206 protein-coding genes and 15 pseudogenes (2 of these 221 cut by a window edge) are annotated in these 226,184 nt (G+C 70.5%); 104 read left to right on the top strand and 117 right to left on the bottom strand.

The window, feature by feature from the left end; genetic code table 11:
• Positions 1-1,163, bottom strand: the 5' portion of a protein-coding gene (gene ggt / locus ACIBBB_RS01665) for a gamma-glutamyltransferase (RefSeq protein WP_398977603.1). 664 nt of this gene lie to the left of the window's left edge; 1,163 of the gene's 1,827 nt are visible here — the first part of the coding sequence; it begins with the start codon at positions 1,161-1,163; the stop codon falls past the left edge of the window.
• 124 nt (positions 1,164-1,287) lie between these two features.
• Here ggt and ACIBBB_RS01660 point away from each other — a divergent pair, with 124 nt between their 5' ends.
• Complete coding sequence (locus ACIBBB_RS01660; protein WP_398977601.1) at positions 1,288-2,031, top strand: hypothetical protein; 744 nt, start codon at positions 1,288-1,290, stop codon at positions 2,029-2,031.
• Between the two features lie 655 nt (positions 2,032-2,686).
• Here the strand turns inward: ACIBBB_RS01660 and ACIBBB_RS01655 are convergent.
• The 9 genes and pseudogenes from ACIBBB_RS01655 to ACIBBB_RS01615 all read right to left on the bottom strand — a co-directional run.
• Positions 2,687-3,127: a DUF6278 family protein gene (locus ACIBBB_RS01655; RefSeq protein WP_398977599.1), complete on the bottom strand. Its 441-nt coding sequence runs from the start codon at positions 3,125-3,127 to the stop codon at positions 2,687-2,689.
• 110 nt (positions 3,128-3,237) lie between these two features.
• Positions 3,238-4,017: an exodeoxyribonuclease III gene (locus ACIBBB_RS01650; protein WP_398977597.1), complete on the bottom strand. Its 780-nt coding sequence runs from the start codon at positions 4,015-4,017 to the stop codon at positions 3,238-3,240.
• Between the two features lie 101 nt (positions 4,018-4,118).
• Positions 4,119-4,751: an MBL fold metallo-hydrolase gene (locus tag ACIBBB_RS01645; protein ID WP_398977595.1), complete on the bottom strand. Its 633-nt coding sequence runs from the start codon at positions 4,749-4,751 to the stop codon at positions 4,119-4,121.
• A 122-nt stretch (positions 4,752-4,873) separates the two neighbouring features.
• The gene (locus tag ACIBBB_RS01640) at positions 4,874-6,193 is read right to left on the bottom strand and encodes an alpha/beta fold hydrolase (protein WP_398977593.1); all 1,320 of its coding nucleotides are present in this window, start codon (positions 6,191-6,193) and stop codon (positions 4,874-4,876) included.
• Between the two features lie 30 nt (positions 6,194-6,223).
• Positions 6,224-6,775, bottom strand: a complete 552-nt coding sequence (locus ACIBBB_RS01635; RefSeq protein WP_398977591.1) for a site-specific integrase — start codon at positions 6,773-6,775, stop codon at positions 6,224-6,226.
• 308 nt (positions 6,776-7,083) lie between these two features.
• A complete protein-coding gene (locus ACIBBB_RS01630; RefSeq protein WP_398977590.1) occupies positions 7,084-7,644 on the bottom strand; it encodes a transposase in 561 nt (186 codons plus the stop codon).
• A complete protein-coding gene (locus ACIBBB_RS01625; protein WP_398978765.1) occupies positions 7,587-7,784 on the bottom strand; it encodes a winged helix-turn-helix domain-containing protein in 198 nt (65 codons plus the stop codon). The genes ACIBBB_RS01630 and ACIBBB_RS01625 overlap by 58 nt, the downstream gene beginning before the upstream one ends.
• Before the next feature lie 27 nt (positions 7,785-7,811).
• Positions 7,812-7,952 (bottom strand): annotated as a pseudogene (locus ACIBBB_RS01620) (helix-turn-helix domain-containing protein); the annotation flags it as partial.
• Positions 7,953-8,159, bottom strand: a pseudogene (locus tag ACIBBB_RS01615) (transposase); the annotation flags it as partial.
• 796 nt (positions 8,160-8,955) lie between these two features.
• Here ACIBBB_RS01615 and ACIBBB_RS01610 point away from each other — a divergent pair.
• From ACIBBB_RS01610 to ACIBBB_RS01595, 4 genes are all read left to right on the top strand, one after another.
• A complete protein-coding gene (locus ACIBBB_RS01610; RefSeq protein ID WP_398977588.1) occupies positions 8,956-9,552 on the top strand; it encodes a DUF421 domain-containing protein in 597 nt (198 codons plus the stop codon).
• Between the two features lie 473 nt (positions 9,553-10,025).
• Entirely contained in the window at positions 10,026-10,880 is an 855-nt protein-coding gene (locus ACIBBB_RS01605) for a helix-turn-helix domain-containing protein (protein ID WP_398977587.1), read from the top strand.
• 180 nt (positions 10,881-11,060) lie between these two features.
• Complete coding sequence (locus ACIBBB_RS01600; RefSeq protein WP_398977585.1) at positions 11,061-11,345, top strand: hypothetical protein; 285 nt, start codon at positions 11,061-11,063, stop codon at positions 11,343-11,345.
• Positions 11,346-11,542: 197 nt separating this feature from the next.
• Positions 11,543-12,997 (top strand): aldehyde dehydrogenase family protein, encoded by a 1,455-nt coding sequence (locus tag ACIBBB_RS01595; protein ID WP_398977583.1) that lies wholly within the window; start codon positions 11,543-11,545, stop codon positions 12,995-12,997.
• 149 nt (positions 12,998-13,146) lie between these two features.
• Here the strand turns inward: ACIBBB_RS01595 and ACIBBB_RS01590 are convergent, their stop codons facing one another.
• Both ACIBBB_RS01590 and ACIBBB_RS01585 read right to left on the bottom strand, forming a co-directional pair.
• A complete protein-coding gene (locus tag ACIBBB_RS01590) occupies positions 13,147-14,109 on the bottom strand; it encodes a helix-turn-helix domain-containing protein (RefSeq protein ID WP_398977581.1) in 963 nt (320 codons plus the stop codon).
• 199 nt (positions 14,110-14,308) lie between these two features.
• Positions 14,309-15,301 (bottom strand): zinc-binding alcohol dehydrogenase family protein, encoded by a 993-nt coding sequence (locus tag ACIBBB_RS01585; protein WP_398978763.1) that lies wholly within the window; start codon positions 15,299-15,301, stop codon positions 14,309-14,311.
• A gap of 353 nt (positions 15,302-15,654) precedes the next feature.
• Between ACIBBB_RS01585 and ACIBBB_RS01580 the strand changes: the two genes are divergently transcribed.
• The 3 genes from ACIBBB_RS01580 (at position 15,655) to ACIBBB_RS01570 (ending at position 18,485) form a co-directional block, all read left to right on the top strand.
• Complete coding sequence (locus tag ACIBBB_RS01580; RefSeq protein ID WP_398977579.1) at positions 15,655-16,737, top strand: enolase C-terminal domain-like protein; 1,083 nt, start codon at positions 15,655-15,657, stop codon at positions 16,735-16,737.
• 112 nt (positions 16,738-16,849) lie between these two features.
• Positions 16,850-17,902, top strand: a complete 1,053-nt coding sequence (locus ACIBBB_RS01575; protein WP_398977577.1) for an SMP-30/gluconolactonase/LRE family protein — start codon at positions 16,850-16,852, stop codon at positions 17,900-17,902.
• Between the two features lie 52 nt (positions 17,903-17,954).
• Entirely contained in the window at positions 17,955-18,485 is a 531-nt protein-coding gene (locus ACIBBB_RS01570) for a YbhB/YbcL family Raf kinase inhibitor-like protein (protein WP_398977575.1), read from the top strand.
• A gap of 69 nt (positions 18,486-18,554) precedes the next feature.
• Here ACIBBB_RS01570 and ACIBBB_RS01565 read toward each other — a convergent pair whose 3' ends face one another.
• Together ACIBBB_RS01565 and ACIBBB_RS01560 are read right to left on the bottom strand one after the other, a co-directional pair.
• Positions 18,555-19,487, bottom strand: a complete 933-nt coding sequence (locus ACIBBB_RS01565) for a zinc-dependent alcohol dehydrogenase family protein (RefSeq protein WP_398978761.1) — start codon at positions 19,485-19,487, stop codon at positions 18,555-18,557.
• 200 nt (positions 19,488-19,687) lie between these two features.
• The gene (locus ACIBBB_RS01560; RefSeq protein ID WP_398977573.1) at positions 19,688-20,521 is read right to left on the bottom strand and encodes a helix-turn-helix transcriptional regulator; all 834 of its coding nucleotides are present in this window, start codon (positions 20,519-20,521) and stop codon (positions 19,688-19,690) included.
• Positions 20,522-20,802: 281 nt separating this feature from the next.
• Between ACIBBB_RS01560 and ACIBBB_RS01555 the strand changes: the two genes are divergently transcribed.
• From ACIBBB_RS01555 to ACIBBB_RS01535, 5 genes are all read left to right on the top strand, one after another.
• Positions 20,803-22,236, top strand: a complete 1,434-nt coding sequence (locus ACIBBB_RS01555) for an aldehyde dehydrogenase family protein (RefSeq protein WP_398977571.1) — start codon at positions 20,803-20,805, stop codon at positions 22,234-22,236.
• Positions 22,121-24,148 carry a CocE/NonD family hydrolase gene (locus ACIBBB_RS01550; protein WP_398977569.1) on the top strand — a complete coding sequence of 676 codons (2,028 nt, stop codon included), beginning with the start codon at positions 22,121-22,123 and terminating at the stop codon, positions 24,146-24,148. Before ACIBBB_RS01555 ends, ACIBBB_RS01550 begins: the two co-directional genes overlap by 116 nt.
• 290 nt (positions 24,149-24,438) lie before the next feature.
• Complete coding sequence (locus tag ACIBBB_RS01545; protein WP_398977567.1) at positions 24,439-25,371, top strand: SDR family oxidoreductase; 933 nt, start codon at positions 24,439-24,441, stop codon at positions 25,369-25,371.
• Between the two features lie 303 nt (positions 25,372-25,674).
• Complete coding sequence (locus ACIBBB_RS01540; RefSeq protein ID WP_398977565.1) at positions 25,675-26,472, top strand: thiamine pyrophosphate-binding protein; 798 nt, start codon at positions 25,675-25,677, stop codon at positions 26,470-26,472.
• On the top strand, positions 26,435-27,304 hold the full coding sequence (locus tag ACIBBB_RS01535; protein ID WP_398977563.1) for a thiamine pyrophosphate-dependent enzyme: 870 nt from the start codon (positions 26,435-26,437) through the stop codon (positions 27,302-27,304). Before ACIBBB_RS01540 ends, ACIBBB_RS01535 begins: the two co-directional genes overlap by 38 nt.
• 323 nt (positions 27,305-27,627) lie before the next feature.
• On the opposite strand, the pseudogene ACIBBB_RS01530 reads toward ACIBBB_RS01535, so the two are convergent.
• From ACIBBB_RS01530 to ACIBBB_RS01515, 4 genes and pseudogenes are all read right to left on the bottom strand, one after another.
• A pseudogene (locus ACIBBB_RS01530) lies at positions 27,628-27,789 on the bottom strand (integrase core domain-containing protein); the annotation flags it as partial.
• Between the two features lie 89 nt (positions 27,790-27,878).
• Positions 27,879-28,097: a hypothetical protein gene (locus ACIBBB_RS01525; RefSeq protein ID WP_398977561.1), complete on the bottom strand. Its 219-nt coding sequence runs from the start codon at positions 28,095-28,097 to the stop codon at positions 27,879-27,881.
• 200 nt (positions 28,098-28,297) lie between these two features.
• Entirely contained in the window at positions 28,298-29,524 is a 1,227-nt protein-coding gene (locus ACIBBB_RS01520; protein WP_398977559.1) for a PP2C family protein-serine/threonine phosphatase, read from the bottom strand.
• 525 nt (positions 29,525-30,049) lie between these two features.
• The gene (locus ACIBBB_RS01515; protein ID WP_398977557.1) at positions 30,050-30,745 is read right to left on the bottom strand and encodes a hypothetical protein; all 696 of its coding nucleotides are present in this window, start codon (positions 30,743-30,745) and stop codon (positions 30,050-30,052) included.
• 126 nt (positions 30,746-30,871) lie between these two features.
• Between ACIBBB_RS01515 and ACIBBB_RS01510 the strand changes: the two are divergent.
• A pseudogene (locus tag ACIBBB_RS01510) lies at positions 30,872-31,339 on the top strand (DinB family protein); the annotation flags it as partial.
• A gap of 21 nt (positions 31,340-31,360) precedes the next feature.
• On the opposite strand, the pseudogene ACIBBB_RS01505 reads toward ACIBBB_RS01510, so the two are convergent.
• From ACIBBB_RS01505 to ACIBBB_RS01465, 9 genes and pseudogenes are all read right to left on the bottom strand, one after another.
• A pseudogene (locus ACIBBB_RS01505) lies at positions 31,361-31,894 on the bottom strand (IS5 family transposase); the annotation flags it as partial.
• A gap of 357 nt (positions 31,895-32,251) precedes the next feature.
• Positions 32,252-32,674 (bottom strand): DUF4259 domain-containing protein, encoded by a 423-nt coding sequence (locus ACIBBB_RS01500; protein ID WP_398977555.1) that lies wholly within the window; start codon positions 32,672-32,674, stop codon positions 32,252-32,254.
• Between the two features lie 1,038 nt (positions 32,675-33,712).
• Entirely contained in the window at positions 33,713-34,288 is a 576-nt protein-coding gene (locus ACIBBB_RS01495) for a hypothetical protein (RefSeq protein WP_398977553.1), read from the bottom strand.
• 218 nt (positions 34,289-34,506) lie between these two features.
• Positions 34,507-35,658, bottom strand: a pseudogene (locus tag ACIBBB_RS01490) (ROK family glucokinase); the annotation flags it as partial.
• A 244-nt stretch (positions 35,659-35,902) separates the two neighbouring features.
• Positions 35,903-36,829: an ATP-binding cassette domain-containing protein gene (locus ACIBBB_RS01485; protein ID WP_398977551.1), complete on the bottom strand. Its 927-nt coding sequence runs from the start codon at positions 36,827-36,829 to the stop codon at positions 35,903-35,905.
• Positions 36,826-37,911: an ABC transporter permease gene (locus tag ACIBBB_RS01480; RefSeq protein WP_398977549.1), complete on the bottom strand. Its 1,086-nt coding sequence runs from the start codon at positions 37,909-37,911 to the stop codon at positions 36,826-36,828. The genes ACIBBB_RS01485 and ACIBBB_RS01480 overlap by 4 nt, the downstream gene beginning before the upstream one ends.
• Positions 37,908-38,930 carry a sugar ABC transporter substrate-binding protein gene (locus ACIBBB_RS01475; RefSeq protein ID WP_398977547.1) on the bottom strand — a complete coding sequence of 341 codons (1,023 nt, stop codon included), beginning with the start codon at positions 38,928-38,930 and terminating at the stop codon, positions 37,908-37,910. Before ACIBBB_RS01475 ends, ACIBBB_RS01480 begins: the two co-directional genes overlap by 4 nt.
• 97 nt (positions 38,931-39,027) lie before the next feature.
• The gene (locus tag ACIBBB_RS01470) at positions 39,028-40,050 is read right to left on the bottom strand and encodes a substrate-binding domain-containing protein (protein ID WP_398977545.1); all 1,023 of its coding nucleotides are present in this window, start codon (positions 40,048-40,050) and stop codon (positions 39,028-39,030) included.
• Between the two features lie 137 nt (positions 40,051-40,187).
• A complete protein-coding gene (locus ACIBBB_RS01465; protein ID WP_398977543.1) occupies positions 40,188-40,976 on the bottom strand; it encodes a GntR family transcriptional regulator in 789 nt (262 codons plus the stop codon).
• A gap of 171 nt (positions 40,977-41,147) precedes the next feature.
• Here ACIBBB_RS01465 and ACIBBB_RS01460 point away from each other — a divergent pair, with 171 nt between their 5' ends.
• Entirely contained in the window at positions 41,148-42,155 is a 1,008-nt protein-coding gene (locus ACIBBB_RS01460) for a Gfo/Idh/MocA family oxidoreductase (protein WP_398977542.1), read from the top strand.
• 42 nt (positions 42,156-42,197) lie between these two features.
• Here ACIBBB_RS01460 and ACIBBB_RS01455 read toward each other — a convergent pair whose 3' ends face one another.
• The 4 genes from ACIBBB_RS01455 to ACIBBB_RS01440 all read right to left on the bottom strand — a co-directional run bounded on the left by ACIBBB_RS01455 (position 42,198) and on the right by ACIBBB_RS01440 (position 45,866).
• Positions 42,198-42,620, bottom strand: coding sequence for a PaaI family thioesterase (locus ACIBBB_RS01455; RefSeq protein ID WP_398977540.1), 423 nt, complete (start codon positions 42,618-42,620; stop codon positions 42,198-42,200).
• Between the two features lie 47 nt (positions 42,621-42,667).
• Complete coding sequence (locus ACIBBB_RS01450) at positions 42,668-43,879, bottom strand: cytochrome P450 (protein ID WP_398977538.1); 1,212 nt, start codon at positions 43,877-43,879, stop codon at positions 42,668-42,670.
• Positions 43,880-43,962: 83 nt separating this feature from the next.
• The gene (locus ACIBBB_RS01445) at positions 43,963-44,646 is read right to left on the bottom strand and encodes a response regulator (protein WP_398977536.1); all 684 of its coding nucleotides are present in this window, start codon (positions 44,644-44,646) and stop codon (positions 43,963-43,965) included.
• On the bottom strand, positions 44,643-45,866 hold the full coding sequence (locus ACIBBB_RS01440) for a sensor histidine kinase (protein WP_398977534.1): 1,224 nt from the start codon (positions 45,864-45,866) through the stop codon (positions 44,643-44,645). Before ACIBBB_RS01440 ends, ACIBBB_RS01445 begins: the two co-directional genes overlap by 4 nt.
• Before the next feature lie 256 nt (positions 45,867-46,122).
• On the opposite strand from ACIBBB_RS01440, the gene ACIBBB_RS01435 reads away from it, so the two are divergent.
• Positions 46,123-46,878: an SDR family oxidoreductase gene (locus ACIBBB_RS01435; RefSeq protein WP_398977532.1), complete on the top strand. Its 756-nt coding sequence runs from the start codon at positions 46,123-46,125 to the stop codon at positions 46,876-46,878.
• Between the two features lie 11 nt (positions 46,879-46,889).
• On the opposite strand, the gene alc is transcribed toward ACIBBB_RS01435, so the two are convergent.
• Positions 46,890-48,056 (bottom strand): allantoicase, encoded by a 1,167-nt coding sequence (gene alc, locus ACIBBB_RS01430; protein ID WP_398977530.1) that lies wholly within the window; start codon positions 48,054-48,056, stop codon positions 46,890-46,892.
• 2 nt (positions 48,057-48,058) lie between these two features.
• Positions 48,059-49,423 carry an allantoinase AllB gene (allB, locus tag ACIBBB_RS01425; protein ID WP_398978759.1) on the bottom strand — a complete coding sequence of 455 codons (1,365 nt, stop codon included), beginning with the start codon at positions 49,421-49,423 and terminating at the stop codon, positions 48,059-48,061.
• Positions 49,424-49,815: 392 nt separating this feature from the next.
• Here allB and ACIBBB_RS01420 point away from each other — a divergent pair, with 392 nt between their 5' ends.
• A complete protein-coding gene (locus tag ACIBBB_RS01420; RefSeq protein ID WP_398977527.1) occupies positions 49,816-50,631 on the top strand; it encodes an IclR family transcriptional regulator in 816 nt (271 codons plus the stop codon).
• A gap of 223 nt (positions 50,632-50,854) precedes the next feature.
• Here ACIBBB_RS01420 and ACIBBB_RS01415 read toward each other — a convergent pair whose 3' ends face one another.
• On the bottom strand, positions 50,855-51,139 hold the full coding sequence (locus tag ACIBBB_RS01415) for a DUF5955 family protein (protein WP_398977526.1): 285 nt from the start codon (positions 51,137-51,139) through the stop codon (positions 50,855-50,857).
• 294 nt (positions 51,140-51,433) lie between these two features.
• Between ACIBBB_RS01415 and ACIBBB_RS01410 the strand changes: the two genes are divergently transcribed.
• From ACIBBB_RS01410 to ACIBBB_RS01395, 4 genes are all read left to right on the top strand, one after another.
• Positions 51,434-52,045, top strand: coding sequence for an NTP transferase domain-containing protein (locus ACIBBB_RS01410; protein WP_398977524.1), 612 nt, complete (start codon positions 51,434-51,436; stop codon positions 52,043-52,045).
• A gap of 215 nt (positions 52,046-52,260) precedes the next feature.
• The gene (gene aceB, locus ACIBBB_RS01405; protein ID WP_398977522.1) at positions 52,261-53,883 is read left to right on the top strand and encodes a malate synthase A; all 1,623 of its coding nucleotides are present in this window, start codon (positions 52,261-52,263) and stop codon (positions 53,881-53,883) included.
• A 348-nt stretch (positions 53,884-54,231) separates the two neighbouring features.
• A complete protein-coding gene (locus ACIBBB_RS01400) occupies positions 54,232-54,849 on the top strand; it encodes a GNAT family N-acetyltransferase (protein ID WP_398977521.1) in 618 nt (205 codons plus the stop codon).
• Positions 54,850-55,007: 158 nt separating this feature from the next.
• Complete coding sequence (locus ACIBBB_RS01395; RefSeq protein WP_398977519.1) at positions 55,008-55,622, top strand: TIGR03086 family metal-binding protein; 615 nt, start codon at positions 55,008-55,010, stop codon at positions 55,620-55,622.
• Positions 55,623-55,676: 54 nt separating this feature from the next.
• On the opposite strand, the gene ACIBBB_RS01390 is transcribed toward ACIBBB_RS01395, so the two are convergent.
• Positions 55,677-57,947 (bottom strand): hypothetical protein, encoded by a 2,271-nt coding sequence (locus ACIBBB_RS01390; RefSeq protein ID WP_398977517.1) that lies wholly within the window; start codon positions 57,945-57,947, stop codon positions 55,677-55,679.
• A 149-nt stretch (positions 57,948-58,096) separates the two neighbouring features.
• Between ACIBBB_RS01390 and ACIBBB_RS01385 the strand changes: the two genes are divergently transcribed.
• Together ACIBBB_RS01385 and ACIBBB_RS01380 are read left to right on the top strand one after the other, a co-directional pair.
• The gene (locus ACIBBB_RS01385; RefSeq protein ID WP_398977515.1) at positions 58,097-58,918 is read left to right on the top strand and encodes a chitosanase; all 822 of its coding nucleotides are present in this window, start codon (positions 58,097-58,099) and stop codon (positions 58,916-58,918) included.
• 93 nt (positions 58,919-59,011) lie between these two features.
• Entirely contained in the window at positions 59,012-59,368 is a 357-nt protein-coding gene (locus tag ACIBBB_RS01380; RefSeq protein ID WP_398977513.1) for a VOC family protein, read from the top strand.
• 19 nt (positions 59,369-59,387) lie between these two features.
• Here ACIBBB_RS01380 and ACIBBB_RS01375 read toward each other — a convergent pair whose 3' ends face one another.
• The 8 genes from ACIBBB_RS01375 to ACIBBB_RS01340 all read right to left on the bottom strand — a co-directional run bounded on the left by ACIBBB_RS01375 (position 59,388) and on the right by ACIBBB_RS01340 (position 66,597).
• Complete coding sequence (locus ACIBBB_RS01375; protein ID WP_398977511.1) at positions 59,388-60,500, bottom strand: ABC transporter substrate-binding protein; 1,113 nt, start codon at positions 60,498-60,500, stop codon at positions 59,388-59,390.
• 189 nt (positions 60,501-60,689) lie between these two features.
• Positions 60,690-62,132 carry a nucleobase:cation symporter-2 family protein gene (locus tag ACIBBB_RS01370; protein ID WP_398977510.1) on the bottom strand — a complete coding sequence of 481 codons (1,443 nt, stop codon included), beginning with the start codon at positions 62,130-62,132 and terminating at the stop codon, positions 60,690-60,692.
• A gap of 332 nt (positions 62,133-62,464) precedes the next feature.
• Positions 62,465-63,841, bottom strand: a complete 1,377-nt coding sequence (locus ACIBBB_RS01365; protein WP_398977508.1) for an 8-oxoguanine deaminase — start codon at positions 63,839-63,841, stop codon at positions 62,465-62,467.
• Positions 63,842-63,916: 75 nt separating this feature from the next.
• A complete protein-coding gene (pucL, locus tag ACIBBB_RS01360; protein WP_398977507.1) occupies positions 63,917-64,879 on the bottom strand; it encodes a factor-independent urate hydroxylase in 963 nt (320 codons plus the stop codon).
• A gap of 3 nt (positions 64,880-64,882) precedes the next feature.
• Positions 64,883-65,305 (bottom strand): hydroxyisourate hydrolase, encoded by a 423-nt coding sequence (gene uraH / locus ACIBBB_RS01355; RefSeq protein ID WP_398977505.1) that lies wholly within the window; start codon positions 65,303-65,305, stop codon positions 64,883-64,885.
• 4 nt (positions 65,306-65,309) lie between these two features.
• Positions 65,310-65,819: a 2-oxo-4-hydroxy-4-carboxy-5-ureidoimidazoline decarboxylase gene (uraD, locus tag ACIBBB_RS01350; protein WP_398977503.1), complete on the bottom strand. Its 510-nt coding sequence runs from the start codon at positions 65,817-65,819 to the stop codon at positions 65,310-65,312.
• 149 nt (positions 65,820-65,968) lie between these two features.
• Positions 65,969-66,280, bottom strand: a complete 312-nt coding sequence (locus ACIBBB_RS01345; RefSeq protein WP_398978757.1) for a helix-turn-helix domain-containing protein — start codon at positions 66,278-66,280, stop codon at positions 65,969-65,971.
• 62 nt (positions 66,281-66,342) lie between these two features.
• Positions 66,343-66,597 carry a hypothetical protein gene (locus ACIBBB_RS01340; protein WP_398977501.1) on the bottom strand — a complete coding sequence of 85 codons (255 nt, stop codon included), beginning with the start codon at positions 66,595-66,597 and terminating at the stop codon, positions 66,343-66,345.
• Between the two features lie 125 nt (positions 66,598-66,722).
• Here ACIBBB_RS01340 and ACIBBB_RS01335 point away from each other — a divergent pair, with 125 nt between their 5' ends.
• Together ACIBBB_RS01335 and ACIBBB_RS01330 are read left to right on the top strand one after the other, a co-directional pair.
• Positions 66,723-67,589 carry a TIM barrel protein gene (locus tag ACIBBB_RS01335; RefSeq protein WP_398977499.1) on the top strand — a complete coding sequence of 289 codons (867 nt, stop codon included), beginning with the start codon at positions 66,723-66,725 and terminating at the stop codon, positions 67,587-67,589.
• Positions 67,590-67,681: 92 nt separating this feature from the next.
• The gene (locus ACIBBB_RS01330; protein ID WP_398977497.1) at positions 67,682-68,572 is read left to right on the top strand and encodes a 2-hydroxy-3-oxopropionate reductase; all 891 of its coding nucleotides are present in this window, start codon (positions 67,682-67,684) and stop codon (positions 68,570-68,572) included.
• 601 nt (positions 68,573-69,173) lie between these two features.
• Here the strand turns inward: ACIBBB_RS01330 and gcl are convergent.
• Positions 69,174-70,961: a glyoxylate carboligase gene (gene gcl, locus ACIBBB_RS01325; protein WP_398977495.1), complete on the bottom strand. Its 1,788-nt coding sequence runs from the start codon at positions 70,959-70,961 to the stop codon at positions 69,174-69,176.
• A gap of 226 nt (positions 70,962-71,187) precedes the next feature.
• Here gcl and ACIBBB_RS01320 point away from each other — a divergent pair, with 226 nt between their 5' ends.
• Positions 71,188-71,808: a hypothetical protein gene (locus tag ACIBBB_RS01320; protein ID WP_398977493.1), complete on the top strand. Its 621-nt coding sequence runs from the start codon at positions 71,188-71,190 to the stop codon at positions 71,806-71,808.
• A gap of 48 nt (positions 71,809-71,856) precedes the next feature.
• Positions 71,857-72,372 carry a GNAT family N-acetyltransferase gene (locus ACIBBB_RS01315; protein WP_398977491.1) on the top strand — a complete coding sequence of 172 codons (516 nt, stop codon included), beginning with the start codon at positions 71,857-71,859 and terminating at the stop codon, positions 72,370-72,372.
• Positions 72,373-72,424: 52 nt separating this feature from the next.
• On the opposite strand, the gene ACIBBB_RS01310 is transcribed toward ACIBBB_RS01315, so the two are convergent.
• Positions 72,425-74,161: an AMP-binding protein gene (locus ACIBBB_RS01310; RefSeq protein WP_398977489.1), complete on the bottom strand. Its 1,737-nt coding sequence runs from the start codon at positions 74,159-74,161 to the stop codon at positions 72,425-72,427.
• A 132-nt stretch (positions 74,162-74,293) separates the two neighbouring features.
• Between ACIBBB_RS01310 and ACIBBB_RS01305 the strand changes: the two genes are divergently transcribed.
• From ACIBBB_RS01305 to lysA, 3 genes are all read left to right on the top strand, one after another.
• Positions 74,294-75,139: a LuxR C-terminal-related transcriptional regulator gene (locus ACIBBB_RS01305; protein WP_398977487.1), complete on the top strand. Its 846-nt coding sequence runs from the start codon at positions 74,294-74,296 to the stop codon at positions 75,137-75,139.
• Positions 75,140-75,258: 119 nt separating this feature from the next.
• A complete protein-coding gene (locus tag ACIBBB_RS01300) occupies positions 75,259-75,645 on the top strand; it encodes an SAV_915 family protein (protein WP_398977485.1) in 387 nt (128 codons plus the stop codon).
• Positions 75,642-76,973, top strand: a complete 1,332-nt coding sequence (gene lysA, locus ACIBBB_RS01295) for a diaminopimelate decarboxylase (RefSeq protein WP_398977483.1) — start codon at positions 75,642-75,644, stop codon at positions 76,971-76,973. Before ACIBBB_RS01300 ends, lysA begins: the two co-directional genes overlap by 4 nt.
• 147 nt (positions 76,974-77,120) lie before the next feature.
• Here lysA and ACIBBB_RS01290 read toward each other — a convergent pair whose 3' ends face one another.
• Complete coding sequence (locus ACIBBB_RS01290) at positions 77,121-77,855, bottom strand: VOC family protein (RefSeq protein WP_398977481.1); 735 nt, start codon at positions 77,853-77,855, stop codon at positions 77,121-77,123.
• Between the two features lie 256 nt (positions 77,856-78,111).
• Here ACIBBB_RS01290 and ACIBBB_RS01285 point away from each other — a divergent pair, with 256 nt between their 5' ends.
• Positions 78,112-79,146, top strand: coding sequence for a LacI family DNA-binding transcriptional regulator (locus ACIBBB_RS01285; protein ID WP_398977479.1), 1,035 nt, complete (start codon positions 78,112-78,114; stop codon positions 79,144-79,146).
• Between the two features lie 37 nt (positions 79,147-79,183).
• Here the strand turns inward: ACIBBB_RS01285 and ACIBBB_RS01280 are convergent, their stop codons facing one another.
• Positions 79,184-80,998, bottom strand: coding sequence for a glycoside hydrolase family 9 protein (locus ACIBBB_RS01280; protein WP_398977477.1), 1,815 nt, complete (start codon positions 80,996-80,998; stop codon positions 79,184-79,186).
• 294 nt (positions 80,999-81,292) lie between these two features.
• On the opposite strand from ACIBBB_RS01280, the gene ACIBBB_RS01275 reads away from it, so the two are divergent.
• Positions 81,293-82,354 carry a UbiA family prenyltransferase gene (locus tag ACIBBB_RS01275; protein ID WP_398977475.1) on the top strand — a complete coding sequence of 354 codons (1,062 nt, stop codon included), beginning with the start codon at positions 81,293-81,295 and terminating at the stop codon, positions 82,352-82,354.
• A gap of 162 nt (positions 82,355-82,516) precedes the next feature.
• Here the strand turns inward: ACIBBB_RS01275 and ACIBBB_RS01270 are convergent, their stop codons facing one another.
• From ACIBBB_RS01270 to ACIBBB_RS01250, 5 genes are all read right to left on the bottom strand, one after another.
• Positions 82,517-83,668, bottom strand: coding sequence for an XdhC family protein (locus tag ACIBBB_RS01270; RefSeq protein WP_398977473.1), 1,152 nt, complete (start codon positions 83,666-83,668; stop codon positions 82,517-82,519).
• A gap of 49 nt (positions 83,669-83,717) precedes the next feature.
• The gene (locus ACIBBB_RS01265; protein WP_398977471.1) at positions 83,718-85,178 is read right to left on the bottom strand and encodes an NCS2 family permease; all 1,461 of its coding nucleotides are present in this window, start codon (positions 85,176-85,178) and stop codon (positions 83,718-83,720) included.
• 216 nt (positions 85,179-85,394) lie between these two features.
• Positions 85,395-87,809 (bottom strand): xanthine dehydrogenase family protein molybdopterin-binding subunit, encoded by a 2,415-nt coding sequence (locus tag ACIBBB_RS01260; protein ID WP_398977469.1) that lies wholly within the window; start codon positions 87,807-87,809, stop codon positions 85,395-85,397.
• 2 nt (positions 87,810-87,811) lie between these two features.
• The gene (locus ACIBBB_RS01255) at positions 87,812-88,453 is read right to left on the bottom strand and encodes a (2Fe-2S)-binding protein (RefSeq protein WP_398977467.1); all 642 of its coding nucleotides are present in this window, start codon (positions 88,451-88,453) and stop codon (positions 87,812-87,814) included.
• A 2-nt stretch (positions 88,454-88,455) separates the two neighbouring features.
• Positions 88,456-89,346, bottom strand: a complete 891-nt coding sequence (locus tag ACIBBB_RS01250) for an FAD binding domain-containing protein (protein ID WP_398977465.1) — start codon at positions 89,344-89,346, stop codon at positions 88,456-88,458.
• Positions 89,347-89,683: 337 nt separating this feature from the next.
• Between ACIBBB_RS01250 and ACIBBB_RS01245 the strand changes: the two genes are divergently transcribed.
• The 3 genes from ACIBBB_RS01245 (at position 89,684) to ACIBBB_RS01235 (ending at position 92,632) form a co-directional block, all read left to right on the top strand.
• Complete coding sequence (locus ACIBBB_RS01245) at positions 89,684-91,447, top strand: PucR family transcriptional regulator (RefSeq protein WP_398978756.1); 1,764 nt, start codon at positions 89,684-89,686, stop codon at positions 91,445-91,447.
• A 94-nt stretch (positions 91,448-91,541) separates the two neighbouring features.
• The gene (locus tag ACIBBB_RS01240) at positions 91,542-91,715 is read left to right on the top strand and encodes a hypothetical protein (protein ID WP_398977463.1); all 174 of its coding nucleotides are present in this window, start codon (positions 91,542-91,544) and stop codon (positions 91,713-91,715) included.
• A gap of 158 nt (positions 91,716-91,873) precedes the next feature.
• A complete protein-coding gene (locus tag ACIBBB_RS01235) occupies positions 91,874-92,632 on the top strand; it encodes a hypothetical protein (protein ID WP_398977461.1) in 759 nt (252 codons plus the stop codon).
• Positions 92,633-93,051: 419 nt separating this feature from the next.
• Here ACIBBB_RS01235 and ACIBBB_RS01230 read toward each other — a convergent pair.
• A pseudogene (locus ACIBBB_RS01230) lies at positions 93,052-94,098 on the bottom strand (acyltransferase family protein); the annotation flags it as partial.
• 144 nt (positions 94,099-94,242) lie between these two features.
• Positions 94,243-95,115: a GntR family transcriptional regulator gene (locus ACIBBB_RS01225; RefSeq protein WP_398977459.1), complete on the bottom strand. Its 873-nt coding sequence runs from the start codon at positions 95,113-95,115 to the stop codon at positions 94,243-94,245.
• 221 nt (positions 95,116-95,336) lie between these two features.
• Here ACIBBB_RS01225 and ACIBBB_RS01220 point away from each other — a divergent pair, with 221 nt between their 5' ends.
• Positions 95,337-96,185: a (2Fe-2S)-binding protein gene (locus ACIBBB_RS01220; protein ID WP_398977457.1), complete on the top strand. Its 849-nt coding sequence runs from the start codon at positions 95,337-95,339 to the stop codon at positions 96,183-96,185.
• Between the two features lie 225 nt (positions 96,186-96,410).
• Positions 96,411-97,502 carry a DUF2637 domain-containing protein gene (locus tag ACIBBB_RS01215; protein ID WP_398977455.1) on the top strand — a complete coding sequence of 364 codons (1,092 nt, stop codon included), beginning with the start codon at positions 96,411-96,413 and terminating at the stop codon, positions 97,500-97,502.
• Between the two features lie 126 nt (positions 97,503-97,628).
• Here the strand turns inward: ACIBBB_RS01215 and ACIBBB_RS01210 are convergent, their stop codons facing one another.
• A complete protein-coding gene (locus ACIBBB_RS01210) occupies positions 97,629-98,054 on the bottom strand; it encodes an ATP-binding protein (protein WP_398977453.1) in 426 nt (141 codons plus the stop codon).
• A gap of 213 nt (positions 98,055-98,267) precedes the next feature.
• Between ACIBBB_RS01210 and ACIBBB_RS01205 the strand changes: the two genes are divergently transcribed.
• A complete protein-coding gene (locus ACIBBB_RS01205; RefSeq protein ID WP_398977451.1) occupies positions 98,268-101,375 on the top strand; it encodes an alpha-mannosidase in 3,108 nt (1,035 codons plus the stop codon).
• 40 nt (positions 101,376-101,415) lie between these two features.
• Here the strand turns inward: ACIBBB_RS01205 and ACIBBB_RS01200 are convergent, their stop codons facing one another.
• The gene (locus ACIBBB_RS01200; RefSeq protein ID WP_398977449.1) at positions 101,416-103,164 is read right to left on the bottom strand and encodes a pyruvate dehydrogenase; all 1,749 of its coding nucleotides are present in this window, start codon (positions 103,162-103,164) and stop codon (positions 101,416-101,418) included.
• 95 nt (positions 103,165-103,259) lie between these two features.
• On the bottom strand, positions 103,260-104,921 hold the full coding sequence (locus tag ACIBBB_RS01195; protein ID WP_398977447.1) for a protein phosphatase 2C domain-containing protein: 1,662 nt from the start codon (positions 104,919-104,921) through the stop codon (positions 103,260-103,262).
• Positions 104,922-105,384: 463 nt separating this feature from the next.
• Here ACIBBB_RS01195 and ACIBBB_RS01190 point away from each other — a divergent pair, with 463 nt between their 5' ends.
• The 3 genes and pseudogenes from ACIBBB_RS01190 to ACIBBB_RS01180 form a co-directional block, all read left to right on the top strand.
• A complete protein-coding gene (locus ACIBBB_RS01190; RefSeq protein ID WP_398977445.1) occupies positions 105,385-106,401 on the top strand; it encodes a helix-turn-helix domain-containing protein in 1,017 nt (338 codons plus the stop codon).
• Between the two features lie 192 nt (positions 106,402-106,593).
• The gene (locus ACIBBB_RS01185) at positions 106,594-107,076 is read left to right on the top strand and encodes a DUF456 domain-containing protein (RefSeq protein WP_398977443.1); all 483 of its coding nucleotides are present in this window, start codon (positions 106,594-106,596) and stop codon (positions 107,074-107,076) included.
• 142 nt (positions 107,077-107,218) lie between these two features.
• Positions 107,219-109,564: pseudogene (locus ACIBBB_RS01180) on the top strand (glycosyl hydrolase family 95 catalytic domain-containing protein); the annotation flags it as partial.
• A gap of 54 nt (positions 109,565-109,618) precedes the next feature.
• Here the strand turns inward: ACIBBB_RS01180 and ACIBBB_RS01175 are convergent.
• Positions 109,619-110,449, bottom strand: a complete 831-nt coding sequence (locus ACIBBB_RS01175; RefSeq protein ID WP_398978754.1) for a M23 family metallopeptidase — start codon at positions 110,447-110,449, stop codon at positions 109,619-109,621.
• 248 nt (positions 110,450-110,697) lie between these two features.
• Here ACIBBB_RS01175 and ACIBBB_RS01170 point away from each other — a divergent pair, with 248 nt between their 5' ends.
• Positions 110,698-112,107, top strand: a complete 1,410-nt coding sequence (locus ACIBBB_RS01170) for an N-acetylmuramoyl-L-alanine amidase (RefSeq protein ID WP_398977441.1) — start codon at positions 110,698-110,700, stop codon at positions 112,105-112,107.
• A gap of 99 nt (positions 112,108-112,206) precedes the next feature.
• Here ACIBBB_RS01170 and ACIBBB_RS01165 read toward each other — a convergent pair whose 3' ends face one another.
• Positions 112,207-113,208: an ArsR/SmtB family transcription factor gene (locus ACIBBB_RS01165; RefSeq protein WP_398977439.1), complete on the bottom strand. Its 1,002-nt coding sequence runs from the start codon at positions 113,206-113,208 to the stop codon at positions 112,207-112,209.
• 80 nt (positions 113,209-113,288) lie between these two features.
• On the opposite strand from ACIBBB_RS01165, the gene ACIBBB_RS01160 reads away from it, so the two are divergent.
• Positions 113,289-113,663, top strand: coding sequence for a PPOX class F420-dependent oxidoreductase (locus tag ACIBBB_RS01160; RefSeq protein WP_398977438.1), 375 nt, complete (start codon positions 113,289-113,291; stop codon positions 113,661-113,663).
• On the opposite strand, the gene ACIBBB_RS01155 is transcribed toward ACIBBB_RS01160, so the two are convergent.
• From ACIBBB_RS01155 to ACIBBB_RS01145, 3 genes are all read right to left on the bottom strand, one after another.
• Positions 113,633-115,093 carry a bifunctional transcriptional activator/DNA repair enzyme AdaA gene (locus ACIBBB_RS01155; protein ID WP_398977437.1) on the bottom strand — a complete coding sequence of 487 codons (1,461 nt, stop codon included), beginning with the start codon at positions 115,091-115,093 and terminating at the stop codon, positions 113,633-113,635. The two genes, ACIBBB_RS01160 and ACIBBB_RS01155, sit on opposite strands and share 31 nt — an antisense overlap.
• A 130-nt stretch (positions 115,094-115,223) precedes the next feature.
• Positions 115,224-116,336, bottom strand: coding sequence for a ribosome small subunit-dependent GTPase A (rsgA, locus tag ACIBBB_RS01150; protein WP_398977435.1), 1,113 nt, complete (start codon positions 116,334-116,336; stop codon positions 115,224-115,226).
• A gap of 261 nt (positions 116,337-116,597) precedes the next feature.
• Complete coding sequence (locus ACIBBB_RS01145) at positions 116,598-117,467, bottom strand: helix-turn-helix domain-containing protein (protein WP_398977433.1); 870 nt, start codon at positions 117,465-117,467, stop codon at positions 116,598-116,600.
• 190 nt (positions 117,468-117,657) lie between these two features.
• Between ACIBBB_RS01145 and ACIBBB_RS01140 the strand changes: the two genes are divergently transcribed.
• The 5 genes from ACIBBB_RS01140 (at position 117,658) to ACIBBB_RS01120 (ending at position 121,247) form a co-directional block, all read left to right on the top strand.
• Positions 117,658-118,128 (top strand): ATP-binding protein, encoded by a 471-nt coding sequence (locus tag ACIBBB_RS01140; protein ID WP_398977431.1) that lies wholly within the window; start codon positions 117,658-117,660, stop codon positions 118,126-118,128.
• 284 nt (positions 118,129-118,412) lie between these two features.
• On the top strand, positions 118,413-118,970 hold the full coding sequence (locus ACIBBB_RS01135) for a DoxX family protein (protein ID WP_398977429.1): 558 nt from the start codon (positions 118,413-118,415) through the stop codon (positions 118,968-118,970).
• Between the two features lie 55 nt (positions 118,971-119,025).
• Positions 119,026-119,424: a helix-turn-helix domain-containing protein gene (locus tag ACIBBB_RS01130; protein ID WP_398977427.1), complete on the top strand. Its 399-nt coding sequence runs from the start codon at positions 119,026-119,028 to the stop codon at positions 119,422-119,424.
• Positions 119,425-119,489: 65 nt separating this feature from the next.
• The gene (locus tag ACIBBB_RS01125) at positions 119,490-119,900 is read left to right on the top strand and encodes a VOC family protein (RefSeq protein ID WP_398977426.1); all 411 of its coding nucleotides are present in this window, start codon (positions 119,490-119,492) and stop codon (positions 119,898-119,900) included.
• Positions 119,901-120,080: 180 nt separating this feature from the next.
• The gene (locus ACIBBB_RS01120) at positions 120,081-121,247 is read left to right on the top strand and encodes an aminopeptidase P family protein (RefSeq protein WP_398977424.1); all 1,167 of its coding nucleotides are present in this window, start codon (positions 120,081-120,083) and stop codon (positions 121,245-121,247) included.
• 149 nt (positions 121,248-121,396) lie between these two features.
• On the opposite strand, the gene ACIBBB_RS01115 is transcribed toward ACIBBB_RS01120, so the two are convergent.
• Entirely contained in the window at positions 121,397-122,449 is a 1,053-nt protein-coding gene (locus ACIBBB_RS01115) for a hypothetical protein (RefSeq protein ID WP_398977422.1), read from the bottom strand.
• A gap of 344 nt (positions 122,450-122,793) precedes the next feature.
• A complete protein-coding gene (locus ACIBBB_RS01110) occupies positions 122,794-123,960 on the bottom strand; it encodes a cation diffusion facilitator family transporter (protein WP_398977420.1) in 1,167 nt (388 codons plus the stop codon).
• A gap of 91 nt (positions 123,961-124,051) precedes the next feature.
• Between ACIBBB_RS01110 and ACIBBB_RS01105 the strand changes: the two genes are divergently transcribed.
• Positions 124,052-124,411, top strand: a complete 360-nt coding sequence (locus ACIBBB_RS01105; protein WP_398977418.1) for an ArsR/SmtB family transcription factor — start codon at positions 124,052-124,054, stop codon at positions 124,409-124,411.
• A gap of 205 nt (positions 124,412-124,616) precedes the next feature.
• Entirely contained in the window at positions 124,617-125,393 is a 777-nt protein-coding gene (locus tag ACIBBB_RS01100; protein WP_398977416.1) for a peptidoglycan recognition protein, read from the top strand.
• Between the two features lie 80 nt (positions 125,394-125,473).
• Here ACIBBB_RS01100 and ACIBBB_RS01095 read toward each other — a convergent pair whose 3' ends face one another.
• Positions 125,474-125,962: a GNAT family N-acetyltransferase gene (locus ACIBBB_RS01095; protein ID WP_398977415.1), complete on the bottom strand. Its 489-nt coding sequence runs from the start codon at positions 125,960-125,962 to the stop codon at positions 125,474-125,476.
• Positions 125,963-126,061: 99 nt separating this feature from the next.
• Here ACIBBB_RS01095 and ACIBBB_RS01090 point away from each other — a divergent pair, with 99 nt between their 5' ends.
• Complete coding sequence (locus tag ACIBBB_RS01090; protein WP_398977413.1) at positions 126,062-126,511, top strand: VOC family protein; 450 nt, start codon at positions 126,062-126,064, stop codon at positions 126,509-126,511.
• A 60-nt stretch (positions 126,512-126,571) separates the two neighbouring features.
• Positions 126,572-127,335, top strand: a pseudogene (locus tag ACIBBB_RS01085) (hypothetical protein).
• 19 nt (positions 127,336-127,354) lie between these two features.
• On the opposite strand, the gene ACIBBB_RS01080 reads toward ACIBBB_RS01085, so the two are convergent.
• The 14 genes from ACIBBB_RS01080 to ACIBBB_RS01015 form a co-directional block, all read right to left on the bottom strand.
• On the bottom strand, positions 127,355-128,089 hold the full coding sequence (locus ACIBBB_RS01080; RefSeq protein WP_398977411.1) for a sulfite exporter TauE/SafE family protein: 735 nt from the start codon (positions 128,087-128,089) through the stop codon (positions 127,355-127,357).
• A 37-nt stretch (positions 128,090-128,126) separates the two neighbouring features.
• Positions 128,127-129,371 carry a cytochrome P450 gene (locus tag ACIBBB_RS01075; RefSeq protein ID WP_398977409.1) on the bottom strand — a complete coding sequence of 415 codons (1,245 nt, stop codon included), beginning with the start codon at positions 129,369-129,371 and terminating at the stop codon, positions 128,127-128,129.
• Positions 129,372-129,440: 69 nt separating this feature from the next.
• A complete protein-coding gene (locus tag ACIBBB_RS01070) occupies positions 129,441-130,682 on the bottom strand; it encodes a cytochrome P450 (protein WP_398977407.1) in 1,242 nt (413 codons plus the stop codon).
• Positions 130,683-130,686: 4 nt separating this feature from the next.
• Positions 130,687-131,436 carry a GTP-binding protein gene (locus ACIBBB_RS01065; RefSeq protein WP_398977405.1) on the bottom strand — a complete coding sequence of 250 codons (750 nt, stop codon included), beginning with the start codon at positions 131,434-131,436 and terminating at the stop codon, positions 130,687-130,689.
• Entirely contained in the window at positions 131,411-131,770 is a 360-nt protein-coding gene (locus ACIBBB_RS01060) for a DUF742 domain-containing protein (protein WP_398977403.1), read from the bottom strand. Before ACIBBB_RS01060 ends, ACIBBB_RS01065 begins: the two co-directional genes overlap by 26 nt.
• The gene (locus ACIBBB_RS01055) at positions 131,767-132,189 is read right to left on the bottom strand and encodes a roadblock/LC7 domain-containing protein (protein WP_398977401.1); all 423 of its coding nucleotides are present in this window, start codon (positions 132,187-132,189) and stop codon (positions 131,767-131,769) included. The genes ACIBBB_RS01060 and ACIBBB_RS01055 overlap by 4 nt, the downstream gene beginning before the upstream one ends.
• Positions 132,186-133,679 (bottom strand): ATP-binding protein, encoded by a 1,494-nt coding sequence (locus ACIBBB_RS01050; RefSeq protein WP_398977399.1) that lies wholly within the window; start codon positions 133,677-133,679, stop codon positions 132,186-132,188. Before ACIBBB_RS01050 ends, ACIBBB_RS01055 begins: the two co-directional genes overlap by 4 nt.
• Positions 133,680-134,096: 417 nt before the next feature.
• The gene (locus ACIBBB_RS01045) at positions 134,097-135,200 is read right to left on the bottom strand and encodes a PQQ-dependent sugar dehydrogenase (RefSeq protein WP_398977397.1); all 1,104 of its coding nucleotides are present in this window, start codon (positions 135,198-135,200) and stop codon (positions 134,097-134,099) included.
• Between the two features lie 74 nt (positions 135,201-135,274).
• On the bottom strand, positions 135,275-136,432 hold the full coding sequence (pqqE, locus tag ACIBBB_RS01040) for a pyrroloquinoline quinone biosynthesis protein PqqE (protein WP_398978752.1): 1,158 nt from the start codon (positions 136,430-136,432) through the stop codon (positions 135,275-135,277).
• Positions 136,420-136,701 (bottom strand): pyrroloquinoline quinone biosynthesis peptide chaperone PqqD, encoded by a 282-nt coding sequence (pqqD, locus tag ACIBBB_RS01035; protein WP_398977395.1) that lies wholly within the window; start codon positions 136,699-136,701, stop codon positions 136,420-136,422. The genes pqqE and pqqD overlap by 13 nt, the downstream gene beginning before the upstream one ends.
• The gene (gene pqqC, locus ACIBBB_RS01030) at positions 136,698-137,426 is read right to left on the bottom strand and encodes a pyrroloquinoline-quinone synthase PqqC (protein WP_398977393.1); all 729 of its coding nucleotides are present in this window, start codon (positions 137,424-137,426) and stop codon (positions 136,698-136,700) included. The genes pqqD and pqqC overlap by 4 nt, the downstream gene beginning before the upstream one ends.
• Positions 137,423-138,340: a pyrroloquinoline quinone biosynthesis protein PqqB gene (pqqB, locus tag ACIBBB_RS01025; RefSeq protein ID WP_398977391.1), complete on the bottom strand. Its 918-nt coding sequence runs from the start codon at positions 138,338-138,340 to the stop codon at positions 137,423-137,425. The genes pqqC and pqqB overlap by 4 nt, the downstream gene beginning before the upstream one ends.
• An 11-nt stretch (positions 138,341-138,351) precedes the next feature.
• Positions 138,352-138,483, bottom strand: a complete 132-nt coding sequence (gene pqqA, locus ACIBBB_RS01020; protein ID WP_398977389.1) for a pyrroloquinoline quinone precursor peptide PqqA — start codon at positions 138,481-138,483, stop codon at positions 138,352-138,354.
• 240 nt (positions 138,484-138,723) lie between these two features.
• Entirely contained in the window at positions 138,724-139,284 is a 561-nt protein-coding gene (locus ACIBBB_RS01015; protein ID WP_398977387.1) for a GNAT family N-acetyltransferase, read from the bottom strand.
• A 142-nt stretch (positions 139,285-139,426) separates the two neighbouring features.
• On the opposite strand from ACIBBB_RS01015, the gene ACIBBB_RS01010 reads away from it, so the two are divergent.
• A complete protein-coding gene (locus ACIBBB_RS01010; RefSeq protein WP_398978750.1) occupies positions 139,427-139,804 on the top strand; it encodes a VOC family protein in 378 nt (125 codons plus the stop codon).
• An 84-nt stretch (positions 139,805-139,888) separates the two neighbouring features.
• On the top strand, positions 139,889-140,365 hold the full coding sequence (locus ACIBBB_RS01005; RefSeq protein WP_398977385.1) for a VOC family protein: 477 nt from the start codon (positions 139,889-139,891) through the stop codon (positions 140,363-140,365).
• Between the two features lie 26 nt (positions 140,366-140,391).
• Here the strand turns inward: ACIBBB_RS01005 and ACIBBB_RS01000 are convergent, their stop codons facing one another.
• The gene (locus ACIBBB_RS01000; protein ID WP_398977383.1) at positions 140,392-140,883 is read right to left on the bottom strand and encodes a DUF6328 family protein; all 492 of its coding nucleotides are present in this window, start codon (positions 140,881-140,883) and stop codon (positions 140,392-140,394) included.
• 838 nt (positions 140,884-141,721) lie between these two features.
• Here ACIBBB_RS01000 and ACIBBB_RS00995 point away from each other — a divergent pair.
• The gene (locus tag ACIBBB_RS00995) at positions 141,722-142,615 is read left to right on the top strand and encodes a S1 family peptidase (protein ID WP_398977382.1); all 894 of its coding nucleotides are present in this window, start codon (positions 141,722-141,724) and stop codon (positions 142,613-142,615) included.
• Between the two features lie 309 nt (positions 142,616-142,924).
• On the top strand, positions 142,925-143,317 hold the full coding sequence (locus ACIBBB_RS00990) for a VOC family protein (RefSeq protein ID WP_398977380.1): 393 nt from the start codon (positions 142,925-142,927) through the stop codon (positions 143,315-143,317).
• On the opposite strand, the gene ACIBBB_RS00985 is transcribed toward ACIBBB_RS00990, so the two are convergent.
• Both ACIBBB_RS00985 and ACIBBB_RS00980 read right to left on the bottom strand, forming a co-directional pair.
• Positions 143,257-144,012, bottom strand: coding sequence for a helix-turn-helix domain-containing protein (locus tag ACIBBB_RS00985; protein WP_398977378.1), 756 nt, complete (start codon positions 144,010-144,012; stop codon positions 143,257-143,259). The genes ACIBBB_RS00990 and ACIBBB_RS00985 overlap by 61 nt on opposite strands.
• A gap of 9 nt (positions 144,013-144,021) precedes the next feature.
• Entirely contained in the window at positions 144,022-145,164 is a 1,143-nt protein-coding gene (locus ACIBBB_RS00980; protein WP_398977377.1) for a YihY/virulence factor BrkB family protein, read from the bottom strand.
• 17 nt (positions 145,165-145,181) lie between these two features.
• Here ACIBBB_RS00980 and ACIBBB_RS00975 point away from each other — a divergent pair, with 17 nt between their 5' ends.
• The 14 genes from ACIBBB_RS00975 to ACIBBB_RS00910 all read left to right on the top strand — a co-directional run bounded on the left by ACIBBB_RS00975 (position 145,182) and on the right by ACIBBB_RS00910 (position 159,064).
• On the top strand, positions 145,182-146,825 hold the full coding sequence (locus ACIBBB_RS00975) for an acyl-CoA dehydrogenase family protein (protein WP_398977375.1): 1,644 nt from the start codon (positions 145,182-145,184) through the stop codon (positions 146,823-146,825).
• A 301-nt stretch (positions 146,826-147,126) separates the two neighbouring features.
• A complete protein-coding gene (locus tag ACIBBB_RS00970; RefSeq protein WP_398977374.1) occupies positions 147,127-148,479 on the top strand; it encodes a GAF domain-containing protein in 1,353 nt (450 codons plus the stop codon).
• A 92-nt stretch (positions 148,480-148,571) separates the two neighbouring features.
• Complete coding sequence (locus ACIBBB_RS00965; protein ID WP_398977372.1) at positions 148,572-149,153, top strand: GNAT family N-acetyltransferase; 582 nt, start codon at positions 148,572-148,574, stop codon at positions 149,151-149,153.
• Positions 149,154-149,221: 68 nt separating this feature from the next.
• Positions 149,222-149,305, top strand: coding sequence for a putative leader peptide (locus ACIBBB_RS00960; RefSeq protein ID WP_356584885.1), 84 nt, complete (start codon positions 149,222-149,224; stop codon positions 149,303-149,305).
• A 127-nt stretch (positions 149,306-149,432) separates the two neighbouring features.
• Positions 149,433-151,130 carry a nitrite/sulfite reductase gene (locus tag ACIBBB_RS00955; protein WP_398977370.1) on the top strand — a complete coding sequence of 566 codons (1,698 nt, stop codon included), beginning with the start codon at positions 149,433-149,435 and terminating at the stop codon, positions 151,128-151,130.
• On the top strand, positions 151,127-151,303 hold the full coding sequence (locus ACIBBB_RS00950) for a hypothetical protein (RefSeq protein ID WP_189106622.1): 177 nt from the start codon (positions 151,127-151,129) through the stop codon (positions 151,301-151,303). Before ACIBBB_RS00955 ends, ACIBBB_RS00950 begins: the two co-directional genes overlap by 4 nt.
• On the top strand, positions 151,300-152,013 hold the full coding sequence (locus ACIBBB_RS00945) for a phosphoadenylyl-sulfate reductase (RefSeq protein WP_398977367.1): 714 nt from the start codon (positions 151,300-151,302) through the stop codon (positions 152,011-152,013). Before ACIBBB_RS00950 ends, ACIBBB_RS00945 begins: the two co-directional genes overlap by 4 nt.
• The gene (cysC, locus tag ACIBBB_RS00940) at positions 151,998-152,558 is read left to right on the top strand and encodes an adenylyl-sulfate kinase (RefSeq protein ID WP_398977366.1); all 561 of its coding nucleotides are present in this window, start codon (positions 151,998-152,000) and stop codon (positions 152,556-152,558) included. Before ACIBBB_RS00945 ends, cysC begins: the two co-directional genes overlap by 16 nt.
• The gene (gene cysD / locus ACIBBB_RS00935; RefSeq protein ID WP_398977364.1) at positions 152,558-153,538 is read left to right on the top strand and encodes a sulfate adenylyltransferase subunit CysD; all 981 of its coding nucleotides are present in this window, start codon (positions 152,558-152,560) and stop codon (positions 153,536-153,538) included. The genes cysC and cysD overlap by 1 nt, the downstream gene beginning before the upstream one ends.
• Before the next feature lie 220 nt (positions 153,539-153,758).
• Positions 153,759-155,126 carry a sulfate adenylyltransferase subunit 1 gene (locus ACIBBB_RS00930; RefSeq protein ID WP_398977362.1) on the top strand — a complete coding sequence of 456 codons (1,368 nt, stop codon included), beginning with the start codon at positions 153,759-153,761 and terminating at the stop codon, positions 155,124-155,126.
• A 260-nt stretch (positions 155,127-155,386) separates the two neighbouring features.
• The gene (locus tag ACIBBB_RS00925) at positions 155,387-156,505 is read left to right on the top strand and encodes an ABC transporter substrate-binding protein (RefSeq protein WP_398977360.1); all 1,119 of its coding nucleotides are present in this window, start codon (positions 155,387-155,389) and stop codon (positions 156,503-156,505) included.
• A 61-nt stretch (positions 156,506-156,566) separates the two neighbouring features.
• On the top strand, positions 156,567-157,358 hold the full coding sequence (locus tag ACIBBB_RS00920) for an ABC transporter ATP-binding protein (RefSeq protein ID WP_398977358.1): 792 nt from the start codon (positions 156,567-156,569) through the stop codon (positions 157,356-157,358).
• Entirely contained in the window at positions 157,345-158,292 is a 948-nt protein-coding gene (locus ACIBBB_RS00915; protein WP_398977356.1) for an ABC transporter permease, read from the top strand. The genes ACIBBB_RS00920 and ACIBBB_RS00915 overlap by 14 nt, the downstream gene beginning before the upstream one ends.
• A gap of 4 nt (positions 158,293-158,296) precedes the next feature.
• Positions 158,297-159,064 carry a sirohydrochlorin chelatase gene (locus ACIBBB_RS00910; RefSeq protein WP_398977354.1) on the top strand — a complete coding sequence of 256 codons (768 nt, stop codon included), beginning with the start codon at positions 158,297-158,299 and terminating at the stop codon, positions 159,062-159,064.
• A 70-nt stretch (positions 159,065-159,134) separates the two neighbouring features.
• Here the strand turns inward: ACIBBB_RS00910 and ACIBBB_RS00905 are convergent, their stop codons facing one another.
• Together ACIBBB_RS00905 and ACIBBB_RS00900 are read right to left on the bottom strand one after the other, a co-directional pair.
• Positions 159,135-159,281, bottom strand: coding sequence for a hypothetical protein (locus ACIBBB_RS00905; protein ID WP_398977353.1), 147 nt, complete (start codon positions 159,279-159,281; stop codon positions 159,135-159,137).
• 130 nt (positions 159,282-159,411) lie between these two features.
• Positions 159,412-160,410, bottom strand: coding sequence for a ketopantoate reductase family protein (locus ACIBBB_RS00900; RefSeq protein WP_398977351.1), 999 nt, complete (start codon positions 160,408-160,410; stop codon positions 159,412-159,414).
• 276 nt (positions 160,411-160,686) lie between these two features.
• On the opposite strand from ACIBBB_RS00900, the gene ACIBBB_RS00895 reads away from it, so the two are divergent.
• The 4 genes from ACIBBB_RS00895 to ACIBBB_RS00880 all read left to right on the top strand — a co-directional run bounded on the left by ACIBBB_RS00895 (position 160,687) and on the right by ACIBBB_RS00880 (position 164,906).
• Positions 160,687-161,892 carry a sulfite oxidase gene (locus ACIBBB_RS00895; RefSeq protein ID WP_398977349.1) on the top strand — a complete coding sequence of 402 codons (1,206 nt, stop codon included), beginning with the start codon at positions 160,687-160,689 and terminating at the stop codon, positions 161,890-161,892.
• Positions 161,893-162,157: 265 nt separating this feature from the next.
• Positions 162,158-163,246 carry an ABC transporter substrate-binding protein gene (locus tag ACIBBB_RS00890; protein ID WP_398977346.1) on the top strand — a complete coding sequence of 363 codons (1,089 nt, stop codon included), beginning with the start codon at positions 162,158-162,160 and terminating at the stop codon, positions 163,244-163,246.
• Positions 163,243-164,169 (top strand): ABC transporter permease, encoded by a 927-nt coding sequence (locus ACIBBB_RS00885; protein ID WP_398977344.1) that lies wholly within the window; start codon positions 163,243-163,245, stop codon positions 164,167-164,169. The genes ACIBBB_RS00890 and ACIBBB_RS00885 overlap by 4 nt, the downstream gene beginning before the upstream one ends.
• Positions 164,145-164,906 carry an ABC transporter ATP-binding protein gene (locus tag ACIBBB_RS00880; RefSeq protein ID WP_398977342.1) on the top strand — a complete coding sequence of 254 codons (762 nt, stop codon included), beginning with the start codon at positions 164,145-164,147 and terminating at the stop codon, positions 164,904-164,906. The genes ACIBBB_RS00885 and ACIBBB_RS00880 overlap by 25 nt, the downstream gene beginning before the upstream one ends.
• 39 nt (positions 164,907-164,945) lie before the next feature.
• Here ACIBBB_RS00880 and ACIBBB_RS00875 read toward each other — a convergent pair whose 3' ends face one another.
• The 9 genes from ACIBBB_RS00875 to mgt all read right to left on the bottom strand — a co-directional run bounded on the left by ACIBBB_RS00875 (position 164,946) and on the right by mgt (position 174,025).
• Positions 164,946-166,085 (bottom strand): LLM class flavin-dependent oxidoreductase, encoded by a 1,140-nt coding sequence (locus tag ACIBBB_RS00875; RefSeq protein WP_398977340.1) that lies wholly within the window; start codon positions 166,083-166,085, stop codon positions 164,946-164,948.
• 13 nt (positions 166,086-166,098) lie between these two features.
• Entirely contained in the window at positions 166,099-167,457 is a 1,359-nt protein-coding gene (locus ACIBBB_RS00870; RefSeq protein ID WP_398977338.1) for an NtaA/DmoA family FMN-dependent monooxygenase, read from the bottom strand.
• A 63-nt stretch (positions 167,458-167,520) separates the two neighbouring features.
• The gene (locus tag ACIBBB_RS00865; RefSeq protein WP_398977336.1) at positions 167,521-168,705 is read right to left on the bottom strand and encodes an LLM class flavin-dependent oxidoreductase; all 1,185 of its coding nucleotides are present in this window, start codon (positions 168,703-168,705) and stop codon (positions 167,521-167,523) included.
• 103 nt (positions 168,706-168,808) lie between these two features.
• On the bottom strand, positions 168,809-168,979 hold the full coding sequence (locus tag ACIBBB_RS00860; protein WP_398977334.1) for a putative leader peptide: 171 nt from the start codon (positions 168,977-168,979) through the stop codon (positions 168,809-168,811).
• 123 nt (positions 168,980-169,102) lie between these two features.
• The gene (locus ACIBBB_RS00855) at positions 169,103-169,840 is read right to left on the bottom strand and encodes a hypothetical protein (protein ID WP_398977332.1); all 738 of its coding nucleotides are present in this window, start codon (positions 169,838-169,840) and stop codon (positions 169,103-169,105) included.
• Positions 169,841-169,951: 111 nt separating this feature from the next.
• The gene (locus ACIBBB_RS00850; protein WP_398977331.1) at positions 169,952-170,323 is read right to left on the bottom strand and encodes a DUF4440 domain-containing protein; all 372 of its coding nucleotides are present in this window, start codon (positions 170,321-170,323) and stop codon (positions 169,952-169,954) included.
• Complete coding sequence (locus tag ACIBBB_RS00845; RefSeq protein ID WP_398977329.1) at positions 170,316-170,870, bottom strand: DUF1697 domain-containing protein; 555 nt, start codon at positions 170,868-170,870, stop codon at positions 170,316-170,318. The genes ACIBBB_RS00850 and ACIBBB_RS00845 overlap by 8 nt, the downstream gene beginning before the upstream one ends.
• A gap of 180 nt (positions 170,871-171,050) precedes the next feature.
• Positions 171,051-172,250: a S8 family serine peptidase gene (locus ACIBBB_RS00840; protein ID WP_398977328.1), complete on the bottom strand. Its 1,200-nt coding sequence runs from the start codon at positions 172,248-172,250 to the stop codon at positions 171,051-171,053.
• Positions 172,251-172,816: 566 nt separating this feature from the next.
• On the bottom strand, positions 172,817-174,025 hold the full coding sequence (mgt, locus tag ACIBBB_RS00835) for a macrolide-inactivating glycosyltransferase (protein WP_398977326.1): 1,209 nt from the start codon (positions 174,023-174,025) through the stop codon (positions 172,817-172,819).
• A 167-nt stretch (positions 174,026-174,192) separates the two neighbouring features.
• Between mgt and ACIBBB_RS00830 the strand changes: the two genes are divergently transcribed.
• The 3 genes from ACIBBB_RS00830 to ACIBBB_RS00820 are packed head-to-tail and all read left to right on the top strand — an operon-like array spanning position 174,193 to position 175,288.
• Positions 174,193-174,621, top strand: a complete 429-nt coding sequence (locus ACIBBB_RS00830) for a VOC family protein (RefSeq protein ID WP_398977324.1) — start codon at positions 174,193-174,195, stop codon at positions 174,619-174,621.
• A gap of 53 nt (positions 174,622-174,674) precedes the next feature.
• Positions 174,675-175,070 (top strand): YciI family protein, encoded by a 396-nt coding sequence (locus ACIBBB_RS00825; RefSeq protein WP_398977322.1) that lies wholly within the window; start codon positions 174,675-174,677, stop codon positions 175,068-175,070.
• Positions 175,067-175,288 carry a hypothetical protein gene (locus tag ACIBBB_RS00820; RefSeq protein WP_398977320.1) on the top strand — a complete coding sequence of 74 codons (222 nt, stop codon included), beginning with the start codon at positions 175,067-175,069 and terminating at the stop codon, positions 175,286-175,288. Before ACIBBB_RS00825 ends, ACIBBB_RS00820 begins: the two co-directional genes overlap by 4 nt.
• Here the strand turns inward: ACIBBB_RS00820 and ACIBBB_RS00815 are convergent.
• From ACIBBB_RS00815 to ACIBBB_RS00805, 3 genes are read right to left on the bottom strand one after another with little or no spacing between them, the layout of a single operon-like run.
• The gene (locus ACIBBB_RS00815; RefSeq protein ID WP_398977318.1) at positions 175,279-176,598 is read right to left on the bottom strand and encodes an ABC transporter substrate-binding protein; all 1,320 of its coding nucleotides are present in this window, start codon (positions 176,596-176,598) and stop codon (positions 175,279-175,281) included. The two genes, ACIBBB_RS00820 and ACIBBB_RS00815, sit on opposite strands and share 10 nt — an antisense overlap.
• Positions 176,599-176,615: 17 nt before the next feature.
• Positions 176,616-177,455, bottom strand: coding sequence for a carbohydrate ABC transporter permease (locus tag ACIBBB_RS00810; protein ID WP_398977316.1), 840 nt, complete (start codon positions 177,453-177,455; stop codon positions 176,616-176,618).
• Positions 177,452-178,390, bottom strand: coding sequence for a carbohydrate ABC transporter permease (locus ACIBBB_RS00805; protein ID WP_398977314.1), 939 nt, complete (start codon positions 178,388-178,390; stop codon positions 177,452-177,454). Before ACIBBB_RS00805 ends, ACIBBB_RS00810 begins: the two co-directional genes overlap by 4 nt.
• A gap of 167 nt (positions 178,391-178,557) precedes the next feature.
• Between ACIBBB_RS00805 and ACIBBB_RS00800 the strand changes: the two genes are divergently transcribed.
• A complete protein-coding gene (locus tag ACIBBB_RS00800) occupies positions 178,558-179,457 on the top strand; it encodes a phosphotransferase enzyme family protein (protein ID WP_398977312.1) in 900 nt (299 codons plus the stop codon).
• Between the two features lie 166 nt (positions 179,458-179,623).
• Here ACIBBB_RS00800 and ACIBBB_RS00795 read toward each other — a convergent pair whose 3' ends face one another.
• Both ACIBBB_RS00795 and ACIBBB_RS00790 read right to left on the bottom strand, forming a co-directional pair.
• Positions 179,624-180,346, bottom strand: a complete 723-nt coding sequence (locus ACIBBB_RS00795) for a 3'-5' exonuclease (protein ID WP_398977311.1) — start codon at positions 180,344-180,346, stop codon at positions 179,624-179,626.
• Between the two features lie 113 nt (positions 180,347-180,459).
• Complete coding sequence (locus tag ACIBBB_RS00790; RefSeq protein WP_398977309.1) at positions 180,460-181,692, bottom strand: SAV2148 family HEPN domain-containing protein; 1,233 nt, start codon at positions 181,690-181,692, stop codon at positions 180,460-180,462.
• A 400-nt stretch (positions 181,693-182,092) separates the two neighbouring features.
• Here ACIBBB_RS00790 and glgX point away from each other — a divergent pair, with 400 nt between their 5' ends.
• Positions 182,093-184,216: a glycogen debranching protein GlgX gene (gene glgX / locus ACIBBB_RS00785; protein WP_398977307.1), complete on the top strand. Its 2,124-nt coding sequence runs from the start codon at positions 182,093-182,095 to the stop codon at positions 184,214-184,216.
• A 210-nt stretch (positions 184,217-184,426) separates the two neighbouring features.
• Positions 184,427-186,769 carry a malto-oligosyltrehalose synthase gene (gene treY / locus ACIBBB_RS00780; RefSeq protein WP_398977305.1) on the top strand — a complete coding sequence of 781 codons (2,343 nt, stop codon included), beginning with the start codon at positions 184,427-184,429 and terminating at the stop codon, positions 186,767-186,769.
• A gap of 435 nt (positions 186,770-187,204) precedes the next feature.
• Here treY and ACIBBB_RS00775 read toward each other — a convergent pair.
• Together ACIBBB_RS00775 and ACIBBB_RS00770 are read right to left on the bottom strand one after the other, a co-directional pair.
• Positions 187,205-187,548, bottom strand: a pseudogene (locus ACIBBB_RS00775) (LysR family transcriptional regulator substrate-binding protein); the annotation flags it as partial.
• A 118-nt stretch (positions 187,549-187,666) separates the two neighbouring features.
• Complete coding sequence (locus tag ACIBBB_RS00770; RefSeq protein ID WP_398977303.1) at positions 187,667-188,215, bottom strand: DUF1707 and FHA domain-containing protein; 549 nt, start codon at positions 188,213-188,215, stop codon at positions 187,667-187,669.
• Between the two features lie 134 nt (positions 188,216-188,349).
• On the opposite strand from ACIBBB_RS00770, the gene ACIBBB_RS00765 reads away from it, so the two are divergent.
• The 4 genes from ACIBBB_RS00765 (at position 188,350) to ACIBBB_RS00750 (ending at position 192,418) form a co-directional block, all read left to right on the top strand.
• A complete protein-coding gene (locus ACIBBB_RS00765; RefSeq protein WP_398977301.1) occupies positions 188,350-189,258 on the top strand; it encodes a GNAT family N-acetyltransferase in 909 nt (302 codons plus the stop codon).
• Positions 189,259-189,380: 122 nt separating this feature from the next.
• Positions 189,381-191,162 carry a malto-oligosyltrehalose trehalohydrolase gene (gene treZ / locus ACIBBB_RS00760; protein ID WP_398977299.1) on the top strand — a complete coding sequence of 594 codons (1,782 nt, stop codon included), beginning with the start codon at positions 189,381-189,383 and terminating at the stop codon, positions 191,160-191,162.
• A gap of 105 nt (positions 191,163-191,267) precedes the next feature.
• Positions 191,268-192,251, top strand: coding sequence for an aldo/keto reductase (locus ACIBBB_RS00755; RefSeq protein ID WP_398977297.1), 984 nt, complete (start codon positions 191,268-191,270; stop codon positions 192,249-192,251).
• A 29-nt stretch (positions 192,252-192,280) separates the two neighbouring features.
• The gene (locus ACIBBB_RS00750) at positions 192,281-192,418 is read left to right on the top strand and encodes a hypothetical protein (protein ID WP_398977295.1); all 138 of its coding nucleotides are present in this window, start codon (positions 192,281-192,283) and stop codon (positions 192,416-192,418) included.
• A 107-nt stretch (positions 192,419-192,525) separates the two neighbouring features.
• Here the strand turns inward: ACIBBB_RS00750 and ACIBBB_RS00745 are convergent, their stop codons facing one another.
• The 3 genes from ACIBBB_RS00745 to ACIBBB_RS00735 form a co-directional block, all read right to left on the bottom strand.
• Positions 192,526-193,116 (bottom strand): hypothetical protein, encoded by a 591-nt coding sequence (locus tag ACIBBB_RS00745; protein ID WP_398977293.1) that lies wholly within the window; start codon positions 193,114-193,116, stop codon positions 192,526-192,528.
• A 63-nt stretch (positions 193,117-193,179) separates the two neighbouring features.
• On the bottom strand, positions 193,180-194,160 hold the full coding sequence (locus ACIBBB_RS00740; protein ID WP_398977291.1) for a hypothetical protein: 981 nt from the start codon (positions 194,158-194,160) through the stop codon (positions 193,180-193,182).
• 135 nt (positions 194,161-194,295) lie between these two features.
• The gene (locus tag ACIBBB_RS00735; protein ID WP_398977289.1) at positions 194,296-194,934 is read right to left on the bottom strand and encodes a nucleoside/nucleotide kinase family protein; all 639 of its coding nucleotides are present in this window, start codon (positions 194,932-194,934) and stop codon (positions 194,296-194,298) included.
• Between the two features lie 89 nt (positions 194,935-195,023).
• Between ACIBBB_RS00735 and ACIBBB_RS00730 the strand changes: the two genes are divergently transcribed.
• The 5 genes from ACIBBB_RS00730 to ACIBBB_RS00710 all read left to right on the top strand — a co-directional run bounded on the left by ACIBBB_RS00730 (position 195,024) and on the right by ACIBBB_RS00710 (position 198,356).
• Complete coding sequence (locus ACIBBB_RS00730) at positions 195,024-195,413, top strand: VOC family protein (RefSeq protein ID WP_398977287.1); 390 nt, start codon at positions 195,024-195,026, stop codon at positions 195,411-195,413.
• 576 nt (positions 195,414-195,989) lie between these two features.
• On the top strand, positions 195,990-196,526 hold the full coding sequence (locus tag ACIBBB_RS00725; RefSeq protein ID WP_398977286.1) for a cupin domain-containing protein: 537 nt from the start codon (positions 195,990-195,992) through the stop codon (positions 196,524-196,526).
• Between the two features lie 70 nt (positions 196,527-196,596).
• Complete coding sequence (locus tag ACIBBB_RS00720) at positions 196,597-196,917, top strand: RraA family protein (RefSeq protein WP_398977284.1); 321 nt, start codon at positions 196,597-196,599, stop codon at positions 196,915-196,917.
• A gap of 5 nt (positions 196,918-196,922) precedes the next feature.
• Positions 196,923-197,444, top strand: coding sequence for a cupin domain-containing protein (locus tag ACIBBB_RS00715; protein ID WP_398977282.1), 522 nt, complete (start codon positions 196,923-196,925; stop codon positions 197,442-197,444).
• Positions 197,445-197,510: 66 nt separating this feature from the next.
• Entirely contained in the window at positions 197,511-198,356 is an 846-nt protein-coding gene (locus ACIBBB_RS00710; protein ID WP_398977280.1) for an alpha/beta fold hydrolase, read from the top strand.
• Between the two features lie 326 nt (positions 198,357-198,682).
• Here ACIBBB_RS00710 and ACIBBB_RS00705 read toward each other — a convergent pair whose 3' ends face one another.
• The gene (locus ACIBBB_RS00705) at positions 198,683-200,095 is read right to left on the bottom strand and encodes a M28 family peptidase (protein ID WP_398978747.1); all 1,413 of its coding nucleotides are present in this window, start codon (positions 200,093-200,095) and stop codon (positions 198,683-198,685) included.
• A gap of 108 nt (positions 200,096-200,203) precedes the next feature.
• Positions 200,204-200,658 (bottom strand): annotated as a pseudogene (locus ACIBBB_RS00700) (ATP-binding protein).
• Between the two features lie 161 nt (positions 200,659-200,819).
• On the opposite strand from ACIBBB_RS00700, the pseudogene ACIBBB_RS00695 reads away from it, so the two are divergent.
• The 3 genes and pseudogenes from ACIBBB_RS00695 (at position 200,820) to ACIBBB_RS00685 (ending at position 202,629) form a co-directional block, all read left to right on the top strand.
• Positions 200,820-201,672: pseudogene (locus ACIBBB_RS00695) on the top strand (helix-turn-helix domain-containing protein).
• The gene (locus ACIBBB_RS00690; protein ID WP_398977278.1) at positions 201,669-201,917 is read left to right on the top strand and encodes a DUF397 domain-containing protein; all 249 of its coding nucleotides are present in this window, start codon (positions 201,669-201,671) and stop codon (positions 201,915-201,917) included. The pseudogene ACIBBB_RS00695 and the gene ACIBBB_RS00690 overlap by 4 nt, the downstream one beginning before the upstream one ends.
• 16 nt (positions 201,918-201,933) lie before the next feature.
• Positions 201,934-202,629, top strand: coding sequence for a hypothetical protein (locus ACIBBB_RS00685; protein WP_398977276.1), 696 nt, complete (start codon positions 201,934-201,936; stop codon positions 202,627-202,629).
• Here the strand turns inward: ACIBBB_RS00685 and msrB are convergent.
• The 4 genes and pseudogenes from msrB to ACIBBB_RS00665 form a co-directional block, all read right to left on the bottom strand.
• Complete coding sequence (gene msrB / locus ACIBBB_RS00680) at positions 202,600-203,007, bottom strand: peptide-methionine (R)-S-oxide reductase MsrB (RefSeq protein ID WP_398977274.1); 408 nt, start codon at positions 203,005-203,007, stop codon at positions 202,600-202,602. The genes ACIBBB_RS00685 and msrB overlap by 30 nt on opposite strands.
• Positions 203,008-203,025: 18 nt before the next feature.
• Positions 203,026-204,426: a UDP-N-acetylmuramate--L-alanine ligase gene (murC, locus tag ACIBBB_RS00675; protein WP_398977272.1), complete on the bottom strand. Its 1,401-nt coding sequence runs from the start codon at positions 204,424-204,426 to the stop codon at positions 203,026-203,028.
• A 171-nt stretch (positions 204,427-204,597) separates the two neighbouring features.
• Positions 204,598-205,062 (bottom strand): annotated as a pseudogene (locus ACIBBB_RS00670) (indole-3-glycerol phosphate synthase); the annotation flags it as partial.
• A 126-nt stretch (positions 205,063-205,188) separates the two neighbouring features.
• Positions 205,189-205,998 carry a pyrimidine reductase family protein gene (locus ACIBBB_RS00665; protein WP_398977270.1) on the bottom strand — a complete coding sequence of 270 codons (810 nt, stop codon included), beginning with the start codon at positions 205,996-205,998 and terminating at the stop codon, positions 205,189-205,191.
• Between the two features lie 286 nt (positions 205,999-206,284).
• Between ACIBBB_RS00665 and zapE the strand changes: the two genes are divergently transcribed.
• From zapE to ACIBBB_RS00650, 3 genes are all read left to right on the top strand, one after another.
• A complete protein-coding gene (zapE, locus tag ACIBBB_RS00660; RefSeq protein WP_398978745.1) occupies positions 206,285-207,343 on the top strand; it encodes a cell division protein ZapE in 1,059 nt (352 codons plus the stop codon).
• Between the two features lie 82 nt (positions 207,344-207,425).
• On the top strand, positions 207,426-207,851 hold the full coding sequence (locus ACIBBB_RS00655) for an OsmC family protein (RefSeq protein ID WP_398977268.1): 426 nt from the start codon (positions 207,426-207,428) through the stop codon (positions 207,849-207,851).
• Positions 207,852-208,011: 160 nt separating this feature from the next.
• Positions 208,012-209,379, top strand: coding sequence for an alkaline phosphatase PhoX (locus ACIBBB_RS00650; RefSeq protein WP_398977266.1), 1,368 nt, complete (start codon positions 208,012-208,014; stop codon positions 209,377-209,379).
• A gap of 72 nt (positions 209,380-209,451) precedes the next feature.
• On the opposite strand, the gene ACIBBB_RS00645 is transcribed toward ACIBBB_RS00650, so the two are convergent.
• The 3 genes from ACIBBB_RS00645 to ACIBBB_RS00635 all read right to left on the bottom strand — a co-directional run bounded on the left by ACIBBB_RS00645 (position 209,452) and on the right by ACIBBB_RS00635 (position 212,963).
• Positions 209,452-210,744, bottom strand: coding sequence for a S1 family peptidase (locus ACIBBB_RS00645; RefSeq protein ID WP_398977264.1), 1,293 nt, complete (start codon positions 210,742-210,744; stop codon positions 209,452-209,454).
• A 149-nt stretch (positions 210,745-210,893) separates the two neighbouring features.
• A complete protein-coding gene (locus tag ACIBBB_RS00640; protein WP_398977262.1) occupies positions 210,894-212,354 on the bottom strand; it encodes a flotillin family protein in 1,461 nt (486 codons plus the stop codon).
• A 99-nt stretch (positions 212,355-212,453) separates the two neighbouring features.
• On the bottom strand, positions 212,454-212,963 hold the full coding sequence (locus ACIBBB_RS00635; RefSeq protein WP_398977261.1) for a hypothetical protein: 510 nt from the start codon (positions 212,961-212,963) through the stop codon (positions 212,454-212,456).
• A 155-nt stretch (positions 212,964-213,118) separates the two neighbouring features.
• Here ACIBBB_RS00635 and ACIBBB_RS00630 point away from each other — a divergent pair, with 155 nt between their 5' ends.
• Positions 213,119-213,958 (top strand): polysaccharide deacetylase family protein, encoded by an 840-nt coding sequence (locus ACIBBB_RS00630; RefSeq protein WP_398977259.1) that lies wholly within the window; start codon positions 213,119-213,121, stop codon positions 213,956-213,958.
• Between the two features lie 87 nt (positions 213,959-214,045).
• On the opposite strand, the gene ACIBBB_RS00625 is transcribed toward ACIBBB_RS00630, so the two are convergent.
• The 3 genes and pseudogenes from ACIBBB_RS00625 to ACIBBB_RS00615 form a co-directional block, all read right to left on the bottom strand.
• The gene (locus tag ACIBBB_RS00625) at positions 214,046-214,201 is read right to left on the bottom strand and encodes a hypothetical protein (protein ID WP_398977257.1); all 156 of its coding nucleotides are present in this window, start codon (positions 214,199-214,201) and stop codon (positions 214,046-214,048) included.
• Positions 214,202-214,233: 32 nt separating this feature from the next.
• Positions 214,234-214,898 (bottom strand): annotated as a pseudogene (locus ACIBBB_RS00620) (ABC transporter).
• A 169-nt stretch (positions 214,899-215,067) separates the two neighbouring features.
• Positions 215,068-215,745 (bottom strand): AIM24 family protein, encoded by a 678-nt coding sequence (locus ACIBBB_RS00615; protein ID WP_398977255.1) that lies wholly within the window; start codon positions 215,743-215,745, stop codon positions 215,068-215,070.
• Between the two features lie 89 nt (positions 215,746-215,834).
• Between ACIBBB_RS00615 and ACIBBB_RS00610 the strand changes: the two genes are divergently transcribed.
• The 5 genes from ACIBBB_RS00610 (at position 215,835) to ACIBBB_RS00590 (ending at position 222,174) form a co-directional block, all read left to right on the top strand.
• The gene (locus ACIBBB_RS00610; RefSeq protein WP_398978744.1) at positions 215,835-216,647 is read left to right on the top strand and encodes a peptidyl-tRNA hydrolase; all 813 of its coding nucleotides are present in this window, start codon (positions 215,835-215,837) and stop codon (positions 216,645-216,647) included.
• A 121-nt stretch (positions 216,648-216,768) separates the two neighbouring features.
• On the top strand, positions 216,769-217,554 hold the full coding sequence (locus ACIBBB_RS00605) for a DUF4142 domain-containing protein (protein WP_398977253.1): 786 nt from the start codon (positions 216,769-216,771) through the stop codon (positions 217,552-217,554).
• A gap of 149 nt (positions 217,555-217,703) precedes the next feature.
• Positions 217,704-219,350: a DUF692 family multinuclear iron-containing protein gene (locus tag ACIBBB_RS00600; protein WP_398977251.1), complete on the top strand. Its 1,647-nt coding sequence runs from the start codon at positions 217,704-217,706 to the stop codon at positions 219,348-219,350.
• Between the two features lie 6 nt (positions 219,351-219,356).
• Entirely contained in the window at positions 219,357-220,292 is a 936-nt protein-coding gene (locus ACIBBB_RS00595) for a TIGR04222 domain-containing membrane protein (protein ID WP_398977249.1), read from the top strand.
• Between the two features lie 220 nt (positions 220,293-220,512).
• On the top strand, positions 220,513-222,174 hold the full coding sequence (locus ACIBBB_RS00590; protein WP_398977247.1) for an alpha/beta hydrolase: 1,662 nt from the start codon (positions 220,513-220,515) through the stop codon (positions 222,172-222,174).
• 120 nt (positions 222,175-222,294) lie between these two features.
• Here the strand turns inward: ACIBBB_RS00590 and ACIBBB_RS00585 are convergent, their stop codons facing one another.
• A complete protein-coding gene (locus ACIBBB_RS00585; RefSeq protein ID WP_398977245.1) occupies positions 222,295-223,467 on the bottom strand; it encodes an epoxide hydrolase family protein in 1,173 nt (390 codons plus the stop codon).
• 103 nt (positions 223,468-223,570) lie between these two features.
• On the opposite strand from ACIBBB_RS00585, the gene ACIBBB_RS00580 reads away from it, so the two are divergent.
• Entirely contained in the window at positions 223,571-224,146 is a 576-nt protein-coding gene (locus tag ACIBBB_RS00580; RefSeq protein ID WP_398977244.1) for a CGNR zinc finger domain-containing protein, read from the top strand.
• A 49-nt stretch (positions 224,147-224,195) separates the two neighbouring features.
• Positions 224,196-224,357, top strand: a pseudogene (locus tag ACIBBB_RS00575) (transposase); the annotation flags it as partial.
• Between the two features lie 324 nt (positions 224,358-224,681).
• Here the strand turns inward: ACIBBB_RS00575 and ACIBBB_RS00570 are convergent.
• The gene (locus ACIBBB_RS00570) at positions 224,682-225,539 is read right to left on the bottom strand and encodes an aldo/keto reductase (protein ID WP_398977242.1); all 858 of its coding nucleotides are present in this window, start codon (positions 225,537-225,539) and stop codon (positions 224,682-224,684) included.
• A gap of 166 nt (positions 225,540-225,705) precedes the next feature.
• Between ACIBBB_RS00570 and ACIBBB_RS00565 the strand changes: the two genes are divergently transcribed.
• A protein-coding gene (locus ACIBBB_RS00565; protein ID WP_398977240.1) for a LysR family transcriptional regulator crosses the window boundary here: on the top strand, positions 225,706-226,184 show its 5' portion. It continues 442 nt past the right edge of the window; the window shows 479 of its 921 coding nt (coding positions 1-479); the start codon lies at positions 225,706-225,708; its stop codon lies beyond the right edge, outside the window.

The raw sequence follows: 226,184 nt of genomic DNA, 5'->3' as shown, positions 1-226,184 counted from the left end.
GGGCTCTTCAGCGCCGCGTCGTCCTTGATGAGGCATTCGCGGGAGTCGGCGAAGCGCTGCGACAGCAGGCCCTTGGTGGGAACGTCCTCGAAGGCGGGGTCGCCGAGCCAGCGGCCCCGGTCGGCGAAGGTGATCCGGCTCGCCTCGATGAAGCGGTGCAGATACTTCTGCTGCGAGGCGTCCGAGAGGTCGGTGCTCTCCAGGATGTTGAGCGCCTCGCCGACACTCGTACCGCCGGAGGACGACGGCGCCATGCCGTACACGTCCAGCCCTCGGTAGGAGACCTTCGTCGGCGCCTGGCGTTTGGTCCGGTACGCCGCCAGATCGCCGGTCGTCAGATCGCCCGCGCGGACCTTGCGGGTGGCGTCCGGGTCGACAGGCGGGGTGCGGACGGTGCGCACGATGTCGCGGGCGAGGTCGCCCCGGTAGAGGGCGTCGGTGCCGTGCCGGCCCAGTTCAGCGTATGTACGCGCGAGGTCGGGGTTCTTGAACACCGAACCGGTGGCGGGGAGTTGGCCGCCGGGCAGGAACAGCTCGGCGCTGGCGGGGAAGTCTGCGAACCGCGCCTGGTTCGACGCGGTCTGGGAGCGGAACGTCTCGTCGACGGTGAAGCCGTCCTTCGCCAGCCGTTCGGCGGGCTTCAGCAACTCCCGCAGCGAGGTGCTCCCCCAGGAGTCGAGCGCCCTCTCCCAGGTCGCCGGGGTGCCGGGCGTACCGACACCGAGTCCGCTCGTCACACCCTCCGCGAAGGGGATCGGCTTGCCGTCCTCCTGGAAGAGGGTGGCGTCGGCGGATTTGGGCGCGGTCTCGCGGCCGTCGATGGTGTGGACGGAGCGGGTCCTGGCGTCGTAGTAGACGAAGTAGCCGCCACCGCCGATGCCGGCCGAGTAGGGCTCGGTGACTCCGAGAGCGGCGGCGGTCGCGACCGCCGCGTCCACGGCGTTGCCGCCGCGCCGAAGCACCTCGACGCCGGCGGCGGAGGCGTCTCTGTCGACGCTCGACACCGCCCCGCCGTGGCCGACGGCGACCGGTGATTTGGCGGGGGTCTTCGTAGGCGTGGTGGGAGTCGAAGAGGGTGCGGACGGCGGGGCAGCCGCCCCCACCGAGAGCATCGCGGCGGTGAGAGCCACGATCAAGACGTTACGTGCGGCGAGGCGGCGCATCTGTACCTCCGGGAGACGTCCGTCCGCGGAGCGTAACTTCACCATTCGCGCCCCGCCAGAACCACTTGCCCCGAACTCCGTGCGGGATGTCCGTCACGGCGCCGTCCCGCTAAAGTGCGCGCCCATGACTGACGACGTACGCGACATCGTTCTCGGGGTGCTCGCCGCCGGTATCTGTGCCTCCCTCGGCTGGCTCGCCCGTACCTATCTCTGGCGCCGCAAACTGGCCCGGAAGCAGGCGTTCTTCGGGCTGCCGGGCAACTCCGAGTGCCTGCTGGTCGTCAACCGGGAGGCGGGCGGCGACGGGGCCGTCCACCGTCATGACGTCTTCGCGCTTCTTGAGATGTCCGCGCTGATCAAGGACTGCGGCGCGCACGCGCAGATAGTCCAGCACGACTCGGCGCAGCAGGGTTTCGGTGAGCGGACGGAGTTCTGTCTCGGCGGCCCGGCGTCGAACCGCCGGATGGCCGCCCATCTCTCCTCGTTGCTGCCCGGTGTCAAGATCAACACGGATCCGGACCCGGGCCCGGACCGCGGTGCCTTCCAGATCGGCACCGAGCGGTACCGCGTCGATCCGGGTGTGGAGGAGTACGTCATCCTGGCGCGGCTGACCGCCGGGCAGGAATCCCGGCCGGTCTTCCTCTTCTGCGGACAGCGGGCCATCACCAATCAGGCGGCTTCGCGCTATCTGGCCAGGCACCACGAGAAGCTGGCGCGCAAGCACGGACGCGACACGTTCTGTCTGCTGCTGAAGGTGGTCAACTCGCAGGCGTACGGCCCCGATGTGGTCGAGCTGGTCGCCGATGTCACCAAGGCGGCGCGGGAGCCGGCCCCGGCCGTACGCACCTCGCACCGGGCGACGAGCTGAAGGGCGCCCGGCGGGGCGGGCGGAGGGCCGGGAACGGGACAGGGGTACGGGCCGGAAGGGAGAGAAGAGCGGCGCCCTCGCCGTGCCTCACGACGACGCGGGCCCGCTCCATGTCGGACACGGCCCCTCCCGGCGCGCAGCTGACCTTCTCCCCGGCCACGCCCGACCCATGGTGCCGGTCGGTCCCGCGGCGCGAGAAGTGATCTCCGGCTGCCGCCGAAGGGCCCTCCCGCCGGAAGCGGGAGGCGGGCCATGTCCCCTTGAGCTACCGCGCGTCGGGCGGCGGCGGGACCATCCCCGCGTGCGTGGAGCACGGCGGACGGGCGCGGCATCCGTGGCCTCTGCGGGCACGACCGCCGTCACCTTGGGGATGAACGGCAAATCGTAGTCCAGATCCGCCGCGATGAGTTCGCCCGCGTACCCGAACTCCCGGACCGGGGAATCCGGTCGGGGGTGTGTGGATGCGTCGTGGATTCGGCCGCGGCTCCCGCCGCGGACCGCCCGTCGGACCGTGGTCGACGGCCATACACTGCCCTCCCCGTTCTCTGCTCTGTCGAGGTCAGCGCAAACTATCCAGCGCACCAAGGGACTTCACACCCGACACGCATAAATCGGGCATAAGCCGTATTAACGTCCAGGAGGCCCGGCCCGCCGCTCAGGCCTCGGACGCCTCCGCGTACACCTGCGACAGTTCGGGCGCGCCACTGACGGCCCAGTCGAGACCGGCCTCCACGACCTGGATCTCCCGGCCGGAGACGAGCCGCACGACGGGATGGCCGCCGGGCCAGATGTGCCAGGCCGCCCCCTCGACCGTACGGACGATGACCGTGCCGAGATACAGCCCCGCGTCGTTGCCCAGCCAGGGCAGCTCCTCGGGGTCGTCGCGCCAGCGCGGGGGCAGTTGGTCCAGAGCCTCCAACGAGGCCGGGGAATCGTCCAGTTCGAGCCCGGACTGCGCCGCCCGGACGCGCAGCAGCTCGCACTCCGAGAGCAGTTCGGCCACGCCCTCCGCGTCATCCCCGACGACGGACGCCTGCGAAGCCCCCTCGTCCGCTCCGTTCCTTTTGCGCCAGTTATCCAAGAAAGGGATGTTCATACCACTCAGCCTGCCATTTCCCCGTGCCCGCGCACCTCAGGGCACGCGGGCGGTATCAGAGGCAGAATGCCCACGGCCAGACCCGCCGATGCCGACCGCGCCCCGGAACATCAGAGGTCGAGATCCACGACGACCGGGGCGTGGTCCGAAGCACCCTTGCCCTTGCGCTCCTCACGGTCGACATAACTGTCCTTGACGGCGGCGGTGAAGGGCCCGTTGCCGTAGACGAGGTCGATCCGCATACCCCGGTTCTTCGGGAACCGGAGCTCGCGGTAGTCCCAGAAAGTGTACGGCTGGTCGTACTTGAGCGGACGCGGCATCACATCGGCCAGACCGCTCTCACGGAGCGCGGCAAGCGCGGCACGCTCGGCGGGCGTCACGTGGGTGGCGCCCTCGAACAGCGCAGGGTCCCACACGTCCTGGTCGGTCGGCGCGACGTTGAAGTCACCGAGGACGGCGAACGGCCGGTCCTCCGCGCTCTGCTCGGCCACCGCCGCGCGCAGCGCCTCCAGCCAGCGCAGCTTGTACGCGTAGTGCTCGTGGGTGACCTCGCGGCCGTTGGGCACATACACCGACCAGATCCCGACACCGCCGCAGGTCGCCGAGATGGCGCGGGGCTCCTCGACACCCTCGTACTCCGGGGCGCCGGGCAGGCCCTTGACCACGTCGTCCAGACCGACGCGGGAGATCAGCGCCACGCCGTTCCATCTGCCCGAGGCGTTGACCGCGGACTCGTAACCCAGCTCGCGCAGGGCGTCGGAGGGGAACTGCTCCAGGGTGGTCTTGGTCTCCTGGACGCACAGCACGTCCGTGCCCGTGCTCTCCAGCCAGGCCAGCAGCCGCGGCAGCCGGGCGGTGATCGAATTGACATTCCAGGTGGCGATGCGCATGGACCACAGCCTATCCGCGGGGTCCGACAGTCACCCTCGCGACCGTCGCCGTTCGCCGGTCACAGCTCGGCCGTCACAGCTCGGCAGTCAGCGCCCGGTGGTCACACGTCGGTGGCCTCGCCGGGGGCGAGCCTGCTGTGGCCCGCGCCCCCGAAGCGGCCGATCATGCCGTCGTACAGAGGCCGCGCCAGGTCGGTGAGGAGCGCGTCGTGGATGTCGAAGGTGCGCTGCGGCTTGACCTCGCGTACGTAGTCGATCACTTCGGAGATTTTGTTCCAGGGGGCGTGCACCGGGAGCATCAGCGTCTCGACGGGCCGGCCGGGGACGGTCAGCGCGTCGCCGGGGTGGAAGAGCGAACCGTCCACCAGGTAGCCGACGTTGGTGATCCGCGGGATCTCGGGATAGATCACCGCGTGGAGTTCTCCGTGCACCTCCACGTCGTAGCCCGCCGCCGTGAAGGTGTCACCGTGACCCACGGTGTGCACCCGCCCCGGAAAGGCCGCCGACAGCTGCTCCGCGACACTGCGCAGGGTCCAGATCTCGGCCGCGGGGTTGCTTTCGAGGGCGGCCCGCAGCCGGCCTTCCTCGAAGTGGTCGGGGTGCTCGTGCGTGACGAGAATGGCGTCGGCGCCGATCGCCGCGTCCTCCTCACTGAAGACGCCGGGGTCGACGACGAGCGTCCGCCCGTCCTTCTCCAGTCGAACGCAGGCATGGGACTTCTTGGTGAGTTTCACCGTGATCACCTCGTGTTGCGGTTCCCGGGCGGTGTTCCGTACGACACCGGCATCGCACCCTCCCATCGTCGACATCCGTCACCACGACAGCAAACGGGCGGGCCTGATCCGAACGGCAGACCCTACGTGTCGGGCGTGGTCTCCTCCTGGACGACCGCGGCGACGACACGGAACGCGGCGTTCGCCGCCGGGAAGCCGCAGTAGACGGCCGCCTGGATGAGCACTTCCTTGATCTCGGCCGGAGTCAGGCCGTTGCGCAGGGCGGCCCTGGTCTCGACGGCGAGCTCGTCCAGGTGACCGCCGGCGACGAGGGCCGTCAGCGTGACGCAGCTGCGGCTGCGGCGGTCCAGGCCCTCCCGGTTCCACACCTCGCCCCAGGCGTAGCGGGTGAGGAGCTCCTGGAAGTCACCGGCGAAACCGGCCGTCTCGGCCATGACCTGGTCGACGTGGGCGTCACCGACGACCTCCCTGCGCACCCGCATGCCCGCCTCGTAAGGATCCGGGCGTACGGCGGCCTGGGCCTGCGGCTGCTCGGCGGACGCGATCTCGGCGACGGGGGAGGTCATCGGCGACACGGTCGGCGGCCCCGCGGGCGCGCCGGGCCCCGGATAGGTGGCCCAGTCGGGCAGCACCGTCAGACCGGTCGAGGTGTCGGAGGGGTTCTGCCAGGCGGTGGAGAAGTGGCGTACGAGGAGATCCGTGACAGCGGCCGGCTGCTCGACGGGCGCCAGGTGGGACGCTCCCGGCACCAGGGCGAGCCGGGCGTCCGGTATCCCGGCGACCAGCGTGCGGGCCTCGGCGGGGCCGGTGACCTTGTCCTCGGCGCCGACCAGGACGAGCGTGGGTACGCCGATACGGCCCAGCTCCGCCCGTACGTCGAACGCGGCGAGCGCCTCGCACGCGGCTATGTAGCAGCCCGGGTCGGTCGTACGGACCATCTGGACCGCCCATTCGACGATCGCGGGCTGGGCGGCGGCGAAGCCGGCCGTGAACCAGCGCTCGGGCGCCGAGCGGGCCATCGGGTCGAGACCGTTCGTACGGACGATGACACCGCGCTGGCGGAACTCGTCCGCCGTGCCGAACCGCGGCGAGGACGCCACCAGCGCGAGCGAGGCGACCCGGTCGGGGCGGCGCAGCGCCAGCTCCGCGCCGATCGCGCCGCCGATGGAGCAGCCGGCGTAGCCGAAGCGCTGCACGCCGAGTCCGTCGAGCGTGGCGAGGAGCCGGTCCGCCAGCTCGGGGACGCCGGTGGCGGGGTGGGCGGGCGCGCCGCCGTGGCCGGGCAGGTCGAACCGGACCACCCGCCAGTGCTTGGCCAGCTCCGGCGTCTGCCTGTCCCACATGTGCCATGTGGTACCGAGCGAGGGGCCCATCACGAGGATTGGGGCGTCTTCTGGCCCGTCAAAGCGATATTGGAGGGTCTGCAGCGTCGTCTCGCTCATCCGCCTCACGCTCTCATATCTCACAATCTCTCACGACCGGGCGGTCTGTCCCCCTCCGGACCCATGCAGTCCGCCCCACACTGTGGCAGCTCCGCGAAGATCCTCCACACCCGGCTTGACGTACCACTTCTTCGTGGTTTTCACGTTCGTGTGTCCCGCCCACCGAGCCAACAGGTGGTCCGGCACGCCCTTGTTGGCCAGGTACGTGAAGCAGGATGCCCGAGCGTCGTACAGGCGCACCTGGCGGAGCCCTAGCAGCCCCATGATCCGGTAGGCCCGTCGGCGGAGTTGCTTGATGTTCCGAGCCTCCCCGATCTCGTCCACCAGGACGTAGCCGGAGTCAACGTAATCCGGACCGAGGGCCAGCTTTTCCTTGGCCTGGAGAGACTTGAACGACCGGAGCGCATCCCATACCGGAGCGGGCAAGGGAAGCTCTCGTTCTCCGGCCAAGGACTTGGTGTCTTTCTCCACCACCGTCTTGTTCCCCATCATCGTCCGAGTGTTGGCGATGCTGAGAGTTCCGGATTCCAAGTCGATATCCTCCCAACGGAGTCCGCAGACTTCTGCGGGCCGGAGACCCATGAGGGAAAGCAGGAGCGGTCCGCGAGGGCTGCTGGGATCGGGGTTTCACGGAGACGGGCAGAGGCCGACAGGATGGTGAGCACGCGGCGGCTTAATTCGGCGCGAGCTTGGTGCGCGAGGCTGATGCGCCTGTTGCGGGCCTCCAGGCGTGGGGTGATGACAAAGCCGACGAAAAGGGCCGTCACCGCTGGGAGCAAGATGGCGCTGATCCACGTGGGCATACGGCGATCTGAGGTATGCGGCGACTGCCGGTGGGCGGTTCGGCGGGCAGCCGTGTGCTTCCGGAGCTGGCCAGGACGTGATTGCTGCTACTGAACTTGAATGTGTGATGTCGGCTTGATCGGGGTCAGCCCCCTATGGTCGGGCCGGTGCCTATGAGGCAGCCGTCGATGAGGGTTCGCGGCGGCGAGATTGCCGATCATCCGTTTCACCAGAGACCAGATGCCCTCCTGCGGGTTGAGGTCAGGTGCGTAGGACGGAAAGTGGAAAACGGTCAGCCAGTCCTCGTTCGCGGCGATAAAGTCCTTCATCTGCGGCATGAGATGGGTACGCAGGTTGTCCCAGACCAGGACGATGGGGCCCTTGAGTTGGTTGTGCGCCCGCACGATGAGGTCACGGTAGTCCTGCCAGGTGAAACCCCTGGGTTCGCCCTTTCGACCCCGGTGGAAGCGGAAGCTGTAGATCAGCCTCGACCGGTCTCCGCGGCGGAAGCAGGTCATACCCGCCATCGAAACCCGTCCGGAGCCGCGGCCCCGGACGCGGACGACCGGCGTTCGGCCGATGCGGCCCCAGGACCTTGCGCGTGGCGGCCTCAGCGACTGGCCGGCCTCGTCCCCGAAGACGATCCAGGCTCCGAGGGCCACCGCCATGCTTCTACCTGCGGCCACACCTCCTTTGTCCACAACTCAACGGCCCCGTCGTCACGTTCGATCGCCCGCCGGGCCGGCTGCTGCCACGACCAGCCATGGGCGAGCGGGCCACGCTCCAACTCCCGTTCCAGCCCGGCCATCTGCACACTCGACAGCCTCGGGCGCCCGGACGAGCCCATTGACCGGACACCCTCCTGGCCCCGCTCACGCCACTGACGGCGCCGGCGCTCCACCGACCGCTCGCTCACCCGCAGCGCGGCCGCGATCTCCCCGTTCTTCGCGCCGCTCTCGAAGCGACCGACCGCCTCCAGCCGGGCCCGGATGTGCGCCGGGTCCCAGGGGCTGGTGGTGATGAAGTTGGCCAGCGCCTGACGATTGCCGTCCTCCCCGAGCCGGGCGGCCGTCGGCTCGACCGACTTACGCTGCCCGTCGGTCAGCAGCCCTCACAGATAAACCTGCCCCCACCGGCGCTGATCCTTGCGCGCGAACGGCTCGGACACCTCCGCCGCGAACATCTCCAACTCATCATGCACCACAGCAATCTTGTCCGGAGTCACACACTCTCAACGCCACACCCGGCCGGCAGGACACGCACCACCACAACCGACCTGACCAAGCCCTACTAGTGACCTGAATCAAAGATTCCCTGGTAGTTCGAGGCGTCTCGTCGAGTCGGGTCCTGTGGACTGCGACCCAGGTCAGTGGCAGCCGAGCCCCACCAGCTCGCTGGCGAGAACTACCGAAGAATCTCCGACTCGGGTCACTAGCTAGGCGGTGCTGCCAACTCCGATGAGGTTGATGGGGACGGAGACGGTCCAGTCGCCGTAGCCGAGCAGGTGCAGCCACGGCTCGCCGAGCGAGGCCGCCGCCGGTGTCGGCCTCCGCCTGAACCCTCGTCGTCATCGATTTCGCGAACCCGCTCGGTGATGCAGGGCCGCATCGTCATGCGGTAGTGCGTCATCCCCGCAATATCGTCGTTGGTCTCTCTCTCCCGCCCTGTGGAGACCCGCGCGATGTCTGGAGAAGCCGACGCGTGGGTGATTCTTATGCGATCCGAAGGTTCCCACTAATCCTTCAAGTCCAGCACAGCGCGAGGGATGGAGAATTCCAGCGCCTGCTGAAGGGCGCGCACTGGGCATCAAACCGGTACCGCAGATTTACGGGGTGGCCTCGTGAGGGATCGGTACAACAATGTGCGCCCGCGGGGCTGGCGAGCTACCCACTGGGCGGAGCCAAATGATGCGATGTTATGCGGTGGGGTTCGCTTTCTCCGGTGGAGTGGCAGCCCCGTCGCAATCGTCCGATGATCCTATGGAGGCATCTGAAATGTGGGATGATATCTTCGAGCTACACATCCCGGTCGCCGAAAAAGTAATTCGGACGCTGATGGTCTATGTCCTCATCCTGGCGCTCTTCCGCCTCACAGGAAAACGCGGCCTCGCAAGCCTCAACGCATTCGATTTCGTCGTCATCTTCCTTCTGTCGAATGTAGTGCAAAATTCGATCATCGGCAACGATCAAAGTGTCACCGGTGGCGCGATCGGCGCTGTGACCTTGGTCATGGCCAATGCTGCCATCAACCGCTGGTTGGCGATCGACGAGCGGGCTGCCAGCGTCATCGAAGGAACACCAACCACGGTTATCAAGGACGGAAAGCCCGTACAGAGAGCCATCAGACGTCTCGGACTTCGTTCTGATGAACTGAACGATGCCGTTCGCAAACAGACAGGAAGCGAGATCAGCAGTGTCGCACATTCCCGTCTGGAGCCGGACGGACGACTTGTCGTCGTGCTTCGGTGGGAGGAGACGAATGCGACTCGGAGGGACATCGACGAACTGGAACGCCGACTCATCACCATCGAAGACCTTCTGCGGGCCCGTCCCGAACGGGCCGACGAAGAAAGCTGAAAACAGATGGCTTCTGGTCCTGTTGTCACATCCGCTTTCAAATATCTAAAACGAGCTGCTCACCAGGGCATGGGAGTGCCCAGTCTATCGCTGCCGCCATGACACCCTCCGCCGGGGCCACCACACGGCGACGCTCCATCCCGCTATCGACCCGAAGGTGCGGGCCTGATCCTGGGTGCATGACACCTGGGCTCGCACGCCCTTGCTCATCACCAGGCAACCGCGCAAACTGAAGGAGATGCGTCCTACGCGATCTGACTCTCGCCCGGGCGCCCCCGGCTTGCGTAAGAAAGTAACGCTCCTCAACTTAAGTCAATTTTATACGAACACGAGAAACGGATGAGGCTGATACCGGAAGCCAGCAGGCTGACAAAGGAAAGCGGAGTGGGTAGCACTCTCTCCCAGCTAGGCGGACAGGGAAATGGAGAAAAAAGGTGGTCACACACTTGTCGGTCCCAAACCGAAATGCAAAAATGCCGGGCCGCTCTGACACCGCGGACACGACTAAGCGTGACAACGAACTCGGCGAGTTTCTGCGCGCGGGCCGCGCACGGATCGAACCCGGTGACGCCGGACTCGCCCCTGGTGTCTCGGGCCGCCGCGTTCGTGGTCTCCGACGGGAAGAGGTCGCCGTCCTCGCCGGGGTCAGCGCGGACTACTACGCACGCCTTGAGCAGGGGCGCGAGCGTAATCCCTCGGCGCAGGTGATCGAGGCCATAGCGCGTGCGCTTCGGCTTCCCGTCGACGCACGCGCGCATCTCTACCGGCTGGCGCGGCTGATACCTCAGTCCCCGCCGGACACTCGCCGCGACCAAGTTCACCCGTCGCTCCTACGCCTGCTGGAGACCTTTCCTCTGGTGGCCGCCTACGCGCTCGGCCCGGCCTTCGACGTACTGGCGACCAACACAATCGCCGACGCGCTCCTCTCGCCGTTTGCGGACGAGCGGAACATGCCACGCATTCTGTTCACCCACCCCCGGGCCAAGGCGGTGTTCACGGACTGGGATCTACTGCGCCGCAGCACGGTGTTCGCACTGCGTCTGAACGCCGGGCGATTCCCTGACGACGCCGGCATCACCAACCTCGTAGCCGAGCTGCGCCGGACCTCACCAGAATTCCGCGAGCTGTGGGACGACCACAAAGTCGGGAACTTGACCCGGACCTTCAAGGTCTTCGTACACCCCACGGCAGGGCGCATCGAGCTGACCTATCAGACCTTCGATGTGGTCGACGCTCCCGGGCAGCTGCTGCTGGTGGGGACCCCCGAGCGCGGAAGCCGGAGCGAGGAGGCACTGGCCTACCTGGCCTCCATGGCGGAACCGACCTGACCCTTAGCGCCCGACCGAATTCCGCGCCCCCCGCTCAGCTCAGCACATTTCCAGCGAAACACCGCCCTCCCCGGCGCGGATCCGACCGCCACGCTGGAAGGCCACCGGCGCCGGCACATGAGTCGGTCCCACATCCGCCCACCATCGGACAGGAATCCTGATATGGCCGAGGTTCTCGAAGTGACCAGTCTCCGACCCGCACCCGGGCTCAGCCCGGAGGACTTCGTCACGGCGAACGCGGACATCAACGCCTACCTCAAGCGGCAGCCCGGCTTCCAATGGCGCCGCATCATGCTGCGAGAGGACGGCACGATCCTGGACATCGTCGCCTACGACAGCATGGAGCACGCCCGTGCCGGAGCCGCTGGGATCACCGGTGAGATGGCGAACTCGCCGGTGCACGACACGATCGACCACAGCACCGTCGACTGGCAGATGACCACCGTGCTCCAGCATGTCGTCTGACGCTCCACGGACTGTCACCCGGTTGTGCGGCCGCCCTCGGCCTCGATCACGGTGGGGCAACTCTTGGCCGGAAGAGGCAAGAGGCCCAGGCAGGGGGTGCCACACCCAGGCTCGCGCGGCCTTCTTCCCTGCGTCAAATGCCTCAAGAATTGACCTGTCGGCACCCGCCGGCAAACGTCTCCGTATCTGGAGTCCCCATGAATGCGCCCGCCGTCCCCAACGCCGGAGTGTCAACCACAACCTTGACCATGACGGTTGATGGTCTGGCCTTTAAAGGAGCTGACACTTTCGACGTCATCAACCCAGCCACGGGCACTGTCTGCGCGACAGCGCCTCACTGCTCGCGCGATCAGCTGGATCTGGTCGTGGCATCCGCTCGTGCCGCGTTTCCGTCCTGGTCGCGCCGGACCGTGGCGGAGCGGAGCGATTTCCTTGTGGCGATGGCTGAGACCGTCGACGCTCACGCCGACGAACTGGCCGCACTGGTCACCCTTGAGCAGGGAAAGCCACGCGCCTTGGCTGCCGCGGAGGTCGCGGGGCTGAGCCACTGGCTGCGCGAGACCGCCACTCTCGATATTCCTGAGACCGTGAACCAAGACGACGACGAACGGCTTTCGATCACCCGGCACGTGCCGCTGGGAGTGGTCGCCGCCATCACACCCTGGAACTACCCGATCGGCCAGGCTTCCTTCAAGATCGGTCCAGCCCTTCTGGCCGGCAACACGGTGGTCCTCAAGCCCTCCGCCCTCGCACCGCTCGCCAACCTCAGGCTGGGCGAGATCCTCCGTGATTGCCTGCCTCCCGGTGTGCTCAACGTCATCACCGGAACAGATGAGCTCGGTCCCTGGATGAGCGCGCACTCCGGCTTCGACAAGATCAGCTTCACCGGCTCGACCCGGACCGGAAAGCGCGTGATGGAGAGCGCCGCCCGATCTCTGACCCGGGTGACCCTCGAACTGGGTGGTAACGACCCCGCGATCGTTCTTCCCGACATCGACGTCAAGCGGGTCGCACCGCAGCTGTTCTGGGCAGCCTTCGCCAATTCCGGTCAAATTTGCCTGGCGGCCAAGCGCATCTACATCCACGCGGACATCTACGACGAGATGGCCCAGGAACTGGCGACGCTGGTCCGGGACGTGCGCGTGGGCGACCCTACGAGCGAGGATGTGCAGCTTGGCCCTGTATCGAACAGTCGGCAGTATGAAACTGTACTGGGCCTGCTGCGGGACTGCTACGACCAGGGATACACCTTTCTTACGGGGGGTCTTCCGGCGCCCGACGAAGCCGGTTTCTTCATTGAGCCCACCCTCGTCGACAACCCGCCCGACGAGTCCCGCATCGTCCGCGAGGAGCAGTTCGGTCCGGTTCTGCCACTACTCAAATACACGGATGTCGCCGACGTGGTCGCTCGTGCCAACAAGGGACCCTTCGGCCTCGGCGCATCGGTGTGGTCGTCCGACAGCGATGCGGGCCGAAGCCTGGCCGAGCGACTGCAGGCTGGGACCGTCTGGGTCAACGAAGTCATGCACCTCGATCCCTCGGTTCCCTTCGGAGGGCTCAAACAGTCCGGCATGGGGGTCGAAAGCGGCCTGGGGGGCGTACTGGAATTCACCGAGTCCCAGACGGTGACGGTCAAGCGGGCTGCGATGTGATCGGCGAGAGGCACCGAGCGACCGCTCGCCGTTGGTGTCCTTGTGGGGGACCACGACTGGGTAAGGAGTCAGGACACGGTCACGTAGCCGTGCCTTCAGCTACTCATCGCGTTGAGCGACCTCCGGACCGCCGGGAGCTGCACGTGTTCTCACGCGGCAAGGTTTTCAAGGCGCCACTGACGAGGTGACATCCCGTAGGTTTTTTTGAACGCGCGGCTGAAATGCGAGGCGCTGGCGAAGCCCCATCGTCTGGCGACAGATTCGATGGTCGCGTGCCGACCACGAGGTGAAACAAGCTCCCGGCGGCTCTCCTCCAGGCGCTGGGTCCTGATCCAGTCGCCCAGCGAAATACCGGCCCTGGACAGCACCAGGTAGAGCTGCCGTACGGAGATGTGATGTTCGGCGGCGACCCGCGAGGCGCTCAGATCACTGTCGCCCAGATGGGCCCGCAGGTATGTCATGACGTGCTGCTGAAGGGTTCGGTGAGGCGGCTCGGCGGCGACGTCCGACCGTTGATCCTGGGTGGTGGCGATCAGGGCACGTATGAGTTCGATGCACGAGGGGCCCAGCAGGTCCGGTTCGCGGTTGTGGTCGGGGCCCGTGCTGTGCACCAGCTGCCGGAAATACGTTGCGGCGACCTCTGCGGTCGGGTGGCTGGGGTCGATGGTCCGGGCGGAGGCCGCCCTCAGTACGGAGGAAGGAAGCGCGAGCACGTTGCGTGGCACGCTCACGGTGATCTGTTCCACGGCCTGCGTGCCGGAGAGGACAAACGGCTGGGAGTTGTCGTGGATGACGAACTCCCCGGGCCGCACCACTGCCTCTCGTTCATTCTGCCTGACCACGCAGGTCCCGGAGAGCTGCATGGTGAGAACCACGGTTTGCTCGACGTTGTCCTGCGAGGCGTTCTGCGTTCTCCGGATAGAGAGTGAATTCCCTCTGATGGTCGAGACGGAGACCGCCCCAAGTGTTATGACCGACAGCGGGCGGTATATGCTCGTGGGCTCGTCGCTGTGATTTACCTCTGGTGTGCCGGCTTGTCGACGCGCCATCTCGCGGATATATTCTTCCCGCTCCTGCGGCGCCAAGGTACTGGTGTTGAAATGTGCGGCCAAAACGCCTCACCCTCTCCGCCTCCCGAGCCTGGCTGCCGCCGAAAGACCAGTACGGTTCGCCCGGTCGGCGGTAACCGCATGAGAAATAACGCTACGCCGCCGGGGGCGAAGTCGCAGGTCCAGTCTCTCTGCTCAGGGCTTGCGAGCGACCTGCTTCGAGTGAGCGGGCCGACGGCCGAGAGGGACGTGAGCGGCGAATTCAGCGAGTGACGACCACTTTGCCGACCCGTCCGCCTGTCTCGACGAGTCGGTGGGCCTCACGCAGGCCGGCCGCGCTGAAGTCCCTGATGGTGGTGGTCGCGGTGGTGCGGACGCGTTGGTCGTCAACCAGGGCCGCCACATGCTCCAGGAGTTTCTTCTGCTCGATCATGTCCGGGGTTTCGAGCATCGAGCGCGCGAACATCAGTTCCCAGTGCCAGGCGATGCATTTGAGCTTCAGCGGGAGCAGGTCCAGGTGCTCCGGCTCGTCGATGGCCGTGATGTGCCCAAAGGGCCGGATGATCTCGGCGAATGACTCGATGTTGCCGGCCGAGTGCGAACTGAAGATGTAGTCCACGCCCTCGGGTGCCACCTTCCCCACGGTGGCGACCAGGTCGTGGTGGTCCACGACCGCGTCGGCTCCGAGTTCCCGTACCCAGTCGGAGGACTCGGGGCTGCCGGCCGTCGCGAGTACTCTCAGACCGGTGAGTTCCTTGGCCAGCTGGATCATGATCGAGCCGACACCGCCCGGCCCTCCGATGATCAGCAGGGTTCCCTGGGAGTCCTTGGACAGCTCGAAGCGTTCGAACAGACTCTCCCAGGCGGTGATGGTGGTCAGCGGAAGCGCCGCCGCCTCGGCATGCGACGGACTCGTCGGGGCCCGGCCCACGATGCGCTCGTCCACCGCCTGACAGTCCGCGTTGCTCCCGGCACGGTTGAAGTCACCCGCGTACCAGACTTCGTCACCGACGCGCAGTGTGGTCACCTCCGGGCCCAGCGCCTCCACCGTGCCCGCCGCATCGAACCCCAGCACGCGGGGCTGTTCGGACGGAGTCAAGTCCGCGCGTGCCTTCACGTCCGCCGGGTTGACCGAGACGGCCGACACCCGTACCAGGACATCCCGGGGCCGTAGTTCGGGGACAGGCACCTCCACGTCCTGGAGGCTCTCCGGATCCTCGACCGGCAGACCCCGGAAAGATCCCACGCCATTCATTTTCTCTTTCGGCATTTCTTTTCTCCTTAGCGGCAGCTCTGTCCCGTCTGACGTGCCACACCGTTGCGTCGGGTTCTACGCAAACACTAGTTCTCACACTCGGCGCCAGCTCCGGTGATGCACGTTGGGTCAAGACCTCCGCACAGGCGGTCAATAAAATTGCGAAAACTGCCCCTAAGCTTGAAACGTAGACGTATGCCCTCGCCGGCACCCAAGAGCGAAAGAGGAAGAAAGAGCGCCGGACAGTCATCGAATGAAAGGCCTGTACGATCATGGATTCGGATACCAACTCAGCGGAGGGCGCGCTCGGGCGGGAGAAGGAAAGGGGCGTTCTCACGGAGTCAGATCCGATCGTGCTGCGAGCAGTGCGTAGCAGAGCCGTAGTGGTGCCCCTGCGCCGGCCCATCGTGGCGGGAATAGGCGAATTCGACCGATGGCCCCTGGTCCTGGTGGATGTGGAAACCAGTGACGGTGTTGTCGGAAGCAGTTACATCGCCCCCTACCGTGCGGCGGCCATGCCCGCGATCGTGGCCGAGCTCCGTGATCTCAGCGATGTCTGGGCGGGCCGGCCGCTCGCGCCCGCCGACGCTTTCGCCGAGTTCGGCAAGGACCTCAATGTGGTGGGAATCGCCGGCCTCTCGATGATCACCAGGTCGGCGCTGGACATGGCGCTCTGGGACGCTCTGGCGAAGTCCGCGGGTCTGCCCCTGGTGAGCCTGCTCGGTGGGACGATCGGGCCGCTGGCGACCTACAACAGCAATGGGCTGTGGCGGCACAAGGTCGATACGTTGGCCGCCGAGGCGCGCGAACTGCGCGACGAGGGCGGCTTCGGCGCGATGAAACTCCGGCTGGGCGATCCCGACTTGCGAAAAGACCTGGCAGCTGTGGAGGCGGTGCGGGACGGTGTGGGCACGGACGTCAACGTGATGGTCGACTTCAACCAGGCACTGGGATACGGGGACGCTGTACGGCGGTGTCACGAACTGGACGAGCGGGGTCTCTACTGGTTCGAGGAACCCATCGCGTACGACAATGTGGAGGGCTACGCCCGCCTGGCGGGCAAGGTGAGGACTCCCCTGCAGTGGGGCGAGAACTTCTACGGCCCGCGTGACCTCTTCACCTATCTCCGGGGCGGAGCCGTTCCCTACGCGATGGCGGATCTCATGCGCATCGGGGGAGTGTCCGGATGGCTCCAGGCGTCCGGTCTTGCCGCCGCGGCCGGCACTCAGCTGTCGAGTCATCTCTACCCGGAGATCGCGGCACACCTGCTGCGCGTCACGCCCACCGCCCACTGGTTGGAGTGGGTCGACTGGGCTCACCCCGTACTTGAGGACCCCTGTCTGCCCGTCGAAGGAACGGTCACCCCGTCGAACCGGCCGGGCATCGGCGTCACCTGGGACGAGAAGGCCGTCAGGAAATACACCGTGGCCACCTGAAGCCGCTTCCGGGCCTCCGGACGGCGTCACGCGAAGCTCACAGATGAAGGAGTTGGCTATGTCCACTCAATCCGTTGCTCCGTCACATGTAGCCCCTCCTCTGGGAAGTTGGGTGGCACCGGACTACGAGGTGGTGGCGAAGTTCAGCGACCTGATGCCGACGGGCGTCACCGTCACCGACGAGGGACGGATCTTCGTATCCTTCCCGCGATGGGGTGACGATGTCCCCTACACGGTCGCCGAAGTGGTGAACGGCGAGGCTGTCGCCTATCCCAACGCCGAAATCAACACATGGGCTCCGAACGGGAGCCCCGACAGCCTTGTCTCCGTGCAGAGCGTGATCACCGACCCCGCCGGACATGTGTGGCTCCTCGACACGGGCAGCCACTCCTTCGCGCCGTGGGTGGAGAACGGTCCGAAGCTCGTCGAGGTCGATCCCGCCAAGGACCAGGTCGTCCGGATCGTGCGCCTCGACGCCGAAGCACTGAACTCGACGACCTACCTCAATGACGTGCGATTCGATCTCTCCCGCGGAACGGGCGGATACGCCTACGTCACCGACTCTCAGCCCGAGGGCGCGCTGATCGTGGTCGACCTCGGATCCGGACGGAGTTGGAGCCGGCTCCGAGGCAACGCTTCCACCAGGGCAACGGACGGCTTCCGTGCGATCGTTCAGGGTACGGTCCGTGAGAACTACGCGGTCGGCGCCGACGGTATCGCGATCAGCGCGGACGGTTCTCTCCTGTACTACTGCCCCCTTTCCGGCCGACGTCTCTACAGTGTGCCGACCAGTGCCCTGACCGACCGCTCGCTCGGCGACGAGCAGGTGGCCGCGGCCGTTGTGGACCTGGGTGACAAAGGCTGCTCCGACGGGCTTGAGTCGGACACGGCAGGCAACGTCTACGCGACAGCCTACGAACACAGCGCCGTCCTCAAGCGAGCCCCGGACGGTACGTGGTCGACGCTGCTGCACGCCCCCGCTCTGCTGTGGCCGGACACACTGGCCCTGGCCGCAGACGGCTACCTCTACGTGAGCGTGAACCAGCTGCCCAGGACACCGCTGTTCAACAACGACGTCGACGACCGCATACCCCCGTACCAGGTAGTCCGTGTCCACGTCGGTGCACGCCCCGTACGCCTGACGCGGGACAGCGGGAGCAGCTGATCCCCCGAGCCGGCGGCAGTGCGGGCTCACCCCGACAGAAGGAACGAGTGCGATGAATACGCCCTACGACCTGATCGCCCAGGTACCCGCCTTCTCCCTGACCAGCGACGACATCCAGGACGGGGGGAAGATACCGCTGCCTCAGGCGAGCGGGATCCTCGGTGCGGGGGGTTCCGACATCTCCCCGCAGCTGAGCTGGTCCGGCTTTCCGGCGGAGACCAAGAGCTTCGCGGTGACCATGTACGACCCCACCGCACCCACCGGAAGCGGATTCTGGCACTGGGCGGTCGCCGACATCTCCGCCGAGGTCACTGAACTGCCGACCGGGGCGGGCGACGCGGCTGGCACCGGCATACCCGACAAGGCGTGGCAGCTCCACAACGACGCGGGAATGCCGCGCTACCTCGGCGCGGCCCCGCCGCCCGGCAGTGGCGAGCACATCTACTACATCGCCGTACACGCCGTTGACGTGCGGACCCTGGACCTGGACAAATCGGCACGACCGGCTCTCCTGGGATTCAACCTGGCCGCCCATACACTCGCGCGAGCCGTGATCACGGCGGGGTTCACAGTCGAAGGCTGACAGAGCAGTCCGGAGGCACCGGGGCCGTCCCCGATTGAACGATCGGGTTGACCGTTCGGCTGGTGGGCGTCAGTCGATGTCGATCACGATTTTGCCGTGGGCGCTGCCGTTCTCCACGGCCGCGTGGGCGTCGGCAACGGTGTCGAGGGTGAAGTTCCGGTGATCGAGCAGGGGCTTGAGTGCCCCTCTGTCGGCGAGGGCGGCTGCCTCGCGCATGATCTCCCCGTGGTGTTCCCGCCCGCGGCCGGTCAAGAGGGGCAGCAGGGTGAAGACACCGGAGTAGGTGGCTCCGCGGAAGGAGAGGGGTGCGATGCTGTGGGTACCCCACCCCAAGGCGCTCACGACGTGGCCGGTGTAGGTGCGTACCGCTGCGAAGGACGCGTCGAGTACGGGTCCGCCGACGGTGTCGAAGATGACGTCGAAGCCCTCGCCGGCGGTGTACCTGGTGACGTACGCGTCAACGGCGGTGGTGGTGTAGTCGATCGGCGTCGCCCCCAGGCCCTGGACGACGTCCAGTCGCGAGGGCGACGCGGTGGCGAAGACCTCGGCACCAAAGGCTCGGGCGATCTGAACCGCCACGTGGCCGATACCGCCGGCGCCGCCGTGGACGAGCACCTTCTGCCCTACCTGGACGTGCGCCCGGTCGACCAGGCCCTCCCAGGCCGTGATGACGACCAGGGGCAGGGCCGCGGTCTCGCGCATGGTGAGTGAGGTCGGTTTGCGGGCGAGCAGGCGGGCGTCGACGGCCGCGTACTCGGCGAGCGAGCCCTGCAGGTCACCGACGCCACCGGTCATGCCGTAGACCTCGTCGCCGGGGGCGAAGCCGGTGACACCCGCGCCGAGCTCCTCAACCACGCCGGCGAGATCCATGCCGAGGACGGCGGGCAGAGTGATCTTGGCGTGGGCAGCAGCACCGGCACGGATCTTGGTGTCCAGTGGGTTGACGCCGCTGGCTTTGACTTTGACCAGCACCTGCCCCGGGTCGGCGGTGGGCTTCTCCATCTCGCTCAGGATCAGCGGAGTACCGAACTCTTGCAGAACCAATGCGCGCACGAGTGAGCTCCCTTATGTCTTGTCAGTGAGGTGCGGAGGTCAGCCTGGAGGCCCCGCCGGGAAAGCTGAGAGCCAACTCCGCGGGCCGCTGTCCATCGAGTCGGGGGTACACCGCACCAGCGCCGAGGGCGTTCCTCCGGGAAGCAGGATCAGACGAGGTGGCCGCCGAGAACGGAGAGGAACTGGAGTTTGTTGTGGCTTTCGCTGCCGGGGCTGGCTGTGAAGACCGTGAGGATCTGGGACTGGTCGGGGTCTATAAGGCTCTGCCCGTGCAGTTCCATGGAACCGACCTGGGGATGGTTGATGCGCTTGGGTGCGCAGTACGGGCCGATGACGGGGTGCTCGTTCCAGATCTCGGTGAATTCCTCGCTGCTCTCGAGCAGTGCCTGGACGACGGCGGAGACGCGGGGGTTGGCGGGGTCGCGGGTGTGGGCGCCGTGCAGCTGGGCGGTGATGGTTCGGCCGTTGCCGGGGTGGTCCTCGGCGGGGAAAAGCTGCCGTTCGGCGGGATCGGTGAACCAGCGGTAGGCCAGGGCACGGGCCATGCCCGTGTGCCGGGTCTGATCTCCGATCAGGAGAGCGGAGAACCGGTTCTGCGCAAGAGTCTCCCCGAGATGGTTCATGATCTGCGCCGGGGTGTCTTCCATACGCTGGAAAATCGCGAGCATGCCGGGGTTGATGTGGTCGGAGCGGGAGACGCGCAGGGGCGTGGCGTAGCCGCCGAGCCGGAAGAGATGATCACGTTCGTCCAAGGACAGGCGGAGCCCGTGGGCGATGGCGGCGAGCATCTGTTCGGATGGGCGGGGCCCGCGCTGCTGCTCAATGCGGCTGTAATAGTCGCTCGACATACTGCTGAGGGCAGCGATCTCTTCACGGCGCAAACCAGCTGTACGCCGACGGCCGGTGCGGGGCAGACCGACATCCTCGGGCCGCAACGCCTCGCGCCGGGTGCGCAGGAAATCGGCAAGCTCTGCGCGGTCCATGCACCCTCTCCTCTCCGTACAGGCAGCGGCGGCAATCCCTCGATGAGGAGCCCCCGGGGCTCCCCTCCCGCGAAGCGCCGCTCAGGTCAGGTGTACACCAGCTTCACAGAGTGCGAAGGCTGATGAAGGGCTCAGCCAGGGACCGTCTGTCCGTGGCTGACGCACCGCCGACGCGGTAACACGCGACCTGGATCGTCTATTACCGCGGTGATCGTGAGTGACCTTGATCACCGGACTACTGTCCCTGGCTGCGCTCACTGGTTCTTGTGACGCTTGATCCCATGAACAGCAACCGTGAACGCAGTCTCCCCGCTCCCGCCCACTGGATCGACGGCCGGGCGATTCCCTTCGACGGTCCCGTGATCGAGGTGGTCAACCCGGCCACCGGCGCCGTTATCGCGACTGTCCCCGAAGGCACGGCCGGCGATGTCGACCGCGCCGTGGTTGCGGCCACCGCCGCGTTCCCTGCGTGGGCCGCCACCAACCCGGCCGAGCGTGCCGCCGTCATGCGGTCCATCGCCGCAGGCCTCAAAGCACGCAGCGAGGAGATCGCCGTCGCCATCAGCACGGAGATGGGAGCCCCGATCTCCCTGGCCCGCTGGGGCCAGGCCGCGATGCCGATCATGTCCACGGAGGCCATCGCCAGTGTCGAGAGCGACTTCCCGTGGAGCGAGGAGATCGCGAACTCGTTGATCCTCCGTGAGCCGATTGGTGTGGTCGCCGCGATCACTCCGTGGAACTTCCCGCTCCAGCAGGTTGTCACCAAGGTCGTTCCGGCCCTGCTGGCCGGCAACACCGTGGTACTCAAGCCGTCCGAACTCGCCCCGCTGTCCGCACGGATCTTCGCGGAGGTCGCCGCCGAGGCCGGTCTGCCCGCCGGGGTGTTCAACGTGGTGCACGGCACCGGTCCGGTCGTCGGTGAAGCGCTTGCCGGTCACCCGGCCGTCGACATGGTGTCCTTGACCGGCTCCACCAGTGCTGGCAAGCGCGTCGCCGCTGTCGCGTCCGGGACCGTCAAGCGGGTCGCACTGGAACTGGGCGGCAAGTCCGCGGCCGTCATCCTGCCCGACGCGGATCTGAAGGACGCGGTCACCCGAGGGCTTGCCAGTGCCTGGACCAACAGCGGCCAAGTCTGCGGCGCCTACACCCGCATGCTCGTCCCGGCCGAGCTGCACGACCAGGTGGTCGACCTGCTCCGCGAAGCGGCTGGCGAGTACACGACGGGCGATCCCACCGACGAGAACACACGGCTCGGCCCGCTGGCCTCCGAGGCGCAGCGCACGCGCGTGGCCGCCTATATCGAGCGGGGCGTCGCCGACGGCGCCACCCTTGTGGTCGGCGGTCCCCTCAGACCCGTGGGGCTGTCCACCGGTGCCTATGTCAAGCCCACCATCTTTGCCAACGTCGAACCGGACTCCGTCATCGCCCAGGAGGAGATCTTCGGCCCGGTCCTCGCGGTCATTCCCTACACCGATGACGACCACGCCGTACGGATCGCCAACAGCACGATCTACGGCCTCAACGGCGCCGTGTTCGGCGAGACCGAGCACGCCCTGGCCATCGCCAAGCGGATGCGTACTGGCCAGGTCGACATCAACGGTGGCCAGTTCAACCCGCTCGCTCCCTTCGGCGGCTACAAGCAGTCCGGCAACGGACGCGAATACGGCCGCTTCGGTCTGGAGGAGTTCCTGGAGACCAAGGCCATCCAACGCTGAGCCCCATACCAACGGCGCCCTCCGGCGGGCCGGGCTCAGACCGTCAGGGCCGGTTTCCGTGTACCACGGTCAATCAGATATCCACCCCAGGCCCTTCAAATCGGCGGTCGACTCAGTCCGAGGGACTTCCGGTCCCGTTCACACAGGGCAGTTCGTACATTTCCGAGTCACGCATCGCTGCAGCAGGCCGATCACCCCTGATGGGCCTGCGCCCAGCGCGAACATCGAGGTATTCATCTTGAGGGCAACACCCGGGCTCACTGCCCGCGCAGTCGATCGCCTCCTCCGGCGGCTCAGAAAGCTCCCCGCCCCACGCAACGAGTACGCCGTCGAGCGTGGCTTGCGGACGCCGACTCGCGATGGCTTCGTCCTGGTGAGTGACCACTACAGTCCTGTGGTCTCGGGCTCCGACAGCGCCACGATTCTGATCCGCACACCCTACGGCCGAGGGTTGCCGGTCGATGCGATCTGGGCCCGGACTTTCGCGGCGCGGGGATATCACGTGATCCTCCAGAGCGTCCGCGGGACGGTGGACTCCACCGGCACCTTTGAACCCATGGTGCGGGAAGCCGAGGACGCCCAGGACACAATCGTGTGGTTGCGCGAACAGCCGTGGTTCAACGGAAAGTTGGCAACTTTGGGCATGTCCTACCTGGCCTTCACCCAATGGGCCCTGCTGGCCGACCCCCCGCCCGAACTCCGGGCGAGTGTGATGATCGCGGGACCTCACGACTTCAGTCGGGTCATCTGGGACAACGGCTCGTTTGCGCTGGAGGCCATGCTGGGCTGGAGCGCTGTCAACAGTGTCTCGTTCGAGGACGGGCCGAGCCTGTTCCGGCAGCTCGTGTGGAACAAACAGTCCACGGACCGGTTGGATGCGTCGTTCGCGGGTCTGCCCTTGGCAAGAGCGGCAGAGTCCGTCCTGGACAAGCGTGCGCCGTGGTTTCAGGAATGGTTGGACCACACGGACCTGACCGACCCTTACTGGCGCCCGTACAACTTCACCGGCGCCGTGCAGCATGTGCGGACGCCGACGCTACTGGTGGGCGGCTGGCAGGACGTTTTCGTCGGACAGACCGTGGAGCAGTACGAAGCCCTGCGGTCCAGGGGCGTTGATGTCGCTTTGACGCTCGGCCCGTGGACGCACGCCGGTCACGTCACGAAGGGGTCAGGCGTCATTGACAACGAAGCCCTGGACTGGCTGGACATGCACCTCGGTAATGACGGACCGGCTCGACGTGCCCAGCCGGTCCACACGTTCGTCACCGGCAGCGACACCTGGCATACCTCCCCGCTATGGCCGCCGACCTGCACCGAGACAGTCTGGTATCCGAACAATGCCGGTCAGTTGACGGCGACGGTCCCGTCGGGAGGCGAGTCGGCGTTCAGCTATGACCCCGGCGATCCGACGCCCTCGGTAGGTGGGCGGAGACTGACAGGCGATGCGGGTGTGCGGAACAACTCGGATTTGGAGGCGCGGCAGGACGTCCGGACCTTCACCACTCAGCCCCTTACTGCCGATCTCGAATTCGAAGGATTCCCTGTCGTCGACGTGTCCTTGAGTTTGGACAACCCTCACGCCGACCTCTTCGTGCGTATCTGCGACGTCGATGTAAAGGGCCGCTCACACAACATCGCCGATGTCCTCGTCCGACTCGACCCCACGGCGGACGCCGGAGAGGTCCAGCACGTCACCGCACGGCTGTCTCCCTGCGCTCACCGATTGCTGAAGGGGCACCGTCTCAGGCTGCAACTCTCCGGCGGCGCTCATCCGCAGTACGCCCGAAATCTTGGCACTGGGGAGCCCCTGTCGACCGGGACCGGCCTCAATGCGGCCGTCCACACCATTCACCACGACAACACGCGGCTGACTCTTCCTGTCACTTCCACGGGGACCACCAGACCGTCGTAGCCCAACTTGCGGCCGGTGAGTTCGGGCAAAGATCCTCCGCGACTGCTGCCTCGGAGGGCGGAGGTCTCCACTCCGCCCTGCCGGCGGGACGGATGTGCCATTGTTTCCGGCGTCTTCCCGACAAGGCGTTACATACGCAACCCGAGGATTGGTCCCGCAACTCGGTGCACACCGGGTAGGAGACAGGGCTTTTATCCATGGACTCTTTGTCCATGGATAAAAGCTCCGGACCCGGTCCAGCTTCTGCAAGGCTTCAGGTTCATACGGATGACCGTTGACTAGGAGTCGTTGTGAAGGACATATCCGTTCCCCATCTGACTGGGAAACTCGCCGTGGTGACCGGCGCGAGCGACGGTATCGGGCTCGGTCTGGCCGAACGGCTGGCCCGCGCCGGCGCCGAGGTCTTGATGCCGGTCCGTAACGCCGCCAAGGGCGAGGTGGCCGTCGCCCGCATTCGCTCGTCCGTCGCGGGCGCCGCGGTTTCCACCTTGGCACTCGACCTGGCCTCGTTGAACTCTGTGGCCGCGCTCGCCGAGCACCTCACCGCTGTCGGGCGGCCGATCAATATTTTGATCAACAACGCGGGCATCATGATGCCGCCCACCCGGCACACCACGAGCGACGGATTCGAGCTTCAGTTCGGCACAAATCATCTTGGTCATGTTGCATTGGTGGCACGCATACTGCCGCTGTTGCGGGAGGGCAGGGCAAGGGTCACCACCATGACGAGCAGCGCCGCCCGCACCGGCAAGATCAACTGGGACGACCTTCAGAGTGAGCGCTCGTACGCGCCCATCGGATCTTACCAGGCCTCGAAACTGGCCAACCTGCTGTTCGGGATGGAGCTTGACCGGCGGAGCACGGCAGGCGGCTGGGGAGTTGTCAGCAATGTCGCTCATCCGGGGACGACCCTCACGAACCTGTACACCGCCGGCCCCGACATGGGGCGCCAGAAACCCTCGGCGTACAAGGCGATCATGACGCGGCTCGCTGGTTGGGGTCTGTTCGTGCAGAACGTCGACGCGGGATTGCTCCCTGCTCTCTATGCGGCCACAAGCCCGGAGGCGCGCGGCGGAGGCTTGTACGTACCCGACGGTCTCGGCCACTTCACCGGCGCTCCCACCAGCCAGACTCCCTACAAGCCTGCCCGGGACGAAGCCCTCGCCGCACGGATGTGGGAGGTCTCCGAACGTCTGGCCGGGGTCGCCTTCCCGCGCGTCTGACCCACACGCAGAAGCTCGCCCTGTGAACCGAGCCGAAACCACCGCCCTCCTGCGCAGGCGCCGTTGAGCACTCCAACTCGGACGTCAGGCCCCCCGAGGGCAGACCCAGAGGCAACGCGCCTGAATAGCGGCACGGTCCATACCTCCGCTCAACGTGATCCCTGCCGCTGTGCTCGGATCCCCCGAAAGCACGCCGTGACGGGCCACCACCGCCGCACATGCATACAAACTGGGGCCGCACCCTTCCTGTGCGGGGAATTGAGCTCGCCGACGGTGGCCGGCGACGAAAGAAGGAGCTTTCGCGTGACGACCGTTATCCAGCACGTGCTGAATCGGCTTCGGGAAATTGGCGTGAAGCACGTCTTTGGCGTACCCGGTGATTACGCCTTCCCCGTCAACGATGCCATTGCCCAACATCCAGACGTCGAGTGGGTCGGCAACTGCAACGAACTCAATGCCGCTTACTGCGCGGACGGCTACGCACGCGTTCACGGGGTGGGCGCGGTGTGCACCACCTACGGTGTCGGAGAACTCAGCGCCATCTGCGGCATCGCCGGCGCCTACACGGAGCACGTTCCACTGTTCCATCTCGTCGGAATGCCGCAGATGGGGGTCCAGGCTCACCACTCCGTCGTGCATCACACATTGGGCGACGGCGAGTTCAACCTCTTCGAAAAGCTGTCGGGTGCGGTGGTCTGCGCGAGCGCCATCATGACCCCCCAGAACACCGCCGCCGAGACCGAGCGCCTCATCGCTGCCGCGCTCTACCACCGTCGGCCGGTCTACATGGCCTTCCCCTCCGACCTGGCAAGCATGCCCGTCGTCGGTGAGGCGCAGCCGCATCCCACTCCGGCCAGCGATCCCCGCCAGGTGGATGCCGCCGTGCAGGCGATCAGTGACATGCTCGGCAGAGCCAAGAGCTCGTGCGTCCTGCCCGGTGTCCTCCTGGCACGTGCCGGCCTGGAGCAGGACCTCCAACAACTCCTCGACGACACCGGAATGCCCTTGGGGAGTCCTCAACGAGGACCAGTCCGCCTTCGTCGGCATGTACGACGGCAAACTCATGAACGAAGACGTCCGCCGCTTCGTCGAGGACAGTGACGTCGTCATCCTCGGTGGCACACTGATGAATGACTTCAACACCGGGGCGTTCACCGCGAACCTCGATCCCGGCCGGTTGATCGACATCCGGCACCACTACGTGCGGGTCGACGGCATGACCTACCAGAGCGTGGAGATGAAAGACCTCCTCAACGCTCTCGCCGAGAAGCTCCCCCACAAGCAGTGGCCGCAGCCGTCGGCCGAGATCACACGCATGGCGCCGGCGGGAGGCAGCGGTGACGACCCCATTACCGCCGCGACCCTCTACCCGCGGTGGGAAAGGTTCCTCAAGCCGAACGACGTGCTGATCGCCGAAACCGGAACAGCGTCCATGGGCATGGCGTTCGCCCGGCTGCCCGCGGGTGCCACCTTCCACAATCAGACACTGTGGGGCTCGATCGGCTGGGCCACCCCGGCAGCTGTGGGCGCCGCCGTCGCGGCCAAGGACAGTCAGCGCGTCGTGCTGATCACCGGAGAGGGCTCGCACCAGCTGACGGCCCAGGAAATCAGCCAGTTCGGGCGAAACGGCCTGCACCCGGTGGTGTTTGTGATCAACAACAACGGCTACCTGATCGAGCGCCTACTCTGTGCCGACGGCGACGTCGCTTACAACGACATCGCCGAATGGCGATACTCGGAGCTGCCGAAGGTGCTGGGCTGTGAAGGTTGGTACACGGCGCGCGTGACCACCATCGCTGAGCTCGACCACGCCATGGACACCGCGGCGAACGCCGACACCGGATGCTACGTCGAAGTGGTGACCGGCACCTACGAGGCACCTCCCATGCTCAACCAACTCCACAATTACACCGCGACGCTCTACTCGACCTGAGCGCCCCTTAGGTGCGCCGGACGTTCCGAGAGCTCCAAGTTCGCACCCCCCAACCTTGTGGTCTTGCGCTCGAACTCTCACTCCCGCTCCAGCGCTATAGACCCGGTAGCCCCATACGCCCCCCACGCCTTCCCGCACGCCCTCCTCACCGCGAGACGATCCTCCCCGTGGCCAGCGGCGGAGCCCGTGCCGCATAGGTGTACGGGCTCGAAGCGCCCTAGCCCGATCTGTAATCGACCACGTCCGTGGGTGCCTGGTCCAGGCGGAGAGCTGGTACCCGTCACGTTTTTACACCCTGCGGTATTCGTCAGACTCCGCAGGGCCTAGGTGTATTGCCCTGTGAGGTTGGTGACGCGGCTGGCGGGTGGTTTGCCTGCGAGCGCGGTGTGTCCGCGGTGGTGATTGTAGGTGTGGAGCCATTGCGGGAAGGCGTCGCGTCGTTCCTGCTCTGAGCGGTAGGGCTTCGCGTAGGCCCATTCCTCAGCAGTCGGGATCCAGCGTCTCGTCTGGTCGAGCTGCTGAAGCTGGACACGCTCGAGGAAGCGCAGCATCTCCAGGCGCGCCCGCCAGTCCGTCACCCCGTCGTTTCCCTGCTCACCCTGGCGCGCAACTCGGAGCGGGCCGCCGGGCGGGCTACCAGATACGGGTGCCACCACAGGCGCACCGACAGCCGCAACAGCCGCCGTCGCAGCACCGTGTTGTCGCCCGGGGAAGAAGCAGCGAGGTCCTGGTAGGCGGCGGTCCAGGCGCGCTGGGTGCGAACGAGGCCGTCGGGGAAGAGGCGGGGATCCATCCCCCTATTAGAACGTATGCTCGATTACCGCGCCGAGCCCGGTACCGGCAGAGTGCCCCTCTCGCGGAGACGCAGCGCTCCAAGTTGGCCCATGAACGGTCCGAGTTGGCCTGTGAGTGTCCGGGGTGGGCCAGCAGGGTAGCGGTCGCCCTCGGCAACTCTCCCTGGCCCTCCACCGCGACGGACAAGGACCCGGGAGATCAGCGGCACGCGATGGATACGGTTCCCAGGGGCGGTCCCGGCCCCAGCCAGTCGCACAGGAGCACGGTCGCGTCGTCCTGGAGATGCCCGTGGTGGTAGTCGAGGAAGGTGTGGACGAATCGGCGGACGGTCTCCTGGGGGCTCAGCCTGGCGGCGGGGTACTGGGTGAGGACGGAGATGAAGCGGTCGAGCCCGAATTCGCTCCCGTGCGCGCGCCGTGCCTCCGTGATGCCGTCGGTGTAGAGCACGACGCGGTCTCCCGGCTGCAGCTGGTGCCGGCAGACCGCCGCCTGCCCACCGCCCAGGCCGGTGCCGAGCGGGTACGCGGGTTCGCACTGCAGGCGGAGCGCGTTCTCCCCGCGCAGCACGAGCGGGGGGTGGTGTCCGAAGCTGGCCCAGCGCAGCAGCCCGGAACGGGTGTCCAGGGAGATGAGGAGAGCCGTGACGTAGCGGTCGTCGTAGACGCGGTTCAGCTCTTTCTCAATGGCGTCACCGGTCTCGGCGATCCCGGCCCCGCGGCGGCGGGCGCTGCGGGAGGCGGCGACCGCCAGGGCGGCCGTCTGGCCCGCGGCGGTGTCGTGGCCCATGGCGTCGAAGATCGACAGATGGACCTGGGGGCCGGCCGTCGCGTAGTCGTAGGCGTCACCGCCGATCCAGTACGACGGCTCCAGCGTGGCGCAGATGGCCACCCGTGAGTCGGTGTAGGTACGAGGCGGCATCAGGTGCCACTGCGCCTCGGCGGCCACGTTCATCGGCTGGGTGCGGTTCAGGTGGGCGTAGGTGTCGCTGTGCCCGCGTTTGGTGGAGATGGCCAGCGCCACCAGGGCCGCCAGCCCCCTGGCCTGGTCACGGACGGCGTCGCCGTCCCGCGCGGTGGCGACGAACATGATTCCGATGCGTTCGTTGCCGTTGAACAGGGGCACCCAGTACGCGGCTCCACCGACCGACGGTGTGGTGGCGGGGAGCATCCGGCCGTACTGGTAGGCGCGGCCCGCGTCGGTGTCCTGGATCCTCAGAATCCGCTCAGCCGACGCGTCCGTGCGCGCTCCGGCGAGCAGATGGAGCGCGCGGCGCTCGACATCGCCGAGATAGAGACGTACGTCGGTGAAGCCCGCGGGCCCGGCCCGCTCGCTCACCGTGTCCGGGAGGTCGTCGAACGAGGTGTTGCCGATGACGCTCAGCAACCCCGCGAACAGTCGCTCGCCCCTGTTGTCCCGATCATCCACGCCAGTACTTTCCGGTAATGCGACATTCACCCGTGAATGTTCCGATCGTACATCGGGGCCAATCCGCCAGGTGCCCGGTGGAGGCATGCCGCCCTGGAGGCGTTCGAGGTCCGAGGCGCGGACCTGGAACCGGAACAGCGCGATCACGGCCGAGACGCCGGCCATCTCCGTACCCCGTCACCCCACGCCTTCGGCAGCGAATGCGTCTTCTGGAACGTCTGTTTCTGGGCCGGGCTCGCGTCCTCCATGAAGTCGCGAGCCTGGGTCTTCCCCTCGTCCCTGGTGGCCGTGCCGAACACCGCCAGCAGGATGGACAGCCGGTCAGGTGGTCGCCGGTGCGCAGGTAGCGGGCTACGAAGTCGGAGTGCGATTAGGGAGCGTATGTGGTTGCGATCACCAGGTGGTCCGGGTGAGTTCTCTGAGCCAGATCATCGAGGCGCGCAGGTGGAGGCCCGGCGAGGTGGGCTGCGACGGCGCCGGCCCCAAGTCCCTGTCCCGCACGGGGCCCCCGTCGCCCGTGCCTTCCTAGATCGTGCCGCTCCACGCCCGGCGGTTCTCCCGTCGGCGCACATGGCCGCGCCAGCCCGCGAGCAGCGTCATGCCCGTCCATGCGGCGACTCCCGTGACGAGGCCGCCGAGCCTGCCTTCGGGGTCGACGTCCACGGCGTCCTCCAGCGGGACGGCGCCTTCCGGGTCGCGGAGGATCTCGATGCGGTCGCCCACCCGGTAACCGGGGTTGCTCCCCCGGTACTCGAGGGTCTCGTCGAGTTCACCGCCCGGCCCGACCAGTGTGAACCGGTGGTTCTCGCTCGCCGTTCCCGCCGCGCTGTCCGCGGTGATCGTGACGGTCTCGCGGACGCCACGTCGGTCGAGCGCCGCCTCGGGGGCGTACTGGACGGACCCGACGAGAATGAAGAGCGCGGGGACCACGGAGAGGACGGCGAGCCACCACGCCCTGTGGAGCAGCCGCAGCACGATCACGAAGACCAGGCAGCCGAGCACGCCCGCCGCGATCGGGATGAAGTCCATGCCCAGCGTGACGTAGGCGAGTCCGGTGTTGCCGGCGGCGATCCCCCAGGCGACCAGCAGCACCCAGAGCGTGGCGAGTACGGACGCCCCGGCGCTCCTTCCCGTGCGCTGCCCACCTGGAGCGGGCACTCCGGCCCCGGCCGCGTCCCCGACGCCGCCCGCCACGGGCGCGTTCATCCTCTGATCGCTCATCCGCGCAGCATACGAGGCGACCGGAACGCCGTACCCACGTGGCCCGGGACCGGTGTCAGTGGCGTGTGCCAAACGACCACACCCGACGGACGCCCGGTCCCGCCCGCGCACGCCGACGAACGCACCATGCTGACGGCCTGGCTGGACTTCCACCGGTCCACTTTGGCGCTGAAGTGCGCGGGCCTCGACGACACGCAGGCGCGCAGGACGGCCGTAGTGCCCTCGTCCATGACGATGATCGGCCTGGTCCAGCACCTGGCGGAGATCGAGCGGAACTGGTTCAGCCGCGTGTTCGCCGGCGAGGACGTGGCGCTGCTGTTCGGGGACCACGGCGGGTTCGGATTCACCCTCGACCCGGACCGGACCCTCGAGGAGGCGCTGGCGACCTGGCAGACGGAGGTGGAACGCAGCCGTGAGCTGATCGCCGACGCTCCGCTCGACGCCCCCGGCAGGCTGTCGGAGGAGAACGCCGCCGTCCTCGGCGAGGACAGTGTGTCCCTGCGCTGGATCCTGATCCACATGATCGAGGAGTACGCCCGTCACCACGGTCACGCGGACCTGATACGCGAAGCCGTCGACGGCGTCACAGGCGCCCAGGGAGCGTATGTGGTTCGATCACCAGGTGGTCCGGGTGAGTTCTCTGAGCCAGATCATCGAGGCGCGCAGGTGGAGGCCGGCGAGGTAGCTGTCGGGGGTCTTGTCGTAGCGGGTGGCGATGCCTCGCCAGGCTTTCAACTTGTTGATCAGACGCTCGACGGTGTTCCGCTCTTTGTAGAGGTCGGCGTCGTGGCTGACGGGCCTGCCGCCCTTGCTGCCCTTGTTCTTCCGGTTGGCGGCCTGGTCCTTCTTCTCCGGGATGACCGCCTTGATGCGGCGTTTGCGCAGGTGGGCGCGGTTGCCGCGGGACGCGTATGCCTTGTCACCGGCGACCGCGTCGGGCCGGGCGCGAGGACGGCCGACGGGCCTGCGGACCCGTATCTTCTTCAGTACCGGGATGAACCGCGGACTGTCAGCGGCCTGCCCCGCGGTCAGGATGAACGCCAGCGGGCGGCACTTCCGGTCGCCGGCGACATGGATCTTGCTGGTCTGCCCGCCCCTGGAGCGTCCGAGGAGGGCGGCCTTCAGCCGGAGTTCGCGCCGTCGCCGGATGCGTCATCGGTCTTCCCGCTGAGGGACGCACCCAATCCGAATCCAACGGCGGCTCTGTCCTCGTCGATGAGCCTCACGGCCCGGACCAACGCCCCTAGTGCACGCCCCGCCCCGCCACCGGAACGCCCCCAATTGAGGACAACAAACCCCGCCCAGATCTCCGTCTGCTGCGCTCCCAACACCCTCGCTTCACCAGCCTCGGCGCTTGCATCGGAACGCGCATCGGCCTCCGATGGTCCACCTCCCAGACGCGCTGCGACCACCCCCGCGCCCACGAGTCCAACCGCCGCCCCAGAAACCACCAACGACCTACGACGCACGACACGGTCCTCTCAATCCACGAACCGCACTTACTCTCTATGTACCGCTCAGTACGGCTTTGATTTCGCCGATCTGCCGAGTGACCGCAGCGCGGTCGCTGTCACTCTTCCATCCTGATAGCAGGATGGAACTATCACCTTCAGCAACCTTACGCAAGGCACCTAGAGCCACGGCATGAAGTTGGGCCTGAGGGCGAATGTCTCGGATCACGTCCAGAAAATTATCGCCATCAATCCATGCATATTCATGCGAACCAACGGAAGCTGCGGCCACGATCGCTGCGGCCACAACTACCTCTTCCGGCAAGAATTCCCGGTTAACGAGGGAAGCGTCTGCTGCGACTTTCACGAGAATGTCCTCCACGAAGGCCAATCGCCCTTCCACGGACAAGCTTCTCGCTTGGTCAATAAAGTCTTGCGCGCTGTCGCTTTCTAGAACTCCACAGCCCCACGTCCCCATATCACTACCTCCAATTTAGCTTGCCACCCAGACCGCTGAAATCAAATTCAGGGTCCCGCCGATTAACGAGAGAGACCCCCCGACTTTTCAATCCATCCATAACTGTCTGCTCTACCCTCCTCGCAGTTACGGAGCTTACGCCCACCGGGAGAGGAATCCAGGTCACATTGCAGATATCCGCGCATGAGTATCCTGCAGTACCCACCGCGTGAGACGGCTTGGTTGCAGCCGTTACTCGGTCCTGAATATTCGTTCTCGACATTCCAACATACTTCTCTCCACCTTTCAGGTGGATCGTATAAACCCCTGGCGTACAGGCATGGATCACCTGGGCAGTAGCCACCGCCGAGCGCCTCGACCCACTGAACACGCCACCCCGGATGCCCGACATCCCCGAACCACGAGCCGACGACCTGAAGCCGTTCCTCGGGCACTGGAGCCCCTATGGCCCCTGATACGAAACCCTCCTGGCGCCAGCCCTGGCCTGCCTCCCCGCGGGACCCCGTCGTCTCACGGCTGCGATGTTGATAGTGGCTGCGATCTCAAATCCGGCCTCCCCACGCGCAAAGCAGGAACCCAAACTGGGTGAGGAGCCGAACGCGTCTTGCGTGCAAGCACAATCGAGCTCACGGCGAAGCCCCACCAGAGCGCTCCGGTGGGGCTTCGCCTCACGGCTCCGGGCAGAGGCCCCGCCTGGATGTCCCCCGGCAGGTCTCTCGCCCTATCACCGACGCTGTCACGCGCCTGTCACCAACTACGCGGACTCTTCCGGACCTCGATGCCTTGACCTGCTATTACGTAGTCGTCATGGACTGACGTGGACGCCATAGACGGTCTCTACAACCTGTGCCATGTGGTACCGAGCGAGGGACCCAGGATGAGCACCGGCGCGTCGTCCGGTCCGTCCATGCGGTACTGCAGCGTCAGGGTCCGGGCAGGCATCGGCGTGTCACTCACTTCGCTCACATCGCTCACTCGCGTCAGGTTAGTGAGATGGTCACCGCCACACCTCACGGGGTGGTGGTCACCCTGTGGTGGTCACGGGGTGGTCGTGGAGACGACGTACACGCGGGGCATGGCCGGATCGCTCAGGTCCACGGTGATGTCCTGGGTGGGACGCGGGTCCTTCTGCTTGTGCGTGGTGCCCGACCACACGCGGGTGGGGATGAAGTTCCAGCCGACGGTGCGCGAGTCGCGGGACGCGATGCTGACATGGCCCTCCTTGAGCGCCGAGCGGTGCGTGCCCAGTTCGGTGAGGAAGGTGTCGAGCCTGCCGGACGTCACGTTGAACTGCACATACAGGCGGCTGGACTTCCAGTTGCTCGTCTCGTAGTAGCGCACGTTCGTGGCGCGCGCGGGGATCGGCACCTCGAAGACCCGCTGCTTCATCCGGGACGGCACGTCGTCCGTGAGGCCGGTGGCCGAGGACTCCAGCTCCTTGTCGAGCCCGCTGCGCCTGCTCTGGCCGGCCGAGACCACGAGATAACCGGCGGGGACGCCGATGAGCAGCACGATCACTATCGCCGTCAGCCACCGGCGGCGGACCATGTGGCGGTGGTTCTCCGGGGGCTTCTGGGACTCGTCCGGAGACTTCGACTGGTGGGGCACGGTCATGAGGGAGGTTCCTGGCTGGTGCGGGGGGCTCGGCCGGTGCTGGTACGGGGTTCCCGGGGCTCTTCCGGTGCTCGCGGTGGCTCGGAGGTGTGCTCGTCCGACGCCGGCTTCGGCTCGGTCTGCGCCTCTGCTTCCGCCCGCGCCGCCGCGACGGACTCCTGTGCCTCGCGCACGGCGGCGGCGCGGGACTCCTCGGCCTCGCGCAGCTCCTGCTCCTCGCGCAGTTCCTGCGGCATCCGGCCGGTGCGGATCGCCTCCGCGTACAGCTCGTACTTCTCGTACCGCTCCAGCCTTCGCCGGTTGGCCCGGCGGAAGCGGCGCGCCACGAGCCGGGAGAGGTCGGCCGCGCCGACCATGCCCGCCTCGGGGCCCAGCTGCGCCTTGGCGATACGGGCCTCCGGCCGGTAGCCGCGCCCGGTGAGCTGGCGGCGGAAGGCCTCCCTCGCGGGGCCGATCAGCAGATCGTCCGCCGCGCTGACGCCGCCGCCGATGACGAAGCAGGACGGGTCGAGCGCCGCCGCCAGGTTGGCGATGCCGACGCCGAGCCACTGGCCGATCTCCTGGAGCAGTTCGACGCACATGGCGTCGCCCTCGCGGGCCAGCTCGGTGATCAGGGGGCCGGTGATGTCGGGGATGTGGCCCTTGACGCGTTCGATGAGGTTGTACGCCACCGGGGAGTCGGCGGCGGCCAGTTCCCTGGCCTCCCTGACGAGCGCGTTGCCGGAGCTGTACTGCTCCCAGCAGCCGCGGTTGCCGCACGGACAGCGGTGGCCCGCGGGCACGACCTGCATATGTCCGAACTCGCCGGCCACGCCGTACTTGCCGCGCTTGACCCGGCCGTCCTCCAGTATGGCGCCGCCGATACCGGTACCCAGCGTGATCATGACGAGGTGGTCCTCGCCGCGCCCGGCGCCGAAGCGCCACTCCGCCCAGGCGGCGGTGTTCGCGTCGTTGTCGACCATCACCGGGACGGCGAGCCGGGAGGAGATCGAGTCCCTGAGGGGTTCGTCGCGCCAGGCGAGGTGCGGGGCGAAGAGGACCTTCGCGCGGTCGGCGTCCACCCAGCCGGCGGCGCCGATGCCGACGGCGTGCACGTCGTGGCGGTCGGAGAGGTCCAGCACCAGCTCGACGATGGTGTCCTCGACGACCTTCGGGCTCTTGGACTTGTCCGGCGTCTCGGTGCGGATCTTCTCCAGGATGTTGCCGTCCGGGTCGACGACACCGGCCATCACCTTCGTACCGCCGATGTCGATGCCGACCGTGGGCACCCGCGGCGCCGACGCGTGCGAGCGGCGTTCGCGGGTGCCGACGGTCCGCAGCACGGGGGCGCGCGCGGTGCCCCGATGGGTGAAGTCGCGGTAGGTGCTCATCCCAGCCGCCCCCTCATGTGCCGGGGGGCCACCGCGGGCCGGGCGGCCGGCGTGGGGCGGGGACTTCCCGAGCTGGGGCCGCCGGCCGGGCGGGCGGCGCTGCTACCGGAACGCGGCCTGGGTACTCGCACGTGTCGTGTCGTCCCTGCGGATCGGGGGCTCGTCGCGCCCGGTGTCCGGGGCGGCGGCGGTGGGGGGTTGTCCACCGCCGCCGATTCTGCCATCCGGAAGGTGGGGAGGTGGGTCAGGGCTTGGCGCCGCCGCCCGGCGGCTCGCCGTTCTCGTCCTCTTTCACCAGTTGCCCCCTGTCGTCCACCGGGCGGCCACCGAGGTGGGCAGGCGCGGGAGCCTTCTCCAGCTCGTGGCTCAGCTCTTCGAGCTCCGACCCGCCCGCCATCTGGCGCGTCAGCTCGTCCAGGGTGATCGACCGCTTGGTGTGGCTGCCGGCCATGACACCGCGCTTGAGCAGGACGAACCGATTGCCGACGAGATACGCGTGGTGCGGGTTGTGGGTGATCAGCACCACGCCGAGACCCGCGTCGCGCGCGGCGGCGACGTACTTCAGTACGACCCCGGACTGCTTCACGCCGAGCGCGGCGGTCGGCTCGTCCAGGACGAGCACCTTGGCACCGAAATGGACGGCGCGGGCGATCGCCACGCACTGCCGCTCACCGCCGGACAGGGTCCCGATGGGCTGGTCGACGTCGCGCAGGTCGATGCCCATCCGCAGCAGCTCTTCGCGGGTGGTGCGGCGCATCCGTTCGACGTCGAGGTGCTTGAAGGGGCCCGCGCCCTTCGTCGGCTCGGAACCGAGGAAGAAGTTCCGCCAGACGGGCATGAGCGGCACGACGGCGAGGTCCTGGTAGACGGTGGCGATACCCAGGTCGAGCGCCTCGCGCGGCGAGCCGAGCGTCGTCTTCCTGCCCTCGATGAGGAATTCGCCCGCGTCGTGCTGGTGCAGACCCGCGATGATCTTGATGAGGGTGGACTTGCCCGCGCCGTTGTCGCCGAGGACGCAGGTGATCTCACCGGCGTGCACCTCCAGCGAGACGCCTTCGAGGGCCCGGATGTTGCCGTAGTACTTACTGACGTCGTCCAGCTCGACCAGGGGTGTCGTGGTCGCCGTTCCGCCGGCGGTCGTGGCGGTCGCGGGCGTGGTCGTGCCGGTCATCGGGTTGCCTCCGCGCGCTTGCGGACCCATGCGTTGAGCAGGGTGGCCAGAAGGAGCATCGCTCCGAGGAAGAACTTGAACCAGTCCGGGTTCCACTCCGCGTACACGATGCCCTTGCTGGTCATGCCGAAGATGAAGGCACCGACCGCGGAGCCGATCGCGGAGCCGTAGCCGCCGGTGATCAGACAGCCTCCGATGACCGCGGCGATGATGTAGATCAGCTCGTTGCCGACGCCCTCGCCGGACTGTACGACGTCGAACGAGAAGAGCAGGTGCTGGCCGGAGACCCAGGCGCAGAAGCCGACGCCCATGTAGAGGCCGATCTTCGTCAGCCGGACCGGGACACCGACGGCGCGGGCGGCCTCGGCGTTGCCCCCGACCGCGAAGATCCAGTTGCCGAAGCGGGTACGGAGCAGGATCCAGGTCGCGAGGGCGACCAGGCCCGCCCACCAGAGGATGGTGACCTTCAACTCGACGCCGCCGAGGTTGAGTTCGGAGGCGAAGACCTTGCGCGCCGACTCGAAGCCCTCCATGTCGCCGATGCTCTTGGTCGAGACGGTGCGGCTGATCAGTTTGGTCAGACCGAGGTTGAGACCGGTGAGCATCAGGAACGTGCCGAGGGTGATGATGAAGCTCGGCAGTTTCGTCCGCGTCAGCATGAAGCCGTTGAACACCCCGATGGCGAGGGTCACCAGCAGGGACACGAGGACGCCGACCCAGATGTTGGCCGTCATCTGGTAGCTGAACATCGAGGAGATCAGCGCGGAGCTGGTCACCAGCACGCCGGCCGACAGGTCGAACTCGCCGCCGATCATCAGCAGCGCCACGGGCACCGCCATGATCCCGATCGTCGACGCCGCGTACAGGACGGTGCCGAAGCTGGACGTCTTCAGGAACGAGTCGGCGACGACCGAGAAGAAGAGGAACACCGCCACGGCGCCCACGACCGCGCCCAGTTCGGGCCGGCCGAGCAGTTTGCGCAGCGGCGAGGCACCGAGCAGCCGCTCGTCCACGGCCGGGCCGCCGCTGCCGCCTTCGCCTTCGCCCGGCCGGTCCTTCACGGGTGGTGCGGTTGTGGTCATCGGGTCCCTCGCTCCGCGTATTTCTCCAGCTCGGCGGCGTCCTGCTTGTTGATGATCTGCGGTCCGGTGAGGACCGGGCGCCCGCCGCCGAGTACATCGGCGTTGTACCGGTAGAGCCAGAGCAGATCGACGGCCTCGTACCCCTGGAGGTACGGCTGCTGGTCGACGGCGAAGCCGAGACGGCCCGCCTTGAGCGAGCCCGCGACGGCCTCGTTGAGGTCGAACGTGTCGATCTCGGCCTTGCTGCCGGCCGTCTCCTTCGCCTTGACGGCGGTGTCCGCGAACGGCGCGCCGAGGGTCACGACGGCGTCGATGCTCTTGTCGCTCTGGAGCTTCGCCTCGATGGACGCCTGGACGTCGGGCATGTTGGTGCCCTCGACATACAGATTCTGCATGGTGCCGTCGAAGGTCTTCTTCGCCCCGGCGCAGCGCTGCTCATGGCCGACGTTGCCCTGCTCGTGCAGGACGCACAGGGCCTTTTTCCGGCCGCGCTTGTCCAGTTCGTCGCCGACCGCCTCGCCGGCGATGGACTCGTCCTGGCCGATATGGGTGAGCGCGCCGAACTGCTTCGACTGCTCGGAGCCCGAGTTGACGGTGATCACCGGGATGCCGGCCTTGGTGGCCTTGGCGACGACGGCCTTCATCGCGTCGGGCTTGGCGAGCGTGACGATCAGCCCGTCGACGCCCTTGTCTATGTACGACTGGACGAGCTGCGCCTGCTGCTGGCCCTCGTCGCTGTGCGCGTACAGGAAGTTGATGTTGTCCTTGACCGCGGCCTGCCCGGCGCCCTTCTGGACGATGTCCCAGAAGGTGTCACCGTCTCCCGAGTGCGTGACCATGGCGACGGTCCACTTCGGTGTGCTCACCGCGGCCCGCCCCCGTGCCTGTGCCTCGGCCGCCGCGGCCCGCTCCTCGGCGCGTTTGCCGCCGGTGCTGCTGCATCCCGCCAGGGACGCCGCTCCGAGAAGCACCGCCAGCACCGCGCCGATAGCGCGTACCCCTGTTCGATTCCTAGCCACGACGCCGTGCCCCTCTTGCTGTGCTTCCCGGTACCGCCGGGCGTCGTACGTCCGCGCCCGGCGGCCCAAGTATCAGGCATGGGTGTACGGGGCATGGTCAGCGGGTGCCGCGGGCGGTGTACTTCTCCAGCGCCGGGACGTCCTTCTCGGTCACGAACGCGGGTCCGGTGAGTACGGGCTTGCCGCCGCCGATCACGTTGCCGTTGTTCTTGTTGAGCCACAGCTCGTCGACCGCGAGATAGCCCTGGAGGTACGGCTGCTGGTCCACGGCGAAGCCGATCTCCTTGGCCTTGAGCTGCTTGACCACGTCCGCGTTGAGGTCGAAGGTGTTGATCTCGGCGCTGGAGCCGGCGCCCTCCTTCGCCTTGACGGAGGCGGCGGCGAACGGCGCCCCGAGCGTCACGACCGTGTCGAATCCGTCGGGGCCCGCGCCGCTCTGGAGCTTGGCCTCGATCGACGACGTGGACGCGGGCATGTTGGTGCCCTCGACGCCCAGATTCTCGACGGTGCCCTCGAAGGTCTTCTTGACACCGGCGCAACGGCCTTCGAGCGAGACATTGCCCTGCTCGTGGATGACACAGAGCGCCTTCTTCTTGCCGCGCTTGTTCAGCTCCTCGCCGACCGCCTCACCCGCGACTGCCTCGTCCTGGCCGATATGGCCGAGCGCCCCGAAGGGCTCGGAGAACTCGGCGCCGGAGTTGATCGTGACGACCGGGATACCGGCGGCCGTCGCCTTGGCGAGGACGGCCTTGACCGCCTCGGGCTTGGCGAGGCTGACCACGAGTCCGTCGACGTCCTGGTCGATGTAGCTCTGGATCAGCTGGGCCTGCTCCTTGCCCTCCTTGTTGGCCGCGTAGAGGAACTGGACGTTGTCCTTGGCCGCCGCGGCCTTCGCGCCGCTCTGGACGATGTCCCAGAAGGTGTCGCCCTCGCCGGAGTGCGTGACCATGGCGATCTTCATGCGCGGGGTCTTGGCGGCCGTACCGCCACCGCCGCTGTCGTCGGCCTTGTCCTCGGCGTCCTTGCCGCCGGAGCCGCTGCATCCGGCGACGAGGGCGAGTGCGCATGCGGTGAGCAGCGCCGCCGCCGTGCGGCCCGCCGCCTTTCGGTTGGTACGCATGTGGGTCCGCCTTCTCTCCCGGCCGCCCCGTTGCGGCTGGGGGGAGTTCTAGCGGCGGGCGCGCGGCCCCGTCAATAGTTTGTCCGAACATTCTTACGAAGAATGGGGTGTGGCCGGGGCCGAGCGGGGCGCGGGGCTCAGGGGCGGACGAGGAGCTGGAACTCGAAGACGTAGCGCGAGGCCCGGTAGATGTGCGAGCCGAACTCGACCGAGCGGCCCGTGTCGTCGAACGTGGTGCGTTCCATCGCCAGCAGCGGTGCACCCGTCGCCTCACCGAGGAGCCCCGCCTCCTCGGCGTCGGCGGCGCGCGCGCCGACCGACTGGCGCGCGCTGTGCAGCGTGATGCCGACGGCGCGCATCATCCGGTAGAGGCCGGTGGATTCGAGCTGTGCGGTGTCGCAGTCGAGGAGTTCGACGGGGAGATGGTTACGCAGCCGGGCCATCGGTTCGTCATGGGCGTACCGGAGCCGTTCGATGAGCCGCACGTCCGTCCCCTCGGCGACCCCGAGCGCGGCGGCCACCTCGGCGGCGGCCGGTTCGACCGTGTTGCGCAGCACGCGGGTGGCGGGGCGCTGGCCGGCCGCCTCCAGGTCGTCGTAGAGGCTGCTGAGCTCCAGGGGGCGCCTGACCTGGCTGTGCAGGACCTGGGTGCCGACGCCCCGGCGACGTACCAGCAGCCCTTTGTCGACGAGCGACTGGATGGCCTGGCGGACGGTGGGCCGGGAGAGTCCGAGCCTGCCCGCCAGCTCGATCTCGTTGCCGAGGAGGCTGCCCGGCGCGAGTCCACCCTGCTCGATGGCCGCTTCGAGCTGCTGCGACAACTGGAAGTAGAGCGGGACCGGGCTGGTGCGGTCGACACCGAGCCGGAGCGCGGCGGCCTGAGGGGCCGATCCGCCCGTCTGCTCTGGTTCCGGCTGCTTGGACACGTGGGCGAGCGTAGCCCCGTGCGATGTTGACGGAAAGTCCTGTAGTTCGGTTGTCAGGACAAGCGGGTCGACGAGCAGTGACGTTCACCGTCCGAACAGAGATCAACATCAGGTCTAAATGTCAGGACAAACGCTTGACATGACGACAGGGCGAAGGCCACCTTGGGGGCCATGCGCATCGGACTCATCGGCACCGGCCGTATCGGCACCTTCCACGCGGAGGTGCTGAGCCGCCATCGCGAGGTCGGCTCCCTGGTCGTCGCCGACACGGACGCGGCCCGCGCCGCACAGGTCGCCGACCGTACGGGATCCACGGCCGCCCCCTCGGTGGACGAGGTCTTCTCCTGGGGCGTGGACGCCGTCGTCATCGCCTCCGCCACCTCCGCCCACGCGGACCTGATCAGCCGCGCCGCGCGGGCCGGGCTGCCCGCCTTCTGCGAGAAGCCGATCGCACTGGACCTCAAGGGCACGCTGAGTGCCCTGACGGATGTGGACGCCGCGGGCACCGTCCTGCAACTGGGCTTCATGCGCCGCTTCGACGCCGGTTACGGCGCGGCCCGCGATCTCGTACGGTCCGGCGCGCTGGGCCGGCTGCACACCGTGCGGGCCATCACCTCCGACCCCGCGCCGCCGGCCCCGGAGTATCTGCCGCTGTCCGGCGGGCTCTACCGGGACTGTCTGGTCCACGACTTCGACATCATGCGCTGGGTCACCGGGCGCGAGGTGGTGGAGGTGTACGCGACGGGTTCGGACGCCGGCCCCCCGATGTTCCGCGAGGCCGGGGACATCGACACGGCCGCGGCCGTGCTCACCCTGGACGACGGGACGCTCGCCACCGCGACGGCCACCCGCTGCAACGGCGCGGGATACGACGTACGGATGGAACTGGCGGGCGAACAGGACCAGTTCGCGGTCGGCCTCGACGACCGTACGCCGATCACCTCGACCGAGCCGAAGGGGCCGCCGCGCTGCGACAACCCGTGGCCGGGCTTCCTGGAACGGTTCGCACCGGCGTACGAGGCGGAGCTGGACGCCTTCGTCCGGGTCGTGGGCGGCGAGCTGGAGAACCCGTGCGACGGGCACGAGGCGCTGCACGCGCTGCGGATCGCCGAGGCGTGCGAGCTGTCCCGGCTCGAACACCGGCCGGTGCGGCTGGAGGAGATCCCGGGCGGGCTGTAGGAGAGCCCGGCTCGGCATCCCCCCGGGAGGGCCCTTCCTGCCTCAGGCGGGTTTCTGTACCGGCAGCACCGTGCCCTGCGCCACCGCGCACAGGGTCTCCGTGCCGTCCTCCGCCACCGTGATCAGGTCGCAGCGCACCGTGGCCTGCCTGCGCCCCGCGTGCACGACCGAGGCGCGGGCGACCAGCTTGGACCCGGTGCCGGGGCGCATGTACTGGATGGAGAAGCCCGCCGTCAGCACGGCGGGGCCGAGCACCGAGCCCGCCGCGAACGTGATGCCGTTGTCGGCGGCGTACGCCATGACTCCACCGTGCAGATAGCCGTTCTGCTGCTGAAGGTCCTCGCGGATGTCCAGCTCCAGCTCCGCCTCGCCGTCTCCGAAGACCATGATCCTGGTACCGAGCAGGCTGCTGAACGGCTGGCCTTCCAGCACCTTCCGCGCCAGGACGATGTCGAACTCCTGCATGGTCACTCCTCCGGAACGTACCCGCGCGGCACCCCGCGCCTTCATGCCTACCACCGCACCGGCAGACCCCGCACCCCTCGGATCAGCATTCCGGGCAGCCAGTCCAGCGGCCCCGTGTCCGGGTCGAGGGTCAGGTCGGGGCAGCGTTCGAGGAGGGTACGGACCGCGATCCTGGCCTCCAGGCGCGCGAGCGGCGCGCCGAGGCAGTGGTGGATGCCGTGACCGAAGGCGAGATGTCCGTGGTTCTGGCCCTTGGCGCCGGTCGCCGTGGCCGTCGCCGTACGCCGGATGTCGAAACGGTCCGGTTCCGGATAGCGCGCGGGGTCGCGGCCCGCGGCGCCGAGACCGACCAGCACCGCCTGGTACGCGGGGATGACCGTGTCGCCGACGGTCACAGGCTCGCTGGTGAAGCGCGCGGTGGCGTTCAGGACCGGCCCGTCGTAGCGCAGCATCTCCTCGATCGCGCCGTCGAGCAGCCCGAAGTCCTCGCGCAGGGCGGTCAGTTGACCGGGGTGGCTGAGCAGGGCCCGCATGCCGTTGGTGATGAGGTTGACCGTCGTCTCGTGACCGGCGATCAGCAACAGGAAGGCCATCGCGCGCAGTTCGGCGGCGGAGAGCCGGTCGCCGTCCTCGGCGCGGGTCCGCAGCAGGGCGGAGAGCAGGTCGTCGGAGGGGCCGGCGCAGCGCTTGTCCTCGATCAACTCGTCGAAGTAGGCGCCCAGTTCATGCACCGCCGTGTACTCGCTGGCAGCGCCACCGGGGGCCACGACCTCCGTGGACCAGGCCCGGAAGACAGCACGGTCCGCGGCCGGCACACCGAGCAGCTCGCAGATGACGGTGATGGGCAGCGGATACGACAGCGACTCGACCAGGTCGCCCTGGCCCGCCGGAAGCATGGCGTCGATCAGCTCGTCGGTGAGTCGCTGGATCCGCTCCCGTAACCCGGCCACTCTGCGGGCGGTGAACTCACGGGCGACGAGCTTGCGCAGACGGGTGTGGTCGGGCGGGTCGACGACCAGCAGGGTCGGGCCGATGACGCGCTCGTCGAGCATGCTGCCGCCCACCGTGGCCGGGGACTTGGAGAGCCGGGGGTCGGCGAGCGCGGCGCGCGCCTCTCGGTGCCCGACGATCAGCCAGAGCCGGTCTCCGTAGGGCGTACGGATCTGGTGGACCGGTCCCGACTCGCGAAGTTTCGCGTAGTACGGGTACGGATCGGCGGTGAAATCGGGCCCGTACGCGCCCAGATCGACGACACTCATCACGTCAGGTTACGTCGCCCCGGCGTGCGCCGCCGACCTGGCCGGGTGGCCGCCCGCGCGCTCCCTCAGGGGCCCGACGACACCTACGCCTTCTCCCCGCCGTCCGTCACCAGATCCGCGTCGTGCACCAGCAGGGCGATCTGGACACGGTTGTTGAGGTCCAGCTTGGCCAGGATGCGGGACACGTGCGCCTTGACCGTCGGCAGGCTCATGAACAGCTCCGCCGCGATCTCCGCGTTCGAGCTCCCGCGCCCCACGGCGAGCGCCACCTGCCGCTCGCGCGCCCCGAGGCGGGTCAGCCGGCCGGTCGCCGTGTCCTTGCGCACGGCGGTGGGCGTCCCCGCCACATGGGTCATCAACTGGCGGGTGACGGCCGGGGAGAGCACCGGCTCGCCGGCCGCCACCTGCCGTACCGCCGCGACGATCTCGACCGGTGGCGTGTCCTTCAGGACGAACCCGGCGGCGCCCGCGCGCAGCGCCCGGAGCACCTGCTCGTCCGCGTGGAACGTGGTCAGGACGAGGACTTCGGGCGCGCCGGTGCGCGCCCGCAGGAGTTCGGTGGCGGTGATCCCGTCCATGGCCGGCATCCGGATGTCCATGAGCACGACGTCGGGGGTGAGTTCGCGGACGAGCGCCTCGACCTCGGCGCCGTCGGACGCCTCTCCCACGATCTCGATGCCGTCCGCGCCCCCGAGCATGAACGTCAGTCCCGCGCGTACGAGTGGATCGTCGTCGACGATGAGCAACCGGATGGTCGTGGTGGTCATGCGGACCACGGTAGCCACGCCCGGACGGCGAAACCCCCGTCATTCGTCGGACCGTGCTCGAACCGTCCGCCGGCCAGGGTGGCCCGTTCCGTCAGTCCGATCAGTCCCTGGCCTGATCCCGGCACCTCCGGGACCGGACCCCGCGGCGCCTCGTTGCGTACCTCCACGGTGATTCCGTCCCCCGGGCCGCCGCTCACCAGGACGGTCGTGCCGGTGCCGGGGGCGTGCTTGCGCGCATTGGTCAGGCCCTCCTGGGCGATGCGGTAGGCGGTGCGGCCGGTGGTGGCGGGTACGGCCGCCGGATCGTCGACGCCGCTGTCGAGGGTGACCTTCATCCCGGCCTCGCGTGACTCGGCGACCAGCGCGTCCAGGGTGACGAGGGTGGGCTGCGGACGCTCGCCGTCGTCGCCGGGCGCGCGCAGCACACCGATGATCATGCGCAGGTCCTGGAGCGCCTCGTGCGCGCTGTCGCGGATGACGCCCGCGGCTCTGGCCACTTCGGCAGGCGGCGCGTCGGGCCGGAACTCCAGCGCGCCCGCGTGGACGCTGAGCAGCGTCAGCCGGTGCGCCAGTACGTCGTGCATCTCGCGGGCGATGGCCTCGCGGGCCAGGCGCTGCGCCTGCTCGGCCCGGAGCGCCGCCTCGTTCTCGGCTCGTACGGCGCGCTCGCGCAGCGCCAGCACGAGCTGCCGCCGCGCCCGCACGAGCATGCCCCAGGCGATCGCGAGAAGAGTGAGGAGCGCTCCGAGAATGACCGCGACGAGATGGGTGGTCGTCGGGTCGGGCCGCAGGTACGTCTGGGCGGTCGCAGCCGCGAGGGCCAGAGCCCCGACGTAGGCCACGGGCTTGAACGGCCGGTGGATGGCCAGGCTGAAGACCGCCACCAGAGCCGCGCCGCTCGCCGCCGGCGACACGATCTGCACCAGGGAGAGGCCGATGGCCAGGGCCGGCGGCCGGCGCCGCCGCAGCCAGAGTGTGCAGCAGGCCGCGACGCCGATCAGCAGGTCGGCCATGACGACCAGCTCGCCGTTGCCGACCCGCTCGGACGCGTCCAGCGCGACCATGCCGATGAAGACGGCGAAGAGGAAGACGGTCAGGTCCACGACCCAGTCGCGCACGGTGCGCCGGGGCCGGCGCCCGGCCCGTGTCCCGGCGCGCTCGGGGCCGAGGGGTCCCGCCATGGCCGAGGGCAGCAGCCAGGGGTATTCCGTACGCGTCATACGACCAATCTATGCAGGTGGGGGTGGCGCGCTGCCCGTGGGCCGCGGCAGCTACCAAAGTCGCGGGTTCATCGACTTAAGGCCGGTCCGGCGGATCTTCGCGGATCAGACCGGGGTGGTCCGTGCGGGTGCGTCCGAGCCGTTGTCGCCGTCCGATTCCCGCCGGTGCCGTGGGCGCCGGGCCGGTTTGATCGAGGTCATCCGCGGCACCCACTCGCCGCCCGCCGTCGCGGGCGGCCGACCGAAGGACGCACTTATGTCTGTATCGAGTTCCGCGCCGGCCGGCAGGACCGCGCTGGTCACCGGCGGCAGCCGGGGCATCGGGGCGGCGATCGCCCTGCGGCTCGCCCAGGAGGGCGTGGACGTCGCGATCACGTACGTCGCCGACGAGACGGCCGCGCAGGCGGTCGTGGGGAAGATCGAGGCGACCGGACGGCGCGGCCTCGCGCTGCGCGCCGACTCGGCGGACCCCGCGCAGGCCGTGAGCGTGGTGGAGCGGGCCGTCGACGGTCTCGGCGGGCGGCTGGACATCCTCGTGAGCAACGTCGGGATCGGGCTGCTCGGCCCGCTGGACACCTTCTCGGTGACCGATGTCGCCCGACTGCTGGCGGTGAACGTGCGGGGCGTCTTCCTCACCACGCAGGCCGCCGCCACGAAGCTCGTACGCGGCGGCCGGATCGTCACCATCGGCAGCTGCATGACCCAGCGGGTGCCCGGCCCCGGCGGCACGCTCTACGCGACGAGCAAGTCCGCGCTGATCGGGCTGACCAAGGCGGTGGCACGGGAGTTGGGCGAACGGGGCATCACCGCGAACATCGTCCACCCGGGCCCGACGGACACGGACATGAACCCGGCCGACGGCCCGTACGCGGCCGGTCAGAGCGCGATGACGGCGCTCGGCCGGTACGGGTCCGCCGACGAGGTGGCGTCGGTGGTGGCGTTCCTGGCGAGTGACGAGGCGGCGTACGTCACGGGCGCGGAGTTCGCGGTGGACGGCGGGCACGCGGCGTGAACCGCCCGCGGTCAGCCGCCCAACTCCCGATGGCGGGCGGCCAGTCGGGCGGCTCCCTCCTCGGTGAGTGAGCCGAAGAGGCGCAGCCGGGAGATACCGCCGTCCGGGAAGATGTCGATCCGGATCTGACGGGCCGTCACGGGGCCGTCGAGGACGAAGCGGTGGTTGGTGTCGGGCTGGAGGCGGGTGCGGGGCAGGATCTCGGTCCACTCCCCGTCCGTCCCGGCTCCCGGCTCACCGTCGCGTGCGGAAAGCGCCGCCCAGCCGGCGGAGTTGCCCTTCAGATACGCCGTGTCGATCTCGACGGCGCGGATCTCGGACCGCTCGGCCAGCTCGTAGCGGATCCAGTCGTTGCCCTTGTCGCGGCGCCGGCGCGTCTCCCAGCCGTCGTCCATCCGGCGTGAGCGGCCCGGCTGGATGGTGTTGGTGGCGGGTGAGTAGAAGCGGTCGGAGGCGTCCTCGACCCGGCCGCCGTTCTCCAGGGCGAGGAGGTCGAACGTACCGAGGGCGGCCAGCCACACCGGGTCGGGCGCGACATCGCCGTACACCCGCAGTCGCGCGATGCCGCCGTCGGGATGCTGGTTCACCCGCAGATGGGTGAAGCGCCGCTCGGCGCGGACGCCGAAGCTGTTGGCCGCGTGTCCGCCAACAGCGGTACGGGGCACGAGAGTTGTCCAGGTCACGCTGTCGGCGAGCAGGTCGTCCGGGGACGGCGAGCCGGGCAGCGACGCCGCCTCGACGGACACGGCCCGCGGGTAGTTGCCTCGGAAGTGCGCGGTGTCGACCACGATGCCGCGTACGACGCCGGGGGCGCCGAGCCGTACGAGAGCCCAGTCGTGGTCCTCATCGGTGGGGTGCGGCCGCTCGGCGGACGCACCGCGCCTGCGGCGGGTCTCCCAGCCGTCCATGATCTTGCCCTTGTGCCCGAAGCGCTCCGGGTCGAACTCGGCGGGGCCGGGCTTCAGCAGATTCTCGCGCTCGGCGAAGAACTCGTCGTTGGCGGCGATGACACCGGCGCCGAGCCTGCGGTCGGCCAGGTCGACGAGGTGGGTGAAGGGGTGGCCGGCGGAGCGGTAGTCGGCGTACGGGTCGCCGCCGCCGTACGGAGCGGCGTCACCGGTGAAGGCGGCCTCGGGCGGAGTGTGGGCGGAGGAAGCGGGCAACGGGCTTGTGGGCACGGTCAGTTGGTCCTTTCGAGCAGTCGGCCCGAGGGCTCGGCGATGGCTCCGTCGGCGACGATCCGCCGACCGCGCAGCCAGGTCGACCTGACGACGCCGTACAGCGCCCTGCCCGCGTACGCGGTGATGCGGTTGCGGTGCTGGAGAGCGGCGGGGTCCACGGTGAACGAGTCGTCGGGCGCGAGGACCGCGAAGTCGGCGTCACGCCCCGCCTCGATGGCGCCCTTCCTGTCCAGCCCGGCCAGCGCGGCGGGGGCCGTCGACATCCAGCGGGCCACGTCGTCGAGCGAGTGACCGCGTCGGCGGGCCTCGGTCCAGAGCGCGGGCAGGCCGAGCTGGAGGGAGGAGATGCCGCCCCACGCGGTCGCGAAGTCGGAGGTCTTGAGGTCGGTGGTGGAGGGTGAGTGGTCGGAGACGACGCAGTCGATCGTCCCGTCGGCCAGGCCCTGCCAGAGGGCGTCCTGGTTCGCGGCCTCGCGGATGGGCGGACAGCACTTGAACTCGGTCGCGCCGTCCGGGACTTCCTCGGCGGTGAGGGTGAGGAAGTGCGGGCAGGTCTCGACGGTCAGCCGTACGCCGTCCCGCCTGGCCGCCGCGATCAGCGGCAGCGCGTCGGCGGACGAGAGGTGCAGGACATGGACGCGGGCGTCGAGCCTGCGAGCAGCGGCGATCAGGCCTTCTATCGCGGCGTTCTCCGCGTCGCGGGGACGGGAGGCGAGGAAGTCGGCGTACTTCGCGCCGGTGCGGTGCGGGGCGGCGGCCAGTTCGTGCGGGTCCTCGGCGTGCACGATGAGCAGCCCGCCGAAGCCGGCGATCTCGGCGAGCGACCGGCCGAGCTGTGCGGCGTCCAGCTCGGGGAACTCCTCGACGCCGGACGGCGACAGGAACGCCTTGAAGCCGAACACCCCACCGTCGTGCAGGGACTTGAGGTCCTTGACGTTGTCGGGGAGCGCGCCGCCCCAGAAGCCGACGTCGATGTGCGCCTTGCGAGCGGCGACCTCACGCTTGATCCGGAGGTGGGCCGTCGTGGTGGTCGGCGGCAGGGAGTTGAGCGGCATGTCGATCAGGGTGGTGATGCCACCGGACGCCGCCGCGCGGGTGGCGGTCCAGAAGCCCTCCCACTCGGCGCGGCCGGGGTCGTTCACATGCACATGGGTGTCGACGAGGCCGGGGAGTACGACGTCGTCGCCGACGTCCTCCAGCCGGGCGCCGGGCGGCAGCCCGGAGCCGTACTCCCGCTCGTAAGGGCGCTCGTGGGGGAGCACGGCGGCGATCGTGCCGGCGGCGACGGCGACCGAGGCGGGGCGCGTGCCCTCGGGGGTGACGACGCGCGTCGAGCGGATCACCAGGTCCACGTTCCGGTCCAGGTCGGTCACCGGCCACCCTCACTTCTTCGTCATGTCCAGGCGGGAAATCCAGAGAATTCAACGAACTGTTGAAGGAGTCTTCATGCCGGACCGGGGTCCGTCAAGGCCGCTCCGCCCGTGACCGCGCCCGCTGCACTACACTTAAGTGTTTCCACAGAGTGAAAACCGACTTTCGCCAGACAGAAGACCGCTCCACCCTCTACCGTACGGACCGATCACTCCGGGTGACGGGCGACACCTTGACAGACACCTGCTGACCGGCGAAAACGTGGATCGGCCGATGGCCCCATCCACCGATCGGCCCGCTGATCAGGACACCGGTAACCCGCCGGAGCGCCCGGTAAACTTCTGACTCGCCCCGCCTGTCCCGACGCCCCGAGAGGACCGTTGTTGTGCCGACGTCCAGCGCCGCCAGCGCCACCGACGCTGCCAAGCCCGCCTCCGCGAGCGGTGGCGTCCAGTCCCTGGAGCGCGCCTTCGATCTGCTGGAGCGGATGGCGGACGCGGGGGGCGAGGTCGGCCTGAGCGAGCTGTCGGCCAGCAGCGGTCTGCCCCTGCCGACCATCCACCGGCTGATGCGTACCCTCGTGGCCTGCGGTTACGTACGCCAGCAGTCGAACCGCCGGTACGCGCTCGGTCCGCGCCTCATCCGGCTGGGCGAGACGGCGTCGCGGCTGCTCGGCACCTGGGCGCGGCCGTATCTGGCGCGGCTGGTCGAGGAGACCGGCGAGACGGCCAACATGGCGCTGCTCGACGGCGACGAGATCGTCTATGTCGCGCAGGTGCCGTCCAAGCACTCGATGCGGATGTTCACCGAGGTCGGCCGGAGGGTCCTCCCCCACTCCACGGGTGTGGGCAAGGCGCTGCTCGCACACACGTCGGCCGAGGAGGTACGGGCGCTGCTCGCGCGTACGGGCATGCCCGCGGCCACGGAGAAGACGATCACGACGCCCGACGGCTTCCTCGACGCGCTGGAACTGGTGCGCGCGGCCGGTTACGCGGTGGACGACAACGAGCAGGAGATGGGGGTCCGCTGCCTGGCGGTCCCGGTGCCCAACTCCCCCACCCCGGCGGCGATTTCGATCTCCGGGCCGGCCGGTCGCGTCACGGAGACGGCCACCGAGAGGATCGTGCCGATACTGCAAGAAGTGGCGCGGGACCTGTCCGAGGTCCTGGCGAGCACGGCGGCGGCTCACCAGCAGCACTGAGCCTGCCGCCGGCCCCGGGGCCCGAGCCGCCGTACGCCCCAATCCCCTGGGACGCACGGCGCTCAGGCGCCTCGGATCCGGTACCCGATACCTGAAAGACCGGGCGTGCGGCGGCGCTCGCCGGTCAACTGTCACCCGGCGGTTTTCCTACTGGTCGTACGGGTTCTGCTGGTCGTACGGATCCTGCTGGTCATGCGGGTCGTACTGGTGGCACCGGTCGTTCTCAGTGCCCTAACTCTCCGAAGAGATCTACCGCCTTCCTGACATCCATCAAGGTGGGCGCCAAGGCGCTCACCGAGCCGATCGAGCCGACGATCAGCAGCAGTGAGCGGCGCATCCGCAAAATCTCCGGATCGCCCCCCGCCACCATCGCGGCCATCGCGGCGAGTTCCTCTTCCGCGATTCCCCTGTCTCTGAACTCACTCGGATACGCGGCGAGTTCTCGTCTGAGACGCGCCACGGCGAACCGCAGCCCGGTCAGCCTGGGATCCTCGCCCTGCTCTGTCACTCGCGTATGCCCCACGCTCCGCAACAAAGTTCTCCCCCTCGCACGCCATCGTGCATGTGCCATCGGCATCGTGCTCGCCTCTCCGGCGCCTCCCTGTTGACACGCCTGGCGCCGTGAGACGCCGCACAGTAAACGCCACACCAGAGGCCCCGCGCCACCGACTGGACAGTATTCAACTTGTCCAACTGACGTATCGCCAGGTGAGCGCCTGACAACGATCTGACACACCGTCCGGCGGAAGACGACGGCGGCGCGCGGCAGCGCGCGAACGTGCTGGTGAGGTAAGGAGAACCTATGGAAAAGAACGATCACGGAGAGTCGCCGGTCGCGGGGCTGCTGCTCGCGGCGGGCGGGGGGCGGCGGCTGGGCGGCCGGCCGAAGGCGCTGCTGCCGTACCGGGAGCGTCCGCTGGTGGAGCACGCCGTGCGATCACTGCGGGAGGGCGGCTGTGAGCAGGTGTACGTGGTGCTCGGCGCCGCCGCCGACGAGGTACGGGCCCACGCCCGGCTGCCGGGCTGCGTCCTGGTCGACAACCCCGAGTGGGCCGGCGGCATGGGCTCCTCACTCCGGGCCGGGCTGGCCTCGCTGACGGCAGCCGGCACGTCCCGCGCCGCGCTGCTCATGCTGGTCGACCAGCCGGGGATCGGTCCGGCCGCCGTGGCGCGGGTCCGGGCCGCCTACCGCTCCCCCGGCACGCTCGCGTCGGCCTCCTACGGAGGCGAGCGCGGCCATCCGGTGCTGTTCGGCGCGGACCACTGGGCCGGGATCGCGGCGGATGCGACGGGCGATCAGGGGGCACGCGGATATCTGAGATCCCGTGCGCGGGACATCGCACTCGTCGAGTGCGGGGATGTCGCGGACGCGTACGACATCGACACGGAGGAGGATCTGTCGCACCTTGAGTAAGGGCGGTGGCACTGAGCGCCGCGGTCTCTCGCCCCGGAGAATCTCGACATCAACAAACCATTGAACTTCCACCATGAGAAAACTACTATCCACAGGCCAGAAGCGCCCGACCCCCCGGAAGGCGCCCGTGACCGCAGGCCGGAGCCCCGGCACCCAGTGCCCACGGTGACCCGGCGGTCTCTCCCGGAGGCCGCCCGTCGAAGGAGTGACAACTCATGTCCGCACCAGCGCCGTCCCCGCTGGCCGTCGTCGATGCCGACACCCTGCCCCGGCAGGACGAGGTACTCGACCCCGCGGCCCTCGCCTTCGTGGCCGAGTTGCACCGGCGGTTCACCCCCCGGCGTGACGAGCTCCTGGTCCGCAGGACCGAGCGGCGCGCGGAGATCGCCCGTACGTCGACGCTGGACTTCCTGCCGGAGACCGCGGCCGTACGCGAGGACGACTCCTGGCGGGTCGCGCCGGCCCCGGCCGCGCTGGACGACCGCCGGGTGGAGATCACCGGGCCGACCGACCGCAAGATGACGATCAACGCGCTCAACTCCGGCGCGAAGATCTGGCTCGCCGACTTCGAGGACGCCTCGGCTCCCACCTGGGAGAACGTCATCACCGGCCAGCTCAATCTGATGGACGCCTACGCCCGGAAGGTCGACTTCACCGACCCGGTGTCCGGCAAGTCGTACGCGCTGAAGGCCGCCGGCGAACTCGCGACGGTTGTCACCCGCCCGCGCGGGTGGCACCTGGACGAGCGCCACCTCCGTTTCGGGGACCGCGCCGTCCCTGGCGCGCTGGTCGACTTCGGGCTCTACTTCTTCCACAACGCCAAGCGCCTCGTCGAGCTGGGCAAGGGCCCGTACTTCTACCTCCCGAAGACCGAGTCGCACCTCGAAGCACGGCTGTGGAACGACGTGTTCGTCTACGCCCAGCAGTACCTGGGGATCCCGCAGGGCACCGTCCGCGCGACCGTACTGATCGAGACCATCACCGCGGCGTACGAGATGGACGAGATCCTGTACGAACTCCGCGACCACGCCTCCGGGTTGAACGCCGGCCGCTGGGACTACCTCTTCTCGATCGTCAAGAACTTCCGCGACGGCGGGGCCAAGTTCGTCCTGCCGGACCGCAACGCGGTAACGATGACGGCCCCGTTCATGCGCGCGTACACCGAACTCCTCGTCCGTACCTGCCACAAGCGCGGCGCCCACGCCATCGGCGGCATGGCGGCGTTCATCCCCTCCCGGCGGGACCCCGAGGTCAACAAGGTCGCCTTCGCCAAGGTCAAGGAGGACAAGGACCGCGAGGCGGCGGACGGCTTCGACGGCTCCTGGGTCGCCCACCCCGACCTGGTCCCGATCGCGATGGCCTCCTTCGACGCGGTCCTGGGCGAGCGCCCGAACCAGAAGGACCGCCTGCGCGAGGACGTCTCGGTGACGGCGGCCGACCTGATCGCGATCGACTCCCTCGACGCCAAGCCCACCTATCAGGGCCTGGTCGGTGCGGTCCAGGTCGGCATCCGCTACATCGAGGCCTGGCTCCGCGGCCTCGGCGCGGTCGCCATCTTCAACCTGATGGAGGACGCGGCGACGGCGGAGATCTCCCGCTCCCAGATCTGGCAGTGGATCAACGCCGGAGTGGTCTTCGAGAACGGCGAGACGGCCACCGCCGACCTGGCCCGCAAGATCGCCTCGGAGGAACTGGCCGCGATCCGCGCGGAGATCGGCGAGACGGCGTTCACCACGGGCATGTGGCAACAGGCCCACGACCTGCTGCTGACGGTGGCCCTGGACGAGACGTACGAGGACTTCCTGACCCTGCCGGCGTACGAACAACTGCGGGGCTGAGCCACCGCAGACGGCCGCCGCCCGCGACCGCCGGCCGCGTACGCTCCCGGCGCGGGGACGGATGATCGGGCGGGGGTCGTCCTGACCGTCCGGGGCGACTGAGGGCCCGGCAGCGGGCATGCTCGGGTCATGCCACAGAGACGACTCCCTCTCCGTGCGTCACGTTCGACTGGAATGAGCGGGTGGCGGAGAACCACGCGTACCGCAGGCCGGTGTCGATCACCGCAGAGCAGAAGGAGGAGGCGGCGCCGCGGGCGGAGCCTGCGTTCCGGGGCTGGGCGGGCACTGACGGACGGCACGGTCGCGGTCGCTGTTGTGACGGTCGTCCGGGCCGATCAGAATCGGCGCATGGCCTTCATACGCTCCTACCGGCCCGACGACCGAGCCGATGTGTTCGACATCTGTGTGCGGACCGCCGACGCCGGTGGCGACTCGCGGCATCTGTATCCGGACAGTGAGCTGATGCCCAGCATCTTCGCCGCGCCCTATCTGGAGTTGGAGCCGGAGCTGGCCTTCGTGCTGGACGACGGGGAGGGGCGGGCCGGGGGGTACATCCTGGGCGCCGAGGACACCCCGCGGTTCGTGGAGGCGTTCCGGCGGGAGTGGCTGCCCGTCGTGGGTGGGCGGTATCCGGCGCCCATGGGTGCTGGGGCCCGTACCCCCAGCGAGAACATGGCCGCCCTGCTGCACGATCCCGAGCGGATGGTGCTGCCCCAACTCGCCGGTCATCCGGCGCACTTGCACATCGACCTGTTGCCGCGATGGCAGGGGCGGGGGCACGGGAGGGCGCTGGTTCTGACCCTTCTCGACGCGCTGCGTGCCAAGGGGGTGGGCGCCCTGCATCTGTCGATGTTGACCGCCAACACCAGGGCTCGGGCCTTCTACGACCGGGTGGGGTTCTACGAGATCGCCGTGCCGGACGCCGGGGAGGACGTCACGTTTCTGGGGCGTGGTACGACGCCCTGACCTCGACCAGGCCGGCACCCGCTGGTCGTACCGCGCACCCCGCACCCGAATCCCCCGTCTCCGTCTCGCGACCGCGCCGGCACCGTAAAGCATCACGTGCGTTCGAGAGGGCGGGGCGGGTGGCGATGAGTTTGGGTCGGCGGTCGGGTCTACCCCGCATGGACACCGATACCGATACACGATTTCCTGACCACGGACCCGTCTGTCGCAGCATCGCCGGGCTGCTCGACGGCGTTGAGGAGAAGCACCTCGCGTCGCCCACACCGTGCCCCGAGTACACCGTGCGTGAGCTGCTCGCGCATCTGGTCGGGCTGACCCTCGCCTTCCGGGACGCCGGGAAGAAGGAGCTGGGGGTGACGACCGACTCGTCGCCGAGCGAGGCGCTGCCCCAGTTGGAGGACGGCTGGCGAAGTGCGCTGCTCACGCAGATGGACGGGCTCGTCGAGGTCTGGCGTTCGCCCGACGCCTGGCAGGGCTTCACCCGGGCCGGCGGGGTGGATCTGCCGGGCGAGGTGGCGGGGATCGTCGCGCTGAACGAGTTGGTGGTGCACGGCTGGGACCTGGCGCGCAGCACCGGTCAGGCGTACGAGATCGACCGGGCGAGCCTGGAGGCGACGCTCTCCTTCCTCGAACCGGCGGCGGCGAGCGCCGAGACGGGTGACGGGCCCGAGGGGCTGTTCGGCCCGCCGGTCCGCCTGCCGGACGACGCGCCGCTGCTCGACCGGGTCATCGGGCTGAGCGGACGCCGACCGGACTGGCAGCCCGGGGAGTAGGGCGGAGATCGGATCGGGGTGGCGCAGCCCGGGGGGCGCGCCACCCATGCCGTCCTACGGCGCGTCCCCGGCCGTACGCAACAACGCCCGTGCCTCATGTCGGAAGCGGGCGTCCGCGCGGCCCGGGTCCTGGGAGAAGCCGGGTATGAAGACGTGGGCGTCCCGTTCCGCCAGGCTGGTCAGTCGGCGGAGCTGACTCTCCGTCAAGTTCTCCGCGCCGACGGCCCGCAGGGCCTCCAGCGCGGTGTACGGGTCGGAGTTGGTCTCGGCGGATGTCAGGGCCGCCTCCGCGAGCCGGGTGAGGTCCTGGTTCTTCGGGTCAACGGCGAGGAGGGCGACTGCCGCTGCCGCCGCGTGGTCGCGGTGGGCGAGTTTGCGTTCCAGGAGCGGGGCGAGCGGGCGGCCCTGCTCGCCGAGCGCGCCCGCGGCTCGCGCCGCGCGGACGTTCTGCCAGCGCGTCCAGTCGCCGTCGGCCGACTCCAGCACTCCCGCGATGATCGGCAGGGCTTCGTCCGCGCTGCCCGTGAGCCGCCACAGCGCGCGGGCGATCTCCGTGTCGGCGTCGAGGCGGGGGTTGTCGCGCTTCCGCTCCGAGGCGCGGGACGCGGAGCCCGACTCGGAGCCTGACGGCTTGCGGGCGGCGTCGCTCAGCGCGGCCCGCAGATACGGCAGCAGTGCCGGTGCCTGTGAACTGTCCAGCTCCGCCGCGAGTCTCGCCGCCTCGGCCACGTCCCGCCCGCCGGAGACCAGGGCGTCGGTGACGGCCCGTACCAGCGTCTCCGTCTCCCCGGTGAGACGGCGCAGCGCCGAGCCCACTTCGAGCGGGCTCTGATCCGTGAGGTCCGCCGCGCGCAGCGCCGCGGCGACGCGGTCCCGTTCCTCCGGTGGGCAGATGGCGGGCAGGGCGCGCAGGGCGACGAAGGGATACCGGTCCAGCGCGGCAAGGAGGTCCGGCACGGCCGGTGCCGCGCGTTGCCCCCAGCGGGCCAGGACCAGGCCGAGGTGGATCGACTCGTTCCACGGGATGTCGCTGTCCGCCAGCCGGGTCCGGATCGCGTCCAGCAGCTCCGGTACGTACGGGAACGCGCCCGCGTCCCCCTCACCGGCGGCCCCCTGCCATCCCCCGGCATTCGTCTTCGCCGCCTCGTCCAGCGCCCTCGGTCGGCTCGCCAGGTCCGCGGCCAGCAGGGGGGCCGCCTGCTCGGGGGCCGTCACGACCAGTGCCGCCAAGGCGCGGTCGGCCGGCTCCGCGCCGGAGACGGCGATGGCCCTGAGCGCCGGGGCGGCGGGCGCCGCGTGCTCGCCGAGCTGCTTGACCAGTGAGAGGGCGCCGCTCGCCGTCGACGGGTCGCCGAGCAGCACGGTCAACGGCAAGGCGAGGCGCGCGGCCGCGGCCCGGGAAGCCTGGCAGGCGTGCTCGGCCGCCGCCACCGCCTCCTCGCGCGCGTCGGCGTCCTCATGCCGCAGTCCGGCGTCGACCAGCGTGAACGCCGCCTCCCGCGCCTCGTCAGTGTCCCGCTCCAGCAGCCCTTCGACCACATACCGCAGCGGCTCGGTCTGCTCCTGGTCGAACCGCCCCGCGACCAGCGGCGCGGCGGGCAGCAGAGCGACGAACGCGTCGTGATGGGTGCCGGTCCACGGCAGGTCCGCGTCCACACACGCCAGCAACGCGGCCAGCCGCACCGGCGCCGCCTCAACGACCTCCGCGGCGTCAATCTCGTCCGCGGCTTCAGCCGCTTTGGCACCGTCCCCGCCGCCCCGCGTGCCGGCAGCGAGCACGGACCGCTCGAACTCCCCCGCGCCCGCCGGATTAAGCCACACCGCCCCGGCCAGCGCCTCCGCCCGTACCAGCGGATCCAGCTCCCCCTCCCAGCACCGCCGCAGCGCCGGAAGCACCAGCTCCGTCGCGCCCGTCCTGGCCGCCGTCCAGACCGCCGCCTGCCGTACGGACGTGTCGGGCGACTCGATCAGCGGGAGTACCAGGGGCAGTTGGGCGGTCACGGCCGCCCGGCACGCGCCGGGCGTGTCACTCCGCTCGTCCTCGCTCTCGGCGATGCAGCCGAGCAGCGGAAGCAGGTCGCCCGGTCTGATGCCGGCGGCGGCGAGCCGGGCGAGATACGGCACGGCGTAGGCCGTGGCCTCGTACACCGACCCCTGGTGGACGATGTTTCCGTAGAGCTCGTACAGCGCCTCTTCCGCCTGCTCGGGGTCGTCGCTCGCCAACGCCCGCAGTTGGTCGGGGACATCCTCGGCGCCTCCGTAGGCGTGCTCCCGTTCCGCCCAGGGCTGCGCGTCGAGATCGGCGAAAATCTGTACGAGATCCATGGAGTGAATCCTGGCACGAGCCTCTGACAACGCGGCCCACCCGGGCGCCATATGGGGACCGCCCACGCGTGGGCGGTGCGGGGCTGTTGACTGGGGTCGTGACCTGGGCGGCCGAAGCCGGACCCCGGGCCGTGAGGAAAGGCCGCTCCATGCCGTACGCGCTCCGCCGCCCGCTGCTCGCACTGCTGCTGGCGCTCGCCACCCTGTGCACGGCGTGCACGGCCGCCGCGCGGGAGGACACACCGAGGGCGCTGGACGACCCGGCGAAGAAGGAGATCGCGATGCGGCTGATCTCCAGCGCCGAGAACTCCTCACTCGACTGGAAGGCCCAGTACCGCTACATAGAAGACATCGGCGACGGCCGCGGCTACACCGCCGGCATCATCGGCTTCTGCACCGGCTGCGGCGATCTGCTCACGGTGGTCGAGCGTTACGTGAAGGCCCGGCCGGACGGCAACGTGCTGAAGCCCTTCCTCCCGGCGCTCCGCGCGGTCCGGGGCGGCGAGTCGCACGAGGGGCTCGGCACCGCGTTCACCAGTGCCTGGCAGCGAGCCGCCGACGACGATCCCGCGTTCAGGAAGGCACAGGACGAGGAGCGCGACCGGGGCTACTTCGACCCCGCCGTCGGCACGGCGAAGGCCGACGGTCTCGGCGCGCTGGGGCAGTTCATCTACTACGACGCGTACGTGATGCACGGATCCGGCGACACACGCGGCTTGATCGGCTTCCGCACGATGCGTGAACAGGCCCTGAAGAAGGCCGAGTCACCGGCGAAGGGCGGGGACGAGACCACGTACCTGAACGCGTTCCTGGACGCCCGCGTCGCCGCGATGCGCCGCGAACCGGCGCACTCCGACACCAGCCGTGTCGACACCGCGCAGCGCGCCTTCCTCGACGCGGGCAATCTGGACCTCGAACCGCCCCTCAAGTGGAAGGTGTACGGGGAGAGTTACCGCGTCGGCGGTGGCTGAGGGGCGGGCGGCACGCGGGGCGGACGACGGACCGGCCGTTCGGGCCGGGCGCGTGGCGCGATCGGAGCCCGGGAGCGTCACTACCCTGGCCGTATGGCACTTGAATGGGAACAGGTAGCGGTGGACGCGGCCGACCCGGCAGCCCTGGCTCAGTGGTGGGCCGAGCTCCTCGGGTGGGTCGTCGTCAGTGACGAGGACGACGACGAGTACGAGATCCGCCCCGCGCCGGATCGCATGCCGGGACTGCTGTTCGTGGCCGTGCCGGAGAAGAAGACCCTGAAGAACCGGCTCCATCTCGATTTCCGCCCCACGGACCAGGCAGCCGAGGTTGAGCGGTTCCTGTCCGCCGGCGCGCGACACGTCGACGTGGGCCAGGGGAACCCCACGTGGGTCACCCTCGCCGACCCCGAGGGAAACGAGTTCTGCATTCTCCGATCGCGTGAGTCCTAAGGGCTGTCCTCACCGGTGATCAGCCGGTGTGGAGGATCCGGAAACGGCCGGGTTCCGCCGGATCTCTGTCCACGACCTGGACCGGCGCCCACGCCCATTGCCGGACGCTGATGCCGGGCGTGCGGGAGAACTGGATCCGCCCGCGGGTGCCTTCGACCGCGACGCCCGGCCAGGACCCGGCGACGCGCGCCCGGTCCGTGCCGTGCGAACGCAGCACATCGGCGAGGACGACGACCGTGTCGTAGCCCTCGAAGGCGACGAACGAGGGCGCTTGGGCCAGCCGCTCACGAAGGGCACTCTCGACTCGTACACCGAGGGGGCCGAGGCGCTCGGGCAGGTAGCGCAGGAACGGGATCGCGGCGCCGTCGTCGCCCAGCGACGCCGCCCATTCGGCGAACTCCGGCTGCCCGGCCGGAGCCCCGATCAGGATCTCCGCGAGGCGCGGGTCGTGACGGACGGACTTGACGATCGACACCGCCGGGTCCGGGTGGCCGACCAGAAGAAGGAGAGCGGTCGCGCCACTGTCGACGAGTTCGTCGCACAGCGCCGTGGGGGTGAGCGCGCGCGTGTCGAGTTCGATGACGCTGCCGCCGCGTCGAGCGAGGTGGTCCCGGAGAATGCGGGTCCCGGACGCCCAGTAGACACTCGGATCGACCGCCACGGCGATCCGGCTGTGGCCCGCCCCGAGGAGGAAGTCCGCGTAGATCCGCCAGCCGTGGGACTGCGCGGGGGCGAGGCGCGCGACCCATCGCGTCGGCTGTTCGGTGAGCGCGTCGAGAACCGCCGACGAGCAGAGGAACGGAACGCCGAGGGCGTCGGCCCTGGCAGCGGCGGCTCGGGCGACGACGCTGTGGTACTCCCCCACCACGGCGGCCACGCCCAGGAGGGCCAGTTCATCCACGGCCGCCGCGGCCCTCTCCGGATCAGCCGCGGTGTCCCGGACCACCAGCGCAAGTGGTCGTCCGGCGATCCCGCCCGCCGCATTGACGTCGGATACGGCCAACTCAAGCCCGGCGAGCAGGTGTTGGCCCGCCCCGACCCACCCGGGCCGGGTCAGCGGGGCGAGAGCGCCGATCCGGACGGCTGACTCGTCGGCCCGCTCCGTCCCAGGTGGCGATGGTGGCGTAGTCATACGTCGGCGTCTCCCGACTGACGGTTCAGGGGCATTGCGGCAGTATGCCCGTGGCCACGCTCCCCGCGCATCGGACCCCCGCTCGACTGGAAGGTGTACGGGGAGGACTTCCACATCGGCTGATCCTCCGCCGGGCCGCGGTGACGGTAACGGCGGCAGCGCAACGCTGCCGCCTGCGCCGTCTCGCGGTCAGTGGAGTGTCGCGGGCGCCGGTACGGCACCGGCCTCCGCCGATCCCGACGTGTCCTCCGGGTCAGGAGCATCCGAACTCCCCTTCCCACCCCAGTGGTTGAACGCCAGGTTCAGGACGATCGCCACCACACACCCCGTACTGATCCCGGAGTCGAGCACCACCAACAGGTCCTTCGGGAACGCGTGGTAGAAGTCCGGCGCCGCTATCGGTATCAGCCCGATCCCGACGGCGGCGGCCACTATCAGCGCGTTCTCGCCCTTCTCCAGCGCGGCGCCCGCCAGCGTCTGGATGCCGCTCGCCGCGACCGAGCCGAAGAGCACGATGCCCGCGCCGCCGAGGACCGGCAGCGGGACGAGCGCGATCACCGAGGCCAGCACGGGGCACAGGCCGAGCAGTACGAGGATGCCGCCACCCGCCGCGACGACGAAGCGGCTGCGGACCTTGGTCATGGCCACCAGCCCGATGTTCTGCGCGAAGGCACTGCACATGAAGCCGTTGAAGACCGGGCTGATGGCGCTGCCCAGCGTGTCGGCCCGCAGCCCGCCCTTGATGACGCGCTCGTCCGCCGGCCGGTCCACGATCTTGCCGAGCGCCAGCATGTCGGCGGTCGACTCCGTCATACAGACGAGCATCACGACGCACATGGAGATGATCGCCGCGATCTCGAACTGCGGCGCACCGAAGTGGAACGGCGTCGGGAAGCCGACCAGGCCCGCGTCCTTGATCGCGTCGAAGTCGGTCATGTTCATCGGGATGGCCACGACGGTGCCGACGACCAGGCCGAGCAGGATCGCGATCTGCTGGAGGAAGCCGCGCAGCACCTTCCGCAGGACCAGGACGATCAGCAGGGTGAGCCCGGCCACTCCGATGTTCTTCATGGAGCCGTAGCCGTCGGCCGTCGCATCCCCGCCCTGCGACCAGTTGAACGCCACGGGGAGCAGTGAGACGCCTATGAGGGTGATGACGGTGCCGGTGACGACGGGTGGGAAGAACCGCACCAACTTCGAGAAGTACGGCGTGAGGACGAACCCGAGCACGCCGGCGACGATGATCGCTCCGAAGATGACCGTGATGCCCTCGGCACCGCGCTCCCGCCCGATGGCGATCATCGGCGTGACACCGGCGAACGACACGCCGTTGACGAACGGCAGCCGTGCGCCGACCTTCCAGAAGCCGAGGGTCTGGAGCAGCGTGGCTATGCCGGCGGTGAAGAGGCTGGCGCCCATGAGGAACGCGGTGTCCCGGGCGTTCAGGCCAACGGCGGGCCCGACGATCATCGGCGGCGCCACCACGCCCGCGTACATCGCGGCCACGTGCTGAAGGCCGCTGGTGAACATCTTGAAGGGCGGGAGGGTCTCGTCGACCGGATGCTTACGATCCGGGCCGGGTATCTCGTCGGGGGCGGGTGCGTCTTTGCGAAGCCTGGGCCTGGCTGCCACGGATGTTCCTCCGGTCGGTTACGCGTCGGCGGTGACACGGGTGTCAGGGAGGTGCGGGGGGACGGGGGACGCGGGGACGGGGGCGATCATGCGGGTGACATGCAAAGTAACGAGCCCGTGTTACGTACACGAGTCGCTGTCCGCTCTCTGTACGCGCAGCCGGGTCACCGCTCACGTACACGAGTCACCGTCCCGGGTGGTGGCGCACCGTCGTGCGGTGCGCCACCACCCGGACGCGGCTGCCAGGAACCCCGCTCGGGCCCCGTGGCCGCCGGTCGAGGGCCGTCCCCCTCGACCGGACTTCCGGGAGGACCAGGCCGGCTCGGGCTCCGTCAGCCCGCCGCCGCGATCCGCGCGAGGCGCTGCGCCTCGGTCCGCGTGGAGCGGGCGATGGCGTCCTCGTCCACCGTGGTCAGGTGGTTGTCCTCGACGACGGTCCTGCCGTTCACGAGGGAGAGCGTGACGGGCGCGGCGGCCCCGAAGACCAGGGCGACGACGGGGTCGGCGATGGCGGAGTGGGCCAGGGTGTCCAGCTTCCACAGCACCAGGTCGGCGAGTTTCCCGGTCTCGACCGAGCCGATCCGGTCGGCCCGCCCGAGGACTTGGGCGCCGCCGTACGTGCCGAGCCGCAGCGCCTGACGGGCGTTCAGGGCGGACTCGCGGTGGGCGCCGAGGCGGTTGATGAGCAGCGCGTTGCGCAACTCGGTGTGCAGTTCGCCCGATTCGTTGGACGCGGTGCCGTCCACGCCGAGGCCGACGGGGACGCCCGCCTTCAGCATGTCGGGGACGCGCGCGATCCCTGCCGCCAGGCGGGCGTTGGAGGACGGGCAGTGGGCGACGCCCGTACCGGTGCGGGCGAAGGCGGCGATGTCGGAGTCGTTCATATGGACGCAGTGGGCCATCCATACGTCGGCCCCGAGCCAGCCCGTCGACTCGAAGTAGTCGGTCGGTCCCATCCCGAACAGCTCCTTGCAGAACTGCTCCTCCTCGACCGTCTCGCTGCCGTGCGTATGCAGCCGTACGCCCTTACGGCGCGCCAACTCGGCTCCCTGTCGCATCAGTTCGGTGGAGACGGAGAACGGCGAGCAGGGGGCGACGGCGATCTGTGTCATCGCGTCGAACGAGGCGTCGTGGTACGCGTCGACGGTCGCCTCGGTGGCGGCGAGCGCGTCCTCCAGCGACTCGACGGCGAAGTCCGGCGGCAGCCCGCCGTCCGACTGGCCGCGGTCCATGGAGCCGCGGGCGAGGGTGAACCGTACGCCGGTCTCCGACGCGGCCCCGATGATGGCGCCGGTCAGATCGCCGGAGCCGCGCGGGTACACGTAGTGGTGGTCCACCGCCGTGGTGACTCCGCCGCGCGCCATCATCGCGAGCGAGCCCCGGGCGGCGGCGCGCACCATCGGCTCGTCGATGCGCGCCCAGATCGGGTAGAGCGCCACGAGCCAGTTGAACAGGTTGTGGTCGGTGGCCAGGCCCCGGGTGATCCACTGGTAGAAGTGGTGGTGGGTGTTGACCAGGCCGGGGGTCAGGAGATGGCCGGTGGCGTCGACACGCCGTACGACGTTCTCCAGGCCGGCGGGCGCGCTGCCGGCGCCCACGGATTCGATGAGGTTGTCCGCGACGACGACGTACCCGGAGGCGTACTCGGTGTCGTTCGCGTCCACGGTCGCGATGGCACAGTTCTCGATGACGATGCGCGAAGCCGCCATGGCGGGTCCTCGTTCTTCCCGTTGGGTGGAGGTATCCGGGGGTCGAGCGGGGTGACGACCGGATCCGGGGTGGAGCTACAGGTTGGTCATGTCGAGCGGGATCCGCGGTTCGACGCCGTCACGCAGCACGGTCGCCTCGATGAGGCCGTACGGGCGGTCGGCGGCGAAGTAGACGGCTCCGTCGGGGGTGTCGTTCTTCAGGCCGAACGGTTCGAGGTCGACCAGGAAATGGTGATTGTTGGGGAGTGAGAAACGGATCTCGTCGATCTCGTCGCGGGCGTCGATGATCCGCGAGCCCATTTGGTAGAGGGTCTGCTGGAGGGAGAGAGAGTACGTCTCCGCGAAGGCCCGGAGCAGATGCTCGCGCGCCTGGTCGTAGGACTCCTCCCAGTCGGGCATCCGCTCCGCGTCGTCGGTCCAGTGATAGCGCCACCTCGCGGAGACGTCGGTGGCGAGTATGCGGTCGTACGCCTCGCGGAGCGTCGTGTACTTGTCCTTGACATAGCCCCAGAACTCGGAGTTGGTCGAGTTCAGCACCGTCAGATCCTTGAGGCCGGAGATGATCTCCCACTTCGAGCCGTCGAAGGTGATCTGCGAGACGCGGGTCTCCTGGCCCTTGCGGACGAAGGAGTGCTTGACCTCGTCGGCGCCGGCGGACCTGGGGCCGGCGTCTTGGGAGCCGACATTCCTGGAGTCGGCGCCGGGGACCGTGATGCGCTCCCAGGCGTACTCCTCGATCCGGATACGCGCCCGGTGGATCGGGTCCTGGCTGGTGACGAAGTGCCGGGCGAGATGGATGCCGAACTGCTCGGCGGACTCGATGCCATGCTCCTTGGCGAACGCGTACACCGTGTTCTTGGTGGTGTCGGTCGGCAGGACGTTGGCGTTGGAGCCTGAGTAGTGGACCTCCTCCATGTCGCCGGAGAGGGCGACGGAGACGTTCAGGTCCTTGATGTGGTGGGTGTCGCCGTCGCGCACGATCTTGACGACGCGGTTCTCCGCTTTGCCGTACTGGTTCTGGCCGAGAATGGTCGGCATCTGCTAGCTCCCTCGGTATACGGAGTAGCCGAACGGGTTGAGCAGCAGCGGTACGTGGAAGTGCTCGCCCGCAGTGACGGCGAAGGTAATCGCCACCTCCGGGAAGAACGCACCGCTGTCCCGTGGCGCGGGGGCATCCTGCTGTGCCTCGGCTTGCTTCTGGCTGTGGCTCGGGCCCTGTGTGCGGCCGTGGCCGTGGAAGTACGCCTCGGTCTCGAAGTCGAGACGTACGTGGGTCGTTCCTTCCGGCAGCGCCGGCAGGTCCGCGCACCGCCCGTCCGCGTCGGTCGCGGACCGGCCGAGCACCACCCACCGCTCGCGGCTGCCGCCACGGGCGGAGAGGGAGACGGCGACGGACCTGGCGGGGCGTCCGACACTGGTGTCCAGGATGTGCGTGGACACCGACGCGGTGGTCTGGGTACTCAAGGGGTCACTCTCCTGCGTGTACGAGGCGGGTCAGCCGGATGCGGTTGATCTTGCCCAGCTCGGCGCGGACGACGGCCCGCTCCTGCTCGGGCGTGTTGCCGATCCGTATGCGGACCGCGTCCCGCATCTGCTCACCGGTCCTGCCCGTGGCGCAGATCAGGAAGACGTGTCCGAACCTTTCCTGGTAGGCGAGGTTCAGTTCGAGCAGTTCCGCCTTGAGTTCGCCGGACGCCCCGGCCAGGCCCCGCTGTTCGCGGGCCGAGGTGGGGTCGCCCGGCCTGGGACGGCCGATGGGCGGGTGCCCGGCCATCGCCTCCGCCAGATCGCCGGCGGTCAGTGCGGCCGTCGCGGTGTCACTGGCGGCGAAGAGGGCGTCGGCGGTGGCGTACGGGCGGTGGGCGAGCAGTTCGCTCCCCCATGCCGTACTGGCGCACACCTCGTGCAGTGCGGCGCGAGCCGCGCTGTCGGAGGAGGTGTTGAACCGGGTGAGGCCCGGTGGCGGGTCGGTCGTCACGGGAGCCTCCGTGGCTGTGCTTGTCGGGCTGCGGGACAGCTAACGCCTTCACGAACATCACGTCAACAGTTTGTTGAAATTTTTCGGCGGATGCCCCGCCGGGCCCGCCTCGCCCCGGACCACGCCGGATCAGCCTGTCTCCGACGGGATCAGCTCGTCTCCGACCGGTTCAGATAGTTGTAGACGGTGAACCGGCTGACCCCGAGCGCACCGGCGACGGTCTCCACGCCGTGCCGCACGGAGAAGGCCCCGCGCGCCTCCAGTGAGCGCACCACCAACTGCTTGGCCTTGCGGTCGAGTTCCGACAGGGGCATGCCGTGCCGGCGCTCCAGCGCGACAAGGATGTGGTCGAGCGACTCGGAGAGCTGCGGAAGGCGTACGGCGACGACGGCCTCGCCCTCCCAGCTCAGTACGACGTCGTCGGGCCGGGCGAGGCCGGGGCGCACCGTCTCCGCACCCATGGCGTCGATGAGCGGCTTCACCGCCGCGAGAAGTGGATGGTCGGGGAGACCTGACGGCTCGGTCACTTCCCGTCCTCCTCCGGGATCACGTTCACCTGGAGCGAGACGCGGGTTGCACCGGCCTCCAAGGAGCGTCGGAGCAGGGTGTCGACGGCCGCGATGACGGCGTCGGCCCGGCCCTCGGCGGTGTTGCCGAACGGCCCGACGTCCACGGCGTCCAGGTCGGCCGTCCGGATCACCTCGCGGGCCACCACGGCATGGCCGGGGGCCTCGTCCAGGTCGAACGGCTCGGTCGTGAATTCCACTCTCAGTCGCACGCGCACAACCTACTGCGCGAGGGCCGAAAACGGGCCTGCCCTCTTGACAGCCCTCCCGAACCCCAGGCAATCTTCCGTTAAGCAGAAACTAACTTCCGCAATACGGAAGGAGCGCAGAACCCCTCATGGCCCCCTTCACGAACAGGCCCGGCTCCGAGCAGCGCTTCAATGTGAACCTCTCGATCCTCTTCACCGAACTCCCGCTGCTGGAGCGTCCCGCGGCAGCCGCCGCGGCGGGCTTCACCGCCGTGGAGCTGTGGTGGCCCTGGGTCGAGACCCCCACTCCGCCGCAGGCCGAGCTGGACGCCCTGAAGAAGGCTCTCGACGACGCGGACACCCGGCTCGTGGGACTGAACTTCTACGCCGGCCGGCTGCCCGGCCCCGACCGCGGCGCGCTCTCGCTGCCCGGCGAGGAGTCGGAGCGCTTCCGCGCGAACATCGACGTGGCGGCCGACTTCGCCGCCTCGGTGGGCTGCAAGGCGCTCAACGCGCTCTACGGGAACCGCGTCGAGGGTGTCGACCCGCGTACGCAGGACGAACTCGCCCTGGAGAATCTGGTCCTCGCCGCGCGCGCGGCCGACCGGGTCGGGGCGATCCTGCTGGTCGAGGCGCTCAACAGGCCCGAGTCCCCGCACTATCCGCTCGTCAGCGCCGAGGCCGCGGTCGACGTCGTGGACCGGGTCAACGCCGCGACAGGTCTCGGCAACGCCGCGTTCCTCCTCGACATCTACCACCTGTCGATGAACGGCCTGGACGCCGAAGCGCTGACCGCGGTCATCGACACGTACGCCGACAGGACCGGTCACGTACAGATCGCCGACAACCCCGGCCGCGGTGCGCCCGGCACCGGCACGCTGCCGCTCCAGGACCTGCTCGACCGGCTGCGCAAGGCCGGTTACGAGGGCTGGGTCGGGCTTGAGTACAAGCCCGGCGACCGCCCGAGCGACGAGTCCTTCGAGTGGCTGCCGGCCGACGCGCGGGCCGCGCGCTGAGCCCGAGCCCTAGCCCGAGCCCGTACCCGGACACGACACCCGGACACGACGCACACACGTAGACACACACGTATGCGAGAGAGGCACCCCCGATGAGCACTCTTCCCAAGGTGGCATGGATCGGCCTCGGCATCATGGGGTCCCCCATGGCCGAGAATCTGATCAAGGCCGGATACTCCGTGACCGGCTTCACGCTGGAGCAGGAGAAGCTGGACCGGCTGGCGGCCAACGGCGGCACGGTGGCCCCCTCGATCGCCGAGGCCGTCAAGGGCGCGGACGTCGTCATCACCATGGTGCCCGCCTCTCCCCAGGTCGAGGCCATCGCCTACGGTGAGGAGGGCATCCTGGAGAACGCCAAGCAGGGCGCCCTCCTGATCGACATGTCGTCGATCACCCCGCAGACGTCGATCGATCTGGCCGAGGCCGGCCGGGAGAAGGGCATCCGCGTCCTCGACGCGCCGGTGTCCGGCGGCGAGGCGGGGGCCGTCGAGGCGGTTCTCTCGATCATGGTCGGCGGTGAGCAGGCCGACTTCGACCAGGCCAGGCCGGTCTTCGACGCGCTGGGCCGGACCATCGTCCTGTGCGGTCCGCACGGTGCCGGTCAGACGGTGAAGGCGGCCAATCAGCTGATCGTCGCCGTCAACATCCAGGCGTGCGCCGAGGCCGTGGTCTTCCTGGAGAAGTCGGGCGTGGACCTGAACGCCGCGCTCGACGTCCTGAACGGCGGTCTGGCCGGCTCGACCGTCCTGACCCGTAAGAAGGACAACTTCGTCAACCGCGAATTCGCGCCCGGCTTCCGGATCGATCTGCACCACAAGGACATGGGCATCGTCACCGACGCCGCCCGCAATGTCGGCGCCGCGCTTCCGGTCGGCGCGGTCGTCGCGCAACTCGTCGCGTCGCTGCGCGCACAGGGTGACGGCGGTCTCGACCACTCGGCGCTCCTGCGCGGGGTGGAGCGGCTCTCCGACCGGCAGGTCTGACCCGGGCCCACCGAACTCCGGGTTGTGGCGGCGCTGACACCTGTCCTGTCGCGCCCAGGCGCCGCCGCAGCCCGGGAACCACCAACCCGACCGTTACCCGGGGCCAACAGCCGTCCCTCCCAACGGCCCTCGTGAGGGGTGGTCGCTGGGAGGGACTTCCCAGGGACCGCGGCGGCGCGCGAGCCAGTGCGGTGGCAAGGGGAGCGCCGGTCACCCTCCTGACCAGGAGGAGGGCCGGCCGTCGCTCCCCGTCGCCGTCGCCGCGGTCCCACAGCCTCCTCCGAGGCTCCGTCGAACGCCGTCCGGCGGTGCGAATGTCCTGTCGCGCCAGCCTCGCACCGTCGGACGGTCTCCAACTCCCTTATCCGGCGACAGAAGCCCGGCCGATTCATCGGCCGGGCTTCTTGTGGCATTTCATCCGGTCCGCACCCTGAGAGGACGCCTCTCGCCACACTCCTCGTTCCGACCGCCGCCGCGGTCGTCCTGGCGATCGTCCAGAGGAACGCCACCTGGCTGATCACGCCGTCCAGGGGCCAGGGACGACAGCGGCCTCCCGCACCGGAGTTCCGGGCGGGAGGCCGCAGAGGGTCCTGACGGGCCGTCACACAACCTTGTCGACAAGCGGCTTGATCTCCGTCGGCGCGTGGCCGGGCTCGGTCGCGAGCTCCTCCCACTCGTTCACCTTGTCGATCCGCACACCCATCGAGATGTTCGTGATCCGCTCCAGGACCGCCTCGACCACCACCGGCACCCGGTACTCCGCCGCGAGCTTCTTGGCCTCCTCGAAGGCCGGCAGCAGCTGGTCGGGCTCGGTGACCCGGATCGCCTTGCAGCCCAGGCCCTCGACGACCTTGACATGGTCGACCCCGTAGACGCCCAGCTCCGGTGAGTTGATGTTCTCGAACTCCAGGTTGACCTGGAAGTTGATGTCGAGATTGCGCTGCGCCTGCCGGATCAGCCCCAAGTAGGCGTTGTTCACCAGCACATGGACGTACGGGATCTTGTGCTGCGCGCCGACGGCCAGTTCTTCGAGCATGAACTGGAAGTCGTAGTCACCGGAGAGCGCGACGACCGTCGTGTCCGGGTCGGCCTTCGCGACTCCGAGCGCGGCCGGGATCGTCCAGCCGAGCGGCCCGGCCTGGCCGCAGTTGATCCAGTGGCGCGGCCGGTAGACGTGCAGCATCTGCGCGCCGGCGATCTGCGAGAGCCCGATGGTGGTGACGTAGCGGGTGTCCGCACCGAAGGCCCGGTTCATCTCCTCGTACACGCGCTGCGGTTTCAGCGGCACGTTGTCGAAGTGCGTCCTGCGGTGCAGGGTGCCCTTGCGCTCCAGCACCGACGCGATCCACTCCGTACGGTCGGGCAGCCCGCCCTCCGCCTTCAGCTCCTTCGCCACCTCCACGAAGAGCTTCAGCGCGTCCTTGGCGTCCGAGGCGATCCCGTAGTCCGGCGCGAAGATCTTGCCGATCTGGGTGGGCTCGACGTCGACGTGGACGAAGGTACGGCCCTCCGTGTAGACGTCGAGCGCGCCGGTGTGGCGGTTGGCCCAGCGGTTGCCGATGCCGAGGACGAAGTCCGAGGCGAGGAAGGTCTCGTTGCCGTAGCGGTGCGAGGTCTGGATGCCGACCATGCCCGCGTTGAGGTCGTGGTCGTCGGGGATGGTGCCCCAGCCCATCAGGGTCGGGACGACCGGCGTACCGGTCAGCTCGGCGAACTCCACCAGCAGGTCGGACGCGTCGGCGTTGATGACACCGCCGCCGGCGACGATCAGCGGGCGCTCGGACCCGGTGAGCAGCGTCAGGGCCTTCGCGATCTGCGCGCGGGTCGCGGACGGTTTGTAGACCGGCAGCGGCTCGTACGTCTCGATGTCGAACTCGATCTCGGTGAGCTGCACATCGATCGGCAGGTCGATGAGGACCGGGCCGGGACGGCCCGAGCGCATCAGATGGAACGCCTGCTGGAACACACCGGGGACCTGTGCGGCCTCCAGGACGGTGGTGGCCGCCTTGGTGACCGGCCGGGCGATCGACGCGATGTCGACGGCCTGGAAGTCCTCCTTGTGGATCACCGCGGTCGGGGCCTGGCCGGTGATGCACAGGATCGGGATGGAATCACCGATCGCGGAGTACAGGCCGGTGATCATGTCGGTGCCGGCCGGACCCGAAGTGCCGACGCAGACACCGATGTTGCCGGCCTTCGTACGGGTGTAGCCCTCGGCCATGTGCGAGGCGCCCTCCACATGACGGGCGAGCGTGTGGTCGATGCCACCCGCCTGTTCGAGGGCCTTGTAGAAGGGGTTGATCGCCGCGCCCGGCACACCGAACGCGTCGGTGACGCCTTCGCGCTTGAGGATCTCAACTGCCGCTCTGGCAGCGGTCATACGAGGCATGGAGTGCTCCTGCTTCGGCCTGGTGGACTCGGGCTCTGTCGCGCCACCTGAGAGCGTCGATTCCAGTTGATTCCTTCTTTTCCGTTCTTTTCCACAATGCGGAAACTGTGTTCTACTATGTGGAATCAAATCTAAAGTGCCTTCCCAGCGGCGTCAAGGGATGACGGAAGCCCCTCCCCAACGGCCGTCCGTTGATGGACGATGGGCGGCAAAGGGGGTACCGAAGGTGGGAAAGACCGTTCCTGTGCGCTGTCCCGACTGCGGACACGCCCATCTGTTCGCGGCGCCGGCCTACCCCTGCCCCTGCGGATCGGCCGTCTCGGCGCCCCTGGTCGCGGGCGCGCCCGCGACCCGCATCGTGCGCCGTGCCTGGGACGACGAGTGGGTGACCGTCAGCTGCCTCGGGTGCGGACGGCAGGACCAGTGGCCGCATCCTGAGCTGGGCTGCCACTGCGGGGCCATACTGCGGGTGCCGGTCAGACCGGTGACGGTGGGCACGACGTACGACGCCGTGCGCGCCGCCGCGCACTATCTGCGCGCGATCGGCTTCCAGGACGTCGTACGGGCCCAGCTGCCGCCCGAGGCCGGTATCGATCTGCGCGGTCCCGGACTCGTGGCCCAGGTCGACTCTGGCGCGCGTCCCGCCGATCCGCGCGCCGTGGAGTGCCTGTGGCTCAACGCGCTGAACGAGTCGGCGGTGAGCGCCTTCTTCTCCCTGGCCGGTTACGCGGAAGAGGCGCGCGAGCGCGCCGACACCCTCGGGGTGCCGCTCTTCGTCCTGGACCCGGCGGGCACCCCGCGACCGGTCAACGGCCCCGCCGCCGACCTGGATCGCTCACCGGCCTGACCGGAACCACCACAGCCGCGTACGTGGTCACGCGGGCATACTTTCCCCATGCGAATCCGCCCCGCGGTCCCCGCCGACCTCCCCCTTCTCCAGGACATCGAGAGGGCCGCCGGTGAACCGTTCCGCGCCGTCGGTATGGCGGCGGTCGCCGACGACGACCCCCCGGGCCTCGATCTCCTCGACCGCTATCTGCGCGCGGGCCACGCCTGGGTGACCGAGGACGCCGAGGGCCGCCCGGTCGCGTATCTGATCTACGACGAGGTCGACGGCGCCGCCCACATCGAGCAGGTCTCCGTCCACCCCACGGCGTCGGGGCACGGCGTGGGCCGCGCGCTCATCGAGCATCTCGCCGTGCGGGCGCAGTCCGCCGGACTGGCCGGACTCACCCTCACCACCTTCGCGGACGTGCCGTGGAACGCGCCGTACTACGCCCGGCTCGGATTCCGCACCCTCGCGGAGAACGAACTCACCGACGGGCTGCGGGAGATCAGGCGCGCCGAGGCCGCACACGGTCTCGACCACTGGCCCCGCGTCTGCATGCGCCGTGCCACCGCGGCCGGTTGAGACCCGGCCAGGGAAGTCCACGCCCCGTCCGCGCAGTTGGGCCCCGCCACTCTCAACGCAGGTCGTTCTCCTCGTACTCCGCGGCCGAGCCCTCGGCCGTCCGCTCGCGCAGTTCGATACGGCGGATCTTGCCCGAGACCGTCTTGGGCAGCTCGGCGAACTCGATACGGCGCACGCGCTTGTACGGGGAGAGAACCGCGCGCGAGTGCGCGAAGAGCAGCTTCGCCGTGTCCGGACCCGGCTCCCAGCCGTCCGCCAGGACGACGTACGCCTTCGGCACGTTGAGCCGCACCGGGTCCGGCGCCGCCACGACGGCGGCCTCGGCCACGGCCTCGTGCTCCAGCAGCGCGCTCTCCAGCTCGAACGGCGAGATCTTGTAGTCCGACGCCTTGAACACGTCGTCGCTGCGGCCGATGTACGTGATGTAGCCGTCGGCGTCGCGCGAGCCGATGTCACCGGTGCGGTAGAAACCGTCAGCCATGGCCTCGGCCGTACGCTCCGGGTCGCCGTGGTAACCGGTCATCAGACCGACCGGGGAGTGCGCGAGATCCAGTGAGATCTCGCCCTCGGCGACGCCGGGCGCTCCGGTGACCGGGTCGAGCAGCTCCACGACATAGCCGGGGGTCGGCCGGCCCATCGACCCGGCCTTGAGCAGTTGTCCCGGTGAGTTGGCGACCTGGACGGCCGTCTCGGTCTGACCGAAGCCGTCCCTGATCGTCGCACCCCACTCCCTGCGGACGGTCTCGATGACCTCGGGGTTGAGCGGTTCACCGGCGGCGACGACCTCGCGGGGGCGGTTGCGCAGCTGGGTGAGGTCGGCCTGGATGAGCATCCGCCACACGGTGGGCGGCGCGCAGAAGCTGGTCACGCCCGCGCGGTCCATCTCGGCCATCAGCCGGCCGGCGTCGAAGCGCGTGTAGTTGTGGATGAAGACGGTCGCCTCGGCGTTCCACGGCGCGAAGAGATTGGACCAGGCGTGCTTGGCCCAGCCGGGTGAGGAGATGTTCAGATGGACGTCGCCGGGCCTGAGCCCGATCCAGTACATCGTGGCGAGATGACCGATCGGGTACGAGACATGGGTCTGCTCGACGAGCTTGGGGTGGGCGGTCGTGCCGGAGGTGAAGTAGAGCATCAGAGTGTCGTCGGCGTGGGTGACCCCGTCGGGCTCGAAGTCCACGGACCGCTCGCGGGACTCCTCGTACGACCGCCAGCCGCCGTCGCCGGAGCCCGAGCCGCCGTCGGAGCCGCCGTCCGGGCCCCCGGCGTCAACTTCGGAGCCTTCGGCGCCGACCACGATCCGGGTGTACTCCCCCGGCACGTCCGCGAACTTCCCGGTGTCACCGGCGCGGACGATCACATGCCGTACCCGCCCCCGCTCGATCCGGTCCCGCAGGTCCGGGGGGCCGAGCAGCGGGGTCGCCGGGATGACGACGGCGCGGAGCTTCATCGCGGCCAGCGCCGTCTCCCACAGCTCCGTCTGGTTGCCGAGCATGACGAGGAGGCGGTCCCCGGCCTCCACGCCTTGTGCGCGCAGCCAGTTGGCCACCTGGTCGGACCGGGTGGACATCGTCGCGAAGGAGGTGACGCTCTCGGTGCCGTCCTCCTCGACGATGTGCAGCGCGGGCCGGTCGTTGCCCTCGGCGATGACGTCGAACCAGTCGAGCGCCCAGTTGAAATGCGCGGGCCGGGGCCAGACGAAGCCTTCGTACGCCGCGGTGTAGTCCTCCCGGTGCCGCAGCAGGAAATCCCTGGCGGCGCGGAACTGCTCGGTCGCATCGACTGTCGTCATGTGCCCTCCTCATCACTCGCCCGTTCACTAGCATCGTGTAACGAGTGATGTACGTCTCACCACCCCCCGACGGGGGTGAACCGACCACGTCACCGGCGGAGAGACCCGAGAGACCGGGAGAAGGAAGGCGCTGTGAGTGAGGCGGTCGAGGCGGTCGAGATGCGCACGGCGCTGCTGACGCTGCGCCGTGCGACGGGACTGCCGGTCGCGTTCGGCGGGCTGCTGCACAGTCCGCGCCAGGTGCGCATCGCGGAGCTGCAAGGCACGGCGACGAACGCGCTGCGCGGACTCGGTATCTGCGTCGGGAACGGGCTGGGCGGCAAGTCGATCGCCCTGCTGCGCCCGTGCGCGGTGACCGACTACCGGCAGGCGCGGCACATCAGCCACGAGTACGACGCCGCGGTGGCCGCCGAGGGGCTGCGCTCCGTGGTCGCCGTGCCCGTGATCGTGCGGCGCAAGGTCCGCGGTGTGCTGTACGGCGCGCTGCGCGATCCGGTGCCGATGGGCGAGCGTGTCTTCGACGCCGCCGTCGCGGCCGCCCGGGACGTGGAGCAGTCGCTGGTCGTACGGGACGAGGTGCAGCGGCTGCTCTCCTTGACCCGGGAGCCCGTGAACGGGCGGGCCGGTGCGTGGGAGGAGGTCCGGGAGGCGCACAGCGAATTGCGGGCGCTCGCGCCACGCATCGTCGACGCCGGGCTGCGCGGCGAACTGCACGCCGTCTGCGGCCGGCTGGCGGGCGCGGGCGGAGCGCCCCAGCAGCGCGGGAGCCACGAGCGACGAGCGGTGACGCTGGCCCCTCGGGAGGTGGACGTGCTGGCGTGCGTGGCGGCGGGCTCGACGAACGCGGCGGCGGCCGAGCGGCTGGGGCTGCGGCCGGAGACGGTGAAGGGGTACCTGCGGGCCGCCATGCGGAAGCTGGGCGCCCACACACGTCTGGAAGCGGTGGTGGCGGCGCGCCGGGCGGGGCTGCTGCCGTAAGGGAACCGTCAAATAACCGGCCCGGCCGATCAACGCCGCGTCATGAGATGTCCGGCCCGCCTCCGGCCGGGCATAGCTTCCAGGTGTCAGACAGCGACGACTCCCCTGGGGAGGACACCATGGAGAGCACCACCCACGAAGACGCGGACCCCGAAGAACGCAAGCCGGCGGGGCCGCTGTACGTACCCGTACGGCTCGGCTCCGCCGGGGGCAGGCAGCTGCGCTTCATGCGCACGCCGCTCGGCGCGCGCACTGCCGTCGGTTTCACCAGCGAACGGGGGCTGATCGCCGCGCTCGGCCCGCGGCAGCCCTACATCCGGCTTGCGGAAACATGTCTGCGGACGCTCTCGGAACCGCTCGGCGTCGTCCTCGTGACCGTCGACCCGCAGCTCGCCGCCGCGCCGGTCGACCGGCGGACACCCGCGCCCGGCCACGCGCCCACCCGCACGACGGTGAGGCCGTGTCTGCGCCACACCGGCGAGGTGCCGCTGGCGGTGGGCGCGTGACCACCGAACCGCTGCTCGTCGTCAACGAGCTGAGCACCCCGTCCGTCTGGCCCGCGTCGGCCGTGTCCGCGCCCGGTGGTGACCTCCTCGTCGCGGGCGTCTCCCTCCTGGAGCTGGCCGAGCGTTACGGCACCCCCACCTACGTACTCGACGAGGGCGAGGTCCGGTCCCGGGCCCGCGCGTGGGTTCGCGCGCTGCCCGAGGCGGAGATCGTCTACGCGGCGAAGGCGTTCCTGTGCCGCGCCGTCGTGGACTGGATGGAGCAGGAGGGCCTGGGCCTGGACGTCTGCTCGGCGGGCGAGCTGGAGCTCGCGGCCACGCGGGGCTTCCCCGCCGAGCGGATCGTGCTGCACGGCAACGCCAAGTCGCCGCGCGATCTGGGGACGGCGCTGCGGCTCGGCGTCGGCAGGATCGTCATCGACGCGGACTGCGAGATCGCCAGGCTCGCCGCACAGGTGCCCGCGCACCACTCGCAGCAGGTGATGATCCGCGTACTGCCGGGCATCGAGGCCGGTGCCCACCCGAAGATCCGTACGGGGACCGAGGGCCAGAAGTTCGGGCTGTCGATCGCGAACGGGGACGCGGAGGACGCCGTGGCCCGGATCGTGGGTCAGTCGCAGCTCGAACTGGTCGGGTTGCACTGCCACTTGGGCTCGCAGATCGTCTCGCCCGAGCCGTACGAGCGGGCCGCGCGGGAGCTGGTCTCCTTCCTCGTACGCATCCGGGACCGGTTCGGCGTCGTGCTGCCCGAGCTGGACCTGGGCGGCGGCTTCGCCGCGGCGTATCTGCCGGGCGACGAGGCTCCGGCACCCGCCGTGTACGGACGGCGGATCAGGCGGGCGCTGATCGGCGCCTGCGCCGAGGCGGGCCTGCCGGTCCCGCGGCTGACCCTGGAGCCCGGCCGCTCGATCATGGCGCCGGCCGGGATCGCGCTGTACCGGGTGCTCGCCGTGAAGCGGACGGGCGGCCGGGTCTTCGTGGCCGTGGACGGCGGCATGAGCGACAACCCGCGCCCCGCGCTGTACGGCGCCCGCTACACGGTCCGCCGGGTCGGGCGCGCCTCGACTGCGCCGATGCGGGCGGCCACGGTCGTCGGCCGGCACTGCGAGGCGGGGGACGTGCTCGCCGACGGGGTGGAACTGCCGGACGACATACGGCCCGGCGACGTGCTCGCGGTGCCCGCGTCGGGGGCGTACCAGGTGTCGATGGCGTCGGGCTACAACATGACCGGACGCCCGCCGGTGGTGGCGGTCGCCGACGGGCGCTCGCGCCTGCTGGTGCGACGCGAGACGTTCGACGACCAACGGCGCCGCGACGTCGGACTCTGAGGCCGGGACCGGGTCTGTGCGTCCTTGACGGAGGCGGGTCCGAAGGCGGCAGGTGGCTCAGGGCGACGGCCTCCTGCGTGCCGCCCGCCGCCTCGTCGGGGCTGTCCGCCCCGAACCACTTCTGCCCGGCCCGCGTCCCACGCCCTCTCAGACCGCGGCGGTGACCGTGAAGAGCGCCCCGTCCGGGTCCCGGAGCGTGGCCTCCTCCACCTCGGCCGACGCGTCCGACCGCACGACGAGAGAGCCGCCGGAGGCCAGCGCCGCCTCGACGGCGGCGCCCACGTCCCGCACGTTGAAGTGCACGTGCCAGCGCGGCCGGATCTGCGGGTCGGGTGACGCCTGTACGGCGCCGCCCCTGATGCGCGCGAGCGGCTCGTCGCCGTCGAGGAGCACCGCCCCGTCCTCCTCGTGCGCCAGGCGCAGCTTCCCCTCGCCCTCCGGCTCCCAGCCGAGCGTGAGCGAGTAGAAGCGCCCCGCCTCGGCGGCGTTCCTGGTGCACAGCTCCAACGAGGCCGAGCCGCTGCCGCGTCCCATCGACCAGTCGGTGCGCACGGAGCCTTCCCAGATCCCGAAGACGGCGCCGTCCGGGTCGACCGCGAGCGCGGCGCGCCCCGTGTGGAAGGCCAGCGGGCCGACGCCGACCGTGCCGCCGCGCTCCCTGATCCGGGCCGCCGCCTCGTCCACGTTCGTGACGTTGAAGTACGGGGTCCAGGAGACGGCCACCTGGAGAGAGGACGCGAGTGCTCCGATGCCGCCGACGGGCATGCCGTCGATGAGCGCCACCGAGAAGTCGTCACCGAGCCCCGCGCGCCGGTAGGTCCAGCCGAGGACCTTGCCGTAGAAGTCCTGGGCGCCCGGCAGTTCGCGTGCGAGCAGGCTCACCCAACATGGCGCTCCGGCGACTCCCTGTGCTTTCGGCATTCCGCTCCGTTCCATTGAAATCCCTCCCCCTCCCGTGCGACGCATCGGAAGGCTAGTGCCCTTACGTGCACGGCAGACACCTTTGAATGTATTTGAAGGTAATGCCGTGCGGCACCTGGCCCCCGTCCGCGATATGATCAACCACTTATTGTGGGAGCGCTCCCAATGGTTGGATGACGGTCCCCCGACGGAGCCCCCCCCCGATGGAGGTCGCAGGATGGTGGCAAGGGGACGTACGGGCCGGCGGAGCCAGCCCACCCTCGAAGAGGTGGCGGCGCACGCGGGCGTGGGGCGGGGCACCGTCTCGCGCGTCGTCAACAACTCGCCGCGGGTACGGGAGTCCACCAGGCAGCTCGTCGAGCGGGCCATCGCCGAACTGGGCTACATACCCAACCGGGCGGCCCGCGCCCTCGCCGGGAACCGTACCGACGCGGTGGCGCTGGTGATCCCGGAGACCGAGAAGCGGTTCTTCGCCGAGCCGTACTTCTCCGACGTGCTCCACGGTGTGGGCACCGGCCTCGCCGACACCGAGATGCAGTTGCTGCTCACGCTCGTACGCACCGAGAGGGAGCGCCGGCGCTTCCTCCAGTACGCGCGCGCCGGCCGCGTCGACGGAGTACTGCTGGTGTCCGTGCACGGCAGTGACCCGCTGCCGGATCTGCTCGCCGAGATGGGCATGCCGACGGTGCTGAGCGGCCGCCGTTCGGCCGCCGAGTCCGTGGCGTACGTCGACTCCGACAACGTGGGCGGCGCCCGCGCCGCCGTGCGGCACCTCGCGGAGACCGGGCGGCGGCGGATCGCCACGATCACCGGGCCGCTCGACATGTACGTGGCGCAGTGCCGGCTCGGCGGGTATCAGGAGGCCGTGACGGCCGCCGGGGGTGACGCGGACCCGTCGTGGACCGGGCACGGTGACTTCACCGAGGAGAGCGGGCGGCGGGCGATGACGGAGCTGCTGGCCCGCCACCCGGACCTGGACGCGGTCTTCGCCGCGTCCGACGTGATGGCGGCGGGCGCGCTGCACTCGCTGCGGGCGGCGGGGCGCCGGGTGCCCGGGGACGTGGCCGTCGTCGGCTTCGACGACTCCCCCATCGCCGCCCACACCGATCCTCCGCTCACCTCCGTACGGCAGCCGGTGGAGGAGATGGGGCGGGCGATGGCCCGGGTGCTGCTGGAGGGGATCGACGCCCCCGGCGCGCCCTGCCGGCACGTCGTACTGCCGACGGAGTTGGTACGGCGCACCTCGTCCTGAGAACGCTCCTCCTGGGAACCTGGGCCGTCGTTCGGTGTCAGCGTGAAGTCAGGTCCGGGGCGGTCGACCTGAGGTAGGTCGCGACCCAGACCAGGGGCGCGTTCCAGTTGATGGTGTTCTCCTTCGAGCCCCAGGCGCTCGGCGCCGTCCCGGGCCCGGCGTAGGACTTGGCGGCGGGGCGGCCGGTGGGGGTGACCGGGTCGTTGATGAGAGTGCTGTTCGGGCCGCCGGAGAGCCAGCCCTTCGGGTACGGGGTCGCGGGGTACTGCCCCCAGGCGAGCCGGTCGTGCAGGTCGGTCTCCGGGTGGGCGCCGTAGCCCGTCACGTACGAGATCCGCATCGCGTTGGTGCCGAGCAGATAGTCCATGGCCCGGTGCATGGCCTTCAGATGGCGCCGGTCGTGGCCGATGTCGTACGCGGTGCCGAGCAGCATCATCCGGTTCACGATCGCGGAGTTGGAGCCCCACGGGTAGGCCTCGGCCCCGGAGATCAGCGCCGGGTACCCCTCGCCCCGCTGGGTCTTGACGAGCGTGTCGGCGACGGTACGCAGACTCGCACGCATCGTGGCCAGGTCGGCGGCGGGGAGGCTGTTGGGCACGGCGAGCAGCGAGAGGGTACCGGCGGCGGCGACCCGGCCCCAGTCGACGGGGGCGATCTCGCCGTAGTGCGCGGAGCGGGTGAGGGCGCCCCGGTAGGTCTTGACGGTGCGGTCGGCGCGCCTCTCGGCGGTGAGGTAGAGCTCGGCCGCCGCCGCGTAGCGGTCGTCGCTGTTCTGGGTGTCGGGGTAGTCGCCGCCGCCCTCGGCGTCGGTGCCGTCGTTGGCCTCGGGGTAGTCGACGTCGGGGCGGGCCTCGGCGCGCTTCCAGGCGTCCTGTGCGGACGCCCAGAGGCGGTCGGCCTTCTTGGCGTCGAACTTCCGCAGTACGCGGGCGAGTTGGGCGTTGGTACGGGCGACGGCATAGGTGGCGTTGGTGGACGGCGGCATCGCGGAGCGGGGCATGGCGTTCTCGGCGGCGATGTCCTTGACGGGGAACGGGCTCCAGGTGTGGTTGTGCACCTTGTGCGACGCCAGGCCGGCTTCGGGGAGCATGCCGGACATGAAGCGTGAGCCGTAGGCGACCTCGTCGAGGATGTCGGGCACGCCGTTGGCCCGCTCGGGAAGGGCCAGACTGCCGTCCGCGTACGCCTGGTTTTCGCGCTCGTAGAGGTTCAGCAGGGTCCAGGCGGCGATGGCGTGGTTGACGGGGTAGACGCCGAAGTCGCCCGCGTCGGCCCAGGAGCCCGCGACGTCGAGCCGCTGCGCCTTGCCGCTCCTGGAGTCCTTGCCGCACCAGTTCTTGTAGCAGGGAACGGAGTTGTCGCCGGGGTGCAGTGCGGCGTGCGCGTGGGCGGCGTGCTGGAGGTGCTCGGCCTTGACCGGGGTGCCCATGCGGTGGAAGTAGAAGTACCGCATGGCTTCTCGGCCGAGGTCCGGGTAGAGCGGCTCAGGCGTGACGGTGAACGGCACGCTCGTCCCGACGCCCGCGACCGTGAGCCGGTGGACCCCCCGGCCGGTGGCCCGGGAGAAGTCGGCCTGGTGGACATGGTCCCCGGACGCCTTGTCGGCGCCGACGACGCGGGTGGTGCCGGAGGAGACCGTACGGCCCCTGTCGTCCTTGAGCTGCCACCTCAGCGGGGACCTGGCCGCCGCGACCACGGTCGCGATCTTGTCGGCGCCGGTCGCGTAGCCGATCTGGTTGACCCGCACGGGGCCGGGACCGGTCGATCCACCGACCGTGGCCTGCCCGAACGCGGCGGGCACCACGGCGGCGGCCAGGGCGAGCGACAGGGAGGGGAACAGGAATGTACGCATGGGGCGGCACCTCCGCGGCACACCTGGGATCGGGTCGCGGAGAACATAACGGACGATTGTTAATAAAATCCGACCGACACCCCGGTGGCCTGCTCCCTTCACGCGTGTGCGCGGCGGCGCCGGGGCGAGGCCGGCGCACGGTGTGCCCCCACTCCAGCCCTTCGGATGAATCCCGCTCGACCGCCTTGAACAGGGCGTACGGCATCCGGGACCGTGAAGCCGGGCCCGCGCCCCGCGTGTTCGGCCGGTGCGGCGGCCGGCGCCGGCAGCCGTTCTCCCGCACGGGGGTGGAGCATGACCGAGAGACATGGCCGGGGCACTCCCGGCGCCGGGCGAGTGCCTCGCCGGGTGCTGGCGCATGTGCGCACCTGGCGGGTGTACGAATCCGCGAGTTACGGGCTGCTGGGCCTGGTCGGCGCCTACACCACGGGCAGCGCGCCGGGCACTCCCCTCCTGGTGAGCGTCTGGGCGCTGTGCACGCTGGGCGGTATCGGCGGCGCCTACCTGGGGGACTATCTCGGCCGCGACGGTGACGCGCTGGCCAAGCCGCACCGGCCGATCCCCTCCGGCGCGCTCTCCGCCCGCCGGGCCCGCACGACCGCCGCGCTCTGCGTCACCGTGGCGGCGATCGGCGGGCTGGCACACAACTGGCGTTCCCTCATCGCCCTCGCCGTCGCGTACGGCCTGCACATGGCGTACCACCACCGGCTCAAGGCGTACGGCCTGGTCGGGGACCTCGTCGAAGGCATGGCGACACTGGGCGGCCTCGTCCTGTGGGGAGCCATGGTCGCCCACCCGTCCTGGCCCCCGCCGGCCGTCTGGCTGGTGGCCTGCGCGGCGGGGCTGCACGGCACGCTGTACAACGTGCTGCTGACGCTGACCGACCCCGAGGGCGACCGGCGGGCCGGCTGGCGCACGCTGCCCGTACGCCACGGAGTGCGCGCCACGCTCCTGGTGGCCACCGTCGTGGAGGCCTGCTGGATCCTCGCCGTCGTACTGACGTGGAGTTCGGGCCACGCGACCACCCCGGCCAGGGCGGCGGCGACCGGTCTGCTGCTCGGCGCCGCGCTGGTCTGTGACATCGGCGCCCTGCGGGTGTCCCTCGAACGGCGCGGGGCGTTGCGCCCGTGGCACGCCCTGGACGCCGCCCAGCGGAACCTTCTCGCCCGCGTCCTGGCCTGCTCGGCGTTCCTCGCCCACCTCGCCGACCCGGGTCCGCTGGCACTGGCCGCCGGTGCCACGGTCCTGGTGGCCGCCTGCAACCGGCGGCATCTGATAGCCCGTTACGAACTGGGCCCCGCCCATGCGGGGCCGGCCCTCGCGGGATCGGGGCGACGGCGCCGACGGCGCGGATGACGGTGCCCTCCGGGCCGTATCCCTGGGGCTCCGGCAGGTGGCCGTGGCCATGGGCTGTTCTCAGTGGGCTGCTCACTCGTAGGAGGCGCCATGCCGGGGCGCCGCTCCGTCCCGGCACCGGGCTGACCGACCATCCCTGGGAACTCCCCCGCCCCGTCGCCGTCAGGCGACGGAGCCGATGCGGTCCGCGGGCGCCCTGCTCCGTTCGTGGTGGATCGGGGTGTGGGCGCCGGTCAGTGGGACGCCGGTGCCGCCGCGCCGGTTGGCGACGATCTCCGCCGCGATCGACAGCGCGGTCTCCTCGGGTGTGAGCGCGCCGAGGTCCAGGCCGATGGGGCTGCGCAGCCTCGCCAGCTCCAGTTCGGTGACGCCGACGCCGCGCAGGCGCTCGTCGCGGTCGAGGTGGGTGCGCCGGGAGCCCATGGCGCCGACGTAGGCGACGGGCAGTCTGAGGGCGAGTTCCAGCAGGGGGATGTCGAACTTGGCGTCGTGGGTCAGCACGCAGAGCACCGTACGGCCGTCGGTCTCCGTCGACTCCAGATAGCGGTGCGGCCAGTCCACGACGATCTCGTCGGCGTCCGGGAAGCGGACACGGGTGGCGAAGACGGGGCGGGCGTCACACACCGTGACGTGGTAGCCGAGGAACTTCCCCACCCTGACCAGGGCGGACGCGAAGTCGATCGCACCGAAGACGATCATGCGCGGGGCGGGCACGCTCGACTCGACAAGCAGCGTCAGCGGGCGTCCGCAGCGCGAGCCGTCCTCGCCGATCGTGACGGTGCCGGTGCGGCCCGCGTCCAGCAGGGCACGCGCCTGGTCCGCGGCGGCGCGGTCCAGCTCCGGGTGGCCGCCCAGCGTCCCCTCGTACGCTCCCCCGGGGCGTACGAGGAGCGCGCGGCCCCGCAGGTCGGCGGGCCCGTCGGTGACCCGTGCGACCGCCGCCGCCTCCCCTCGGGCGGCGGCGGAGAGCGCGGCCCGGAACACGTCCCCGCCGGGAGAGTCCGCGCGTACGGGCGTGACGAGGATGTCGATGACGCCGCCGCAGGTCAGGCCCACGGCGAAGGCGTCCTCGTCGCTGTAGCCGAAGGTCTGAAGGACGGTCTCGCCGTTGTCCAGGGCGTCCCCGCACAGCTCGTAGACCGCGCCCTCGACACATCCGCCGGAGACCGAGCCGATCGCCGTGCCCGCGCCGTCCACGGCGAGGGCGGCGCCCGGCTGCCGGGGCGCGCTGCCGCCGACGGCCACCACGGTGGCCACGGCGAAGTCACGTCCCCGCTCGACCCACCGGTTCAGTTCTTCGGCGATGTCCAGCATGTCGGCCTCCTCTGTTCTCAGTATCGGATGTGCGGAGCGTCGCGGCGCGTCAGCCCACGCCGAGCCAGCCCTCGATCGGGTGGAGGGCGAAGAAGACGAGGAAGATCACGGTCAGCCCCCACATGAACGCGCCGATCTCCCTGACCTTGCCCTGGGCGACCTTGATGGCGACGTAGGAGATGACTCCGGCGGCGACCCCGGCGGTTATCTGGTAGGTGAACGGCATGATCACCACGGTCAGGAAGACCGGGACGGCGACCGCGCGGTCGTTCCAGTCCACGTGCCTGGCGTTCTGCATCATCATCGCGCCGATGACCACCAGGGCCGCCGCCGCCACCTCGCCGGGGACGATCTGGGTGATCGGGCTGAAGAAGAGGCACGCGGCGAAGAAGAGGCCGGTGACGACGGAGGCGAAGCCCGTACGGGCACCCTCGCCGACACCGGTCGCGGACTCCACGAACACGGTCTGGCCGGAGCCGCCCGCGACACCGCCGATCACACCGCCCGCGCCGTCGATGAACAGCGCCTTCGACAGGCCCGGCATACGGCCCTTCTCGTCGGCGAGTTCGGCCTCCGTACCGACGCCGATGATGGTGGCCATCGCGTCGAAGAAGCCGGCGAGTACGAGCGTGAAGACGATCATGCCGACCGTCATGGCGCCGACCTCGCCCCAGCCGCCGAACTCGATGTCACCGAAGAGCGAGAAGTCCGGCATGGAGACGGCACTGCCGGTCAGCTCGGGCGGTCCGCTCGCCCATGCCTTGGCACCGATGACTCCGGCGGCGTTCAGTACGGCGGCCACGACCGTGCCGACGACGATGCCGATCAGGATCGCCCCGGGCACATCGCGGGCCTGGAGCATGAAGATCAGGAGGAGGGTGACGGCGAAGATCAGGACGGGCCAGCCTGCCAGCTCGCCGGCCGGGCCCAGGGTGACGGGTCCGCCGCCCCGCGAGGCGTGTACGAAGCCCGCCTTGACGAGGCCGATCAGCGCGACGAAGGTGCCGATGCCCATCGTGATCGCGTGCTTGAGGGCGAGCGGGATGGCGTTCATGATCATCTCGCGCAGGCCGGTGACGACCAGCAGCATGATCACGACGCCGTACATCACGCACATGCCCATGGCCTGCGGCCACGTCATGTTCGGCGCCACCTGGGTGGAGATCACGCCGGAGACGGACAGCCCGGCGGCGAGGGCCAGCGGCACCTTGCCGACGATACCCATCAGCAGGGTGGTGACCGCCGCGGCGACGACGGTGGCGGTGATCAGCGCGGGCTGGCTGAGCACATTGCCCGCGACGTCCTTCCCGCCCAGGATGAGCGGGTTGAGCAGCAGGATGTACGCCATGGCCATGAAGGTCGTGACGCCGCCGCGCACTTCACGCGCGACGGTGGATCCCCGCTGGGACACGTGGAAATACCGGTCGAGCCAGGACCTTCCGGCCGGGGGACGCGAGCCTGGGCCGGCGTCGTCGGCGGTTGTCCTGGGCTGCACGGACTGCTGGGTCATGATGCCTACTCCCAAGGTTCACAGGGGCACCCGCGAGAAGACCGAGATGCGGGATTTGGGATGGTGCGCCGGCTGCACGACCCGGGGGACGGCCCGAGGCGAACTGGGTTGTTCTGACTGGGTGTTGCGGGTGGTGTTTCGTTTCGGTGGTGCCCTCGCGTGGTGCGTTGAGTGGTGCTCGGCCACCGCGAGCGGTGCGGCGGCCGGGGGCTCCGGTCAGGTGCCGGTGAGGTGCTCCGGCCGTACCGGCGTCCTGTTCAGCTCCAGCCCCGTCGCGTCGCGGATCGCCGCGAGCACGGCGGGGGTCGACGACAGGGTCGGGGCCTCGCCGACGCCACGCAGCCCGTACGGCGCGTGCTCGTCGGCCAGTTCGAGCACGTCGACGGGGATCGTCGGCGTGTCGAGGATGGTGGGGATCAGATAGTCCGTGAAGGACGGGTTGCGTACCTTCGCGGTCTTCGGGTCGACGATGATCTCTTCCATGACCGCCACACCCAGTCCCTGGGTGGTGCCGCCCTGGATCTGGCCGAGGACCGACAGCGGGTTGAGCGCCTTGCCGACGTCCTGGGCGACGGCCAGCTCGATCACCTTGACCAGGCCCAGCTCCGTGTCCACCTCGACCACCGCGCGGTGCGCGGCGAACGAGTACTGGACATGGCCGTTCCCCTGCCCCGTACGCAGGTCGAAGGCCTCGGTGGGGCGGTGCCGCCACTGAAGTTCGAGGTCGACCGACTCGCCCTCCAGGACATCCGCCAGATCGGCCAGGACCTCGCCGCCGTCGGTGACGACCTTGCCGCCTTCGAGCAGCAGCTCGGCCGTGGCCCAGGCGGGGTGGTACGTACCGAACTTGGCGCGGCCGATCTCCAGGACCTGCTCGCGTACGTGCGCGCAGGTGTTCTTGACCGCGCCGCCCGTGACATACGTCTGACGGGACGCGGAGGTCGAACCGGCGGACCCCACACGGGTGTCGGCCGGCTGGATGGTCACCTGTGCGACGCCCAGCTCGGTGCGGGCGATCTGCGCGTGGACGGTGACGCCGCCCTGGCCGACCTCCGCCATCGCGGTGTGCACGGTGACGACCGGCTCGCCGCCCATGACCTCCATCCGCACGCGGGCGGTGGAGTAGTCGTCGAAGCCCTCGGAGAAACCGACGTTCTTGATGCCGACCGCGTAGCCCACGCCCCGTACGACGCCCTCGCCGTGCGTGGTGTTGGAGAGACCGCCGGGCAGCGCCCGTACGTCGGCCGCCTCGCCCGCCGTGAGCCACTGCCGCTCCGGCGGCATCGGACGCGCCTTGACGCGGCGCAGCAACTCGGCGACGGGCGCGGGCGAGTCGACGCGCTGGCCGGTGGGCAGGAGCGTGCCCTGCTCCATGGCGTTGAGACGGCGGAACTCCACCGGGTCCATGTCGAGCCTGGCGGCGAGCTTGTCCATCTGCGCCTCGTAGGCGAAGCACGCCTGTACGGCTCCGAAGCCGCGCATCGCGCCGCAGGGCGGGTTGTTGGTGTAGAGCGCCAGCGCCTCGATGTCGACGTCCTCGACGACGTAGGGGCCGACGGAGAGCGACGAGGCGTTGCCGACGACGGCGGGGGACGCGGAGGCGTAGGCGCCGCCGTCCAGCACGATCCGGCACTTCAGATGCGTGAGCTTGCCGTCCTTGGTGGCCCCGTGCTCGTACCAGAGCTTCGCCGGGTGACGGTGCACATGCCCGAAGAAGGACTCGAAGCGGTTGTAGACGATCTTGACGGGTTTGCCGGTGCGCAGCGCGAGCAGACAGGCGTGGATCTGCATCGACAGATCCTCACGGCCGCCGAACGCGCCGCCGACGCCCGAGAGCGTCATACGGACCTTGTCCTCGGGCAGGCCGAGGACGGGCGCGATCTGGCGGAGGTCCGAGTGCAGCCACTGCGTGGCGACGTACAGATCGACGCCGCCGTCCTCGCCCGGCACGGCGAGGCCGGACTCCGGACCGAGGAACGCCTGGTCCTGCATGCCGAAGACGTACTCGCCGGAGACGATCACGTCGGCGCGCTCGGCGGCCTTGTCGGCGTCGCCGCGCACGATGGGCTGGCGGTGCACGATGTTCGGGTGCGGTACGTGGCCCGCGTGGTGGTCGTCGCGATGCTCGTGGACCAGCGGCGCGCCCTCGGCGGTGGCGGACGCCTCGTCGGTGACGACCGGCAGGTCCGCGTAGTCGATCCGGATCTTGGCCGCGGCGCGGCGCGCGGTCTCGGGGTGGTCGGCGGCGACGATCGCGACGGGCTCGCCGTGGTGGCGGACCTTGCCGTGGGCGAGGACGGGGGTGTCCTGGAACTCCAGGCCGTACCGCTTGACCTCCGTCGGCAGGTCGTCGTGGGTGAGGACCGCGTGGACGCCGGGGGTGGCCAGCGCCTCGGCGGTGTCGATCGAGCGGATCTCGGCATGCGCCACGGTGCTGCGCAGCGTGTGGCCCCAGAGCATGTCCTCGTGCCACATGTCGGAGGAGTACGCGAACTCGCCGGTGACCTTGAGGGTGCCGTCGGGGCGGAGCGTGGACTCTCCGATGCCGCCCTTGGTCTGGGAGCCGGGGCGCTGGCTGACGCCGGTGGGGGTGCCGGCCGGGACGGTCGCGGCGCGGGGATTCTTCGGCATCGTCAGACCGCGCTTTCCTGGGATCCGGTGCGCCCCTGACGGGCCGCCGCGAGTCGGACGGCGTCGAGGATCTTCTCGTAGCCGGTGCAGCGGCAGAGGTTGCCGGAGAGCGCCTCGCGGATGTCCGCGTCGGACGGCGAGGGGTTGCGCTCCAGCATCTCGTCGGCGGCGATCAGCAGTCCGGGGGTGCAGAAGCCGCACTGCACGGCGCCCGCGTCGATGAACGCCTCCTGAATGGGCGAGAGCTCGGCGCCCTCGCCGGTCTGGGAGTCGGTGCCCTTGGTGCCCTTGGCCTGCCACTGCCGGGCCTCCTTCAGGCTCGTACCGCACGAGCCTCCGGACCCGTCCGAGGCTCCTGAGGCGCAGCCGCCGCCCGGGTGTACGTCGGCGCGGTGCCGCGAGTAGTCGGCCAGACCCTCGACGGTGACCACGTCGCGGCCCTCGACCTGGCCGGCCGCGACGAGGCACGCACAGACGGGCACGCCGTCGAGGCGGACCGTACAGGAGCCGCATTCGCCCTGTTCGCAGGCGTTCTTCGAGCCGGGCAGGCCCATGCGCTCACGCAGGACGTAGAGCAGGGACTCGCCCTCCCAGACGTCGTCGGCCTCCTGGGGACGGCCGTTGACCGTGAAGTTCACACGCATCGTTACGCAGCTCCTTCAAGCGTGGTGCCGGTGGCCCGGTACTGCTCCCAGGTCCAGCCGAGCGTGCGGCGGGCCATGATGCCCACCGCGTGGCGGCGGTACTTCGCGGTGCCGCGCACGTCGTCGATCGGATTGCAGGCGCCGGACGCGAGGTCGGCGAACTGCTTGGCGACCGACGGAGTGATGACCTTGCCGCTGTCCCAGAAACCGCCCTCCTCCAGCGCCGCGTTGAGGAAGTCCTCGGCGACGCGGGCCCGCAGCGGGGTGGGCGCGGCGGAGCCGATGCCGGTCTTCACGGTGCGGGTGTCGGGATGCAGCGCGATGCCGAACGCGCAGACCGCGATGACCATCGCGTTGCGCGTGCCGACCTTGGAGAACTGCTGCGGCCCCGTCGCCTTCTTGATGAGGACGGCTTTGATCAGCTCGTCGGGGGCCAGGGCGTTGCGCTTGACGCCCGTGTAGAACTCCTCGACGGGAATGCGGCGCACCCCCCGTACCGACTCCACCTCCACCTCGGCACCCGCCGAGAGGAGCGCGGGGTGCGCGTCCCCGGCGGGCGAGGCCGCGCCGAGGTTGCCGCCGACGGATCCCCTGTTACGGATCTGGGGCGAGCCGACGGTGTGCGAGGCGAGCGCCAGTCCGGGCAGCTCGGTCCGCAGGTGTTCCATGATCCTGGTGTACGGGACGGAGGCGCCCAGCCGGACGTTCTTCTCGCCGACCGCCCATTCGCGCAGTTCGCCGATGCGGCCCAGGTCCATCAGGTACTCGGGCCGTCGGTGGTCGAAGTTGATCTCGACCATGACATCGGTGCCACCCGCGAGGGGGACGGCGGTGGGGTGCTCGGCCTTGGCGGCGAGCGCCTCCTCCCAGCCGGCGGGGCGAAGGAAGTCCATGAGTGGCTCTCTTCATTCGTGATCGGTCGTTCACCGGAGCCCGGGGACGGCCGGAGTCTCGACTGCTGGTCCGGTCTGTACGCGACGGGCCGCGCGACCGGTTGGGTCCGGTTGTCTCACGCGGATATTCACTAGCTGTTAACGCTGTGTGGCCCAAGTACACCGGCCGTGCCCCGTCCGGTGCAGTCACCGAAACACTGAAGGAGTTGCCTGGGCGGCTTCCGGGTCTTGTAGATTCGAACAAATGGCGACGCGGCGAACGCCCGCCGAACGCCGCGCCTTCACCTGGCCCACCCCTGCCCTCCCCGGCACGACGAGACTGATCGGCGGCGACGAGATGCGGCTGCGCGCACTGCTGGAGACCGATGCGCTGGGCCTGCGGCTGCTCGGCGGCCGGGACGAGCTCGACCGGACCGTACGCGGGGTGATGACCACCGACCTGCGGGACCCGAGCCGCTATCTGTCCGGCGGTGAGCTGGTCCTGACCGGTCTGGCCTGGCGGCGTGCGCCCGAGGACTCCGAGCCCTTCGTACGGCTCCTCGCGGGCGCCGGTGTCGTGGGGCTGGCGGCCGGTGAGGCCGAGCTGGGCGCGATCCCGGACGACCTGGTCGGGGCGTGCCGGCGGCACCGGCTGCCGCTCTTCGCGGTGAACGAGTCCGTCGCGTTCGCGACGATCACCGAGTACGTGGTGCGGCAGGTCTCCGGCGAGCGCGCCGGGGACCTGGCCGCCGTCGTCGACCGGCACCGCAGGCTGATGACGTCGGGCCCCACCGGCGGCGGGCCGGACGTCGTGCTGGATCTTCTCGGGACCGACCTCGACCTGCGGGCCTGGGTGCTCTCGCCCACCGGGCGGCGGATCGCGGGCGCGAGCGAGCCGCTGTCGGCCGCGGCGGGCGCGGCGCTGGCGACGGAGCATCTGGCGGCGGTGCGCGCGGGGCGGCGGGCGCCGCACCGGGTGGCCCTGGGCGGGACGACGTACTCGCTGTTCCCGGTACGCCGGCCGGGCCGTGGCGCCGCGACGGCGGCGGGCGGCGTGGGCGCCGACGTACGGAATGGTGTCCTGTCCGACTGGCTCCTGGCCGTGGAGGCGGACGCCGGTGAGTGGGCCGCGCCCCGGCTGGATCTGCTCCAGGGCGTCACCCAGCTGATCGCGGTCGAGCGGGACCGGCGGGACGCGGCGCGTACGGTGCGGCGCAGGCTCGCCCAGGAGATCCTCGAACTGGTCCAGGCGAGCGCCCCGCCCGCCGAGATCGCGGCGCGGCTGAGGGTCGCGGCGCCGGTGCTGCTGCCCGGCCAGGGGGCGGCCCCGCACTGGCAGATCGTGGTGGCGCGCGTTGACTGGCAGGAGGAAGGCGCCGCGGACGGTGGGGAAGGCACAGGCGCCGCGGACGGCTCGGGAGGCGCGGCCGGGTCGGGGGCAGTCGCCCAGTCGCTGCTGGAGGAGATCCTGGTCGATCCGGCGACGGCGGGCATGGAGTCGGGCGAGCGGATCGCGGTCGCGCACACGGGCGGCGAGGCGATCGCGCTGCTGCCGATGCCGGCGCCGGTGCCCCCGGCCTCCCAGGGTGAGGGTGAGGGCGGCGGGGGCGCCAAGCCGGCGCACGGCGGCCTGCGGGCGGACGTGCTGCTGGCAGCCGTACGTGAACCGCTGGCCGCCGGCCTCGCCGACGACGGCCGGCTGACCCTGGGCGTCAGCGCGGCCGTGCACTCGGCCGAGGGCCTGCGCGGCGCGCTGGAGGAGGCCCGGCACGCCCGCCGGGTGGCCGCGGCGCGTCCCGGCCGGGTGTGCGCCGCCGGTCACCACGAACTGGCCTCGCACGTACTGCTGCTGCCGTTCGTCCCGGACGACGTGCGGCGCGCGTTCACCGCGCGGCTGCTCGACCCGCTGTGGGACTACGACCGCCGCCACCGCGCCGAACTGGTCCCGACGCTCGGGGCGTTCCTCGACTGCGACGGCTCCTGGACGCGCTGCGCGGCCCGGCTGCATCTGCATGTGAACACGCTGCGGTACCGGGTGGGGCGCATCGAGCAGCTGACGGGGCGCGATCTGTCCCGGCTGGAGGACAAGCTCGACTTCTTCCTGGCGCTCCGGATGAGCTGACGGCTCGGGGGACGCGCCGGGATGCGGGCCGAGAGCGGGCTTGGAAGCGGCGAAGTGCCGAGCCGTGCCGCGAAGCGCGTCACCCGGTGCCAGGTTGACCGCTGTCACCCGTGGCGGTCACGGCGAGATCCAACTCCTTGACGTGGACCGGCCCGTGGCCGTCCGCACGGTGAACTCCCCGCCGCCCGGCGGCGGGAGTCCGTCGCTGGTCAGCCGGGGTGGGCGCGCCGACGAGGACCCGCCCGGAGGGTGCTCGCCCGCCCTCTGAGGGAGCGTCGAACCGGCCCTTGTCGACCCCTTGTTGACCAAGGCATTGTGAATTTTTTCACCTGAGCTATTGGCCCGGCGTGCCGATCCGTGCTGAGATGCGGGAGAACTCAACAGCACAATGGCGCGCTCGGGGAGGGCAATGTGGCGGATACCGCCATGTCTGGTTCCGGATCCACCACCGGGGACGACCCACTCCAGACCGCGGTATGGCGGCTGCGCTCGCGCGGCTGTTGGACCGACGCGGCCGCCCTGCTCGCGCCCCATCCGGGCGCCGCGCCCTCGCTCCAGCGGGCGTCACTGCTGGTGGAACGGTGTTTGTTCACCGGTGAGGGCTGGCCCGAGGCGGAGGACGCGCTCCGCCTCGCGGAGGCCACCGCCCGTGAGGACGACGAACGGGGTGGCGCCGCCAGCGAGCGCGGTCATCTCGCGTACGCGGCCACGATCCTCGGCGTGCGCGACCGCGCCGACGAGGCACGTGCCGCGCTCGGCCGGGCCGCCGCGCTGCTGGCCCCGACGGCGCTCGCCCGGCCGCTGCTCGACTTCCGCCGGGGGCTGATCGCCGAACACCTCTCGGACTCCCCGCAGTCGGCCCTCGCCGCCTACCGGCGCGCCCACGCGGGCGCCACCGCGCACGGGCAGACCTTGCTGCTCTCCTTCACCTGGCGACATCTGGCCGGACTCGCCCTGCGCGAGGGCGAGTTGGCGGAGGCGCGGCACGGCTTCGGCGAGTCGCTGCGGATCCGTGTGGAGCTCGGCTATCTGGTCGGTACGGCTCCGGCGCTCGCCGCGCTGGCCGACGCCGAACCGGAGCCGGAGGCCACGCGCCTGCGCGCGGAGGCGGGGCGGCTGTTCCGGCTGCTGGACGGCGTCCCGACGTGGCTGGCGGCGCAGCTCGCGCCGAGTACGGCCGCCTGAGCGACACCGCCCGAGCACCGTCGCCCGAGCCCGGCCGCCCGAGTACCGCGACTCACCGGGCTCACCGGGCTGTGATCGAACCCGACGTCGTCGTGGGGGGGGGGCCGGCCCCCCCCCCCCCCCCGGCCCGGGGGCCCCCCCCCCCCGGGGGGGGCCCCCCCCGGGCCCCCCCCCCCCCCCCCCCCCCCCCCCCCCCGCCCCCCCCCCCCCACCACCCCGCCGGGCCGCCCTCGTCCGGCGAGACCCCGGGCCCCCCGGGCTGTTTGCCACCCCGGGGGGGGGGGGGGGGGCCCCCCGCCCCCCACCCCCGCCGGGTCCTGGTCGCCCGGCGCCGGGCTCTTGCGCGCCTGCGGGCCCGCCCTGCGCAACAGCCGCTCCAGCGGGTGCTCCACCCACTGGTACGCCATCCCCGCGACCACCAGGCTGGTCACGATCGCCAGCAGCCAGAAGCCCGCGGTGGTGGCCAGGGACTCCGTGCGGCCGTAGCGGGCGAGCAGGGAGCGGATGACGATCTCGTGCACCAGGTACCAGGCGAAGGACCAGTGCCCCAGCCGTACCGCCCACGCCCCGCCCAACCCCGTACGGCTGCCCCGCAGATCCGCCTGGGCCGCCGCGCACACCAGCAGGGCGAAGATCGGCGCGGAGAGCAACTGGGAGGCGCTGTACGGGCTGTACCAGAGGCTGTCGGGGACGGCGTGGTGCCACGGGACGAGCACCAGATGCCAGAGCACGACCAGGCCGATCGCCGTCGGCAGCCCGACCGGTGAGCTCCGGCCCCGCTTGACGGCCAGTCCGGCGGCCACACCGATCACGAACTGGAGCATGCGCGTCGGCGGGAAGTAGTCGAGCAGCCACACGCGGGTGGCGCCGGTCTCGATCAGCGCGCCGGCCAACCAGACGCCCACGAGTGCGACGCTCATCGTCACCATGACCCAGAGGCGGCCCCGGCCCGTCCTCAGCAGCGGCAGCATCATCAGCAGCGGGAAGATCAGATAGAACCAGGCCTCGTCGCTGAGCGACCAGGCCGCCGGGTTCGCGCCCTTCTGGATGACCGTGTCGGGGGACCAGGCGTGCACCATCAGCAGCGTGGCGAGCACGGCCTTGGCGGACACCGCCTTGCCGATCGCGATCCAGACGGCGACGGAGGCCGCCGACGTCACCGCGAGCAGGGGCCAGATACGGGCGAAGCGCCGCCACAGGAAGACCCTGGCGGGCACGCGCTGACCGTCATAGGTCCAGGCGAGTACGAAGCCGGACAGGACGAAGAAGAAGGTGACGCCGCTGCGCCCGTACCAGGCGGCCTGGCTGAGGCCGGGGATCTCGCCGACCTGCCGGGACAGGTGGTAGAGCACCACGATCAACGCGGCCCAGAACCGCAGACCGGTGAGGGACGGCAGCCGGTCCCGGCCGGACAGACCTTGCCGGTCGGCAGTGGTGGCTGGCTGACGAGCACTGCTGGCGCGCATGACGTCCCGTGGTGTGGGTGATGGCCGGAAGATGAAGACTGGGTGACGCTACCCGTACACGCGCGCGACGCCAAAGCGGGGGCGCGACGCGCGGCCCGGCGACGGCGGGAAGATCCGGAAGACGGGCCCTGGTGGAGCGGGCGGTCAGCCCGCGCCGCCTGTGAAGTGCTCCCGTACGAGCGAGCGCACGACCGGGAGATCCCGGGCGATCAGGGCGTCCAGCAGGGCGGAGTGCTCGGCGGCGTCCGCGACGAGCGCGGCCCCGATCGTCCTCGGTGGTCCGGCGAGCGGCCACTGGGCGCGGCGGTGTAGTTCGTCGGCGACCATGACCAGCTGGTGGTTGCCGGAGAGGCGGAGGAGTGCGCCGTGGAAGGCGCGGTCGTGCTCGCCGTAGGCGGCGAGATCGCCGCACGCCGCCGCCGCGACGGTCGCCTCGGCGAGCGGGCGCAGTTCCGCCCAGCGCTCGGCGGCGACGGTACGGGCCAGCCCCAGCATCACCGGGACCTCGATCAGCGCGCGTACCTCGGCCAGCTCGGCGAGGTCGCGGGCGGTGCGCTCGGCGACGCGGAAGCCGCGGTTGGGCACGACCTCCACGGCGCCTTCGAGCACGAGCTGCTGCATGGCCTCGCGCACGGGGGTCGCGGAGACTCCGAAGCGCTCGCCGAGTGCGGGACCGGAGTAGACCTGGCCGGGTACCAGCTCGCCGCTGACGAGGGCGGTACGCAGGGCGTCGAGGATCTGGCCGCGTACGGAGTGACGCCTCACCGTGCGGCGCACGCCGGGCTCGGCCGAGGGAGCCGGCGCGGGGGGCGGGGCGGCGGCGGGGGCGCCCGCTCCGGCGGACGCGGGCCGTCGGCGGTCGGCGTGGCCGGTGCGGGGCGTGCCGTGCGTGTGCTCGCCGCGCGCCTGCTCGGGGACCCGCGGAGGGCCGCCGACCTGCGTCCCGTCGGGCGACGACGCCTGCTCCCGGGGGGTGGAGGGCGTGGCCGCGTCGTCGCGCGCTCTGCTCCGCTCCACTGCGCCTCCTCCTCCGTCCGTCACGTTCTTCCAGCTCATCCCGCGTGCCGCGCGGGCCCGACCGATTCCCGCGTGCTGACCAGGGGCCCGTGGTCCCCGGCCCGGCTCGCACATCAGGGGCCTCCGGAGCACCATAGGCGGACGGGGGACAGTTCACACATCCATCGTGTCGGGTAAGGTAAGCCTCACCTTCAGACGAGCGCGATTCGGTGGTTCCCAGGATGTCTGTGCCCGCTCTGCTGCCCGGTCGGTTCTCACCGGTCGCCGACGCCTACCGGCGTCTGACCGAGGTGCTCCCGTCCCTGGGCATCGACGAGCTCACCGCCGGCGAACGGCCGACGGCGGACGAGGGCTGGGTCGGCGCCACCGATCTCGCGGCGGGCGGCCCCGCCGTCGACGCCTTCCTCGCCTGGGACGACGCGCAGGTGGTCCGCGACTACGGGCAGCGGGCCCGCCCCGACGTCGTCGCGACCTTCGGACTGCACCGCTACGCCTGGCCCGCCTGCCTGTTGATCACCGTGCCGTGGTTCGTCAGCCGCCGGGTGCCGCGGGTGCCGGTGGAGAACGTCGCCTTCCAGCGGACACGGGGCCGGATGGCCGTCCGTGTCGACGAGTTCGCGTGTCTGCCCGGCGACCCGGCCGCCGCCCTGCCGGGCGCCAGGGTCGTACCGGACGAGGAGGCGCTGCGCGCCGAGGTGCGCGACGCGGTGGCCGACCATCTCGGCCCGGTGCTCGCCGCGTTCGGGCCGCGCATGCGGCGGCGCGACCGCGCCCTGTGGGGCATGGCGACGGACGAGGTCGTCGAGGGGCTCTGGTACGTCGCGCATCTGCTGGGCGAGGAGCGGCGCGCGATGGCGGAGCTGGAACTGCTGCTGCCCGGCACCACGAAGCCGTACGTCGGTACGGCGGGCTTCCGTGAACTGGTCGGCACCGACGGCGAATCGCTGCCGACCAGGAACCGGGCGAGCTGCTGCCTCTTCTACACGCTGCGGCCCGAGGACACGTGCGTGACCTGTCCGCGCACCTGCGACTCCGAGCGCGTCCGCCGACTGAGCGCAAACAGCAACTGACGCTCCCGCGTGGTTCGCCGGAACCATGCCACCCGTCCAGGTGCTTGAGGACGGTCCGAAATCGAACGCAACTCATCGCCCCCAGGCGTCCGTTCGAGCAGATCACACCTATTCGCGTGTCCTTGCGCCTCGTTGGCGTTCTCTTGTCCCGAAACCCTCTGAGCGGGGTCGCGGTTCGGCCAATATGGCGCCCGAACCGCCCCACTGCGATGCAAGGGACACCGCATGCGACTGACCGACATACCGCTCAACTGGCTGCTTCCGGGCGTCGTGATGCTCGTCGGGGTCCTGGCGGCGGTGGCAATCATCGCGCGCGGAAAGCGCGCCGGCGTCAAGACCGCGGCCGAGGACTCCTGGGAACGCAGTGAGGACCGCCGCAGGCGGAAGGAAGCGGTCTACGGGACCGCCTCCTACGTACTGCTCTTCTGCTGCGCCGCGGTGGCCGCCGCGCTCTCCTTCCACGGGCTCGTCGGCTTCGGCCGGCAAAACCTCAACCTCACCGGCGGCTGGGAGTATCTCGTCCCGTTCGGCCTCGACGGGGCGGCGATGTTCTGCTCCGTACTCGCCGTGCGCGAGGCCAGCCACGGCGACGCGGCTCTCGGCTCGCGGCTGCTGGTGTGGACCTTCGCAGGAGCGGCGGCCTGGTTCAACTGGGTCCACGCGCCGCGCGGTCTGGAACACGCGGGCGCGCCGCAGTTCTTCGCCGGCATGTCGCTCTCCGCCGCCGTGCTCTTCGACCGGGCTCTGAAGCAGACCCGCCGCGCCGCGCTGCGCGAACAGGGCCTGGTGCCGCGTCCGTTGCCGCAGATCCGGATCGTACGGTGGCTGCGGGCGCCCCGTGAGACCTTCGGCGCCTGGTCGCTGATGCTTCTCGAAGGCGTACGCACACTGGACGAGGCGGTCGACGAGGTACGCGAGGACCGCAGGCAGAAGGAGCAGAACAGGCACCGGCGGCGCGAGCAGGAGAAGCTGGGCCGGGCCAGGATCAAGGCGCTCAACCGGCAGCACCGGGCCTGGGGGCGCGGCCGTGGCCGCCAGGTCGAGCTGCCGGGGGCGACGCCGGTACCGGCCGTGGGCAGCCCGGCGAACTCGACCCCCGCGGTGGGTCCGGCCGCGCCGGAGCCCGTCATACCCGAACTCCGCCCCGAACTCCGCGAACCGGACCAGTTGCCCGTACGCTCCCGGCCCTCCCTTCAGGCAGTGAAGGGTTCCGAGGGCCGCACCGTTGACCTGACCGCCGAGGACGACACCCAGGCGCTGCCCCGGCTCGACTCGCTGGAGCGCAAGCTCAAGGACCTTGAGCAGCAGTTCGGCTGAGCGCCGTCCCGAGGAACGACAGCGACAACACCGACGACACCGTGGGTGAACTCGCGACCGGCGTGACGGACAACCGTCGCGCCGGTCCGTCGTCCCGGGGCGGGGCGGACCGCCGGACAAGCCGTCTCAGGCGGCCGACTCGCCGTCCAGCTCGAACCAGACCATCTTGCCCAGCCCCTGTGACCGCACGCCCCAGGCGTCGGCGAGCCCATCCACCAGGATCAGCCCCCGCCCGTGCGTCCCGTCGTCCACGTCCGGCTCGTTGGGCGTCGGCGGTGCGTCGACGAAGTCCCGCACCTCCACCCGTAGCCGCGAATCGGCGACGATGGCCTTGACCACCGCTCCGTGGTCGGTGTGCACCAGCGCGTTGGTGACCAGTTCGCTCGTGAGCAGCTCGGCCACCTCGGCCGATTCACGCTCCCGCCAGTGGCTCAGCAGCTCGCGCAGCGCGTGTCTGACCTCGGGCACCGCCGTGAGATCGGCACCCTCCACTCTGCGGAGCAACTGTTTGCGCAGCAGTCGCGCCTCCCCCGTGCCTTTCATGTCCCCCATCCCCCCCATGCCGCTACCGTCTGTACGAGCTTCCTCTCTTGAACGCCCTCCCCGAGATGCATGCCCCACTCACCACCGGCCACGCATGACGATCCGGGACGGTGTCACGGCGAGTGCCCGGCGCCCCTCCTGGGAAGTGAGGGGTTGCGAGATCGGCCGGACCCCTGGAGTCTGCCGTTCCGGAAGGCTGAGCCGTAGAACTGAGGAGCCTTGATGCACGACGACCGCACCCTGGTGGAGGGCCGACTGGAGCGCGCCCTGCGCCAGTTCATCCGCCCCGCGCAGTACGCGGCCAGGACGCCGCTGGTCCTCTCCGTCTGGGAGGTGCCGGGCGAACCGGTGCCCGTGGGACAGGCTCTGCAGGGCATGTACACGCCGTTCGAGACGGGTACGCCCTGGGGGCCGCCCTGGTCAACGAGTTGGTTCCGGCTGGAGGGAATCGTCCCCGACGAGTACGCGGGGCGGCGCGTGGAGGTCGTGATCGACCCGGGATTCACCGGCGAGGGGCCGGGCTTCCAGGCCGAGGGAATGGTGTACGACGCGGCAGGGGTACCCATCAAGGGGGTGCACCCGCGGAACCGGCACGTCCCGGTCGGCGACCCGGCCGCGGGCGGTGAGGCGGTCCATCTGCTCCTCGAAGCGGCGGCGAACCCGTCGATGCCGGGCGACTTCATGCCCTCGGCGCTCGGGGACGTACGGACCGCCGGTGACAGCCCGCTGTACACGTTCGCCGCCGCCGACATCGCCGTGCTGGACGAGAACGTGTGGCATCTGGTGCTCGACATCGAGGTGCTGTCCGAGCTGATGGCGGAGCTGCCCGCCGACCGGTCGCGGCGGCACGAGATCCTGCGTGCCCTGGAGAACATGCTGGACGCCCTCGACCTGCACGACGTGGCGGGCACGGCGGTCGCGGCCCGCGCCGAGCTGGCCGAGGTCCTGTCCCGCCCCGCCTCTCCCAGCGCCCACCGTGTCTCCGCCGCCGGACACGCGCACATCGACTCGGCGTGGCTGTGGCCGCTGCGCGAGACCGTGCGGAAGGCGTCGCGGACGTTCGCCAATGTCACCGCGCTCGCCGAGGAGTACCCGGAGCTGGTCTTCGCCTGTTCGCAGGCGCAGCAGTACGCGTGGGTCAAGGAGCACCAGCCGCACATCTGGGAGCGGATCAAGAAGGCCGTGGCGGACGGCAACTGGTCCCCGGTGGGCTCGATGTGGGTGGAGTCGGACGCGAACATGCCGGGCGGGGAGGCGCTGGCCCGGCAGCTCGTGCACGGAACGCGCTTCTTCCGGGAGGAGCTGGGGGTCGAGACGGAGGAGATCTGGCTGCCGGACTCATTCGGCTACACGGCCGCGTTCCCCCAACTGGCCAAGCTGGCGGGCGTGAAGTGGTTCCTCACCCAGAAGCTGTCGTGGAACCAGACCAACAAAATGCCGCACCACACCTTCTGGTGGGAGGGCATCGACGGCAGCCGCGTCTTCACGCACTTCCCGCCGGTCGACACCTACAACGCGCAGTTCCACGCGTCCGAACTGGCCCACGCCGAGCGGAACTTCGCCGACAAGGGCCGGGCCTCGCGCTCGCTCGTCCCGTTCGGCTGGGGCGACGGCGGCGGCGGTCCCACCCGCGAGATGCTGGAAAAGGCGCGCCGGCTGAAGTCCCTGGAGGGCTCGCCGCGCGTCGACATCGAGAGGCCCGCCGCGTTCTTCGAGGCCGCCGAGCAGGAGTACGGGGAGAAGGCCCCGGTCTGGTCGGGCGAGCTCTATCTGGAGCTGCACCGGGCGACGTACACGACGCAGGCGAAGACCAAGCAGGGCAACCGCCGCAGTGAACACCTCCTGCGGGAGGCGGAGTTGTGGGCGACGACCGCCGCGCTGCGGACCCCGTCGTACGCGTATCCGTACGAGGAACTGGACCGGCTGTGGAAGACGGTCCTGCTGCACCAGTTCCACGACATCCTGCCGGGCTCGTCCATCGCCTGGGTGCACCGGGAGGCCAGGGACACCTACGCGGCGGTGCGCGATGAGTTGACGGAGATCACGGCGGCGGCCGTCGCGGCGCTCGGCGGCGGCGGTACCGCGGTGCTCAACACCTCGCCGTACGAGCGGACGGAGATCGTCGAGGCCGACACGGCGGACATCCCCGAGGGCAGCGCGGTGCAGGCGCTGAACGGCCACGGGCGGTCGGCGGTGGCCGTGCGGGTGCCCGCGCTGGGGGCGACGGGGCTGGCCGCCGCCGAGCCGGCGAGCGGGACCACGGACGTCACGACACGCTCCGCGGGCTCGGACGTGATCACCCTGGACAACGGACTGCTGCGGGTGACCGTCGACCGAGACGGCCTGCTCACCTCCGTGCGCGATCTGGCGGCGGACCGTGAGGTCCTGGCGCCGGGCAGCCGGGGCAATCTGCTCCAGCTGCACCCGGACCACCCCAACCAGTGGGACGCCTGGGACATCGACCGGCACTACCGCCGCCGGCACACCGACCTCACGAAGGCGGAGTCCGTGCAACTGGTGGAGCAGGGTCCGCTGCGGGCGACGGTCCGCGTGGTCCGTACGTTCGGCTCGTCGTGGATCGTGCAGGAGATCCGGCTCGCGGCCGGCAGCCGGCGCGTGGACGTGGTCACCGAGATCGACTGGCAGGAGTCGGAGAAGGTGCTCAAGGCGGCCTTCCCGCTGGACGTGCAGGCCGAGCGGTCCACCGCCGAGATCCAGTTCGGGCATGTGCACCGCGCCACGCACGCCAACACCAGCTGGGACGCGGCCCGGTTCGAGATCTGCGCGCACCGCTGGCTGCGGGTCGCGGAGCCCGGCTATGGCGTGGCGGTGGTCAACGACTCGACGTACGGCCACGACGTGACGCGGGCCGCGCACGACGAGGGGGTGGGGACGACCGTACGGCTCACGCTGCTGCGGGCGCCGCACAGCCCGGACCCGGAGACGGATCTGGGCACGCACAAGTTCAGCTACGCACTGGTGCCCGGTGCCGAGGTGACGGACGCGGTCCGGGAGGGCCTGGCGCTCAATCTGCCGCTGCGGGTCGCGGTCGCGCCTCCGACGGCGTCGCTGGTCTCGGTCGATCACCCGGCGATCACGGTGGAGTCGGTGAAGCTCGCCGAGGACCGCAGCGGCGATGTGGTGGTACGGCTCTACGAGTCGGCCGGGAACCGGGCGTCGGCGATGCTGCGGACCGGATTCCCCGTCGTACAGGCGCACGTCACGGACCTGTTGGAGCGTCCGCTGCACGAGGCGGGGACGGGGGCGGGCGGTCTGCGGGTCGCGCTGCGGCCGTTCCAGATCCTCACGCTGCGGTTCACGCCCGCGTAAGGGGTCCGGGGAGGGGCCGGGGGTGTCTTTGGACACCCCCTCAGGGCCGCGGCAGGTTGCGCAGGTTGGAGCGCGCCATCTGCACCATGCGGCCCACCCCTCCGTCCAGCACGATCTTTCCGGCGGAGAGCGCGAAGCCCTGCACCATGTCCGCGCTGATCTTCGGCGGAATGGACAGGGCGTTCGGGTCGGTGACGACGTCCACCAGAGCCGGGCCCTTGTGCTTGAAGGCGTCCTTCAGCGCGCCCGCGAGCTGCTTGGGCTTCTCCACCCGGACGCCGAACGCCCCGGCGGCGCGGGCCATGGCGGCGAAGTCGGGGTTGTGGTTCGTGGTGCCGTACGAGGGCAGACCGGCCACCAGCATCTCCAGCTCGACCATGCCGAGGGAGGAGTTGTTGAACAGGACGATCTTCACGGGCAGTTCGTACTGGACAAGAGTGAGGAAGTCGCCCATGAGCATGGTGAAGCCGCCGTCGCCGGACATCGAGACGACCTGGCGCTCCCGGTCCACGAACTGCGCGCCGATCGCCTGCACCATGGCGTTGGCCATCGAGCCGTGGCTGAACGAACCGATCACGCGGCGGCGGCCGTTGGGCGACAGATAGCGGGCGGCCCAGACGTTGCACATGCCCGTGTCGACGGTGAACACGGCGTCGTCGTCGGCGACGTCGTCGAGCACGGACGCGACGTACTCGGGGTGGATCGGGACGTGCTTGTCGACCTTGCGGGTGTACGCCTTGACGACGCCTTCGAGCGCCTCGGCGTGCTTCCTGAGCATCCTGTCCAGGAAGCGGCGGTCGTCCTTCACCCGTACCCGGGGCGTCAGACAGCGCAGCGTCTCGCGTACGTCGCCCCAGACCGCGAGGTCCAACTGCGACCGGCGGCCGAGGCGTTCGGGCCGGACGTCGACCTGGACGATCTTGACGTCGGAGCCGTCGGGCAGGAAGGCGTTGTACGGGAAGTCGGTGCCGAGCAGGATGAGCAGATCGCACTCGTGGGTGGCTTCGTAGGCGGCGCCGTAACCGAGCAGTCCGCTCATGCCGACGTCGAACTTGTTGTCGTACTGGATCCACTCCTTGCCGCGCAGGGCGTGGCCGATCGGGGACTTGATCCGCTCGGCGAACTCCATGACCTCGGCGTGCGCCCCCGCCGTGCCGCTGCCGCAGAAGAGCGTGACGCGGTCCGCGTCGTCGATCATGTCGACCAGTTTGTCGATCTCCAGGTCGCCGGGCCGCGCGGTCGGCCGGGAGGTGACGAGCGCGTGCTCGATCGCCTTCGTCGGGGCCGGCCGGGAGGCGATGTCGCCGGGCAGGGTCACCACGCTCACACCGCCCCGGCCGACCGCGTGCTGGATGGCCGTCTGGACCAGCCGGGGCATCTGCTGCGGGTTGGTGATCATCTCGTTGTAGTGGCTGCACTCGTCGAACAGCCGCTCGGGATGGGTCTCCTGGAAGTAGCCGAGGCCGATCTCGCTGGTGGGGATGTGCGAGGCGAGCGCGAGGACCGGGGCCATGGAGCGGTGCGCGTCGTACAGACCGTTGATCAGGTGCAGATTGCCGGGGCCGCAGGAGCCGGCGCAGGCGGCGAGCTTGCCGGTGATCTGCGCCTCGGCGCCCGCCGCGAAGGCCGCCGCCTCCTCGTGCCTGACCTGGACCCAGTCGATGGCCGCGTTGCGCCGGATGGCGTCGACGACGGGGTTGAGGCTGTCGCCGACGACTCCGTACAACCGTCGCACGCCCGCGCGGGCGAGGATGCCGACGAACTGCTCCGCCACATTCTGCTTGGCCATGGAAGCGTGCCCTTCTGCTGTCCGGGGCCGGGGCGTGTGGTCTCGGCCCGGGGCCCCTCCGGTACCCGCTGTCCATCAACCCATGCCCCGCGCCGTTACGCCTCCCAGACCGCCACGGCCGTACGGTCGTCGGCGTAACCCTTCACCCGCACACCCACGTCCGCCAGGTACGCGGCGAGCCCCGGCGGCTCGCCGGAGGCCCAGCGGGCGGCCAGTTCGTCGCCCAGGCCCGGTTCACCGCGCAGCGGCTCGGCGAGGCCGACGCTCGTCAGCAGAAGCGTGTCGCCCGGACGGGCCACCGAGGCGCGGAAGCGGAACGGCTCCGGCGGGGGCGGCACGGGTGCCTCCACAAGCGGACCGGGAGGCTTGGTGATCTCCAGGTCCATCGTGAGGCGGTCGCCCTCGGAGGTCTGTTCGGCGAGGGCGTCGGCGCGCGCGGAGCCGAAGCCGAGGACCGGTGCGCCCGTGATGTCGGCGGGCTCGGGGACCAGCGGCTCCAGGTCCTGCCAGGCGCCGTTCCTGAGCCGGAAGAGCCCGCCGCCGCCGACGCCGAAGAAGACGCGGGTGCGGCAGTCGGGGTCGGCGGAGAGCAGCAGACAGCGCAGGCTCGCGGTGTACTCGTCCGGCTCGCGGCCCAACTCCCCCGCGCGGGCGCGCAGTTTGCCGTAGCTGCGGTCGGTGAGCCGGTGCAGTCCGGACTTCAGGTCACCCCGGCGGCTCGCTCTTATGTCCTCCGCGAGCCGGCTGTGGCTGCGGCCGACGGCGCCGCCGATCCACCGGCAGGCGTCCGCGGCGGCCAGGTGCGCGCCCTCGGTGGCGCGGGCTCCGGTGGCCACGGCGACCAGGACGAGGGCGCTCGGGCCGGTGCCGAAACGGGCGGTGAGCAGGGCGTCCCTCCGGGGCTCGCCCCGGTAGCGCGCCGAATCGCCGCGCGTGGAGGCCGCGCGGAGGGTGTACGTGCCGTACCGGGCGCCGTCGAGCACGGTGTCGGCGACGAGTTGCCCGAGCGCGTCGGCCCGGCTCGTGGGCAGCGCGGTGGGCTCGGCGTCGTAGGTGGGCGGGCTGTCGCCGACATGGCCGGGGCGGGCGGCGGGAGCCGGCGGGGACGGCGGCTCGGGCGCGGGCGGGGACGGGGGCTCGTGGGCGGCCGGGGCGCGCGGGTCGCGGGGCGGGGCCGTGTCGGCGGGCGGGGCGGGAGGTTTCGGCGCGGGGGCGGCGGGCGCGGGTACGGGTGCGGGAGCCGGGGGCGCCGGACCGACGGCGCCCGGCAGCGGTCGGGCGTCGCTGGGGTTGAACGCCGGGGACGGCGGCTCCCAGGGCGCCCGTGGCCGGGGCGTGCGGGGCGTGCGGGGCGGCGGCGCGACGGGGTTCGATGCCGGGGGCGGAGGCGGGGGCGCGAGCGGGGCGTCCGCCATCGTGGGCCGCGGGGCCGGGGGCGCCGGTGCGGGCGGGGGCTCGGGCGCCTGGATCACCGGGTAGGCGCCGCGCGCCTCCCACCAGGCCAGGGGCCGCGAGACGGGACCGTCGCCGACGGCCCCGGCGTCCTCGTCGTCCTCGTCTCCCGGATCTTCGTCGTCCACGTCGAGCGCGTCGACGGCCTGCCCGTACCGCCCGCCGAGCGTGTCCGCCGCCGAGTCGAAACGGTCGTCGATGGTGTCGTCCCGCGTCTCGGCGGGACCGGTGTCGGGTGCGGACTCGTCGTACAGCCGGTCCCACCAGTCGTCGGCGGTGGCGGGCCGGTCCCCCTGCTGGCTCATGCTCCTATTGTCGACCGCACGGGGCGTCAGAAAACGGGACAGCACGAAAAATAAGAGGCCGGGCGGGATGACGTCGGGGCCACGCGGCCCAAGTCCGCCGGGCGGCCCCACCCCCCACGGGAAGGACGCCCGGCGGACGTTCGGCAGGTCGGAGCGCACCAGGTGCGCCGACCGGGATTCGGGGCCGGAAACGACCGTACGAGGATCCGTACGCCGATTCGAATCGTAGCGACTCGTCGGGGTTCGACGGGAACGTCCGGGTAGTCAGCTTATCCGGTATACGAAGGCCGGCCCACCCACCCGGTACCCGGGCATATCCCTGGGGTCCGTTGATCCGGCAATGTCGCCACATTGGCAGAGTGGCGCGTGATGCGGGGATGATGTGCGCGGCGGGTTTACGCCGTGGCCGGTATCCGCCACCGGTGGCCGGGTTTGAACGTACGTCCGGGGAGGGGTTCGAGGGGTGCTGGGAGCAATAGGTCTCGACGAGAGACAGGAGTCGGCGTATCGCGCGCTGGTCGCGCTGGGCGCCGCCGAGGCCGCCGATCTGGCACACCGGCTCGCGATACCCGAGCAGGACACCGAGCGCGCGCTGCGCAGGCTGGAGCAGCAGGGGCTGGCCGCGCAGTCGTCGGCCCGGACGGGGCGCTGGGTGGCCGCGCCGCCCGCCGTGGCACTGGGCGCGCTGCTCACCCAGCAGCGGCACGAGCTGGAGCGGGCGGAGCTGGCGGCCGTGCTGCTCGCGGAGGAGTACCGGGCCGAGTCGGCGGGGCCGGCCGTGCACGATCTGGTCGAGGTGGTGACGGGTGCGAGCGCGGTGGCGCACCGTTTCCACCAGCTCCAGCTGGGGGCGACGGAGGAGATCCGCGCGCTGGTCACCGGCAGGCCGGTGGTGGTGTCGGGGGTGGACAACGAGTCCGAGGAGCGGGCAGTGACGCGCGGCGTCCGCTACCGCGTGGTGATCGAGCGTGAGGTGCTCTCGCTGCCCGACGGGATCACCGAGCTGTCGGCGGCTCTCGGCCGTGACGAACAGGTACGGGTCGTCGACCGGGTGCCGACGAAGCTGATGATCGCCGACCGGACCCTGGCGATGGTGCCGCTGACGGCGGGCGCCGCGGAGCCGGCGACCCTGGTCGTGCACGCCAGCGGGCTGCTGGAGTCCCTGTCGGGGCTCTTCGAGGCGGTCTGGCGCGACGCGCTGCCCCTGCGTCTGGTCCCGGGTGTGGGCGGGGCCGGCCGGGACGGTGCGACGGTGACGGAGGACGCGGTCGCGGGGCCGGACGAGACCGATCTGGAGGTGCTCTCGCTGCTGCTCGCGGGGATGACGGACGCGAGCGTCGCCAAGCAGCTGGATCTGGGGCTGCGGACCGTGCAGCGCCGGGTGAAGGGCCTGATGGAGCTGGCGGGGGTGACGACCCGGCTCCAGCTGGGCTGGCACGCGTACGAGAAGGGCTGGGTGGCCCGCGACCTGCGCGCCTGAGCGGGCTCGACCGGACTCGGCCCGGCGGATCGGCCCAAGGCGTGTCCGCGAAGCAGCGCCGTCCGCCCGCCGGGCGGGGCCCGCGGCGGCTGGTGCGGTGCGTCGCGGGCCAGGCTCGCCCGAGCGGGCTCGGCGCAGCGGCCGGGTCCCGCCCCGCGTGCCGCTCGCCCCGGGATCCTGCACCCTGGGCAGATGGACGTGTGGCAGCTCGTGCTGGTGGCTCTGGTCATGCTGCTGGGCGTCGTCGGCGTGCTGATTCCCGGCGTGCCGGGGCCCGCCATCGTCTGGGCCGCCGTGGTCTGGTGGGCGCTGAGCGAGACCTCGGGGACCGCCTGGACGGTACTGATCGGATCCACGGCGCTGCTGCTGCTCAACCAGGCACTCAGACCCCTGCTGCCCTCCAGACGCACGCACGCGACGGGGACGCGGCGGCGCACGCTGCTGGCCGGCGGGCTCGCGGGGATCGTGGGGTTCTTCGTGGTGCCGGTGGTGGGCGCGGTGGTGGGTTTCGTCGGCGGGATCTACGGGGTTGAGCGCGCACGGCTGGGCAGCCACCGGGACGGCTGGGCATCGACGCGCACGGTGATGCGGAACGCGGGCTACCCGGTACTGGTCGAGCTGTTCTGCTGCCTGCTCGTGATGGGCACGTGGCTCGGCGCGACGGTCTGGGGCTGAACGCACGCCCCACCCCCGTACACATCGGATCTCTCCCACCGTATTGACGCGCCTCCGCCCCACCTCTACCTTCCGTCAGTGAATAGCTCGGATGAATCGATGCATCAAGGGAGTCCGAGCCGTCAAACTGCCGGGAGGCGCCATGGCAACGACCCCGTCCCGAAGGGACGTACTCGCCGGCGGCACCGCGATCGGCGGCGCGCTCGTCGCCGGGGGCGTGGCCGCCGTCCCCGCGCAGGCGGAAGACTCTCGGGCGGCGTCACCGGCCGCCGCCGTCGAACCGCACGCGGCGCTGGACAGCTGGCGCCGGGTCCTCGACGACGCCGACCCCATCTGGCGGAGGATGCCCACGACCTGGTTCGAGGGACCGTTCATCGGCAACGGTTTCCTCGGCTCCGGCATCTACGCCGAGCCGGACAGGAACGCGGTCCGTTTCAATGTGCAGCACTCCGAAGTGCAGGACCACCGGCCGGAGTTCGGTTCCCTCTTCGGTCTCGCCCGGCTGCCCGTCGGGCACTTCACCCTGGAGCCCGTCGGCACGATCACCGGTGTCGACTGGCGACTGCGGCTCCGCGACGCCGAGCTGACCGGCACGCTCACCACCGACAGGGGCACGCTGCGGCTGCGCGCGTTCGTCCACACCTCGACGTCCGTCCTGGCGGTCGAGGTCATCCCGAGCCGGGGCGAGCGGGGCTTCCGCTGGGTCTTCCACCCTGCGGAGTCGATCAGCCCACGGGCCGCGCACAAGCCGATCCCCGAGGGGTACGAGGCCAATCCGCCCGCCGTGATCGAGGACCACGGCGACGCGCTCGGTCAACTGACCGCCGCCGTCCAGCCGTTGCTCGCGGGCGGCCAGCACGTCACCGCCTGGCGCGACCGCGAGCGCCACGGCAGCCGCACCCTGTACGTGTCGGTGGCCCACTCCCACCCGGGCACGACGGCTCGCGACCAGGCGCTGCGTACGGTGCGGGGCGCCGCGCTCGCGCCGTACGACCTCTTCGTCCTGCCACACCGTGTGCAGTGGCAGCGCTTCTACCGCAAGAGCTTCCTCTCGCTGCCCGACGCGCGGCTGCAGAGCTTCTACTGGATCCAGCTCTACAAGATCGCCTCCGCCGCCCGCAAGGACGCGCCGGTGATGGCGACGTGCGGGCCCTGGCTGGAGAGCACGCCCTGGCCGGCCACCTGGTGGAATCTCAACGTGCAGTTGGAGTACTGGCTGATCCACGGCTCCAACCATCTCGAACTCGACGCCGTCACACGGGCGTTGGGCGAGTTCCGGGACCGGCTCACGGCGGAGGTCCCGGCGCCCTACCGGGGCGATTCGGCCGCCGTCCCCCGTACCACCGACGCCGGTCTGGTCAACGGCGGTGCGACCCCGCCCGATCAGGGCTTCGGCGTCGGCATCCCCGGCCAGGACCCGCCCACGCCCGAGGTCGGCAATCTCACCTGGGCGCTGCACAACGTATGGCTCAGCTACCGGCACACCATGGACGAGTCGATCCTGCGCGACGTCCTGTTCCCGCTGCTGCGCAGGGCCGTCAACTACTACCTGCACTTCCTGACCCCCGGACCGGACGGCAAGCTGCATCTGCCGGCGACGTCGTCGCCCGAGTACGGGGTCAACTCGACGGACTGCACCTACGACCTGATGCTGCTGCGCTGGGGCTGCCGGACGCTGCTCGACTCCGCCGAACTGCTGGGCGCCGACGACCCGTTGGCGCCGCGCTGGCAGGAGGTCCTGGCCAGGCTCGTGCCGTATCCGACGGACAGGAACGGCTTCATGATCGGCGCGCAGGTGCCGTTCGCCAAGTCGCACCGGCACTACTCGCATCTGCTCGCGGTCTATCCGCTCTACGAGATCACCGGCCGCACGCCCGAGGAGCGCGCGCTGATCGAGACCTCACTCGCGCACTGGATCAGCTTCGAGGGCGCGCTCCAGGGCTACACGTTCACCGGAGCCGCCTCGATGTCGGCCCTGCTGGGCAAGGGCGAGGACGCGCTGGGGCATCTGGGCGAGCTGATGACCCGTTTCATCCAGCCCAACACGATGTACAAGGAGTCGGGCCCGGTCATCGAGACCCCGCTGTCGGCCGCCCAGTCGGTGCACGACATGCTCTGCCAGTCGTGGGGCGGTGTGGTGCGGGTCTTCCCGGCGGTGCCCGCCGAGTGGCGTGAGCTGGTGCTGCACGACTTCCGTACGCAGGGCGCCTTCCTGCTGAGCGCGGTCCGCGAGGAGGGCCGTACCCGCTGGGTCAGGATCACCAGCGAGGCGGGCGCGCCGTGCGTCGTACAGCACGGGATCGAGGGCCCGGTCGATGTGCGTGACCGGTGGGGCCGGCCGATCGCGTACGAGGAGGCGGCCGGCGGGGCGCTGCGGATCCCGCTGCGCGAGGGGGACGCGGCCCTGATCACCGCGGCCGGTGACCGGCCGTCCCTCCGTATCCGGCCGGTCGAACCGAACGCTCCGGCGGCTCGGTGGGGTCTGCCCTCCTGGGCCGCCGGTCCCGCTCGTGCGCCTGTGTGCCGATCCGCTGACGTACCGTCAGCAGATGGGCACGCCCGGCAGTTGGGCCGACGGGTGGTCGATGTAGATGTTGGAGATGAAGCCGCCCTGATCGCGCAGCTTGCTCCACCAGTTGTTGCTGTACCCCTCGGCGTTCACGGTGTCGCCCTGCTTCTGGCAGAGGACGTGGACGCTGGTGGGGCCGGGCAGCCGGGTGACGATGGCCGCGTTCAGCCGGGCGTCGGCGCGGACGCTGACGCCGGTGCCCCAGGTCATGAAGGGGGTGCCGCCGCCTCCGCCGCAGCCGTTGTCGCTGGTGAGGTAGTGCTGGTTGTAGCTGCCGGGGTAGGGGAGGCCGCCGCCGTTGATGACGATGTTCTGGCCGACGCCGTTGAGCAGCTGCTCGTAGTGCAGGTGGGGGCCGGAGGAGTTGCCGCTGGAGCCGGTGGTGCCGATCTGCTGGCCCTGGTTGACGACCTGTCCGCTGGCCACCGAGTAGGAGCCGAGGTGGAAGTAGTACGTCTTCCAGCCGCCGCCGTGGTCGATGGAGATGTAGTTGCCGGCGCCGCTCGGCTGGCTGTGCCGGGTCGCGGTACCGGCGGCCGACGCGAGGGCCGGGGTGCCGTTGGTGGTGCCGCCGTCGGCGCGTACGAAGTCGAGCGCGCGGCGGACCTCGGCGGAGTGGTGGCTGTAGGTCCACCGCTGGCCGCACGGGTAGGGGGCCTTGAAGTTGGGCCCCGCGGCCGCGGCGGCCGTGTCGGAGGCGCCTGCTTCGGCCGCTTCGGCCGCTCCAGCGGGTACCGTCAGCATCCCGACAAGTACGAGGAGCGCACCGGCGAATGTGGTCGATAGGCGTCTGAGACGGGTCACGAATGCTCCCGGGTGTGGGGGTTGCAGCCGGTCGGGCGGCGAGCCACGACCGCTGCGAGACCCGGCAAAAGTAGCGACGGGCGCTTCTGGTCACAACGACTGGACGGCGCCTTTCGTCGGAGATGAAATGTCTTGCTCCTGACAAGTCGGCACTCCACCATTGCGGAGTTGACAGTTCCTCACCCGCCTTGCCCCCACTAGTGCGCGCAGGTCCAGGACCCGCGCACGACAGAGCGGAGAGAAGACCGATGACATTGATGACAGGCTGGAAGCGCGGCCGGGCCGTACTCCTCGGCACCGTGGTCGCCGCGTCGCTTGCCCTCACCGGCCAGCCGGCGGGCGCCGCCCCGTACCCCGGCGGAGGCGCCGGCCCGGACACCGGCACCGGCACCGGCACCGGCGTGATGAACACGGCGTTCTCGAAGGCCGCCGCCGAGTACGACGTACCCCGTGATCTGCTCGTCGCCGTCGGATACGGCGAGACGCACCTCGACGGTCACGGCGGCAGACCCAGTCAGGCGAACGGCTACGGCGTGATGCACCTGGTCAGCCAGCCGGAGCACAAGACGCTGGAGCGGGCCGCGAAGCTCACGGGCGAGTCCGTGGCCGAGCTGAAGAAGGACACTGCCACCAACATCCGCGGCGCCGCCGCCGTCCTGCGCGCCGTCGCCGACGAGCAGGGTCTGGACGCCACCGGTCGCGACTCGCTCGCCGAGTGGTACCCGGTCGCCGCCGAGTACGGCGCCGCGGCGAACGACCGGACGGCGCGGCTGTACGCGGACACCGCGTACGACCTGCTGAACAAGGGGCTCCGCGCGCAGGCCGCCGGCAACGAGCAGGTTCTCGTCAAGGCCCGGAAGGTGACGCCCGACCGCGGCAAGTACGCGAGCATCGCCTCCGACCTCGGTGTGCTGAGTGACGACTACCCGGCGGCCCTCTGGGTCCCGGCGAGCACGTCGAACTACCAGACCGGCCGTACGTCGGCGGTCAACAAGGTGGTCGTCCACGTCACCCAGGGGTCGTACGCCGGCTCCATCAGCTGGTTCCAGAACCCGTCCTCGCAGGTGAGCGCGCACTATGTGATCCGCTCCTCGGACGGCCAGGTCACCCAGATGGTCCGCGACGCCAACACCGCCTGGCACGCGCGCTCGGCCAACGCGAGCTCCATCGGGATCGAGCACGAGGGCTTCGTCGCCGACCCGTCCTGGTTCACCGACTCGATGTACCGGTCGTCGGCCGCGCTGACCCGCCACCTCACCGCGAAGTACGGCATCCCGCGCACCCGCACCGGGATCGTCGGGCACAGCGAGGTACCGGGCAACGACCACACCGACCCCGGGGCGAACTGGAACTGGACCTACTACATGTCGCTCGTCAACGGCGGCACCGGTGACCCGGGCCCCGGCCCCGGCACCTCGTTCCCGACGTGGGGCACCGGCGTGAGCATCCGTCAGCAGGCGACGACCACCTCGGCGCAGGTCGCCAGCCTGGCGGGGCCGACATCGGTCAAGGTCCAGTGCCAGAAGCGCGGACAGCTGGTCAGCTACCAGGGCTACAGCAACGACGCCTGGTCCTATCTGCCGGACTACGGCGGCTACATCTCGAACATCTTCATCGATGTCTCGGACTCGTGGCTGCCGGGCGTGCCCACCTGCTGACCGGGCGGCGCACCACGTAACACCCACCATGGACCACTGTTGACGCACCACCTTTGACGCGCCACCGCTCACGCACCACCGTTGACGCACCACCGCCCCTCAGGGCGCAGGGCCGTCCAGCAGGGCCTTGCCCAGCTGGGTGCGGTGGTGCATCATCCGGTTTCCGTGCCGGTGCGAGGTGAGCAGACCGGCCTCGCGGAGTACGGAGGCGTGGCGGCTCGCCGTCGAGGGAGCCATCCGCAGCGCCCCCGCCAGACCCGTCGTCGTCATCGGCCGGTCGAGCAGTTCGAGCAGCCGGGCGCGCGAGGTGCCGATCAGCTGGGCCACCGGCGGTGTCGCCTCACCCAGCCGGGAGCGCACCAGCCAACCGGGCGCCGGGGAGAGCGGGTGGACCAGCACCGGGGGAAGCTCGTCGTCCACCAGGGCCAGTGGCGTACCGACGCAGAAGAATCCCGGCACCAGGGTCAACATCTGCCCGGACAGCTGGAGTTCGCGGCTGACCGGGTACGGCGTACGCAGGATCCCCTCCTCGCAGCGCCAGCCGGGCATCTCCTCGTAACTGGCCAGCAGCCCCTCCGCTCCCCCGCCCAGCGCCGCCTCCGCGCGGCGGGAACGGTCGGCCGCGGCCTGGGCACGGATGGCGGGCAGATACGGCATCACGGCGACGGAGTAGTAGCGCCGCAGCGTGGAGCCGAGCCAGCGCAGCGCCTCCACATCGCCCTCGGAGAGCCGCCGTACGGTGGCCGGGACCGGCCCAGGTCTGCGCGCGTAGAGCCGCGCGAGATCAGCGACCAGGCGGCGGCGGGGAGTTGACAGCAGACGGTCCACACCGATGTCGAGGTCAAGCTCGCCGCGGCCGGGGGTGAGGAAGTCGGGGAAGTACTCGGCGGAGGGGCAGAGCAGCATCAACTCCCGTACGGCCGAGGCGAGTCCGGCGCGTTCCAGGGCGGTGCGGACCTCGCGCCGCCAGGGCGCGAAGGCGGGTGGGACGTGCTGGTTCTGGAGCAGATGCAGGCTGAGCGCGGCCTCCCACAGAGCGTCCGCTCCGTCCGCCACGCGCAGCCGGTTGAGCTGCCGTCCACGGAGATCGACTCGCAGCACCTTGGACTCCCCCGGAAAGCCTGTGCGGTCAGGCCCGGATTCTAGCGGGGCCGGGGTTGCCGACGTGTGAGGCTGGAGTCATGACCGAATTCAGCGAGGCCGAGCGCCTGTATCTCTCCTCCCAGCGGCTGGGCCGGCTGGCCACCGTCGACCCGAAGGGCCAGCCGCAGGCCAACCCGGTGGGTTTCTTCCCGCAGGCGGACGGCACGATCCTGATCGGCGGTTACGCGCTGGGCACCACGAAGAAGTGGCGGAACCTCCAGGCCAACCCCCTGGTGGCGCTGGTGGTCGACGACATCGTGAGCCTCAAGCCCTGGAAGGTGCGCGGCGTGGACATCCGAGGTGAGGCCGAACTGCTCACGGGACCGCACGAGTTGGGGCCGCACTTCAGCGAGGAGCTGATCCGGATCCACCCGCGGAAGATTCACAGCTGGGGGCTGGACGATCCGGTCTGACCGCCCCGGACCTTCAGGTGCCAGGCGGCGTACGAACGCCACGGCCGCCACGGCGCCGGACCCGGATCGCCGTCCGGTGCCGACGGTGCCACGTCCGGATCGCCCAGGCCGCGCATCCGGACGAGCGCCGCCGTGCGGGCGGTCACTCCCGGCACGGTGAGCAGCGCCCGCTCGGCCTCGTCGCGGCTCGCTCCGCTGTCGAGCCGTACGGTGCCGTCGGCGAGCGCGGTGGCGAGCGGGCCGGCCACCGGGTCGTCCATCAGGGCGGCGGGCGCGGGGAAGAGCCGGGTGAGCCTGCCACAGGGGCGCTCGACCCGCTCCCCGTACGCCGCGACGAGCCGCCGCGCCCCGGCGGGACCCGCGTGCACGCGCAGCGCGTACTCCTCGGGGTCGGCGGTGCCCGGCGCCCGCAGTCCGGGGCGGGCGGCGACGAGCGGCGCGAGGAGGGGGTCGGCGGCGAGGCGTTCGTCCACGGCGTACGGATCGGCGTCGAGGTCGAGGAGCCGGCGGAGCCGTTGTACGGCGGTGGTGAGGTCGCGCAGGTCGGTGAGGTGGATCCGGGCCTCCAGCCAGCCGGAGCGGACGCCCGCGGCGGAGCCCGCCCGCGGGAGGGATTCGTCGACCGAGACGACCCCGGGACCGTGCGGCAGGCGCAGCGTACGCCGGTAGGTGCGGGCGCCGGGCTCGCCGATGACCTCCTCGACGGAGGGGACGGCCTCCTCGGCGAGCAGGTCGAAGATCTCGCGGGCCGCGTAGGCGCCGCGGTAGGCGAGCCGCAGCGGGATACCGGCGAGGGAGGGCGCGGCGGGGAGGCGTCCATTCGTGGCGCCCGTGCGGCTCATGGCGCGCGTGCGGGTCGTGCCGCTCATGCCGCTGCCGGACTCGGCGCGCAGGCCGCTCGGCGTACGGGCGTAGATCTGCCGGATCGTGTCGTTGAACTGCCGCACGCTCGCGAATCCGGCGGCGAAGGCGATCTCCGTGACCGGCAGGGCGGTGGTCTGGAGCAGCGTCCTGGCGGTGTGCGCGCGTTGCGCACGGGCGAGGGCGACAGGCCCGGCGCCGAGTTCGGCGGTGAGCTGGCGCTGGACCTGCCGGGCGCTGTAGCCGAGCCGCCCGGCCAGGCCGGGCACGCCCTCGCGGTCCACGACCCCGTCGCCGATCATCCGCATGGCGCGGCCGACGACGTCGGCGCGTACGTTCCACTCCGCCGACCCGGGCACGGCGTCGGGCCTGCACCGGCGGCAGGCGCGGAAGCCGCTGCGCTGGGCAGCGGCGGCGGTGGGGTAGAAGCGAACGTTCTTCCGCTTGGGGGTGACCGCCGGACAGCTGGGCCGGCAGTAGATGCCGGTGGTCTCGACGGCGAAGAAGAACGCGCCGTCGAATCGGGCGTCGCGGCTGGCCACCGCCTCGTACCTGGTCTCTTCGTCCATCACACCATCCAGTGTGCGTCGCGCCCGGCGACGCACACTCGCGGTATTCGGACGCGGTGGTCGGGGGCGCCGGTGCGGGGCCCGATCCTCCGTTCGAAGGGTCCGGCCCCGCCCCGGTCACCCGGTACGGCTACCGGATACGCCCGCGCTTGGCCTCCATGGCCGCGCGGCCCTCCGCGCCCTTGAGCCGCCAGTCGCGCCGGATCTCGGCCCGCAGCCGGGCGTCGGTCTTGGCGACGATGCGCTGGTTCTCCCGCAGCAGCTTGCGGTAGCTCTCCAGCCGCCGCTCGGGCAGCGAACCGTCGGCCAGCGCGGCGAGCACGGCGCAGCCCGGCTCGCTGCCGTGGGCGCAGTCGTGGAACCTGCACCCCTCGGCCAGCTCCTCGATCTCCGCGAACACCTGCCCCACGCCCTGCCCGGCGTCCCACAGCCCGACGCCCCGCAGACCAGGGGTGTCGATGAGGACGCCACCGCCGGGCAGCACGAGGAGATTGCGGGTGGTCGTCGTGTGCCGGCCCTTCCCGTCGACGTCACGGGTGGCCCGCACCTCCATGACGTCCTCGCCGAGCAGGGCGTTGGCGAGGGTCGACTTCCCGGCGCCGGAGACACCGAGCAGCACGCTCGTACTCCCTGAGACGACGGCGGACAGCACGTCGACGCCCTCTCCCGTGTTCGCGCTGAGAGCGAGGACCCGCACACCGGGCGCCGTTGTCTCGACGTCGTCGACGAGATACGACAGCCCCGTCGGATCCGGCACGAGGTCGGCCTTGGTGAGCACGACGAGCGGCTGCGCACCGCTCTCCCAGGCCAGGGCCAGGAAGCGCTCGATCCGCCCCAGGTCCAGCTCGACGGCGAGCGATACGGCGATGATCGCGTGTTCGACGTTGGCCGCGAGGATCTGGCCCTCGGACCGCTGGGACGAGGTGGACCGTACGAAGGCGGTACGACGCGGCAGCAGCGTCCGCACGTACCGCGGATCACCGCCCGGGTCGACCGCGACCCAGTCCCCGGTGCACACGACCTTCAGCGGGTCGCGCGGCACGACGAACTCGGTGTCGGCCCGCACGGTGCCGCCGGGAGTGACGACATCGCACTGGCCCCGGTCGACCCGCAGGACCCGACCGGGCAGCAGGCCTTGCGCGGCGTACGGGGTGAACTCCGCCTCCCAGCCCTCGTCCCAGCCGTACGGGGCGAGCGGGTGAGCGGCGGAGGAAGCCTCGGAAGAGGCAAGGGAGAAAGACAAGGGGAAACCCTTCACAAGGGTGGCCCCGGCGCAGGCGCCGATCAGGCGCGAGAAGAGAGGAAGGTCAGCCGGAGACCACGGAGGTGAGATGAACGAGTCGCTGATCGCGGGCAAGGCCCGTCACGGAGACAGCCATCGGTACACACCTCCCGGTCACACACACGGCCAACGGGACCGCACCGGCCCCTCGGAACACGTGGGAACTTAGCGCCTCCCCCAGCGGGCCCGCCACCCATTTAACGCGGCTCCGCGCCCGGCGGCTCAGCGCGGCTCCGCGTAGGTCGGCCGTGGCGGGGGCGGCGGGCCCACCGGGAGGTCCGGTTCCGTGAGGTCGACCGGGATGCCCACGATCATCCGCAGGCCCGGGTGGGCCAGTGGGGCCAGTGCCTGGACCGAGACATGGACCCGGCCGGTGAGCGGCAGGACCATCGGGCGCACCGTGCCGTAGGGGTGCAGGCTCATCTCCGCGCGTTCGTCGCCGTCCCAGAGCCGGCGCACCTCGGCCGAGCGCCGGACACGGCGCACCACGCGCTGGATCGGGTCGTGCTCGGAGTCCACGACGGAGCTGCGGCGCAGCTCGGCGACCATGTAGGGCGCCCAGTGAGTCTCCCACTGCCGGCACTGTTCCCGTCCCTGGGAGAAGGGGGCGAGCAGCTCCTCCATGACGTTGGCGCCGGGGCGCTGCATCCAGGGCCAGTGCCAGGCCGCGCGGCAGTTGTAGGCGAGAACGGTGTAGGTGTCGTCGCTCCAGTAGGCGCCGTGGCCGATGCGGTGCAGCAGGTCGAGCAGGTCGTCCGGGACGTCGGGGTGTTCCGGGACGACCGTCCTCGGGGGCTGGTGACCGGACCACACGTACAGGGCGGACGCCTCGGCCGGGTTCAGGTCCAGAATCCGGGCGCAGTCCCTGACCAGGTCCTTGCTGATCCGCCCCTCGCCGTGTTCGAGGCGCCGGTAGTGCCGCTCGTCCACTCCGAGCAGGTCGGCCATGATCGACTGTGTGAGCCGGCCGCGGCGGTGCCGGTGCCGGGACAGATCCTTCATTCCGGGAACGTCTTCCAGATTCCGGCGCGCCCGCCACGTACGCATGATCTTCTGCATGTCCGACTGAGGGGGCAGCTCCGCTTTCCCCATCTCGCCACCTCCGGGCGCGGGCCACCGGCGGCGTCGGTGCCGATACGCCCGTTCCATGGTGCCTCTCCGTGGCCGTGGCGGCGCGCTGAGAGACCGGACACCGGGGTGTCCGGTCACCCTCACGCCCTTCCCCGAAGTGGCGGCAGGCGTTTGTGTGGGAGCTGGAGATTTTCGTTCCCAGGAGAGGATCATGGAGATTCTGGCCGCTCAGCGCGCCACCCTCAGCCCGCCCCCCACCACGGACCGGCACGTCTGGTGTCTCCCGGACGCCGATCTCACGCACGCCGCCGATGCCCGCCGGAGGGCCGCCGGCGTGCTGCGGCGGTGGCGGCTGCCGCGGGCCACCGTCGACGACGCCGTCCTCGTGGTGTGCGAGTTGGTGACCAACGCGCTCCGCCACGGTCGAAGTCCGGTGCACGTCGCGCTCCACCGGGGGCTCCACCTGGGCCGTGGCGCCCTGACGATCAGTGTCAGCGACCATGGCCACATCCCTTACCCGACGGGTCCCGAGCAGGACCTGGGACACGCCGGGGAGAGCGGCCGGGGGCTGTCCATCGTCGCCGCGCTCGCCCAGGCCCACGGGTACGAGGGGGGAAACTCGACCACGTTCTGGGCCCGGCTGCACACCCACGCGGCGGACCACGCCGTAGACCACCCCTAGGGCGTGTGGTGAAAGTGGCGTCGTCCACCCGCAGGGCGGGGCTGACGGCGGCTGGTGCGTGCGATCGCGAGGCGGAGGATCGGCGTGGTGGACGGACCGGGCGTACTCGGGCGACTGAAGACAACTCCACGAGCGCGCGTGCCGGGCCGGTGAGCCGGACGGGACTTTCACCACACGCCCTGGAGCGTGCCTCCGGCGGCGGCGCAGCGCGTGCGCGTCGCGTGGTGCCGCCTGAAGCTGGGAAGCAGACCTCGCTTCTCTCGCCCACGGAAAGGCCGGACCTCATGTCCTTCACCCAGCGCAGGGACATCGGGCTGCTCGCCCTCCGACTCGGAGTCGGCAGTGTCCTGATCGCCAACGGTTCGCAGAAGCTCTTCGGCTGGTTCGGCGGGGGCGGTATCCGGGGCACGACCGAGGCGATGGATCAGATCGGCTTCACCCCGCCGCGGGAGAGCGCGATCGCCGCGGGGGTCGGCGAGACGGCCAGCGGCACCCTCCTCGTCCTCGGACTGGCGACCCCGGCGGCGGGTGCCGCCGCGGCCGGTGCCATGTCGGGGGCCGTTTCGGTGCACGCTCCCGCCGGATTCTTCTCCCACTCCGGCGGCTTCGAGCACCCCGCTCTCGTCGGCCTTGTCGCCGCCGCTCTCGGTATCACCGGGCCGGGGCGCTATTCGCTCGACCACTTCACCGGACACACACTGGACCGGCCGGGCACCCTGATGGTCGCCTTCGCGCTGAGCGCGGCCGCGGCGACCGTCGTGGTCAGCCGCCGCATCGCGGTGCTCGCGGAGAGGCGCGGCATCGCGGCGACGAACGCGGACAACGGTGCCGCGAGCGCGTAGGGCCAGTCCGGGCAGCGGCGCGGGAGCGATGGGGTGACCGTGGTGTGATGGCGTGGTGAGCCGCGCCGTGGAAGAGACCAATCGCCGCATGCTGCGCGTACGCGACGCGATGGACCGTGACTACGCGCAGCCGTTGGACGTACCCGCCCTGGCCCGCATCGCCCATGTGTCGCAGGCGCACTTCACGCGGACCTTCCGCGCCACGTTCGGCGAGACCCCGCACCGTTACCTTCAGCGCCGACGGGTCGAGCGCGCGATGTTCCTGCTGCGGGAGACGGACCGCAGCGTGACGGACATCTGCTACGAGGTCGGCTTCTCCAGTCCCGCGACCTTCAGCCGCACCTTCCACGACATCGTGGGCCGGCCGCCGAGGACGTACCGCAAGGAGGCGGTGGCGGCCACCGGATACGTACCGACGTGCTTCACGAAGGCGTGGACGCGGCCGAGCACCTGACCGTCTCCCAATACTGAGCAGTTCTGGACAAGTTTTCGTCCGGTCCGGGCCGTAGCGTGATGACCATGTTCAACGCAATCACGCACTCGCAGATCTACGTCCTCGACCAGGACGAGGCACTCGACTTCTACGTCGGCACGCTCGGCCTGGAGGTCAACACCGACGCCGACCTGGGCTTCATGCGCTGGCTGACCGTCAACGTCCCCGGCCACCCCGACCGCCAGATCCTGCTGGAGAAGCCGGGCCCTCCGGCGATGTCCGAGGAGACCGCGCAGCAGGTCCGTGAGCTGGTGACCAAGGGCGCGACGGGCGGCTCGCTCATCTTCACCACGGACGACTGCCGTGGGACGTACGAGACGCTGAAGGGCCGCGGCGTCGAGTTCACCGAGGAGCCCACCGACCGCCCGTACGGCATCGACTGCGGCCTCCGCGACCCGTTCGGCAACAACATCCGCTTCACCCAGCCGAAGTTCTAGGTGTATTGGCCCTGAGGGTTGTTGACGCGGGTGATCGGTGGGTGACCGTGTCCTGTCCACTGAGCCGGCACAACGCCCCCGTACCTCCGGCCGTCAGGCGCCGGCTGTCGATCGAGCGGTCCCGGGTCGACTGCGGGTCGGGGGTCGCGGGGCGGGTCGGGGCGGCGGCAGGATGGCCGTATGACAGGCAGCGACGCATCCACCGCACAACCGGCCGCCGGAGCTCCGGCGGCCCCGGCCCCCTTCACCGCCGACGACTACCGCACCCGGATGGAGCGCGCGGTGCGGGACGCCACGGCCGCCGGGCTGGCCGGCGTCCTCGTGGCGCCGGGGCCCGACATGGTCTGGCTCACCGGCTATCGGCCGCCCGCCGACACCGAGCGGCTCACCCTGCTCGTCCTCACCCCGGACACCGCCCCTGTCCTCGTCGTGCCCAAGCTGGAGGCGCCCGACGCCGCGAAGGCCGTCGGCGCGCCCGCGCTGACCCTGCGGGACTGGGCCGACGGCGTCGACCCGTACGCCGTGACCGCGCCCGCGCTGAGCGCCACCGGCCGCTACGGCATCAGCGACAACACCTGGGCCCTGCATCTCATCGGCCTCCAGGAGACCCTGCCCGGCTCCTCGTACACGCCGTTGACGAACGCGCTTCCGATGCTGCGCGCGGTCAAGGACGCGCGGGAGGTGGAGCGGCTCGCGGCGGCGGGAGCGGCGGCCGACTCCGCGTACGAGGAGATCAAAAAGGTGCCCTTCGCGGGCCGCCGGGAGACCGAGGTCGCGTCCGATCTCGCCGGTCTGCTGCGCGGATTCGGCCACTCCCAGGTCGACTTCACCGTCGTCGGCTCCGGCCCCAACGGCGCCAACCCGCACCACGAGGCCGGTGAACGGGTCATCGAGAACGGCGACATGGTCGTGCTCGACTTCGGCGGGCTCTGCCAGGGTTACGGCTCCGACACCTCCCGTACCGTCCATGTCGGCGAGCCCACCGAGGAGGAGCGCCGCGTACACGACGTGGTGCGCGCGGCGCAGCAGGCCGCCTGCGACGCGGTACGGCCGGGCATCGCCTGCCAGGAGGTGGACCGGGTGGCCCGCGCGGTGATCGACGACGCGGGATACGGCGCGTACTTCATCCATCGCACCGGCCACGGCATCGGCGTCACCACCCATGAGCCGCCCTACATGGTCGAGGGCGAGGAACTGCCTCTCGTACCCGGTATGTGCTTCTCCGTGGAGCCCGGTATCTATCTGCCGGGCCGCTTCGGCGTCCGGATCGAGGACATCGTGACGGTCACCGAAGCGGGCGGCCGGCGGCTCAACACGACGGAGCGGGGCCTGGCCGTGGTCGGCTAGGGCGTCGTGAGCCCCGCCCTGCGGGCGGACGACGCTACTTCCACCACACGCCCTGGGCCCTGTCCGGCGGACAGGCCCCAGGGTGACGCGCCCGGTGCGCGGGGGTACTCGGGGCCGCTGATGAACGGCCCCGAGTACCCCCGCCCGGTTCAGCAGTTCGGTACGCCGGGCAGCCAGGACTCCACCACGTCGATGAAGATGTTGGAGATGTAGCCACCGAAGGCGGGCAGGTAGGCCCAGCCGTCATTGGTGATGCCGTCCACGGTGATCCGCTGGCCGTGGACCTGGCACTTGACGTTGACCGTCGTCGGGCCGGGCAGCCTCGCCACCTCGGCCGAGGCGGTGGTCGCCTGCTGGCGGATGCGGACGTCCGTTCCCCACGTGGGGAACGACTTGCCCGTCTGGTCGCCGGTCCAGAGGTAGGTGACCGTCACCCAGCCGTTGTCGTTCAGGCCGACGTTGTAGAAGGTGCCGTCGGCGAGATCGATACCGGCCGGGTTGAGAACGACACGGCCCGAACCGTCCCGGCCTCCGTTGTAGCCGTCCTCGTAGGCGGCCTGCGCCTCGGGCTTGCCCTGGGGCAGGTCCTTGAACATCTCCCGGGTCGGCGACGGGTTCCAGTAGTCGTCCTTGGTGTTCCAGGGCCCCACGTCCCACACCGGCGCGGTCTCGCAGCGGGCGGGCCCGCAGACCTGCACGGAGTACTGGCCGCTGCCGTTGGGCGACAGGCCCCGCCGCGAGGGCAGCGCGACGAAGTGGTCGTTCGGCTGGATGACATGCCCGTTGGCGGTCGTACGGCCCACGAGACCCTCGCGGGTGGCGAAGACCCGGGCGGTGACGGCGGTCGCGCCCGCGGCGGTCCGGGGCGCGGTGCCCTTCTCGGCGGAGAGCCGCAGGCTCCGGACGCGTGCCTCGCCCTCCTTGTCCCAGAGGGTGATCCGGGCCTGGACGGTGGTGACCGCGCGGGGCAGCACCGCGGGGCCCCGGTCCGCCGGTATCCACTCGGTCCAGCCGCCCTGCGCGGAGCGTCCGCGCACGTCGACGACCACCTCGGCTCCGGCGTCCGCGGGCGTGTCGGCGACCAGTTCGGCGCTGACCCGGTCGACCGGACCGTCGAGTTCCTCGGGGGCGAGCACCTGGGTGCCGTAGCCTTCACCGGCCTCCGCGGACGCCGGACGGAAAGTGGTGCTTCGGACGCTCAAGGCACCTTTGGTGTAACGGACGTTGACGTCGTCGGAGGTGATGCGTGTCAGATCCGCCGACCAGGAGATCGGCGAGAGTGCTACGCGCGTGGATTTCTGGCCGTCGGCCGCTCCGGCCGGTGGTGTGGCGACAGCCACACCTACGCAGGCGAGCAGAGAAAGGGCCGCGGTGATCCGACGTCGGTACCTGGGTCTCGCTCGGTCCTTCATGCCGGTCTCCTCGTGTGGGGGATGGAACCCGGCACACGCTAGTGAGGGTGTCATGTAACCGACAAGGGCTCAGAGAGGGAGAGATCTCCGCATCGGGCATGACAGACCTGGCACATCGTCACATGTCATGCACTTCAGGCGACATGGGCAGGGGCGTGACCACGGCCGCGGCTCGGCGCGTGGTGGGTCAGCGCCGCGTGCGGGTCGGCCTCGCCGGCGGTGGCGGCCGGGTCGGCGTGGACCAGGGCGGCGGTCAGTTTGGGTACCGCGTGCAGCAGCGCGTGCTCCGCCGTGACCGCGACGTCATGCGCCTGACGTACGGTCAGGTCGCCGTCCACCACGACCGCGACCTCGGCGCGCAGCCGGTGCCCGATCCAGCGCAGCCTCAGCTCTCCCACCGCCCGTACGCCGGGGACGTCCAGCAGGGCCAGCTCGGCGGCGTCCACGAGCGCGGGATCGACGGCGTCCATGACGCGGCGGAACACCTCACGGGCGGCGTCGCGCAGGACCAGCGTGATCGCGGCGGTGATGAGCAGACCGACGATCGGGTCGGCGAGCCGCCAGCCGATCGCGGCGCCGCCCGCGCCGAGCAGGACGGCGAGTGAGGTGAAGCCGTCGGTACGGGCGTGCAGCCCGTCGGCGACCAGGGCCGCCGAGCCGATCTCGCGCCCGACGCGGATGCGGTAGCGGGCGACCCACTCGTTGCCGACGAAGCCGACCACGGCGGCGACGGCCACGGCAGGCAGATAGCTGACGCGCTGCGGGTCGAACAGCCGGTCGACGGCCGTCCACGCGGCGAACACGGCCGAGGCGGTGATGGTCAGCACGATGACGATGCCGGCGACGTCCTCGGCCCGCCCGTACCCGTAGGTGAATCTGCGGGTGGCCGCGCGCCGGCCGAGGACGAACGCGACAGCGAGCGGCAGCGCGGTGAGCGCGTCGGCGGCGTTGTGGACGGTGTCGCCGAGCAGCGCCACCGAGCCGGACAGGATGACGACCACCGCCTGCGCGAGCGCGGTCACGCCGAGAACGGCCAGCGAGACCCACAGCGCGCGCATGCCCTTCGCCGACGATTCGAGGGCGGGGTCGATCTTGTCGGCCGACTCGTGGGAGTGGGGGGTGAGGAGGTGACCGGCCTTGTGCCGCCAGTGGGCGAGGCGCCCGCCACGCGCTGCCCCGTGGGCGTCAACCGGGTGGTGGCCGCGACCGCGAGGGTGGGCGTGTCCGCGGGGGTGGGCATGTCCGTGCCCGTCTCCGTGGGGGTGGGCATGTCCGTGCCCGTCTCCGTGCGGGTCGTTCATGGCGGTGGCCTTCCGACGCGCGGGCGGTGGGACCGGGCAGGGTGGTGCGGTGGGGTGGACAGCGGCGTACCCCGTTCGCCATTATGTGCATATGAACGCACGCATGCAACTATCACCTGCGCATGATGCGCACCCGCCCATCCCGGGCGAGGAGCAGTTCACGCTCGCCGCAGAGGTCTTCGCCGTCCTCGCCGACCGCACGCGGCTGGTCCTGCTGCACGGACTCGCGAGCGGCGAGGCGGACGTGACGACGCTGACCGAGATGTGCGGCGCGGCCCGCCCCGCTGTCAGCCAGCACCTCGCCAAGCTCCGGCTCGCCGGTCTGGTGGTCACCCGCAAGGAGGGCCGCCGGGTCGTCTACAGCCTCCGCGACGGCCATCTGCGGCGCGTGATCGACGAGGCGCTGAGCCTGGCCGACCACCAGCTCGACGGCCGCCCCTCGCACGACTGAGCCTCCAGGTCCGGTACGACCTCCGTCTGGGCGAACTGTTCGAATTCGGTCACCGGCCGCCGACCGGCGGCCCCACCGCCGTCGCCGAGGCCGCCCCGCCCCCTCGGCGCGAGCCCGGAGAGACCCCGTACGGCCTCCGAAAAGATACGGAAGAGGCACCTGGGAGGGGAGGCGGATCCCGGCGTGTCGCCATACGCTCATCCCCATGAGCATCGACCGGCGCGTGCTGCTTCGTGGCATGGGCTGGGCCGCCGCAGCGGGCGCGGGCCTCACCCTGGCCGCCGACGCCGCCGGGAGAGCCGGCGAGGACGGGTCCGCCCCTCCCTCGCGCCCGCAGGCACGCCCGGAGCAGGCGCTGCGCTGGGGCAGCGCCGCGCCCGCCGTCGAACCCCGGACGTTCTGGCAGGAGAAACCCCCGCCCCGGCGGAAGCCGGAACGTACGGCCGACGCGGTCAGTGCCGTGTTCATCCACCACACCATCAGCCCCAACAACTACACACGCCCCGAGGTCCCCAACCTCATCCGAACCTTCGCCGTCGACCACGTCGACAACCGGCAGTGGGACGACATCGGCTACAACTTCCTGGTCGACCGGGGCGGCGTCATCTACGAGGGCCGCGCGGGCGGCATCGAGAACCCCGTCGTCGGCGCGCACACCCTGGGGTTCAACGTCGGCACCGTCGGCATCGCCGCCATAGGCGACTTCAGCGACGGCGCGACGGTGCCCGAGGCCATGGTCGACTCGCTCGCCCGGCTGATCGCGTGGAAGCTCGGGCTGTACGGGGTGGATCCGCGCGGCACGACGACGCTGGTGTCCACCAACGACGGCAGCCGGTACAAGAAGGGCACCCGGCAGATCTTCCGTACGGTCTCGGGCCACCGTGACGGCTACTCGACGCGCTGTCCGGGCGGCGCGCTGTACGAGGCGCTCCCCCAGGTACGCGAACGCGCCGCGCGCCTCCAGGGCCGCCCCGACAGCTAGGGCCTGTCGTTTGGATCAGGCCGGGCTCGCGGGGTCTGATCCAAACGACAGACCCCAGGTACTACAGGACTACACGCGGCTCAGAGCGCGCGGTGCATGATGTGGAGGCCGACATAGCCGTGCACCGGATGGCGGAAGCCCTCCGGGAGCGTGCCGAGCACGGTGAAGCCGAGTGATTCGTAGAGCCTCACCGCGTGCGTGTTCGTCTCCACGACGGCGTTGAACTGCATCGCGCGGAAACCCTCCGTACGCGCCCACTCCAGGCTGTACTCGCACAGCGCCCGGCCCACGCCCCGGCCCGTGTGCGCCGGGTCGACCATGTAGCTGGCGCTCGCGATGTGCGAGCCGTTGCCCATGTGGTTGTTGTTCATCTTGGCGGTGCCGAGGACCGTGCCCGCGTCGTCGACCGCGACGACGGTACGGTTCGGCGGCGCCAGCAGCCACCACTCGCTCGCGTCCCGCTCACCGAGGTCGGTCGGATACGTGAACGTGTCGCCCTCGGCCACGATCCGGTGGAAGAACGGCCAGATGGCGGCCCAGTCCTCCCGGGTGGCTTCCCTGATCAGCATGCGGCCAGCATGCCGGGGCGACGTCCGGCGCCGCCAGCGCTTTCCGGCGCCCCCACCGCCGGCCGTATGCCGCCGATGACCGCGGGTACACGCGAGGGCATGGTTGAGAAGACGACTGTCCTTGTCCTGGACTGCGCCGAACCGATGGAACTGGCCGAGTTCTACGCCGGTCTGCTCGACGCGGAGATCCGCCCGTGGGGCGACCCCGACTATGTGGAGGTCGTCGGCAACAACGGCGTCCATCTGGCGATCCACCGCGATCACGGCTACGCGCCGCCCAGTTGGCCCCGGCCCGACGACTCCCAGCAGGCGCATCTGCGCATCCTCGTGAACCGGGGTGACATGGACGAGGCCGAGCGCGAGGCGGTCGGGCTCGGTGCCAGGCCGGTGGAGGCCAAGAACAACAGCGGGCCGCGCGACGCACGGACGTACTCCGACCCGGCCGGTCACTCCTTCACGCTCGCCGTGTCGCCCGAGCCCGCGCGGCAGCCCGATCCCGTCGGCGGGGGCGCCAACGCCGAGAACGTCTCCGGCATCGGTGACGTATAACGGGACCGTCCTGTCGGTCGCCGCACGACGTCCGCGGCGCGCGCTGAAGGTGGTTGTCGGATGAGGCTCACGGTCCTCGGCGGCGGGGGCTTCCGGCTCCCCCTGGTGTACGGCGCGCTGCTCGGCGACCATGCCGGGGGCCGGGTCACCGATGTCGTCCTGCACGACGTCGACACCGCCCGGCTCACCGCGATCGCCCGCGTGCTCGCCGACCAGGCGGCGGGCGTGCCCGACGCGCCGCGGGTCACCGTGACCACCGATCTGGACGAGGCGATCCGGGGCACCGACTTCGTCTTCTCGGCGATCCAGGTGGGCGGTCTCGAAGGCCGCGCGGCCGACGAGCGCGTGGCGCTCGCCGAGGGGGTGCTCGGGCAGGAGACCGTCGGGGCCGGCGGCACAACCGCGAGGCGGCGGGCGCCGGTGAACGCGCCACCGAGGACCTGGAGTCGGGCGGGTACGAGAAGGTCGCCCTCGCTCTGATGCGGGCCATCGCCCACGACAGCCGCTCGACGCTCATCCTCAACGTCCGCAACGGAACGACGCTTTCGGTGCTGGACACCGAAGCCGTCATCGAGGTCCCCTGCCTCGTGGACGCGAACGGCGCCCATCCGGTCGCCGTGGCGCCGCTGCCGTACCACGCGACCGGGCTGGTCTGCGCGGTGAAGGCGGTCGAGCGCGAGGTGCTGGCGGCGGCGGAGAGCGGTTCGCGTGCGGCGGCGGTGAAGGCGTTCGCGCTGCATCCGCTCGTCGACTCGGTGACGGTGGCGCGCCGGCTGGTGGACGGCTATGTGGACGCGCACCCGGGTCTGGCGTATCTGCGGTGACCGGGGCGCCGGACACCCCCTACAGCCCGGCGATCAGGACCGCACCCGACACCGCCGCGAACACCAGGACCATGATCCGCAGCTTCGCCGCGTCCACACGGTGGTGCACGAGACGGCTGAGCCAGACGCCGAGCGCGAGGGCGGGCAGAAGCAGCAGCGCGGGCGACGCCTGGCCGGGGCTGCCCTGGCCGGTGGCGAACAGCAGCCCCAGGGAGGCGACTTCGCCGGCGAGGAAGCAGACGGCGACCGTCGAGCGCAGCTCGGCCGGTGGCCGGTGCTGGTAGACCAGCGCCAGCGGCGGGCCGCCGACGCCGGTCGCCGTCTCGGTGAGGGCCGTGACGGCGCCGGCGCCGACGTACGCCGTCCGGCCGGGGGTGAACGCGGGTGCCAGCAGGCTCACCAGCGCGGCCAGCACCGTCGCGGCGCCGACGACCACGCCGAGGTGGCGTTCGGGGACCGCCCACAGGAGCGCCAGTCCCCCGGGGGTGGCCGCGAGGCGGGCAGCCGAGATCCAGCGGGCGCCGCGCAGGTCGAGGTCGGCGCGTTCGCGCCAGGCCACGTACAGATTCAGCGGGATCATCGAGGCGAGCAGGAACACGGGCAGCAGACCGGGATCCACCATGCCGGCGACGGGCGCGACGATGAGGGCGAAGCCGAGGCCGCTCGTGCCCTGGACGAACGCGGCGAGCGCGACCACGGCGGCGAGGAGCGCGATCACCCCGCCGCCCAGGCCCTGGCTCAGCCCGTCGATCACGTCGTTCCCCGGCCCACCGTCATGACATGACGCTCCGTCACTCGCCGTGCAGCAGTATCGGTATCTCCTGCCAGCCGAACGCTATGAACGACGGCACCTGCTTCAACTGGTCGGCCCCGACGGCCAGTCGCATGTCCGGGTAGCGGTCGAAGAGCGCCGGCAGGGCCGTCAGGGCCTCCATCCGGGCGAGCGGCGCGCCGATACAGCGATGGACGCCGATCCCGAACGACAGGTGCTCGTCCGCGCCCCGGTGGATGTCGAACTCGGCCGCGTCGGGGCCGTACTGGTCGGGGTCGTTGCCCGCGGCGGCGAACGTGGTCACTATGGCGTCGCCCGCCGGGATGGTGACTCCGTCGAGCGTGATGTCGGAGACGGCGTAGCGCAGCGGGAGGCTGGCGATCGAGGGGTGGACGCGCAGGACCTCCTCTATGACGCTCTCCCAGCCGACGTCGCCGGCCCGGACGGCGGCGAGCTGGTCGGGGTGGTTCAGGAGGGTGACGACGGCGTTGCCTATGAGGTTGACCGTCGTCTCGAATCCGGCGCCGATGACCAGCAGAAGGGTGTAGAGGAGTTCGTCGTCGGCGAGCCGGTCGCCTTCCTCGTCGCGCACCCGGATCAGCTCCGTGGCCAGGTCGTTGCCCGGGTTCTCCCTCTTGTACGCGATCAGCGCGGGGAGCACGGTGGCGATCTGCCGCTGCACGGACGCGGCGTGTTCGGGGGACGCGTCGGAGGTGTCGAAGACGTCGTTCATCATCTTGACGGCGGCGTCGCGCGAGTCGTCGGGTATCCCGAAGAGTTCGCAGATCAGCCGCATCGGAAGCGGGTGGGCGTAGCCGGCCTTCACGTCCACCGCCTGGCCCGGGGCCGCCGCCGCGGACGCGTCGAGGCCGGCGAGAAGGTCGGCGGTTATCGCCTCGACCTGTCCCCGCATCGCCTCGGTGCGCTTGTGGGTGAAGCTCGGCGAGACGAGCTTGCGCAGGCGGGTGTGGTCGGGGCCGTACGTGTTGAGCATGTTGACCACGCCGACCCAGCCGAGTATCCAGCTCCACTCGGGCTTCCTGTTGACCTCCTCCCACAGCGACCAGTGCAGCCGGGGGTCCTTGCTGACGCGCGGGTCCAGGATGAGCGTGCGCAGCGAGGCGAAGCCGGTGGGCGCCCAGGCGGGGATGGAGCCGGGCAGGTCTACGGGCACCACGGGGCCCAGTGCGCGCAGCCGGGCGCTCTCGGCGGGGATGTCCGCGCCGAAGGGATCGAGGGCCACGCGGGTGGTCTCGGTCGTCATGCTCGGTCTCCTGACTTCTCGGGGTGGGGTCGCGGAGGTGCCGGACAGGGCCTGGGAGCCGGGACGTCGTTACGGGGTGGCGACGGCGGTGTCCGGCGTACGGGGGGTGAAGCGGACGGGCAGCGACTTCAGGGAGCGGATGAACGGGCCCGGCCGCCAGGCGAGTTGATCGCGCGGCATGACGGGCTCCAGGTCGGGCAGCCACTGGGTGATGCGCTCGATGGCCTCGGTGGCGATGAGCAGCACCTGCTGCTTGAGCGGGCACTTGTGCGCTCCCGCCCCCCAGGAGAGATGCGAGGCGTCGTGCGGATGGTGCGGCGCTCCGGCGGCGTCCTGTTCGGAGAAGTATCCGAGCGATCCGTAACTGACGATGACGGGCACCGCCTTGCGCACCCATACGCCGTGGAAGCTCAGTGACTCCCGCGCGTAGAGGATGCCGTAGTTCGCCAGCGGCGTCTCGTGGCGCAGCACTTCGACGACCGCGTCCATCACGGGGCGGGAGCCGCTGGTGAGGGTGGAGTAGTACACGGGGTTGCCGAGAATCCTGGAGAGCGCGTTGGCGACGAGGTTCGCCGTGGGCTCGTGGCCGGCGGCCATCGTGATGAAGACCTGCCAGACGACCTCCTCGTACGTGAGGTCCGCCGGGTGGTCGATCAGCCAACTGGTCAGGTCGTCACCGCGTTTGAGGGTCTTGGCCGTGACGAGTTCCGTGACGTACCGGCCGTACTCCACCTCGCCGGCGGCGGCCTCGTCACCGCCCTCCATGAGCCGGCCGATCGAGTTGTGGAGCCGGACGCTCTCGCTGTCGGGGAGGCCGAAGAGGTTGTTGAAGATCAGCGTCATCAGCGGGCGGGCGAAGTCGTCCACGAGGTCCGCGCTGCCCGCCGGGCCGAACCGGCCCACCAGCAGGTCCACGGCGCGGTGCACGCGCTCGCGCAGGTCGTGCGGCTCGACCAGGTCGAAACCGTCGATGAGCGCGGTGCGGTAACGGGCATGCGCCGCACCGTCGTTGAAGAGCGGGTTGGGGCGCCACTTCAGCATGCTGAGGATCGGTGAGTCCGGGGCGGCGGTGGACTCCCACTCCCTGGAGTCGTGCGACCAGGTGTCGGGGTCGTGCAGGATGTCGAGGGCGGCCCGGCGGTCGGTGACGATGTACGCGGGCTCGCCCGGGGCGAGTTCGCCCCAGCCGACGGGGCCCTGTGCCCTGAGGGCCTCGTAGCGGCTGTGCGGATCGGCGGCGAAGCCCTCGTCCCAGAGCCGGACCGGCGCCGAGAGGGAGAAGGCCTTCGCGGGGGCGGGGTACGAGGTCACCAGGTCACCGTGTTTCCGGGGTGGGCGCGGCGCCGCTCTCGACGGCGCCGGCGAGAGCTTCCTCTTCGGTCACGGCCTCGGCTTCGGTCACGGCTGCCCCTTCGGTCACGGCCTTGGCTTCAGTCACGGCCTCGGCTTCGGCGGGCCCGTCGGCGGCCTGGCCTGTTATCAAATGCTGGACCAGCGCGAGCAGCGCGTCGACGGAGGAGTTGGTGTCACGCGCGTCGCAGACGACCATCGGCGTGCTGGGCTCCAGATCCAGCGACCCGCGCAACTGCTCCTCGGTGTACGGGCGCGAGTCGGGAAAGGTGTTGAGCGCGACGGCGTACGGCAGCCCCGACTCCTCGACCAGCCCGAGCACGTCGAAGGAGTCGTCGATACGGCGCGTGTCGACGAGGACGAGCGCGCCGAGCGCACCGTGGGCGATGTCCGCCCACAGCGAGCGGAAGCGCTCCTGGCCGGGCGTGCCGAACAGGTAGAGCACGATCCCCGCGTCCAGGCTGATCCGCCCGAAATCGATGGCGACCGTCGTGGTGGTCTTGTCGCGAACGCCCGCGAGGTCGTCCACGTGGACGGACGCCTCGGTGAGGTGTTCCTCGGTGTGCAGCGGACGGATCTCGGACACCGAGTCGATCAGCGTGGTCTTTCCGACGCCGAACGGGCCTGCCACCAGGATCTTCACCAACTCGCGGGTGGTGTCGGGCAGGTGGAGCCCGTCGGCGCTGGTGCTACTGCTTGAGGGCGCGTAGGCCATCGGCCACTCTCTTCAACAGGTCGGACGCGGGCAGGGCGGCCGGGGGTACCGGCGGGCGCAGGCTCACCAGCCCCTGCTCCGCCAGCTCGGCGGCGAGTACGCGTACGGCGGAGACCGGCAGTTCCAGCAGGGCCGCGGCTTCCACCAGGGTGAGCGTTCCGCCGTCGAGCACGTCGTACAGCGCGTGCCGCGCGGCGGGCAGTCCGTCGGGAGCGGGCCCGTCCCCGCCGGTCAGCAGCGAAAGCCGCTCCAGCTCTGTATGGCGCGGCCGAGCCACCCCGCCGGTGGACAGATAGGCGGGAACGAGTGGACGGCCGCTCCTGCGGCCGGTCATGCCGGAGTGCCGCCCTCGCCCGCGCGCGGTGCGGCCGTCATCGCTTTCTCGCCGAGTCTGGCGACCTGCGAGTGCACGCGGTGGGCGAGCAGGTCGAGCCGTACCTCGGGCCCTCCGTACGCGGCCACGCAGGTGCCGTGCGAGGTCGGCGCCACCAGGATGTAGCCGTGGTCGGATTCGATGACGATCTGGCGGATCTCCGCGTCGTCGTGGTCGGCGAAGGCGGCGGCGGCCGTACGGCACGCGCCCTGCACGGTGCTGGTGATCGCCGCCGTACGTTCGGCGGTGGCCTGGCTGAGCGCCTCCGTGTAACCGGAGACGAGACCGTCTCTGGTCAGGAGGACGGCTGCCCGCACATGCGGGATTTCCAGGATCGGATCGAGCACCCACGCCGTTTCGCCGGCGTCGCGGCTTTTCATCGCGGGTCGTTCCCTTCGGGGTCGGCGGTGGATCGTGCCGCTGCGGTGCCGGTCTGGAGCGCGCCGAGCGCCGCGGCGGAGTCTTCGGGGGTACGGGCGGGCGGCTGGGCCTGCTCGGGAAAGGACCGGGCGGCCGGGACCGCCGCTTCGGCGCCGGGCCGGCCACGGCGGCTCCTGCGCTGCGGCAGGTCGTCGTCGTCGGCGGGCTCGGTGCCGGGGTCGGGGGTGGTCTCGGTGCGGGTGTCCTCGGTGCGGGAGAAGTGGGTTCGCGTGAGGATGTCGGGGGCGGTGAGCGTCGGGGACCCGCTCGCCCTGCCGGTCCGCGAGGACCCGCCGGTCCTGACGGGCAGCTTCCCCCTCGTCTCCGGCCTGGCCGGCGGTTCCGGCGCCCCGGCCTCACGGGTGGAGCGCGGTGCGGCGGCGGCCGGCGGTCTGATGACCGGGTCGACATGGCTGAGCAGATGGTTGTCGACCAGCAGCACCGCGCGTACACCGCCGTACGGCGACGGGGTCGACAGGTCGACGGACAGGTCGAACTGCCGGGTGAGCTGACCGATCGCGGCCAGTCCCATCCGGGGCGGGTCGCCGAGGTCGGACAGCAGGATCGGTTCGCTGCTCGCCACCATGCGCTGTGCGTACGCGCGTTCGTCGGCGGACATGCCGACTCCCGCGTCGTCGATGGTGACGGCGACCCCGTGGTGCGCGCGTTCCAGGTTCACCGTGACGTCGGAGTCCCGCGAGGAGTGCCGCAGCGCGTTGTCGAGGAGTTCGGCGACGATGATCGCGACCGGCTCGACGGCGTGCGAGACGAGTGCGGTGCCGGACTCCAGATGGTTGTTGACGCGAACGCGGTGGTATCCGACGAGCCGGGACTGGCCGCCGGTCACCGCGTCCACCAGGTGCGACTCCTCACGGGCCAGACCCACCCAGGCGCCGCACACGACGGCGGCGACCTGTGCGCGCCGCAGCGACTGCTCGTTCTCGTGGTCGAGTTCGAACAGGGTCTGCGCCAACTCGGGTTCGTCGTACTGCTGTTGCAGTCCTCGGAGCACATCCTGGAGCCGGTAGAGCCCCGCCTGGATCTCCCGGGTGGTGCCGCGCATGCCCGCACGGGCGGCGGCGTCGACCCGCTTGCGCTCCTTCGTCATGACTCCCAGCAGGCCGTCGAGCACTCCTTCCAGACCGGCGCCGGGCCGGGTGCGGGCGAAGTCGGAGCTGAGCGGTCCGGGTACCTGGGCGTGCGGGTGCGCGGCCCGGGTCGCCGCCGCGGGGATGCGCTTCTCGGTCAGATGGGCGATCTCGGCGATGAAGTCGCCGGAAGCGCGCTCGGCCTTCGCCCGTGCGTCGTCGAGCCGTTCCCGCAGGCATGCGATCTCGTCGCGAAGGCCGGACCGGTCACGGCGTGAGAGGAACAGGAACCCTCCCAGGACGAGAGCCAGCAGAGTCCCGGCGGACAGGCCGACCGCGGCCAGAACCGTTATCTCGATCATCGGACGGACCTCGGGAGGATCGGGGGACGGGCGGGTCCAGAAGGAGCAGTGAGGCGACCCGCACAGTACACACCGTCACCGGCCGTGTTCGCACCGCATTCGCGCGAAGGTCCCTCGGGAATCCCCCCTACGAGGGCCACCGCCTCCAGAAGTGCCCGGTAGGGGGACAGCCGTGGTACGCCGCGCGGGGCAGGGGGCGACACCCGGGGTCGGAGATCCCCGGACGGGAGGATCCCGACGACCCGTTCTGCCCGGACGTGATCTCGCCGACCGGGACGGTCCTGGAGCGGGAGTCTTGGTGCGCCGGGGGCGTACGAGCGGGCCGACTGCCCCGCGCGGAAGGGGAGTTCCGCGCGGGGCAGCGGCCGTACCGGGGTTGGTGCGCGCCTCGCTCGTGAGCGGGGCGCGCGCGCCGGGTCAGCCGATCGTCACGCGGAAGATCTTGTCCGACCCGGCAGGCTCACCGCCGTTGCCGTCAGCGTTCGTCGTGGAGAGCCACAGCGCGTCGGCGCCGGGCACCTTGGTGACACCGCGCAGCCGTCCGTACGTACCGACGTAGTGCGCCCGGGGTGTGCCGACGTCCTCGTTGCCGGCGTTGATCGGGATCTGCCAGAGCCGCTCGCCGCGCAGGGACGCCATGTAGACGGCGCTGTCGACGATGGCGATCCCGCTGGGCGACGCCTCGGCGGTGGTCCAGGTGGCCTTCGGGTTGGTCATCCCGGCCTGGGAGCAGTTGCCTTCGCAGAGGGGCCAGCCGTAGTTGTCGCCGGCCTTGACGAGGTTGAGTTCGTCCCTGGCGTTCTCGCCGAGTTCCGCCTCCCACAGGCGGCCCTGCGGGTCGAAGGCGATGCCCTGCGGGTTGCGGTGGCCCAGGCTGAAGACGTGGTTGCCGAAGGGGTTGCCGGGCGCCGGCTCCCCGGCCGTCGTCATCCGCAGGATCTTGCCGTTGAGCGAGTTCTTGTCCTGGGCGAGAGCGGTGTTCTGCGCGTCGCCGGTCGAGGCGTAGAGATGGCCGTCGGGGCCGAAGGCGAGCCGGCCGCCGTTGTGGTACCTGTTCTTCGTGATGCCCTTCAACAGGGCCCTGTAGCCGGTGAGCCGGGTGCCGTCGTAGGTCATCCGGGCGACGCGGTTGCCCTCGGACGAGGTGTGCATGAAGTACACGAAGTGATTGGTCGCCCAGTCCGGGTCGACGGCGACACCCATCAGGCCGCCCTCACCGCCGGTGGTCTGGGACTCGGGGACGGAGCCGACCTCGGTCCGCTGCCCGTCCGGTGTCACCTTGAAGACCTTGAAGGTGTCGCGCTCGGTGACCAGCGCCGAGGAGTTGTCGGGCAGCCAGTGGATGCCCCAGGGGATGGAGTAGCCGGTGGAGATGGTGGTGATGTCGGTCGGCTCGCCGGCCGCGGCGGCGCGGGGCTCGTTCGCGCTCGCCGTCTGGACGAGTCCGGCGACGAGCGCCGCCGCGGCGACCGTGGCCGCCGCCGTCCTGGCGAGGGTCTTCGTCGGGTTGCTTCCGTGCATGGATTCCTCCGGATGGAGTGGGGGGTCGGGAGGTGCGTGTGGTGCGGCCATGGGGGGCCGCGGGAAAGGAAGTTCTAAGGGTGACCGGGGGCGGCCCCGTGGTCCTTGGGGTGATCCCGGTAGATGTACGGGGGCGCCCCGCCGAGGGCACCCGCTGTCAGGGGTCCGGGCCCTCTCGGGGCGTCCACCAGGTCACGTACGAGCGCGTGGTCGGGCGACAGACGGCAGGCGGGGTCCGTCCGCGACGCGTCGCCGGTGAGCGCGTGGGCCTGGCATCGGCAGCCGCCGAAGTCCTTGGTGCGGAGCTCGCAGCCGCGGCACGGGTCGCTCATCCACTCCTCGCCCCGGTAGAGGTTGAAGGCGTTCGACTCGTGCCAGATCCACTCCAGGGAGTGGTCCCTGACATTGGGCGCGTCCAGTCCCGGCAGTGCGGCGGCGGCCGGGCAGGGATAGACGGTGCCGTCGGGCGCGACCGTCAGCGAGAGCGCGCCCCAGCCGCCCATACAGGGCTTGGCCCTTCCTTCCACGTAGTCCGGCACGACCCACACCAGCTCCAGCCGCCCGGCCAGCCGTTTCCGCCAGCGCTCGACGGACTCCCGGGCCCGGGAGATCTGGGCGCGGTCGGGCAGGAGCGCGTCGCGGTTGCGCAACGCCCAGCCGTAGAACTGGGTGTTGGCCAGTTCGATGCGCTCCGCGCCCCAGACGAGGGCGAGTGTGACGAGGTCGTCGAGCGCGTCGAGGTTGGCGCGGTGCAGGACGACGTTGAGGCCGAGCGGCAGGTCCGCCTCGCGTACGAGCCGGGCCGCGCGCTCCTTCGCGGCGAACGAGCGTGCCCCGGCTATGAGTTCGGAGGCGGCGGGGTCCGCGTGCTGCACCGAGAGCTGCACGCTGCGCAGTCCGGCGTCCATCAGCGCGGTGAGCCGCTTCTCGTGCAGTCCGACACCGCTGGTGACGAGCTGGGTGTGGATCCCGGCCCCGTCGGCGGCGGCGACGATCTCGGTCAGGTCGCGGCGGAGCAGCGGTTCGCCGCCGGAGAGATGGGTCTGTACGACTCCGAGGCCTGCGGCCTGCCGGAACACGTCGGTCCACTGATCGGTCGTCAGTTCACTTGCCCTGCTGACGAGTTCGAGGGGGTTGGAGCAGTACGAGCAGTGCAGCGGGCAGCCGTGGCTCAGCTCGGCGAGCAGCGCCCACGGCGGGGCGGGCCTGGTGGGTTCGGTCACTTGAGCCAGCCTTCCGCGCGTAACCGCCCCAGGAAGACGGGGACTTCGGCGGCGACGGGTGCGCCGGGGTGCTGTGCGGCGAGGGTGGCGACGATCGTGCCCACGTCGGTGGCGCCGTCGCACAAGCGCAGGATCGAGCCGGCGTTGCCCTGGAGCACGACGACGCGCTCGGGCAGGACGAGCAGGTCCGTGTCACGGACGCGGTCGTGCCGGAACACCGCGGACCGTGAGAGCACCGGCTTCCAGCGGGGGCCGGGGTCCGGTGCCGGTCCTGTCATCGGGGCTCCTCAGCGCCGTGGTCGACGGCGTCGAGCAGGGCCCAGAGCACGTCGCACTTGAACCGGAGCGCGGCGACGGCCGACTCCTGCTCCCGCCGGGTCACTGCCCATTCGAGGACCAGGGCGAGGGCTTCCTGGCTGTCCCGCCCGCCCTGTCCGATGCGGTCGCGGAAGTAGGTCAGCCCGTCGGCCTCGATCCAGCGGTAGTGGCGTTCGAACGCCGCGATCCGGGTGCGCATGATGCCGGGCGCGGCCAGTTCGGTGAGGGAGGCGGCGACGGCTTCGAGCGGAGAGCCCAGCCGGCAGAAGTTGACGTATCCGTCGACCGCGAGCCGTACGCCCGGCAGGACTTCGGCGCCCGAGCGCAGCCGCGCCCGGCCGATCCCGGCGGCCTCGCCGAGCCGGAGCCAGCGCTCGATGCCGCCCTCGCCCTCTGTCAGACCGTCGTGGTCCTGGATGCGGCGGAGCCAGGAACGGCGCAGGGAGGAGTCGTCGAACTTGGCCAGGATCAGGGCGTCCTTGACGGGAATGTGCCGCTGGTAGTGGAAGCGGTTGACGATCCAGCGGCGCAACTCGGCCGGTTCCAGGGTGCCTTCGTGCATGCGTACGTTGAACGGGTGGCGGTCGTGGTAGCGCTCGGCCGGTACGGCGCGCAGCCGGTCCGTGAACTCCTCGGGGCTCCAGAGCCCGCCGGTGCGGGTCGCTGTCGGGGCGGCTGTGCTCACAGCTCGATCACCATTCGGTCGGCGGCGACCGCCAGGCCCCACTCCCCCAGCAGCGTGTGCTGCGGGGCGTCCGGGTCGCCGAGGGGGTTGGTGTTGTTGAGGTGGGTGTAGAGGCAGCGGGCGCGCAGCCCGGAGAGCCGGCGTGCGGTGCCGCCCGGTCCGGCGATCGGCAGATGCCCCATGCCGGTGGCGGTCTTGGCGGAGATGCCGGTCCGTACGGGTTCGTCGTCGTCCCAGAAGGTGCCGTCGACGATCACGCAGTCCGCGGCCTCGACGGCGTCCTGGAAGGCGTCGGTCCAGCGGGCGAGGGCGGGCGCGTAGACGAGGCTCCGGCCGGTGGCGGTGTCGCGCAGGCGCAGGGCGACCACCCAGGTGTGGTCGTCGTCGGTACCGTCGGCTCCGTGAGCGGCGGCGGCAACGGCGTAACGCGGGCGTTTGGGCGAGACGGGTACGGCGTCGATCTCGACGCTCCCGCTCTTGGTGAGCGGCACCGGCTCGCCGCCCAACTCCCGCCATTCGACCCGGGTGTAGGGGGCGATGATGTCGTCCAGCCTCATGAGCCCGGTCAGTGCGCCGTGGACGGGCCGGGTGGCGAGGACGTCGAAGCCGTCGGCCTCGCGCAGCCGGGCGATGCCGAGGGTGTGGTCGAGTTCGGCGTCGGTGAGGATCACTCCGGCCACGGGAGTGTCGCGCCGCCCGGGCCCCGGGTGGAGTGCGGGGCAGTCCTCGATCTGGTCGCCGATGTCGGGGGTCGCGTTGACGAGGTACCAGCGGTCCTCGTCGGCGCGCAGGGCGAGTGAGGCGTGACGGCGGCGCCGGTGCGGGTGGGCGCGTGCCCCGGCGCAGCCGGGACACGCGCAGTTCCACTGGGGCAGCCCGCCGCCCGCCGCGGTGCCGAGCACCTGCAGCAGCATGGCGGTGGGGTCTACCGGTCGGTCAGGGCGTAGGCGGTGACTTCGAGCGCGGTCTCGACGACCATGAACTCGGGTGTCTGCCAGTTGATGGTGTTGATCGTGCCGTCCGTCGGTTCCTGCGCCGTTTCCTGTGAGTCCTTCATGAGCCGTTGCCTGCCTTCCTGAGATGTGGGGGTCAGGAGTGATTCAGGATTGACTTCTCGGTGACACTGCGGACCACCGAACGCTCATTCAGATGAATGTCCGGCGTTCAGCCATGTGTGACAGCGTTGCGTCTCTCGTGGGGCTCGGTCAATGGTGCGGACCGCATCCCATCCGACCACATCCGGCCGCGGACCGGAGGTCCCCCGGAAGCCAACTACCCGTGTGGGTGGTTTTTCCGGTCACCCGTGGCCGGCGCGTGGTCGGGGCGCGGCGGTCTCGGCGGGGCCGACCCTGATGACCAGCTCCGGGCGGTCCCACATCACCGCGGGCGGGTTCGCCGCCACCGTTCCGACGCGTTCGGCGCCCACGCCGCGGTAGAAGCCCTCGGCGGGCGGGTGCGACACCACGCGTACGGCGGCGACTCCGGCGGCGCGCGCCTCCCCCTTCATGTGCTCGACCAGCCGCCGCCCGACACCGAGGCCCTGCGCGGCGTCGGCGACGAACATCAGGTCCAGCTCGGGCGGGACGAGCAGCAGGGCGTAGAAGCCGAGCAGGCGGTCGTCCGGACCGGCGGCGAGGAAGACCCGGTGTGTCTCGATGTAGTCGGGCCCCATGCGGTAGCCGGCGATCATGGGCGCGTACGGGCCCTCGTAGGCGCGGGACGCCCGGACGAGCCGGGTCAGCCGCTTGGCGTCGCGCGCGGTGGCCCGCCGGACGGCGACGCCGGGGGCGGTGCGGGCCGCCGGCCGGCCCACCGCGGGATCGCCGGCAGGACCGGTTGCGGTAACACACGAGATCATGGCGAGAGTATTACGCACCGGGTGCGGCGGCCCGGACGGCGGGCCTCCGCCCGGCATCGCCGGGCTGCCGGGGCCGGGCCGTCCTTGTACGGTCGGGAAGAGTGCCAGGACCCGGCCCGGACGAGAGGAAGCAGCCATGCCCATGCTCGGCAGAAGCAAGGCGTTCAGTGGTTTCGCCGTGGACGACATCCCGAGGGCCCGTGTCTTCTACGAGGAGACGCTGGGCCTGGGCGTCACGGAGGCGAACGGCATGCTGCAGTTGCGTCTCGGGGGCGGGGCGGAGGTACTCGTCTACCCGAAACCGGACCATGTCCCCGCCACGTACACGATCCTCAACTTCCCCGTCGAGGACATCGAGCAGGCCGTGGACGACCTGGTCCGGCGGGGCGTGAGCTTCGAGCGCTACCCCGGCATGGAGACCGACGACCGGGGCATCTTCCGGCTCGGCGGCCCGTACATCGCGTGGTTCACCGACCCGGCGGGCAACACACTCTCCGTACTCCAGGACCGCCCGGCCTGATCCGGCGGACAGGCTTGACTTAAAGCCTGGTTCAACTTCTACGTTCGTGGTCACCGGCAGCAGCCGAACGAGGAGGCGGTTCCCATGACCACGAGCACGAGCACGACCAACGTTCCCGAGCACTACCGCTACTCCGTGATCGCCCATGTCATGGTCGACGGCGCCCACGCCGCGATCGACTTCTACAGCAGAGCGTTCGGCGCCGAAGAGCTGTTCCGCGTCGACGGCCCGGAGGGACGCGTCGTGCATGCCGAGGTCGGCATCGAGGGATCCGTCTTCATGCTGGGCGACGCGCAGGGGCCGTTGTTCGGCGCGCCGACCGTGCTCGGCGGCACCACCGTGGGGCTGCATGTCTTCGTCGCCGATGTCGACGCGCTGACGCGGCGGGCCGTCGCGGCCGGGGCGGAGCTGCTGTCGCCCCCCGCCGACCAGTTCCACGGCGACCGCACCGCGATGCTGCGGGACCCCTTCGGACACGTCTGGGTCTTCCTCACGCACCTGGAGGACCTGACCCCGGAGGAGATCACCCGCCGGGCACGCGGACTCTTCACCGAGGAATGATCCGCCGCGCTTCGGCGTGTCCCTCGTCAGCGCTTGGTGTCGCTGTGCAGGGCCCAGGCCGGCAGGACGAACCAGCAGAGCACGAACCCCACGACGAGTCCCGCGACGATCCACAGCGCCACGGCGTTGTGCAGCGCCACGCGCAGAATCAGCAGCAGCGCCGACGCCATGGTGCACAGGAGGAAGACCAGCCCCAGGACGGTGAGCCGGGACGCCCATTCGACCGCCTCGGGCTTCAACCGCCGCCCGGTGACCATCCGGTGGAAGGACACCGGCGCGATGAGCGCGCCCGTGGCGACGGCGCCGAGTACCACCGTCGCGACATAGATGTTGGTGTCGGTGTCCGACAGTTCGGTGAAGCGCGGCTGGAAGACGACGGTGAGCAGGAACCCGAAAAGGATCTGCACGCCGGTCTGTGCCACACGTAGCTCCTGGAGCAGTTCCGCCCACCGCCGGTCGGCGCGCTCCTCCGACGATTCGTCACGCCCGCCGGGCCCGCCCTCGCCTGCTCTGCTCATGTCAGTCGTCATGCCCTCCGGGTTTCCCCGGGAGCCGTGGCCATGCCTGATCCCCACCACCAGAAACTACGTCGGTCAGCCTTGCCTTCGTTTGACCGGGTGGCCAGCAGGAGCGCGCTCGTACGGCGCAGGGTGCCGCGGCGACGCTCGGCCTCACGGTGGGCGGTACGCCGCTGGTGATCCCGCCGGGCAGGCATCACGGTCCTGGTACGAGCCCCACGGGCGGTTTCTGACGGCCAAGCACATGCCGGGCCGCTCCGCAAGAGCTGAGGGCTGGCCGGATGTGGACGGACACGACGAGCCCAACTCGCCTCCGTACGAACAAATTCGGCCATCGAGCGGGGGCGCGGATTTCGCTCGTACGCCTCATAACGCCGCACCGGCAACAGCGGCGACGCCCGGCCCGTCGCCTCCGGCCACACCGCGGGCACGGCGGTATACGCGCTCATACCGGGTGCCGAACCGCCGCGCAAACCGTGTGTGTTCGCGACGTGACCCGCCGCAGCATCTCGGTATACAGGCTCAAACCCGTTGCCCCGCAGGCATTTTCGGCCCCGATCGCACGCCGCGCTCCCGCGTCCGCCACTTTGCAGCAAAGCGCCGCACCGGTGAGCGGGAAGCCCTGACGACGGCTCGGCGGAGGGAGCGGATGCGGGCTCCCAGGGTGCGGACGGCCGGGGTCCGGAAGTCGGCCTTGTGTCCGAAGCTGACCCCGTCAACGATTCCATTCGTAAGGATCGACAGGTCCACGGCCGGAAACGACCGGCCACGGACCGGCGCACGAACAACGGCCCACACCCCACGGGGCCGTGCTTTCCCCCCACCGATGGAGGATTTCGTGACCTTCAAGCGTTTCTCCCCCCTCAACGGCGTGTCCAGACGCGCTCGCCTGCTCGCCGTGACGTCCGGTCTGGTGACCGCCGTCGCGCTCGCGGCACCGTCCGCGGTCGCCGCCCCGGCCCCCGAGGCCAAGGTGACGGCCGCCGAGCTCGCCGACGCCAGTTCGGCCGTCCGCGGCGCGGACGTGGCGGGTACCGCCTGGTACACCGACCAGGCCAGCGGCAAGATCGTCGTGACCGCCGACACCTCCGTCTCGGCCGCCGAACTGACCGAGGTCAAGTCGGCTCTCGCGGACACCGGCGCCGGCGTGACGATCAAGCGCACCCCCGGCACGTTCAGCAAGCTGATCGCCAGCGGCGAGGCCATCACCACCGGCGGCGCCCGCTGCTCGCTCGGCTTCAACGTCACCAACGGCGGCACCAACTACGCGCTGACCGCCGGTCACTGCACCAACATCGGCAGCAGCTGGTCCATCGGCTCGACCGCCGGTTCCAGCTTCCCGGGCAACGACTACGGGATCATCCAGCACTCCAACCCGGCGGCGGCCGACGGCAGGGTCTACCTGTACAACGGCAGCTACCAGGAGATCAACGGCGCGGCCGACCCCTCCGTCGGCCAGGGCGTCACCCGTAGCGGCAGCACGACCGGTGTGCACAGCGGCACGGTCACGGGCCTCAACGCGAGCGTGAACTACGGCGCCGACGGCATCGTCTCCGGCCTCATCCAGACCAACGTCTGCGCCGAGCCCGGCGACAGCGGCGGCGCGCTCTTCTCCGGCACCACGGCGCACGGCCTGACCTCCGGCGGCAGCGGCAACTGCTCCTCCGGCGGCACCACGTTCTACCAGCCGGTCACCGAGGCCCTCGGCGTCTACGGCGTGTCGATCATCTGAGGCCTCTGAAATCAGTCTCCGAGGCGTCCGGGAACTTCGAGGGTGACGATCCTCCGAAGCTCTGAAGGACGCGGGGACCCATGTCCCCGGCGGGCCGCGCTCCTGGCGCGGCCCGCCGTCGCATGCCCGGGGGTTCTCGTCACACACGAACCGGCGATCGCCGCCTCCGTCCGGTCGCCTACCGCCAACTTGGCCGGATCGCGCCGGCCTGGGCCTTCACCGCGCGTGGCGCGACGGCCCCTCGCGTCCGATTCGTTCGCGTCCGATTCGTTCAAGACCGGCCCGCCGGTCCCCGCCTACGTTGGACGCATGACTCCACGATTTGATCTGATCGGCATCGTCGTCTCCGACATGGCGGCCTCTCTCGCCTTCTACCGCAGGCTCGGCCTGGACATCCCCGCCGACGCGGACTCCGCTCCCCATGTGGAGGCCGCCCTGCCCGGCGGACCGCGTATCGCGTGGGACACCGAGGAGGTCGTGCGGTCCTTCGACCCCGGCTGGACCCCGCCGTCGAACGGTGACCGGGTCGGCCTGAACTTCCTCTGCGAGGACCCGGCGGAGGTCGACTCCGTCTACGAGGAGCTGATCGGCGCCGGGTACCGCGGGCACCTGAAGCCGTGGGACGCGACCTGGGGACAGCGTTACGCGGTCGTGCTCGACCCGGACGGCTGCGGTGTCTCACTGTTCGCCAACGCCTCGTAGGCACCGAGCGTGAGGCCGGCCAGATCGCGCGTCTCCCTGGCGAGATGCGCCTGGTCGGCGCAGCCGGCGGCGACGGCGGCCTCCGCGTACGGCGCCCCGGATCGTACGAGCGCGAGCGCGCGCTGGAGCCTCAGGACGCGGGCCAGGGTCTTGGGACCGTAACCGAAGGCGTCGAGGGAGCGGCGGTGCAGCCGGCGGGTGCCGAGGCCGACCAGGTCGGCGACGGAAGCCACCGTGTGGCCCGCGTCGAGCCCGTCGACGACGGCGCGCAGCAGCGGGTCGGGCGGCCCGGCGAGAGCCATCCGCCGGAGCGCCACCGATTCGAGGGCGGCGGCCGGGTCGGTGGCGGCGGCGAGGCGCTCGGCGATCTCGCGTGCTTCGGGGCCCGGCCACAGGTCGGCGAGGTCCACGCGCCGGTCACGCAGTTCGTACGCCGGTACGCCCAGGAGCGCGGGCGCGATGCCGGGCGCGAAGCGGACCCCGACACACTCGCCACCGCCGCCGACGGTGTCGCCCTGGAGATCCGGCTGGTACGCGTGGGTGTCGGGTCCGGCCACACCCAGCCGGCCGCCGATCCAGAGCAGGTCCATGCAGCCGTCCGGCAGGACCGGATAGACGGGGCCGCCGGCCCGTACCGGCGCTGTCCGCGTCCACACGACGACGCCCTCGACGTGCGACGCCCGTTCCCTGTACACACGTCCAGGCTACGGCTTCTGCTCCCGGTCCCGGCCCGAGTGGAACCGGGACTTCAGGTCGTCCGGCGGCAGGAAGCGGGACCATCTCTCCGGGAATTCCGAGGGCATGTCCGGGTCGGGGCCGTACTCCCCCTCGTCCATCTCCCCCGACAGCGCCTCCACGCGCGCCACCAGCTCCGCCGCCTGCGCGGCCCGGAGCCGGTCGTTGGCCGCGCGGGCCGCCGCCGTGGAGACGGACGGCCAGACCCGGTCGATGGCGGCGTTGACGGCCGCGCCGACCAGGACGGCGAACGCCGAGATCCCGATCCACAGAAGCACCGCGATCGGGGCGGCGAGCGACCCGTAGATGGTGGGGCCCTCGACCGTACTCGTGAGATAGATCCGCAGCAGGAAGCTCCCGAAGACCCACATGCCGAGGGCGACGAGCGCGCCCGGCACGTCCTCTATCCATGGTGACCGCGCGGGCACGGACACGTGGTAGAGCGTGGTCAGGAAGGCGATGGAGAGCAGGATCACCACCGGCCAGTACAGGACGCTGGCGACCTCCGTGCCCCACGGGATGATGTCGACGACCCTGTCCGGCCCCACCACCGCGAGCGGCAGCACGACGGCGCCGATGAGCAGCGCCACGATGTACAGGAGGAAGGCGAGCAGCCGGGTGGCGACGATGCCGCGTCGGCCGTCGAGTCCGTACATCACGGTGATCGTGTCGATGAAGACGTTCACCGCCCGCGAGCCCGACCAGAGCGCGATCGCGAAACCGATGGAGATGAGGTCGGGGCGTCCGCCGTGCGTGACGTCCGAAAGCAGGGGTTTCGCGATCTGGTCGACTCCGCGGTCCGAGAGGACCGTGCCGACCGCGGTGAGGATGTTCTCCTCGATCGAGGCGACGGTGGTGGTGTTGGTCCAGTCGTCTATGTACCCGAGCAGGCCGAGAAGACCGAGCATCAACGGCGGCAGCGAGAGCAGCGTGAAGAAGGCCGCCTCCGCCGCGAGACCGAGGATTCTGTACTCGATGCACGAGTTGACCGTGTCTTTCAGCAGCAGCCAGGCCATCTTCCGCTTCGAGACGTTGCGGTAGAGGGCTCGGGCCCGGCGGAGTCGGCGGAGTCGGCCCGATGGCCGCTCGGGTGTTTCGTTTGCTGCCTGCACCTCCTTACCGTAGCGGCATGACTGCCACCACCCACACAGTGACCAACCAGGTTCCGCCCCTGGTGGGATACGACGTCTTCAGCGGCGACCGGGCCCTCGCGGAAGGCCTGGAGCGGCACGCCACGCCCGAAGTCCTCGACGAGGCACGGTCGGAGCTGTCCGCGCTCGGTCTGCTGGCCGGTTCCGCGCGGGCGCAGGAGTGGGGGACGCGGGCCAACGAGAACCCGCCGAAGCTGCGTACGCACGACCGGTACGGCAACCGGATCGACGAGGTCGAGTTCCATCCGGCCTGGCACCAACTCCTGGACGCCGCCGTGTCGGCAGGGCTGACGGACGCCTGGGGCCGCCCCGACGGCCATCTGCGCCGGGCCGCCGGGTTCTACGTCTGGACCCAGGCGGAGGCCGGGAACGGCTGCCCGCTGTCCATGACGCACGCGGCGGTGCCCGCGCTGCGGACGGAGCCGGAACTGGCCGCCGAGTGGGAGCCCCGGCTCACCTCGCACCGCTACGAGCCAGGTCTGCGGCCCGCCGCGCGGAAGGCCGGCGCGCTGTTCGGGATGGGCATGACGGAGAAGCAGGGCGGCAGCGACGTACGGGCCAACACCACGGCCGCGAAGCCGCTGGACGCGGCGGGCGAGTATCTGCTGACGGGGCACAAGTGGTTCTGTTCCGCGCCGATGTGCGACGGGTTCCTGGTGCTGGCCCAGGCGCCGGCCGGGCTGACGTGTCTCCTCGTACCGCGGGTGCTGCCGGACGGGACGCGCAACGTGTTCCTGATCCAGCGGCTGAAGGACAAGCTCGGCAACCGGTCGAACGCGTCGAGCGAGGTCGAGTTCGACGGCACGTGGGCCCGTCGGGTCGGCGAGGAGGGGCGCGGGGTGCGCACCATCATCGAGATGGTGGCGGCGACGCGGGTGGACTGCGTGCTCGGCTCGGCGGCGCTGATGCGCCAGTCGGTCGCGCAGGCGGTCCATCACGCCGCGCACCGCAGCGCGTTCGGCGGTGAGCTGATCGACAAGCCGCTGATGCGCAACGTACTGGCCGATCTGGCACTGGAGTCGGAGGCGGCGACGACGCTGGCGCTGCGGCTGGCGGCGGCTCAGGACGCCGTGCAGAGCACCGGTTCGGAGGCGGAGCGGGCGTTTCTGCGGCTCGCGGTGCCGACGGCCAAGTACTGGGTGACGAAACGCTGTACGCCGGTGGCCGCCGAAGCCCTCGAATGTCTGGGCGGCAACGGCTATGTGGAGGAGTCCGGGATGCCCCGGCTGCTGCGTGAGTCGCCGCTCAACTCGATCTGGGAGGGCTCGGGGAATGTCCAGGCACTCGACGTGCTGCGCGCGCTCCAGCGCGAGCCTGAGGCGCTCAACGCGTTCCTCCAGGAGGTCGGCAAGGCGCGCGGAGCTGACCACCGGCTGGACGGGGCGATCAAGGACCTGCTGACCGAACTCGCCGATCTGAACGGCGTCGAGGCCCGTGCCCGGCGGCTGGTGGAGCGGATGGCGCTGGTGCTCCAGGGCTCGCTGCTGGTGCGGTGGGCGCCGTCGGCGGTCGCGGACGCGTTCTGCGCGTCACGGCTCGGCGGGGACTGGGGTACGGCCTTCGGTACGCTGCCGCACAGTCTGGACCTGGAGTCGGTGGTGACGCGGGCGCGGGCGGTCTGACCTGCCGTCGGCGGCCGGGAACCGACCGGGCGCGGGCACCCGTTGGGGCCGAGGGTGGTGCTGCGCCGACACGGCACCACCCACGACTTGATGTCACCTTCACGTATGTGGCGGATGTACGCCAGAGTTGCAAGTGGTTGCAGAAAATCCGAACCGTTTCGCGCCCGGTAAGGGCCGGAACGGCACGATGGTGGGAGGGGCGGACAGCACCGGACGGCAAGGTTCCAGGCCCGGGTCCCGGTGTTTGTCCGCCCGGACATCGCGGAATCGACAGACGCGCCGTACGCGGCGGGGGGCCCCGATGAAGGACACACCGCTCGACCTGTCACGTCTCGCGACGATGGACGGCGGGCAGGCGACGCGGCTGCTCCAGCGGATCCGGGAGGCCTCGCTGGCCGGTGACCGGCCGCCGTTGGCACCCCGGCCCGTCATCGGGGCGTCGTGGCAGCGGATGCGGCGGCTGGGTGTGGACCCCGACCGGCAGACCGGGCGGGTGATGCTGGCGACGGCGGAGCTCGAACACCGGCGTCGTACATCGGCACTCGCGGAGGTGATGCGCAGCGTTACCGGCGGGCTGACCGACGTCGTCGACGCGACGCTCCAGATCCTGGTGGTCTCGGACGACCAGGGCCGGGTCCTGTGGCGCGAGGGGAACACGAAGGTGAGCCGGCAGGCCGACATCATCAGTCTCGCGGAGGGCGCGGCCTGGTCGGAGCAGGCCACGGGGACCAACGCCATCGGTACGGCGCTGGCCGCGAGGGCCCCGGTCCAGGTCCACTCGGCCGAGCACTTCGTGCATACCCTGACGCACTGGACCTGCGCGGCGGCGCCCGTGCACGACCCGCGCGACGGGCGGCTGCTGGGCGCCATCGACGTGAGCGGCCCGGCGACGGGTTTCCACCCGACGACGCTGGCGCTGGTCACCTCTGTCGCCAAGCTCGCCGAGAGCGAGCTGCGGGAGCGGCATCAGCGGGCCGTGGAGCGGCTGCGCTCGGTGGCGGCGCCGATCCTGTGCCGGGTGGGCGGGCGGGCCGTGGCCGTCGACACGCACGGCTGGACGGCGGCCGTGAGGGGGATGGCGCCGGTGGACCGGCTGCCGCTGCCCAAGTCGGTGCGGCCGGGGCGGCTCTGGCTGCCGTCACTGGGCATGTGCACCGTCGAACCGCTGCCGGGCGGCTGGCTGCTGACGGTGGAGGAGGAGCCGCCGCCGGACGCGCCGAGCAAGGTGGTGCTGGATCTGAGCCGGCCCCGGCGCTGGTCCCTGACGGTCTCGGGGGCGGCGGGCAGCTGGGCGCAGGAGCTGACGCCGCGCCACGCGGAGCTGCTCTACGTCCTGGCGGTGCACCGGGACGGCCGGAGCGCGGCGGAGCTGGCGGCAGACGTCTTCGGGGACCCGACGCGCACGGTGACGGTGCGGGCCGAGATGTCGCGGGTGCGCCGTCATCTGGCGGGGGTGCTGGCCCACCGGCCGTACCGCTTCAGCGAGGAGGTCGAGGTGGAGGTCGTACGGCCGGAGCACCCGGCGGATCTGCTGCCGCACTCGACGGCGCCCGCGGTGGCGGGCGGGCGCCTGTCCGGGCGGGACCAGGAGCAGGGCCCGGCACAGGACGAGGGACAGGATCAGCAACAGGATCAGGGGAAGGGCCAGGGGTAGGCGACGGGCGGGCGGGCGGGGTGCGTACGCCGGTGTCACCCGGCCGGGGGCACGGTTTGGCCGGTGCGGGGCCGCGTGATTCCCTGGCGACCATGAGCATCACTGTGACCACGTGGTCCCTGGAGCAGACCTCCCCCGCCGATCTGCGGCCGGCCGCGGAGCCCGGGGGCGATGTGCGGATCATCCGGTCGGAGATCCCCTCGGCGGAGTTCAGCCGGTTCCTCTACACGGCCGTCGGCGGGGACATCCGCTGGACCGACCGGCTCGCCCTGTCGTACGAGGAGTGGCACGAGGCCGTCTCCCGGCCGGGTGTCGAGACCTGGGTGGCGTACGAGAAGGGCACCCCGGCCGGGTACGTGGAACTTCAGGCGCAGGAGGACGGCACGGTCGAGATCGTGTACTTCGGGCTCGTCCCCGCCTTCCGGGGCCGCCGGATCGGCGGGCATCTGCTGTCGTACGTGGTGGCCCGCTGCTGGGACATGGCGGAGCGCCTGCCGGGGCGGACCCCGACGAAGCGCGTCTGGCTGCACACCTGTTCCAAGGACGGGCAGTACGCGATGGACAACTATCTGCGGCGTGGCTTCACCCTCTTCGACACGAAGGTGGCCGAGGAGCCCGATGTGGTGGCGCCGGGCCCGTGGGCCGGTGCCCATCCCACACCCCGTCTCGCATAGCGGGACAGTCTCGTCCACATCGTGGATCGTGGTGGACTGGCCTCAGATCCGCGTGCCAGGCTTCCCTCATGTCTACAGCTGGTATTGCCTTGGTGAGTCGGCGGCACGTCGATCTCGGCCGCATGTCCAGCGCCATCTGTCGGGCGAGCTGACCAGCAGGGCCCCCGCCACGCCCCACCCGCTCCCCCCCTTCGCTCGAATCCCACTGCGCACCGCTGCACCCGTAGCCACGTGTGCAGGTCAGAGCCGTCTCCGTAGTCCCGAAGGACGTATGCCGCCATGGCCGCCACCCCTGAGAAACCCGCCGCAGCCACGCCCCGCCGCAAGGTGAGCCGTCACCGCGGCGAGGGCCAGTGGGCCGTGGGGCACTTCACTCCACTCAACGCCAACGAGCAGGCCAAGAAGGACGACGACGGTCTCAATGTACGGACACGCATTGAGACGATCTACTCGAAGGCCGGATTCGACTCGATCGACCCGGCCGACCTGCGCGGTCGCATGCGCTGGTGGGGGCTGTACACCCAGCGCAAGCCCGGGATCGACGGCGGCAAGACCGCGATCCTGGAGCCGGAGGAGCTGGACGACCGCTACTTCATGCTGCGGGTCCGGATCGACGGCGGCCGGCTGACCACCGAGCAGCTGCGCGTCATCGGCCAGATCTCGCACGAGTTCGGCCGGGACACCGCCGACATCACCGACCGGCAGAACATCCAACTGCACTGGATCCGGATCGAGGACGTCCCGGAGATCTGGCGGCGTCTTGAGGACGTCGGCCTGTCGACCACCGAGGCCTGCGGCGACACCCCCCGGGTGATCCTCGGCTCCCCGGTCGCCGGAGTGGCCGCGAACGAGATCATCGACGGCACCCCGGCCATCGACGAGATCAACGCCCGGTTCATCGGCACCAAGGAGTTCTCGAACCTCCCGCGCAAATTCAAGACGGCCATCTCAGGATCGCCGCTGCTCGATGTCGCGCACGAGATCAACGACATCGCCTTCGTCGGTGTCGAGCACCCCGAGCACGGCCCCGGCTTCGACCTGTGGGTCGGCGGCGGGCTGTCGACCAACCCCAAGATCGGCCAGCGGCTCGGTGCCTGGGTCCCACTGGACGAGGTCGCCGACGTATGGGCCGGCGTCATCGGGATCTTCCGGGACTACGGCTACCGCCGGCTGCGTACCCGCGCCCGGCTGAAGTTCCTCCTCGCCGACTGGGGCGCCGAGAAGTTCCGCCGCATCCTTGAGGACGAGTATCTGAAGCGCGCGCTCGTCGACGGCCCCGCCCCCGAGCGGCCGGTGGAGGAGTGGCGCGACCACGTCGGTGTGCACCGTCAGAAGGACGGCCGCCTCTACGTCGGCTTCGCGCCCCGCGTCGGCCGGGTCGACGGCCCGACCCTGAAGAAGATCGCCGACCTCGCCGAGGAGCACGGCTCGGGCCGGGTACGGACCACCGTCGAGCAGAAGATGATCGTCCTGGACGTCGCCGAGGACCGGGTCGACTCGCTCGTGGCGGGCCTGGAATCGCTCGACCTGAGGGTCAAGCCGTCGCCTTTCCGGCGCGGCACGATGGCCTGCACCGGCATCGAGTTCTGCAAGCTCGCGATCGTCGAGACCAAGGCGCGCGGCGCCTCCCTGATCGACGAACTCGAAGCCCGTATCCCCGACTTCGACCAGCCGATCACCATCAACGTCAACGGCTGCCCCAACGCCTGCGCCCGCATCCAGGTCGCGGACATCGGCCTCAAGGGCCAGCTGATGCTGGACGGGGACGGCAATCAGGTCGAGGGCTACCAGGTCCACCTGGGTGGCGCGCTCGGTCTGGACCCCTCGTTCGGCCGCAAGGTCCGCGGTCTGAAGGTCACCGCCGCCGAACTCCCGGACTACGTCGAGCGGGTGCTGACGCGCTTCCGGAAGGAGCGCGAGAGCGACGAGCGCTTCGCCACCTGGGCGGCGCGTGCCTCCGAGGAGGCGCTGTCGTGAGTGAGCGCGCCGCCCCGTTCTACTGCCCCTACTGCGGCGACGAGGACCTGCGCCCGAACGAACAGGGCCACGGCGCCTGGGAATGCGGGGCCTGCAACCGGGCTTTCCAACTGAAGTTCCTCGGGCTGCTGACCCGTGGGCTGACGACGGACGACGGAGGGGAACGGATATGAGCTCTCTCACCGAGACCGACGACCGGAAGGCCGCCGAACTCGAGGCACTCGCCGAACGCGCGGGCCGCGAACTCGAAGACGCCTCCGCCCTGGAGATCCTGACCTGGGCCACCACCACCTTCGGCGCCCGCTTCTGCGTCACCTCCTCCATGGAGGACGCGGTGGTCGCCCATCTCGCCTCGCGCGCGCTGCCCGGCGTCGACGTGGTCTTCCTCGACACCGGCTACCACTTCCCCGAGACGATCGGCACCCGCGACGCCGTCGCCGCCGTGATGGACGTGAACGTCATCACGCTCACCCCCCGCCGGACGGTGGCCGAACAGGACGCCGAGCACGGCCCGAAGCTGCACGACCGCGACCCCGACCTGTGCTGCGCCCTGCGCAAGGTCAAGCCCCTCGAAGAGGGCCTGACGGCGTACGACGCCTGGGCGACGGGGCTGCGCCGCGACGAGTCGCCGACCCGCGCCAACACCGCCGTCGTCGGCTGGGACGCCAGGCGCGGCAAGGTCAAGGTCTCGCCGATCGCCCGCTGGACGCAGGACGACGTGGAGGCGTACGTCGCCGAGCACGGCGTGCTCACCAACCCGCTGCTCCAGGACGGTTACGCCTCCGTGGGCTGCGAGCCCTGCACCCGCCGGGTGCTGGCGGGCGAGGACGCCCGCGCCGGCCGCTGGGCGGGCAACTCCAAGACCGAATGCGGGCTGCACTGATGGGCCGGGCCGGACAGGGCGCCACGATCTGGCTCACCGGGCTGCCCAGCGCGGGCAAGACCACCATCGCCGTCGAACTGGCGGACCGGCTGCGCTCCGAGGGCCACCGGGTGGAGGTCCTGGACGGCGACGAGATCCGCGAGTTCCTCTCCGCGGGCCTCGGATTCAGCCGCGAGGACCGGCACACCAACGTGCAGCGCATCGGCTTCGTCGCCGAACTGCTCGCGTCGAACGGCGTCAAGGCGCTGGTGCCGGTGATCGCGCCGTACACCGACAGCCGCGAGGCGGTCCGGGGGCGCCACCAGAGCGAGGGCACCGCCTATCTGGAGGTGCATGTCGCGACTCCGGTCGAGGTGTGCTCCGTCAGGGACGTGAAGGGCCTGTACGCGAAGCAGGCGGCCGGTGAGATCAGCGGTCTCACCGGCGTCGACGACCCCTACGAGGCGCCCGAGGAGCCCGATCTGCGGATCGAGTCGCACACGCAGTCCGTGCAGGAGTCCGCGGCGGCGCTCCACGCGCTGCTCACCGAGAGGGGTCTGGCCTGATGGCGACCAGCGTCGCATCCGTCACCGACGGGACCGATGGCAGCGAGGGCGGCGAGGGCGAAGGCACCGGCGGCAGCGAGGCGCCGTACGCCCTGAGTCATCTGGACGCCCTGGAGTCGGAGGGCGTGCACATCTTCCGCGAGGTGGCGGGCGAGTTCGAGCGGCCGGTGATCCTCTTCTCCGGCGGCAAGGACTCCATCGTCATGCTGCACCTGGCGCTGAAGGCGTTCGCGCCGGCGCCGGTGCCCTTCACGCTGCTGCACGTCGACACCGGTCACAACTTCCCCGAGGTGCTTGCCTATCGCGACCGTACGGTGGCCGAGCACGGGCTGCGTCTGCATGTGGCGTCGGTGCAGGAGTACATCGACGCGGGCACGTTGCGCGAGCGCCCCGACGGCACCCGTAACCCGCTCCAGACCCTTCCGCTGACGGAGAAGATCCAGGCCGAGCGGTTCGACGCGGTCTTCGGCGGTGGGCGCCGCGACGAGGAGAAGGCGCGCGCCAAGGAGCGGGTGTTCTCGCTCCGCGACGAGTTCTCGCAGTGGGACCCGCGCCGGCAGCGCCCCGAGCTGTGGCAGCTCTACAACGGCCGGCACGCGCCGGGCGAGCACGTGCGGGTCTTCCCGCTCTCCAACTGGACCGAGCTGGACGTGTGGCAGTACATCGCACGCGAGGGCATCGAGCTGCCCGCGATCTACTTCGCGCACGAGCGTGAGGTCTTCAACCGCCACGGCATGTGGCTGACCGCCGGTGACTGGGGCGGCCCCAAGGACGGCGAGCCCACCGAGACCCGTCTGGTGCGCTACCGCACCGTCGGCGACATGTCCTGCACGGGCGCCGTCGACTCCGAGGCCACCACGCTGGACGCGGTCATCACGGAGATCACCGCGTCCCGCCTCACCGAGCGGGGCGCTTCCCGCGCCGACGACAAGATGTCCGAGGCCGCCATGGAAGACCGCAAGCGCGAAGGGTACTTCTAAGTGCCTCTCTTTCGGATCCTGCCGGGCTCGCGGGCCCTGGCACGCACGCTCGCCGCGTTGTCGTCAGTCGCCAGCTCCCCCGTAGCCCTTCGGGCACGGGAGGTGCCCCCTCCGCGTTGTCTCCCTCCTCCGCCTCGCGATCGCACGCACCACGTGACATCAGCCGCTGCCGCGGCGGGCACTCCCTGATCCGGCCTGATCCAAAAGAGAGGCCCTCACCATGACGACCACCGGGCACACGAGTACCGAGCAGCTGGCCGAGCAGCTGTCGGCCACCACCCTGCTGCGCTTCGCCACCGCCGGATCCGTGGACGACGGCAAGTCCACGCTGGTGGGGCGGCTCCTGCACGACTCGAAGTCCGTGCTCACCGACCAGTTGGAGGCCGTCGAGCGCGCCTCGCTGGGCCGCGGGCAGGACACGCCCGACCTGGCACTGCTGACGGACGGGCTGCGCGCCGAGCGGGAGCAGGGCATCACCATCGATGTCGCCTACCGCTACTTCGCCACGCCCCGGCGCCGGTTCATCCTCGCCGACACCCCGGGGCATGTGCAGTACACCCGGAACATGGTCACCGGCGCCTCCACCGCGGAGCTGGCCGTCGTGCTGGTCGACGCGCGCAACGGGGTCGTCGAGCAGACCCGCCGGCACGCGGCGGTCGCGGCCCTGCTCCGGGTGCCGCACGTGGTGCTGGCCGTCAACAAGATGGACCTGGTGGAGTACGCGGAGCCCGTGTTCGCCGCGATCGCCGAGGAGTTCACCGGCTACGCCGCCACGCTCGGCGTCCCCGAGGTGACCGCGATCCCGATCTCCGCGCTGGCCGGGGACAACGTGGTGGAGCCGTCGGCGAACATGGACTGGTACGGCGGTCCGACCGTCCTGGAACATCTGGAGACCGTCGCCGTCAGCCACGACCTGTCCGGCTGCCCGGCCCGCTTCCCCGTCCAGTACGTGATCCGGCCGCAGAGCGCCGAGCACCCCGACTACCGCGGCTACGCGGGCCAGATCGCCTCGGGCGTGCTGCGCGTCGGCGAGGCGGTGACCGTACTGCCCTCGGGCCGTACGAGCACGATCGAGGGCATCGACGCGCTCGGCGAGAGCGTCGGCATCGCGTGGGCACCGCAGTCGGTGACGATCAGGCTCAGCGACGACGTGGACATCTCGCGCGGCGATCTGATCGCGCCCAGCTCCGGTCTCCCCGCGAGCACGCGGGACGTCGAGGCGACCGTCTGCCATGTCGCCGACCGGCCACTGACGGTGGGCCAGCGGGTGCTGCTGAAGCACACGACCCGCACGGTGAAGGCGATCGTGAAGGACATCCCGTCCCGGCTCACCCTGGACGACCTGTCGCAGCACCCCGCTCCGGGGCAGCTCGTCGCCAACGACATCGGCCGGGTGGTGATCCGTACGGCCGAGCCGCTGGCACTCGACGCGTACCGCGACTCGCGCCGTACCGGCTCGTTCCTGCTGATCGACCCGGCGGACGGCACGACTCTGACGGCCGGCATGGCGGGCGAGTCGTTCGCCGCCGAGCCGCCGCCCGTCCCGGCGGCGGACGCCGCGGCCGAGGACAAGGGCTGGGACTTCTGATGGGCCCCGGCACGGTGGATGTGTTCGCGACGTTCGCGAAGGAGGGCGGCCGGGTCGGCAGCGGCGCCCTCGGCGCGGGGACCGGCGGGGTGTCGCGATGTGCGTGCTGACGTACGCGCACCGCACGCGCGCCCAGCGAACCCCCGGCACCCCGGTGCCGTACCCGCCGTACCCGTTCCGCCGAAGACCCGCCGACCGCCCGGCCACGCCGCCTCGTCACCGAGGGACGTGAGTACGGGCCGACGAGAGGAAGCCCTCCCGTGCCAGCCACCCGTACCGCCCCGTACCGCCGACGCGCACTCGCCGCAGTCGCGGCCCTGCCCCTGCTCGCCGTGGCGCTCGGCGCCTGCGGTTACGGCTCCGAGAACGACAAGGACGAGAAGGTCGCCCCCGCCGCCGAGGGCGAGAAAGTCGGCGGTCTCGGCGAGGTGAAGATCGGCTACTTCGCCAACATCACGCATGCCACCGCGCTGGTCGGCCTCCAGGAAGGTCTGATCCAGAAGGAGTTGGGCGGCACCAAGATCAAGCCGCAGGTCTTCAACGCGGGCCCCTCGGAGATCGAGGCGCTCAACGCGGGCGCGATCGACATCGGCTGGATCGGCCCCTCCCCCTCGATCAACGGCTTCACCAAGTCGAAGGGCCAGAACCTGCGGATCATCTCGGGCTCGGCGTCCGGCGGTGTCTCGCTCGTCGTCAACCCCAAGAAGATCAAGTCCCTGGACGATCTCAAGGGCAAGCGCATCGCGACGCCGCAGCTCGGCAACACGCAGGACGTGGCGCTGCTCAACTACCTGTCGGAAAAGGGCCTGAAGGTCGACACCAACACCGGCAAGGGCGACGTCACCGTCATCCGCCAGGACAACAAGCAGATACCGGCGTCCTTCGAGTCCGGTTCGCTGGACGGCGCGTGGGTGCCCGAGCCGACCGCCTCGAAGCTGGTCGCGGGCGGCGGTTCGGTGCTGCTGGACGAGAAGAAGCTGTGGAAGGACGGCAAGTTCGTCATCACGAACGTGATCGTCTCCCAGAAGTTCCTCAAGGAACACCCGGACGTCGTCGAGGCGGTGCTGCGCGGCTCGGTGAAGACGAACGCCTGGATCAACTCCAACCCCGACGAGGCCAAGGCCGCGGCCAACGCCAAGCTCAAGGCGGACTCGGGGGCGGCGCTGCCGCCCGAGGTGCTCGACCCCGCGTGGAAGAACGTCGACATCACCGACGACCCCCTCGCCTCGACGCTCGGCGTGTCGTCCGAGCACGCGGTGAAGGCGGGGCTCCTCGAAGACCCGCTGCTCGACGGCATCTACGACCTGTCCCTGCTCAACAAGGTGCTGAAGGCGGACGGCAGGCCCGCGATCGACGACGCCGGTCTCGGCGTGAAGTAGCCGAGGCGGTCACCCGACCCGCCCGCAACCGGACCGCCCCAGGACCCAGGAGGTGTGACTCATGACCACCACACTCGTCAAGCAGGCCACAACGGTCGGCACAGAGCCGTACGCCACCCGTCTCGACCATGTGTCCAAGTCGTTCGGCCGCCCCGGCTCCGGCCAGCTCGTGCTGGACGACGTCAGTCTCGACGTGGCGCCCGGTGAGTTCGTGACCCTGCTCGGGGCGTCCGGCTGCGGGAAGTCGACCCTGCTCAATCTGGTCGCCGGGCTCGACCTGCCGTCGGCGGGGGCGATCGACGTTCCCGGCGGCAGGCCGGCCCTGATGTTCCAGGAGCACGCGCTGTTCCCGTGGCTCACCTCGGGCAAGAACATCGAACTCGCCCTGAAGATGCGGGGCATGCCGAAGGCCGAGCGGCGCGGCGAGGCCGAGCGGCTGCTCGAACTCGTCCGGCTGAAGGGCGCGTACGGCAAGCGGGTGCACGAGCTGTCCGGCGGTATGCGCCAGCGGGTCGCGCTGGCCCGCGCGCTGGCGCAGGACAGCCAACTGCTGTTGATGGACGAGCCGTTCGCGGCGCTCGACGCCATCACGCGCGATGTGCTGCACGAGGAGCTGACCCGGATCTGGGCCGAGACGAACGTGTCGGTCCTCTTCGTCACGCACAACGTCCGCGAGGCCGTCAGGCTCGCGGAGCGCGTGGTGCTGATGTCGTCACGTCCGGGGCGGATCGCGCGGGAGTGGCGCATCGACATCCCGCAGCCGCGCCGGATCGAGGACGCCGCGGTGGCCGACCTGTCCGTGGAGATCACCGAAGAGCTGCGTGGGGAGATTCGCCGACATGGCCAGCACTGAGACGGGCGTTCCCGGGGCTTCGGGCGCTTCGGGCGCTTCGGGCGGCAACCTGTCGACCGATACGAAGGTGTCGAAGGACGACCACCTGGCGGGTCTGGAGGCCGGCCTGGACGCGCTGGAGACCAGGGCCGAGGAGCGGGTGTCGCTCGGCAGCGTGCTGCTCTCCAAGCTCGTTCCGCCGCTCGTGGCGGTCGTCCTGGTGATCACGGGCTGGCAGTTCGCCGCCGTCTCCGGCATCAAGCCCGACTACGTACTCCCGGGTCCGCTCGACGTCTGGCACTCCATCGAGCGGATGTGGCTGGAAGGCACGCTCATCGGCTACATCTGGACCAGCGTCTCGCGGGGCGCGCTGGGCTTCATCGTCTCCGTCGCCATCGGAACGCCGCTCGGGCTCCTGGTCGCGCGGGTGAAGGTGGTACGGGCCGCGATCGGGCCCATCCTCTCCGGGCTCCAGTCGCTGCCGTCGGTGGCGTGGGTGCCCGCGGCGATCATCTGGTTCGGTCTGACGGACGCCACGATCTACGCGGTGGTGCTGCTGGGCGCCGTACCGTCCATCGCCAACGGCCTGGTCGCCGGCGTCGACCAGATCCCGCCGCTGTATCTGCGGGCGGGCCGGACCATCGGCGCCACCGGCGTCAACGGCATCCGGCACGTCCTGCTGCCCGCCGCGCTGCCCGGCTATCTGGCAGGCTTGAAGCAGGGCTGGGCGTTCTCCTGGCGCTCGCTGATGGCCGCCGAGCTGATCGCCAGCTCCCCGGACCTCGGTACGGGACTCGGCCAGCTCATGGAGAACTTCCGCACCTACAGCGACATGTCCGGTGTGCTGGCCACGATCATCCTCATCCTGATCGTCGGCATCGGCATCGACCTGCTGTTCTTCTCTCCCCTGGAGCGGCGCGTCCTGCGCAGCCGCGGTCTCCTGGTCAGGAGCTGATCCCATGCCCCGTACGGCGGACCGCCCGGTGCTCGTGATCGTCGCGCACGGCAGCCGCGACCCGCGGCACGCGGCCACCGTGCACGCGCTCCTTCGCCGGGTGCGGGCGCTGCGTCCGGGCCTGCGGGTGGAGGCGGGCTTCCTGGACTTCAACACCCCCGCGGTGCCGCGCGTGCTGGAGCGGCTGGACTCGGAGGGCGTACGGGACGTGGTGGCCCTCCCGCTGCTGCTGACGCGCGCCTTCCACGCCAAGTCCGACATCCCGGCCGTACTGCACGAGGCGCGGGTGCGGCTGCCCAGGCTCGCCGTACGGCAGGCCGATGTCCTCGGCCCGTCGGCACTGCTGACCGAGGCCCTGGAGCGGCGGCTGTACGAGGCCGGGCTCACGCCGGGCGACAAGGGCTCGACCGGGGTCGTACTGGCCTCGGCGGGCTCCAGTGACCCGGAGGCGATCGCGGTGATCGCTCATGTCGCGCGGGAGTGGCGGCGTACCGGTTGGTGCGCCGTGCGGCCCGCGTTCGCCTCCGCCTCCCTGCCCCGCACCCAGGACGCGGTGCGCGAGCTGCGGGCGGAGGGGGTACGGCGGGTGGCCGTGGCCCCGTACGTGATCGCGCCGGGCCGGCTGCCGGACCGGATCGCCCGGGGCGCGCACGAGTCGGGGGCGGACGTACTGGCCGATGTACTTGGTCCGGCACCGGAGTTGGCGCGGCTGATCGTGCGGCGCTACGAGGCGGCGAGGGCCGCCGGGCAGGTCGCCGTACTCACCGCCTGAAGGGCCCCGCGGCCCCCGCGGTGCGTCAGGAGGGCGGCGGATCGGGTGGGCCCACCTGAGGTCGTCCGTGTCAGGCCGCCCACAGCGCGTCGCGGCCGCTCGCCGCGAGCGCCCGGTCGAAGGTGCCCGCCGTCCCGGGGACCGGTACGGGGTCGGCGGCGCACTCCCGCATCGCCGGGTGGACGGTGCTGGTGGCGGTCTTCGTGTCGCTGTTCATGCGGCTCACCGTAGGGAAGGCGCCGGGCACCGGTCTTGAAGAAACGCGACAGGCCGGGCGAGGGGGCGCAGGGCGGAAGCCGGTTGCGGCGTGCGCGCGGGCCCGCACAGCGGCGGCACCACGAGCCATCTCACGCACCGGCGCCGATGATCCTCAGCAGTTCGCCGACCGGCAGGGAACCCGCCGGTCGGTGCTCGCGGGCGAAGGAGTTGGCGACCCGCTGAAGGGCCTCGTTGACCGGTGTCGGTACCCCGTGCAACCGCCCCAGCAGGGCGATCTCGCCGTTCAGGTAGTCCGACTCGATCGTGCCGGTGCCCCGGCTCAGGCTCTGCCAGGACGACCCGCCGCCGCCCTCCGGGACGGCGTACGGGTCGAAGGTCATCCTCGCCCGCACCTCGTCCTGCTCGGCCCCGCTCACCGCCTCGACACCGGCGGCGGCGAGCACCGCGCGGCCCTCGGCCTGCGTCCGGGCGGCGAGGTCACGGGCCTCGTCGGTGAGGAGACGGCCGGAGACCGCCTCCACCGCGTTGGCGAGGTTGGCGATCAGCTTGCCGTACTTCCAGCGCATCGCGTCCGGTACGACCGGGGCCAGTATCCGGGACTTCTCCAGGTCGGCGGCTATCCGTACCGCGGTCTCGTCGGTGCCCGACGGGTAGCGGCCGATGTGCAGGGTCCCGGTGTACGGGGTGCCTCCGGCGGAGACCACGCCCGGCTCGACATGGGTGGCGGGCAGCCAGACGCACATGGCGTACACGCGGCGGAAGCGGCGGAGGGCGAGCCGTTCACCCTCCACCCCGTTCTGGGCGCAGACCAGCGGAAGCCGCTCGCCGGCGGTCCCGCCGCCGTCGACCGGCCGCACGGACCAGGCGTCCAGGGCGGCGGTGCTGTCCTGTGTCTTCACCGACAGCAACAGGACGTCGTCCGGGCGGAGTTCGAGCTCGTCGGGCCGCTCGACCACGGGCAGACGGTGCACGCGCGTCCCGTCGGGCGTGGTGAACCGAAGACCGTCGTCGCGCAGCGCCGCGTGGTGCGCGCCGCGCGCCACGAGGACGACGTCGTGACCGGACTCGGCGAGCCGGCCGCCGATGCTGCCGCCGACGGCGCCCGCCCCGATGATGATGTAGCGCATCCCGACTCCGTTCCGTGTCACCACGCGTCCGATTCGTGCCGAGCATAGATCCGGCGCGGGGCCGCGCCGGAAGCCGGGGGCACTGAGCTGGTACGGGAAAGAGCTGACCGGCCCGGAGGGGCGCGTCTAGGATTCCGGCATGGCTGTCCTGTCGCGCCTTTCGCCGCGCCGCTGTTGTTGTCGCTGACGCCTGCCTCTCCCCGGTTCCGCTGGTTTCCAGGACCTTCCCGTTCTCCAGGACCTCCCAGGTCCTCCCCTCCTTCGAGGAGCCATGTGATGACCCCTGCTCGCCGTTCCCTGCTGAAACTGCTCGCGGCCGTCCCCGTCGCCCCGGTGGCCGCGCAGATCGCCGCCGCCACGCCGGCCACGGCCGTCCCACGTGTTCCGAGCGCCGGGCCGAGCGTGCCCGGCATCGTCAAGCCGCTGCCGCCCGAGCTGTTCACCGTTCGCGGCACCAACGCCGAGGCCAACTTCGCCGCCCTGCGCGACACCGGCCGCCACACACCCGTGGAGCGCTTCTTCGTCCGCAACCACACGGCGACCCCCGTGCTGGACAAGAGCTCCTGGAGTCTGACGGTCTGGGGCAGCGGCCTGCGCGGCGGCCCGGCCCGGTTCACGTACGACCAGCTGCGCCGGCTCCCCTCCGTCACCCGCGACGTGGCCGTCGAGTGCGCGGGCAACGGCCGCAGCTTCTACACCTCCCAACAGGGCGACGCCGCCACCGGCACGGCCTGGACGCTCGGCGCGATCGGCGTCGCCCGCTGGCGCGGAGTCCGGCTCTCCGACGTGCTGCGGCACGCCGGGATCGGCGCGCACGCGGTCGACGTGATGCCCAGCGGACTCGACGCCGACTACGTCACCGAGGGCGTGAACCTGGGCCGGGTGCGCCGCCCGCTGCCGGTGGCGAAGGCGCTGGACGACGTGATCCTCGCGTACGAGATGAACGGCGAGCCGCTGCCGTACGACCACGGCTATCCGGTCCGGGTCGTCGTGCCGTCCTGGGTGGGGATCGCCTCCATCAAGTGGGTCGGCGACATCGAGGTGAGCGCCGAGCCGCTGAACTCGCCCTGGAACACCGACTTCTACAGGCTGTTCGGCCCGTCCTACCCGCCCGGGGGCAGCGCCCCGCTGACCCGGCAGACCATCAAGTCCGGCATCGAACTCGCGCCGGACACGGTGCTGGCCGCCGGACGCACCCACCGGCTGACCGGCCGCGCGTGGTCGGCCCACGCGCCGGTGAGCCACGTCGAGTTCAGCACCGACGGCGGGACCCGCTGGCAGCCGGCCCAGCTCCGGGACGCCCCGCTGCGCAACAACTGGGTGCGCTGGTCCGCCCCTTGGCGCCCGTACGCCACGGGGCAGACGCACCTCCTGGCGCGCGCCACCGACATGGCGGGGAACACCCAGCCCGAGCTCTCGGTGCCGAACACGCAGGGCTACCTCTTCGACGCGATGGTCAGGGTCCCGGTCACCGTGAACTAAAGGATCGATTTGTCCTGTTGGGTGACACCTTCTGTGTCAGGCGTATAGCGGGGGTACGAAGCCATTGTTGCCGTATCGCACATCCGGACCGGGCCCCTTGCCCATGGCTTCGTACCGCGGCTAGCTTCGCGAGCATGTCCAGATCCCAGCGGCTGAGCAGACGGCGCGCCGTCGATTTCATGCGCGTCGCGACCGCCCTCTGTAGCTGACCTCACCACTTCCGTTCCGTGATGGCCCCAGCGATTCAGAGAACCCGGGAACAGACATGCCCAGAGCACTCCGTGCTGCCCTGCTCGCCTCCGTACTGATCGGCCCGGTCCTGCTCACCGGCTGCGCCGACAACTCCGCCACCACCACGGCCTCCTCGAAGGATCTCTCCGCCGTCGAGATTCCGAAGACGGTGGATCCGGACACCGAGATCACCATCGGAAGTCCGGAGATCGAGGTGGCGCTCAAGCTCTCCGGCCAGATCGACAAGCTCCCCTTCAAGGTCAAGTGGGCGAACCTCAGCGGCGGTCCGCAGTGCTCCGAGGCGTTCCGGGCCAACTCACTGGACGTGTGCGCGGCGGCCGAGATCCCGTCGATCCACGCCCACTGGACCGGGCTCGACACCAAACTGGTCGCCGCGGCGTTCCGTACGGACCCGGTCAAGAACCCGATATACGAGCTCGGCATCGCGCCGGGCGCCGATATCGACAGCCTCGCCGACCTGCGTGGCAAGCGGATCGCGTACAGCCCGGGACAGGCCCAGGGCGCGCTCGTGCTGCGCATCCTGGCCAAGGCCGGGCTCACCAAGGACGATGTGAAGCTGGTCGAGCTGCCGAGCACCGGGGATGTCTATCCCACCGCGCTCGGCGGCGGACAGGTCGACGCGGCGCCGCTCGGCGGGGTCAACATCAAGCGTTATCCGGCGAAGTACGGCAAGGACGGCGGCAAGACGATCCCGCACGGCCTGCGGGACGACCCCAGCCATCTCTGGGTGCCCACGGCCTCGGTGAGCGACCCTCAGAAGGCCGCCGCGACAAGGGAGTTCGTCACGTACTGGGCCAAGGCGGAGGTCTGGATCGACACGCACCCCGAGGAGTGGATCGAGGGCTACTACGTGAAGGACCAGGGGCTCTCGCGCGAGGACGGCGAGTATCTCGTCGAGGCAGGCGGGCACCCGGCCATTCCGGGCGACTGGACGGACGCCATCGCCGACCAGCAGAAGACGATCGACCTGCTGGCGAAGGAGACCGGCAAGGAGTCGTTCGACGCGGGGATCCTCTTCGACCGGCGCTACGAGAAGGTCGGGGCCGAGGCGATCGCGGGCACCGGCGCCGACGCCGAGGCCGGGACGGGAGCCGGATCATGAGTACCGAAGCAGCCGAAGAAGTCACCCTGACCAAAGCAGAGTTGGCGACCGACACCGGCCCGGACTCCGGCCCGGCCGGCGCACCCGGCCCCTCCGACGCCTCCCCGCCCGCCCGCGACTCCCGCACCACCCGCCGGCTCGGGCCGCGCCGCCGGCTCGGCCTGGGGCGCCCCGTCCCGTACGGCTGGGCGCTCGGCCCCCTGCTGCTGCTCGCCGTCTGGGCGGCGGGATCGGCCACCGGCCTCATCGACGCCCGTAATCTCTCGGCCCCCTGGACCGTGGTGACGACGACGGGTGATCTGATCGAGAACGGCCGGCTCCAGTCGAACCTCGCCACCTCGGCCCAACGCGCCGCGCTGGGCCTGCTGTTCGGCGTGCTGGCGGGCCTGATCCTGGCGCTCGTCTCGGGCCTCAGCAGGATCGCCGAAGGCGTGATCGACGGCCCGGTGCAGATCAAGCGGGCCATCCCGTCGCTCGCCCTGATCCCGCTGCTGATCCTCTGGTTCGGCATCGGCGAATCGATGAAGGTCATCACGATCGCCCTGGGCGTCTTCGTACCCGTCTACATCCACACCCACAACGGGCTGCGCACCATCGACAACCGCTATGTGGAGCTGGCCGAGACGGTGGGGCTGAGCCGTACGGCCTTCCTGCGGCATGTCGTGCTGCCCGGCGCGCTGCCCGGTTTCCTGCTGGGCATGCGGTTCGCGGTGACCGGTGCCTGGCTGGCGCTGGTGGTTGTCGAGCAGGTCAACGCGACCAGCGGGATCGGTTACATGATGGAGCTGGCCCGGACCTACGGGCAGACCGACATCATCATCGTCGGCCTGGTCGTGTACGGGCTTCTCGGGCTCCTCTCGGACGCGCTGGTACGTCTCGTCGAACGGAGGACACTGTCATGGCGACGCACGCTGGCGGGCTGACCGCCGACCACCCGGCCGCGACCGTACGGATCCGGAGTCTGGTCCGCTCGTTCGGCGACCGGAACGTCCTCGACGGTCTCGATCTCGACCTGGGCGCCGGGGAGTTCGTCGCGCTGCTCGGCCGCAGCGGCTCCGGCAAGAGCACGCTCCTGCGCGCGCTCGCCGGTCTCGACCACGACGTGACGGGCACCGGCGAGCTGGGCGCCCCGGACCCGGTCGCCGTCGTCTTCCAGGACGCCAGGCTGCTGCCCTGGAAGCGGGTGCTGGACAATGTGGTCCTCGGTCTCGCCGGACCCGACCCGGTGGCACGCGGCCGGGCCGCGCTCGCCGAAGTCGGGCTGGCGGGACGGGAGAAGGCCTGGCCCGTCGAGCTGTCGGGCGGTGAGCAGCAGCGCGTGTCGCTGGCCCGTTCGCTCGTGCGCGAACCGGGACTGCTGCTCGCGGACGAGCCGTTCGGCGCGCTGGACGCGCTGACCCGCATCCGGATGCATGTACTGCTGCGGCGGCTGTGCGCCAGGCACCGTCCGGCGGTCCTGCTCGTGACGCACGACGTGGACGAGGCGATCGTGCTCGCGGACCGCGTGGTGGTTCTCGCCGAGGGGCGCATCGGCGCCGACATCCCGGTGGAGCTGCCCGCGCCTCGCGCCCACGGCAGCGCCGCGTACGCCGCGCTGCGTGAGCGGCTGCTGGAGGAGCTGGGGGTGGACCCCACGGCGCAGGAGGAGAACGCCGCGTGACGGTCCCGGACGACCGGGCCGCCCCGCCCGGTCGCCCGGTTATCGCCGCGCCCACTCCTCGGCCAGCAGTTCGTAGCTGTGGACCCGGTCCGCGTGGCCGTGGGTGATCGTGGTGATGAGAAGTTCGTCGGCCCCCGTGGCGTCGCGCAGGACCTCCAGTTGGTCCGCGACGCTCCCGGGTGAGCCGACGAACTGCGTTTCGGTCCGGTCGGCGACCAGTTCCCGGTCGGCCTCGCTCCAGCGGTGCGCGCGGGCCTCGTCGGGCGTGGGGAACGGGATCGCCCCCTCGCCGCTGCGGATGCCGCGTACCCACAGGCCGTAGCCGGTGGCCAACTCGCGTGCGCGGGCCTCGTCCTCGGCGACGACGACGTCCGCCGAGACGCTGACGTAGGGCCGGTCCAGCTCGGCGGACGGCTTGAACGCGGCCCGGTATCCCTCGGCGGCCTCCAGCACGGTCGCCGGACTGACGTGATAATTGGCCGCGAACCGGAGGCCGCCCGCCCCCGCCACCTGTGCGCTGATGCCCGCGCTGCTGCCGAGGATCCACACCTGGAGGTCGGCCCCCTCCCCCGGCACCACATGCGCCTCGATGCCGTCGGCGGTGGTGTAGGTGCCGGCCAGCAGCGCGAGAACGTCGGCTATCTGCTCGTCGTACGGCTGCGATTCGGCGTGCGGCTGCTGGAGCAGCTTCCGGTGCAGGGCGAAGCGCGGGGAGCTCAGCAGACTCGCGACCGAGAACCGGGCCGGGATGCGCAGCCCGTTCGGGGTCCGGCCGTCGACGACGGGCGTCACACGCTCCGGCACCGGCGCGGGAGTCGCCGCTTCCGCCCGCCCGCCGGACCGGCCGAGTCCGAGGTCGAACCGGCCGGGATGCAGCGCGTCGAGCAGCCCGAACTCCTCCACGGTGGACAGGGCGGTGCGGTGGCCGAGTTGTACGGCTCCGGAGCCGAGCCGGATCGTGGAGGTGGCGGCGGCGGTGAGGGCGAGCACGACGGCCGGAGAGGTGCCCGCGACTCCGGGGTTGAGGTGGTGCTCGGCGAACCAGTGACGCGTGTAGCCGAGCCGTTCGGCCTGCTGGGCGAGGTCGATGCTGTTGCGCAGGGCCTGGCCGGGGGTCGATCCGGACGAGACCGGTACGAGGTCCAGGACGGCGAGCGGGGTACGGGCGGTGGTGGCCACGGTTTGCTCCTTGTCAGTGGGCGGCGGGCACGGGCGTACGGAGCCCGAGATGGTCGCGCAGGGTGTCACCCTCGTACTCGGTCCGGAACACGCCCCGCTCCTGGAGCAGCGGTACGACCGTGTCGGCGAACTCGTCGAGCCCGCCCGGTGTCAGATGGGGCGTCAGGATGAACCCGTCGCTCGCGTCGGCCTGTACGAAGTCGTTGAGCGCGGCGGCCACCGTCGCCGGGGAGCCGATGAAGGTCTGACGGCCCGTCACCTCGATGACGAGGTCCCGGATCGAGAGGTTCTTCTCCTCGGCCAGGGCGCGCCAGCGCGCGGCGGTGGCGAGCGGGTCGCGGTGCATCCGTACGCTCGCCCGCCCCCGCGCGACGGTGTTCTCGCCGGGAACCGGATCGAGGTCGGGCAGCGGTCCGTCGGGGTCGTAGGAGCTGAGATCGCGGTTCCACAGCTGTTCGAGGAGCCGGATCGCGGTCTGTCCGCTCACCTGCTGCCGGCGGATCACGGCCGCCTTCTCCCGCGCGTCGGCGTCGGTGTCGCCGAGCGCGAAGGTGACGCCGGGCAGGATCTTCAGCTCGTCGGGGGAACGGCCGTACCGGGCGAGGCGGCCCTTGACGTCGGCGTAGAAAGCCTTGCCGGACTCGAAGGTGCCGTGCCGGGTGAAGATCGCGTCGGCCGCCGACGCCGCGAACTCCCTTCCCTCGTCGGAGTCGCCCGCCTGGAAGATGACCGGCCGGCCCTGCGGTCCGCGCGGCACGTTGAAGTGACCGCTGATGTCGAACTGCCCCACGTGGTGGTCGAACCCGCCGGGATCCGGGTGGGCCAGGAACAGGCCCGACTCCTTGTCGGCGACGATCTCGTCCCCGTGCCAGGAGTCGAACAGCTCCCAGGCCGCCGCGAGGAACTGCTTGGCGCGCTCGTAGCGGTCCTCCTGTTCGAGGTATCCGCCGCGCCGGAAGTTCTGGCCGGTGAACTCGTCCCACGAGGTGACGACGTTCCACGCGGCCCGCCCGGCCGAGAGATGGTCGAGCGAGGCGAACTGCCGTGCCACCTCGTACGGTTCGTTGAAGGTGGAGTTGACCGTGCCCGCGAGCCCCAGCTTGTCGGTGACGGCGGCCAGCGCGCTCAGGACGGTGAAGGTGTCGGGCCGCCCGACGACGTCCAGGTCGTATATCTCGCCGTTCTGCTCGCGCAGCCGCAGCCCCTCGGCGAGGAAAAGAAAATCGAACTTGGCGCGTTCGGCGGTCCTGGCGAAGTGGGTGAAGGAGCTGAATTCGATCTGACTGCCCGCCGCCGGGTCGCTCCATACGGTGGCGTTGTTGACGCCGGGGAAGTGGGCGGCGAGGTGGAGCTGCTTGGCGGGCTTGCTCATGGGAGAGGCATCCTTCGGCGGTCGCGGGTCATGAGGTCCGGTGGCGGGCGCCGCCCGGCGTGGTCAGGCCGGGGCGTAGCGGTTGGCCGGGCGGGGCAGGCCCAGCAGCCCGCGCAGGGTGTCGGCCCCGTACCGCGTACGGAAGACGCCCCGCCGCGCGAGTTCGGGCGCCAGCCCGCGGGTGATCCGCTCCAGGTCGTGCGGCAGGGCGGCGGGCCGCAGCCGGAAGCCGGTGAGGCCGGCCTCCTGGCCCTCCTGGAGAACGTCGGCCAACTCGGCGGGGGTGCCGGTGAAGACGGGGGCGTCACTCGTGTACGCGTCGCCCGCCCGCTCGTCCAGGCGGGCGCGGCGTTCGGCGGCGGCGCCGGGGGCGTCGTCCAGGTACACGAGCAGGTCACCGAAGATGTGCACCGTCTCCTCGGCGCGGCCCGCCGCCCCCTGGGCGTCGCGGATCCGGGCGACGATCGCGCGGGCGTCGTCGGCGTCGCGCGGTGTGACGAACCCGATCTCGGCGCGGCCGGCGAGAAGTTCGTACGGCACGGTGTCGTGCGCCAGCGCGGCGACGGGCGGCCGGCCCTGCGGCGGGCGCGGGGTGATGGAGGGGCCCTTGACGCTGAACTCGGCGCCCTCGAAGTCGATGTAGTGGAGTCTGGCCCGGTCGATGAAGCGGCCGGAGGCGACGTCACGGATCTCCGCGCCGTCCTCCCAGCTGTCCCAGAGCCTGTTCAGCACCTCGACGTAGTCGCCCGCCTCGGTGAACAGTTCCCGGACCGCGGCGGCCGTGATGGGCCGGGCGGGCGCGGTACGGCGTCCGACGTGCGCGAACTCGTCGGCGCGCCCGGAGACCTTGACCCGTACTCCGGCCCGTCCCAGGCTCACATGGTCGAGCGTGGCGATCGCCTTCGACAGGTGGAACGGCTCGGTGTGGGTGACGAGCGCGGTCGGGACGAGCCCGATGTGCCGGGTCTGCGGGGCCACGCGGGCGGCGATCAGCACGGCGTCGAGCCGGCCCCGTATCCGGTCGGTACGGCCGTCCGGTCCGTCGGGGCGGGACGACTGAAGGCTGAGCGAGTCCTCGAAGGTGACGAAGTCGAGCAGGCCGCGTTCGGCCTCGGTCACCAGATCGGTCCAGTAGCGGGCGGTGAACAGTTCCGCGGGGCGGGCGGCGGGCTCCCGCCAGGCGACGGGATGCCAGCCCGCGCCGTCGAGAGCGACGGCGAGATGGAGGGGCGGAGGGGACAGGGGCATGGGAAGTACCGCTTCCTGCTGTCCGGGAGTACGGGAACTCGGCGGAATGGACACGCGCGCCGGACAGTCGTCACCCCCGGACACGAACATCGGGGGCGGTGCGTCAGAGAGCGGTGCGCGGTGGGGCCGTGTGCCGCGATGCGGCGTCGCCGTACGCCGGACACAGCGCGCCGGCGACGCGCAGCAGGTCGATGTGGCGGCGGCAGTACATGCCGTCGACGCCGAGCCGGTTGCGGGGAGTGCCGGCCGCGGGCGTCGTGGACGTTCCTCGCACTGCCGTCACCTCCCTCTTCTCTCCGCTCCGTGAACGGTAACTCCGCACCACCGTCCACGACAATGCCGCCCCCGATCGCCGGACGGAAGTCCGTCCGGCGATCGGGGGCTAAGGGCCCGAACGTCAGCGCGCTGCGGGGATCTCCAGGCCCTCCGTCAGCGGACGGAAGTTCTGGTTGGTCTCGCAGCCCAGGTTCTCGTACGTGTTGACCTTGGTCTTCGGGTCGGTCTTGGTCAGGTGGTACTTGCACGCCTGCTTGATGTAGCGGCCGTTGATCCCGCCCGGGAAGTCGATCTCCTTGTTCCACAGGTACGGCGACTCGTAGCGGTTCAGCGCGGCCGTGGCGTTCACGTCGATGCCGCCGGGGGCGTCGATCTCGTACACCCAGCCGGTCTTCGCGGCGCCGTAGGTGGCGAACTTCTGGGCCACCCACTTCTCACAGCTGGTGCTGACGTGCGCGCTGTCCTGTCCGCCGCCCTTGACGATGTACTCGGCCAGCGGCACCATCGCCTCGCCGCGCGGGGTGAAGCCCTTGTCGAACAAGTCCCGCACGTTCTCGCGGGTGTCGCCGCGCCACAGCGTGTTGGTGTCGTCGCGCCACTGCCAGCGCTCGGACGCCGCCGTCTGCCTGACGGTGTCGGCGATGAGCGGGTTGGTCGTCGTACGCCACCAGTCCCAGGCCCGGTACTGGACGACCGGACCGCAGGGCGCGGTATCGAGTTCGGGGGCGAGGACCGGGGTGAGCGCGGGGGCGTGCGGCGCCGGGATCGGGGCCGCGGTCGACGCCGACGCGGCGGTCGGGGCGAGCGCGGCGGTGGCGAGAGAGGCGGCGGCGAGGACCCGCAGGGCGGCCTTCAGCATGGTGAGTACCCATCAGTCGAGCAACGTGACGGGCCCCTTTATAGCGGCGCAGGAGCCGCATACCGGGCGAGGCGGGACGGATCCCACTCGAATGGTCGGCGCCCGGCGCGATCAGGAGCGCTCCGGCGTGAAGACGGTGCCCTGGTGGAAGTAGAGGAGCCAGCGTCGACCGGTCAGCGTCCACAGGGAACTGCGGTGGGCCCAGACCCCCTTGTGCTCGGTGTCGAACGTCAGCAGCACCAGGTGCGGGGCGAGTTCGACGCCCCGCATCCCGGTCGTCGTGACGGGCCGGGCCGCGGGCGCGTCGTGCGCGGTGAGGTGCGCGGTGAGCGACCGCCGGTCCCAGCGACGGCCCGACGAGCCGAACGCCGTGAACTCGGGGTGGAGCAGTTCCCCGATCAGCTCGGCCGACGAGCGGACAGCCGGGTCGAGGAGGTGCAGTTCGGTCTCGATGGCGGCGACGACCGCGGGCGACTCAGCCATGGGTCAGCTCCACCAGCTTCGTGACGGTGTTCCAGTTACGGCTGGTGGCGACGGTCCCCTTGTAGAGGCCGGGCCTGGACAGCGCCGCGGCCAGTTTCGAGCGGCCGAGGCCGTCGGGGGTGTAGAGATACAGCACCCTGTCGCCGAGCCGGAACTCCTCCGGACGGTACGACTCCTGGTCGATCGCGGCGAAGCGTCCGGGGTCCCCCGCCTCGGAGAGGTAGGTGACATGGAGCTGCTTGGCCTGGAGGGAGGCGGCCGGGAAGGGGCAGGCGTCGGCGACGGCCTTCAGATAGGCGGCGTCGCGCACCAGACAGTCGACGGCGAAGCCGAATCTGTCGTGGATGGCGTCGCCGAGCGCGGCGGCGAGCGTGGACTCGTCGGCGCCGGTGCTGTCGGTGAAGACCGCGTTGCCGCTCTGGAGGTAGGTGACGACGTCGCTGTGGCCGAGGCCGGTGAGCACCTCACGCAGTGCCGCCATCGGGACCTTCCGGCTCCCGCCGACATTGATTCCGCGCAGCAGTGCGCCGTATCTGGTCGTCGTCATGCGCCCACGATAGGTCGGCCGGCGGCCGGGACGGCTCCGGCATGCGGAAGACGGTCGCCGCGCCCCGTGGGGGAGGGCGCGGCGACCGCCGGTCCGCTGTGAAGGGCCGTCAGCGGTCCCGGGGCCTGTCCTTCGGATCCCGCCGGGCTCGCGGGCCCGATCCGGAAGACGGACCTCAGGTCACTCGACGACCTTCAGCAGTTTGTTCGGGGTGCCCGGGTCGGGGTTGGTGATGGCGTCGGGGGTGGCACCGTCCGTCAGAGCGGTGGCGACGTCGGCCGGCGCGGCGTCCGGGTGTCCGGCGAGGTAGAGCGCCGCGGCGCCGACGACGTGGGGGGTCGCCATCGACGTACCGGAGATGGTGTTCGTGTCGGTGTCGCTGCCGTTCCACGTGGACGTGATGTCGGAGCCCGGGGCGTAGATGTCCACGACCGGGCCGTAGTTGGAGAAGACCGACTGCTGGTCGTCCACGGTGGAGGAGGCGACGGTGATGGCTTCCTCCACCCGGGCCGGGGAGGTCTGGCCCGCGTCGCTGGTGTCGTTGCCCGCCGCGACGCCGAAGGTGACGCCCGAGGCGATGGCCTGGCGGACGGCCTCGTCGAGGGCGGGGTCGGCGCCGCCGCCGAGGCTCATGTTGGCGACGGACGGGCCGGTGTGGTTCGCGGTGACCCAGTCGATGCCGGCGACGACCTGCTCGGTGGTGCCGTTGCCCGAGTCGTCGAGGACGCGGACGGCGACGATCTTCGCCTTCTTGGCGACTCCGTGGGCGACGCCCGCGACGGTGCCGGCGACGTGGGTGCCGTGGCCGTTGCCGTCGTCGGCGTTGTCGTCGTTGTCGACCGCGTCGAAGCCGGACGAGGCGCGGCCCTCGAAGTCGGCGTGGCTGACGCGGACTCCGGTGTCGATGATGTACGCCGTGACACCCTCGCCCCCCGCGTCCGGGTAGGTGTAGGCGTTGTCACCGGCGGCGGCGGTCTGGTCGATCCGGTCGAGGCCCCAGGACGGCGGGTTGTCCTGGGTGGCGTTGATGGAGAACGCCTTGTTCCGCACGACCTTGAAGACGGCCGGGTCGGCGGCGAGGCGCTTGGCCTCGGTGGCCGAAAGGCCGCTGGCCGAGAAGCCGTTGATGGCGGCCGCGTAGGTCCGGTTGAGCTTCCCGCCGTACTCGGCGGCGAGGTCCTTCTTGTCCGCCTTCTGGTCGAGCATCACGATGTAGCTGCCCGCGACCGCGCCCTTGGCGTCGGCCCCGTACACCGTGCCGAGGGGGGTGACCGCCGCCCCTGCCGTGGGGGAGGTGAAGGCGGTGATACCGGCCACTGCTGCCACCGCGGTTATCGCCGCGGTGAGTCTCATCCGGTTGGCGCGCTTATGAGTTGCCATGAAGAGGTTTCTCCTCGTGAACTTTTGTGGGGGGAAAGCTCGCCGGACGAAGAACTTCCGGCGAGCTGATTCGAAACCCTGGCCGATTGTCGCGCTCAGATCAAGACCCTCAGACCGCTGTGACGTGGAGGACAACTTCTCTTCACACGAAATCGGCCAACCTCACCCAACTCGGACCGCGCCCTCCACTCCCGTCCGCGCCGGGTTAGTTGTAAAGGGCTTCGATCCTCCTTGTCAGAGATGTGCCCTCCCCATGAGGAGGAGGGAGGGCGCACTCGGGCTCGCCGGGAGGCAGGAGGAGAAGGCCGGAATCCGACCCTGGGTCCGAAGAGGGGAAGCGGCGCAGGGCCGCTCTCGGGCCCGAGGGGACGGATCGGCGACGGGTACGACAGAGAGACGACCACGCCGACGCGATCACGTCAGACCGCCGGAGCGGGGGGCGGGAACGGCGCCCCGCGCGGGATCGCGGCGCGCGCCGGAGGCTGGAGCGCGCGGCACCGGTGGACGGCGGTCACCGTCCGGGCGTACGGCGTCGTACGGCGTCGTGCCGCGCGTCCCCGGACGCGTCAGGCGGTACGCACCGGCAGCGCGTCCTCGATGATGTCGGCCGCCTGTCGAGTGCCGCCCTCCTTCGCCATGTCCTGCCTGATCTCCTCACCCCTGCGGGCGACTTCGGGATCGGCGACGAGCGCGGTGACCGCCTCCCGCAGCGCCTCGGCCGTCGCCTCCTCCATGGAAAGCCGCCGGGCGACGCCGAGTTGGACCAGCATGTCGGCATTGCCGAACTGGTCGACGGCGAGTGGTACGGCGACCATCGGAGTGCCGGTGGCGAGCCCCTCCTGGCTGCCGCCGGCGCCCGCGTGGGTGATGAACGCGTCGGCCTTCTTCAGGACGGCGAGTTGCGGCACCCAGGAGTGCACCTCGATGTTCTCGGGGATCTCACCCAGCTCGGACGGGTCGACGAACTTGCCGATCTGGAGCACGACGTGCCAGCCGGGCAAGGCGCCGAACGCCTCGGCGCAGGCGCGGTAGAAGGCGGGCTGCTTGGTGTTCGCCGAACCGAGCGAGACCAGCAGCACCTTCTCGGCCCCGCCCGGCCGCTCCCACTCCCCCTGGCCGGCCCGCTCCCCCTGGCACGCGCCGACGAAGGTGTAGACGGACTCGTCCACCCGGTCGGCGAAGAGCTGAAGTGCCTTGGGGATCAGCACGATCGCACGCTCGGGATGCGCGACGAACCGGTCCTGGTCGATGCCCATCCCGTTCTCGTCCAGCCACGCCTGGAAGCGGGCGCGATAGGCCCGGCCGCGCTCCGACCCGGCGAGCTGGGCGTTCTGGGCGGCGGCGACCTCCTCGTCGTAACCGTCCCAGGCGACCAGATTCGGCGAGAGCTGGAGATACGGGACGCCCCACCGGTGCGCCAGGATCGGCGCGGGGTAGGACGTGATGTCGCTGATGACGAGGTCGGGCCGGTCGTTCTCGAACGCCTCGGCCAGTTGGGGCAGCGCCTGCGTTCCGTCGGCGAGGAACGGCTCCAGATTGTCGACCAGTTCGGTGCCCCAGCCGTCCGGGTCGTCCTCGGTCGGCAGGGTGGAGGCGTAGATCACCGGCTCCGCCCCGGTCTCGGCGACCTTCTCCGCGAACGAGGCCGGAATCGCGTAACTGACGCGGTGCCCGCGGGCGACGAGTTCCCTGATGACTTCGAGGCTCGGGTTCACGTGTCCGTGGGCGGCGATGGAGAACATGGCGATATGGGCACGCTGCTGTCGTGAGGTCATGACCTCACCGTAGCATGGAGCGAGACGAGACGTCTCGTCCACATTGAACGGTGGCCGGGGATTTCCTCCCGGCGGGACGCGGAGACATGGAGAGATCCGTCCGCCGGTTCCGACCTCGCTGTGAGACGTCCACCAGGGACGTACGCGGTACGAGGAGAGGAGCGGTCATGGGACTGCCAGTGGTGCACTTCGAGATCGTCGGCGCCGACCCCGCCAAACTGCGCGCCTTCTACGGAGAGCTGTTCGGGTGGGACTTCGACCTGGGGGACGCGAGCACCCCGGCGGTGTCGCGGCCCGGCGAGTACGGCTTCGTGGTCGGCGGCGCGAATCCCGTGCCGGGCGACGGCGTGGGCGAGAGCGCGAGCGACGGCGTGCCCGGCATCAATGGCGGGGTCGCCGGCGGTGCGGGCTTTCAGCCGCGTGTCCTCTTCTACATCGGCGTACCCGACGTGGAAGCCGCCCTCCGGAAGGCCGAAAGCCTCGGTGGAACCCGCCTGATGGGCCCCGAGCCGGAGCGCCCCGCCCCCGGCGCCCTCGTGGTCGGGCACTTCGCCGACCCGGAGGGCAATGTCGTCGGGCTCGCCGGTACGGCCTGAACGGCGGTCCGCGAGCGGCGCCGTACCGTACCTCCGGAGTGCAGGGAGTCGAGATGAAGTACCTGATCATGATCTACAGCAACCCGAAGAGCTGGGGTCACCCGGCCTTCCTCCGTACCCGCGAAGCCCTCGCGATGTCGGACGAGGAGCGGGCCGAGACGAGCGGGCAGGCGGACGCGCTGTGGCGGGAGATCACCGCGTCCGGCGAACTGGTCAGCGGCACGGCGCTGGCCGACCCGGTGAACACGAAGTCCGTACGCGTACGTGACGGTCTCCCCGCCGTCACCGACGGGCCCTACATCGAGGCCAAGGAGCAGCTGGCCGGGTATTTCGTGGTCGACTGCGACAGCCGGGAGCGGGCCACCGAGATCGCGGCACGCTTCCCGGACGCGCGGTTCGCCGCCGTCGAGGTACGCCCGATCATGGACACCTCCGGCCAGGAGATGTGACGAGCGGCGGGTACAGGCACGACGGCGAGCGCGTCGAGGATCTGCTGCGCCGGCTGGCACCGCGCGTCCTCGCCGCGCTCGTACGCCGTCACGACGACTTCGAGGCCGCCGAGGACGCGGTGCAGGAGGCGCGGCTCACCACCAGCCTCCCCGAGCAGCGCTACCTCCAGGACCGCGCGGCCCGCCTGGAGAGGAACACCGACGCGCCTCAGCGCTGATAGCGGGCCAGCACCAGATTGCCGTCCTTCACCAGCCGTTTCTCCAGCTCGGCGCGGTCGATCGCGCCGCTGTAGTACTCCTGGAGCGCCGGGGTCGCGACCTTGTCCTTCCACTCCGGATAGCCGCGCACCGACTGCGCGGGCGCCGGCAGCAGCTCACGCGCGAGCGCCGCACCGGTCGACCAGCCGTCCTTCTCCGTGTGCAGGGACGGGTCGGCGAGCGCCGCCGTACCCGTGGGGAGCATCCAGTCGCCCCGCGCGAGGCGGACCATGTTCTGAGGCTGAAGCAGGAAGTCGATGAAGGCGACGGCCTCTTCCTTGTGCGGTGTGTCCTCGGAGACCGACAGAGTCTGCGGGCTGACCCCCTGCGTCGCGCCGTCGGCCCCGGCGGGCGACGGCAGCACCGTCCACTCGAAGCCCTCCGGCGCCTGCTGGATGATCTGCTGCCGGTAGGAGAACCCGAGCGGCACCATCGCGTACTTCTCCCCGAAGAACCCCGGCAGCGTGTCCGAACCGCCCATGCCGAGCGTGGCGCCCGAGGCACTGCCGTCCTTGTTGACCTGGTCGTGGATGACGGCGGGAACCTCGGCGTCGGCATCCGTGTACGTGATCGTCACCTTGTCGTCCATGCCCCGGTGGAAGAGCTGCCCACCCGTGGACCGACTGAGGTTGAGCGTCGCGGAGACCGGGTCCTTGAGCGGCCAGGCCACCCCGTACTCCGCCTGCCCCGCCGCCGGTTTCCGCCCCTCGCCGGCTGTCAGTTCCCTGGCGGCCGACCTGAACTCCGCCCAGGTCCAGGGCTTCTCGACGGTCGGGATCCGGACGTCGGAGGCTTCGAGGATCTTCTTGTTCGCGATCAGCACGCGCGGCTCCTGGAGGAACGGCACGCCGTACAGCCCGTCCCCGAAGGCCGTGGTCTCCCAGCTGCGCTCCGGGATGTCCCGCTTCAGCCGGTCGGGCAACAGCCCGTCGAGATCGGCGAGATAGCCGCCGTACGCGAAGTCGGCGAGGTCGTCGGAGGCGTCATGGATGATGTCGGGCGCCTCGCCGCCCTCGAAGGAGGTGAGCAGCTGGTCGTGGACACTGTCCCAACTGCCCTGTACATACTCGACGTTCACGTCTGGGTGGGCGGCGTTCCACTCCTTCACCAGCTCCTTGTTGACGGCGACGGACTCGTCCTGCCAGGCGAGCGACTGGAAGCGCAGGGTGATCCGGCCGCCGGCCGAATCGCCGTCGCCGGAGCCGGAGCAGCCGGTGAGCAGCAGGCCGAGGGCGGCGGAGGCCGCCACCAGCCGTATTCTCGTACGCATCGGGGTCCTCGTACGCATCAGGTCTTCACCGCCCCGGCGAGCATGCCGCCCGTGATCCGTCGTTGGATGATCGCGAAGATGACGAGTGAGGGGATCGTCGCGAGGAACGCCGCCGCCGCGAGCGGCCCCAGGTCGGCGACGCCCTCGGCGCCGAGGAAGTGGGTGAGGATCACCGGCAGTGTCTGCTTCTCCGGGGTCTTGAGCAGGACGAGCGCGAAGAAGAACTCGTTCCACGCCGTGATGAACGCGAACATCGCGGTGGCGACGATGCCCGGCGCGAGCAGCGGGGCCGTGACCGAGACGAGCGTACGGAGCCGGCCCGCGCCGTCGACGGCCGCCGCCTCCTCCAACTCGGCCGGTACCGCCCGTACGTACCCGACCAGCATCCAGAGCGCGAACGGCAGGGACCACACCACGTACACCATGATCAATCCGAAGAGGGAGTTGATCAGATGGAGGTTCTTGAGCACCAGGAAGAGCGGGATGATCACCAGGACGAACGGGAACGCCTGGCTGACCACCACCCACCCGGTCGCCGCCGTGGCGAGCCTGCCGCGCTGCCGGGCCATCACATAGGCCATCGGCGTCGCGATGACCACCGCGATCAGCGCGGCGGAGAACGCGACGGTGAGGCTGTTGCCTGCGGCCCTGAGCAGCGGCTGCTCGTCGAACGCCTGGCGGAAGTTCTCCAGAGTCGGGCCCTCGGGGATCCAGGTGGGGTGCAGACTGCCCAGCTCACGCGCCGGTTTGAAGGCGGTGGAGATCAGCCACAGGAACGGGAAGCCGAGAAAGACCAGGTAACACAGGAGCGCCAGGTACTGCCCCGCGCGGGCGGGCCTGCTGGTGCGCGGACTCATTTCTCCTCCCCTGCCTTGATCCGTCCGACCAGATAGAAGGCGAGAAGGACCGAGATCACGGCGACCATGACGCAGCCCATGGCGGCGGCGTAACCGAACTGGCCGTAACGGAAGGCTTCTTCGTACGCGAAGAGCATGGGCAGTCGGGTACGGCCCCCGGGGCCGCCGTTGGTCAGGACGTAGACCAGGGCGAAGGAGTTGAAGTTCCAGATGAAGTTGAGCGCCGTGATGGCGAGGGCGACGGGCTTGAGCGCGGGCCAGGTGACGGTACGGAACCGGCGCCAGGCGCCGGCGCCGTCGAGCGCCGCCGCCTCGTGCAGCTCGTCCGGGGTGTTCTGGAGCCCGGCGAGGAGCGCGACGGTGGTCTGCGGCATGCCCGCCCAGATCCCCACGACGATCACGGCGGGCAGGGCGGTGGCAAGGCCGGTGAGCCAGTCGCGGCCGTCACCGAGGCCGAAGTCGCGGATCGTCTCGTTGAGGATTCCGGCGTCGGCGTTGTAGACGAGACGCCACATGATGCCGACGACCACCTCGGGCATGGCCCAGGGGATGATCGCCAGGGCCCGTGCGAGCCAGCGGAACCGGAGCCGCTGGTTCAGCAGCAGGGCGAGGCCGAGCGCGAGCACGAACTGCGGGACGCTCACGCCGACCGCCCACACCAGACCGATCCGGAACGACTCCCAGAAGAGCGTGTCGTGGTACAGGTCCTGGAAGTTCAGCGTCCCGATCCACTCGGTGGGCTCGGTGCGGCCGGACTGCGCGTCGGTGAAGGCGAGGGTGATGCCGTAGAGCAGGGGCCCGACGCTGAGCACCAGGATGGGTATCAGGGCCGGCAGCACCAGGAACCAGGCGCCCCGGTCGACCACTCTCTCCCGTGGCCGCCCCTCCCCCGGCGTGGACTTGTCTGACCGCGCCTTCGCGGTCGCCAGTGTCACGAATTCGGCTCCTTCGGGCGGCTTTCGTAGGGGATGGCCGCCCCGGCGGCCCCCGTCATCGTGCTGACGAGCGAGGGGTTCGTCAAGCCAACCTGCGTGAATGCGAGACTGGGGGCCGATCTCGCCGGGGAGCCCGGAGGGTCCGGCAGAGTGACGGGAGAGTTCCGATGGACGAGGCACGGGCGCGCGCCGTACTGGACGCCACGGAGCTGCCGCACGAGTCCCGGCACGCGCGGGCGGACCGGCCGGCGCCCGACGCCGAGCTGCTGGCGCTGGGCGAGAACGCCGTGTTCGGCGTCGGCGAGCTCGTCGTCAAGGTCGGCAGGAGCCTGGCCGAGGCCCCGGAGCTGCTGGCGCGCGCCCAGCGTGAACTGGCCGTCGCCGAGTGGCTCGCGGAGAGCGGCGTCCCGGCGGTCCGGTCGGCGGAGCCCAAGGCCCGTACCGTGGACGGCCACCCGGTAACGCTCTGGCGGCGACTGCCCGATGCCGTACGGCCCGCGGGCTCCGCCGACCTGGCGGAACTGCTCCGGCTCGTCCACGCCCTGCCCGCACCCCCCTTCGAACTGCCCCGCAGGGAACTGCTCGGCGGCGTGGAGCGGTGGCTGCGGATCGCCGGCGAGGCGATCGACCCGGCCGACGCCCGCTATCTGCGCGAGCGCAGGGACGGCTTCGCCGCCGCCGCGGCGGCGCTCTCCCCGCACCTCGCACCCGGCCCGATCCATGGCGACGCGCTCCCCCGCAACGTCCATGTCGGCCCGGACGGACCGGTCCTGGTCGATCTGGAGACCTTCTCCACCGATCTGCGCGAGCACGACCTGGTGGTGATGGCGCTCTCCCGCGACCGGTACGGCATGCCCCCGGAGGCGTACGACACCTTCACGGCCGCCTACGGCTGGGACGTACGCGACTGGTCCGGCTGCGCCGTGCTGCGCGGCGCCCGCGAGACGGCGAGCTGCGCGTGGGTCGCCCAGCACGCCCCGACGAACCCGAAGGCGCTCGCCGAATTCCGCCGCCGCGTGAACTCCCTGCGCGACGGCGACCCCGAGGTCCGCTGGTACCCCTTCTGACCTTCTGACGAGTGGTCGGCGCTCCGGCGGGAGGGGCGTGGGTGCGGGGTGCGGGCGGCTGCGCGGGCCTGTTCCCCGGCCCGCCCCTTCCCACAACCGGGGCTCCGCCCGGATCCCGTACGGCCTCCGGCCGTGCCCTCAAACGCCGGGCGGGCTGCTTCGGCGCTCAGCCCGCCGCCGGCACCAGTTCGCGCAGCGGCCAGTCCGCGTCCACCACCGCGTCCGCGTTGCCCTTGCGGCGCAGGAAGCTCTGGAAGTCGGCCGCCCACTCCGCGTACCAGGCGATCTGCTGCTCGTGCAGCGCCGCCGCCGTCAGGGACGCGACCTGGCGGTGGCGGCCCGCTATCGCCGTCGCCACCCGCACCGCGGCCAGCGCGTCCGCGCCCGCGTTGTGCGCGCTGTCCAGCACCACCCCGTACTCGGTGCAGACCGCCTCCAGATTCCGCTTGCCCCGGCGGTACTTGTCGACGGCGCGGTCGATCGTGTACGGATCGATCACCGGGCCGATCGGTCCGCCGCCCACCCGGTCGTTCAGCGACGGCAGCCCGTGCCGCGCCAACTCCGCCGCGAGCAGGGTCAGATCGAACGACGCGTTGTACGCCACGACCGGCACGCCCCGTGTCCAGTACCCCGTCAGCGCCGCCGCGATCTCGTCCGCCACCTCACGCGCGGGCCGCCCCTCCGCCGAGGCCCGCTCGCTGGTGACCCCGTGGATCGCGGACGCCTGCTCCGGGATACGGATGCCCGGATCGGCGAGCCAGTCCCGCCGCTCCTCCACCACTCCGTCCCGTACCGCGATCACCGCCGCGGTCACGATGCGCGCCTCCAGCGGCTCCGTACCGGTCGTCTCCAGATCGAATCCGACCAACGGCTCCCCGTGCCAGCCCATCCCGGTCCTCCCTCACGCTTCTCCCCGTTCGACATTCACCTTCGCACGCGGCACTGACAACGCCGGGCGGAGCCGTGACGCGGCTTCAGCACGTCAGCCGCGTGCGAGCGGCGTCAGGAGACCGGGCGCGAGTCGGCCCACACCGACTCGAACTCCTCGCGGTACGTCTGGAACAGCCCGTGCTCCGCGTCCTGGCCGACCCGCACCACATCACGCCCGGCGCCCCGCAGCACGAGCACCGGCGCCTCCATGCCGCGCGCCCGTCTCAGGTACGACTGCACGACCGCGAGCCCGTCCGGGCCGTCCCCGTCGACCAGGTACGCGGTGAAGCGGGGGGTCTCGTCGAAGACATGGATCTCGAAGGCGTCCGGGTCCCTGAGCCGGGAGCGCACCCGGCGCATATGAAGGATGTTCATCTCCACGGAGCGGCTCAGCTCGCCCTTCTTGAGGCCCAGTTCGCGCTCGCGGCGCTTGACCGAGCTGCTGGCCGGGTTGAGGAAGAGCAGCCGTATCCGGCAGCCGGACTCGGCGAGCCGGACGAGGCGCCGGCCGGAGAAGTTCTGGACGAGGAGGTTCAGGCCTATCCCGACCGCGTCGAGGCGCCGGGCGCCGCCGAAGAGGTCTTCGGCGGGGATCTGCCGCTGGAGGCGGACCCGGTCGGGGTGGACGGAGACCACGTCCGCGTACCGGTCGCCGACCAGGTCCTCCACGGCGTCCACCCTGAGCCGTTCGGCGGACGGCACGGCCGTCCCGCTGCCCAGGATCTCCAGCAGCCGCGCCGACGCCCGCTCGGCCTGCGCGAGCACGGCCTCGGACAGGGCCCGGTTGCGGGAGACGACGTTACGGGCGACCTCCAGCTCGTCCAGGGCCAGCTCCACGTCGCGGCGGTCGTCGAAGTACGGCTGGAAGCCCGGCCAGTGCTGCACCATCAGCTCGCGCAGCTGCGGGAGTGTGAGGAAGCTGAGGACGTTGTCGTCGGCCGGGTCGAGCAGATAGCCCTTGCGGCGGGAGACCTCGCGGACGGCGACGGCGCGCTGGACCCACTCCTGGCCCGCCGGTCCGGCGGCGGCGACCACCCAGTCGTCGCCGTGCACCGGCTCGTAGATGGGCTTGAGGATCGCCGAGACGACGGCACGCAGCCGCTGTTCGACCAGATTCAGCCAGATATAGGCCCGGCCGGCCCGCTGGGCGCGCGTACGCACCTCGGTCCAGGCCTCCGGGCCCCAGTCCAGTTCCGCCCCGATCTCCATCGGCCGTGCGAGGGAGACCGCTCCGGGCGGGATGTCGCCGGAAACCCCCTCGTGACCTGGGTCACCTGGGGGTAGCTCCAGCCCTCCCGAGCTCACCCGCGCACCGCCTTCCCTCCCCTTTCAACGATCAAGGAAGGGTACTGCGCAAAGGGGAGGAGGTGCAGCCGGATGCGCAGGCTCGTTTCTCAACTCCCATGGCGCGACCGGGCGTTCTGTGTGCCGATCTCGGCCGGAGTGGGATGATTCATAGGGATTGGGCCTGGTGACAGGGGGTCGGACGAGGGACGGCGTATGGTCTGAATCCGGCCATATGCCACGCCAGGACACGGTCCGGCAACGGGGTGGTGCCCATGGAACCCGAAGTTGACCCACCGGTTCGTTCGACTGCTTCCGGCCCGGCTTCCGAACGGGCCTCCTAGGAGGTTGAGCCTCTTTCGGGGAGTATCTGATCGAAGAAAGCCCCAGCACCCGGATCAGAAGTGGAAGAGTCATATCTATGCAGGTCTGGCCGGGACAGACGTATCCCCTCGGCGCCACGTACGACGGCGCCGGAACCAACTTCGCGGTCTACTCAGAGGCCGCGCACCGGATCGAGTTGTGCCTCCTGCACGACGACGGTTCAGAAACGGCGGTGGAGCTCCGCGAGACAGACGCCTTCGTCCGGCATGCCTACTTGCCGGGGATCATGCCCGGCCAGCGGTACGGCTTCCGGGTCCACGGGCCGTACGCGCCCGAGAACGGGCAGCGCTGCAACTCGGCGAAGCTGCTCCTGGACCCGTACGCCCGCGCGATCAGCGGGAGCATCGACTGGAACGAGTCGGTGTACGGCTACCACTTCGGCAAGCCGGACTCGCGCAACGACATGGACTCGGCGCCGCACACGATGACGGCCGTCGTGGTCAACCCGTACTTCGACTGGGGCGACGACCGCCGCCCGCGCACCGACTACCACCGCACCGTCATCTACGAGGCCCATGTGAAGGGCCTGACGATGCTGCACCCGGAGCTGCCCGATGAGCTGCGCGGTACGTACGCGGGGCTCGCCCATCCGGCGGTGATCGAACACCTCACCGAGCTCGGAGTCACCGCGCTCGAACTGATGCCGGTGCATCAGTTCGTCAACGACCACCGGCTGGTGGACGCCGGCCTCAACAACTACTGGGGCTACAACACCATCGGCTTCTTCGCCCCGCACAACACCTACGCCTCCTGGGGAGACCGGGGCGAGCAGGTGCTGGAGTTCAAGCAGGCGGTGAAGGCGCTGCACGAGGCGGGCATCGAAGTCATCCTCGATGTCGTCTACAACCACACGGCCGAGGGCAACCATCTGGGCCCGACGCTCTCCTTCAGGGGCCTCGACAACGCCTCCTACTACCGCCTGGGCGCCGACAACCCCCGCTACTACACGGACACCACCGGCACCGGGAACTCGCTCCTGATGCGCAGTCCGCACGTGCTCCAGCTGATCATGGACTCGCTGCGGTACTGGGTGGAGGAGATGCATGTCGACGGCTTCCGCTTCGACCTCGCCGCCACGCTGGCCCGCCAGTTCCACGAGGTGGACCGGCTGTCGTCGTTCTTCGACCTGGTCCAGCAGGACCCGGTGGTCAGTCAGGTGAAGCTGATCGCCGAGCCGTGGGACGTGGGCGAGGGCGGCTACCAGGTGGGGAACTTCCCGCCGCTGTGGACCGAGTGGAACGGCAAGTACCGCGACACGGTCCGCGACCTGTGGCGGGGCGAGCCGCGCACCCTGGCGGAGTTCGCGTCCCGGCTCACGGGCTCCTCCGACCTGTACCAGGACGACGGGCGGCGCCCGCTGGCCTCCATCAACTTCACCACCTGCCACGACGGCTTCACCCTGCACGACCTGGTCGCCTACAACGACAAGCACAACGAGGCGAACGGCGAGGGCAACAGGGACGGCGAGAGCCACAACCGCTCCTGGAACTGCGGGGTGGAGGGAGAGACCGACGACCCGGAGGTGCGGGAGCTGCGCGACCGTCAGGTACGCAACTTCATCGCGACGCTGATGCTGTCCCAGGGCGTGCCGATGCTCAGCCACGGCGACGAGTTCGGCCGTACGCAGGGCGGCAACAACAACGCGTACTGCCAGGACAACGAGGTCGCCTGGGTGCACTGGCCCGAGAAGGGCGACGAGACGAACAAGGGCCTGCTCGCCTTCACCCAGACGATGGTCTGGCTGCGGCGCGACCACCCGGTGTTCCGGCGGCGGCGGTTCTTCCACGGCCGGCCGGTGGAGGGGACGCACGACGAGCTGTCGGACATCTCCTGGTTCACCCCTGAGGGTGAAGAGATGATCCAGGGCGACTGGCAGGCGACCGACGCGAAGGCCATGTCGGTCTTCCTGAACGGACAGGCCATCTCGGAGCCGGGGCCGCGCGGCGAGCGGATCTCCGACGACTCGTTCCTGCTGATGTTCAACGCGAGCGCGGAGACGCTGGAATTCGCCGTGCCCGTGGATCACGGCAGCCAGTGGCGGATCGTCGTGGACACGTCGCGCCCGGAGGGTGTGCCGCCGGGCGACGGCCCGAAGGTGGACGCGGGCGAGCGGATCACCATGATCGGCCGCAGCATGACGGTGCTGATGCGGTCTGTGTAGGAGGGGCGCGGCACGGATGGACCGGGGCGGGTGCGGCGGGACCGGGGCGGGGTACGGGCACACGTACCGGTCCTTCCGTGCCCCGGTCCCGCCCCGCCCGGTCCGGTCTGGCACGATGTCGCACGTGTCGTGGCCGCTCCCGTGGCCCGTCGGCTGCCGAATGCATGACCGGATGACACAGAAGCCGCTGAGCGGGGTACGTACGTTCGCATGACGCCCTCTGCCACCTACCGGCTTCAGCTCCAGCCGGACTTCCCCTTCGCGACCGCCGCCAAGGCGGTGCCGTACGTGGCCGCGCTCGGGGTCTCGCATCTGCATCTTTCGCCGGTGCTTGAGGCCGTGCCGGGCTCGACACACGGATACGACGTCGTCGACCACTCGCGCGTGCGCGCCGAGCTGGGAGGCGAGGAGGGGCTGCGGCAGCTGGCCCACCGGGCACACGAGTACGGGCTCGGGATCGTTCTCGACATCGTGCCCAACCACATGGCGACCGCGCCGTCGGAGAACAAGGCCCTGTGGGAGGTGCTGCGGGAGGGCCCGGCGTCCCCGTACGCCCGGTGGTTCGACATCGACTGGGAGGCGGGCGACGGGAAGCTGCTGCTGCCCGTGCTGCCGGGGCCGGTGGGCGGTGAACTCGGCGAACTGCGCGTCGCGGACGGCATGTTGCACCACGGCGACCTGCGTTTCCCGCTCGCCGCCGGTACGGAGGAGCTGCCGCTGCCCGCGCTCCTGGACGCCCAGCACTACCGGCCCGCGTGGTGGCGGCTGGGCCGCACCGAGCTCAACTACCGCCGCTTCTTCACCATTTCCGAGCTGATCGGGGTACGGGTGGAGGACCCGGAGGTCTTCGCCGCGACCCACGCCAAGATCCTCGAACTCGTACGGGACGGGGTCGTCGACGGTCTGCGTGTCGACCATCCGGACGGTCTCGCCGACCCGGAGGAGTATCTGCGGCGGCTCAACGAGGCCACGGGAGGCGCCTGTTGGACGGTGGTGGAGAAGATCCTCACCGGTGACGAGCAGCTGCCCGCGAACTGGCCGGTGGCCGGGACGACGGGATACGACGCCCTGCACCACATCGACGGTCTGTTCACCGACCCGGTCGGCGCCGACGAACTGGCGCACCGTTTCCGGGACTTCACCGGGCCCGCGGGTGACCGGGGCGGCTACTGGGAAGCGACCGTGCGGCGCGCGATGTACAAGGTCGTCATCGACGAACTGGCCGCCGAGACCTCGGCGCTGGCCCGGATCGCGGAGCGGATCTGCGCGAGGGACGTCGCGTTGCGCGACCACGCGCCATGGGCGCTGCGGACGGCGATCCGGGAGCTGCTGGTACGGGTGCCCGTCTACCGGCCCTACACGGTCGCGGGCGGGCCCTGCCGGGAGTCCGACGAGGCGGCGGTTTCCCAGGAGGCGGCGCGGCAGGCGAAGGCGGCGTTCGCCGTGCCGGAGGAGGCGGCGGCCGTCGACGTCGTACGGGAGCTGGCGCTCGGCAGGCTCGGCGGGGGCCCGGACCGGGCGGCCTTCTGCGCGCGTTTCGCCCAGACCTCGTCCGCGCTGCGCGCCAAGGCCGTGGAGGACACGGCGTTCTACCGCCATGTGCCGCTGCTCTCCGCCAACGAGGTCGGCGGCGATCCGGGGCGGCCCGCGGTGAGCCCGGAGCGCTTCCACGGCTACTGCGCGCGCCTCGCCCGCGACTGGCCGGCCACCGGCACCGTACTGACCACGCACGACACCAAGCGCAGCGCGGACGTAAGGGCCAGGATCGCCGTCCTGTCGGAGTGCCCCGAACGGTGGGACGCGCTGCTGCGGCAGTTGGCGGGGGTTCCCGCGCCGGACGCCCAACTGGCCTGGCAGGCCTGGCAGACGGCCATCGGCTTCACCCCGTCGGAGGCGCCCCCGGACGGCGCCCGGATGGAGCCCGCGCTGCTCAAGTCCGTACGGGAGGCGGGGCTGCACACCAGCTGGACCGAGCCGGATCCGGTGTACGAACAGGCGGTACGGGACTTCGTGGCGGCGGGCCCGGCCGGCCGGCCGCGCGAGGCGGTGGCCCGCCTCGCCCGTGAACTCGCCCCGCACGCGAGGGCGAACACGCTCGGGGCGGCGCTGGTCCATCTCACGATGCCGGGCGTGCCCGACATCTACCAGCGGACCGAGCGGGAGTATCTGGCCCTGGTCGACCCGGACAACCGCGAGCGTTTCCGTACCGGCCCGCCCGACGAGAAGACGGTGCTCACGGTGGCGGCTCTGCGGCTGCGCCGCGAACGCCCCCACGCCTTCGCGGAGTCGTCCACGTACACGCCCTTGAGTGCGACGGGTCCGGCGGCGGACCACTGCACGGCGTTCTCCCGCTCCGGCGAGGTCATCTCGGTGGTGACGAGGCTGTCCCTGCGCCTGGCGGCGTCGGGCGGCTGGTCGGGCACGGTGCTGGAACTCCCGGCGGGGCGCTGGACGGACGCGCTGTCCCCGGACCGGGAGTTCCCCGGCGGGCCGATCTCCCTGACGGAACTGCTGTCGGCCGGCCCGGTGGCGCTCCTGTCGCGCCGCGAGTAGCGCCGCCGGGCGACCCCTACGCGTCGGCGGCGTGGGAGAGGGGAACTCGTCCTCCGGGTAGTCCTCGATGATCAGCTCCCGCACGTCGACGTCCGACGACGCCAGCCCGAACTCCCGGAACCGGGCGATCAGCCCCATCGCCCCGACGTCCTCCAGCAGTGTCCCGAGCGCGCGCAGGGCGAGGGAGTCGTCGCCCCGTCGGCTCCCCCTTGTTCGCGATCCCTCCCGCGTCAGACCACCGGCCCCCCGGCGTAAGTTGCCCCCAGGGCGTGTGGTGGAAGTCCCGTCCGGCTCACGGCGCCCGGCACGCGCGCCCGCCGCGTTGTCTTCAGTCGCCCGAGTACGCCCGGTCCATCCACCACGCCGATCCTCCCCCTCGCGATCGCACGCACCAGCCCCCGTGAGCCCCGCCCCGTGGGGGGGACGACGCCACTTTCACCACACGCCCTGGCCCCGCGCCGTCCGCCCGGCCCTCAGCAGCTCCACGAACGCCGACGCCGCCCCCACCAACGGCGCCCGCGAGAAGACCGTCAGCGGGCGGCGCCTCGTGTCGTCCACCCGGACGATCACACAGTCCTCGCCCACCGCGCCCCGCACCACATGGACGGCGCCGTCACCAGGCCCACGCCCGCCGCCGCCATGCGGACCGCCGTCGTCGTGTGCTCCGTACGGACGGCCGTACGCGGCACGAAACCGGCCGCGCCGCACGCCCAGTCCAGGAACTCGCGGCCCTCGACCAGCGGTTCCATCGCACACCGGACCCAGGCGCGGTCCGCGAGTGGCCCGGCACATCCACGCCCACCCCACGCTGTCGGAAGCGGTCGGCGAGACGTTCCTGACGCTGGCCGGGCGCGGACCGCACCAGAGTTGAGGGAAGGTCTCCGCCCCGGCCGCCGTTCAGTGCGCCGCGAGTCGGAAGCTCAGCGCGCCGAAGCTCACCATGTCCCCGTCGCGCACCACCACGGTCCCCGTCACCCGGCGCCCGTTGACCGTCGTGCCGTTGGTCGACCCGAGATCCCGAAGGATCCACCGCCCGCCCTGCATACCCAGCTCCGCGTGGAGCCGGGAGACGGTGTCGTCGCTGAGCCGCAGCCCGTTCATCGGATCGCGGCCGATACGCAGTGGGGTGGGGCCCGGGTCGGGCATCAGCAGCTTCGGCAGCCGCTCGACCTGCCAGGCCCTGCGCAGCCGCGCGGAGAACGCGGACGCCCGCCCCACCGCGCCGAACAGCCGGCGCGCCCAGCGGCCGTCTGTGTCCAGGTCGGCCGTGAGCACTTCCAGCTCGTCGGACCTGCGCGCGGCCAGCGCCAGATCCATCCGGCGTATGAAGGTGTCGTGCGACAGCCTGCCCTGCGCCATCCCATCTCTGAGGACGGCGAGCACACGGTCGCGCTCGGCGTCGGAGAGCCGCGCGGGATACGTGTGGAACTCGAACGAGGACGTCACACGACTGATTGTCGGGCCGAGTCCTTGGCGTGTCCAGAAGGGGCCTGTTCAGGCCGAGAAGCGGTGGCGAAATTGATTCGCCCGTTCCCCGGCCGGTCCTTTACGGTGGGCGCCCCTTCCTGGAGGCACATCTCATGACCGATCCGGTCTTCCGTCAACTCACCGACTCCGAAGCCGCGTTGTTCCGTTCGCTGCCCGACCCGGGGCTCGTGGGGCGTGCGCTGAGCGGAGTCGAGTACCGCACCGTCGCCGAGGGCGGCGACTACCGGCCCGAGTGGAGTTGGGTGGCGCTGCGCGACGGCGTCGTGGTCGCCCGCGCCGCCTGGTGGGGCGGGCCCGAGGACCCGGAGCCGCTGTTGCTCAACTGGCTCGACATCGCCGAGGGCGAGGAGGAGGCCGGCGCCGAACTGCTGCGCCGCGCGCCGTGGAACGTCGAGTACGAACTCATCGCGCCCGCCGGCTGGCGCGAGGACCCGCCGGCCCACGCGGCCGTCACGTCCCGGACGGAGACAGCGCGGGCCGCCGGGATGAAGCCGCTGGTCGAGCGCTTCCAGTACCGGTGGACGCCCGGTCTCGGGCTGCCGGAGCGGCCGGGGCGGCTGGAGTTCCGCCCCGAGCCCGACGACGACGTGATCTTCGACGTGCTGCGCCGCGTCCACTCGGTCACTCTCGACGCGCACGCGCGGCGCACGGCGGACGAGTCGGGTCTGGACCGGGCCGCCCAGGAGGAGCTGGACTTCTTCCGCTGGTGCCCGTCGCCCCGCGAGTGGTGGCAGCTGGCGTACGACGCGGCCGGTGAGCTTGTCGGCCTCCAGGTGCCCGCGCACAACCCGTCCGGGCCGTGCGTCGCGTTCATCGGGGTCGTACCGGAGCAGCGCGGGCACGGGTACGCGTACGACCTGCTGGTCGAGTGCACGCACGTGCTGGCAGAGGCCGGGGCGGCGTTCATCGCCGCCGCGACGGACCAGGGGAACTTCCCGATGGCCGCGCATTTCGCGCGCGCCGGCTACCCGGTCGTCCAGGAGCGCGTCAATCTCGTGTGACCGGGACCTGACCGCAACCCCCCGGGGTGACGCGTTCACCGAATCGACGCGATCACCAGGCCTCCCGCCTGCCCTCTTGTCACCATGTGGGTGAAGAGTGCCGACGACAGAGGGGGACGACTGTGCAGTTCGAGGTCTGGGCACCGCAAGCGCAGGACCATGTCACGCTCCGGATCGGCGAGCCGGCCGGCCGGGCCACAGGCGACGGTGCCACCGCCGATCACGCCATGGCCCGCGACCCGCTGCGCGACGGCTGGTGGACCGCCGACGCCCCCGCGGCCGACGGCACGCGCTACGGCTTCGCGCTGGACGGTGGCCCCGTGCTGCCCGATCCCCGCTCCCGCCGCCAGCCGGACGGACCCGACGGGCTCAGCGCGGTCGTCGACCATGCCTCGTACGAATGGTCCACGCCGTGGCACGGCCGTCCGCTCCCGGGCGCCGTCCTCTACGAGCTGCACGTCGGCACCTTCACCGACGAGGGCACCCTGGACGCCGCGGCGGCCCAGCTCGCCCCGCTGGCCGCGCTCGGCATCACGCACATCGAGCTGATGCCCGTGTGCCCCTTCCCGGGGACGCACGGCTGGGGGTACGAGGGTGTGTCGCTGTGGGCGGTGCACGAGCCGTACGGCGGGCCCGAGGCGCTGAAGCGTTTTGTCGACACGGCGCACGAGCTGGGTCTGGGCGTCGTGCTCGACGTCGTGCACAACCACCTCGGCCCGTCCGGCAACTACCTGCCCCAGTACGGCCCTTACTTCACCGACACCCACCACACCCCCTGGGGGTCGGCGGTCAACCTCGACGCCCCCGGCTCGGACGAGGTCCGCGCGTATCTGCTTCGGAGCGCGCTCGCCTGGCTTCGGGACTACCGCTTCGACGGACTGCGTCTCGACGCGGTGCACGCGCTCGCCGACACGCGCGCGCTGACGTTCCTGGAGGAGCTGTCCACCGCCGTCGACGGGCTCTCGGCGGAGCTGGCCCGGCCGCTGTTCCTGATCGCCGAGTCCGATCTGGGGGATCCTCGTACGACAACTCCGCGCCCGCAGGGCGGTATCGGGCTGCACGCCCAGTGGAACGACGACTTCCATCACGCCCTGCACGCCGCACTCACCGGCGAATCGCAGGGCTACTACGCGGACTTCGCGGCCGAGCCGCTCGCCGCGGTGGCCAAGACCCTGACGCGTGCCTTCTTCCACGACGGTACGTATTCGAGTTTCCGGGGCCGCACGCACGGCCGCCCTCTCGATCCCGCCAGGACCTCCTCGTACCGCTTCCTCGGCTACGCCCAGACCCACGACCAGATCGGCAACCGCGCGCTCGGCGACCGGCTGTCGGCGGCCCTCTCCCCCGGTCTGCTGGCGTGCGCCGCCGCGCTCGTACTCACCGGCCCGTTCACGCCGATGCTCTTCATGGGCGAGGAATGGGGTGCCCGTACGCCCTGGCAGTTCTTCACCGACCACCAGGACCCGGAGCTGGCGGAGGCGGTACGCAATGGCAGGCGGCGGGAGTTCGCGGCGCACGGCTGGGCGGCCGAGTCCATTCCCGACCCGCAGGACCCGGCGACGCGCGACCGCTCGTGCCTGGACAGGACGGAGGCGGCCCGCGAGCCGCACGCGCGCCTGCTGGCCTGGCACCGCGACCTGATCGCCCTGCGCCACAGCCATCCGGACCTTTCGGACCCTGATCTGGCGACCGTGAAGGTGGCGTACGACGAGGGCGCGCGCTGGCTCGCGTACCGGCGCGGCGATGTACGAGTGGCCCTGAACCTGTCCGCGAGCCCTGCCGAGATCCCGCTGGGTGGCCGGAGCGGCCAGGTGCTGACGGCGTGGGAGCCGGTGGAGACGCCCGGCGCCGACGGGGTGCTGCGGCTGCCGCCCGAATCGTGCGCGGTGCTCGCGGGCGGCTGAACAGCCGCCGGAGGAAGGGAAATCGGCGGAATCAGCGAGTCGCGGAATCAGCGGTGAGTGAAACCAGGCGTACGCGTGTGCGCTCGAACGCTTAGCGTCTCCACCATGAAGCAGCGAACTCTCGGTAGGACAGGGCTCCGCGTCAGCGAACTCTGTCTCGGCACCATGACCTTCGTGAAGGACGACGAGGCCGGCGCGCACCGCATACTGGACACCTTCACGGAGGCCGGCGGCACCTTCCTGGACACGGCCGACGCGTACGGCCGGGGCGTCTCGGAGGAAGTACTCGGCGGCTGGCTGAAGGGACGCGACCGCGACGGGCTCGTCATCGCGACGAAGGTGGCCCTCCCGATGGGCGAGGGGCCCAACGAGTGGGGCCTGGGCCGCAAGCACATCATCGCGTCGGTGGAGGCGAGCCTGCGGCGTCTCGGCACCGACTACATCGATCTCTACCAGACGCATGTCTGGGACGTCGGGACACCGATCGAGGAGACCCTCGGCACGCTCGACACCCTCGTCAAGTCGGGCAAGGTCCGTTACCTGGGCGCGAGCAACGTCTCGCCCGGCCAGCTCCAGCGGGCGCTCGATGTCGCCGACCGGCGGGGCTGGGAGCGGTACGTCTGCCTCCAGCCGATCTACAACCTCCTCGCGCGCGAGGTGGAGTGGGAGCTGCTGCCGCAGAGCGAGGCGGCGGGAGTGGGCGTCATTCCGTACAGCCCGCTCCAGGGCGGCTGGCTCACGGGCAAGTACCAGCGCGGCATGACGTCGGTCCCGGCCGGCAGCCGCGAGTCCCACGGCGACGGCGAGAGTTGGCGGGCGCGGGACAACGAGGAGACCTGGCGGGTCGTGGAGACCGTCCAGGCGGTCGCCACCGAGACGGAACGCACGCCCTCCCAGGTGGCACTGCGCTGGCTGCTGGACCGGCCGGGCGTCACGGCACCGATCATCGGGGCGCGGACCCTGGACCAGCTCAAGGACAATCTGGGCGCCGTGGGCTGGGAGTTGACGGCCAGTCAGACGGCCCGTCTGGACGAGGCGAGCGCGCGCCCGCTGCCGTATCCGTACAACGTGCTGTCGCACTTCAGCTGAGGGCTCCGAGCCAGGTCGAGGAGGGATCGATGCGGCCGTTCGGTGATTTCGCGAACAAGATGCGGCTCCTGGACAGCGAGGCTTCTTTCCTGGATCCGGGCAACGCCTGGTTCAGGGCATGCGACACCTCGAAGGCCGAGCTGGTCCGCACGATGACGAAGCCGTGAACCGGCCGCGGTGAAGGACGGTTGGGCCCCTTCCCGTGCCGGGGAGGGGCCCAACCTCTTTTGGTACGGGGGACCTTCGGGCGCCGGTACCTTCCGCCGGACAGGGCCTAGTGCACGGGCCGCGAGTCGGCGAACGTCTCGTCCAGCCCGGGGTCCCGCGGGTCCTGCCGGCTGAGGCAGCCGTGCACGATGCCGGGCGTCTCGGGTCCCATCCGGTCGGCCGGGCCATCGGCGAGCGTTCCGTTGACGGCTTCCAGGTAGGCGGCGATCGACGGATACAGGGGCTCCTCCATGAACACGCCCTCGTAGCTTCTCCACTTACCGAGCCCGGCGGCCGACAGGTACAAGCCGGTGCCGGCCGCTTCGCGGTAGTTGCCGAAGGGGGCGGCCCACCGCGCGCCTTCCCAGTAGTCCTTGCCCCGGGGGTCGAGCCCGGCCGGCCGCGGCCGGATCGACTGGGAAGGGGTGAGCAGGAGCCCGTGCGGCAGGAACCGCCCGGTGGCCACCTCGCCCTCTTCGTCGTACTCGTCGATGTCGACCTGCCGCACCCCGCCCGCCATCGCCCACAGGGCGGTCAGCTCGGGCGGGAAGCCGTACCCGCGGCTACGCCGGAGGTGGCCTTCCGCCTCCTCGATTCCGGCCTCGGTGGCCGGGGGAGAATTGACGCGTGCGAGGTGGGGGCGTGCACACGGAGCCATTCGGTCAACCGCTGCCAGGCGGTGGCCGTCCGCTCCGTCTGCTCGGTGTTCATGCTCCAGACCCTACGTAACGTCCGGCTGGTCCGGCCCCGACGGTGAGACCAGTCGCTCCAGCAGCTCCTGGAAGTCGTCGCCGACCACTATGCGCAGCCCGCCCGCCTCGGTGTTCCCCTCGTCCTTGTCGCTGAGCTGGGTCAGTGTGCCCTCGCGCCACCAGTAGACGTACGGGCTGATCGCGCCCGGCGTGTCCTCGAATCCGGACGCGGCGAACGACGCCATCGCGTTCAGCGACGGGATGAGGCTGGAGTCACGTATGACGTGGAACGCGAGCTGGTGGCGGAACGGGAACGCCACCAGCGCACCGTCCGGGCCGAGTTGCTGCCCGGTGACCTGGCGTACGAGGCTGTCCAGCGCCAGGACGCGGCTCGCGGTGTAGAACGAGTCGCCCATGACGACCTCGAACCGCATTCCCCCCGGGTCCTTGACCGTCTCCCGCCCCTCGACGGGCAGTTGGCGCAGATTGCCGAGGGCCTGGGCCCGCAACTCGTGCAGCGGGCCCAGCGGTTCCAGCGCCTCGTCGGTGAGCATCATGACGCTCTCCGGGAGGTCCAGCGCGAGGATCTCGTACAGTCCGGGCGCGACGGAGCGCGCGTACGCGAAGGCCTGCGCGTCGAGGCTGTCGCCGCTGATCACCCGTGGGTAGAGCTGGGCCCGGATCTGCGTGGGCGACAGGGTGTCGAGGGCCGAGGGGCCGTCCATCGTCCGCAGCACCATTCCGGCGTGCTGCCGGACGAGTTCGCCCCAGACGCGGGCGCCGCGGTCGTCGTTGTGACACACGGCGGCGAGGTTGGAGAGCCCGAACTGGCGCCCCGCGCTGTCGGTCACCAGGTCCGAGTAGACGGTGACCTCCAGGCCACGCTCGGCGAACGCCTCACGCACCTGGCTGCGGAAAAGTGCGGCCTCGTCGGTCGAGAAGAAGGTGAATTCCGGGTCGCGAGGCATTTCGCGCCCGTCTCGTTTCGGCCCACGCTTGAACAACCCCACGTCGTCCGCCTCCCCATGATCGCGCTCGGCTTCGCGCCCCGGTCCCCGTTGCCCCTGTGATCGTCAAGTGCGTCGAACGTTCGATGGTAGGCCCTCGACGCCCGCCGATGTCCGTTCGGGGGCATCCGGTACGGCTCAGACGGGTCCGACCGTGACCGGAACCACCAGGTCCGCGCGGTGCCTGCCCCGCGCGACCAGTCGCGCGTTGGCCTCGTCGGAGTCCCTGACCCAGCGCTCGGCGTAGGCGCGCTCCTTGCCGAAGCGCACATGCCGGTCGACCAGACGCCGTACGCGCACGGTGGGGTCGAGCTCCAGGAACCACGCCTCGTCGATGAACGCGCGCACCGCCGCCCACCCGCCGTCGTCGTGCAGCAGGTAGTTGCCCTCGGTGATGACCAGCGGGACGTCCGGGCCGACCGGGATGCTGCCCGCCACGGCCTCCTCCAGCGCCCGGTCGAACGCGGGCGCGTACACGACGACGCCCGGCGCGGGCGCCCGCAGCCGGGCGAGCAGCGCGGCGTAGCCGACGGCGTCGAAGGTGTCGGGCGCGCCCTTGCGGTCGGCGCGGCCGAGCCGGTGCAGCTCGGCCTGGGCGAGGTGGAAGCCGTCCATGGGGACGAGCACGGCGCTCCCGCCGAGTGCCGCGACGAGGTCCGCCGCGAGGGTCGACTTCCCCGCGCCCGGCGCGCCCGCGATGCCCAGGATCCGGCGTCGGCCGGTGGCGGCGAGCTGCCGGGAGCGGCTGGTGAGTGCGTCGAGCTGCCGCGCGTCCATGGCGGCATTGTTCCATCCGGGCGGGCGCCGGCCCGCGGGCCGTTCCGCCCGCTTGCCCGGCCGCCAGTCATACGTATAACTTTCCCGCCATGCCTCATATCGCCCTGGTCACCCTCGTCGTCCGCGACTATGACGAGGTGATCGCCTTCTACACCGGATCCCTCGGCTTCGAGCTGATCGAGGACACCGACCGGGGCGACGGCTCCCGCTGGGTCGTCGTACGCCCGCACGGCGGCGCCGGCGCGCTCCTGCTGGCCCGCGCGGCGGACGACGCCCAGCGGGCGAGCATCGGCGCGCAGACCGGCGGCCGGGTCGGCTTCTTCCTCCACACGGACGACTTCGCGCGGGACCACGCCCGGATGATGGCGGCGGGTGTGCGCTTCCTGGAGGAGCCCCGGCACGAGCCGTACGGCACGGTGGCGGTCTTCGAGGACCTGTACGGCAACCGGTGGGACCTGCTCCGGCCGACGACGACCTGAACCCCCACCGCCCGCCCGGTACTCCTGTCGCCGCGACGGTGACGGTGCCGTGGAAGACATAGGCCCCCTCTCGTGAACGCTTCACCCTGCGGGCTGGACACCGGCCTGGGTCGCTTGCCCATGGGGCAATCGCTCGCCCGACCCTCGGTCAAGTCCGGTGAGACGCGGCGCTCCTCGCAGTCAGGAACTCCGGCTCCCACAGCGACCGGCCTGTTCGATGGGGGGGTTGGGAGCCTCGGCAGTTGTCCCGGCCGGGATCGAGAGGCAGTTGGCGGCCATTCAGCGGGCCCGCGCACTCTTCTACTTACAAGAAGTAAGTAACTAATGACGCACTTGCTGGGTAACTGCGGCCCGTACAACATGGACCCAAGAACGACTGCGGACGCCCGCTCAGCTTCGGTGCCAACGTCGAGCCGCTGCCGGGGACTTGCCGCCGAGGCTCGCACTCGCATGCCCAGCCGAACAGGCATGACTTGATGTCTTGCCGGCCCCCCGGCCGGTCACGTTGGCGGCCGTTGTGCGGGTGGCTGTCAAGTGCCCTCGCCCAACAGGTTTATGAGAAGGAGTGAGCACGACATGGATATCCCGGTGCCTGATGGCGACGATCCCCGGTGGACCAGGCGCGGCGGCATCATCGTGAGACGGAACGAAGGCGTCACGAAGTGGATGCAGGGTGACACCTTCACTGTGAAGCTCACCAAGGAACAGAGCAACGGCAGCCTGGGGTTCGTACAGGCGACAGTGCCGCCGGGCAGCGGCCCGATCGCCCACGCGCACGGCGACGAAGACGAGGCGTTCTTCGTGCAGTCCGGTGAACTGGAAATCCTCAACGGCGACGAAACTTCCCTGATCGGACCCGGCGACTTCGTATTCATCCCCCGCAACACCCGTCACCGGTACCGCAACATAGGCCTACACCACGCCTCAATGCTGGTCATCCTGACGCCTGCCGGGCACGAGACCGGTTTCATCGAGATCGGAGAGGAGCCACAGCCAGGCGTTCCGGTGCCGCCGCCATTCGACCCCAGCCGAGACGATGCGTTCGGCTCGCTGCCCCTGGAGGGTCTGAACGAGTGGTTCGAGCAACAGAACCTGACGATGCTTCCCGAATAAGAGGATCGTCTCGTGCTTTCCAGCGCCCTGGTTGTTTCCTGGGGCGGGCTCGCACCCGTCCCGGCTGTGGATGAGAGACACGATAATCGCACAACCGCTCACCGTGTTCGGAGGGGTTGGCGCCTCGACGGCCGCCGGTCGGGGCCTCGCGGGTTTCGTGACTGACGGCGCGATCCGTGACACCGACGAGATCCAAAAGTACGGATTCCCTGTCCGGTATGCGTTCAGCGGTCCGCGAGCGATGCGAAAGCAAGCTCGGCTCAGTGCGGGCCGTCCGGTGCGCTTCGGCGACGTGGAGGTCGCACCGGGAGACATCGTCGTCGGCTGTCGACTCCGCCGATCAACCGGAAGCGGTGAGTACGCATTCGCCGCGTCGAGACAAGGACCGTGATCACTGTGAGTTTCTCGATACCCGTTCCTGACCGCAATGATCCTCAATGGACCCGCAGTGCGGGTCTTTTCGTGAGGCGCGGCCAGGGAACGCACAGAACAGCCTCCGGGGACGTCTATACGATCAAGGCTACAGCGGCCGAGACGAACGGCGGGCTCGGCCTTATCGAAGCAACCGTCCCGTCGGGTGGCGGCCCCACGGCACATGCGCACGGCACAGAGGATGAGGCTTTCTACATACTCTCCGGAGAGCTGGAATTCCTCAACGGCGAGGAGACCTTCATCGGTACGCCTGGCGACTTCATTTTTATCCCTCGCGGCACCCGTCACCGGTTCAAGAACATTTCGGTCCATGCGGCGAAGATGCTTGTCATGTTTACTCCTGGAGGGCATGAACAATTCTTCCTGGACTATCAGGACGAGGCCCAGGTCGGTCGCGAACCCGCAGAGTGGGGACCAGAGAAGTACGCCGAGCTCGAAGAGGCCGTTCGTCAGTACCAGGTGACCATGTTGCCGGAGGACCAATAAATTCGGCCCCGCGCACGGCAGCTCCGGCCTGGATTTCCGATAACCTCACACAACGAAAGATGAGTCATGCTCAATGGATTTGAGGACTTCTACGCAGAAGTGAATGGCACCCGACTCCACTATGTCTCGGGTGGGGAGGGGAAACTGGTCGTGCTGCTGCCTGGCTGGCCTCGTACCTGGTGGCAGTTCCGTAAGCTCATGCCCGACCTCGCGGAACGCTATCGCGTTGTGGCTGTCGACCTGCGTGGCATGGGCCAGTCCGACAAACCTCAGACTGGCTACGACAAGAAGAACATGGCTGAGGATATCTACCAACTGGTACGTTCTCTTGGCTATGAGAAGGCCTATGTGTGCGGTGAGGACATCGGCGGCATGGTGGCCTTCAGCTACGCGGCGAACCACCCGGAGGCCACAGACAAGTTGGCCTTGTGGGAGACCATCAGTCCCAATGAGGGACTCTATGAGATACCCATGCTGCCAAGAGCCGGCGAGGAGTTCGTGCAATTCTGGCTCTCCTTGAACATGATCAAGGAGCTGCCCGAGAAGATCCTGTCCGGCCGTTTCCGGGCAGTATCCGACTGGATCATCGATCACTACGCGGGCGGGGATCCCGATGCTTACACGGAGCTGGACCGGGCCACCTATGCCGCGGCATACGACACCCCTGATGCCATCCGAGCAGGGAATGCCTGGTACCAGGCATGGCATCAGGACATGGTGGATGACAAGCAGTACTCCAAATTGACCATGCCCGTGCTGTTTCTTGCCGGAAAGAGCGCCCCGCTGATCATCCCCATGATCGAGAGCAGGACGACGGACCTCCGGGCAGTGGAAGTCTCCGGCGGCGGCCACTTCCTGGCCGAGGAACGACCGCAAGAGATCCTCTCTGCGCTGGCGGAATTCCTTGATTGATTGAAGGAGCGGGGTGCCCGAGGCTGTGGGGGGGGGACTCCGTGCGGAGATCTGGCGCCTCGGGGCTCGGCTCCGCTCCGACCGGACTTCCCGGGCATCCGGTCAACGGCACGACTCTGAGCCAAGGGCTGTCCGGCGGATCTTCGTGGATCTTCGTGGATCTGCCTGGGGCGTCTGGTGCGGTGCGTCGCAAGGTGGAGGCCCGTTCTCGTACTGGACTACGTCGGATGCCTCCGAGTCCGGCAACGAAGCGAGGCGCCGTGCCAGACGTCCCGGGCCCGCGAAGATCCGCCGGACAGGAACTGGGTCGGTTCAGTTCCGTCGGTTCAGTTCCCCGGCAGCGGGAAGGCGACCGGGCTGCGCTTACCGTCGCGGTTGACGGCCCGTACGCCGAAGAAGACATTGTCCTTGGACAGGTCCACCGTGTGCGTGGTCGTGAGGCCGACCTTGATCACATGGGTCCACTCGGAGTCCGTCGTCTCGCGCCACACCACCTCGTAGCCCGCCAGGTCCGGCTCCGTGCCCAACGCCCATTTCAGCTCGGTGTCGTTGGTGAGGTTGCTCGTGACGATCCGCGCCTCGCGCGGTGTGCCCGGCGCCTGCGCCAGGGTCCACAGCACCGCGCCGTTCACCCGCGTCACACGAGCGATGTAGTCGAAGTCGCAGAACTCGGGCAGGTCGCCGTACTGCTTGCCCCCCTCCACGCGTACGTCCTGGTGCTGGTGCGCGAAGTCCTCGGCGGGTTCGGTGAACCGGGCCGCCGGATAGCCCTGTTCGAGGAACGGGATGTGGTCGCCGCCGCGCAGATAACGGTCACGCCGGTAGACCACGCGGACGTTCATGCCCGTCGCGTCGTTGGATCCCACGTCGCTGACGAAGCGGGCGAGCTGCCGGGTCGCCGAGTCGTTCTCGCCGCCCACCGAGCGGCGGGTGCTGGCCTGTTGCGGGGTCTCGGACGACGGCACCCCCTCGGTGAAAAGGCGCACCGTGTACGGGTCTTTGGTGCCGTCGTCGGCGCGCGAGCTGCCGATGATGTCGTTGGTGAACATGCCCTGGATATCGGCGCCCGCCGCCTTGAACTGCTTGGCCGAGTACCCCGATCCGTAGAGGCCCTGCTCCTCACCGGCGACTGCGGCGAAGACGATCGTCGCCGCCGGGCGCCGCTTCGCCATCACCCGCGCCAGCTCCATCACGAGCGCCACACCTGACGCGTCGTCATCGGCGCCGGGCGAGTCGCTGGTCGCGTCCATGACGTCGGTGACCCGCGAGTCGTAGTGCCCGGCGACGACGTACACGCGGTCGGGATCGACCGAACCACGAAGCGTGGCGACGACGTTGGTGATGCGCGTCGCCACCGGGATGCGGGACGCGGGCTCCTGGATGTACGACTGGAGTTCGGCGGTCATCCGGCCGCCGGACACCGCCGCGTACTTCTTCATCTCGGCCAGGATCCAGTCACGCGCGGCGCCGATCCCGCGCTCGGGGTCGTCCTGGACCGACAGTGTGTGCCGGGTCCCGAAGGCGGCGAGCCGCCGTACGGTCGCCTCGATACGGTCCGCGTCGATCTCCTTGAGCAGCTTGCGCAATTCCCTGTCGGGCGCCTGGGCGGTGACGGCGCCCCCGCCGTGCCCCGGACCGCTTCCGCCGGGCGCGGCGGCGGCCTGTCCGGCGGAGGCGATCAGGGGTACCCCGGCGGCCGTCACGGCGGCCGAGGCGAGAACGGTTCTTCTACGCGGCATTCCAGCGGACTTCTCGGGCATGGAAAATCCCTTCCGAAACGATGAACCGGCGCTTCATCGTCATGGACAGGCCAACACCGCACAAGGCCCCCGCGACCGAACGTCCGTTCAGTGCGGAAGGTCCAGTTCCGCGCGTACGGTCTTGCCCACCCGCACCGGTCCACCACCTCCCACCGACTGGCCAGCGCCTCCACGATCAGCAGCCCACGCCCGGTACGCGCGTCGAGCGGCGGGGCGGGCGGCAGCTGCCCCGGACCCGGCGGCCGGCGCTCACCACGCGTGTCGGACACCTCGATCCGCAGGATGTCCGGCGCCGTCGCGAGCCGGAGCCCCAACTCGAAGTCCCGGCCGGGCACTCGGCCATGGGTCGCGGCGTTGGCCGCCAGCTCGGCGACGACGAGCGCGGCGGCCTCCGAGACCTCGGAGCCGTACGGGATGTTCCAGGCGTGCAGTTGATGGACAGCGAGGTGGCGGGCGAGCCGGGCGCCGAGGGGCGTGGAACTGAAACGCTGCGTGAACAGACGTACGGTGCCCAGTTGTTGGGGGGTGACGGGTGCGTTCATGGCACCAACGTCGAGGTCAGCGGGGTGATTGAGCCAGCTCACGAACCCGTACAACAGGTCAGCGTACGAGTACGGAGGGTAGACAGTGCGGGTCACTGTCCGTGAGCATTGCTGCGTTGTGGGTGACCGGCCAGGGACAGGTGCGCACGGGAGGCAGCCGTATGACTGACGGTGTGGGCGGTACGGGCGGAGGAGTGACGGGTGGCGAGGAACCGGAGACCTCGGACAGCCTTAAGGCGTTCGGCGCGGTGGTCAAGGCGTTTCGGAAACGGGCGAGGCTGACCCAGGAGGAGTTCGCCCCTCGGGTGCGGTATTCGGTACCGACGGTGGCCTCCATCGAACAGGGCCGCCGGTTCCCGACGCCGGAGTTCGTGGAGCGGGCGGAGGAAGTCCTCGACGCGTTCGGCGCGTTGCGGGGTGCGGCGAGACATCTGGCCCGGCAGCCGGGGCTGGCACGGTGGTTCCGCCAGTGGGCGAAGCTGGAGGCGGAGGCGCTGAGCCTCTACACGTACGAATGCCGGTTGATTCCGGGGCTTTGCAGACGGAGGCGTATGCGCGGAAGTTGTTCGTCAATCGGCTCCCTCCCTTGAGGGACGATCAGATCGAGACCCGCCTGCTGGCTCGACAGGAACGGCAGGCGCTGCTGCGGGACCGGCCGAACACCTCGTACAGCTTCATCCTCGAAGAGCACCTGTTTCATCGCGGTACAGGCGGGCCGGAGGCTACACGCGAGCTGATCGACAACACTCTCGCCCTCGCGGAACTGCGGAACATCGAGATCCAGATCATGCCGCTCGTCTGTGCTGACCACGCAGGCATGGACGGCCCGATGCGGCTGCTGGAGACCCGGACAACCGCTGGCTTGCCTACTGCGAAGGACAGGAAAGCGGACAGCTCATCACTGACGCGAAAGTGGTCAGCATGCTCCAGATGCGATATGCCAGGATGCGTTCACAGGCTCTCTCCCTCGTGGACTCCCTGAGCCTGCTGCGGCAGATGCGAGGAGCGGTATGAGCACCACAGACCTGACCTGGTTCAAGAGCAGCTACAGCGGAAGCTCCGGAGACGACTGTGTCGAAGTAGCCCTCTCCTGGCACAAGTCCACCTACAGCAGCGGCGATGGCGACTCCTGCGTCGAGGTCGCCGCCTGCCCCACCACCATCCACGTCCGCGACTCCAAGGTCACCGAGGGCCCCCAACTCGCCCTCGCCCCCGGCGCCTGGACCAGCTTCGTCACCTACGCGGCGGCCGAAGCCTGACGGGCGTCGTCCACCGATGGGAAGACGCAAGACCCGCCCAAGAGCCGCGGTCGCGGAACCTGTTCTGGAGATCTACGGCTCCGACGACTTCGTGCTCTGGGCAGTCAGCGACTCGGAGACGTACGGCTTCATGCCCCTCACCGGTGCGCTCAGACCCGCCGAGATCGGCACGGCGGTCATGCGCATCGCCCAGTACAACGACATCGACCCGGAGGACGACGACCGCCCACCCAGGCCGGCCGACCCGCTCGCGGGCTTCCTGCACGGGCTGCTCACCATGGACGATCTCTGCGCCCCAGGCGGCCTGAGATTCACTGACACTGCCTCCGGCACCGTCCTGCTGCCGGGGTGCTGCGCGGGGCTTGAGGAGTGGCGCGACTGGCTGTCGCTGGTGGACGGAGAGGGAGACAGGTCGGCGGGCTTCGGTCACGACCCGTCCCCGCTCGGCGAACGCCTGGGCGACACCGTCCGGTTGACCGTCGACGCCGAACTCGATGACAGCCCGGTGATCGAACTTCCCGTCGCCGAACTGCGCCGCCTGCTCGCGGACGTCGAGCGCGACCTCGCTGACTTCCTCGTGTCGGCCACGACGTGGGCGACCCGGCACCTGCCGGGCCACCACGCCACCCCTGTCGCCGCCGCGCTCTCGCGCGCCCTGGACCTGCCCGAGCCTCCGGAGGGCTCAGGCCTCGTCGGGGGTCAGCTTCAGTGAGATCGAGTTGATGCAGTAGCGCTGGTCCGTCGGTGTCGGGTAGCCCTCGCCCTCGAAAACGTGGCCCAGGTGCGACCCACAGCGGGAGCAGCGGACCTCCACGCGGACCATGCCCATCGTGCGGTCCTCGATCAGCTCGACCGCGTCGCTGTCCTTCGGGTCGTAGAAGGACGGCCAGCCGCAGTGCGACTCGAACTTCGTGTCCGAGCGGAACAGCTCCGCGCCGCACGCCCGACAGGAGTAGACGCCCTCCGTCTTGGTGTCCGTGTACTCACCGACGAAGGCGGGCTCGGTGCCCGCCTGGCGCAGCACCCGGTACTCGGCCGGGGACAGTTCCTCGCGCCACTGCTCGTCGGGCTTGTCGATGTCGTACGCCATGACTTCCTCTCTCGCTCCTCAGTGGGACAGACGGGCCAGGATCTCCGGACCGAGGTCCGTGACGTCACCCGCCCCCATGGTGAGAACGAGATCCCCGGGCCTCGCCATTCCCGCCACCGCCTCGGGCACCGCGCTCTTGTCGGACACGGCGTGGACGTCCGCGCCCGCCAGCACCGCCGCCTCGATGATCAGTGCGCTGGTGATGCCGGGGATCGGGTCCTCGCGGGCCGGGTAGATGTCCAGCACCACCGACGCGTCGGCCAGGGCGAGGGCCTGGCCCATCTCCGTACCCAGCTCCTGCGTGCGCGAGAAGAGATGCGGCTGGAAGACGACGAGCAGCCGGGAGCCGGGCTCGGCGGCGGCGCGCATCGCCTCCAGGTCGGCGGTCATCTCGGTGGGGTGGTGCGCGTACGAGTCGATGACCTGCACGCCGTTCGCCTCGCCCTTGAGCTGGAGGCGGCGCTTGACTCCGGTGTACTTGCCGAGCGCGGAGGCGAGGTTGTGCGCGGGGACGCCGAGCGCGACGCCCGCCGCGAGGGCGGCCACCGCGTTGTGGGCGTAGTGGCGGCCGGGGACCGAGACGGTGAAGGTGAGGAAGCGGCCGGCCAGGACGACGGTGACCTCGCTGGTCAGACCTCGTGGGGTGACCTTGTGGACGCGTACGTCGGCGTCCGCCGCCTCGCCGTACGTCACGACCTTGATCGTGGAGAGGTCGCGCACCTTCGCGGTCAGCTCGACCGCGCCGGGCTGGTCGGCGGCGACGACCAGTGTGCCGCCGGGGACGATCTTGCCGACGAACGTCTCGAAGGACTCGTAGATCTCGTCCATGGAGGCGTAGTTGGCGTGATGGTCCAGCTCGACGTTGAGGACGATCGCGACCTCGGGGTCGTACTTCTGGAAGCTCCGGTCGCTTTCGTCCGCCTCGGCGACGAAGATGTCCCCCTCGCCGTGACGGGCGTTGGTGCCGGGCCCCTCCAGGTCGCCGCCGATGGCGTACGACGGGTCGAGGCCCAGCTCCGTGAGGGCGACGGCCAGCATGGAGGTCGTCGTCGTCTTGCCGTGCGTACCGGCGACGGCGATGGACCGCAGGCCGCCGCCCATCAGGGCGGCGAGCGCGTCGGAGCGGTGTACGACCGGGACGGACAGCTCGGCGGCCCGTACCAGCTCCGGGTTGTCCGCCCGGATCGCGCTGGAGACGACCACGCACGACGCGTCGTCGGCGAGGTGCTCCGCCGCGTGGCCGATGTGGACCGTGGCGCCGAGGGCTCGCAGGGCCTCGGCGGTGCCGGACTCCTTCGAGTCACTGCCCGCGACCTTCGCACCGCGCTGGGTGAGGATCTTGGCGATACCCGACATTCCGGCGCCGCCGATGCCGATGAAGTGCGGCCGTTCCATGGCGGTGGGGATACCGGGTGCCATAGGTGTTCTCCCAGGTGGTGCGGTGAGGGTGCGCGTTTTCGCGGGCCGACGGCCGAGTGCCGCCGGCGGTCCCCCAGCCTATTCGCTCCGGCCCGCCCCCTTGGTCTCCCCCTCGGTCCTGCCACGGGCGCTGTCGCCGTTCTGTGCGCGCCCCGCGGTGTCGTCGTCGGCGCTGTGCGCGAAGAGTTTGAGCACGGGCACACCGACCTTGTGACGTGCGCGCGATGCCCAGTCGCGGTGGAAGAACTCCTCCACGTAGTGGGGCTCGGTGAGCACGATCACCTCGTCGGCGGCCGCCTCCTCCACCACCGACTTGAGGTGGTCGAGCGGGTGCTTCTCGACCACCACGCCGTTGGCCGTGCGGCCCGCGGCTCTCAGTGCGCCCAGCGAGTGCGCCAGCGCCATCTCGGCGGGACCGCGGGCCTCGGCGCCCTCGGGCTCGTCGCCCTCGCGGCCGGCCTCTCTCAGCTCGCCGAACGCGACGTCGTCGATGGCTCGCAGCAGCGCGTCGGCCTGGTCGCCGCGGGGCTGCATGAGCACGATGAAGCGGACGTCCTCGTCGCCGTGGAGCGTGGTGACAAATTCGACGTCCATGGACGACAAGGGCTTCTCGATCATCAATACGCTTGTGAACACGACAGGCGCCCTTCGTCGTTCAGGGGCCTCTACGGCCCGCTGCGGAAACCATCCTTCCCCGTGTCCGCACGGGGTCTGCGTGAGTAAGTGTGCCCAGCGGAAGCTAACCGGAACGGCGAATTCCGCTCAATGTCGGATCCGACGGTACCGAGTGAAAAGGAACCCCGCCTCCTCCATCACCGCCGCCAGGCCGAAGCGCTCGGGGTCCGGCAGCCCCGGTCCGCCGGTGATGCGCTGAGCGTCGCCGACCGTGAGCAGGGGCGCGACCGTCAGGCAGAGTTCGTCCAGTACGCCGGAGGCCACGAACTGGCCGAGCAGCCGGGGTCCTCCCTCGGCAAGCTGCCGTACGAGACCCATTTCCGCCAGGGCCCCGACCGCCCGGTCCGGGTCGACGCCCGGCCCGTCCCCGGCGATCAGCACCCGCGCACCCGCCTTCTCCGCGTCGCGGACGCGGTCGGGGGACGCGGCGGCGCCGGTCAGGACCAGGGTCTGTACGACGGGCGAGGTGAAGAGGGGGAGCGAGAAGTCCAGATTCAGGCTCGCGGTGACGACGGCGATCGCGGGTGCGGCCGGCTGCCCGGCGGCGGCGCGGCGCCCGGCGAAAGCGTCGCGTGCGCGGGCGGGTCGGTAGCCCTCCAGGCGAACCGTTTCCGCACCGACGAGGACGACATCGGCGAGCCCTCGCAAGGTGCCGAAGATCCGCATGTCGGCATCGGAGGAGATCCCCTGCGAGCGCCCGTCGTGCTGGGCGGCGCCGTCGAGCGTGGAGACCATGTTGGCGCGCAGCCAGTGCGGGGCGGTACGCGGAGCGCCGGGGTTCACGGTGGGGTACGCGTACGCCTCGGCCAGCTCGTCCAGCGTCCACTCACGGTCCACGAGGTCCTCGGGGCGGCCGCCGGTCGCGGTCGGATCGGTCACGGGGAAGAGGCGTCGCATGCGCAGCAGTCTGACACGCGCGGTCGCACGCCGTCGGGCGCCGTGTGGCCCGCGCGCCGGTCCGGGCGGGGTGTGCGGCGCGAACCTGTGCGAACGGCCCCCACGGGGTGCCCGCGTCCGGAAACCCTGCCCGCGGCAACGGCCACCGGCGCGGGACGGGTGGTCGGCACACGCTCTACAGTGGGACAACGTGTCAGCCTCCCCCGCCGAACCGGCGTCCACCTCCGGCGCCTCCGCCTCCGCCTCCGCCGCTCCAGCTCCCGCTCCCGCGGTCGGACCGGTCTCGCTGTGCGCGCGGGAGCCGCGGGTCGACGCAGGGCGGCTGGTCGCCGAGATGGTCCCGCCGCCGCGCTTCGACTCGGCGCGTTTCGCCACGTACGTCCCCGACCCGGGCCGGCCCGGTCAGGCCGAGGCCGTCACCGTACTGAGCACGTTCGCCGCCGGACTCGGCGCCGCGCCCGGCACCGGACAGGGCAAGCGGCGCTGGTTCGGCAGGAAGCCCGAGGCGGCCGGCACCGCCCCCCGCGGCGTCTACCTCGACGGCGGTTACGGCGTCGGCAAGACCCATCTCCTCGCCTCCCTCTGGCACGCCACCCCGGCCGCCCCCGAAGAGAAGGCGTTCGGCACCTTCGTGGAGCTGACGAATCTCGTCGGCGCGCTCGGTTTCCAGCAGACCGTACGGACCCTCGGCGGCCACCGGCTGCTCTGCATCGACGAGTTCGAGCTGGACGACCCGGGCGACACCGTCCTCGTATCGAGCCTGCTGAGCCGGCTCGTGGAGGCGGGCGTGGCGCTCGCCGCGACCTCCAACACCCTGCCCGGCAAGCTCGGCGAGGGCCGCTTCGCCGCCGCGGACTTCATGCGGGAGATCCAGGGACTCTCCGCGCGCTTCCGCCCCCTGCGTATCGACGGCGAGGACTACCGGCACCGGGGACTGCCCGAGGCCCCCGCCCCGCTCACCACCGAGCAGGTGACACGCGCCGCGCACGCGACCGCGCGGGCGACCGGGGCCGGGGCCGGAGCCGCCAGCCTGGACGACTTCCCCGCTCTCCTCGCCCACCTCGCCACCGTCCACCCCAGCCGCTACGGTGCGCTGACGGAAGGTCTGCGGGTGGCCTGCTTCACGGACGTGGGCCCGGTGCCCGACCAGTCGACGGCGCTGCGCCTCGTCGTCCTGGCCGACCGGCTCTACGACCGGGCGATACCGGTTCTCGCCTCCGGGCTGCCCTTCGACCGGCTTTTCGGCGAAGAGATGCTGAACGGCGGCTACCGGAAGAAGTACTTCCGTGCGATCTCCCGTCTCACCGCCCTGGCACGCGACGCGAAGAGCGTGATCGCCGAGTAAGTTCGGTGCCGTAACGATGTGCGGTGCGTGAGGTGCGTTCGATCAGCTCCCGCGTGCCCGATACAGAAGGGTTCCCATCACCATGGCTACCACGCGCCAGGCACACACCGTCTGGGAAGGCGACCTCCTCAAGGGCGGTGGCGTCGTCACCTTCGACTCCTCCGGCATCGCCGACCAGCCGGTTTCCTGGGCCTCCCGCGCCGAGCAGGCGAACGGCAAGACCAGCCCGGAGGAGCTGATCGCCGCCGCTCACTCCAGCTGCTTCTCGATGGCCCTGTCCAACGGTCTCGCCAAGGCCGGCACCCCGCCGACCAGGCTGAACACCCAGGCCGACGTCACGCTGGTGCCCGGCACCGGCATCACCGGCGTCCACATCACGGTGCAGGGTGAGGTCGCGGGGATCGACGAGGCGGACTTCGTCAAGGCCGCCGAGGACGCGAAGGCCAACTGCCCGGTCAGCCAGGCGCTCGCGGGCACGAGCATCACGCTCACCGCCACGCTGGCCTGATCAGAGGTCTCCCCCTGTTCCGCCGGTCCGCTGATCTCCTCTGATCCGCTGATCCCTCAGGACGCATAAGGCCCAGTGGCCCGCACAGTTCACGTGTGCACTACACCCGTGATACACCGTGCGGGTCACGTCTCTGTCCGCCAACAGGGAGTTGCCTTTTATGTCCGCAACACGACGTCAGGTTCTGGCCACCGGAGCATCGGTGGCCGGAATCGCATTCACCGGAGCGGTGTCGGAGCTGTTCGCCGGCACCGCTGTCGCACAGGAAATGGGACGCAGCGGCTACGGCCCGCTCGTACCCGACCCCGACGGTCTGCTGGATCTGCCGAAGGGTTTCCGTTACCGCGTCCTGTCCAGAACGGGCGACGCACTCCGTTCGGGAGAGGGCGAAGTCCCCAGCAATCCCGACGGTATGGCCGCCTTCGCCGGCCGGCGCGGGCGCGTCCACCTCGTCCGTAACCACGAGAACCGGGCCGACGGCAAGATCGGCGTACCGACCGTCGACGGCCTGACCTACGACCCGATGGGCAAGGGCGGCTGTACGGCGCTCGAACTCGACGGGCGAAATCACGTGATCGGCGAACGCGTCGCCATCGCCGGCACCGCTGTCAACTGCGCGGGCGGGCCCACGCCTTGGGGCACCTGGCTCACCTGCGAGGAGACCGAGGACAAGGCCGGCACCAACGGCTACACCAAGGACCACGGCTTCATCTTCGAGGTCGACGGCGCGGATCCGCACCGCAGCGGAGCCGTACCGCTGAAGGCGATGGGCCGCTTCCAGCACGAGGCGATCGCGATCGACCCGCGTGAAGGCGTCGTGTACGAGACGGAGGACGCGTTCGAGAAGCCCTTCGGGCTCTTCTACCGCTTCCTGCCCGAGAAGCCGCGCGGCGGCCTCGGCTCGCTGCGCGCGGGCGGCACGCTGGAGGCCATGCGTGTCCCCGGCGTACCCGACCTGTCGGCCGTCCAGGAGCCGGGCGCGAGCTTCGACCGTATCGAGTGGGTGCCGGTCCCGGACACGCAGGCGAAGGAGACGCCCATCCGGCTCCAGGACTTCGACAAGAAGGGCATCACGCATGCCCAGAAGCTGGAGGGCTGCTACTGGGGCGACGGGTCCGTCTACTTCGTGTCGAGCTTCGCGAAGAGCGCGGAGGGCTCGGCGGCCGACCACTACGGACAGGTGTGGAAGTACGAACCGCGTCGGCGTCGGCTCACACTGGTGATCGCCTTCGGCCCGGACACCGACATCCAGATGCCCGGCGAGTCCCCCGACAACATCTGCCTCGCGCCCAGCGGCGGTCTGATGGTGTGTGAGGACGGCGGTGGCGCGCAGCATGTGTACGGGCTGACGCGGGACGGCGAGCTGTACGAGATGGCGCGCGGGGCGCAGAACATCGGGACGCCCGAGGAGCCGGAGTGGGGTGAGTTCGCGGGGGTCACGTTCGCGCCGGACGGCGAGACGATGTATGTGAACTGCTACACGCCGGGTACGACGTTCGCGGTCACGGGGCCTTGGCTCCGGAGCTGACGCGATGACCGGTTGATCCCCGGTCGCCGGACGGGGGCATCGCGCCCGTCCGGCGACCGAGGCCGAGTCCGGTCAGTGGTCGCGCCCGGCCTCCACGCCGTCGTCGCCGACGCCGACGCCGTTGCCGAGCCCGTTGTCGTTGCCACTGCCGTCGTCGGCAGCCCCGGCACCGCCGTCGTCGGCGGCACCGCCGGCATCATCCGCGCCGCCCGCCTCGCCCGCGCCGCCCGCGCCGATCTCCGCGCCCACCGCGGCCAGCGCCGTCGAGACCGGCTGGAAGAACGTCTCGCCGCCCGACGTGCAGTCACCGCTGCCGCCCGACGTCAGGCCGATCGCCGTACCGTCCGCCGTGAACAGCGGGCCGCCGCTGTCGCCCGGCTCCGCGCAGACGTTGGTCTGGATGAGGCCGCTGACGGAGCCCTCCGCGTAGTTCACGGTGGCGCCCAGCCCGGTGACCGAACCGTCCGCGAGCCCGGTGGTGCTGCCCATCCGGACGACCTCCAGACCCACGGCCGCCTCGCCCGCCTGCCCGATCGGCAGGGTCTGCCCGTCACCGAGGTCCACCTCGCTGGGCGCCGCGGTGGCCGGGTCGTCGTACGTCACGAGCGCGAAGTCTCCGTCGCCGGGGAACGTCGCGGCCTGGACCGTACCGACGGGCGCGCCGTTCTGCTCCTCGGACCACTGCTCGGCCGCGACACCGCAGTGCCCGGCGGTGAGGAATCCGGGTGTGCCGTCCTGCGTGGTGACGTTGAAGCCGAGCGAGCAGCGGGCTCCGCCGCCGAAGATGGCGTCGCCGCCCTCCAGGAACGGTTTGAACTCGCCCGCCGACTTCTGGATACGGGCCATGCCGTCGCCCAGCGAGGCCACGGTCGACTCCAGGGTGTCCCAGCGCTCACCGGTGACCGTGGTGTCGGCGGTGACGAGGATCTGGTTGGTCCGGGGGTCGACGGCCCACGCGGTGCCGGGGATGGTGGCGTCCCGGCTCAACGTGCCTGTGGCGGACCGGAGTTCACCCATGCTGTGCTCAACGCTTCTCGCCACGGCACCGGCGTCGCGCACCCGCTCGGTCGCGTCGCCGTCGCTGTCGCCGCCGTCCGCGACATTCACCACGACCTGCTTCTTCTGCGTGTCGTAGTACGCCCCCGCGTAGTCGTCGCCGAGCTGTGAGGACAGCCGCGCGACGAGCTCCGGCGCCGAAGCGGCGCTGACCGTCTTCGCGTTCCGCCCGGCGCCGCCGCCCGCACCGTCGTCCGTGCCGGACTGTGACGCGTTGGCGTTCGGCAGCAGGATGGCCGCTGCCGCGACACCCACCGCCCCGGCTCCCGCGAGTACCGCCTTGCTCTTGGATATTCGCCTGTGACTCAACTCGTCGCCTCCTGTGGGGGATTACGGAGTCCGACCCCTTGATACGGGCGGTACGGGAGTTGTGTTCAGCGGGCGCGACAGAAGACATGCGAGGGGTCGGCCGGACAGCGGTCCGGCCGGCCCCTCGGGTACAGCGCGCTGACGATCCGTCAGCCGCTTATCTCCATCTTCTTGTCGCTCTCCGACGACTTGGCCACCTTGGTCCCGGGCGCGGCCCCGGCCCTGGCCGGCTCCCCCGAACCCGTACGCGCCGACAGGCTCTTGAGCACCTCCGCGATGTCGACGCCGGTGGTCGACGTGAGCAGTTCCATGCCCTGCGCGACGTTGTCGGTGACCGTCCGCGAGAGCCGGCTCGCGCCGTCCGTGGAGATGACGGTGAGCTTGTCGATGGCGCTCAGCGGCTCCGCCGCCTTGCCGACGACGGCGGGCAGCACCTCGACGAGCATCTGGAGCACGGCCGCGTCGCCGTACTGCGCGAACGCGTCGGCCTTCTTCTGCATCGCCCCGGCCTCGGCGGTACCGCGCGCCGCGATGGCGTCGGCCTCCGCCACACCCTCGATCCGTACCGCCTCGGCGAGCGCCGCACGGCGCAGCTTCTCGCCCTCACCGGTGAGCCGCGACCGCTCGGCGTCCGCCTCGGCCTCCTTGACCTGCGCGATCCTGCGGGCCTCCGCCTCCTGCTCGGCCTGGTAGCGGGCGGCGTCGGCCGGCTTACGTACCTGGGTGTCGAGCTGACGATCCGTCAGCGCCGCCTGACGCTGCGCCACCTTCTCCTGCTCGCCGAGGACTTCCTGCTGGCGCGCGGCCTCGGCGAGCGGTCCCGCCGCGTTGGCCCTGGCCTTGGCCGCCTCGGTCTCGACCTTGATCTCGGCCTGCTTCAGAAAGAAGGTCCGCTCGGCCACCGCGATCTCCTCGGCGGCCTTGAGCCTGGCCTGCTCGGAGGCCCGCTTGGCGATCGCCTCGGCGATGTCCGCCTCCTGCCGGGCGCGGGCGGCCTCGGGCCGGCCCAGGTCCTCCAGGTACGAGCCCTCGGTGGTGATGTCCTGGATCTGGAAGGCGTCCAGGATCAGGCCCTGCCCGGAGAGGCTCGCCTCGGCCTCCTCGGCGACCTGACCGGCGAAGGCGGCGCGGTCGCGGATGATGTCCTCGACGGCCATCCGGCCGACGATGGCGCGCAGCGCACCGGAGAGTACTTCCTGGGTGAAGCCGACGATGCCCTTCTGCTGCCGCAGGAAGCGCTGGGCGGCGGCGCGGATGGCGTCCTCGTTGCCGCCGACCTTGACGATGGCGACGCCTTCCAGATGCGCCTTGACGCCGCGCAGCGTCACCGCGCCCCGGACCGCGACCGGGATGTGCCGGCTGGACAGGTCGAGCGTGAACTTCTGCTGGACGAAGGGGACGACGAAGACGCCGCCGCCCACCACGACCTTCTGGCCGCTGTTGTCGGTACTGACCCGGCCGGTGACCGGGTCCGTGGACGACTTGCCCCGGCGGCCGGTGATGATGAAGGCCTCGCTGGGGCCCGCGACCTTGTAGCGGGTGATGACGACGAGACCGAGGAGGACGAGAAGTACGACGACTCCCGCCACCGCGATGATCACTGGACTCATATGGTTGCCCCCTGTTGACGTACGAGCTGTCGGCGCCGCACTTGTGGGACGCCGGTCGCTGAGCGGTGGTTCGGCGGCTCGGTGACTCGGTGCCGGAAATCAGCGCTCGACGGGACGGACGCCGACCGAGGTGGACGACAGGGTCGACTCCACCCAGATCTCGGCGCCCCGCGCCAGGGGCACCGTGCTCTTCGCGGCGAACTTCACGGGCTGGCCCGCCACCCGGAGCATCACCTCGCCGTAGCCGTCGACGGGAATGGCCGTGACCACGGACCCCGATGTGCCGAGGAGATCCGCTCCCCGTGGCGTGGCGTCCGTCTGGTCGCGCATCAGCACCCGGCTGAGTTTCCAGGCCAGCCAGCCGGTGACGGCACCGGCGAGAGCGCCCGCGGCGATGGCGGGGCCGGCCCCGAGGTCGGTCGTACCGAGCACGATCGCGCCGCCGAACCCCAGCATCGCGACGAATCCCGCGACGACGGGAAGCGACAGCAGGCCCGCGAACAGGCCGTCGAGCACTCCGCCGAACAGGCCCTCGAAGATTCCGTCGAAAATCAGCGCCACGGCGAGCAGGACAACACCCGCGATACCGAGACCGAGAAACACATCCATGGGTCGCCCCTCCCCCGGCTCTCGCCGGTCCCCCTTGAACCCTTGAATGGGAGGAAAATTTTCTCACGGTCCGTCAGGGCGGAGCAGTGCCGGGTTCCGGCAATCTTCGAGCGCCGAAACAGCAGGATGAACATTTAGTCATATATTTTCCCTGTATGCCTACATACGCACCACGACTGCTGCCCCTCGCCCTGCTGGGAACCGTCCTCGTGGGATGCGCCGGCGACAGCGACACGCGCCTGGCCCCCGCCCCCTCGACCAGACCCGCGACGCACCAGCCGGCCGGGCCGGAACGCCCGGCGACCACCCCGGTCTTCCTCCGCGCCGCGGACCCCCCGGGCAAGGTCCGTACCGGAACGGCCGCCAAGACCGTCGCGCTCACGTTCGACGCCGACATGACGTCCGACCAGGGAGCCCGCGCCGCCCGCGGCGAACGCTTCGACAACCCGACCCTGATCTCCTCGCTGCGCCGCCTCGAAGTCCCCTCGACGATCTTCATGACGGGCCGGTGGGCGGAGGAGTACCCGTTCCAGGCGAGAGAGATCGGCTCCGACCCCCTGTTCGAGGTCGCGAACCACTCGTACAGCCACCACTCCTTCACGGCCGACTGCCACGGGCTGCCGGTACTCCCCGAGAAGGACATGGCCGCCGACGTGGAGCGGGCCTTCGGCGCGTTCCGCAGGGCCGGGGTACGCCAGGTGGTGCCGTACTTCCGCTTCCCCGGCGGCTGTTACGACCGGTCGACGCTACGGGCCCTGGCCCCGGCGGGCCTGACGGCGGTCCAGTGGGACGTAGTGAGCGGCGACGCCTTCGCCACGGACCCGGAGGAGGTGGCGGAGCAGGTACTCGCGGAGGTACGGCCCGGCTCGCTGGTGGTCATGCACTGCACGACGAGCGCGGCACCGGTGACGGACGAGGCGGTCCGGATGATCGTGCCGGCGCTGCGCGAGCGCGGCTACCGCTTCGTCAAGGTGTCGGAGCTGATGAAGGGGTGAGCGGTGACCCCCGCGGATCGCCGGTCAGGCCCGGCGACGCGGAGTGGAGGGGCAAGGGCGAACTGCGGCTCGATCCGGTGCACAGCACTACCCCGAGCAGGCATTCCGCTGGGCCTCGTGCCATTCGCAGACCGGGCACAGCGTGCTGCCCTTGGTCGATTCCGGGTACTCGGTCGGCTCGCCGCAGTGCACACAGTCCGCGTACACGACGGACTCGGCAGCAGCGGTGACGTCGTCTCCCATGGCGTCGAGCGTACTGAACCACGCCGCCGGGGTCAGCCGCGCCGGACACCCAGGACGCAGACCGCCCCGGCGGCCACGGCCGCCACCAGCGCGGCGGCGGCCAGGGACAGGCCGGGGGTGTGGATCACACCCGTACGGGAGCCGGTCACCAGACCGCTGACGGCGGCCTTCGCCGGGGAGCCGGTGGTCACCAGTGCCGGCAGCGCGAAGAGCGCGGTCAGCGCGAGCGACCAGCCCCGGCCGCGCAGGAGCGGGCGGGAGCACAGTGCGCCGACCGTGGCGCCGATCAGGAGACAGACCAGGGCCGCGAGCAGGCCCGCCGTCCCGGCGGGCAGCGGCGCCACCTCCACGAGGCCGTCCGCGCTCTTCGGGTCACTGACGGCCGTGACGATCACCGTGCCGACGACGCCGAGCGCGCCCGCGCAGGCCGCCGCGGCGAGCAGTGCGGCGAGATGTGCGCGGGCATGCCGGAAGCGGCCGCCGTGACGGCCCGCGCCGCGTCCGGTTCCTGTGTGGTGCAGATCCGGACCAGCCAGGCGGTGACCGGCAGCAGCGCGGCGGCGACACCGAGGGAGTCGAGCACCGGCTCGCCGCCCTGGACGCCGACGGCGAGGAAGATCCCGTAGAGCAGGACCGGCGGGAGCCAGCGCTGCGAGCGCAGCAGCATGGCGGCGTGGTAGCGGAACAGTGCGGTCATGAAGTGGCGTGCCCCGTCGTGCTCGACGTGCTCGACGCGTTCCGTTCGACCGGAGCCGGCGCGCGTACCTCTCGGATGTGCCAGGGCGGGCGCGCGGCGAGCAGCGCGCAGCACCCAGGGGCCGCCGACACCGTAGCGGCGGCCCACTCCTCGCAGTTTTACGCGTCGGTCAGCTTCCGGACGGCTTCGTCGGCGTCAGCTCGCTCGGCCGGACGATGACGAAACCCTCGCCCTGGAGCATGAGTTGGACGGCCTCGCCGGAACCGCCGCGGATCATCGAACCGACGGACTGCGAGCGGTGCAGCGAGGTGCTCAGCTGGGCGCTCCAGCCGACGACGGCGTCGGTGTCGACGTACACCGGCGCCTGCGTGGAGACGGGGATGACGATGGGGTTGCCCTCGCAGATGATGGCGAGCTTCCCGTAGCCGCTGAAGAGGCTGTTGAAGAGGCCGCCGCCGGTCATTCCGGCGCCCTTCACCGTCTTGATCTCGTAGGAGAGGGTGGCGTCGAAGCACAGGACGTTGCGGCCGTTGACCGTGAGCGAGTCGCCCTGCTCGATGTCGACGATGAAGCAGTTGGCCGCCTCGTGCGCGAACCACGCCTCGCCCTGGCCCTTGACGGCCATCAGCGGCAGCCCCTCGCCGGTGACGGCGCGCTTGAGCATTCCGCCGATGCCCTGCCCCTTCCGTTCGAACTGGAGATTGCCGCGGAAGGCGATCATCGACCCCTGGCGCGCGTGCATCTCGCCGTTGACGGCGTACTTGACGGATTTGGCGTTCTGGAGGCTCATCCCGGGCGTAGTGGCCTGCTGCGCCATGTTCTCGCTGGCAAAAAGATCGCTTTTCATGTCGAGCATGGTCACCCGGAGGCGACGGTTCTGCCAACAGAACGGCGGGCGGAACGGCGAGTCGCGGCTGGCACACTTGCCACGTGAGCATCGACAGAACCTCCGGCACCGCGGCGGGCAGCCCGGACGGCCACGACGGCGAGCAGGACGGCACGGAGAGCCGCGCCGACAGCCCGTTCCAGCATGAGCGGACCGCGCGCGACGAGGCCCCGCAGTTCGTCCTGCCGCTGGTGGTGCGGATCGAGAAGGCGGCGCCTCCGACCCGTACCGACGCGCTGGAGGCCGCCGCCCGCGCCGTACTCGTCATGCTCGCCGACGAGCGGTCGACGGGTGACGGCGAGTGGGCGCGGGCGATGCGGGAGTGGCAGGACGCCCGGATCCGCAAGGTGGTGCGGCGGGCGCGCGGCGCGGAGTGGCGGAAGGCGTCACAGCTGCCGGGAATCACGGTGACCAGCCCCGAGGACCCCGCCGAACCGGCCGAGGGCGCCGCCTTCGCCCCGTACGCGGAGGTACGGGTCTTCCCACCGGTCCCGCTGGACGGCTGGCCCAAGGAGCTGGCGAAGCTCCAGGTCTCCGGCACCGACCTGGCCGACCCCGAGGACCCGCCGGCCGCCGACCTCTCCGCCCCCGTGCTCTGGCTCAGCCCGGACATCGGCATGTCGGCGGGCAAGGCGATGGCCCAGGCGGGGCACGGCGCGCAGCTCGCGTGGTGGGAACTCTCGGAGACGGACCGCAAGACTTGGCAGGAGGCGGGTTTCCCGCTCTCCGTACGCACTCCGGACGCCGCGCGCTGGCGCCAACTGACCATCAGCGGGCTGCCGTTGGTCCGGGATGCCGGTTTCACGGAGATCGCGCCGGGGTCGAGCACGGTGGTCGCCGATCATCCCGCGCTGCGGCGTTGAACACTCCGGTCCCGGATTTCGTATCTCTCAATACCGCTAAGTAGGTTGAACGACCGGCCGGCTAACGGTTGGTTCTGCGGTGGTACGCGGTGGTAGTACATCGTCCCGGGAGAACACTTTGTTGCGACGTATCAACGGCACGGCACTCATCATCGCGGCACTCGTCGCGACGGTCGGGGCGCTCGCCTTTCCTGTCTGGTCGTACGCCGACCGGTCCGGCACGGGGGAGGCGAATCTCGCGGCGTCGAGCGTGTCGACCCAGTGGGGTCCGCTCTCGGCGACGGACCGCGACTTCCTCGTGAAGGTGCGGCTCGCGGGTCTGTGGGAGCTGCCCGCCGGGCAGCAGGCGATCGAACGTGCCCCGAGCCAGGCCATCAAGGACGCGGGTGACCACCTTGTCGTCGGCCACTCCGACCTCGACGCCCGTGCGCGCGACGTGGCGGCGAAGCTCGGTGTCGCGCTGCCGAACCAGCCCAACGAGCAGCAGCAGGGCTGGCTCAGGGAACTGTCGGCGGCCACCGGCGCGGAGTACGACCGCAAGTTCGCCAACCTTCTGCGCAATGCGCACGGCAAGGTCTTCTCGCTGGTGGCCGAGGTCAGACATACGACACGGAACACCCTGATACGGCAGCTCGCGACCGACGCCAACCAGACGGTGCTCGACCACATCACCATGCTGGAAGCCACGGGGCTCGTCGACTTCGACAGCATCGCGCGGGAGGCCGCGGGCACCAAGACCGCCAGCCCCACGGGCCCGCCGCCGCCGAACGGCAACCTCCCGCCGTCGCCCCCGGCCGCCTCACCGACCGGAGACAGCTCCTTCACCTCCCGGCCCTCCACCCAGCCGGGCGCGCCCACGGCCGTCAACACCAACCGTCCGCCGCCGAGCATCAAGGCGACGCCGTGAACCGGCGGATGCCGGGAATCATGACGGTCGCCCGCTTTCGGGGGAACCTCAAATGATGCTCTGAACGTCCCCTCCTTCGGATTCACCGTCATCCGGTGGGGCCATTACTCCTGAACCGGCACTCGCCGGGGCACGGAGGAGGGGGAGTCATGAGCGTGGGGAATCTGCGGAATCTGCGGAATCCGGGTGATCCGGGAAATCTGGGGATCGGCATCGGCTGGCGGCCGGAGATCGCGGAGGCTGTGGAGGCGCTGCCCGGCATCGACTGGGTCGAGGCCGTCGCCGAGAACGTCTGTGCCGACCACCTCCCGGACTCGCTCGTCCGGCTCCGCGCACGCGGCGTCACGGTTGTCCCGCACGGCGTCTCGCTCGGACTGGGGGGCGCCGAGCGGCCCGACGCCCGGCGTCTCGCGGATCTGGCGGAGCGGGCCGATGCGCTGGGCTCGCCGCTGATCACCGAACACATCGCTTTCGTACGGGCCGGTGGCCCGCTCACCGCCTCCCCCACACTGCAAGCGGGCCACCTGCTGCCGGTCCCCCGCACCAAGGACGCGCTGCGGGTGCTGTGCGAGAACGTACGGGTCGCCCAGGACTCCCTGCCCGTGCCGCTCGCGGTGGAGAACATCGCCGCGCTGATCAACTGGCCGGACGAGGAGATGACGGAGGGCCAGTTCCTGGCGGAGCTGGTCGAACGCACGGGCGTCCGCCTGCTGATCGACGTCGCGAACCTGCACACCAACCATGTGAACCGCGGCGAGGACCCGGCGACGGCGCTCGACGAACTGCCGGTGGAGGCGATCGCGTACGTGCACGTCGCGGGCGGCGTCGAACGCGACGGCGTCTGGCACGACACGCACGCCCACCCGGTGAGCGCCCCGGTGCTCGCCGTCCTGGCGGAACTGCGCTCACGGATCTCCCCGCCGGGAGTCCTGCTGGAACGTGACGACAACTTCCCGCCGCCGGCGGAACTGGCCGCGGAACTGGTCACGATCCGCACGACGCTGCGGGGGCCGGGGCCGACTGCGGTGCGGGGTAAGGGAGTTGCGGCGGGGACCGCCGGTCCCGGCTGCGCGGCCCCCGCACCGGAGACACCCGGCCCGGCCGAGGCCGGACCGGCGAACGCCGAGCGCGCCGCCACAGGGTCCGCGCAGCCGGAAGGAAAGCCCGGGACGGCCGGTCCTCACGCGACCAGCCACCCGGTCCCCAAGACGCTCAATCCGCAGGACGGGCCCGTCCCGGCCGATGGACCGGCGAACGCCGAGCGCGCCGCCGCAGGCGCCGAACCCGCCGGCCCGCACGCCACCGGCGGCGCGGTCCCGGCGGCGCTCAACTCCTCGGCGGCGCCGCGCCCTTCGGGGTCCGCGCAGCCGGAAACACAGCCCACCGATCGCGCCCGTGAGCGGCTGGCGCTCGCGCAGGCCGCTCTCCTCTCCGCCCTCGTCGCGGGGACCCCCGCGCCCGAGGGGTTCGACTCGCGGCGGCTGGGGGTGCAGAGTCGGGCGCTTGCCGGGAAGCGGGCCGAGGTTGTCGCCAAGGTGGCGCCCGAGTTGCCGGGGATTCTCGGTGGGGGCTACCGCGGCGCGTTCCTCGCGTACGCCAAGTCCCGGCCCATGCGTGCCGGTTACCGGCGCGACGCGCTCGACTTCGCCGAGCACCTGCTCATCGCCGACCTGCCCGAGGACGCGGCGGCTCGGCGGGAGCTGACGCGGTGGTGGCGGGACCGGTCCGGGGCGCGGCCACCGGGTCGGGCGACGCGTATCGCGCGGGTGGCCCGTGCCGTGCTCGTGGGGCGGTGACCGGCCATGGACCTGCTCGCGGCCCTGCTTCAGACCGCCGTCGGTCTGTCCTTCGTCTCGCTGATCGTCGGAGTGATCAGCCTGCGCTCACGCGGCGGTAGCCCGGAGATCCACACCCTCATGGACGCCGCCTTCCTCGGCGGCGGCCCTGGCCGGGTCGCCGAGACCGCCATCGTCGCGATGCACTCGGACGGGCGGCTGGGCATCGGCGGACCCGGCATCGTCGCCGTGTACAGCGATGTCGCGCGCGATCCGGTCGAACGCGCCGTCCTCCAGGAGCACGCCCGCGCGCCGCACGGCGCCCTGCACTCGCTGCGCCTCGCGGTGATGCGCAGCCGCGCCGTACAGGACGTCGGCGACTCCCTGGCCGTGCGGGGCCTGCTGATCCCGGCCAGGAAGGCCCGCGTGTGGGTGTACTGGGGGCTGACCCAGGCGATCCTGTGCCTGCTCCTCATACCGCTGACCATCGTCATGCTCGTGAGCTCCGGCTCACTGGCGGTCATCCCGACCCTGCCTCTCGCGTTCATCGGGGTCTTCTCCGGGATCCTCTGCGCCATCCTGGCCAGGCGGCGGCTCACCGCCGCCGGGGTGAAGGCCCGTGCGGGGTTCCGTACGACGTACACGCACATCACCACGCCGGCCCATCTGGTCGCCCTGGACGGGCCGACGGCGCTGCCGGACACGCTGGTGCGGGAGCAGCTCACGGTCGCGACGCGCATGCGGCCGGGGCGTGACTTCGAGCCGGCGCCGCATCTGGCCGCCGTGACGGTGGAGTGGTGCGCGAGCGCGGGCTTCGCGGACGGCAGTTCGGAGGGATCCGGCGGCTGCGGGGCCTCGGGAGGCGGCGGTTGTGGCAGCTCCGGAGGGTCGGGCTGCGGCGGGGGCGGTGGTGGTGGCGGCTGCGGGGGTGGCGGAGGCTGTGGAGGGGGAGGAGGCGGCTGACCGGCCCCCGGCTCCCGCCCCGCACCCGAAGACACCCGCGCACGCCGCCCGCCCGCGCGGGGAGCACGCTCCGCCCGATCCCGCACCCCGAACGGGCCTATTGAGTGACGGTATGACGCATCGGGGTCACACGCCCCGACACCGCTCACAGATCCTTTACATGCCCACCGCGCCGGAGATGATCGCCTTCCCCCACCGCGGCACGCCTGAAGGGAAAGCGATGAGAGCAGTTGCGAAGTACGGGGCCCTGGCCACCCTCGGCTCCTTGGTCCTGTCCACCCTCTCCGCCCCCCCGGCGGGCGGCGCGGACTTCGCCGGCGCCTCGTCCGAGGAGCGCGGCACGGTGGTCGCCGCCAAGCGCGCCGCCGCCGCCGGAATCACGTTCCGTACGTGCCCCAAGGCCGAGATGCTGCCCGCTCCCCTCGCCTGCGGCACGGTCGAGGTCCCCCTCGACTACGCCCGGCCCAACGGCGAGCGGATCCGGCTCACCGTCAGCCGCGTGAAGGCGTCCGGCAAGACAGGCGCCGCGGGCGGCGACGGCAAGGCCGTGGAGACCGTCGCGCGCCAGGGCGCCCTGGTCTACAACCCCGGCGGCCCCGGTGCCTCCAGCATGGCCTTCCCGCTGGCGGCCGGCCTGCCCGAGTGGAAGCGGATCGCGGCGGCGTACGACGTCGTCGGCTACGCCCCGCGCGGCGTCGGCCGCTCCGCGCCGCTGTCCTGCCAGAACGCCGCGGACTTCGCGAAGGCCCCCACCCTCGCGCCGACGTACCCCTCGGAGTCGTACAAGAGGGAGCGGATCTCCCGCGCCAAGGCGTACGCACAGGGCTGCGCCCGCAACGCGGGACACACCCTGCGCCACTACACGTCCCTGAACAACGCCCGCGACCTCGACGTCCTGCGGGCCGCCCTCGGCGAGAAGAAGCTGTCCTTCATGGGCGCCTCCTACGGAACGTACTTCGGCGCGCTCTACGCCTCGCTCTTCCCCTTCCACGTACGCCGGATGGTCTTCGACTCGGCCGTCAACCCGGACCCGGACCAGATCTGGTACCGCAACAACCTCGACCAGTCCTTCGCCTTCGAGCAGCGCTGGGCGGACTTCCGGGCCTGGGTGGCCAAGCACGACGCGACATACCGCCTCGGTGCCACGCCCCAGGAAGTGCAGCGCAGTTACGAGCGCGTACGGGCGGCGGTCGCGCACAAGCCGGCGGGCGGCAAGGTCGGTCCCGGCCAGTTGCACGCGGCGATGCTCGGGGCGGGTTACTACGACGACTACTGGGCGATGCGCGCGACGGCGCTCTCGGAGTTCCTGAAGGGCAATACGAAGCCCCTGGTCGACCAGGCCACACCGCAGCCGGCCGCGGCCATGGACAACGAGAACGGCAACGCCGTCTACACCGCTGTGGAGTGCAACGACGCGCCGTGGCCGACCGACTGGAAGGTGTGGGACCGCGACAACACCCAACTCGCCCGGCAGGCCCCGTTCGAGACCTGGGACAACGCGTGGATGAATCTGCCGTGCGCCTTCTGGCCGGCGCCGCGCCAGCGGGCCGCCGACATCCGCACCGCTCCCGGTGAGCTGCCGCCGACCCTGATCCTGGCCGCCGAGCGGGACGCGGCGACGCCGTATCCGGGGGCGCTGGAGCTGCAACGGCGCCTGTCCGGTGCCGTGCTGGTGACCGAGCGCGACGCGGGCACGCACGGCATCGCGGGCGGACTCAACGCGTGCGTCAACGACCACGTCGAGGCGTATCTGCTGGCCGGAAAGGCGCCCGCGCATCGCGCGGAGTGCAAACCGCACGCGGAGCCCAACCCGGTGTCGCTGGACGCTGACGAGACCCGTTCCGAGCTGCGACGGCGGCTGAACCCGGGCATCCACCTCTGACCCGGGGCCAGGCCCTGCCGGGTGGCAGGGCCTGGCACCCGCCTTTCCTCTTCCGTCGGCGCCGAGTGCGGTACGTATGCGGCTCTTCGCAGTTGAGGGTGTGCCGGCACCCAGCCGCGTTCACCGATGAGCGGCCAGCACTGCCGCGAGGCCCTCTTGCAGATCTTTGACGAAATACTCGGGAACCTCCAGGGACGGGAAATGCCCTCCGGTTTCGGGCGACCTCCATCGGACGATCTGTCGGTACCGCTCCTGTGCCCAGGCGCGCGGACACTTCTCGATGTCGCGGGGATACATACTGATCGCTGACGGGACGTCGACCCGAAGTCCGGGATCGAGCGAGTTGTGGCTCTCGTAGTAAATGCGGGCCGACGATGCGCCGGTCCGCGTCAGCCAATACAGGGTGACGTCGTCAAGAACCCTGTCTCTGGAAATCGTCTCGAACGGGCTGTCTTCGGTGTCTGACCACTCGGCGAACTTGTCAAGGATCCAGGCAAGAAGCCCGACCGGTGAGTCGACGAGCGAGTAGCCGATGGTCTGCGGTCGGGTCGCCTGCTGCTTCGCGTACGCCGCGCGGTGGCGCCAGAAATCGCGGGTTTCCTCGGTCCACTCGCGCTCGACCGCCGTCAGCCCGTCCGTCGTCAACCCGGGTGGTGCCTGCGCGAACGTTGTGTGGATGCCGAGAACGTGAGCCGGGAACCTGCCGCCGAGGACCGTGGTGATCACACCTCCCCAGTCGCCGCCGTGGGCCGCGAACTTGCTGTAGCCGAGCCTTCCCATCAGTTCCACCCATGCGGCCGCGATCTTTTCGGTTCCCCACCCGGTGGTGGCCGGCTTGTCGCTGTAACCAAAACCTGGCAGCGACGGGACCACGACGTGGAACGCCGGCGCGTCCGCGTCTTTCGGATCTGCCAGCTCGTCCACTACATCGACGAACTCAGCGATGCTGCCCGGCCAGCCGTGCGTCAAGATCAGAGGAGTGGCATCTGCGCGCGCGGATCGGCGGTGCAGGAAGTGGATTCCCAGATCATCGATGGTCGTGCGGAACTGGCCGACCCGGTTAAGGCTCGCTTCGAACGACCGCCAGTTGTACCCGGTGCGCCAGTAGTTCACGACACCGACGAGGTCGGCGAGAGGAACACCCTGTTCCCATCGGTGAGGGTCGGGCGCGGGGCGGTAGACCGTCTCAGCCTCCGGCAGCCGCGCCGCGGCCAGTCGCGCGCGCAGATCGTCGAGGTCGGCGTCAGCCGCGTGGGCTTCAAATGCTTGCACGTCGCTGGTTGGACGGGGCATGAGACCTCCTGGCCTTCGCGGAACCGGCTGAAATCCATCGCGAACCAGCTTAGACGGTTCTAGCAGGCCTCCATGCCTGTGTGCAACCCGCTAAGGTGGTTCCATGCGTGCCGAGTTCCCTGACTTCCGCCTCGGCAATGTGCTGGCGACCAGCTTCACGGGGACTCTGTCGGAGCGTCATGGCGCCGCTGTGGAGCGCATTCCCACGCCGCACCGACTTGTCGACTGGCTGGCAGTGAACGGCCTCGCCGTGGACTCCTGCACCACCGCCCAGCTCGACCTCGCTCGGGAACTGAGGGAGTCGATTCACGCCGCCGCGACAGCGGCCGCCATCCAGGACGCTCTCCCTGCGTCTGCTGTCCAGGTCATCAATGACCGCAGCGCTCAGGGGCGGGCCGCGGCCATCCTGACGCCCGAGGGAAAACGGCGATGGCGGCTCAGCTCGACTTCCTCCGTGGAAGATGCCCTCAGCGTGATCGCCGCCGACGCGATCAGCGTCATCTCAGGCGAACGAGACGGAAAATTGGCCTTGTGCGCATCGCCAACCTGCCGAGCCGCCTTCTTCGACACCAGCCAAAGTCGCACCCGCAAATGGTGCGACATGAACACGTGCGGGAATCGTCAGAAGAAAGCGCGCTTCAATGCCAACCAGCGCAAAAACCCCGGATCAGCGGAGTGATCGTTACCTCGGTACATCCAAGTGGGCCCAGGCCCCACGCCTGCGACACGGGTTCACCGGGTTCAAGACCGCCGCCGCCGAAGGGCTCCCTGACGCGGTCCCGGTGATGGACCCGTTCCATGTCGTCCGCCTCGCCGGCAACGGGCCGGACCGGTGCCGGCGACGCGTTCAGCAAGACACCACTGGGCATCGTGGTCGCGCCGGCGCCCCGCCCACTAAGGGCTGTCCCGTAATCCCCGGTGGATCAGCGCGCGGCGTCAGATGCGGTACATCGCAAGGCGGAGGGTCGTCCTCATACCGGGCGTATTCGGGCGATCCGACAACACGGCGAGGTGCCGTGGCTGTCGTCGTGCGCCCGCCGGGGATTACGGGACAGCCCTTAGGCCCGCCGCACCCTGAAGCAGCGCGCCGCCGACGACCGAATGCCACGGCGGACTCCTCTTGTCCGGGCAGTCGACTCGGGTCGGTCGCCGGCGAAGAATCTCATCGTCCGCGCCCAACAGCCAAGAGGGCTGGGCCTGTTGTGAGCCAGAGGTCAGGCCGCGTCCAGCTCCGCCACCTCGGCGGGGCTGAGTGCGAGGTCCGCCGCGCCGACCGAGTCGATGATGGTCTCGGGACGGCTGGAGCCCGGGATCGGCACCACGACGGGCGACTTCGCCAGCATCCAGGCCAGGCAGACGCGCTGCGGGCTCACTCCGTGGGCCTCGGCGACGCGGTTGAACGCGGCGTAGGAGGAACCGAGTCCGGCCGCGTTCTTGATGCCGCCGAACGGGCTCCACGGCAGGAAGGCGATCCCCAGCTCCGTACAGAGGTCGAGCTCCGGCTCGCTGGAACGGAACGCCGGCGAGAACTGGTTCTGTACGGAGACGAGCCGGCCGCCCAGAATCTCGTTGGCCGCGCGGATCCGCTCCGGGGTGGCGTTGGATATGCCGGCCTGCTGGATCTTGCCTTCGTCGAGAAGGTCACGCAGGGCGCCGACGGACTCCTCGTACGGCACCTTCGGGTCCGGGCGGTGGAACTGGTACAGCCCTATCGACTCCACCCCGAGCCTGCGGAGCGACTCCTCGCAGGCACGCTTGATGTACTCCGGCGAGCCGTTCAGCGTCCAGGAGCCGTCACCGGGCCGCAGGTGGCCGCCCTTCGTGGCCACCAGGACCTCGGAGCCGGCGCTGTGGGAGGCCAGCGCCTTGGCGATCAGGGACTCGTTGTGGCCCACGTCGGTGGCGAGCAGATGGTAGGCGTCGGCCGTGTCGATGAACGTCACGCCGGCGTCCAGCGCCGCGTGGATGGTGGCGACGGAACGGCCCTCGTCGGGCCGTCCCTCGATCGACATCGGCATTCCGCCCAGCCCGATCGAGCTGACATCGACAGTGCCGATACGACGAGTCTTCATGGTGTGGCGCACTCCTTGCCTCAGCTGCGACCTGCCGGTTCCGGCGGGCCTGGGACAGTCTCACCCCCTCGCCGACAGGGCGTCCAATAGAAGAAAGCGAACGCATTGAGCGCTCATGCTTCTCAATGTGCCGCATACACGGAAGTTCTCGCCTAGGCTGCCTCCCGTGGAACTCCGTCATCTTGAGTACTTCGTCGCCGTCGCGGAAGAGCGGCACTTCACCAGGGCCGCCCAGCGGCTGCTGGTCTCCCAGTCGGGCCTCTCGGCGTCCGTGCGCGCGCTCGAACGTGAGCTGGGCGCCCCGCTCTTCGTACGCTCCACCCGCAGGGTGGAGCTGACCGGCGCCGGGCGCGCGCTGCTCGTGGAGGCCTCGCGCGCACTGGCGAGCGTACGGGCGGGCAAGGAGGCGGTCGCCGCCGTACAGGGGCTGATGCGCGGCACGCTGTCGGTCGGCACCGAGCAGTGCGTCACCGGCGTACACGTCCCCGGCCTGCTCGCGCGTTTCCGGTCCGAGCACCCCGATGTCGAGATTCGGCTGAGGCAGGCGGGCTCCGCGTCACTCGTGGACGACGTCGCGGAGGGGCGGCTGGACCTGGCGTTCGTCGTCGCGTCCGGGACCGTACCCGAGGGCGTACGGCTGGTCCG

It is taken from the genome of Streptomyces sp. NPDC051217, assembly GCF_044455465.1.
Lineage (GTDB): Bacteria > Actinomycetota > Actinomycetes > Streptomycetales > Streptomycetaceae > Streptomyces.
Note: the sequence above shows the minus strand (reverse complement) of the source record. Positions and strands in the feature narration are given on the sequence as shown.

Bases quoted from the DNA above. Each gene is read 5' to 3' on its own strand.
- ACIBBB_RS01585 (WP_398978763.1), bottom strand. From the start codon at position 15,301: ATGAATGGCGTGGGATCTTTCCGGGGTCTGCCGGTCGAGGATCCGGAG.
- pqqA (WP_398977389.1), bottom strand. From the start codon at position 138,483: ATGAAGGACTCACAGGAAACGGCGCAGGAACCGACGGACGGCACGATC.
- ACIBBB_RS00850 (WP_398977331.1), bottom strand. From the start codon at position 170,323: ATGGCTGAGTCGCCCGCGGTCGTCGCCGCCATCGAGACCGAACTGCAC.
- ACIBBB_RS00930 (WP_398977362.1), top strand. From the start codon at position 153,759: ATGACGACCACCGGGCACACGAGTACCGAGCAGCTGGCCGAGCAGCTG.
- ACIBBB_RS01135 (WP_398977429.1), top strand. From the start codon at position 118,413: ATGTCCTTCACCCAGCGCAGGGACATCGGGCTGCTCGCCCTCCGACTC.
- ACIBBB_RS01635 (WP_398977591.1), bottom strand. From the start codon at position 6,775: ATGGGTCTCCGGCCCGCAGAAGTCTGCGGACTCCGTTGGGAGGATATC.
- ACIBBB_RS00765 (WP_398977301.1), top strand. From the start codon at position 188,350: ATGACCGATCCGGTCTTCCGTCAACTCACCGACTCCGAAGCCGCGTTG.
- ACIBBB_RS01630 (WP_398977590.1), bottom strand. From the start codon at position 7,644: ATGGCGGTGGCCCTCGGAGCCTGGATCGTCTTCGGGGACGAGGCCGGC.
- ACIBBB_RS00970 (WP_398977374.1), top strand. From the start codon at position 147,127: ATGAAGGACACACCGCTCGACCTGTCACGTCTCGCGACGATGGACGGC.
- ACIBBB_RS01375 (WP_398977511.1), bottom strand. From the start codon at position 60,500: ATGACTACGCCACCATCGCCACCTGGGACGGAGCGGGCCGACGAGTCA.
- cysC (WP_398977366.1), top strand. From the start codon at position 151,998: ATGCGGGCTGCACTGATGGGCCGGGCCGGACAGGGCGCCACGATCTGG.
- ACIBBB_RS00730 (WP_398977287.1), top strand. From the start codon at position 195,024: ATGCCTCATATCGCCCTGGTCACCCTCGTCGTCCGCGACTATGACGAG.
- ACIBBB_RS00690 (WP_398977278.1), top strand. From the start codon at position 201,669: ATGAGCACCACAGACCTGACCTGGTTCAAGAGCAGCTACAGCGGAAGC.
- ACIBBB_RS01015 (WP_398977387.1), bottom strand. From the start codon at position 139,284: ATGATCTCGTGTGTTACCGCAACCGGTCCTGCCGGCGATCCCGCGGTG.
- ACIBBB_RS01400 (WP_398977521.1), top strand. From the start codon at position 54,232: ATGGCCTTCATACGCTCCTACCGGCCCGACGACCGAGCCGATGTGTTC.
- ACIBBB_RS01055 (WP_398977401.1), bottom strand. From the start codon at position 132,189: ATGAAAAGCCGCGACGCCGGCGAAACGGCGTGGGTGCTCGATCCGATC.
- ACIBBB_RS01125 (WP_398977426.1), top strand. From the start codon at position 119,490: ATGTTCAACGCAATCACGCACTCGCAGATCTACGTCCTCGACCAGGAC.
- ACIBBB_RS01480 (WP_398977549.1), bottom strand. From the start codon at position 37,911: ATGACCACAACCGCACCACCCGTGAAGGACCGGCCGGGCGAAGGCGAA.
- ACIBBB_RS00840 (WP_398977328.1), bottom strand. From the start codon at position 172,250: ATGGCAACTCATAAGCGCGCCAACCGGATGAGACTCACCGCGGCGATA.
- ACIBBB_RS01555 (WP_398977571.1), top strand. From the start codon at position 20,803: ATGAACAGCAACCGTGAACGCAGTCTCCCCGCTCCCGCCCACTGGATC.
- ACIBBB_RS01220 (WP_398977457.1), top strand. From the start codon at position 95,337: ATGTCTGTGCCCGCTCTGCTGCCCGGTCGGTTCTCACCGGTCGCCGAC.
- ACIBBB_RS00825 (WP_398977322.1), top strand. From the start codon at position 174,675: ATGAAGTACCTGATCATGATCTACAGCAACCCGAAGAGCTGGGGTCAC.
- ACIBBB_RS01435 (WP_398977532.1), top strand. From the start codon at position 46,123: ATGTCTGTATCGAGTTCCGCGCCGGCCGGCAGGACCGCGCTGGTCACC.
- ACIBBB_RS01445 (WP_398977536.1), bottom strand. From the start codon at position 44,646: ATGACCACCACGACCATCCGGTTGCTCATCGTCGACGACGATCCACTC.
- ACIBBB_RS01640 (WP_398977593.1), bottom strand. From the start codon at position 6,193: ATGAGCGAGACGACGCTGCAGACCCTCCAATATCGCTTTGACGGGCCA.
- ACIBBB_RS01570 (WP_398977575.1), top strand. From the start codon at position 17,955: ATGAATACGCCCTACGACCTGATCGCCCAGGTACCCGCCTTCTCCCTG.
- ACIBBB_RS00755 (WP_398977297.1), top strand. From the start codon at position 191,268: ATGAAGCAGCGAACTCTCGGTAGGACAGGGCTCCGCGTCAGCGAACTC.
- ACIBBB_RS01565 (WP_398978761.1), bottom strand. From the start codon at position 19,487: ATGGAGAAGCCCACCGCCGACCCGGGGCAGGTGCTGGTCAAAGTCAAA.
- ACIBBB_RS01390 (WP_398977517.1), bottom strand. From the start codon at position 57,947: ATGGATCTCGTACAGATTTTCGCCGATCTCGACGCGCAGCCCTGGGCG.
- msrB (WP_398977274.1), bottom strand. From the start codon at position 203,007: ATGGCGTACGACATCGACAAGCCCGACGAGCAGTGGCGCGAGGAACTG.
- ACIBBB_RS01160 (WP_398977438.1), top strand. From the start codon at position 113,289: ATGACCGAATTCAGCGAGGCCGAGCGCCTGTATCTCTCCTCCCAGCGG.
- ACIBBB_RS00795 (WP_398977311.1), bottom strand. From the start codon at position 180,346: ATGGGCTGGCACGGGGAGCCGTTGGTCGGATTCGATCTGGAGACGACC.
- ACIBBB_RS01310 (WP_398977489.1), bottom strand. From the start codon at position 74,161: ATGACGACAGTCGATGCGACCGAGCAGTTCCGCGCCGCCAGGGATTTC.
- ACIBBB_RS00580 (WP_398977244.1), top strand. From the start codon at position 223,571: ATGCGTGCCGAGTTCCCTGACTTCCGCCTCGGCAATGTGCTGGCGACC.
- ACIBBB_RS01280 (WP_398977477.1), bottom strand. From the start codon at position 80,998: ATGCGTACATTCCTGTTCCCCTCCCTGTCGCTCGCCCTGGCCGCCGCC.
- ACIBBB_RS00855 (WP_398977332.1), bottom strand. From the start codon at position 169,840: ATGCTGAAGGCCGCCCTGCGGGTCCTCGCCGCCGCCTCTCTCGCCACC.
- ACIBBB_RS01245 (WP_398978756.1), top strand. From the start codon at position 89,684: ATGCGGCTGCGCGCACTGCTGGAGACCGATGCGCTGGGCCTGCGGCTG.
- ACIBBB_RS01655 (WP_398977599.1), bottom strand. From the start codon at position 3,127: ATGAACATCCCTTTCTTGGATAACTGGCGCAAAAGGAACGGAGCGGAC.
- ACIBBB_RS01255 (WP_398977467.1), bottom strand. From the start codon at position 88,453: ATGCGTGTGAACTTCACGGTCAACGGCCGTCCCCAGGAGGCCGACGAC.
- ACIBBB_RS01285 (WP_398977479.1), top strand. From the start codon at position 78,112: ATGGTGGCAAGGGGACGTACGGGCCGGCGGAGCCAGCCCACCCTCGAA.
- ACIBBB_RS01525 (WP_398977561.1), bottom strand. From the start codon at position 28,097: ATGGATCCCCGCCTCTTCCCCGACGGCCTCGTTCGCACCCAGCGCGCC.
- ACIBBB_RS01535 (WP_398977563.1), top strand. From the start codon at position 26,435: ATGAACGAAGACGTCCGCCGCTTCGTCGAGGACAGTGACGTCGTCATC.
- ACIBBB_RS00725 (WP_398977286.1), top strand. From the start codon at position 195,990: ATGGATATCCCGGTGCCTGATGGCGACGATCCCCGGTGGACCAGGCGC.
- ACIBBB_RS01335 (WP_398977499.1), top strand. From the start codon at position 66,723: ATGGCCCCCTTCACGAACAGGCCCGGCTCCGAGCAGCGCTTCAATGTG.
- ACIBBB_RS01145 (WP_398977433.1), bottom strand. From the start codon at position 117,467: ATGGGGAAAGCGGAGCTGCCCCCTCAGTCGGACATGCAGAAGATCATG.
- ACIBBB_RS01185 (WP_398977443.1), top strand. From the start codon at position 106,594: ATGGACGTGTGGCAGCTCGTGCTGGTGGCTCTGGTCATGCTGCTGGGC.
- ACIBBB_RS00810 (WP_398977316.1), bottom strand. From the start codon at position 177,455: ATGAGTCCGCGCACCAGCAGGCCCGCCCGCGCGGGGCAGTACCTGGCG.
- ACIBBB_RS00885 (WP_398977344.1), top strand. From the start codon at position 163,243: ATGAGTACCGAAGCAGCCGAAGAAGTCACCCTGACCAAAGCAGAGTTG.
- ACIBBB_RS00745 (WP_398977293.1), bottom strand. From the start codon at position 193,116: ATGGCTCCGTGTGCACGCCCCCACCTCGCACGCGTCAATTCTCCCCCG.
- ACIBBB_RS01300 (WP_398977485.1), top strand. From the start codon at position 75,259: ATGGAGAGCACCACCCACGAAGACGCGGACCCCGAAGAACGCAAGCCG.
- ACIBBB_RS00705 (WP_398978747.1), bottom strand. From the start codon at position 200,095: ATGCCGCGTAGAAGAACCGTTCTCGCCTCGGCCGCCGTGACGGCCGCC.
- ACIBBB_RS01440 (WP_398977534.1), bottom strand. From the start codon at position 45,866: ATGACGCGTACGGAATACCCCTGGCTGCTGCCCTCGGCCATGGCGGGA.
- murC (WP_398977272.1), bottom strand. From the start codon at position 204,426: ATGGCACCCGGTATCCCCACCGCCATGGAACGGCCGCACTTCATCGGC.
- ACIBBB_RS01210 (WP_398977453.1), bottom strand. From the start codon at position 98,054: ATGGGGGACATGAAAGGCACGGGGGAGGCGCGACTGCTGCGCAAACAG.
- ACIBBB_RS01000 (WP_398977383.1), bottom strand. From the start codon at position 140,883: ATGAGCAGAGCAGGCGAGGGCGGGCCCGGCGGGCGTGACGAATCGTCG.
- ACIBBB_RS01385 (WP_398977515.1), top strand. From the start codon at position 58,097: ATGCCGTACGCGCTCCGCCGCCCGCTGCTCGCACTGCTGCTGGCGCTC.
- ACIBBB_RS00880 (WP_398977342.1), top strand. From the start codon at position 164,145: ATGGCGACGCACGCTGGCGGGCTGACCGCCGACCACCCGGCCGCGACC.
- ACIBBB_RS00815 (WP_398977318.1), bottom strand. From the start codon at position 176,598: ATGCGTACGAGAATACGGCTGGTGGCGGCCTCCGCCGCCCTCGGCCTG.
- ACIBBB_RS00750 (WP_398977295.1), top strand. From the start codon at position 192,281: ATGCGGCCGTTCGGTGATTTCGCGAACAAGATGCGGCTCCTGGACAGC.
- ACIBBB_RS01110 (WP_398977420.1), bottom strand. From the start codon at position 123,960: ATGAACGACCCGCACGGAGACGGGCACGGACATGCCCACCCCCACGGA.
- ACIBBB_RS00625 (WP_398977257.1), bottom strand. From the start codon at position 214,201: ATGGGAGACGACGTCACCGCTGCTGCCGAGTCCGTCGTGTACGCGGAC.
- ACIBBB_RS00710 (WP_398977280.1), top strand. From the start codon at position 197,511: ATGCTCAATGGATTTGAGGACTTCTACGCAGAAGTGAATGGCACCCGA.
- gcl (WP_398977495.1), bottom strand. From the start codon at position 70,961: ATGCCTCGTATGACCGCTGCCAGAGCGGCAGTTGAGATCCTCAAGCGC.
- ACIBBB_RS01650 (WP_398977597.1), bottom strand. From the start codon at position 4,017: ATGCGCATCGCCACCTGGAATGTCAATTCGATCACCGCCCGGCTGCCG.
- ACIBBB_RS01595 (WP_398977583.1), top strand. From the start codon at position 11,543: ATGAATGCGCCCGCCGTCCCCAACGCCGGAGTGTCAACCACAACCTTG.
- pqqD (WP_398977395.1), bottom strand. From the start codon at position 136,701: ATGACAGGACCGGCACCGGACCCCGGCCCCCGCTGGAAGCCGGTGCTC.
- ACIBBB_RS01560 (WP_398977573.1), bottom strand. From the start codon at position 20,521: ATGGACCGCGCAGAGCTTGCCGATTTCCTGCGCACCCGGCGCGAGGCG.
- ACIBBB_RS01120 (WP_398977424.1), top strand. From the start codon at position 120,081: ATGACAGGCAGCGACGCATCCACCGCACAACCGGCCGCCGGAGCTCCG.
- ACIBBB_RS01235 (WP_398977461.1), top strand. From the start codon at position 91,874: ATGTCTGGTTCCGGATCCACCACCGGGGACGACCCACTCCAGACCGCG.
- ACIBBB_RS01275 (WP_398977475.1), top strand. From the start codon at position 81,293: ATGACCGAGAGACATGGCCGGGGCACTCCCGGCGCCGGGCGAGTGCCT.
- ACIBBB_RS00975 (WP_398977375.1), top strand. From the start codon at position 145,182: ATGACTGCCACCACCCACACAGTGACCAACCAGGTTCCGCCCCTGGTG.
- ACIBBB_RS00595 (WP_398977249.1), top strand. From the start codon at position 219,357: ATGGACCTGCTCGCGGCCCTGCTTCAGACCGCCGTCGGTCTGTCCTTC.
- mgt (WP_398977326.1), bottom strand. From the start codon at position 174,025: ATGACCTCACGACAGCAGCGTGCCCATATCGCCATGTTCTCCATCGCC.
- ACIBBB_RS01410 (WP_398977524.1), top strand. From the start codon at position 51,434: ATGGAAAAGAACGATCACGGAGAGTCGCCGGTCGCGGGGCTGCTGCTC.
- ACIBBB_RS01170 (WP_398977441.1), top strand. From the start codon at position 110,698: ATGACATTGATGACAGGCTGGAAGCGCGGCCGGGCCGTACTCCTCGGC.
- ACIBBB_RS00665 (WP_398977270.1), bottom strand. From the start codon at position 205,998: ATGCGACGCCTCTTCCCCGTGACCGATCCGACCGCGACCGGCGGCCGC.
- ACIBBB_RS01515 (WP_398977557.1), bottom strand. From the start codon at position 30,745: ATGAGCGATCAGAGGATGAACGCGCCCGTGGCGGGCGGCGTCGGGGAC.
- ACIBBB_RS01205 (WP_398977451.1), top strand. From the start codon at position 98,268: ATGCACGACGACCGCACCCTGGTGGAGGGCCGACTGGAGCGCGCCCTG.
- ACIBBB_RS00735 (WP_398977289.1), bottom strand. From the start codon at position 194,934: ATGGACGCGCGGCAGCTCGACGCACTCACCAGCCGCTCCCGGCAGCTC.
- ACIBBB_RS00945 (WP_398977367.1), top strand. From the start codon at position 151,300: ATGAGCTCTCTCACCGAGACCGACGACCGGAAGGCCGCCGAACTCGAG.
- ACIBBB_RS01470 (WP_398977545.1), bottom strand. From the start codon at position 40,050: ATGCGTACCAACCGAAAGGCGGCGGGCCGCACGGCGGCGGCGCTGCTC.
- ACIBBB_RS00955 (WP_398977370.1), top strand. From the start codon at position 149,433: ATGGCCGCCACCCCTGAGAAACCCGCCGCAGCCACGCCCCGCCGCAAG.
- treY (WP_398977305.1), top strand. From the start codon at position 184,427: ATGACGCCCTCTGCCACCTACCGGCTTCAGCTCCAGCCGGACTTCCCC.
- ACIBBB_RS00585 (WP_398977245.1), bottom strand. From the start codon at position 223,467: ATGCCCCGTCCAACCAGCGACGTGCAAGCATTTGAAGCCCACGCGGCT.
- ACIBBB_RS00720 (WP_398977284.1), top strand. From the start codon at position 196,597: ATGAGAGACACGATAATCGCACAACCGCTCACCGTGTTCGGAGGGGTT.
- ACIBBB_RS00800 (WP_398977312.1), top strand. From the start codon at position 178,558: ATGGACGAGGCACGGGCGCGCGCCGTACTGGACGCCACGGAGCTGCCG.
- ACIBBB_RS01395 (WP_398977519.1), top strand. From the start codon at position 55,008: ATGGACACCGATACCGATACACGATTTCCTGACCACGGACCCGTCTGT.
- glgX (WP_398977307.1), top strand. From the start codon at position 182,093: ATGCAGGTCTGGCCGGGACAGACGTATCCCCTCGGCGCCACGTACGAC.
- ACIBBB_RS00655 (WP_398977268.1), top strand. From the start codon at position 207,426: ATGGCTACCACGCGCCAGGCACACACCGTCTGGGAAGGCGACCTCCTC.
- ACIBBB_RS01095 (WP_398977415.1), bottom strand. From the start codon at position 125,962: ATGCTGATCAGGGAAGCCACCCGGGAGGACTGGGCCGCCATCTGGCCG.
- ACIBBB_RS01065 (WP_398977405.1), bottom strand. From the start codon at position 131,436: ATGGCCTACGCGCCCTCAAGCAGTAGCACCAGCGCCGACGGGCTCCAC.
- ACIBBB_RS00615 (WP_398977255.1), bottom strand. From the start codon at position 215,745: ATGAAAAGCGATCTTTTTGCCAGCGAGAACATGGCGCAGCAGGCCACT.
- ACIBBB_RS01060 (WP_398977403.1), bottom strand. From the start codon at position 131,770: ATGACCGGCCGCAGGAGCGGCCGTCCACTCGTTCCCGCCTATCTGTCC.
- ACIBBB_RS01005 (WP_398977385.1), top strand. From the start codon at position 139,889: ATGACCACGAGCACGAGCACGACCAACGTTCCCGAGCACTACCGCTAC.
- ACIBBB_RS00570 (WP_398977242.1), bottom strand. From the start codon at position 225,539: ATGAAGACTCGTCGTATCGGCACTGTCGATGTCAGCTCGATCGGGCTG.
- ACIBBB_RS01495 (WP_398977553.1), bottom strand. From the start codon at position 34,288: ATGACCGTGCCCCACCAGTCGAAGTCTCCGGACGAGTCCCAGAAGCCC.
- ACIBBB_RS01155 (WP_398977437.1), bottom strand. From the start codon at position 115,093: ATGGACGAAGAGACCAGGTACGAGGCGGTGGCCAGCCGCGACGCCCGA.
- ACIBBB_RS00830 (WP_398977324.1), top strand. From the start codon at position 174,193: ATGGGACTGCCAGTGGTGCACTTCGAGATCGTCGGCGCCGACCCCGCC.
- ACIBBB_RS01140 (WP_398977431.1), top strand. From the start codon at position 117,658: ATGGAGATTCTGGCCGCTCAGCGCGCCACCCTCAGCCCGCCCCCCACC.
- cysD (WP_398977364.1), top strand. From the start codon at position 152,558: ATGGCGACCAGCGTCGCATCCGTCACCGACGGGACCGATGGCAGCGAG.
- ACIBBB_RS00920 (WP_398977358.1), top strand. From the start codon at position 156,567: ATGACCACCACACTCGTCAAGCAGGCCACAACGGTCGGCACAGAGCCG.
- ACIBBB_RS01500 (WP_398977555.1), bottom strand. From the start codon at position 32,674: ATGGGGACGTGGGGCTGTGGAGTTCTAGAAAGCGACAGCGCGCAAGAC.
- ACIBBB_RS01625 (WP_398978765.1), bottom strand. From the start codon at position 7,784: ATGGCCGGGCTGGAACGGGAGTTGGAGCGTGGCCCGCTCGCCCATGGC.
- ACIBBB_RS01265 (WP_398977471.1), bottom strand. From the start codon at position 85,178: ATGACCCAGCAGTCCGTGCAGCCCAGGACAACCGCCGACGACGCCGGC.
- ACIBBB_RS00895 (WP_398977349.1), top strand. From the start codon at position 160,687: ATGACCCCTGCTCGCCGTTCCCTGCTGAAACTGCTCGCGGCCGTCCCC.
- pucL (WP_398977507.1), bottom strand. From the start codon at position 64,879: ATGCCGACCATTCTCGGCCAGAACCAGTACGGCAAAGCGGAGAACCGC.
- ACIBBB_RS01250 (WP_398977465.1), bottom strand. From the start codon at position 89,346: ATGGACTTCCTTCGCCCCGCCGGCTGGGAGGAGGCGCTCGCCGCCAAG.
- ACIBBB_RS01610 (WP_398977588.1), top strand. From the start codon at position 8,956: ATGGAGGCATCTGAAATGTGGGATGATATCTTCGAGCTACACATCCCG.
- ACIBBB_RS01485 (WP_398977551.1), bottom strand. From the start codon at position 36,829: ATGACCGGCACGACCACGCCCGCGACCGCCACGACCGCCGGCGGAACG.
- ACIBBB_RS00900 (WP_398977351.1), bottom strand. From the start codon at position 160,410: ATGCGCTACATCATCATCGGGGCGGGCGCCGTCGGCGGCAGCATCGGC.
- ACIBBB_RS00630 (WP_398977259.1), top strand. From the start codon at position 213,119: ATGCCTACATACGCACCACGACTGCTGCCCCTCGCCCTGCTGGGAACC.
- ACIBBB_RS01090 (WP_398977413.1), top strand. From the start codon at position 126,062: ATGGTTGAGAAGACGACTGTCCTTGTCCTGGACTGCGCCGAACCGATG.
- ACIBBB_RS00890 (WP_398977346.1), top strand. From the start codon at position 162,158: ATGCCCAGAGCACTCCGTGCTGCCCTGCTCGCCTCCGTACTGATCGGC.
- ACIBBB_RS01050 (WP_398977399.1), bottom strand. From the start codon at position 133,679: ATGATCGAGATAACGGTTCTGGCCGCGGTCGGCCTGTCCGCCGGGACT.
- ACIBBB_RS00960 (WP_356584885.1), top strand. From the start codon at position 149,222: ATGTCTACAGCTGGTATTGCCTTGGTGAGTCGGCGGCACGTCGATCTC.
- ACIBBB_RS01010 (WP_398978750.1), top strand. From the start codon at position 139,427: ATGCTCGGCAGAAGCAAGGCGTTCAGTGGTTTCGCCGTGGACGACATC.
- ACIBBB_RS01215 (WP_398977455.1), top strand. From the start codon at position 96,411: ATGCGACTGACCGACATACCGCTCAACTGGCTGCTTCCGGGCGTCGTG.
- ACIBBB_RS00990 (WP_398977380.1), top strand. From the start codon at position 142,925: ATGACTCCACGATTTGATCTGATCGGCATCGTCGTCTCCGACATGGCG.
- ACIBBB_RS01105 (WP_398977418.1), top strand. From the start codon at position 124,052: ATGAACGCACGCATGCAACTATCACCTGCGCATGATGCGCACCCGCCC.
- ACIBBB_RS00845 (WP_398977329.1), bottom strand. From the start codon at position 170,870: ATGACGACGACCAGATACGGCGCACTGCTGCGCGGAATCAATGTCGGC.
- ACIBBB_RS00915 (WP_398977356.1), top strand. From the start codon at position 157,345: ATGGCCAGCACTGAGACGGGCGTTCCCGGGGCTTCGGGCGCTTCGGGC.
- ACIBBB_RS00910 (WP_398977354.1), top strand. From the start codon at position 158,297: ATGCCCCGTACGGCGGACCGCCCGGTGCTCGTGATCGTCGCGCACGGC.
- ACIBBB_RS00635 (WP_398977261.1), bottom strand. From the start codon at position 212,963: ATGGATGTGTTTCTCGGTCTCGGTATCGCGGGTGTTGTCCTGCTCGCC.
- ACIBBB_RS00600 (WP_398977251.1), top strand. From the start codon at position 217,704: ATGAGCGTGGGGAATCTGCGGAATCTGCGGAATCCGGGTGATCCGGGA.
- ACIBBB_RS00965 (WP_398977372.1), top strand. From the start codon at position 148,572: ATGAGCATCACTGTGACCACGTGGTCCCTGGAGCAGACCTCCCCCGCC.
- ACIBBB_RS01330 (WP_398977497.1), top strand. From the start codon at position 67,682: ATGAGCACTCTTCCCAAGGTGGCATGGATCGGCCTCGGCATCATGGGG.
- ACIBBB_RS01455 (WP_398977540.1), bottom strand. From the start codon at position 42,620: ATGCAGGAGTTCGACATCGTCCTGGCGCGGAAGGTGCTGGAAGGCCAG.
- ACIBBB_RS00870 (WP_398977338.1), bottom strand. From the start codon at position 167,457: ATGAGCAAGCCCGCCAAGCAGCTCCACCTCGCCGCCCACTTCCCCGGC.
- pqqB (WP_398977391.1), bottom strand. From the start codon at position 138,340: ATGCTGCTGCAGGTGCTCGGCACCGCGGCGGGCGGCGGGCTGCCCCAG.
- ACIBBB_RS01195 (WP_398977447.1), bottom strand. From the start codon at position 104,921: ATGAGCCAGCAGGGGGACCGGCCCGCCACCGCCGACGACTGGTGGGAC.
- ACIBBB_RS01605 (WP_398977587.1), top strand. From the start codon at position 10,026: ATGCCGGGCCGCTCTGACACCGCGGACACGACTAAGCGTGACAACGAA.
- ACIBBB_RS00865 (WP_398977336.1), bottom strand. From the start codon at position 168,705: ATGCCCCTGTCCCCTCCGCCCCTCCATCTCGCCGTCGCTCTCGACGGC.
- ACIBBB_RS01045 (WP_398977397.1), bottom strand. From the start codon at position 135,200: ATGCACGGAAGCAACCCGACGAAGACCCTCGCCAGGACGGCGGCGGCC.
- ACIBBB_RS01345 (WP_398978757.1), bottom strand. From the start codon at position 66,280: ATGGGTGCGGAGACGGTGCGCCCCGGCCTCGCCCGGCCCGACGACGTC.
- ACIBBB_RS00640 (WP_398977262.1), bottom strand. From the start codon at position 212,354: ATGAGTCCAGTGATCATCGCGGTGGCGGGAGTCGTCGTACTTCTCGTC.
- ACIBBB_RS01460 (WP_398977542.1), top strand. From the start codon at position 41,148: ATGCGCATCGGACTCATCGGCACCGGCCGTATCGGCACCTTCCACGCG.
- ACIBBB_RS01075 (WP_398977409.1), bottom strand. From the start codon at position 129,371: ATGACGACCGAGACCACCCGCGTGGCCCTCGATCCCTTCGGCGCGGAC.
- ACIBBB_RS01100 (WP_398977416.1), top strand. From the start codon at position 124,617: ATGAGCATCGACCGGCGCGTGCTGCTTCGTGGCATGGGCTGGGCCGCC.
- ACIBBB_RS01315 (WP_398977491.1), top strand. From the start codon at position 71,857: ATGCGAATCCGCCCCGCGGTCCCCGCCGACCTCCCCCTTCTCCAGGAC.
- ACIBBB_RS00905 (WP_398977353.1), bottom strand. From the start codon at position 159,281: ATGAACAGCGACACGAAGACCGCCACCAGCACCGTCCACCCGGCGATG.
- ACIBBB_RS00590 (WP_398977247.1), top strand. From the start codon at position 220,513: ATGAGAGCAGTTGCGAAGTACGGGGCCCTGGCCACCCTCGGCTCCTTG.
- ACIBBB_RS01270 (WP_398977473.1), bottom strand. From the start codon at position 83,668: ATGCTGGACATCGCCGAAGAACTGAACCGGTGGGTCGAGCGGGGACGT.
- ACIBBB_RS01200 (WP_398977449.1), bottom strand. From the start codon at position 103,164: ATGGCCAAGCAGAATGTGGCGGAGCAGTTCGTCGGCATCCTCGCCCGC.
- ACIBBB_RS01365 (WP_398977508.1), bottom strand. From the start codon at position 63,841: ATGGCGGCTTCGCGCATCGTCATCGAGAACTGTGCCATCGCGACCGTG.
- ACIBBB_RS00685 (WP_398977276.1), top strand. From the start codon at position 201,934: ATGGGAAGACGCAAGACCCGCCCAAGAGCCGCGGTCGCGGAACCTGTT.
- ACIBBB_RS00650 (WP_398977266.1), top strand. From the start codon at position 208,012: ATGTCCGCAACACGACGTCAGGTTCTGGCCACCGGAGCATCGGTGGCC.
- aceB (WP_398977522.1), top strand. From the start codon at position 52,261: ATGTCCGCACCAGCGCCGTCCCCGCTGGCCGTCGTCGATGCCGACACC.
- ACIBBB_RS01660 (WP_398977601.1), top strand. From the start codon at position 1,288: ATGACTGACGACGTACGCGACATCGTTCTCGGGGTGCTCGCCGCCGGT.
- ACIBBB_RS01450 (WP_398977538.1), bottom strand. From the start codon at position 43,879: ATGAGTGTCGTCGATCTGGGCGCGTACGGGCCCGATTTCACCGCCGAT.
- ACIBBB_RS01380 (WP_398977513.1), top strand. From the start codon at position 59,012: ATGGCACTTGAATGGGAACAGGTAGCGGTGGACGCGGCCGACCCGGCA.
- ACIBBB_RS01260 (WP_398977469.1), bottom strand. From the start codon at position 87,809: ATGCCGAAGAATCCCCGCGCCGCGACCGTCCCGGCCGGCACCCCCACC.